The following is a 225,048-nucleotide window of genomic DNA, read 5'->3' as shown; positions in this document are numbered from 1 at the left end:
ATCAGCGGCGAGACCGACATGCTGGTGCTGGTCGAAGCGCCAAACATGGCGCGCCTGAGCGAAGTGCGCGCGGCCATCGAAGCCTTCCCGCAGATGCAGCGGGTCAAGACTCACATCGTCGTGCAGGACTGGCCGCTATGAGCCTGCGCATCCTGCACACCTCCGACTGGCACCTGGGCCAGCACTTCATGGGCAAGACCCGCCAGGCCGAGCACCAGGCCTTCTGCTCCTGGCTGCTGGAGCAGGTGCGGGCACGCGACGTGGATGTTTTGCTGATTGCCGGCGACGTGTTCGACACCGGCGCACCGCCCAGTTACGCCCGCGAGCAGTATTACCGGCTGGTGGTGGAGCTGCGCGATGCCGGCTGCGCCCTGGTGGTGCTTGGCGGCAACCACGACTCACCGGCCATGCTCGGTGAAAGCCGCAGCCTGCTGGCGCAACTGGGCACGCAGGTTGTGCCGAGCGTGGGCGTCGACCTGGCCGAACAGGTACTGCTGCTCAATGATCGTACTGGCCAGCCGAGAGCGGTTCTCTGCGCCATTCCCTTCATTCGCCCGCGCGACGTGCTGGCCAGCCAGGCGGGGCAGAGCGCGCAGGACAAACAGCAGTCGCTGCAGCAAGCCATCGCCGAGCATTACCGGGCGCTGTACGAGCTGGCGTCGAGCAAGCGTGACGAGTTGGGCCAGGCGCTGCCGATCATCGCCACCGGTCACCTCACCACGGTTGGTGCCAGCGCCAGCGAGTCGGTGCGCGAGATCTACGTCGGCAGTCTGGAGGCCTTCCCCACCAGTGCCTTCCCACCGGCGGACTACATCGCCCTTGGCCATATCCACCGCCCGCAGAAGGTCGGCGGGCTGGAGCATATCCGCTACAGCGGCTCACCGATTGCGTTGTCCTTCGACGAGTCGCGTCAGCAGAAGGAAGTTCTGCTGCTGGAGTTCGGCGCTGCCGCGTTGCAATCGATCACACCGCTGCCCGTGCCGGTGTTCCAGCCCATGGCCAGCCTGCGCGGCTCGCTCAAGGAACTGGCAGGCGCCATCACCGAGGCTGCTGCACAGGGCATACCCGAGCGGCCTGTATGGCTGGAAGTGCAAGTCAGTACCGACGATTACCTGAGCGACCTGCAAAGCCGCATCAACGCACTCTGTGAGGGGCTGCCGGTGGAAGTGCTGCGCATCCGCCGTGAACGCGGTAACGCCAGTGCCAGCCTGGCCAGCGAAGCGCGGGAAACGCTGGATGAACTGAGCGTGGAGGACGTATTCGCCCGACGCTTGCAGCAAGAGACATTGGAAGAAGAGGATGCCCAGCGTTTGCAGGGTTTGTACCGGCAGGTGCTGGAAGCGCTGCCCAAGGCCTAGCGGCGCAGACCTCCGTAGCCCGGATGCAATCCGGGAACGGCCGTCGCGACACTCCGGCCAAGCGCCTGCTGCCCTCAACCCAGCGGGCTGACTCCATCGCTGCAGCAGCGTGACCTGATGACCAAGCGATTGCGCGAAGCGCCCCAGTAAGGCGCAGTGCCGCAGGCCTACATCACCGACTCGACCGGCTCGGCCTGCTCCTGTATATATCGCCAGAACGCCTCTCGGTTCAGTCGCTTGCGCTGCACCACCTGGCCGGAAGGGACACTCTCGGCAACTTGGTAAAACGGGCTTGGCCAGATCAACTGCAATTCGTTTCATGGCAGCTCTCCCAATCTTCAACCCTCAACGCCTTGGTATAGAACCGTGGCGCGGGGAGAGTCCATTACAGCACTCAACTGCCGCTCACTTCGCTCGCTGGGCAGTCAGAAGCTACGCTTTTGCCTGCTCGTTGGCTTGATCGTGATAATCGAGAAGAAAACTCATGAAGCTCATACTTCTTGGAAATGCCGGCTCAGGAAAGAGCACGCTCTCTAAAAAAATTATCGCTAGAGAACCCGCTGCACGCTTATCACTGGATGAAGTTGCATTTCATAACGGTGCGGAGCGACGCCCGCTCAAAGAAAGCATCGCTGATGTTAAGAAGTTTATACAGTCACATGATAGCTGGGTCATTGAGGGCTGTTATGCCAACATAATCAAAGCTGTTCTAGATGAGTGCGAGGAGCTTGTATTTCTGAATCCAGGGGTGGATACATGTATTGCTCACTGTCGCTCAAGGCCCTGGGAGCCTGAAAAATTCAATTCCATCGAAGAGCAAGATGAGAACTTAAATAACCTAATCGAATGGGTTCAATCATATGGAAAACGAACGGATGAATATGGCCTTGGCAGCCACAAATATTTGTTTGAGTCATTCAGCGGAAAGAAGCGTGAGCTAAAAAATACCGCCGAATATGAATCGGTATAATAAATGCGTCAAAACCGCTCGCTTGGCCAAGCGCTATCGATACCCTAAATGACTCTTCTCCCATCATCCTGGGCCAGCGCCTGGTCAGACCTGGGCCTGCAGCCTCCGCCAGGTCTGTTCGAACAACTCGTTCGTGCCTACGAGGAACCGCAGCGGCACTATCACTCGCTGCAACACCTGCGCGAATGCCTGATGCATTTCGATCAGGCGCGGCACTTGGCGCAGCAGCCGGGCGAGGTGGCCATTGCGCTCTGGTTCCATGACGCCATCTACGACGTGCGCGGCAAGAACAACGAGCGCCAGAGTGCGGATTGGGCCATCCGGGTGCTCGCGAGCTGTCAGGCCAGCCAGGCGACGTTGGCGCGGGTCGAACGACTGATCATGGTCACCCGGCATGATGCGACGCCGGGCGAGCCGGATGAGCAGTTGCTGGTGGATATCGACCTGGCCATTCTCGGCGCCACGCCGGAGCGTTTCGCCGAGTACGACGCCCAGGTGCGTGCCGAGTACGCCTGGGTGCCGGGCCTTGTGTACCGCATCAAGCGGCGCAGCGTTCTGAAGTCATTTCTGGCGCGCTCGATGATTTACAACACGGATCATTTCAGGACGCGCTACGAGGCACAGGCTCGGATAAATCTGGCTGGCGTGGTTTGACAGGCGATTGAGTGAAGCCTGCATCGCTTCCGATGCGACAAGCGTTCTATGCTGTGAATAGTGGCCATTCGACAGGGGAGCGAAGTGCCGTCGTTCAATAGCTTGCTGCGTGCGCTTGACCCTTTGCATGGAGTGCCGGATGCGACTCGGCAGGGGTTTGCGTGCTGGTATCTACAGGCGAAGATTCCGCAGATTCGCTACGTGGCTTTTCTGACCATGGCGCTGTATCTGATCTACGCCGCCATCGAGCAGAACGTCGAAACCGATCAGCCTCTCGCGCGGTTCATCGTGCATGCGTTGCTGGTACCGGCAGCGTTGCTGGCTATCGGGCTGCTGAGTTTTCAACCAAGGCGGCAGCCGTTGATGCTGGGGTTGCTGTCACTCGCGCCCATCATCTCGGTGCTGTCCAATCTCTACTTCAATTTCGGCTCACCGCGTTTCGCCTTCTACGCGCCGGAGATCTATCTCAACCTGATGTGGACATTCGCCATCTCCGGGCTGACGCTCAGGCGTGCCATGGCTACCGCGTTGTTGTCTCTGGCGGCGATTTTGCTGGTCACGCTCGAGCACTCGCTGACCCCCGGCATGCAGCGCCTGCACCTGATCTGGATTCTCGCTTCGTTCTCCTTTGGCCTGCTCAGCGCCTTTCTTCTGGAAAAGGCGCACAAACACATGTTCCTGCATCAGGACAGCCTGGCCCTCAGCGCCAGTGTCGACAGCCTGACCGGGCTGTGGAATCGTTCGCGTACCCTGCGTTTTCTGATCGAGGAAGTGGCGCGGACCAATCGTTATGGCACGCCGTTTTCGGTGGTGCTGATCGATATCGACCACTTCAAGAGCGTCAACGATACTCATGGCCATGCGGTGGGGGACAGCGTGCTGCGCCAGTTCGCCGGCCTGCTGCGCGACGGTGTGCGAGTGATGGACAAGGTCGGGCGGCTTGGCGGCGAGGAGTTTCTCATCATCCTGCCGGAGACCGATGCGGCTCATGCAGAGCAGGCTGTGCAGGCCCTGCAGAAGCGTATCAACGGTTTTTCGTTCGACCGGGTGCAACGCAAGAGCGCCAGTTTCGGCATTGCCGAGTATCGCCCTGGCGAGAGCCTGGACAGCCTGATGGAGCGGGCGGACCAGGCGATGTACCGCGCCAAGGCCAGAGGCCGCGACCGTATCGAGATGCTGTAAGCGCTTGGGCCTGAACCGCTCATGTGCGGCTCTGGTCGAAACGGCTAACCCTTCCTGTGGAGAGCGTCATGCACAGAACTGCGCACTTTCTTCTCGCGGCTGCGGCCGTTCCCCTGCTGCTATCCGGCTGCGCCAGGTCGTCCGGCGAGCAGGACGTCAGGGTGACCGAGCAATGGCTGGGGCGCTGGAACGGGCCCGAAGGTACCTACCTGGATATCAGTGGCACGCCGGCCGACTACCGTCTGACCATCGCCAACCTCGACGGCCCGCGCCGCTTCGTCGGCCGTGCGCAGGGGGCGAAGATCGTCTTCGTGCGCGATGGCGTGGTGGAGAGCATCAGCGCCACCGACGGTGAAGCCACCGGCATGAAATGGCTACTGGATAAACAGAATTGCCTGACCGTGCGCAGCGGTGAGGGTTATTGCCGCGACTGAGCCTTTACGTAGGGGCGGATATGCCAGAATGACCGCCTCCAACGGCTTACGACCTGTGCATGAAAATCCTCAGCCTGCGCCTCAAGAACCTCAATTCCCTCAAGGGCGAGTGGAAGATCGACTTCGCTGCCGAGCCTTTCGCCGGTAGTGGCCTGTTCGCCATTACCGGGCCGACCGGCGCGGGCAAGACTACGCTGCTCGACGCCATCTGCCTGGCCCTGTATCACCGCACGCCGCGCATGAGCACGCTGTCGGCCAGTGGCAACGAACTGATGACGCGGCACACCGCCGACTGCCTGGCCGAGGTCGAGTTCGAGGTCAAGGGGCAGGGCTATCGCGCCTTCTGGAGCCAGCGCCGTGCGCGCGACAAGGTGGACGGCGCGCTGCAGGCGCCCAAGGTCGAGCTGGCGCGTATCGCCGATGGCGAAATCCTCACCGACAAGATTCGCGAAAAGGAGAGCCTGACTGCCGAGCTGACCGGCCTGGATTTCGAGCGCTTCACCAAGTCCATGCTGCTGGCCCAGGGCGGTTTCGCGGCGTTTCTCGAAGCCAATGCCAACCAGCGCGCGGAGCTGCTGGAGGAGCTGACCGGCACCGAGGTGTACGGGCAGATTTCCCAGCAGGTCTACGAGCGCACCAAAGCCGCCGAACAGGCGCTCAATCTGCTTAAAAGCCGCGCACAGGGCATGGAGTTGCTCGACGAGGCGCAGCGCGCCGAGCTGCAGGCCGAGCATCAGCGCCTGAGCCAGAACGAGCCCCCGCTGTTGGCCCGGCAGCAAGCTCTGCAGGCCCAGCGTCGCTGGCGTGAAGCGCTGCAGCAGGCTGAACAGCAGCGGGAGCAGGCTCGATTGGGACTGGAACGGGCCCAGCAGGCGCGTCAGGATGCGGCCGGTGAACTGCAGCGTCTGGCCGTCAGTGAGCCGGCAGCGCGATTGCAGCCGCTGTACCTGGCCTGGCAGCAAGTGCAACAAGACAGGCAACAGGCGCAGCAGGCGCTGGATGACCTGCACCAGCAACAACGCCACAGCAGTGAACGCGAGCACCAGCAACTCTGGCTGGCCAGCCGCTATGCCCAGCAATGCCTGAGCTTGCGTCAGGCGCAGCTGCAGGGGCTGGTCAGACAACGCGAAACCCTGCGTGCACGTCTCAGCAGTGCACCGCAGCAGGAGCGTCTGGGCGAATTGCTTGGCGGCTGGCGTGCGCAGTTCGATCAGCATGGGCAACTGCTCAAGGAGCAACAGGCGTTGCACGCGCGCTTGTCGCAGGAGCGTGAACAGCTCGCCGCCTTGCAGCGCCAGCGTGATCAGCTCGGTGCGCAGCAGGCCGACGCGCTGAAGCGCCTGGAGGCCGCGCGTACCAGCGAAGCCGGGCAGCACAGCGAACTGCAGGCATTACTCGGGGAGGGCGACGAGGCTGGGCTGCGTCAGCGTTGGCAGCAGTTGCAAGTGCAGGGGCGCGCGTTGGATCGCCTGGAGCAACTGGCGCTGGTCCGTGAGCAAACGGCCGCCCAGGTCGCCGAACTGACCCCGCGTCTGGCTCAGTTGCAGGTACAGCACGCCAGCAAGAACGATGAAATCACCGGCCTGCGCGAGCGTTACAAGGCGCTCAAGCAACAGCAGGCCGACAAGGAAAAGCTGCTGGAGCAGGAACAGCGCATTCAGGATCTGGAAGCCTACCGCGCCCAGCTGCAGCCGGGCGAAGCCTGCCCGTTGTGTGGTTCGCACGAGCATCCGGCGGTCAGTCAGTACCAGGCGCTCAACGTCTCCGCCACGCGCCAGGCGCTGGAACAGTGCCGCAACGAACTGGCGCAACTGGAAAGCCAGGGCGGCACCCTGCGTGACGAGCTGACCCGCCTGGCGACGCAGATCGCTCAGATGCAGCAGCAACTGGAGCAGGCAAGTCAGCAAGCCGCTCAGCAGGACGCGCAGTGGCAGCAGCAACTGAGCGAGCAGGCCCTGCAGGTTACTGACGGTGCCGATTTGCGCGAACTGCAGCGCCAGCATGAGCAGAGTCTGACGCATCTGCAGGCGCGACTCGCCTCGGTCGAGGCTGGGCAGGCGCAACTGGCGCAGGCGCGTAGTGACCGCGAGGTGGCCGAGCATGCCGTAGCCGATGCGCAGCAGCGCCAGGCGCTACTGGCGCGTGATGAGGAGAACCTGCAGGCGCGACAAACCGAGCAGGGCGAGCGCCTGCAGCATCTGGAGCAGGAGTTGCAGCACCGCCAGCGGACGCTGCTGAGCAGTCTTGCAGGCTTTGCCACGGAGTTGCCGGCGGACGCCGTTGCCTGGTTGGCCGAACAGGAAAGTACCTGGCGCGACTGGCAGCAGGCCCAGGCGCGGGACCAGCAGTTGCAGGAGCAGCAGCGCGAGGCGCAGCGCTTGCTCGCTGAAGCAGAGGCACAGGCCGAGCACTGGCAACAGCGCTGGCAGAACGAAGGTGCGATGACCCTGGCTGAGCCCGAGTCGTCGGCACGGCCGGAGCTGGCGTTGAATGAGGCCGCCAACGCCCTGGCCAGTGCCCAGCGTGAAAGTGATGCCTTGCGCGGTCGCGAGCAGAGTCAGCGCACAGTGCTACAGCAATTGCAGCAACGCTCGAGCGAGGCCGAGCAGCATTGGCTGCAGGCACTGACGGCCAGTCCTTTCAGCGATCTTGCGGCGTTTCTCGCCGCGCTGCTGGAGGAGGATGAGCGAACGCGTCTGCTGGCGTTGCAGGCAGGTGTGGAGCGAACCCTGACCGAGGCATCGACGCTGTTGGCTGCCGCCGACGCGCAGTTGCAGCAGCTCGCCGCCATGCCGCAGACCGAGCTGGCGCTTGGCGAACTGGACGAGCAGCTGCATCTACTGCAGAGCGAATTGCGTGCACTGAGCCAGCGCCAGGGCGAGTTGCGCGCGCAGTTGCAGGCCGACGATGCACGGCGCAGCAGCCAGCAGGCGCTGTTCGCCGAGATCGACGCGCAGGAGGGTGAGCACGCCCTCTGGCAACAACTCAACGGCCTGATTGGCTCGGCCGACGGCGCCAAGTTTCGCAAGTTCGCCCAGGGGCTGACCCTCGATCACCTGATCCACCTGGCCAACCGCCAACTGACGCGGCTGCACGGGCGTTATCAGTTGGCGCGCAAGGGCAGCGGCGAGCTGGAGCTGGAGGTGTGCGACACCTGGCAGGCCGATGTGGCGCGTGACTGCCGCACGCTGTCCGGTGGCGAAAGCTTTCTGGTGAGTCTGGCGCTGGCGCTGGCGCTGTCCGACCTGGTCAGCCACAAGACCAGCATCGATTCGCTGTTTCTCGATGAAGGCTTCGGCACCCTCGACGGCGAAACCCTGGAGGTGGCCCTGGATGCGCTGGACAACCTCAACGCCAGCGGCAAGACCATCGGTGTGATCAGCCATGTCGAGGCGATGAAGGAACGTATTCCCGTGCAACTGCGGGTGCACAAGGGCGTTGGCCTGGGCTACAGCCGGCTAGACGCGCGTTTTGCGGTGAAGGAAGGAGCGTAGTGATGCTGATGCGAGCGAAGGATTCCACCCTGTTGGTCATCGACCTGCAGGAGCGACTGCTGCCGGCCATCGATGGCGGCGCGGCAGTGATCGAACAGGCCTCGTGGCTGGTGCGTGTGGCGCAGAGTCTGCACGTGCCGGTGATCGCGACCGAGCAGTATCCCAAGGGCTTGGGCTATACCGAGGCGGGCCTGCATGAGCTGCTGCCGGGCGAGGGGCTGCGGGAGAAGATTCATTTCTCGGCGACCGCAGGAGCAGGGCTGTTCGACTTGCCGGGGGGGGAGCGCCAGCAGTTCATCGTCTGTGGCACGGAAACGCATGTCTGCGTACTGCAGACGGTACTCGGCCTGCTGGCAGCCGGACGTGAAGTGTTCGTGGTCGAGGAGGCCGTGGGTTCGCGTCGGCCACGTGACAAGGCGCTGGGCCTGGCGCGCATGGAGCGTGCCGGGGCGGTGATCGTCTCGCGCGAGATGGTCGCCTTCGAGTGGCTGGAGCGTGCCGGTACCGAGCAGTTTCGCGAGATCAGCCGCGGTTTCATTCGCTGATTCGTAGCCCGGATGCAATCCGGGAATGCCTGGTACGGCTGCCCCGGATTGCATCCGGGCTACGGGTTGGCCTGCTTCGGCAGGGTTTGGCAACGGCCATAAAAAATGCGGCGTGCTATTCCCGTGTCGCGTCGGGCTCGCTAGATTGCGCGGCTTATCCCATGCATCCGTTCGGGTGAATCGCGCATGACTTTCGCAGCCTGGCTGACCATTGGCCTGTTCGTCCTCACCTATCTGGGCATGGCTGCCGGCGGCATCCGCGGCTTGCGTATCGACCGCAGCTGGATCGCCTGTTGTGCTGCCGTTCTGCTGTTGGTCAGCGGTGCGCTGAGCATGGAGAACGCGGCCCATCATCTCGATCCTGGCGCGTTGTTGCTGCTGTTGGCGCTGATGCTGATTTCCGCGCAGTTCGATTTTTCCGGTGTGTATGCCTGGCTCAACCGCTACCTGACCGAGCATGCCGAGCGCCCGGCAGTGCTGTTGTTCGGCGTGGTGCTGCTGGGCGGCTTGCTCTCGGCGGTGCTGGTCAACGATATCGTCGCCTTCGCCCTGACCCCGCTGTTGTGTCGCAGCCTGCACCTGCGCGGGCTGGAGCCCCGGCCGTTTCTCCTGGCGCTGGCGCTGTCGTGCAACGCGGGTTCGGCGGCGAGCCTGATCGGTAATCCACAGAACATCCTCATTGGTCAGGCTGGTGCCCTGGATTTCTGGGGTTATGTGGCTGTGGCCGGGCCACCTGCCGTGGTCGCGATGGCCATCGTTTACGCAGTGATCTGGCTGCAGTGGCGCCATCGTTGGGGTGAAGCCAGGCCGTTGGCCGCTGACGATACGCCCCTCGAGCATATCTATGGCGCACACAGCTATCTGAAGCCGCTGCTGGCCAGCCTGGCGCTGCTGGCGCTGTTCGCCACGGCGTTGCCGCGTGAGTTATCGGCGCTGCTGATTGCGGTGCTGGTGATGGTGTCGCGGCGGGTGGACAGCCGCGACTACGTGAACAAGGTGGACTGGAACCTGCTGTTGCTGTTCGTGGGCTTGTTCCTGGTCAGCGGCGCCGCTCTGCAGTTGCCGCAACTGGCGCAGGGCGCCGCCTGGATGGCCGAACATGGCCTGTTGCCGCAGGGCGTGATCTCGCTGGCGACTTCATCCCTGGTGGCAGGCAACCTGATCGGCAACGTGCCGTTCGTGGTGCTGCTGCTGGGCCTGATGCCGGAACTGTCGCATTCGGTGCTGATTGGCCTGGCGGTGATGTCGACCCTGGCCGGCAACCTCCTGCTGATTGGCAGCGTGGTCAACCTGATCGTTGCCGAAGGGGCGAAGCGTCAGGGCGTCAGGCTTGGTTTCGTCGATTACGCGCGCAGCGGCGTGCCGGTGACGTTGCTGAGCATGACGGTGGCCGGGCTGTGGCTGGTGCTCGGTGGCTGGTTGCCCTGGTAGGAGGATCGGTGCGCACGGCACACCCTACGGCCTAACCCGGCATTAAGGTCGGCCCCAGGTAGGGTGCGCCGCGCGCACCGCCGCTGCGAGCGCGTTGCACGGGGCCTGGCGCTGGGTGGTTGGTTATCCTGGTGGGGAGATTGGTGCGCACGGCACACCCTACGGCCTAACCCGGTATCAAGGTCGGCCCCAGGTAGGATGCGCCGCGCGCACCAGCAGGTCTCAGCGCCAGCGACTCTTGCTCCAGGTGCTGCGCTCTTCGGCATTCTTGAACGTCCAGGCCACCAGGCGACTCTGCTTCTGCCCTTGGGACATGCCGAGAATACGCACCTCGGCAGTACCGGCCTTGGCCAGCCAGCCTTGTAGCAATTCCACATGGCTGCCTTTGGACACCAGGCTGCTGAACCACAGCACCTGCCCGGCCACCTGCGCGCTTTCGCTGGCCATGCGCTTGAGAAAGGCTGCCTCGCCACCCGGGCACCACAGCTCGGCCGCCTGGCCGCCGAAGTTGAGCATCGGCAACTTGCGCTTGGGGTCGAGCTTGCCCAGGTTGCGCCACTTGCGCGTGCTGCCGCTGGTGGCCTCGGCGGCGCTGGCGTGGAAGGGCGGGTTGCACAGGGTCAGGTCGACGTACTCCTGCGCCTGCAGCAGGCCGAGGAAGATGTGCTCGGCATTGGTCTGTTGGCGCAGCTCGACGCCGCCGGCCAGTTGCGGGTTGGCGGCGACGATGGCGCGTGCAGATGCCAGTGCTTCCTTGGCAATGTCGGCACCCATGAACTGCCAGCCATATTCACAGCGACCAATCAGTGGATAGATGCAGTTGGCGCCGACGCCGATATCCAGTGCTCGCACCATGGCGCCGCGAGGAATCTGCCCATCGTTGTCAGTCGCCAGCAGATCGGCGAGGTTGTGCAGATAATCGGCGCGCCCCGGGATCGGTGGGCACAGGTAACCGTCGGGAATATCCCAGTGGCGGATGCCGTAGTACTGCGCCAGCAGCGCGCGGTTGAACACCTTGACCGCTGCCGGGTTGGCGAAGTCGATGCTCGGTTTACCGTAGGGATTGGTGATGACGAAGTCGCCCAGCTCGGGACTTGCCTTGATCAGCGCGGGAAAATCGTAGCGCCCCTGGTGACGGTTGCGCGGATGCAGCTCGCCCTTGCTAGGTGCGGTTTTCACGGCGGCGGGGGCGGGCTTGCGTGGGCGTCTCGGCGGCTGGGGCATGAACGAGCATCTGGCGGTTCGGGCGCAGGATTTTCGCATGCTTTGCTTGCGGCTCGTAACCCATGGAAGCGCGGGAGCGACCTGTGCTGCGATCAAGGAAGGCTGGCAAGTGGCCATAAAGTGGCTGACCTTGTGTTGATCCAGGTCAATCGGGGACTCGCCTGCGGCCTTAGACTGCGCGCCTCTTCGATCAGCAGTTAGGAGGCACCATGACATACCTGGAATGGAGCGACGACCTCGATACCGGCATCGCGGTCATCGACGATCAGCACAAGCGCATCGTTGCCATGATCAATCAGTTGGACGATGCCCAGCGCACCGCCAGCAAGGTGAAGGTGGGTACGGTGATCGACGAGTTGATTGACTACACCGTTTCACACTTCGCCTTCGAGGAAGCGATGCTCGAGGAGGCGGGCTACGTCTTCACCAAGGCACACAAAAGGGTGCACGCGCTGTTCATCAAGCGTGTGGAGGACTACCGCCAGCGCTTCATCGGCGGCGAGGATATTGCCGATGAGCTCAAGGGCTTGTTGGGGCGCTGGTTGTTCAGTCATATCCGCAGCGATGATCGCAATTACGTCGAAGCCATCAATGACAACCTGCGCCGGCTCAGTGCCGACACCTCCGAGGGTGGATGGCTGCGCCGTGCCGGTCGGCGATTCTTCCGCAGTGCGGCGTGAGCTGTCTCAGAGCGGAAAGATCAGCGGTACCAGCATCACACTGACGATCATCACCAGCAGAGTGAAAGGCACGCCGATGCGCACGAAGTCGCCGAAGCGGTACTGACCCGGACCCAGCACCAGGGTGTTCACCGGCGATGAGATCGGCGTCATGAACGCGGCCGAGGCAGCCAGGGCAACGGTCATGGCGAAGGGCAGTGGCGAGACGCCCAGCGCCTGCGCCGTGGCAATTGCCACCGGCGCCATCAGCACCGCCGTGGCGGTGTTGGAGATGAACAGGCCGATCACTGCGGTAAGCACGAACAGGCTGGCGAGAATCAGCCGTGGCCCGGCATCGCCCAGGCCGCCCACCAGACCCTGCACGGCCAGTTCGACGCCACCGGTCTGCTGCAAGGCCTGGGCGAAGGGCAGCATGCCGACGATGAGGATCAGCGTCGGCCAATGAATGGCGCGATAGGCGCTGTCCAGGTCGATGCAGCGGAACGCGCCCATCAGCAGGCAGGCGATCAGCGCGGCCTGCACGTTGGGTACCAGGCCGCTGACCATCAGCAGCACCATCACTGCCAGGCTGAGCAGGGCGTAGGGGGCCTTGCGCGCAGAAGGCGCCACCTCGGCTACTTCCGCTGGGAGGCTGAGCACCAGAAAATCGCGGTTCAGCCCCTGCAAACGGTGGATGTCGCGCCAGGCGCCGGCCACCAGCAGGGTGTCGGAGGCCTTGAGTTTCTCGTCCACCAACACGCCTTCCAGCGCCTGTCCCTGACGGCGCAGGCCGACCACGTTGAGCTTGTGCCGCGAGCGAAAGCCCAACTCCTGGATGGTCTTGCCCGGCAGTTGCGACTCCGGCGGCAACGCCACTTCGGCCAGACCCAGCTCATGGGCGTGCAGGCTGAAATACGAATGCGGCAACGGCATCGGTTCCAGACCCAGCGCCTGGTAGCTGCCTAGCAGGCCGATGGCGGGACTGGCAATGTCCACCAGCAGCACGTCGCCCGGTTCCAGCAGGGTATTGCCGCTGGCCATCAGCAACAGGGTGCGCAGGCGCTGGCGCCGCTCGATGGCGATGACGTTGATGCCGTGCTCGCGACGCAGCTGCAGTTCGTTGAGCACCTGATTGGCCAGGGGCGAGTCGGCACGTACCTGCAGGCGCCGTTCGCGTTCGCTCAGACGGTAGCGTTCGGCCAGGTCAGCCAGGGTCAGGCGCGGCGGCTCGCCTCCCTCACCAGCGTTCTTGCGCACCAGCCAGCGTCGGGCGATCAGCATGTAGCCGACACCGAGCACCAGCACCGCCAGGCCGATGGGCGTGAGATCGAAAAAGCCAAAACCATCCAACCCGGCGCGGCGCAGTTCGGCATGCACCACCAGGTTCGGCGGTGTGGCGACCAGCGTCAGCATGCCGCTGATCAGGCCAGCGAAAGCCAGTGGCATCATCAGTCGCGCCGGGGCGATGCGCAGGCGCGCAGCCACGCCGAGCACCACGGGGATGAAGATCGCTACCACACCGGTGGAACTCATCACCGAGCCCAGGCCGGCCACTGCCAGCATCAGCAGAATCAGCAGGCGCGTTTCGCTGCTACCGGCCCTGGCCACCAGCCAGTCGCCCAGGCGATAGGCGATGCCGGTGCGCACCAGGCCGTCGCCGATGACAAACAGCGCGGCAATGAGGATGACGTTGGCGTCGCTGAAACCGGCCAGGGTCTGTTGCAGGTCGAGTACGCCGGTCAGCGGTAGGGCGACCAGCACCAGCAAGGCGACCACGTCCATGCGTGGCTTGCCGATGATGAACAGAGTGACGGCGCCGGCCAGCAGGCCGAGCACCCAGAGCAGGTCCGGATTCATCGCGATTCCCAGGAGGTATGGGAAGAATTGTCTCAGGGATAACCGAGCGTGGTCTTGATCTGCTGCAGGTTGGCGGCGATCCAGCGTTTATCGATCGGCCCCCAGTCGCGAATCTGGTAGTGGCCGGCGTTATTGCGTTCGCCCTCGTTCTGCTCGAACTGGCAGTCGATATCCAGCTCGGCCAGTGCGGCAAGGGTGTCCTGCGCGGTGCGCCGGGGCATGCCGGTGGCGTCCATCAGCGCCGGCACGCTGACGGCCTGGCCGCTGTCGATCAGCCAGGCCACGTAGAGGCGGCGGTAGAAGCTGGTGCGGGTCTTGCTCGTCTGCATGGTGACTCCCTGTACGTATCCGAGCGCCGCAACGGGATCAGGCGGCGAACATCAGCATATAGGTGACGGCCCCGGCCAGGTAGCCGATGAAGGCCAGGCCGCTGATCTTCTTCAGGTACCAGATGAAGTTGATCTTCTCCATGCCCATGGCGGCCACGCCAGCAGCCGAGCCGATGATCAGGCAGCTGCCGCCGGTGCCGGCGCAGTAGGCGAGCATTTCCCAAAAGTTGCCGTTGACCACGAAATTGCGCAGCCATGGCAACTCGTGCGCTGCGGCCGCTGCCAGGTTTTCGGGGCTGACCAGCGGATACATCTTCATGGCACCGGCGACCATCGGCACGTTGTCCACCACGGCCGAGAGCATGCCGATGGAGATGGCGATGCTGTAGATATTACCCAGGCTGTCCTTGAGTAGCGTCGCTACCTGGATCAGGTGACCGGCGCTGGACAGCGCGGAAACCGCAAGCAGGATGCCGAGGAAGAACAGCACACTGGTGATGTCGATACGGCGCAATACGCCGACTACCGACAGTGGATCTTTCTCTTCGCTGTTCTTGCTGCGGTGGATGATCTCGGTGGTGATCCACAGCAGGCTGAGGCCGAAGAGGATGCCCATGTACGGCGGCAGGTGGGTGATGGTCTTGAAGATCGGCACGAAGATCAGAGCACCCAGGCCGAGACCGAACACCAGGTTGCGCTCGAAGGGGGTGGTTGGGTCGCGGCGGCTTTCGGCGCTTTCCTTGATGCGCGGCTCGGCCACTTCGCCCTTGAGGCGAAAGCTCATGATCAGCAGCGGCACCAGCAGGCAGATCAGGCTGGGCAGGAACAGCTTGGTAATGATGCCGGTGGCGGTGACCTGATTGCCGATCCACAGCATGGTGGTGGTGACGTCGCCAATCGGCGACCAGGCGCCGCCGGCGTTGGCTGCGATAACCACGATACCGGCATAGAACCAGCGTTCGTGACGGTCGGCGATCAGCTTGCGCAGCAGCGAGATCATCACGATGGTCGTGGCCAGGTTGTCCAGCGCGGCAGACAGGAAGAAGGTGATCAGCCCGATCAACCACAGCAGGTGCACGCGCTTGTGGGTACGGATGCGGTCGGTGATGACCTTGAAACCTTCGTGGGCATCGATCAACTCGACGATGGTCATCGCACCCATGAGGAAGAACAGAATCTCGGAAATCTCGCCGAGGTGGTGGCGCAGTTCCTCGACCACGTGATGGGTGTTGGTGCTGGCTCCGGCCGTACCGGTGCCGAGCAGTGGCAGGATGCTGTCGGCGCCGAGAACCAGCAGGGTCCAGGCGATCACGGCCGTGAGCAGGGCGGACGCTGCCTTGTCGATCTTTAACGGGTGCTCGAGTGCAATGCACAGGTAGCCGAGGACGAAGACGAGTGCCATCAACGCATACATGTTCGGAGTTCCGCTCTGATTCTTATGGGTTGGGACGTGCCGGAGGGCTGCTGCCAGGCGGGTGAAGATGCCTGAAACAATTGGAAAAAGGGAAGGTTTTTATAGCGAAAAGAGCAAAGAGATGAGCGCTTTGCTACCTAATGAGGAGTTCGAGCCGGTGTACTGGCCGGCCCGAACGGGCGTGAAATCAAACGGCAGTTTGCGGCTTGGGTGGCAGCAGGTAGGCGAGGATGATTGCCAGCACCGGCATGATCAGGTTGAAGAAGCAGTACGGCAGGTAGCTCAGCGTTGCCACGCCGAGCGTCGCGGCCATGTAAGCGCCGCAGGTGTTCCACGGCACCAGCACCGATGTCAGGGTGCCGCCATCTTCCAGGGCGCGCGACAGGCTGGTCGGCGCCAGGCCGCGTTTCTCGTATTCGGCGCGGTACATGCGCCCTGGCAGCACCAGGGCGATGTACTGGTCGGCGGTGATGATGTTGGTGCCAATGGTGGTGGTGATGGTGCTGGCGACCAGGCCGCTGTCACTGCGTACCAGGCGCAGGGCGCTCTGCAGCAGGCGTTGCAGCAGGCCGAGGCGCTCCAGCACACCGCCGAAGCACATGGCGCAGATGATCAGCCATACCGTGGTGAGCATGCTGGCCATGCCGCCCTTGGACAGCAGGCCATCGAGTTCGGCGTTGCCACTGGCCGACTCATAGCCGGCGAACAACGCGCTCCATACCGTTTTCAGCGGCGCCAGGGCGCCGGCTTGTGGGTCCGCCAGGCGCGCCATCACCTCCGGCTGGAACAGTACGGCGAACACCGCACCGAGCAGGGCGGCGAGAAACACCGCCGGGAAGGCGGCCCACTGGCGCACCGCGAGCAGCAGCAGGAAGGCCACCGGCAGCAGCAGGTGCCAGCCCAGGTTGAACTGTGCCTCCAAGGCGGTCAGCACCTCGACGATGCGCCCAGTGTCATGCTCGGCGCTGGCCTGCTGGCCAAGGGTGAAGAAGATCGCCAGGGCGATCAGTAGCGCCGGCACAGTGGTGCGCAGCATGTTGCGGATATGCGCGAACAGATCGGCACCGGCAGCGGCGGGTGCCAGGTTGGTGGTGTCCGACAGTGGTGACAGCTTGTCGCCGAAGTAGGCGCCGGAAATGATCGCTCCGGCGGTGATCGCCGGGTCCAGCCCCAGGCCGGCTGCCACGCCCATCAGGCCGATGCCGAGGGTGCCGGCCACCGTCCACGAGCTGCCGATGGACAGTGCGGTGAGCGCGCAGATCAGGCAACTGGTGAGGTAGAAGTACTCGGCGCTGATCAGCTTCAGGCCCAGCCAGATCATGGTCGGCACGGTGCCGGCGAGAATCCAGGTGCCGATCAGCGCGCCGACTGCCAGCAGGATCAGGTTGGCCTTCATCGCCATGTGGATGCCGGCGAGTATGCCTTCCTCGATCTCGGCCCAGCGCAGGCCGTTCTTCAGGCCGACCAGGCCGGCAACAAAGGCCGCGCTCATCAGCGCGATCTGGTTCGGGCCACTGGAGGAGCTGTCGCCGAACAGGTAAACGGAGAGGCTGAGCAGCACGACGAGTACGCCAATTGGCAGCAGCGCGTCGAGCAGGGAGGGGGTGCGAGCAGTCATGGGTGTTCCGGGTAATCGATCAAACAAGGGGTAGAGGCCTGGGAGGCGCTCTCCATAAAAGGTCGAGTGTGTGATTGGATGGGCTTTGCAAGGTGGGCTGTGTAGCTCAGCCAAAGTACCGATGATGGGCTGAAGCCCACCCTACGAGCTGGGCTCAAGCCCCTCCCACAAAAAAGAAACCCGCGCCGGTTATGGCGCGGGTCTTTCGGTGGTGCGCAGTGATCAGAGTGCGGCGATCTTGCCGCGCTGCTCGACCATCTTGGCCAGGGCCTGTTCAGCCTCGGCCAGTTTGGTACGTTCCTTGTCCAGTACTTCAGCCGGGGCCTTGGCGACGAAGCCCTGGTTGCTCAGCTTGCCGCCGACGCGTTGTACTTCGCCTTCCAGGCGACCGATTTCCTTGTCCAGGCGCGCCAGTTCGGCGTCCTTGTCGATCAGCCCGGCCATCGGCACCAGCACTTCCATTTCACCGACCAGCGTGGTGGCGGACATTGGCGCTTCTTCACCGGCTGCCAGCACGCGCACCGACTCCAGCTTGGCCAGTTTGCTCAGCAGCGGCTCGAAGTCGGCCAGGCGGCGCAGGTCTTCGGCACTGGCGTTGGCAACGATGATGTCGATGCGTTTGGCCATGGAGATCTTCATCTCGCCACGGATCTGGCGCACGCCGAGCATCAGTTGCTTGACCCACTCGATGTCACCTTCGGCGGCGGCGTCGATGCGGCTCTCATTGGCCACCGGCCAGGGTTGCAGCATCAGGGTTTCGCCCTGCACGCCGGCCTGGGCCTTGATGCGCTGCCAGATTTCTTCGGTGATGAAGGGCATGAACGGGTGGGCCAGGCGCAGGATCACTTCCAGCACGCGCACCAATGTGCGGCGGGTGCCGCGTTGGCGCTCGATGGGGGCGTTCTCGTCCCACAGCACCGGCTTGACCAGTTCCAGATACCAGGCGCAGTACTCGTCCCAGATGAACTCGTACAGGGTTTGCGCGGCCAGGTCGAAGCGGAAGGCGTCGAGGTGGCGGGTCACGTCAGCCTCGGTGCGCTGCAGGGCGGAGATGATCCAGCGATCCACCGGGGACAGCTCGACTGGTTCACCATTGATGCCGGTGTCCTTGTCATCGGTGTTCTCGATGACAAAGTTGGCGGCGTTCCACAGCTTGTTGCAGAAGTTGCGGTAACCCTCGACGCGGCCCATGTCGAACTTGATGTCGCGGCCGGTGGAGGCCAGCGCCAGGTTGGTGAAGCGCAGGGCGTCGGTGCCGTAAGCGGCGATGCCGTCGGGGAATTCGGCGCGGGTCTGCTTGGCGATCTTCTCGGCCAGCTTGGGCTGCATCATGCCGCTGGTACGCTTGGCCACCAGGGATTCGAGGTCGATGCCGTCGACGATATCCAGCGGGTCGAGCACGTTGCCCTTGGACTTGGACATCTTCTGCCCCTGGCCGTCGCGCACCAGACCGTGAACGTACACGGTCTTGAACGGAATCTGTCCGGTCAGGTGGGTCGACAGCATGATCATCCGCGCGACCCAGAAGAAGATGATGTCGAAGCCCGTTACAAGAACATCCGTGGGGTGGAAGGTCTTGAGGTAATCGGTCTGCTGCGGCCAGCCGAGGGTGGAGAAGGTCCACAGGCCGGAGCTGAACCAGGTGTCCAGCACGTCTTCGTCCTGGCGCAGGTTGGCATCGCCGAGGTTGTGCGTGGCACGGACTTCCGCCTCGTCGCGGCCGACGTAGACGTTGCCGGCATCGTCGTACCAGGCCGGAATGCGGTGGCCCCACCAGAGCTGACGGCTGATGCACCAGTCCTGGATGTCACGCATCCAGCTGAAGTACATGTTTTCGTACTGCTTGGGCACGAACTGGATTTCGCCACTCTCGACCACGGCGATGGCTTTTTCGGCCAGCGGCTTGGTGGAAACGTACCACTGGTCGGTCAGCCACGGCTCGATGACGGTGCCGGAACGGTCGCCCTTCGGCACTTTCAGGGCGTGGTCTTCGATCTTCTCCAGCAGGCCGGCGGCGTCGAAGGCGGCGACGATCTGCTTGCGCGCGACGAAGCGGTCGAGGCCGGCGTATTCGGCCGGCAGGCTGCCATCGATCTCGGCGTTGACGCTACCGTCGATATTGAACACCTGGGCCTGAGCCAGCACAGCGGCGTTCTTGTCGAAGATGTTGATCAGCGGCAGGTTGTGGCGCTTGCCCACTTCGTAGTCATTGAAGTCGTGCGCCGGGGTGATCTTCACGCAGCCGGTGCCGAACTCGGGGTCGCAGTAGTCATCGGCGATGATCGGAATGCGGCGGCCCAGCAGCGGCAGTTCGACGTAGCTGCCGATCAGCGCCTTGTAGCGCTCGTCTTCCGGGTGCACGGCCACGGCGCTGTCGCCAAGCATGGTTTCCGGGCGGGTGGTGGCGACGATCAGGTAGTCCTTGCCGTCGGCGGTCTTGTTGCCGTCAGCCAGCGGGTAGCGCAGGTTCCACAGCGAGCCTTTCTCGTCGTGGTTTTCCACTTCCAGGTCAGAGATGGCGGTGTGGAACTTGGTGTCCCAGTTGACCAGGCGCTTGCCGCGATAGATCAGACCGTCTTCGTGCAGGCGCACGAAGGCTTCTTTCACGGCTTCAGACAGGCCGTCGTCCATGGTGAAGCGCTCGCGCGACCAGTCCACCGAGCTGCCCAGGCGGCGAATCTGCCGGGTGATGGTGCCGCCGGACTGCTCCTTCCATTCCCAGACTTTCTCCAGGAATTTCTCGCGGCCCAGATCGTGTCGGCCAATGCCGTCGGCGGCCAGCTGACGCTCGACCACCATCTGCGTGGCGATGCCCGCGTGGTCGGTGCCCGGCTGCCACAGGGTATTACGGCCCTGCATGCGGCGGAAGCGGATCAGCGCATCCATGATCGAGTTGTTGAAACCATGGCCCATGTGCAGGCTGCCGGTGACGTTCGGCGGCGGGATCATGATGGTGTAGGGCTCGCCCGAGCCTTGCGGGGCGAAGTAGCCCTTGGCTTCCCAGTTCTGGTACAGGGCGGTTTCAATGGCGTGCGGCTGGTAGGTCTTGTCCATGCGCGGCGGGACCCTTTGACGGCTGATCGGAAAAGCCGACAAGTATACCGCTTCTGAGCGCCAAGCCATAAGCCTTGAGCTGTAGGGCGGGTGCAGCCCGCCATCCGTGGCGTGGCGGGTTGCACCCGTCCTACGGGAAATGGCAGGCCCGCGTCCAGCTTTTGTAGAAGCCCCGCCTCGGGGCGGGGCTTCTACGGAGGGGAGTGGCTACTTGCGTGGCGGCAGCAGGCGCGGCAGGCGGGCTTCGAGGCGGCGCTTGAGTTCAGCCTCGATCTGCGGCACGAAGTCGTCGATCACGTCCTGCAGGATCAACTGGGCTGCGGCGCGCAACTCGGCATTGAGGTGTTGCAGATCGCGGGCACTATCATGCAGGCGTGGCTCGATGCGCTCACGCAGCGCGCTGGGCGCCGGCATAGGCTGTGGCGCTGGTGTCGGTTTGGGCGTCGGCGTTGCATGAAAGGGCGGTGGCGGGCCAGGCGGCGCGCTGACGATATCGGACAGCACCGGAATGCTGTCCGGGTCGAGCGAGTCGATCAGCAACGGCGGTTCGCTGCCGTTATCGCCCAGCAGCTCGCGAATCGACTCCAGGTCGTGCAGCAACTGAGCAGGTTTCTGTGGAGGCTTGGGGGTGTCCATGGTTATCGGCGCAGCGAGAAAAGGGGCTGGAGTGACTTGTGTTGTGAGCGTGCACGGACACTAAAGTTCGACGCGTTGCGGATCATACCCGCGCTGGCGATAGGTACGGAAATTCTCGCGACAGGCGTTGAGCAGTTCAGGCTGCTGGTTGACGATCTCGATGATGCGGGAAAAGCGCTCGACATGCGGTGACAGGCTGCTGCCAAGGTTGATCAGCACGCCCTGCTCGGTACTCGGCACTTCGTCGATGCCCAGCACCACGGGTGACAGCGGCGCATCGCGATGCAGATCATGAGGCACGAAACGTTCGGCTTTGAATTGCCACATCAACTCATCGAGTTCGCCGCACTGCGCTTCGTCGCTACCTCGGACGAACACCGGCAAACCGGCGCTCCAGGCCTTGAGTGCCAGTTGGCAGGCCGCGCGCAGGCGGCCAACGGCGTCGTTGGAGGAGAGAACGTAGAACTCGATTCTGGGCATTCGGTTTTTCAACAGTCGGACGGTGGTGGTCTGGATGGTGTAGGAGCGGATTCATCCGCGATTTCATCGCGAATTATCGCGGCTGAAGCCGCTCCTACACGGGCATGGCCCGGATTCTGGATCAGACCTTGGCACGATCCAAAAGGTACTGGGTCAGCATCGGCACCGGGCGGCCAGTGCCGCCTTTGTCCTTGCCGCCGCTGATCCAGGCGGTGCCGGCAATATCCAGATGCGCCCAGTGGAAGTTCTTGGCGAAGCGCGACAGGAAGCAGCCTGCGGTGATGGTGCCGGCCTTTGGCCCACCGATATTGGCGATGTCGGCGAAGGGGCTGTCCAACTGCTCCTGGTACTCGTCGTGCAGCGGCAACTGCCAGGCACGGTCGTCGGCGCTTTCACCGGCCTTGAGGATCTGCTTGATCAGCGCGTCGTTGTTGCCCATCAGTCCGGAGACATTGCTGCCCAGGGCAACGATGCAGGCGCCGGTGAGGGTGGCGATGTCAATCACTGCCTGCGGCTTGAAGCGCTCGGCGTAGGTCAGGGTGTCGCACAGCACCAGACGGCCTTCGGCGTCGGTGTTGAGGATCTCCACGGTCTGCCCGCTCATGGTGGTGACAATGTCGCCGGGGCGGGTGGCGCGGCCGCTGGGCATGTTCTCGGCACAGGCCAGCAGGCACACCAGGTTGATCGGCAGTTGCAGTTCCAGTACGGCCTTGAGCGTACCGAACACGCTGGCGGCGCCGCACATGTCGTACTTCATCTCGTCCATGCCGGCCGCCGGCTTGATGCTGATGCCGCCGGTGTCGAAGGTGATGCCCTTGCCGACCAGAGCGAAGGGTTTCTCATCCTTCTTGCCGCCCTGGTAGTGCATGACGATCATCCGTGGCGGCTGCTCGCTGCCCTGAGCCACGGCGAGGAAGGCGCCAGCACCCAGCTCCTTGAGCTTCTTCTCGTCGAGGATCTCCACCTTGAGGCTCTTGTACGCTTTGCCCAGGGCTTTGGCCTCTTCGGCCAGGTAGCTGGGGTGGCAGAGGTTCGGCGGCAGGTTGCCCAGGTCCTTGGTGAAGGCGACGCCGCTGGCGATGGCGCGGGCGTGCTGCAGGCCGCGCTCGGCAGCGGCCAGTTCGGCCTTGTCGACGATCAGGGTGATTTTCTTCAGTGCACGTGGATCAGCCTTCTGGCTCTTGAACTGCTCGAACAGGTAGGTACCGTCGGCCAGGGTCTCCACGATCAGGCGGGTCTTGCCGTAGGTGTCGCGGCCCTTGACCTTGAGTTCGCCCAGGGCGAGCAGGGCATCGCCGCCGCCCAGGCCCTTTAGCACGCCATGCACGCTTGCAACCAATTTGCGCAGTTGACGGTCGGATAGGTCGCCCTTGCCGCAGCCCACCAGCAGCACGCGTTCGGCTTTCAGTCCCGGCAGGCTGTGCAGCAGCAGGGTCTGGCCCGGTTTGCCGGCGATGTCGCCACGCTTGAGCACGGCGCTCAGCGCACCGTTGCTGGCCAGGTCGACGGCCTTGGCGGCGTCGCCGAGCTTGCGCCCTTCACCGATGGCGACGACCAGGGTCGCGGTTTTCAGGGTTTCCGCACGGGTGCTTTTGACGAGGAATTCCATAGTGAGCTGTCCCCAAGACAAAGAGTCGGGTTTGACGGATAATGGCCGCCATTTTTCGAGGGTCCACCCTGCGGTGGGCCGGCAAGTAGGTGCGGCTAGTGTGAGCGCTCGCGCCTGAGCCTGACAACCCTGGAGCGTCCGGTTTGATCGTCTTCCGTTATCTGTCCCGTGAAGTGCTGGTGACCCTTAGTGCGGTGAGTGCCGTGCTGCTGGTGATCATCATGAGCGGCCGTTTCATCAAATACCTGGCCCAGGCCGCGCAGGGCGTGCTCGATCCCGGCGTGCTGTTTCTGATCATGGGCTACCGGATTCCCGGCTTCCTGCAACTGATCCTGCCGCTCGGCCTGTTCCTCGGTTTCCTGCTGGCCTACGGGCGCCTGTATCTGGACAGCGAGATGACCGTGCTGTCGGCCACTGGCGTCAGTCAGCAGCGCCTCACCGTCTACAGCATGGCGCCAGCGCTGATCGTCGCACTGCTGGTGGGCTGGTTGAGCCTTGGCCTGGCGCCGCAGGGTGTGGCCAGTGTGGCGCGCATTCTCAACGAGCAGGACGCCCTGACCGAACTCGATACCCTGGTGCCGGGGCGTTTTCAGTCGCTACGCGATGGTTCGCGGGTGACCTATTCGCAGGAGCTGTCGCCTGATCGCAGCGAGCTGCGTGGCGTATTCATGTCGGAGAAGCGCTTCTCCAGTGATGGCACCTCGGAACGAGGCATTACCGTGCTCGTAGCAGAGAGTGGTCGTCAGGAAATTCAGCAAGATGGCAGTCGCTATCTGATTCTGGAAAACGGCTACCGCTATGACGGCGAGCCGGGCGAGGCTGACTACCGCGCCATCCAGTACGACACTTATGGTGTCCTGCTGCCCAAGCCCGAGGTCGCCATCGAAACCAGCGAGCGCGAGGCGACGCCAACGCGTGAGCTGTTCGGCAGCGATGACCCGCGCCTGCAGGCCGAATTGCAATGGCGCCTGTCACTGCCCTTGCTTGTGTTCATCGTCACCTTGCTGGCCGTGCCGCTGTCGAAGGTCAACCCGCGCCAGGGCCGCTTCCTCAAGCTGTTGCCGGCGATCTTTCTCTACATGACTTACCTCGGGCTGCTGATCGCTGCACGTGGCGCGCTGGACAAGGGGCAGCTACCACCGGCGTTGGGGTTGTGGTGGGTGCACGGCATCTTCCTCGCCATCGGTCTGTTGTTGCTGTACTGGGAGCGTCTGAGTCTGTGGTGGGCCAGTCGTCGTGCGCCGGTGTCGGAGGTGGCTCATGGCTAAATTGGATCGCTACATCGGTACCCAGGTGTTCTTCGCCATTCTGGCAGTGCTGGGCATCATTCTGGGCCTGGCACTGCTGTTCGCGTTCATCGACGAATTGGGCGATCTGAACAAGGGCGATTACGGTCTTGGTCAGGCGCTCTGGTACGTATTGCTGACCGCTCCGCGTCGCGCTTACGAGATGCTGCCGATGGCGGCGCTGATCGGCTGCCTGATCGGTCTCGGTTCGTTGGCCAGCAACAGTGAGCTGACCATCATGCGTGCGGCGGGTGTCTCCATCGGGCGCATCGTCTGGGCAGTGATGAAGCCCATGCTGGTGCTGATGCTGGCCGGCATTCTGATCGGCGAATACGTCGCGCCGTTGACCGAAAACCAGGCCCAGGCAGATCGCGCGCTGGCTCAGGGTGGCGGTGCGGCGCAGAGCTCCAAGCGCGGCATGTGGCACCGCCAGGGGCAGGAATACGTGCACATCAACGCCGTGCAGCCCAATGGCATTCTGCTGGGGGTTACGCGTTACCGCTTCGATGACGAACGCCGTCTGCTTTCGGCCAGTTTCGCTCGTCGTGCCGAGTACCGTGACAGCCACTGGATGCTGCGCAACGTGCAGACCACGCTGCTGCATGAAGATCGCTCCGAGGTGGTCAACCAGCCGGAAGAGCGTTGGGACATCGAGCTCAATCCGGAACTGCTCGGCACGGTGGTGATGGCGCCCGAGGCGCTGTCGGTGACCGGGCTGTGGCAGTACATCCATTACTTGGGTGAGCAGGGCCTGAATAATGCCCGCTACTGGTTGGCATTCTGGACCAAGGTCCTGCAGCCGCTGGTGACCGGCGCGCTGGTGTTGATGGCGATTTCCTTCATCTTCGGCCCGCTGCGCTCGGTGACCCTGGGGCAACGCGTATTCACCGGCGTTTTGGTGGGCTTCATCTTCCGGATCGCCCAGGATCTGCTGGGCCCTTCGAGCCTGGTATTCGGTTTCTCGCCGCTGCTGGCGGTGCTGGTGCCGGCTGGTATCTGTGCGCTGGCTGGTGTGTGGCTGCTGCGTCGGGCTGGCTGAGTCGATCAGGGGGCATGAAAAAGCCGGTTCAATGAACCGGCTTTTTTGCATCTGCGCGGGCTACTTTTTGTGAATATTCTTCGGCAGTTGCACCACGCGGCTGTCGGAGTAGATGTCATGCCAGGTGCGTCCCTGCTTGTCCCACAGCAGCCAGAGAAACCCCAGGCCGGCGAAGAGCCAGGAACCGATGGCGACCACGAAGCGCAGCAGGGCCTGCCACAGATCGATGGCGCTGCCGTCTGCGTTCTGGATGCGCAATCCCCAGGCCTGCATGCCCAGTGTCTGGCCATTGTGCGTCCAGAACTTGGCGAAGAAGGCGAACAGTGACAGCAGCACCAGGCTGGCAAGAATCGGGTCATGATCCAGGGCGCCGGCCTCAGACATGGCCATCAGGGCATCGCCGCCGTGAATCAGGCGCAAAATGCCCTGCTGGTAGATGAGGGTGACCACCATGATCAGCGCCACGCAAAGCAGAAAATCATAGAACAGGGCCGCCAGGCGACGAATCAGCCCTGCGGTGGGGAAGTCTCCCTGCGGACGTAATTGGTGTTTCGGCATGATGGGCTCGCTGAGACGAAAGTGCGCGCCATTCTAACCGCGACTTTGCTGTCGATATAAAGAGGTGCATGGGCTATCTGTAACCCGGCGCTGCGAAGGGCGGGTTACAGGAATGACAGGCAAAAAAAACCCCTGACGGATATCAGGGGTTCTTCAAGACAGCGGCGATCAGCCCAGGACTTGAACCTGGTCAGCCTGCATGCCTTTTTGACCTTGCACAGCTACGAAGCTGACTTTCTGGCCTTCTTTCAGGCTCTTGAAGCCGTTACCTTCGATCGCGCGGAAGTGCACGAACAGATCCGGACCGCTTTCGGGAGTGATAAAACCAAAACCTTTCTCGTCGTTAAACCACTTGACGGTACCGTTCTGACGATTCGACATGTCTTTTTCCTTGAAACTAGAGTTGATGACAGCCTCCAAGTATAGAGGGCTGAGACTGGTTGCAAGGAGTAATAGAAGTCGAGCGGGATGTAGCGGATCTAGATGATCTGCTGCACCAGAGTCACGATTCACAGCGACCCATGCAAACAGTTGGTTCACTCTACGCTAACTTTTGCGCAATTGCCAACCCCCGCCAGCAAGGTCGCCGGCCAGGTTTTGCGGGGCTTGTCGAGGTGCCGAAAAAGTTCATCTGCAACATGCTTGCAAGCATCGCCCAAGTTGCTCGCGCAGATACGAAAAAGCCCGCAAGACCAATGTCTTGCGGGCTTCGAATCGTGGTGCCCCGGGGGAGACTCGAACTCCCACTCCTTTCGAAAACGGATTTTGAATCCGCCGCGTCTACCGATTCCGCCACCGGGGCACAATGGCGGCGCAGTATAGGGATGCGCCTTGCGTCGGTCAATCGGCGTTGGTGCTGCGATTGACTGATCTACTAACGGCCAATGGTGTTGCTGGTGGCGTCAGGCTTTTATTGCGTGGTTACGGCTAGAATCGCAGGCTGTCATCAAGCGTGTCGAGTACGACGCATATAGATAGCCAGGGGTATTGCAAGGTTGGGAGGGGGAGTGATCAATATCTTGCGCAGAGCGCTTGTCGCCGGCCTGCTACTTGCGCCTGTTGTTCAGGCCCAGACCCTGACTTATGCCGTGACCGACGAGAGCTGGGCGCCTTACTGGATAGTCGAGGATCAGCGCGTCAGCGGCATCTTCCATGAACTCATGCTCGCGCTGGATGAGCGATTGCCTGAGCACCTGCAAGCCAGTCACCCGCTGCCGCCTCTGCGTACGCAGAAGCTTTTCCGTGATGGGCAATTGCAGATCGAATGTTGCGTGAGCAAAAGCTGGCGTAACGATAGCGATCAGGAGGCGGTGTCGCTATGGACGGTGCCGGTGCTGGAAACCGAAGAAATGCTGATCTTCGCGCCGGGCAGGCGCTTCACCTATCAGCATCTGCAGGACTTGCGGGGGCGCTCGATCGCAACGGTACGCGGTTATGGTTATGCCGGCAGTGAGTATTTTCAGCGCAACGATGGCGCCGATGCACGAGCGCTGATCTATCTGGTGGCGCAGGGGCGTAGTGAGGCCGGTATTCTGGATCGCCTGGAGTGGCTTTATCTGCGGCATGAAGACGCGCAGTTGCAGGCGCCACGTTGGCAGGTAGAGGAAGGCCCGACGATCAATCGCTCACAGCTGCGCTTGCGCCTGCATCGACAGCTGGCCGGGCGGCTCGAGGTATTCAATGCTGCCATTCGTTCTCTGCAGGCCGATGGCACCTTGGCGCGTATCGTCGCCAGGTATGCGCCCAAGGCTCACGTGGCCGGGCAGGTGGAAATCCGGTAAGCTTTGCCACCCTGCAGAAATACCCCCTCCGAATCATGCGTGTTGCCGATTTCCACTTTGACCTTCCTGAGTCGCTGATCGCCCGTCATCCACTGGCCGAGCGTCGTGCCAGTCGCCTGTTGCAGCTCGACGGCCCAAGCGGTGAGCTGCGCCACGGCCAGTTCACCGATGTGCTGGAACAACTGCGTCCTGGTGATCTCATGGTGTTCAACAACACTCGGGTGATTCCGGCGCGTTTGTTCGGCCAGAAGGCCTCCGGCGGCAAGCTGGAAGTGCTGGTGGAGCGTGTGCTCGATCAGTATCGCGTGCTGGCCCACGTGCGCTCGAGCAAGTCGCCCAAGCCCGGTTCGCAGATTCTCATCGACGGTGGCGGCGAGGCCGAGATGGTCGCACGTCACGATGCGCTGTTCGAGTTGCGTTTCGCCGAGCCGGTGCTGCCGCTGCTGGAGCGCGTCGGGCACATGCCGCTGCCTCCTTATATAGACCGGCCGGATGACGAGGCGGACCGTGAGCGCTATCAGACCGTCTATGCGCAGAAGGCGGGTGCCGTAGCGGCTCCGACTGCGGGTCTGCACTTCGATGACGAGCTACTGGCGGCGATCCGCGCCAAGGGTGTGGACACCGCGTTCGTGACGCTTCATGTCGGTGCTGGCACCTTCCAGCCAGTGCGGGTCGAGCGTATCGAAGATCACCATATGCACAGCGAGTGGCTGGAGGTCGGTCAGGACGTGGTCGATGCCGTGGCGGCTTGTCGCGAACGTGGTGGGCGGGTGGTCGCGGTCGGCACCACCAGCGTGCGTTCGCTGGAAACCGCCGCGCGCGACGGTGAGTTGAAGCCCTTCAGCGGTGACACCGACATCTTTATCTATCCGGGGCGCCCGTTCCATGTGGTCGATGCTCTGGTGACCAATTTCCACCTGCCCGAGTCGACCCTGCTGATGCTGGTGTCGGCCTTCGCCGGTTATCCCGAAACCATGGCCGCCTACCGCGAAGCCGTGGCGCAGGGTTATCGCTTCTTCAGTTACGGTGATGCGATGTTCATCACCCGCAATCCCGCCGCGCGCGGGCCCGAGGTTTGAGTATGTCGCGCACCTGTCGCATGTCCTTCGAGTTGCTGGCCACCGACGGCAAGGCCCGTCGTGGTCGCCTGACCTTTCCGCGTGGCGTGGTGGAAACCCCGGCCTTCATGCCGGTGGGCACCTATGGCACGGTCAAGGGCATGCTGCCGCGCGACGTCGAGGACATCGGCGCGCAGATCATCCTCGGCAACACGTTCCACCTGTGGCTGCGTCCAGGCATGGAGGTGATCAAGAAACATGGCGACCTGCATGACTTCATGCAGTGGCAAGGGCCGATCCTCACCGACTCCGGCGGCTTCCAGGTGTTCAGCCTGGGCGCGATGCGCAAGATCAAGGAAGAGGGCGTGTACTTCGCCTCGCCGGTCGATGGCGCCAAGGTCTTCATGGGGCCGGAAGAGTCGATGCAGGTGCAGCGTGACCTGGGTTCGGACATCGTGATGATCTTCGACGAATGCACGCCGTACCCGGCTGAATTCGACGTGGCCAAGCGTTCGATGGAACTGTCGCTGCGGTGGGCCAAGCGCTCGAAGACCGCGCACGGTGAGAGCAGCGCAGCGCTGTTCGGTATCGTCCAGGGTGGCATGCATGACGAGCTGCGCATGCGCTCGCTCGAAGGACTCTGCGAGATCGGCTTCGACGGCCTGGCCATTGGCGGACTGTCGGTGGGTGAGCCGAAGGAAGAGATGATCCGGGTGCTGGATTTCCTGCCGCCGCACATGCCGGCCGACAAGCCGCGCTACCTGATGGGCGTAGGCAAGCCGGAAGACCTGGTCGAGGGCGTGCGCCGTGGCGTGGACATGTTCGACTGCGTGATGCCCACGCGCAATGCGCGCAACGGCCACCTGTTCGTCGACACCGGTGTGGTGAAGATCCGCAACGCCGTACATAAACACGATGATTCGCCGCTGGATCCGACCTGCGACTGTTACACCTGCAAACATTTCTCGCGCGCTTATCTGCACCATCTGGACAAGTGCGGCGAAATGCTCGGTAGCATGCTCAATACCATCCATAACTTGCGGCATTATCAGCGGGTTATGGCTGGTTTGCGCGAGGCTATCGGACAGGGTACATTGGCCGCCTTCGTCGAAACCTTCTATGCCAAGCGCGGCCTGCCTGTGCCGCCGCTTGACTGATTCCCGAACGATTCAAGATCTTTTCCATTAGGAGTGTTACATGAGCTTTTTCATCCCTGCCGCTTACGCTGACACTGCGGCTGCTGGCCCTGCCGGCAGCGGTTTCGAGTGGGTCTTCCTGATCGGCTTCCTGGTCATCTTCTATCTGATGATCTGGCGTCCGCAGGCCAAGCGCGCCAAGGAACACAAGAACCTGCTCGGCAACCTGCAGAAGGGCGACGAAGTGGTCACCAGCGGTGGTATCGCTGGCAAGGTGTCCAAGGTTGCCGATGATTTCGTGGTGATCGAGGTGTCTGACACCGTCGAGCTGAAATTCCAGAAGCAGGCCATCGCCGCCACTCTGCCCAAGGGCACGCTGAAAGCCATCTGATTCGGTTCTCGGTTTTTCCATTCCACGGGGCGCTTATAGCGCCCCGCGTCTTAAACGGGCGGCCCGTTCATGCTCAATAAATACCCTCTGTGGAAGTACCTGCTGATTTTGTCCGTTCTGGCAATCGGCCTGGTGTACTCCATTCCCAACCTTTATCCAGACGATCCTGCCGTGCAGATCAGTGGCGCCAGTTCGGCGCTGAGCATCGAGCAGGCGGATGTAGACCGTGCCAGCAAAGCGCTGCAGGACGCCGGCATTTCCGTCAAGGCGGCCAGCGTCGATGAGCGTGGCCGTGGCGGTCTGATTCGTCTGATCAAGCAGGACGACCAGTTGCCGGCCAAGGACATCGTCCGTCGTGCTCTGGGCGATGATTACGTCGTGGCGCTGAACCTGGCGCAAACCACCCCCGACTGGCTGCGTAGCCTGGGTGCGAGCCCGATGAAGCTCGGCCTGGACCTGTCCGGCGGTGTGCACTTCCTGCTGGAAGTCGACATGGACAAGGCGCTGGATGTGCGCCGCAAGGTCTATGAAGGTGAAATCAAGAGCCTGCTGCGCAAGGAGCGCATTCGCTACCGCAGCATGCCGGAAAGCAACCAGCGCATTCAGCTCGGCTTTGCCGACAGTGACGCGCTGGAAAAGGCCCAGCGCCTGATCCGCAAGGATTACAGCGATTTCGAACTGACTACCGTCGAGCGCAATGGTCAGCAGGTCCTGCAGTTGGGTCTGACTCAAGCGAAGATCGCCGAGATTCGCGAATACTCGATTCGCCAGAACCTCACCACTGTCCGCAATCGCGTCAACGAGCTGGGTGTGGCCGAGCCGCTGGTGCAGCGCCAGGGTGCCAATCGCATCGTGGTGGAACTGCCGGGCGTACAGGACACTGCCGAGGCCAAGCGTATTCTCGGCAAGACCGCCAACCTGGAGTTCCGTCTGCAGGCTGACCTCGATGCCCCGCGCGGCGCGACCGAGTCCTTCGGTTTTCGCGAGGAAGGTCGTCCGCCGGTCCAGTTGGAGCGTGAGCTGATCATTACCGGTGACCAGGTGACCGACGCCCAGGCCAGTTTCGACGAGAATGGTCGTCCGCAGGTGAACATTCGCCTCGACGGCCACGGCGGCGATCTGATGAATCGCGCCACGCGCAACAATGTCGGCCGCAGCATGGCGGTGATCTTCATCGAGCAGAAACCGGTCACCCGCTACGTGCGCCAGAACATCGATGGCGTCGAGCAGGAAGTTGCCGTTTCTTCGTTCGTCGAAGAGAAGAAGATCATCAGCCTGGCGACCATTCAGTCTGCGCTGGGTAGCCAATTCCGTATCACCGGTCTGAACGGCCAGGGCGAGTCGTCCGAGCTTGCGTTGCTGCTGCGCGCTGGTGGCCTGGCGGCACCGATGTACTTCGCTGAAGAGCGCACCATCGGGCCGAGCCTGGGTGCCGAGAACATTGCCAAGGGTATCGCCTCCACCGAGTGGGCGATGATCTTCGTGGCCCTGTTCATCATAGCCATCTATCGCTTCTTCGGTGTGCTGGCGACCGTTGCCCTGGCATTCAACCTGGTGCTGTTGGTCGGTCTGATGTCGGCGATCGGTGCGACCCTGACCCTGCCGGGTATCGCCGGTATCGTGCTGACCCTGGGTATGGCGGTTGACGCCAACGTGCTGATTTTCTCGCGGATACGCGAGGAGCTGGCCAATGGACTACCGGTGCAGCGTGCCCTGCACGAGGGCTTCGATCGTGCCTATTCGGCGATTCTGGACAGTAACCTGACCACCTTGCTGGTGGGCGGTATCCTGTTCGCCATGGGGACCGGTCCGGTGAAGGGTTTCGCGGTGACGCTGTCGCTGGGCATCATTACGTCGATGTTCACCGCCATCATGTTCACCCGTGGCCTGGTCAACCTGATCTTCGGTGGCCGTAACTTCAAGAAGCTGTGGATCTGAGGTGCAGCCATGATCAAGTCAACCATTCGTTTCATGGCGATCCGCAATATCGCCTTCTCCATTACGGTCGTGCTGACGCTGATCGGTCTCGGCGCGCTGTTTTCCAAGGGGCTGAATTTCGGCCTGGATTTCACCGGTGGCACCCTGATTGAACTGCAGTATGAGCAGCCGGCCAACCTCGACCTGATCAAGACCGAGCTGGGCCAGGCAGGTTATGCCGACGCCGTGGTGCAGAGCTTCGGCGCCAGTACCGATGTGCTGGTGCGTCTGGCTGGCGATTCCCCTGACCTGGGCAATGAAGTCGCGGCTGCGCTGCGCAAGGTCGACGAGGCTGCGCGCTTCGAGGTCAAGCGCGTCGAGTTCGTCGGCCCGCAGGTGGGTGAGGAACTGCGTGACCAGGGCGGTATCGCCATGCTTCTGGCGCTGGGCGGGATCATGCTCTACCTGGCTTTCCGCTTTCAGTGGAAGTTTGGTATCGGTGCGATCGCATCCTTGGTGCACGACGTGGTGATCACCCTGGGTGTGCTGGCGTTCTTCCAGATTCCCTTCGACCTGACGGTGCTGGCGGCGGTGCTGGCGATGATCGGTTACTCGCTCAACGACACCATCATCATCTACGACCGGATTCGCGAGAACTTCCGCGTGCTACGCAAGACCTCGCTGATCGAGAACATCGACGTATCGATCACCCAGACCCTGCTGCGTACCATCGCCACCTCGCTGTCCACTGCACTGGCGCTACTGGCGTTGCTGTTCTTCGGTGGTGACGTGCTGGCGGCCTTCGCCCTGACCTTGCTGGTCGGTGTGGTGGTGGGGACCTACTCCTCGGTCTATATCGGTGCCACGGTGCTGGTGTGGCTGAAGCTCAGCGTGGAAGATCTGATTCCTCCAGCGGCCGAAGCTGAAGCAGACGACGGTCGTCCATGATGTTGTGATGGACTTCATGAAAGACAGCGAAAGCCGCGGCAAGTCGAACTTTTCGCGGCTTTTTGCTGTCCTAGGCAAGGAGAAAGGGCGCGAGTCGCCGAGCCTAGGAGACACAAAAATGAATAAATCACTGTTGGTAGGTGCCGTACTGGGTGCTGTGGGTGTGACCGCTGGTGGTGCTGTCGCCACTTACAGCCTGGTTGATCGCGGCCCGGATTATGCCGAGGTGCTGGCTGTAACCCCGATCAATGAAACCGTGAAAACCCCGCGGGAAGTGTGCAAGGACGTGACGGTCACTCGTCAGCGTCCGGTGCAGGATCAGCACCAGATTGCCGGCACCGCTATCGGCGCCATCGCGGGCGGTCTGCTGGGTAATCAGGTCGGCGGTGGTACTGGCAAGAAGATCGCCACCGTTGCTGGTGCGGTCGGTGGCGGTTACGCCGGCAACAAGATTCAGGAAGGCATGCAGCAGCGTGACACCTATACGACCACCGAAACCCGCTGCAATACCGTGACTGACACCAGTGAGAAGCTGGTGGGCTATGACGTGAAGTATCAGTTGGGCGAGAAGGTCGGCACCGTGCGCATGGAGCGTGATCCGGGCAGCCGCATTCCGGTCAATGATCAGGGTGAGCTGGTGCTGGTGCAGCAGGCTCAGTAAGAGTCTAAAGCAATAAAAAACGCCCTTCGGGGCGTTTTTTGTGGCCTGCCATCCTTGGCGGCCACCCTACGGGCCGTCGCTGCGCGACGTCAAAAATCGCTCCGGGCGATTTTTTATTGCTCGATGGAAGCTCAGCGCTTCATCGAGGGTGCCAGGTGCGGCTGGATCGCGGTCAGTACGGCCTTGAAGCACTTGGTGTTGCCGGCAACGATCTGGCCTTTCTCGAGGAACTCGTGGCTGCCTGTGAAATCGCTGACCAGGCCGCCTGCTTCCTGAATCAACAGGGCGCCAGCTGCCATGTCCCACTCGGACAAGCCGAACTCCCAGAAGGCGTCATAGCGGCCGGCTGCGACATAAGCCAGGTCCAGGCTGGCGGCACCGGCACGGCGTACGCCGGCAGTCTGGCCGACCAGGCTGCGGAACATGCCCAGGTAGTTCTCGAGGTTGTCCAACTGCTCGTTGCGGAACGGGAAGCCAGTGCCCAGCAGCGCACCGTCCAGGCTCTTGCGGTTGCTCACGCGCAGGCGGCGACCGTTGAGGGCGGCGCCACGGCCCCGGCTGGCGGTGAACTCTTCCTGGCGCACCGGATCAAGGACGATGGCGTGCTCGAGGCGACCGCGGTATTTGCAGGCGATGCTGATGGCGAAGTGCGGAACGCCACGGATGAAGTTGGTGGTGCCGTCCAGCGGATCGATGATCCACTGATAGTCAGCGCCGTCGCCACTGCCTTCCAGGACGCCACCTTCTTCCCCCAGGAAGCTGTGGGTCGGGTAGGCCTTGCGAATGGCCTGGACGATCATCAGCTCGGCGGCCTTGTCGACCTCGGTGACGTAATCGTTGGCATCCTTCTCGTCTACCGAGATGACGTCCAGGCGCTCGATGGAGCGAAAGATCATTTCACCGGCGCTGCGAGCGGCGCGCAGGGCGATATTCAGCATGGGCTGCATGGGAGGTTCACCTGGGGCGTTAAAGAAAGCCGGCCATGTTAGCAGAAAACCGTTGTCGTTGAAGCGCCGTCTGTACGTTGCATGGCATTAATCGGAGGGCTTGGGTAAGATCGTTGCCCCCTGAAGATTTCTGAGAGTGTCTGCGTTGCTGGACAATATTCGCGTGGTTTTGGTGGGCACCAGTCATCCGGGCAACATCGGCGGCGCGGCGCGGGCGATGAAAAACATGGGTTTGTCGCGCCTGGTGCTGGTCGAGCCGGAGGATTTTCCTAGTGGCGATGCTGTGGCGCGTGCGTCCGGCGCGACCGATGTGCTGGATGCTGCTCAGGTCGTCGGTAGTCTTGAAGAGGCGCTGGTCGGTTGCAGTCTGGTGATTGGCACCAGTGCTCGCGATCGGCGCATTCCCTGGCCGCTGCTGGATCCGCGCGAGTGCGGCGTGACTAGTTGCGAGCAGGCCGCTGCTGGCGGCGAAGTGGCGTTGGTGTTCGGTCGTGAATACGCTGGCTTGACCAACGAGGAGCTGCAGCGATGTCAATATCACGTGCATATCCCGTCCAATCCCGAGTTCAGTTCGCTGAATCTGGCGGCGGCGGTGCAGGTGCTGGCCTACGAGGTTCGTATGGCGTGGCTCACGGCGCAGAATCTGCCGACCAAGGTAGAGAAGCTGGAAGCCACTGCGATGCTCAACACTCAGGCAGCGACGGCAGATGAGCTGGAGTCCTTCTACGGTCATCTGCGGCGCGTGCTGGTGATGATCGGGTTCCTCGATCCGCAGAAGCCGCGGCACCTGATGACGCGCCTGCGTCGCCTTTATGGGCGCAGTGCGGTGAGCAAGCTGGAGATGAATATCCTGCGCGGCATCCTTACCGAGACAGAGAAGGCCGTGCGTGGAGAGCCTCACAAGCAGGGGAAGTCTGATGTTTGAGCGCATTCGAGAAGATATCCAAAGTGTTTTCCATCGTGATCCGGCAGCGCGCAATGCCTTCGAGGTGGTGACCTGCTATCCGGGTCTGCATGCGGTCTGGTTGCATCGTGTGGCGCATGCTCTGTGGCGTTCGGGTTGGAAGTGGCTGGCGCGCGTGGTGTCCAACTTCGGGCGCTGGATGACCGGTATCGAAATCCATCCGGGTGCCAAGATCGGGCGGCGCTTCTTCATCGATCACGGCATGGGTATCGTGATTGGCGAGACCGCCGAGATCGGTAATGACGTCACGCTCTATCAGGGTGTGACGCTGGGCGGTACCAGCTGGAACAAGGGCAAGCGTCATCCAACCCTGGAGGACGGTGTCGTGGTTGGCGCTGGGGCCAAGGTGCTGGGGCCGTTCACGGTCGGTGCGGGTGCCAAGATCGGTTCCAATGCGGTGGTGACCAAAGCCGTGCCGGCTGGGGCGACTGCAGTTGGCATTCCCGGCAAGATCATCGTCAAGTCCGATGACGAGCAGGAGGCCAAACGTCAGGCCATGGCCGAGAAGATCGGTTTTGATGCCTATGGCGTCGGTCAGGACATGCCCGACCCGGTGGCGCGCGCCATCGGCCAGTTGCTCGATCATCTGCATGCTGTCGATGGTCGCCTGGAGGGGGTGTGCAAGGCGTTGACGGCCCTGGGTAGCGACTATTGCGCCAAGGATTTGCCGACCTTGCGCGACGAGGACTTCGCCGACGTGTGCAAGGATCAGCAGCAGAGTGACAAGCCTGCTGCCTGATGCGCGCAGAGGCGGCATTTGCTATCATGCCGCCTCTTTTTGCGGTCAATCCTGAGTAAATCAATCGGTCTTATAGTTGACTTAAATACTCGGAAATTGCATACTTCGCCGCAATTCAGTGATTCGTGGTAGAGAGCCATGCGACTGACCACCAAAGGCCGTTACGCCGTTACCGCCATGCTAGATCTGGCGCTGCACGCACAGCACGGTCCCGTTTCCCTGGCCGATATATCCGAGCGGCAGGGCATTTCCCTGTCTTATCTCGAGCAACTGTTCGCCAAGCTGCGCCGTGGCAGTCTGGTTTCCAGTGTCCGTGGTCCGGGTGGTGGCTATCAGCTTTCGCGTGACATGCGCGGCATTCAGGTGGCTCAGGTGATCGATGCGGTCAACGAGTCGGTCGATGCCACGCGTTGCCAGGGGCAGGGCGATTGCCACTCTGGCGACACCTGTCTGACCCATCACCTGTGGTGCGATCTCAGTCAGCAGATTCATGAGTTCCTCAGTGGCATCAGCCTGGCCGATCTGGTCGCGCGCCGTGAGGTTCAAGAGGTCGCGTTGCGCCAGGATCAGCGCCGCTGCAATGGCAGGACGCCGCGCCTGGATAAGATTGAAGCGTCTGCCATCGAGTGAGCAGGGCGTTTGCCTGATAGGAGAAACCCAATGAAATTGCCCATTTACCTCGATTATTCCGCCACCACGCCGGTAGATCCGCGTGTTGCGCAGAAGATGAGTGAATGCCTGCTGGTCGACGGTAACTTCGGCAACCCGGCCTCGCGCTCCCACGTCTTTGGTTGGAAGGCTGAAGAGGCTGTAGAAAACTCTCGTCGCCAGGTCGCCGAGCTGGTCAATGCCGACCCGCGCGAGATCGTCTGGACCAGTGGGGCTACCGAGTCCAACAACCTGGCGATCAAAGGTGTAGCGCACTTCTACACCAGCAAGGGCAAGCACATCATTACCTCGAAGATCGAGCACAAGGCGGTGCTGGACACCACCCGCCAACTCGAGCGTGAAGGTTTCGAAGTAACCTATCTGGAACCCGGTGAAGATGGCCTGATCACGCCGGCCATGATCGAAGCTGCGCTGCGTGAGGACACCGTGTTGGTGTCGGTCATGCACGTCAACAACGAAATCGGCACCATCAACGACATCGCTGCCATCGGCGAGCTGACCCGCTCGCGTGGCGTGCTGCTGCATGTCGATGCGGCGCAGTCCACCGGCAAGGTCGACATCGATCTGGAAAAGATGAAGGTCGACCTGATGTCTTTCTCCGCGCACAAGACCTATGGCCCCAAGGGCGTCGGTGCTCTTTACGTGCGCCGCAAGCCGCGCGTGCGTCTGGAAGCGCAGACTCACGGTGGCGGTCACGAGCGCGGCATGCGCTCGGGTACCCTGGCCACTCACCAGTGTGTCGGCATGGGCGAAGCATTCCGTATCGCCAAGGAAGAAATGGCTGCAGAGAATCAGCGTATCGCAGCTCTGCGAGATCGTTTCTACCGCCAGCTGGAAGACATGGAAGAGCTGTACGTGAATGGCAGCCTGACTGCTCGCGTGCCGCACAACCTCAACCTGAGTTTCAACTACGTCGAGGGTGAGTCGCTGATCATGGCGCTCAAGGATCTCGCCGTATCGTCCGGTTCAGCGTGCACCTCGGCTTCCCTGGAGCCGTCCTACGTGCTTCGCGCCCTGGGCCGCAATGATGAACTGGCGCATAGCTCGATTCGCTTCACCTTCGGTCGTTTTACCACCGAAGAAGAGGTCGACTACGCCGCTGCCAAGGTCCGTGAGGCCGTGGACAAGCTGCGCGAACTGTCGCCCCTGTGGGATATGTTCAAAGAAGGTGTCGACATTTCCTCCGTGGAATGGGCAGCACACTGATAGCTGCCGAGGTGGATCGCTCGCTGAGCGATCCCGCCTGAAGAGCGGCACCTGATGAGAGAGGAAGTACAACATGGCTTACAGTGACAAGGTCATCGACCACTACGAAAACCCGCGTAACGTCGGCAAGCTGAACGCCGAAGACCCGGATGTCGGCACCGGCATGGTCGGCGCGCCCGCCTGCGGCGACGTGATGCGCCTGCAGATCAAGGTCAACGAGAGCGGCGTGATCGAAGACGCCAAGTTCAAGACCTATGGTTGCGGTTCAGCTATCGCCTCCAGCTCCCTCGCGACCGAGTGGATGAAGGGCAAGACCCTGGATGAGGCCGAGAGCATCAAGAACACCCAGCTTGCCGAAGAGCTGGCGCTGCCGCCCGTGAAAATTCACTGCTCCGTGCTCGCCGAAGATGCCATCAAGGCTGCTGTGCGCGACTACAAGCAGAAGAAAGGCTTGCTCTGATACGAGGTTTGTAATGGCCATCACCATGTCTGAAGCAGCTGCCCGCCACGTGCAACGCTCTCTTGAAGGGCGCGGCAAGGGCGAGGGTATTCGCCTCGGTGTGCGCACTACCGGTTGCTCCGGCCTGGCCTACGTGCTCGAGTTCGTCGATGAGCTGGCGGCAGAGGATCAGGTATTCGAGAGCCATGGCGTCAAGGTGATCATCGATCCCAAGAGTCTGGTCTATCTCGATGGCACCGAATTGGACTTCGTCAAGGAAGGCCTCAACGAGGGCTTCAAGTTCATCAACCCCAACGTGCGCGGCGAATGCGGTTGCGGCGAAAGCTTCAACGTTTGAGGCGCTCGCGTGGGTAATCCTTGTCATTTCGCCCTGTTCGACCTGCAGCCGAGTTTTCGCCTCGATATGGAGCAGCTGGCTGCTCGCTACCGTGAGCTGGCGCGTCAGGTTCATCCGGATCGTTTCGCCGATGCCGGTGAGCGTGAGCAGCGTCTGGCGCTCGAGCGCTCGGCTTGCCTCAATGAGGCGTATCAGGTTCTGAAAACGCCGTCTCAGCGCGCACGCTACCTGCTTGCAATGCGTGGCCCCGAGCTGCCGCTGGAAGTGACGGTGCAGGATCCGGACTTCCTTCTGCAGCAAATGCAGCTGCGCGAAGAGTTGGAAGAGCTGCAGGATGACGCAGATCTCGCCGGTGTCGCGGCGTTCAAGCGTCGCCTGAAAACAGCGCAGGAGCAGCTCAATGAGTGCTTCGCTGCATGCTGGGACGACGAAGCCCGTCGTGAAGAGGCCGAGCGCCTGATGCGCCGCATGCAGTTTCTCGACAAGCTCTCCCATGAAGTGCGCCAGTTAGAAGAGCGCCTCGACGATTAACCTGTAGGTTGCCACGGCAGCCTGCCTGATGACTTCAAGAAGACCATGGCCTTATTGCAGATCGCCGAGCCCGGGCAGAGCCCGCAACCGCACCAGCGTCGTCTGGCGGTGGGGATTGACCTGGGTACCACCAACTCGCTAGTTGCCGCTGTACGCAGCGGCCTGGCCGAGCCCCTGGCTGACGATGATGGCAAGGTCATCCTGCCGTCTGCCGTGCGTTACCACGCTGGAAGCGTCGAGGTCGGCGAGTCGGCCAGGTTGGCGGCCGCCAGCGATCCGCTCAATACCGTGCTGTCGGTCAAGCGCCTGATGGGGCGCGGTATCGCCGACGTTCATCAGCTCGGCGAGCAGATGCCCTACCGCTTCGCGGCAGGCGAGTCGCACATGCCCTTCATCGAGACGGTGCAGGGGGCGAAGAGCCCGGTCGAGGTGTCGGCGGAAATTCTCAAGACCCTGCGCTTGCGCGCAGAGCAAACCTTGGGCGGTGAACTGGTCGGGGCTGTGATTACCGTTCCGGCTTATTTCGATGACGCTCAGCGTCAGGCCACCAAGGACGCTGCGCGCCTGGCCGGTCTGACCGTGCTGCGTCTGCTCAACGAGCCTACTGCCGCTGCAGTCGCATATGGACTGGATCAGAAGGCCGAAGGTGTGGTTGCCATCTATGACTTGGGCGGCGGCACGTTCGATATTTCCATCCTGCGCCTGACCGGCGGCGTGTTCGAGGTGCTGGCTACCGGCGGCGACAGCGCGTTGGGTGGTGACGATTTCGATCATGCCGTTGCTGACTGGATAATCCAGCAGGCCGGCATTTCCAGTGATCTCGATCCGGCGACCCAGCGCAGTCTGCTGCAGGCCGCCTGTGTGGCCAAGGAAGGGCTGACGGATGCCGATAGCGTCGAGCTGAATCACGGTGATTGGCGTGGTTCGCTGTCACGCACGCAGTTCGAGGTGCTGATCGAGCCGATGGTGGCGCGCAGTCTCAAGGCTTGTCGTCGCGCCGTGCGTGATTCCGGTGTTGAGCTGGAAGAGGTGGGTGCTGTGGTCATGGTCGGTGGCTCCACCCGCGTGCCGCGTGTGCGTGAGGCTGTTGGCGAGCTGTTCGGTCGTGCGCCGCTGACCAACATCGACCCGGATCAGGTGGTGGCCATTGGTGCTGCGATCCAGGCCGATGCCCTGGCCGGCAATCAGCGTGACGACGGCGAGGAGTTGCTGCTGCTGGACGTGATCCCCCTGTCGCTCGGCCTGGAAACCATGGGCGGGCTGATGGAGAAGGTGATCCCGCGCAACACCACCATCCCGGTGGCGCGTGCGCAGGAATTCACGACCTACAAGGATGGCCAGACGGCCATGATGATTCATGTGCTGCAGGGCGAGCGCGAGCTGATCGCTGATTGCCGATCCCTGGCGCGTTTCGAATTGCGCGGCATTCCGCCGATGGTGGCAGGGGCGGCGAAGATTCGCGTGACCTTCCAGGTCGATGCGGACGGTCTGCTCAGCGTTGCCGCGCGGGAGCTGGCTTCCGGCGTCGAGGCGAGCATTCAGGTCAAGCCGTCCTACGGCCTGACCGATGGCGAAATTGCACGCATGCTGCAGGACTCCTTCCAGAATGCTGGAGGCGACAAGGCCGCCCGGGCGCTGCGTGAGCAGCAAGTCGATGGTCAGCGTCTGATCGAGGCGGTCGAAGCGGCGCTGCAGGCCGATGGCGAGCGCTTGCTGGATGCCGAGGAGCGCGAGGTCATCGAGCTGCAGGTGCAGGAATTGCGCGACCTGCTTGCGGGCAGCGATGGTCTGGCGATCGAGCGGCAGACCAAGCGGCTGTCGCAGGTCACTGACGCCTTCGCGGCCCGCCGCCTGGATTCGACGGTAAAAGCTGCGCTGGCCGGGCGCAATCTGAATGAGATCGAGGAATAATTGATGCCGCAGGTAATTTTTCTGCCTCACGAGCGATTTTGCCCGGATGGTCTGGTGGTAGAGGCTGAGCCTGGAGTTTCCATCCTCGAGTTGGCGCACGAGCACCATATCGAGATGGAAAGCGCCTGCGGTGGCGTGTGTGCCTGCACCACCTGTCACTGCATCGTGCGCGAAGGTTTCGACTCGCTGAACGAGGCCGACGAGCTGGAAGAGGACTATCTGGACAAGGCCTGGGGGCTCGAGGCTCAGTCGCGCCTGGCCTGTCAGGCCATCGTCGGCGAGGAAGATCTCACCGTCGAGATTCCCAAGTATTCGCTCAATCACGCAGCTGAAGCGCCGCACTGACGGGCATGGCCGAGTCCCTCATCCGGCGCTTCGCGCCACCTTCTCCCGAGGGGAGAACGGCTCAGGGGAAGGTGTCGCTACGCGACTTTCACGTTAACCAGGAAGCATCATCATGAGTCTGAAATGGGTCGATGTACTGGATATCGCCATCGAGTTGAGCGAGCAGAAGCCGGATGTCGATCCGCGCTACGTCAACTTCGTCGATCTGCACCGCTGGGTCTTGGAGTTGCCGGAGTTCTCCGATGACCCGCAGCGTGGGGGAGAGAAGGTGCTGGAGGCGATACAGGCCGCCTGGATCGAAGAACTCGATTGAAACAGGCGCTTACGGCGCCCGCCCTACGCTTTTAACCGGAACCCGCGTATAATTCGCGGGTTTAATTTTTCGCTTTAACCCTAAAGTTTCTGGAGCTTCACATGGCTGTTCAACGTACTTTCTCCATCATCAAGCCTGACGCCGTTGCCAAGAACGTCATCGGTGAGATCACCACCCGTTTCGAAAAAGCCGGTCTGCGCGTCGTCGCTTCGAAGATGGTGCAACTGTCCGAGCGTGAAGCCGCTGGTTTCTACGCTGAGCACAGCGAGCGCGGCTTCTTCAAGGACCTGGTCGCCTTCATGACCTCCGGTCCGGTCATCGTTCAGGTTCTGGAAGGTGAAGATGCCGTTCTGAAAAACCGCGAGCTGATGGGTGCTACCAACCCGAAAGAAGCTGCTGCCGGCACCATCCGTGCTGACTTCGCCGTTTCCATCGACGAAAACGCTGTCCACGGTTCGGATTCCGAAGCCTCTGCTGCTCGCGAGATCGCTTACTTCTTCTCCGCTACCGAGCTGTGCGCGCGCATTCGCTGATTGGCGAATGAAGCGAGGGTGAAGCCATGACCAATACCACCGGCAAGATCAACCTGCTGGGCCTGACCCAGCCGGAAATGGAACAGTTCTTCGAGTCTATCGGCGAGAAGCGCTTCCGTGCCGGCCAGGTAATGAAGTGGATTCATCACTTTGGCGTCGATGATTTCGCCGCCATGACCAATGTCGGCAAGGTCTTGCGCGAAAAGCTCGAGGCCTCTGCCGAGATTCGCGGCCCGGAAGTGGTCAGCGAAAATATTTCCGCCGATGGCACGCGCAAGTGGGTAGTGCGGGTGGCGTCGGGTAGCTGTGTGGAGACCGTGTATATCCCGCAGAACGGCCGTGGCACCCTGTGTGTCTCGTCGCAGGCCGGCTGCGCCCTGGATTGCAGCTTCTGCTCCACCGGCAAACAAGGCTTCAATAGCGACCTGACCAGCGCCGAGATCATTGGCCAGGTATGGATCGCCAACAAGTCCTTCGGCAGCGTGCCGGCCAAGGTCGACCGTGCCATCACCAACGTGGTGATGATGGGCATGGGCGAGCCGCTGCTGAACTTCGATAACGTCGTCTCCGCCATGCAGATCATGATGGACGACCTTGGCTACGGTATTTCCAAGCGCAAGGTCACCTTGTCCACGTCCGGCGTGGTGCCGATGATCGACAAGCTGGCTGAAGTCATCGACGTGTCCCTGGCCCTGTCGCTGCACGCGCCCAACGACGAGTTGCGTAACCAACTGGTGCCGATCAACAAGAAGTACCCGCTGGAAGTGCTCCTGGCCGCCTGCAAGCGTTATGTCGCCAAGCTTGGCGAGAAGCGTGTGCTGACCATCGAGTACACCCTGCTCAAGGGGGTCAACGATCAGCCCGAGCACGCTGAGCAGATGATCGCACTTCTGGCCGATGTACCTTGCAAGATCAACCTGATTCCGTTTAATCCCTTCCCCTTCTCGGGGTACGAGCGGCCGAGCAATAACGCCATTCGCCGCTTCCAGGACCTGTTGCACAAGGCTGGCCATAACGTCACGGTACGTACTACCCGTGGTGACGATATCGATGCTGCCTGTGGCCAGTTGGTTGGCCAGGTCATGGACCGTACTCGGCGCAGCGAGCGCTACATCGCCGTGCGCCAGTTGGGCAACGAGGCGCAAGAGCCTCATGCTGCCACCAATCGAAATTGAAGAGAGGATGTCTATGACCCTGCGCCCAGCGCTGTTGTTGCTCGTTGTCAGTCTGCTTGCTGGTTGTGTGACCACGGGCGATGTCGACCCCATGCGTACGGCGAAAGGGCGTGACGAGGCACGTAATGCCTATGTGCAACTGGGTCTTGCCTATATCCAGCAGGGCGATACCCAGCGCGCCAAGGTGCCGCTGAAGAATGCCCTCGATCTGGATTCGTCCAGTGCCGATGCGCATGCCGCCCTGGCCCTGGCCTTCCAGCTGGAGATGGAACCGAAGCTGGCCGATGAGCATTTTCGCAAGGCTCTGTCCCAGCGGCCGAATGATGCCCGCCTGCTCAACAATTACGGTGGCTTCCTGTTCGAGCAGAAGCGCTACAAGGAGGCCATGAACACTTACCTCAAGGCCGCAGAGGACAACCTCTATCCAGAGCGCTCGCGGGTGTTCGAGAACCTGGGTATGACTGCTGCGCAACTCGGCCAGCGCGAGCAGGCCAAAGAATACCTCCAGCGCGCCTTGCGCCTGAGCAGCAGACAGCCGCGCGCATTGCTGGAAATGGCGGTGATGTCCTACGAGGACAAGGAATATGTACCGGCACGTCGTTACTACGACAGCTACAGCGAAATAGCGCCACAGAATGCGCGCAGCCTGCTGCTCGGCGCACGCCTGGCCAACGTATTCGAGGACCGTGACACGGCCGCCAGCCTGGGTCTGCAGTTGCGCCGCCTGTATCCGGCCTCTCAGGAATATCAGCAATTTGTTTCGGGGCAACAATGAAAGCGGCACATAGCGAAGTGACTCAGCCGATGCCGACCAACCCAGGCGAAAGCCTGCGTCAGGCCCGGGAGGTCAAGGGTTGGAGCGTTGCCGAAGTGGCGACTCAGCTCAACCTGACCCCGCAGCGCCTTGCCCAGATCGAAGCCGGAGCGTTCGACAAACTGCCGGGTACCACCTTCGCCCGTGGTTACATCCGCGCCTATGCCAAGCTTCTCGAGATGGACCAGAACCGGCTGGTGCTGGAGTTCGATCAGTTCACGGGGACCGATGCCACTGGCAGCAGCGTGCACGCTCTTGGCCGCATCGAAGAGCCTGTTCGTTATTCGCAGAGCATCCTGCGCTTAGTGAGTTTCCTGCTGCTGCTGGCATTGATCGGCGCGGGTTTTCTCTGGTGGCAGGATCAGGGCCGTCCGGTGGCCAGCCTGGCTGATCTGGGGCTCGAGCATGTGGAAGTGGAGGGCGCCGACGGTACCACTCAGGTGCACTCGCTCGCCGAGCCGGAAGACCAGGCGGTAATCGCTGCTCAGGGTGGCGAGCAGGGCACCCCACTGCTGCTGCCGGAGGCGCCAGGCGAAACACCAGAAGAGATCGTTGCCGCAGAACCGCCTACTCCTGCTGTCGAAGCCAGCACCACGGAAAGCGCACCAGAAGCTCCTGCTGCCCCTGTGGCGAGCGCGCCGGCAGTCGTTGCTACGCCGTCTGCGTCTGTTGCCGAACCGGCAGCACCTGTAGCCGTTGCTGCCGGGCAGGGAGCGCTCTACGTGCAGTTCACCGCCGATTGCTGGACTCAGGTTACCGATGCCGATGGCAAGGTCCTGCTCAGTGCACTCAAACGCAGTGGTGAGCGCGTCGAACTCGCCGGCAAGGCACCTCTGGAGCTGCGCCTGGGCTTTGCCCGTGGCGCCCAAGTGACCTACAACGGCGAAAGCGTGGACATTGCGCCGCACATGACTGGCGAAACCGCGCGCCTGAAATTGGGGTTGTAAAGCATGCATTGCGAATCACCGATCAAGCGCCGACTGTCGCGCAAGATCTGGGTTGGCTCGGTACCAGTGGGCGGCGATGCGCCGATCGCGGTGCAGAGTATGACCAACACCGACACCAACGATGTGGCAGCTACCGTGGCGCAGATTCAGCGCCTGGAAGATGCCGGCGCCGATATCGTGCGCGTTTCGGTGCCGGATATGGACGCCGCCGAAGCCTTCGGCCTGATCAAGCAGCAGGTGCGTGTACCGCTGGTGGCTGACATTCACTTCGACTACCAGATCGCCCTGCGCGTGGCTGAGCTGGGTGTCGACTGCCTGCGGATCAATCCCGGCAATATTGGCCGCGAAGATCGCGTCAGGGCGGTGGTCGAGGCAGCCCGGGACAAGGGCATCCCGATCCGTATCGGCGTCAATGCCGGCTCACTGGAAAAGGATCTGCAGAAGAAGTACGGCGAGCCGACTCCCGAAGCATTGGTCGAGTCCGCGCTGCGCCATGTCGAGCACCTCGATCGTCTCAATTTTCCGGACTTCAAGGTCAGTGTGAAGGCATCGGATGTGTTCATGGCCGTTGAGGCCTATCGCCTGCTGGCCAAGCAGATCGAGCAACCGCTGCACCTGGGCATCACCGAAGCCGGCGGGCTGCGCTCCGGTACTGTAAAGTCCGCCGTCGGCCTGGGCATGCTGCTGGCCGACGGAATTGGCGATACCATCCGCATCTCGCTGGCCGCCGACCCGGTGGAAGAGATCAAGGTCGGTTTCGACATTCTCAAGTCTTTGCGCCTGCGTTCGCGAGGCATCAACTTCATCGCCTGCCCGAGTTGCTCGCGGCAGAACTTCGATGTGGTCAAGACCATGAACGAGCTGGAGGCCCGCGTCGAGGATCTGCTGGTGCCGCTGGATGTGGCCGTGATCGGCTGCGTGGTCAATGGTCCCGGTGAAGCCAAGGAGGCGCATATCGGCCTCACTGGTGGTAGCCCGAACAACCTGGTCTACATCGACGGCAAGCCGGCCTCGAAGTTGACCAATGAAAATCTGGTGGACGAGCTGGAGAAGCTCATTCGCGACAAGGCAGCCGAAAAGGTTGCCGCCGATGCCGCCGTGATCGTGCGCGGCTGATCCGTGCGTAAGGAATACAATTGAGCAAGTCCCTGCAAGCCATTCGTGGCATGAACGACATCCTGCCGGAGCAGACGCCTGCCTGGCGCTACCTGGAAAATACTCTGGTCAGCCTGCTCGATGGCTATGGCTACAAGGAAATCCGCCTGCCCATCGTCGAGTACACCGAGCTGTTCGCTCGTGGTATCGGCGAGGGTACCGACGTGGTCGACAAGGAGATGTACACCTTCCTCGACCGCAACGAAGAATCCCTGACCTTGCGTCCCGAGGGCACTGCCGGTTGCGTACGCGCCGTGCTCGAGCATGGTCTGTCCGGTGGTGGCCAAGTGCAGAAACTCTGGTACGCCGGCCCCATGTTCCGTTACGAGAAGCCGCAGAAAGGCCGCTATCGCCAGTTCCATCAGGTGGGCGTGGAAGCCTTCAACCTGCCTGGGCCGGACGTCGATGCCGAGCTGATCGTGCTCACCTGGCGCCTGTGGAAGCAGCTCGGCCTGGCCGATGCCGTGACCCTGCAGCTCAACAGCCTGGGCTCCAGCGAGGCGCGTGCGGCTTATCGCGATGCACTGGTGGCCTACCTGCAGGAACGGTTCGATCAGCTCGACGAAGACAGTCAGCGCCGTCTGACCACCAATCCGTTGCGCATCCTCGACAGCAAGAACGAGGCGACCCAAGCCGCGCTGGTTGGTGCGCCGACACTGGGCGACTACCTCGATGAGGAGTCGCGCCTGCACTTCGAGGGCGTCAAGGCGCGCCTGGATGCGGCTGGCATTCGCTACCAGATCAACCACAAGCTGGTGCGTGGCCTGGATTACTACAATCGCACCGTGTTCGAGTGGGTCACCGACAAGCTCGGCGCCCAGGGCACGGTGTGTGCCGGCGGCCGTTACGATGGCCTGGTGGCGCAACTGGGCGGCAAGGCTACACCGGGTGTTGGTTTCGCCATGGGCGTCGAGCGCCTGGTGCTGCTGCTCGATACCCTGCAACTGCTGCCGGCCGAGCTCAACCGTGCCGCCGATGTCTACGTCTGCGCCTTCGGCGAGGCGGCTGAGCTGGCGGCGCTGACGCTGGTCGAGCGTCTGCGCGACGAGTTGCCGGGGCTGCGCCTGTTGCTCAACTCCGGTGGTGGCAGTTTCAAGAGCCAGTTCAAGAAGGCCGACAAGAGCGGCGCACGCTATGCGCTGATTCTGGGGGACGACGAATTGGCAGGGCGCGTGGTAGGTTGCAAACCGCTGCGCGACGACAGTGAACAACAAAGTGTTGCCTGGGATGCTCTGGCTGAGCATCTGGCTGCCTGCCAGCAGGCCTGAGCAGGCTCTCGATTAGGAGTACGGGGTTAGACATGCAGACCGAAGACGAAGAGATCGCGCAACTGAAGGACTGGTGGGATCGTAACGGCAAGCCTTTGCTGGCCGGTGGCGTACTGGCACTGGTAGCCGTATTCGGCTGGCAGGGCTGGCAGAAGTACCAGGACAATCAGGCGCAAGGGGCCTCGGTGCTTTACCAGCAACTGCTGGAAACCGCGCTGGACCCGGCCGGCAAGCCCGATGCCGCGAAAGTTGCCGAATTGGCCGGCAAGCTCGACAACGAGTTCGGCGGTACCCACTACGCCCAGTACGGCAGCCTGTTCGTCGCCAAGGTCGCCGTCGAGGCTGACCGCCTCGACGATGCCGCTGCAGCGCTGCAGCGCGTACTCGACAAGCCTGCCGACGCCACGCTCGGTGAGCTGGCACGTCAGCGTCTGGCGCGTGTGCTGGCCGCGCAGGACAAGGCCGATGATGCACTGAAACTGCTCGATGCCCAGGTCGAGGATGCCTTCCTCGCCAGCCGTGAAGAACTCAAGGGCGACCTGCTGGTACAGCTGGGTCGCAGCGATGACGCGCACGCTGCCTATCAGAAGGCCAAGGATGCGCTGGCCGAAGATGCCGCTGTTGGCGGTCTGCAGATGAAGCTGGACGACCTGGCAAAAGGGGATGCGTGACGTGATGCGTTGGAAGAATGCCGCACTGCTGGCTCTGGCCGTTCTGGTCGTGGGTTGCAGCAGCAATAGCAAGAAGGAACTGCCGCCCGCCGAACTGACCAAATTCGACGAAGAAGTCGAGTTGCGCACCGAGTGGAGCCGCTCTGTCGGTGACGGTCAGGGCGAAACCTTCAACATGCTGGTACCGGCCATCGATGGCGAGGTGATCTACGCCGCCGACGTCGAAGGCCTGGTCATGGCCATGGACCGCAACAGCGGCAAGGTCATCTGGCGCAAGAAACTCGAAATCCCGGTTTCCGGTGCCATTGGCGTTGGCTACGGCCAGGTGCTGCTGGGTACGCTCAAGGGCGAAGTGATCGCGCTCGACTCCAGCGATGGTGAAGAACAGTGGCGCTCGCGCGTGACCAGCGAAGTGCTGGCTGCGCCGGCCAGCAACGGCGATATCGTCGTGGTGCAGACCCAGGACGATCGTCTGATCGCTTTCGATGCCAGCACCGGTAGCCAGCGCTGGATCGTTGAAAATACTCCGGCCGTACTGACCCTGCGTGGCACTGGCGCTCCGCTGGTGACCAACCGTCTGGTGGTCGCTGGCCTGTCCAGTGGCAAGGTGGTCGCGGTCGACGCCCAACGCGGCCTGCCCGTGTGGGAACAGCGTGTAGCCATTCCGCAAGGCCGTTCCGAGCTGGAGCGCGTGGTAGACATCGACGGCGGCCTGCTGCTGTCCGGTGGCACTGTCTACGCGGTGAGCTACCAGGGTCGAGTCGTGGCCATGGATCTGGAGTCCGGCCGCGTGCTGTGGCAACGCGAGGCATCGAGTTCGGTAGGCGTCGCTCAGGGCTTCGGTAACGTGTACGTCAGCCATGCCAGCGGCACCGTCGAAGGTATCGACGAGCGCAGTGCTTCGGCGCTGTGGAGCAACGATTCCCTGGCGCGCCGTCAGCTGTCGGCACCGCAAGTGTTCTCCAGTTATGTGGCCGTGGGTGATGTGGAAGGCTATCTGCATCTGCTGAGCCAGGTCGATGGCCGTTTCGTCGGTCGTACCCGTATCGACAGTGATGGCCTGCGCGCCCAGCCGTTGGTGGTGGGGGATTGGCTGTACGTCTACGGCAACAGCGGCAAGTTGGTGGCACTGACCATCAAATGAACCGACTATGCTGCATCCAGACCTGAGTCTTGGATGCCGCAGCGCAACAGATTCCGGCCGCTGCCCCTGCAGCGGCCTTTGCATTTTCTGAATTAACTCAAGTGGAGAGCCTGATGGTTCCCGTAATTGCCCTGGTGGGCCGGCCGAACGTCGGCAAGTCCACACTCTTCAACCGCCTGACCCGCAGCCGCGACGCCATCGTCGGCGACCTGTCCGGTCTGACCCGCGACCGCCAGTATGGCGAGGCGAAGTGGCAGGGGCGCACCTATATCGTGATCGACACCGGTGGTATTTCCGGTGACGAAGAAGGCATCGACGCGAAGATGGCCGAGCAGTCGCTGCAGGCCATCGAAGAGGCCGATGCCGTGCTGTTCCTGGTGGACGCGCGCGCCGGCATGACCGCTTCCGACCAGATGATCGGTGAGCACCTGCGTCGTCGTAACAAGCAGAGCTTCCTGGTGGTGAACAAGGTCGACAACCTCGACGTTGACCTGGCCCGCGCGGAGTTCAGTCCCATGGGCCTGGGCGAGCCGTTGGCGATTGCCGGTGCTCATGGTCGTGGCATCACCCAGATGCTGGAAGTGGTGCTCGGCGCCTTCCCCAAGGATGCCGGTGAACCGGAAGAGGGCGCGGAAGAAGAGGAAGAAGTGCTCGAAGGCCAGGAGGCCAAGCGCATTCCCGGTCCGAGCGAGAAGGACGGCATCAAGCTCGCCATCATCGGCCGTCCCAACGTGGGCAAGTCGACCCTGGTCAACCGCATGCTGGGTGAAGAACGGGTCATCGTCTATGACCAGGCCGGCACCACCCGCGACAGCATCTACATCCCGTTCGAGCGTGACGACGAGAAGTACACGCTGATCGATACCGCTGGCGTACGCCGTCGCGGCAAGATCTTCGAGGCCGTGGAGAAGTTCTCCGTGGTCAAGACGCTGCAGGCCATTCAGGACTCCAACGTCGTGGTGTTCGTCATGGACGCCCGCGAGGGTGTGGTCGACCACGACCTCAACCTGCTCGGCTTCGTGCTGGAAAGTGGCCGCGCTCTGGTCATCGCCCTGAACAAGTGGGACGGCATGGATCAGGGTCAGAAGGATTACGTGAAGACCGAGCTGGAGCGCCGGCTGTTCTTCGTCGACTTCGCCGATATCCACTTCATCTCCGCCTTGCACGGCACTGGTGTTGGCCATCTGTACAAGTCGGTGCAGGCCTCGTTCAAGTCGGCCATCACTCGCTGGCCCACCAGCCGCCTGACGCAGATTCTCGAAGATGCCGTCAGCGACCACGCGCCGCCTCTGGTCAATGGTCGCCGCATCAAGCTGCGCTATGCCCACCTGGGGGGCGCCAACCCGCCGCTGATCGTGATCCACGGTAACCAGGTCGACGCGGTCCCGCGTGCCTATTCCCGTTATCTGGAAAATACCTTCCGCCGTGTGCTGAAACTGGTCGGTACGCCGATTCGCATCGAGTACAAGGGCGGCGAGAACCCTTACGAGGGCAACAAGAACAAGCTCACCGACCGTCAGGTGAACAAGAAGCGCCGCCTGATGAGCCACCACAAGAAGGCTGAGAAGAAGCGCAAGGACAAGCGCAAGTAAGCTCTGTCGCAGCGTGCGCGCCGGGGATCACTCGGCGTGCACGGCATAAGCTTCCAACACATTTTCATAAGCGCTGTGGGTGCCGTCTGCAGCGCCCTTCGGCTATTCTCGCGGCTTGCCTTGTTCCTCTTGGAAGTCGCGATGCTCGTCAGCAAACTGCCCAACGTTGGCACCACCATCTTCACGCGGATGTCCCAGCTCGCCCTGGAGACCGGCGCGATCAACCTGTCCCAGGGTTTCCCCGACTTCGACGGGCCGCAGGCGCTGCGTGAGGCCGTGACGCGGCATGTCATGGAAGGGCGCAACCAGTATTCGCCGATGACCGGGCTGCCGAGCCTGCGCCAGCAGGTCGCTGCCAAGATCGCTCGCAGCTATGGCGTGCAGCGTGATGCCGACAGCGAGATCACCATTACCCCAGGCGCCACCGAAGCGATCTTCTGCGCGGTGCAGGCGCTGATTCGTCCGGGTGATGAAGCCATCGTCCTCGACCCTTGTTACGACAGCTACGAGCCGTCGGTGGAGCTGGCCGGCGGGCGCTGTGTGCATGTTCCGTTGGCACTGCCGGATTTCTCCGTGGACTGGCAGCGCCTGGGTGATGCCATCAGCCCGCTTACCCGGCTGATCTTTCTCAACTCACCGCACAACCCCAGCGGTGCTCTGCTGACCCGTGCCGATCTGGACAAGCTGGCCGAGCTGATTCGTGGCCGCGATATCCATGTGATCAGTGACGAGGTCTATGAGCACCTGATCTACGACGGCGCCCGCCATGCCAGCGTGCTGGCCCACGACGAGCTGTATCCGCGCGCCTTCGTGGTCAGCTCCTTCGGCAAGACCTATCACGTCACCGGCTGGAAGACCGGCTACGTGGTGGCGCCGCCAACGCTGACCGCCGAGCTGCGCAAGATTCACCAGTACGTCAATTTCTGCGGCGTGACGCCATTGCAGTTCGGCCTGGCCGATTTCATGGCCGCGCACCCCGAGCATGTCGAAGAGCTGCCAGCTTTCTATCAGGCCAAGCGTGACCTGTTCTGCGACCTGCTGGCGGGTTCGCGCTTCACCTTCACCCGCGCGCCTGGCACCTACTTCCAGCTGGCTGATTACTCGGCCATTCGCCCGGATCTGGACGATGTGGCCATGGCCGAGTGGCTGACCCGCGAGCACGGCGTGGCAGCGATTCCGGTATCGGTGTTCTATCAGTCGGCGCCCAAGGAGATGCGCCTGGTGCGCTTCTGCTTCGCCAAACGCGAGGAGACTCTGCGCGAGGCTGCCGAGAAGCTGTGCGCGGTGTGAGGGCAGGGCGGGTGCAACCCGCCTGTAAGGAGTTGGAGGGTTTCACCCTCCCTACGGCGAGCGAGGCGCCCCAATGAGCGATAAAACCGATCTTGAACTGGCGCTGATCCAGACCACCCTGGCCTGGCACGATCCGGCCGCCAACCGCGAGCACTTCCTGGCATTGCTGGAACAGGCACGCGGCGCCGATCTGGTGATCCTGCCGGAAATGTTCACCACCGGATTTTCCATGGAGTCGGCCGAACTGGCCGAGTCCGAGGATGGCCCCAGCAGCGTCTGGCTGCGTGAGCAGGCGCAGCGTATCGATGCGGTGATCTGCGGCAGCCTGATCATCCAGGCGGCCGACGGCAGTTACCGCAATCGCCTGCTCTGGGCGTGCCCGGATGGCTCTTTGGCGCACTACGACAAGCGTCATCTGTTCCGCATGGCCGGCGAGCACAAGCATTACAGCGCAGGTGACGAGCAGGTGGTGCTGGAGCTCAAGGGCTGGCGCGTGCGCCCGCTGATCTGCTACGACCTGCGCTTCCCGGTCTGGAGTCGCGATGCGGGTGGCACCGATCTTCTGCTGTATACCGCCAACTGGCCGGGGGCGCGTCGCCAGCACTGGAACCGCCTGCTGCCAGCGCGAGCCATCGAGAACCTGTGCTATGTCGCGGCTGTGAACCGCGTCGGCGAGGACGGCAAGGGCCATGGCTATACTGGCGATTCTCAGGTGCTGGATTTCCAGGGCGAGACTCTGCTGGCGGCAGGCGATGGTGATGGTGTGTTCCGCGCCCGGCTGTCGAGCGAGGCACTGGCTGCCTACCGCGAGCGCTTCCCCGCACACCTGGATGCCGATGCCTTCACCTTGAACTGACCAGGAGCTACATGAACATGGACGTACAGCAGAGCAATCCCTTCCAGCCTCCGCAGGCCGACCTGCAGCAGGCCACCACCAATCAGTCGCCGCTCTACAGCGTCGCGGGTGTTGGCCTGGCGACCTTCATCGGCACGCCGCTGGCTGGCGCCTGGCTGCTGGCGCATAACCTGCAATTGCTCGGCCAGGCCCATCGAGTGGCAATGGTCTGGGGTATTTCCGTCTTCCTTCTGGTGGTTACCTTGGTCCTGGCTTTCGTCTTGCCGGAAGAGGTGCCCGCCATGCCGTTCGCCATCGCACAGTTGATGGCGATGATCATGTTTGCCAAGAGCCTCATGGAAGCCGATCTCAAGCTGCATGCCGAGGCCGGTGGTGCGTTTCTGTCCAACTGGCGGGCCGCGGGTATCGGTCTGATGTTCACCCTCGGCCTGGCCGCGCTGATGTTCGCGGTGCTGATGATCTTCGATATCTAAACGTCTTGATTCCCGGATTTGATCCGGGCTACGCATACAAAAACGCCGGGCATTGCCCGGCGTTTTCGTGTTCGGTGCTGAAGAATCAGGCCGCTTGCGACTCGGCCTGGCTCAGGGCGCGGTTCAGCGCGCTGAACAGGGCGCGGAAGCTCGCCGTGGTCAGGTTCTCGTCGATGCCGATGCCATGCAGGGCACGACCGCCATTGACGCGCAGTTCGATGTAGGCCGCCGCCTTGGCATGGGTGCCGGCGCCGATGGCGTGCTCGCTGTAGTCCATGACTTCAACTGCGACCGGCAGCGCAGCCGCCAGCGCTTCCAGCGGGCCTTTGCCGATGCCGCGCCAATGGTGATTTTCACCCCCTTCGACGACCTCCACATCCACTGCGCTGGTGCCGTTTTCTTCCTGCAGGCGATGGCCTTTCAGGGCGTAGGGGCTGCGCGCTTGCAGGTACTCGGTTTCGAGCAGTTGATGGATCTGTGCGGCAGTCATTTCCAGGCCGAGACGGTCGGTTTCACGCTGCACCACCTGGCTGAACTCGATCTGCATGCGACGCGGCAGGCAGATGCCGTACTCCTGCTCGAGCAGGAAGGTGATGCCGCCCTTGCCCGACTGGCTGTTCACGCGAATCACCGCCTCGTAGTCGCGGCCAATGTCGGCCGGATCGATCGGCAGGTACGGCACTTCCCACAGGGCGTCTTCCTTCTGCTGGGCGAAGCCCTTGCGGATGGCGTCCTGGTGCGAGCCGGAGAAGGCGGTGTGTACCAGGTCGCCTACGTACGGGTGGCGCGGGTGTACCGGGATCTGGTTGCAGTCCTCGACCACCTTGCGTACGGCGTCGATGTCGGAGAAGTCCAGCTGCGGATCGATGCCCTGGGTGTAGAGATTCAGCGCCAGAGTCACCAGGCAGACGTTACCGGTGCGCTCGCCGTTGCCGAACAGGCAGCCTTCGACACGGTCTGCTCCAGCCATTACCGCCAGTTCCGAGGCAGCGACGCCAGTGCCACGGTCATTGTGGGTGTGCACGCTGATCAGCACGCTATCACGGCGGTCGACATGGCGGCCGAACCACTCGATCTGGTCGGCGTAGTTGTTCGGCGTGGCGCACTCGATGGTGGCCGGCAGATTGAGGATCAGCTTGTTCGCTGGGGTCGGTTGGAACACGCCGATCACCGCGTTGCACACCTCGACGGCGAAGTCGATCTCGGTGCTGCTGAACACTTCCGGAGAGTACTCGAAGCCCCACTGGGTTTCCGGCGCGGCATCGGCCAGGCGCTTGATGGTGGTGCCGGCGGCCACGGCGATGGCTTTGACGCCGGCCTTGTCCTGATTGAAGACGATCTTGCGGAAGCTCGGCGCGCAGGCATTGTAGTAATGCACGATGGCCTTTTTGGCGCCCTTGAGCGACTCGAAGGTGCGCTCGATAAGATCGTCACGGGCCTGGGTCAGCACCTGAATGGTGACGTCGTCGGGGATGTGGCCACCTTCGATCAGCTCACGGACGAAGTCGAAGTCGGTCTGCGAGGCGGACGGGAAGCCCACTTCGATTTCCTTCAGGCCCACGGCCACCAGACACTTGAAGAAGCGCATCTTCTTCTGCGCATCCATCGGCTCGATCAGCGACTGGTTACCGTCGCGCAGGTCGGTGGACAGCCAGATCGGTGCCTTGTCGATGATCTTGTCCGGCCAGGTGCGATCCGGAATCTGGATCTGGGTGAAGGGGCGATACTTCTTCGACGGGTCTTTGAGCATGGTCATGGTGAAAATCCTTGGGTCCAGACGCCTTGTCTGGGAAACGAATAGGGCGGTCGACGGTGGCCGGATGGCCGCAGGGATTCAGCCCCGCAGTCGCGGGCTGACCAAGCGCAGGCAGCGATGTTGCCGTAGCAGAATGAGGGTATGTGCAGTGTTCATGCAGCCAACCCTAGTGATCTTGATGAAGGCTGGCAAGCATTGCGTGAAAATTGGTAGAAACGATCTTCTACCGCTCTGTCGCGATGTTTTATGGCGCAGCATGGCGCTTGTTTGAAGGAACATTGCGGGGGCGTTTACGGTGAGTCGAAGGCCGGGTATGCCCGGCCTTCGCCCCGTGCTTCAGCCTGGTTGCTGAGCCACCAGGGTCGGGCGCAATTCGCGCATGTCCGCACCGCTCGGATGCTGGAACACGCGTAGGCCGAACTCGGGGAGGATGGCCAGCAGGTGGTCGAAGATGTCCGACTGGATGTCTTCGTAGGCATTCCAGGCGATGGTGTTGGTGAAACAGTAGATTTCCAGCGGCAGGCCATCGGCGGTCGGATTGAGCTGGCGGACCAACAGGGTCATGTTCTGGTGGATGTTCGGGTTGTGGCGCAAGTAGTGTTCGACGTAGGCACGGAAGCTGCCGATGTTGGTAATGCGGCGGGTGTTCACTGCCTCTTTGCCGTGTTCGGCCAGCCTGGTGTTCCAGTCCTGCAGTTCCTGGTCCTTGCGGTCCAGGTACTCATCCAGAAGCATGAAGCGGCGCAGGCGGGCGATTTCCTCGTCGCTGAGAAAATGCACGCTGGTCTGATCCAGGTACAGCGCGCGCTTGATCCGGCGGCCGCCGGACTCCTGCATGCCGCGCCAGTTCTTGAACGGGTCGGTGATGAAGCGCTTGGTCGGGATGGTGGTGATGGTCTTGTCCCAGTTCTGCACCTTCACGGTGTGCAGGGCAATGTCGATCACATCGCCATCGGCGTTGAGCTGGGGCATTTCCACCCAGTCGCCGACGCGCACGATATCGCTGGAAGAAATCTGCACGCTGGCCACCAGTGACAGCAGGGTGTCCTGGAAGATCAACATCAGTACGGCAGCCATGGCGCCGAGACCAGACAGCAGGATCAGCGGCGAGCGGTCGATCAGCGTCGCTACTATCAGGATCGCGGCGATGGCGAAGATGGCGATCTTGATCACCTGCAGGTAGCCCTTGATCGGCTTCAGGTGCGCATTCGGGCGGCGCTGATAGAGGGTGTTGAGAATATCCAGCAGGGCGCCGATGGCCAGTGCGATGGTCAGCACGATGAAGGCGCCGCAGACGTTCTGCGTAACCGTCACCACGGCTTCCGGCATGCCCGGCACTACGGCCACACCGGAGGAGAGCACCAGCGCCGGTACGATATTGGACAGGCGCGTGATGATGCCGCTTTCCTTGATCTGGCCATGGCGGCCAACGGCGGTGGCGCCCACCACGCGGTAGATGGCGCGTACCAGAATGCGTTTGACGATCCAGTTCGACAGCCAGGCGGCAATGATCAGGGCGAGGGTAGCGGTGAGGGTGAGCAGTTCTGGCTGAGTGTTCAGCCAGTCCATCCAGGTGTTGAGCTCATTCGGCATTTCCGGCTCCGAAGCAGGCAGGAGGAAGGGCCGACGCTACAGGGCCGGCCATCTGAGCCGCCGTACCCTAGCAAAAATACTCGGTTAACCCAAACGGCAGCTGTTGCAAGCTGCGTACTCTCAGGGCTTGAACGCGCCGATGAAGATCGCTGGGTCGATCCGCGCGTCGTTGAGGCTGACGTTCCAGTGCAGGTGCGGGCCGGTGGCACGTCCGGTGGCGCCGACCTTGCCGACATGGCCGCCTCGGACGATTTCGTCGCCGAGCTTCACGTCGACCTCGGACAGGTGGCAGAACATGCTGATCAATCCCTGGCCGTGGTCGAGGAACACTGTCTTGCCATTGAAGAAGTAGTCGCCGATGAGGATCACCTTGCCGGCTGCTGGCGCCTTGATCGGGGTGCCGCGGTTGGCGGCGAAATCCAGGCCCGAGTGCGGGTTGCGTTCCTCGCCGTTGAAGAAGCGACGCAAGCCGAATGGGCTGGACAGCGGGCCGTTGACCGGTTTGTCGAACAGCAGGTTGCTCGGCTGGCGTGCGCTGAACTGCCGGTAGGCGCGGGTCTGCTCGGCCAGCTCGCGCTCGATGCGTTTGAGGTTGGCGGCGTTGGGCGTGACCTGCTGCTGGTTCTTGATGGTGATGCGCTGCTCGGTGTAGTGCTTGGCACCCACCAGGAAATTCAGCCTCTGGCCGCCCTCGACCTCTACCTGCTGAGTGCCCGGCTTGACGCTGAGTGGAATGCCGACGATGGCAATCCAGCGCTTGCTTTCTTCATGCACGGTCAGCACCGGCTTGCCCTGATAGCGCACCTTCGGCGCCTGCGCCGGATTACCCAGATCGATCACCGCCACACCACCCGGCACCGGCTTGTCCAGCAGGCGGGTGATGAAGCCTTCGGCATGGGCGGGGAGGGTGAGCGTGAGGGCAATACAGGCCAACAACAATCGCAGCATAGTGGGCATGGAGCTGGGTTTCCGGTTCGAGATCGCGGGCTATGCTGGCGCATATACGCGCCGGTGCAAAGCCCGGCGGACGTCGATGGCCTTTATCAATGTTGCTCGGCAGCCAGTTGTTGCTCCAGCTGTTTGCGCCAGAGGGTGTCGAGTGTCTGCAGTTGCACTGGGCCATACAACGCCGCTGACGCTCCGGTGTGCCAGGCCCAGAGTTGATCGCCGTAGTCGTAATGCCACCATTCGCTGGACAGGTTGCTGAAGCCTTGCGCCGCCATGGCGTTGTAGAGCGTGCGGCGGTTGTCGCGTATCTGCAAGTCACGCTCGCGGTAGTCCGCGAGCTGCTCGAAGTGTGCCGTGGCCGACAGTGGGCTGGCCTCGTCGAAGGCCGTACCCATATCCAGCCAGCGGCCGTCTTCGTCGCACAGGGTGACGTCCACGGCGCCTCCGGTCAGGTGCGGACTTGGCGTGTTGCGGCTGCTGCTGGGCGGCGAGACGAACTGTCGGGTCAGGTGCTCGAGCTGGCGCTCGTCCAGTTTCGGGTAGTACTCGCGGATGGCGTCATACAGGCTGTCGTAAAGGTACTGCTGCACGGCGAACGGGCGCCAGGCATCGAGCACCACCAGATGTATGCCGTGCGGCAGGATTCTGGCTACCTGCAGCAGGCGTTCGAATACAGCCATGCGTGAATAGCATTCGGGCAGCGCATGGCGCACCCCCATGCGGAAATAGGCTGGGTATACGCGCAGCACCCGGCTCAGGCTGAGGGGGTGCAGTGGCTGTTCGTCATCGACGATGGGAATGGCTGCGACGGCTGGCCAGTCCGGCTCGGGCTGCAGCGGGATCGGGGTGGTGAAAGAAGTCATGGCATCAGCTCAGCAGGCGGGGTAACCACAGGGTCAGGGACGGGAAGATGATCAGCAGGTAGAGCACCCCGAGCGCCATCAGCACGAACGGCCAGATACCCTTGAACATCTCGATGATGTCCAGCTTGCTGATTGTCGCGACGATGAACAGGCAGGCTCCCATGGGGGGCGTGATCATGGCGATGGTGATGTTGAGGGTAAAGATCAGCCCCAGGTGTACCGGATCCACGCCGGCGGCCAGGGCCACCGGGACGATGATCGGTGTCAGCAGCATCAGCACCGAGACTTCTTCCATGACCATGCCGCAGATGAAGATGATGGCGCTGATCACCAGCAGGATCAGGGTCGGCGAGTCGCTGAACGGCCCCAGCAGCTCGGCGAAGGCGCTGGCGACCTGGGTGTAGTTGAGTAGCCAGTTGACCACAGACGCGGCGGCGATGATGGCGTAGATACTGCCGGTCAGGCGCACGGTTTCACGCAGCGAGGCCCAGAAGCCCTGGAGCGAGAGTTGGCCGCGCAACAGTCCGATCACCGCGACGTAGAGCACGATGAGGGCGCCCGACTCGGTCGGGGTGACGACGCCCAGGACGATGCCGGCGACGATCAGCACCGGCGCCACCAGCGCGGTTGCTGCACCGGAGAGGGCGGCGAACATTTCGCTCCAGGCCGGTTTGGCATGGCGTGTCTGCAGGCCGGCCTTGTGCGCATAGATTGCGTTCATCGCCATGAAGCCCAGTGCCAGCAACAGGCCTGGCATCACGCCCGCGAGGAAGAGTTCACCGACCGACGTGTTGGTCAGCGAGGAGTAGAGAATCATGAAGATGCTCGGCGGGATGATCGGACCGATCAACGAGCTGCCAGCAGTCAGGCCGGCGGCGAATTTGCGCGAGTAGCCTTCCTTTTCCATCGTGGGCACCAGCAGTGAGCTGAGCGCCGAGGCATCGGCGGCAGCCGAGCCGTTGACACCTGCGAAGAACACGCCGGCCACCACGTTGACGTGACCGAGGCCGCCACGCAGGTGGCCGACCATGGCATTGGCCAGGCGTATCAGGCGTGGGGTCATGCCGGAGGTGTTCATCAGGTTGCCAGCGAGAATGAACAGCGGAATGGCCATCAGCGAGAAGATGTCCATGCCGCCGAAAAAACGCTGCGGCAGGATGTTGATGAACAGGTTGACGTCGACGAACAGGAAGCCGACCAGAGCAGTCAGCAGCAGGCAGAAGAACAGCGGCAGGCCCAGCAGCAGGTTGACGACGAAGGCGAGAAGCATGGCAACACCCATCATGGTTGCACGCTCCCAGTTGTTTCATCGGTGTCGGATGCCGCCGGCCAGGGGCCGCGCAACAGGATCAGCAGCGTCAGCAGGCTGAAGCCGACAGGCAGGCTGAGCAGCGGCCAGGTCCGGCTCACGCCCAGACCCAGGCTGCGAAAGCGCCCGGCATCGAGCGCATAGCGCAGGCTGACCCAACTGGCGAATGCGAAGAAGGCGGTGGCTGCCAGCCATTGATAGAGGCGTACCCAGCGCGCCAGATGCGCAGGCAGGCGCTCTTCCAGCAAATTGATGCGCATGTGGCCGCCATCGACCCACAGGGCGCCCAGCACCAGCATGACGCTGCCGATGATCAGGTAGCGGGCCATCTCATCCAGCCAGATCGGTGCGCTACCGAGCAGGTAGCGGGCGAATACGCCGTAGATGAGCAATAGCAGGTCGAGCAGTAACAAAAGGGCGCCGAGATTGAACAGCAGGGCGCGCACACGTTTGATGAACGCAGGCATGGTGGCTCCGAGGCGAAGACTGGGCCGCGCCCTGTTCAAGCAGGGCGGGCCGTGGCAGACGGTGGGTTACTGGACGGTGCTCAGCCCGACGTCCTGGAGTGCCTTGTCAATCCAGCCGGCATCGATGCTCTGTTCCCTGAGCCAGCTCAGGTAGGCCGGTTGGCCCTGACTGCGAAATGCCTGCAGATCCTCGGTCGAAGGTTCGATGATTTCCATGCCCTTCTCCTTGAGGAAGGCCAGTTCCTTTTCCTGCTGTTGGGCAATCGCCTCACGATTCAGGCGTGTGGCCTCCAGCGCTGCATCGGTGAGCGCCTTGCGATCCTTTGCCGAGAGCGAGTCGAGCATTGCACCGTTGGCCACCAGGAACTGGTCGGAATACTGGATGTTGGCCAGGGTCAGGTATTTCTGCACCTGATAGAGGCTGCCGAGGATGATGTACGAGGTCGGGTTCATTTGTCCGTCGGCTACACCGGAGCGCAGCGCCATGTAGAGCTCGGTCCACGGAATGGGCGTGCCGGAGGCACCGAAGGATTCATACAGGGCGACCTGGCTGGGGTCCATCGCGCGAAAGCGCAGGCCCTTGAAGTCCGCCGGTGCCGCGATTGGCTTCTTGCTGTTGGTGAAATTGAGGAAGCCGCCTTCCTCGACCACTGCCAGCAGTTCCGTGCCCGTGCGCTGTTTGAATTCCTGCTTGGCGGCCTGCCAGTAGGTGCCTTGGTCGAAGAAGCTGTGGGCAGCCTGGGCGTCCTTGAACATGAATGGAATGGCGCTGACGTAGATCTCCGGGAACAGCGGGGCGATGCCGGCAAAAGAGGCCACGTTGAGTCCCGGGCCGCTGATCACCTGTTCCATGCGTTGTTCTTCTTCACCGAGCATGCTGTTGGGGTAGAGCTTGATTTCCAGCTCGCCACCGCTCTTTTCCTCGACCAGACGCTTGACGTTGCTGGCGAACAGGTGAACCGGGTTTTTCTCCAGGTCGGCCGCGCCGTTGTAGCTCATGTTGATGACGGTAGCCGCCTGGGCGAGGGACGCGCTCAAACCCATGGCGGTGAGCAACAGGCCAGTGCCGAAATGGCGGCCGAGATTGCCGAACAGAGTCGTTTGCATATTGTTTTCCTTATGGCAGGACTAGGGTAGAGAAGGGCGCAGACTGCTTGGTTCTTATAGGAAAAGCGAAGCTTTGGCGCAGGAGCAGGGACACGCTAGCCGTTGTCGTGTTGACTATTCAAGTCGATGGGTGATGCATGAAAGTCAACACCTGGACGGCGCTGTCAGGCGCTGCGAGCCAGCCCCGGCGCATCGCCGCTGAAGAAGCGCATGCTTTTGCGCAGGTGCTCCAGGCAGGCCAGGCTGGCCACCGTCAGCTCACGCCCCTGGTGGCTGAGAATGCGCGCGCGGGCATCGCGCAGTGCCGGGTTTGCCATGGGCAGTCGGCGGATGCTGCCGGCTTGCAGCTCATGGCTGACGGTCAGCTCCGGCATGAAGGCCACGCCAATGCCGGATTTGACGAAGTTGGTGAGCACGGCCACCGAGTTGGTACGAAGCTTGGGGCGCAGCTCCATGTGCTCCAGCTGCGCCACCATCACCGCCAGCTGGCCCATGCCGGTGCTGCTGTGGATCAGCGCCAGGGCTTCGCCGCGCAGCTCGGTCATCGATACGGCACCGCGATGGCTGGCCAGGCGATGCTGCGGCGGGATGATCAGGTCGAGTGGCTGGCGGGTGTCGACATGCACCGTCAGGGCTTCGTCCTCGATCGGTGCATAGACCAGTGCGAGGTCGACGGCATCTTCCTTGAGCAGGCCAACGGCCTCGTTGGCACCCGCCATCTGTACTTCCAGGTCGATGCCGGGATAGCGCAGGATGAAGCTCTGCAGCGGCTGCGAAATCAGGTCGGTGATGAAGCCTTCACCGACCGCGATGCGGACGCTGCCCTGACGCAGCCCCTGGAGGTCGCAGAGGCGTGACAGCACGCCCTGCTCGTTGGCGCGCTGCTGGCGGAAGTGGGCGACCAGCATGTTGCCGGCCTCGGTGGGAATCACACCTTGTGGCGTGCGTTCCAGCAGGCGAATTTCCAGTTCCTCTTCCAGCGCGCTCAGTTGTCGGCTGATGGCCGACGGATCGATGTTCAGGTGTTGGGCGGCTTTGCGCAGGGAGCGAAAGTGCACGACCTCATTCAGGTAGGCGAGGGCGCGCTGGCTCAGGCGGGACATCGGCAGGGTCTCCGGCGGCAGTCAATCCAGTAGCGACAGCGTCGCCGGTTGTATGTGGTTGTCTTCGACGCGTACATCCAGTTCGCCCTCGCTCAGGCGCGCCTTGAGGCGCTGGCCCGGCCGGGTCTGTGAGGCGCTGCGCACGGCGTGGCCACGTTCGTCGAGGAGGATGCTGTAGCCACGGCCCAGGGTGGCCAGTGGGCTGACGATCTGCAGTTGCGCGGCCAGGGCGCCCAGTTGCTGACGCTGGTTGCGCAGCTGACCTTGCATGGCACGCGGCAGGCGCGTGGCCAGGCCATCCAGACGCTGGCGCAGCAGGGCCAGGTTGCGCCCCGGATGCTGCGCGGCGAGGCGTGCATCGAGACGGGCCAGGCGCTCGCGTTGATTGGCCAGTTGCTGGTTGAAGGCGCGGCGCAGGCGCATGTCCAGGTCGTCCAGGCGCTGGGCTTGCTGGCGCAGGCGTTCGCCAGGGTGGCGCAGGCGTCGGCTCGTTCCTTCCAGGCGTAGACGCTCGCGAGCCAGGCGTCCTTGCATGTGCAGGACCAGGCGGCGTTGCAGGTTGTGCAGGCGCTGCACCAGTTCGCTGCTGTCCGGGGCCAGCAGTTCGGCGGCGGCTGAAGGCGTCGGCGTGCGCACGTCGGCAACGAAATCGGCGATGGATACGTCCGTCTCGTGGCCCACGGCGCTGACGATGGGCGTGACGCAGGCGGCCACGGCGCGAGCAACGGCTTCCTCGTTGAAACACCAGAGGTCTTCCAGCGAGCCGCCGCCACGGGCCAGGATCAGTGCATCGAAACCCTGCGCGTCGGCGCGCTGCAGGGCGCGGACGATCTGCGCGGTGGCGTCACGGCCCTGCACGGCGGTGGGGATCAGGTTCAGCTCCACCTGCGGCGCGCGCCGGCGGAATACGCTGATGATGTCGCGGATCACCGCACCGGTGGGTGAGGTGACGATGCCGATACGCTTGGGGGGTGACGTCGATGTTGCCGCGGGTGGCGTTGGAGTACGGGCAGACGATGTGCGCGCGATCCACCAGGGTTTGTGCGGCTTCTTGGGTCAGGCCGGGCAGGCTGATGCGCAGTTCCACTTCGATGCCGAAACCGGTGGGGATGGCGCCGATGCCGACGGTGCCTTCGATGAAGGTGTCAGCCGGGATGCTCAGCTTGTCGCGGGCGGCGACGAATTTCAGGGCGCCGAGGAAGCAGGCGGAATAACCGGCAGCGAACAGTTGCTCCGGGTTGGTGCCATTGCCGCCGGCGCCGCCGAGTTCTTTCGGGGTGGTCAGGGCGATGTCGAGGATGCCGTCGGAGGAGACAGCGCGGCCTTCACGGCCACCAAAGGCTTCAGCGGTTGCGCGGTACAGAACGTTTTCGATAGTCATGGCATTGATCCTTGTCGGTGGGGTGGTGATGGATTGGCTTGCTAATCTTTTGTGCGCTAACCGTTTCCATGGAGCGAACTATATTGCGCAAAACATTAGNGCGGCTACTACCGAGGTACCCGGCGAGTCTGGGGTGGACGATCCGAAGTCAGGAAGGTGCTCTACATGGCTACGCTGTCGGCCATTCGCAGCCACAACGAGGTCGTGTACAGCTTCTACCGGCGACTTAAGGAACAGGGGAAACCAGGCAAAGTAGCGGTCGTCGCCTGCATGCGGAAATTGCTTACCATCCTCAATGCGATGCTCCGTGATCAGGCTCATTTCAGGTCTCAAGTGGCTTGACGCTGAACACGGTTGCTCGCCCGTAAGGGGCGAAACCCATCAAGCCAGGCGGCGTGCTAATGGAGAGTGCCAAGTCATCGAAAGCTCACACGTAATTGCCAGTTCGGTGTCAAGCGTATTCTCCCCGCGAAAATGCGATGTACCAAAAAGAAACCCGCCATCAGGCGGGTTTCTTCATTCCGGCTGGCTGTCAGGCGCCGGTAGCCGAACGCGGAGCGACCGGCTGGTTGTCGTTGGAGATGGTCACCTCCACACGACGGTTCTGTGCGCGACCGGAGTCACTGGAGTTGTCCGCGACCGGATACTCCTTGCCATAACCCTGGGCGACGATGCGCGTCGGCTCCACGCCAGCGCGAATCAGTGCGCGACGTACGGACTCGGCGCGACGTTCGGACAGGCCCTGGTTGTAGCTGGCCGAGCCGACGCTGTCGGTATAACCCTCGACGATCACCTGACGCTCCGGGTTTTCCTGGAGGAAGCGCGCCAGTTGGGTGACGTTGGGCAGTGCGCTGCTCTTGAGTTCGGCCTTGTTGAAGTCGAACAGGACGTCACCGAAGGTCACCAGCGTGCCGCGTTCGGTCTGCTTGGCGTTGAGGCTGTTCTGCAGCTTGCGGATTTGCGCATCGCGAGCATCGAGCAGGGCCTGGGCGCGCTGCGCCGAGGAATTCTTCAGCTCGGCTTCGGCATTGCGCAGGACGATGGTCTGCTTGGCCACCTCGACGCGCTTGTTGGTCAGGTAGGCCAGTTGGTCGACCTTCTTCTCGTCTTCCTCTTCCATGTAGGCCTTGTCGGCCTTGTTCAGCCATTCCTGGGCTTCCTTGGTTTCCAGCGCTGCGACCTTGCTCGCCTGCGGATCGCTCTGCAGGGAGGAGAAGTTGCTACGCGCCGACTCCAGGTTGGCATTGGGCTGGTGCGAGCAAGCGGCCAGGCCGACGCTCAGGGCAAGAAGGGCGGGGATCATCACGTGTTTACGCATGGCGTTCATCCTTTGATCTGTCAGCGAATGGGTGGGGTGCATGGCGCTCACTGAGCGTTACGCATGCCTTCCTCACGCAGTTCCTGAACACCCTGACGGGCGTCTTGCAGTGCCTGCTCGGCTTTGGCGGCCTGGGCCTTGCGCTCGGCGAGTCGGGCGTCCCACTCAGCCTGTTCAGCCAGGCGGCGGGCCTTCTCGTACTCTTCCTCATGCATGGCCAGTTCGGCTTCTTTGAGCTTGTCCTGCGCGGACTTCATTTCCACGGCGGCAAACTCGGTACCGCCTGCGCTGATTGCCGAGTTCACGGCAGACTGCGTCACGGCGTATTGTTCGCTGGGCGGGTTACCCGCACAGCCAGCGAGTACCAGGCTGCTACCCAGTGCCAGGGCGGTCAGTTTGATCCCGTGCAGGCGGCTGCGTGGGGCTTTCTCGGTATGGGTCTTCATGGCGGCTAACTCCATTTGAAACACTCCTATGAACGACGATATCCGTGGCAATTGGTCCATCGTGCTGCTCGTCTACCAAGGGTCTTGGCGATATTGGCGTGCCACGATGGCCTGCAGTTGGGACCCGCTCGTTTTTCGAATGGTTCAGAAAAAAAGACAGTTAGCTCATGATTTTTTTGATGACCGATCAGTCAGTTAATCGCTGCTCTGGTAGCCCTTGAAGCGGGCGGTGAGGTTCGTCAGGAAACCTCAATCCATTATGGATACTGGGTTTTGAGCTGTTGGCAGGCTGGTGGCGGGCGCGACAAAGGCGCCCCTGGAACGTCCAGGTTCGCTGTCGCTGTTGCGTTAAGCAGCTTGGATATTCGACGTTCAGGCTCTAAGCAAGCGAATTTGAACGATATATCGAACGAGCGAGCGCCTTTCCAACATCAGTGGCTCGTATCCTTGCCCATTTCACTGAGCTCACGCAGGTATTTGCGCGACAGCGCCAGAAAGCGCGGTGTTGGCCCTATATCCTCGTAGAGCGGGTCGCCTTGTTCGTCCAGTGCCACGACCTTGCTGCCGCGCACATAGGGCAGGCTGGCCTCGAGTTCCTCAAGCGCCGCACCGATCAGCTCGCCTAGCAGTTCCTCGCTGTGGTGCTTGGGGTACATCTCGGTGAGCGCCGCCAGGCGAGCGGCCGACTCGACATCCAGGTGAATGTGATAACGGGTTGGGGTCAGGTGCCCCTTGGCATTCTGTTCCCAGTGTTTTGCCAGTTCGCGAATTCTCATGTCGTCACTCCTCACGGGTGGCGCAGCTGATGCCGGCTAGCGCATCCACTGCCCCTGTCAGTAAGCCTAGTCCCAGCACGCATGCCTGCCTGGGTACGCGTCGCACCCTTGTAAGAAGTTGGCGTGCTGTGCACTCTGTTGACACTGAACAGGATAAGGAGTGCGACATGGCGGAAATCGATGCGCGCCTGCGTGAAGAGGTGCACCTGCTCGGCGAACTGCTCGGGCATACCATCAGCACCCAATTGGGCGACGAGTTTCTCGACAAGATCGAACGCATACGCAAGTCGGCCAAGGCCGGTCGTCGTGGCTCTGCCGCGGGTGCCGAGCAGTTGACCAGCACCCTGGGGGACTTGGGTGACGACGAACTGTTACCAGTGGCACGGGCCTTCAATCAGTTTCTCAACCTGGCCAACATCGCCGAGCAGCAGCATCGCGTGCGTCGCCGCCGTGCCGGTGAGCCCGAGCCGTTCGAATTGCGCGTGCTCGACGAGCTGCTCGAACGCCTGCTCGCCGCCGGGCAGGGCAGCGATGAACTGGCGCGCCAGCTGGGGCGCCTGGACATCGAACTTGTGCTGACTGCGCACCCGACCGAAGTGGCGCGACGTACTTTGATCCAGAAATACGATGCCATCGCCGCGCAACTGACGGCACTGGATCACAGCGATCTGTTGCCAACAGAACGTGAACGTATTGCCCAGCGCCTGCAGCGGCTGATCGCCGAGGCCTGGCACACCGAAGAAATCCGCCGCAGCCGGCCCAGTCCGGTGGACGAGGCCAAATGGGGCTTCGCCGTCATCGAGCATTCGCTGTGGCAGGCTGTGCCGCAGTTCCTGCGCCGCGCCGATCAGAGCCTGCAGGCTGCCACCGGCCTGCGCCTGCCGTTGGAGGCCGCGCCGATTCGTTTCGCCTCGTGGATGGGCGGCGACCGTGACGGCAACCCCAATGTCACCGCGCGCGTGACCCGCGAGGTATTGCTGCTGGCGCGCTGGATGGCCGCCGATCTCTATCTGCGCGACATCGACAATCTGGCTGCGGAGCTGTCCATGCAGCAGGCCAGTGACGAACTGCGTGCGCAGGTAGGCGACAGTGTCGAACCCTACCGCGCATTGCTCAAGCAGCTTCGTGAGCGTCTGCGCGAAACGCGCAGCTGGGCGCAGCAGGCGCTCACTGCCGAGGTGGCGCCCAGTGCTGCAGTGTTACGTGACAACCATGATCTGCTGGCGCCGCTGCAGCTCTGCTACCAGTCGCTGCATGCCTGCGGTATGGGCGTCATCGCCGATGGTCCGCTGCTCGATTGCCTGCGTCGAGCAGCCACTTTCGGCCTGTTTCTGGTCCGCCTCGATGTTCGCCAGGATTCCGCCAGGCACGCTGCGGCGATGTCGGAAATCACCGATTACCTGGGCCTCGGTCGCTACGCCGAATGGGACGAGGAGACGCGCCTGAGCTTCCTCCAGCGCGAGCTGGAAAACCGCCGGCCACTGCTGCCAAGCGACTATCGCCCTTCGGCCGATACTGCCGAAGTGCTGGCGACTTGCCGTGAGGTGGCCGCAGCTCCTGCCGCATCGCTGGGCTCCTACGTGATTTCCATGGCCGGTGCCGCCTCCGACGTGCTGGCCGTGCAACTGCTGCTGAAAGAGGCCGGGTTGCGCCGACCGATACGGGTGGTGCCACTTTTCGAAACCCTGACCGATCTGGATCATGCCGGGCCGGTGATCGACCGCCTGCTGGGGTTGCCCGGCTATCGCGCGCGCCTGCATGGCCCGCAGGAAGTGATGATCGGTTATTCCGATTCGGCCAAGGACGCCGGTACAACCGCCGCAGCCTGGGCGCAGTACCGTGCCCAGGAGGAATTGGTGCGTCTGTGTCGCGAGCATCAGGTCGAACTGCTGCTGTTCCACGGTCGCGGTGGCACCGTTGGCCGTGGTGGTGGCCCTGCTCACGCGGCCATCCTGTCGCAACCGCCCGGCTCGGTGGCGGGGCGTTTCCGCACCACCGAGCAGGGGGAAATGATCCGCTTCAAGTTCGGTCTCCCGGATATCGCCGAGCAGAACCTCAATCTCTATCTCGCAGCAGTGCTGGAAGCCACGCTGCTGCCGCCACCGGCGCCGGAACCGAGCTGGCGGGCGATGATGGATTGCCTTGCCGATGTCGGGGTGAAGGCCTATCGCGGGGTGGTGCGCGAGCATCCACAGTTCGTCGAATATTTCCGCCAGGCCACGCCGGAGCAGGAGCTCGGGCGCTTGCCGCTGGGCAGTCGTCCGGCCAAGCGGCGCGAAGGCGGCGTTGAGAGCTTGCGGGCGATCCCGTGGATCTTCGCCTGGACACAGACGCGTCTGATGCTGCCGGCTTGGCTCGGCTGGGAGCAGGCATTGGGGCAAGCCCTGCAAGGCGGTGATGCTGAGCTACTGAAAAGCATGCGCGAGCAATGGCCGTTCTTCCGTACGCGCATCGACATGCTGGAGATGGTCCTGACCAAGGCAGACGCCAGTATTGCCGCCCTCTATGACGAGCGTCTGGTCGAACCGGCGCTGCAGGCGCTGGGGGCGCAGTTACGCGACCTATTGTCGCAGGCGTGTGCTGCCGTGCTGGAACTGACCGGTCAGTCGCGTTTGCTCGCGCACAACCCGGAAACCCTGGAATCGATCAGCGTGCGCAACACCTACCTAGACCCGCTGCACCTGTTGCAGGCTGAGCTGCTGGCGCGCTGCCGGCAACGTGAACAGGCGCCGGAGAGCCCTCTCGAACAGGCCTTGCTGGTCAGCGTTGCCGGTATTGCAGCGGGCTTGCGCAACACGGGGTGAAGGGCAGCGGGCACTGGTGGACAACTGCCTGACCTGCGCCGCGAAGCAGGTCCAGGCCGCCGGGAGGAGGGTTTTTATCCGACTTTTGGCGGCTTGTGCGCCTGGGGTGCGCTGTGTATCTTGAGCAGCCTTTTGGCCGCTACGGCTGCCGCACTACATTCAAGAGATTGGCCCCACGAGGCGAGTCCGACCGATTACTACATAACTCTTGAGGAGCACATCGATGCGCGTGATTCTGCTGGGGGCGCCCGGTGCCGGCAAAGGTACCCAGGCTCGCTACATCACCGAGAAATTCGGCATTCCGCAAATCTCCACTGGCGACATGCTGCGTGCTGCGGTCAAGGCTGGCACCGAGCTTGGTCTGAAGGCCAAGAGCGTGATGGACGCTGGTGGTCTGGTCTCCGACGACCTGATCATCAATCTGGTCAAGGAGCGCATCGCTCAGGCCGACTGTGCCAATGGCTTTTTGTTCGATGGTTTCCCGCGCACCATTCCGCAGGCCGAAGCGCTGCGTGATGCTGGCGTCGCTCTGGATCACGTGGTTGAAATCGCCGTGGAAGACGAGGAGATCGTCAAGCGTCTGTCTGGCCGCCGTGTTCACCCGGCTTCCGGCCGCGTCTACCACACCGAGTACAACCCGCCAAAGGTTGCCGGCAAGGACGACATCAGCGGTGAAGAGCTGGTTCAGCGCGAAGACGACAAGGAAGAAACCGTGCGTCATCGCCTGTCCGTCTACCACTCGCAGACCAAGCCGCTGGTGGACTTCTATCAGAAACTCTCCGCTGCATCCGGTACCCCGAAATACAGCCATATTCCGGGTGTCGGCAGCGTCGAAGAGATCACCGCGAAGACTCTGGCGGCTCTGGACTGAGTTCAGATCTCCAGCTGTCATCATGACAAGGCCCCGCAAGGGGCCTTGTTCGTTTATGGAACCTGATACGTTCAGGTCGCTCTCAAGCATGGCCGCGCAACGTGTGCCGGCTAGTATCGACGATGCAGCCTCCGGCCTGCGTCGGGGCGTGTCGATAACCTATAAGGAAGAGGGCATTCAATGACCGAGAAACGCATCTGGCTGGGCCTTGCGGTATCGCTGCTGGCCACTCCGCCGGCATTTGCCGACACCGCGACGAATTGTTCCGTCGCCGAATTCACCATGGGCTTGCGCTTTCAGCAGCAGTCCGCGGAAATCCAGGCGTTGCAGTTGCAGGCCTACAACATCGCCACGGAGAAACTCGACAAGGCTGTGGCGGCGGCGAAGGATCCATCGAAGCTGGCTATCGTCACCGATCTCGATGAAACCGTGATCGACAACAGCGCCCTGCTGGCGCGCGATCTGGCCAACTGTCACCAGTACGACGCCTGGGACACCTGGCTGCCGTGGGAGCGTGACGGCACTCCCGTGCTGATCCCAGGTGCGAAGAAATTCCTCGAGCACGCCGACACGCTCGGCGTGACCATCCGCTACATCTCCGACCGCGCCGACGAGCAGAAGAAGTACACCCTGGCCACGCTGAGCAAGCTGGGTCTGCCGCAGGTGTCGGAGGAGAGCGTGCTGCTGCTCGGGCCGCCCAAGGTCGAGCGCCGCGCCATCGTCAGCGCCGATCATCAGATCATCCTGCTGCTGGGTGACACGCTGCATGATTTCGACGCACGCTTCCGCAAGACACCGCTCGACGCACAGCGCAATACCGTTGCCGAAGAGTCGGACAAGTGGGGCGTCGAGTGGATCGTGTTCCCCAATGCCGGCTACGGCACCTGGTCCAAGGCGCCGCTCAAAGGCTGGGATGCCGAGCCGGTGGTCGAGCCCTGGTAAGAGCCTGTTCAAAGTCTGCTGCGCGTCGGCCCTGCCGCGTTAAAAACAGGCTCGGACAGTGACTTGTCACTGAACGTCCGCAGGACGGCCCGCAGGGCGAGCGCAGCGAGTAATGCTCATGTACAAAAGTACAGTCGCCCGCGACTCCGACCGTTCCTCGCCTGTTTGATTCGCTGGCGCTCACCCTTCGGGCCAGCCTTCGGCTGTTACTCCCGTTGGTCGTTGCGCCTTGCATTGCTCTAGCTCGCGAGACTTTGAGCAGGCTCTAAGGGCGCCCGTCGGTCGCTCTGCGCAAGTCAGGCGCCGTCATGGCGCTGGAAAAAATGTTGTCGAGCCGGTCTAATGCCGGCTCTTTTTCTTCAGCTGTCCGAATGCAATGACCACTCTCCTGGCCCTCGATACCGCTACCGAAGCCTGCTCCGTCGCGCTGCTGCACGATGGTCGCGTGCTCAGCCACTACGAAGTCGCCCCGCGCATGCACGCGCAGCGCCTGTTGCCGATGATTCAGCAACTGCTGGGAGAGGCGGGTATCGCCGCATCGGCGCTGGATGCCATCGCCTTCGGCCGTGGCCCTGGTGCATTCACTGGTGTGCGCATCGCTATCGGCGTGGTGCAGGGGTTGGCCTTTGCCCTGGATCGACCGGTGCTGCCGGTCTCCAATCTCGCCGTGTTGGCTCAGCGTGCGCTGCGTGAGCAGGGCGCGACCCAGGTCGCAGCTGCCATCGATGCACGCATGGACGAAGTCTATTGGGGCTGCTACCGCGCCGAGGCTGGCGAGATGCGTCTGCTCGGTCAGGAGGCAGTGTTGCCGCCGGAGCAAGCCGAGGCGCCGCGTGGCAGCGAGGGCGAGTGGTTCGGCGCCGGCACCGGTTGGGGCACCTTCGCCGCGCGTATCGCCCTCACGCCAACGAGCATGGATGGCAGCATGCTGCCACATGCCGAAGACCTGCTGAGCCTGGCCCGCTTTGCCTGGGCGCGTGGCGAGGCGGTGCCCGCTGATCAGGCGCAGCCGGTGTACCTGCGTGACCAGGTCGCCACGCCGAAAGCGCCGCCGGCATGACAACTGGTCGGATGCCTGGCGTCAGAATCCCCTTGGCATTTGCCAAGGACGATGCCCGCCGCTACATTGCCAGCACTGTCCCTTGTTCAGCCGAGCCCACCGAGCAGTCCTAGATGCGGATCGACGGTTACCTACCTTCCTACTCGCCAGATCGCGGCCCCCGTTCGGGCACCGCGGTCACGCCCTATCGTGAGGCGCAGCGGGAGGTCGAGGCTCAGCGCGAACAGCCGGCTGCCCCGGCCAGCAGCCAGGGTCTGGAGCAGACACCGCAGATTCGCCGTGTGCAGGCCAGCAGCAGTAACACCGATAGCCTGCCGACCCGCTCGCAGGACCTCGGTTATCAACAGCCTACGCTGAGTAACCGTGCCGCTCAGGCGCTGGCCAGCTACAGCACCACCGCCGCTTACGCCAGCGAGTACGATGCGCAGGAAGTGCTCGGGCTCGATCTCTACGCGTAACCCCGTTTCACGCCCTCTCAGCCAGGTCCGCTAAACAGATCGATGAGCGCTGCGCTTCCCTATTACCTTGGTTGTCCGTCCTGGAGCGAAGCTGCCTGGCGAGCCACGCTGTATCCGCAGGATACCCGGCCAACCGAGTTTCTCAGCCGCTACACCGAGGTGTTCAACGCGGTGGAAGGCAACACAACGTTCTACGCCAGGCCCAGCGAGCAAACGGTGGCGCGCTGGGCGCAGGCGATGCCGATGCACTTTCGCTTCTGCGCCAAGTTGCCGCGAGACATCAGTCATAGCGAGGATCTCTGCCAGCAACTGGATGAGGTCACGCAGTTTCGCCAGTTGCTGGCGCCGCTCGGCGAACGGGTAGCGCCTTACTGGCTGCAGCTGCCGGCCAGCTTCGGACCGTCGCGGTTGGCGGAGCTGGCGGCGTTCATCGAGCATTGGGGGGACTGGTCTCTGGCGATAGAAGTGCGCCACCCGGAATTCTTCGCCAAGGGCGATGCCGAGCGCGTGCTCAATCGCCTGCTGCACGAGCGTGGTATCGAGCGTATCTGCCTGGATTCGCGTGCGCTGTTCAGCTGCGATTCGCAGGAGCCCGCCGTGTTGTATGCGCAGGGGAAGAAACCGCGCCTGCCGACTCGGCCCACTGCGTTCAGTCAGGGCCCGCAGTTGCGCTTCATCGGTCATCCCGAGTTACTGGCCAACGACCCCTTCATGCAGCCCTGGCTGGATAAGGTCGCCGGTTGGATCGAGCAGGGGCTGTCCCCCTACGTATTCGCTCACACCTCGGATAACCGCCTGGCACCTGAGCTGGCGCGGAGGTTTCATGAACAATTGATGCTGCGGCTGCCAGGCTTGCCCGAACTGCCGGTATTGCACACGGAACCGGAACTGGAGCAGCTCGGCTTGCTCTGATGGAGGATGAATATGCTGATACGGATAATCGGCCGTTTGCTGTTGCTCTCCCTGCTCTTGGGCGCAGCGCTACTGGTGGCTCTGTGGCGCGGATGGCTGGATGTAGCGCCGCGCTTCAACCCCTGGGCGCCGCTGGATGTTCGAGAGGTGCCGAATCTGCTGACCCCTTTCAAGCTCTGGCGTTTGAGCGAGGATCGCGAGTTGTGCGACCTGGCGCTGGCGACGTCCGGGCTGCGTTTCATCCGTCTGGCCGACAGCACGCCACACCCGGGCTGCCCGGTGGAGAACGCCGTGCGCATCCAGGGTGCCAGCGTTGGCCTGAGCAGTAGCTTCATGGCCACCTGCTCGCTGGCGGTGAGTTTTGCCCTGTTCGAGCGACATGGGCTGCAGCCGGCTGCGCAGGCGGTGTTCGGCCAGCCGGTGACCCGCGTCGAGCATGTCGGCAGCTTCGCCTGTCGCAGCATTGCCGGTAGTCAGCGGCCCAGTCAGCATTCCTATGCCAACGCGCTGGATATGGTCGGCTTCCGTCTGCGTGACGGCCAGCACATCGGCGTGCTGCGTGACTGGCCGGGGCAGGGCGACAAGGCACGCTTTCTGCGCCTGGTGCAGCAAGCGGCCTGCGACACTTTCAACCTGACGCTGGGGCCGGACTACAACACCGCCCATCGCGATCACTTTCATGTGGATATGGGTATGTGGCGGATGTGTCGCTAGCGCGGGATGTCACGGATCAACTGGCGGTCGGGCGGCTTTGCGTAGGGTGTGCCGTGCGCACCGAGCAAGCACCACAGTATTCCCGGTGCGCATGGCGCACCCTACCCGCATGCCTGCCTGGCGCGACTAGCGCTTGGCCAACAGCAGATCGGCCGCCTGCCCGCTGCGACCATCGGCGAACTCGAACCGGCCTAGCTGGGCGATCCGGTCGTAAGCGCCCAGGGCGATGCTGACGTCGCGGGCGCGCAGGTCGATGGTGCTGACGCCTGCTTCGCCGAGTGTCTGCAACTGCTGGCGGCCCTGGGCATCGAAACGCAGCAGACGCAGCTGGTCGAATACCGCGTCGGCCGCATCGATACGGCCGTCGCCGTTGTCGTCGAAGCGCGCCAGTTCGGCGAAGCCATTGGCAGCGCCATGCTGATCGCCGAACAGCTCGCGGCCATCGTCGATACGTCCGTTGCCGTTACGATCCAGCGCCAGTAGTGCGTCGTCACCGGTGGGTACGCTGATCGAGTCCATACGTCCATCGGCGTCCAGGTCGAAGCGTACCGGGCGGCTGAGACCGCTGGTTGAAAAACCGTTGCCGGCCAGATCCAGCACCAGCGGGTCGACCTGCTGGGTCGCCTGGCCCACGCTGACATTCAGCTCCAGGCCGCGTTGATCGATTACCGCCTGGCTGACGACGGCGGCGCTGCTGGAGACGGCAGGTGGCTCGGCGGTTTCCCGCAGTTCACGAGCGACCTCACCGGGTTTCTGCTCGTCTTCGATACCCAGAGTGCGGCGCAGAATCTGATAGTTGATGGATTCGTGCGCCACACTGTCGAGCTCTTCATCGAGACGACGATGGCTGGCGGAGCTGCTGCTTGGGCGTGGGGCGGAGAGGGCGTCGAACATGTTCACTCTCGATGCGGCTGTCGGCGGCCGGGTCTGGCAGAATGCCGCTTCTTCGATATCGGCCGCGTGGTCGATGCTTTGAGTGATTTTTGAGCAGAACGAGCCAATGACCGACGAGCGGCACAACGCCAGCATCCGTATCCAAGCCCTGCACCCCCAGTACGCTGAAGCAGCCGCCCGGTGGGCGTCGCGCCTGGGCTTGGCGCAAGAGGGGGAAACCGAGTTCGCTCTGCAGCTGGGAGACGACGGGCTGCAACTGGTGGAGCTGGGCGACAAGGCGCCTGGCCCGGTGCGGGTGGATTTCGTCGAGGGCGCAGCGGCGCATCGACGCCAGTTCGGTGGTGGCAGCGGGCAGATGATCGCCAAGGCGGTGGGCGTACAGTCGGGTATTCGTCCGCGTATTCTCGACGCGACGGCGGGGCTGGGGCGCGACTCGTTCGTGCTGGCCAGCCTGGGCTGCGAGATGACGCTGATCGAGCGTCAGCCGCTGGTGGCGGCGTTACTGGAGGACGGTCTGCAGCGTGCGGCGCTGAACCTCGACGTGGCGCCCATCGTGGCGCGCATGCATCTGCTTACCGGTAACGCCATCGAGCTGATGCGCAGCTGGCAGGGGGAGGCGCCGCAGGTGATCTACCTCGATCCGATGTTCCCGCATCGCGACAAGAGTGCGCTGGTTAAGAAGGAAATGCGTCTGTTCCGTCCGTTCGTCGGCGATGACCTGGATGCGCCGGCGTTGCTCGAAGCGGCGCTGGCGCTGGCCACTCATCGCGTAGTGGTCAAGCGCCCGCGCAAGGCTCCGGCAATCGAAGGTGGCAAGCCGGGCTACGTGCTGGAAGGCAAGTCCAGTCGTTATGACATTTACCCGAAGAAGAAGCTGGAAGCCGGCGCATAGGCACCGCAGGTTCAGGGCCGGTAAGCGCGCAGAAACAGCTGCACCGCATCTTGTACATGGTGCTCGGCGGCTTCACCCTCCAGGGGTTCGCCACAACCGATCAGCAGGCGGAAATGCGCGCCGCCCTTGAGCAGGCTGAAGAAGTGATCGGCGGCCAGATGCGGATTATCCAGGCTCAGCAGGCCGCGCTCGGCAGCCTTGTGCAGTAGCACTTCCATCTCTTCCTGCACCCGCTTCGGGCCGGCTTCGTAGAACAGCTGCGACAGCTTCGAGCCCTGGCTGGCCAGATTGATCATCATGCGGTGCATTTCCACCGATTCACGGCTGTTGACCAGCGCTAGAAAGCCGCGCGCAATGCCCAGCAGTTGACTCTCCAGCGGCACGTTATCCGGCAGTTCGAACAGCAGTTCGGGAAGCTGCTCTTCGCACTTGGCCTTGATCGCCGCAGAGAACAGGGTCTCCTTGTCGGTGAAGTGGCTGTAAACCGTGAGCTTGGAAACGCCTGCTTCGGCGGCGATGGCGTCCATGCTGCTGCCGTCGTAACCGTTGCGCAGGAACAGACTCTTGGCTGCCTCGAGGATGGCACGACGTTTGGCGGGATCCTTCGGACGGCCGGGGCCGGAAGGTTGTAACAACTTGTCAGGCATTGGCGGATTTTAATACTGGACTGGCGAGTTTGCTATTTTTACTATACCCGCCAGTACAAATATTCCAAACCTTCTCCGAAAGGTCTTACACATGTCCCGCCACGTTCTCCCGCTTGTTGCTTCTCTGGGTCTCGTCTTCCTGCTGTCTGCCTGCGGTAACGGTGAGCAGGTGGAGCAACCGATCCGTCCTGCCATGGTGGTGCAGCCGCAGCCGGCTACCGCGCTGGTCGACAGCTATCCGGGCGAGGTGCGTGCACGCTACGAGCCGGAGCTGGCCTTCCGCATCGCCGGCAAGGTCAGCAAGCGCATGGTGGATGTCGGCGACCGGGTGAAGAAGGATCAGCCACTGGCCGAACTGGACCCCCAGGACGTGCGCCTGCAACTGGAAGCCATACGCGCGCAGATGGCGGCAGCCGAGGCCAACCTGCAGACCGTGCGCGCCGAGCGTGAGCGCTACAAGGCGTTGCTCGGGCGCAATCTGGTCAGCCGCTCGCAGTTCGACAACGTCGAGAATCAGTACCGTGCTGGCGAAGCGCGTCTGAAGCAGGTCAAGGCTGAATACGACGTGGCCCGCAATCAGACCGACTATGCCGTGCTGCGGGCCCCGCAGGACGGCGTGATCGCCCGCCGTGCGGTCGAGGTGGGGCAGGTGGTGGCGGCGGGGCAGACGGTGGTCACCCTGGCTGCCGATGGTGAGCGCGAGGTGTCGATCAGCCTGCCGGAGCAGGGCTTCGGTCGTTTCGAGATGGGTCAGGTGGTCGAGGTCGAACTGTGGTCGCAGCCTGATCAGCGTTTCCCTGGGCGCATCCGCGAGATGGCGCCGGCGGCCGATCCACAATCGCGCACCTTCGCCGCCCGTGTCGCGTTCACCGAAGGCAAGGTGCCGGCCGAACTGGGGCAGAGCGCGCGGGTATTCATCGCCAGTAATGGCGAGGTACCGCTGGCGGTGCCACTGTCGGCACTCAGCGCCGAGCAGGGGCAAGCGTTCGTCTGGGTAGTCGATCCCAGGGAGCACATCGTGCAACGCCGTCCGGTCCGTGTCGGCGCCTATGGTGATGATCGTGTGCCAGTGCTGGAGGGGCTGGCCGCTTCCGATTGGGTGGTCGCCGCCGGGGTGCAGATTCTGCGCGAGGGCCAGCAGGTACGCCCTGTCGATCGGGATAATCGCAATGTCGAACTGGCAGCCAAGGAGTAAGCCTGCATGAGCTTCAACCTGTCTGCCTGGGCGCTGCGCCATCGCCAGATCGTCCTCTACATCATGCTGCTGTTCGCCGTGGTCGGTGCACTGTCCTACACCAAGCTGGGTCAGAGCGAAGACCCGCCGTTCACCTTCAAGGCCATGGTGATTCGCACCAACTGGCCGGGCGCCAGCGCTGAAGAGGTATCGCGCCAGGTCACCGAGCGCATCGAGAAGAAGTTGATGGAGACCGGCGAGTATGACCGTATCACCAGCTTCTCCCGCCCGGGTGAATCGCAGGTCACCTTCATGGCACGCGATTCCATGCGCAGCGCCGAGATTCCCGAGCTGTGGTATCAGGTGCGCAAGAAGATCAGCGACATTCGCCACACATTGCCGCCCGGTATCCAGGGACCGTTCTTCAACGACGAGTTCGGCACCACCTTCGGCAATATCTATGCGCTGACTGGCAACGGTTTTGACTACGCGGTGCTCAAGGACTACGCCGACCGCCTGCAGCTGCAACTGCAGCGGGTCAAGGATGTGGGCAAGGTCGAGCTGGTGGGGCTACAGGACGAGAAGATCTGGATCGAACTGTCCAACACCAAGCTGGCGACCCTCGGCCTGCCGTTGTCGGCCGTACAGCAGGCGCTGGAGGCGCAGAATGCGGTCGCGGCTGCCGGTTTCTTCGAAACCGCCAGCGAGCGTATTCAACTGCGTGTGACCGGGCGCTTCGAGTCGGTGGAGGAAATTCGCGATTTCCCCATTCGCGTCGCCGATCGTACGTTCCGCATCGCCGACGTGGCCGAGGTCAAGCGCGGCTTCAACGATCCACCCGCGCCGCGCATGCGCTTCATGGGCGAGGACGCCATCGGTATTGCCGTGGCGATGAAGGACGGCGGCGATATTCTGGTGCTGGGCAAGGCGTTGGAAGGTGAGTTCGCCCGCCTGCAACAGACGCTGCCGTTGGGCATGGAGCTGCGCAAGGTGTCGGATCAACCGGCGGCGGTGAAAACCGGCGTGGGCGAGTTCGTCAAGGTGCTGGTGGAGGCGCTGGTGATCGTGCTCGCGGTCAGCTTCTTCTCCCTGGGCGTGCGCACTGGCCTGGTGGTGGCGCTGGTGATTCCGCTGGTGCTGGCGATGACGTTTGCCGCCATGTACTACTTGGGCATCGGCCTGCACAAGATTTCTCTCGGCGCGCTGGTGCTCGGCCTCGGGCTGCTGGTGGACGACGCGATCATCGCGGTGGAGATGATGGCGATCAAGATGGAGCAGGGCTACGACCGCTTCAAGGCCGCCAGCTTCGCCTGGACCAGCACGGCGTTTCCCATGCTCACCGGTACCTTGATCACCGCTGCGGGCTTTCTGCCCATCGCCACCGCGCAGTCCGGTACGGGCGAATACACCCGGTCGATCTTCCAGGTGGTGGCCATTTCGCTGATCGCTTCATGGATCGCGGCGGTGATGTTCGTGCCCTATCTTGGCGACAAGCTGCTGCCCGATCTGGCCAAGTTGCACGCGGCGAAACACGGTGGCAGCGCAGGCGGTCATGACCCTTATTCGACTCCCTTCTACCGCCGTGTTCGCGCCACGGTGGAGTGGTGCGTGCGCCGTCGTGGCGTCGTGATCCTGCTGACCATTGCGCTGTTCGTCGCCTCGGTGCTGCTGTTCCGCTTCGTGCCGCAACAATTCTTCCCGGCCTCCGGGCGCCTGGAGCTGATGGTCGACATCAAGCTGGAGGAGGGCGCCTCACTGAGCGCCACCGAAGCCGAAGTGCATCGCCTGGAGAAGCTGCTCAAGGAGCAGCCTGGCATCGACAACTACGTGGCCTATGTCGGCACCGGCTCGCCGCGTTTCTACCTGCCGCTGGATCAACAGTTACCGGCGGCGAGTTTCGCTCAGTTCGTGGTGCTGGCTTCGAGCATCGAGGAGCGTGAGCGTCTGCGTAGCTGGCTGATCCAGGTCATGAACGATGAGTTTCCGTCCCTGCGCAGCCGCGTCAGCCGCCTGGAGAACGGGCCGCCCGTGGGCTACCCGATCCAGTTCCGTGTCAGTGGCGAGCATATCGACGAGGTGCGCGCCCTGGCTCGTCAGGTGGCGGACAAGGTGCGCGAAAACCCGCATGTGGTGAACGTGCACCTGGACTGGGAAGAACCGAGCAAGGTGGTGATCCTCAATATCGATCAGGATCGTGCCCGTGCCCTGGGGGTCAACACCGCCGAGCTGTCGCGCTTTTTGCAGGGCTCGCTGTCCGGTACCAGCGTCAGCCAGTACCGAGAGGGCAATGAGCTGATCGAGATTCTTCAGCGCGGTACGCCGCAGGAACGCAAGGCGCTAAGCCTGCTGCCGAGCTTGGCGGTGCCGACCGACAGCGGCCGCAGCGTGGCGCTGTCGCAGGTGGCGACGCTGGAATACGGCTTCGAGGAAGGCATCATCTGGCACCGCAATCGCCTGCCCAACGTCACCGTACGTGCTGATGTGTATGGCAAGCAGCAGCCGGCCAGTCTGACCCAGCAGATACTGCCGACGCTCGAGCCGATCCGCGCCGAGCTGCCCGATGGTTATCTGCTGGAGGTGGGCGGTACGGTAGAAGACTCAACCCGTGGGCAGAAGTCGGTGAATGCAGGTGTGCCGCTATTCATCGTGGTGGTGCTGACGCTTTTGATGCTGCAACTCAAGAGCTTCTCGCGCTCGGCGATGGTATTTCTCACCGCACCGCTGGGCCTGATCGGCGTCACCCTGTTCTTGTTGATCTTCCGCCAGCCGTTCGGCTTCGTCGCCATGCTCGGCACCATCGCCCTGGCCGGGATGATCATGCGTAACTCGGTGATTCTGGTCGATCAGATCGAACAGGACATCAGCAGCGGGCTGGATCGCTGGCACGCCGTCATCGAGGCCACGGTGCGGCGCTTCCGACCCATCGTGCTCACTGCACTGGCAGCGGTGCTGGCGATGATTCCGCTGTCGCGCAGCGTGTTCTTCGGGCCGATGGCGGTGGCCATCATGGGCGGTCTGGTGGTCGCGACGGCGCTGACCCTGCTGTTCCTGCCGGCACTGTATGCAGCGTGGTTCCGGGTCAGGGAGAGCGAGGCGCGTTGAGTCGTGGGAGGCGCTTCAGCGGCGACTTGCTATCGCGGCTTGCGCCCCTTCCACGAGATTCGGGATAGCCATAAAAAACGGGAGCCAGTGGCTCCCGTTTTTCGTCGAGCGGATCGGACTTATTCGTCCATCTGCGATTGCAGGTAGTTCTGCAGGCCGACGGCTTCGATCAGGCTGAGCTGGGTTTCCAGCCAGTCGATGTGATCCTCTTCGGAGCAGAGGATTTCTTCGAGCAGTTCGCGGCTGGCGTAGTCACCGATGCTCTCGCAATAGGCGATGGCGGCCTTCAGGTCACCGTGTGCCTTGTGCTCGATCTTCAGGTCGCACTCGAGCATTTCCTTGGTGTTTTCACCGATCAGGATCTTGCCCAGGTCCTGCAGGTTGGGAATACCTTCGAGGAAGAGAATGCGCTTGATCAGTTTGTCGGCATGCTTCATCTCGTCGATGGACTCGTGGTACTCGTGCTCGCCGAGTTTCTTCAGGCCCCAATCTTCGTACATGCGCGCATGCAGGAAGTACTGGTTGATGGCGACCAGTTCGTTACCAAGAATCTTGTTCAGGTGTTGAATGACCTTCTTGTCGCCTTTCATGACCGCTCCTGCTGCTTCAATGACCGTGATGATCTCGAATTTTCGGCCTGGTTTTCTCTTATGTCAAACTTAAGTAGTTGAAACATAAGTAAAAATAAAACTGAATAAGAATGTTTTTATTCCGCATCACGACGCCAAGTTATTGAATCAATGCAATAAAAAAGTTACTGAAAGTTCTGCGCTGACTGAAACGGATAAGTGACGTCGATATTTTATTTTTTCGTGCCCATAAAAAAGCCCCGCAAGGCGGGGCATGGGGCACGCAGAATTCAGGCGGCGTGAGCCGAATGCGGGTCGCGGCTGTTCAGGTAGTCCTGCAGGCGGGCCTGCTGCACCGGAGTCATGAACAGGCCCAGTTTGCTGCGCCGCCAGAGAATGTCGGCACTGCTGCGCGCCCATTCTTCACGACGCAGGTATTCCACTTCGCGGGTGTAGAGCCCGGCGCCGAGATGTTCGCCGAGGTCGGTAAGGTTGTGTACGCCATCGAGCAGGCGCCAGCTGCGGCTGCCATAGCTGGTGGCCCAGCGTCTGGCCAGGCTGGTGGGTAGCCAGCCATAGCGTTCGCAGAGCGCTTCGACCAGGGCGCTCTGGCTTTGCAGATCCTCGCCACCGGGAAGCGGCGCGCTGGCTGTCCAGCTCGGGCCCAGGTTGGTGAAATGCGCGGCCAGTTCCTGCATGGCGGACTCGGCCAGCTTGCGATAAGTGGTCAGCTTGCCGCCGAACACCGAAAGCAGTGGCGCTTCGCCCGGCGCACCGGAGAGCGACAGGGTGTAGTCACGGGTAATGGCCGATGGCTCATCGGATTCGTCATCGCACAGCGGTCGCACGCCCGCGAAGCTGTGCAGCACATCGTCGCGGCTGAGCTGTTGCTTGAAGTGATCGTTGACCACCTTGAGCAGATAGTCGGTTTCCTCGGCGGTGATCGTCACCTGTGCGGGGTCGCCCTGATATTCGCGGTCAGTGGTGCCGATCAGGGTGAAGCGCTCCAGATACGGAATGGCGAAGACGATGCGGCGGTCTTCGTTCTGCAGGATGTAGGCCTGCTCACCGTCATACAGGCGCGGCACGACGATATGGCTGCCCTGGATCAGGCGAATGCCGTACGGCGATTGCTGCTTGAGGTCTTCACGGATGAAGCGCGCGACCCAGGGGCCGGCGGCGTTGACCAGAGCGCGGGCGCGAATGGACAGCAGGCTGCCGTCGCTGCGCTCAAGGTGGATATGCCATAGGCCCTTGCTGCGTCGGGCGCTGACGCAGCGCGTGCGCGGGTGAATGTGCGCGCCTTTTTCCCGTGCGGCCATGGCGTTGAGCACCACCAGGCGAGCATCGTCCACCCAGCAGTCGGAATATTCGAAACCGCGGCTGATTTCCGCTTTCAACGGGCTACCGGCGCCGAAACACACGCCGCGCGAAGCCGGCAGGCGCTCGCGCTTGCCCAGGTGGTCGTAGAGGAACAGGCCGGCGCGGATCATCCATGCTGGGCGCAAGTGCGGACGGTGCGGCAGGACGAAGCGCATCGGTTTGACGATATGCGGCGCCTTGGCCAGCAGCACTTCACGCTCGGCCAGCGCCTCACGTACCAGACGAAATTCGTGGTGCTCCAAATAGCGCAGACCGCCGTGGATCAGCTTGCTGCTGGCAGAGGAGGTGTGGCTGGCCAGGTCGTCCTTTTCGCAAAGGAACACGGACAAGCCGCGACCGGCTGCATCGGCGGCGATACCCACGCCATTGATACCACCGCCAACGACGGCGAGGTCATAGACTTCCGCAACAGGGCTGGCGAACTGGTCATGGGGCATGTGGCACGCTCGGCTATTGGATTCGAATGTGTTGATGTTCACTTTCGAAAATATGCTAGACGAAGATGCGCAGTTTCGCTACCCCGGCGCGCTGGGCGGTTACGGGAAGTTGCAGGGCGGGGGGACTCGTCGTGGGTAGGCTGGCGGGTTTCACCCGCCCTGTGTGAGTACCTGCCAACCTCTCTGATCAGACCAGATCGAGCTGAACCTTGTGGCTGTGCAGCAGGCGGATGATGGCGGCAGAGGGCGCGCTATCGGTGAAGACGCGGTCGACCAGCGCGATGGAGCCCAGGCGCACCACCGCGTTGCGGCCGAACTTGCTGGAGTCGGCCGCAAGCAGAACCTGCCGCGCGTTGTCGATGATGGCCTGGGAAACCCGCACTTCCTGATAGTCGAAATCGAGCAGGCTGCCATCGTCGTCGATACCGCTGATGCCGACGATGGCGTAATCGACCTTGAACTGCTGGATGAAATCCACCGCGGCCTGACCGACGATGCCGCCGTCGCTGCGCACCGTACCGCCGGCCACCAACACTTCGAAGTCGGCCTTGGCGCTGAGCTGGGCGGCGACGTGCAGGTTGTTGGTGATGACCTTCAGGCCCTTGTGGTTCTGCAGTTCGCGGGCGATGGCCTCGGTGGTCGTGCCGATGTTGATGAACAGCGAGGCGTGATCGGGTATCTGTGCCGCCACGGCTTCAGCGATGCGCTGTTTTTCCTCGCGCATCTGCCCGGCGCGCATGCCGTAGGCGGTGTTCTGAATGCTCGACGATTCGCACGCCGCGCCACCATGGGTGCGGCGCAACAGACCGTGCTCGGCCAACTGGTTGATATCGCGGCGAATGGTCTGTGGGGTAACGGCGAAGGCTTGAGCCAGCTCGTCGATGCTGACGTAGCCGCGCTCGCGGGCGAGGTTGAGGATGTCGTGCTGGCGGGGAGCGAGATTCATGAGCGCTTCCTGTGATGGTCACCCATTATAGGCTGTAGATACGGAGGATTTCGGCCTGTTAATGTAGGGTATCTTTCACAGCGTTTTCACATTCGAACATGACTCCAGCAATCGATCTGTTGAAGAAGGCCAAGGCCGAACACCGTGTGCATAGCTATCAGCATGACCCCAAGGCGCCGTCCTATGGGCTGGAAGCGGCGGAAAAGCTCGGTCTGGCGCCCGAATGCGTGTTCAAGACCCTGCTCGCGGCGACCGAGAAAGGCGAACTCCTGGTGGCGGTGGTGCCGGTGGTCGGCAGTCTCGATCTCAAGGCGCTGGCCGCAGCGGCTGGCGTGAAGAAGGCCGATATGGCCGACCCGAATGCCGCGCAGCGCGCCACGGGTTATCTGGTCGGCGGCATCAGCCCGCTGGGGCAGAAGAAACGCTTGCGCACCTTTATTGACGAATCGGCACGTCGGCATCCAACCATTCACGTCAGCGGCGGCCGGCGCGGGCTGGAGCTGGAGCTCTCGGCAGAGACTCTGGCGCAGCATACCCAAGGACACTTCGCCGCTATCGGCAAAGCCTGAACCGCGCAGTATGCTGCCAGTGAATAAGCCACTCTGCGGTCAACAGCAGCGAACGTTACCGATAAAAACAAGGAATCTTGCATGACCCAATACCTGCTAGCCATCGACCAGGGCACCACCAGCTCCCGCGCCATCATCTTCAGTGCCCAGGGATTGCCGGTTGCGCGGGCCCAGCAGGAGTTCAAGCAGTATTTCCCGCAGGACGGCTGGGTCGAGCACGATGGGCAGGAAATCTGGCTGTCCACACTCAAGGTTTGCCGCGATGCCATGGCCAGCAGTGGTCTGCAGCCCGAGGCGATCGCGGCCATCGGCATCACCAACCAGCGCGAAACCACCCTGGTATGGGATGCCGTCAGCGGCACGCCGATCCATCCCGCCATCGTCTGGCAGGATCGCCGTACCGCAGACTATTGCGCCGGGCTCAAGGAGCAAGGCCACGAGGCGGCGGTCGCGGCCAAGACCGGCCTGCTGATCGATCCCTATTTCTCTGCCACCAAGCTGCGCTGGATCCTGGAAAACGTACCCGGCGCCCGTGAGCGGGCCGAGCGCGGCGAGCTGCGTTTTGGCACCGTCGACAGCTTCCTGCTGTGGCGCCTGACCGATGGCAAGGTGCATCGCACCGACGCCAGCAATGCCTCGCGCACGCTGATGTTCAATATCCATACCCAACAGTGGGACGAGGAACTGCTCAAGCTGTTCGAAATCCCCGCCAGCCTGCTGCCCGAAGTGCTCGATTGCGCTGCCGAGTTCGGTCACACCGACAGCGAGCTGCTCGGCGCCAGCATCCCGGTGCTGGGCATGGCGGGCGACCAGCAGGCAGCCTTGATTGGCCAGGCCTGCTTCGAGCCGGGTATGGTCAAGAGTACCTACGGCACCGGCTGTTTCATGATCCAGAACACTGGCGATCAGCCGGTGAGCTCGAAGAATCGCCTGCTGACCACGGTCGGTTATCGCCTCGATGGCAAGGTGACCTACGCGGTGGAGGGCAGCATCTTCGTCGCTGGCGCGGCAGTGCAGTGGCTGCGTGACGGTATCAAGCTGATCAGCCATGCGCGCGACAGCGAGGCGTTGGCCGAAGCAACCGGCGAAGCCTGCGGCGTCTATCTGGTGCCGGCTTTCACCGGTCTGGGCGCACCGTATTGGGACCCCAAGGCACGTGGTGCCATCTTTGGCCTGACCCGCGACACCGGGATCAAGGAGATCGTCACCGCCGGTCTGCAATCGGTGTGCTACCAGACCCGCGACCTGCTCGAAGCCATGCGCCAGGATGGTGCTGCGGCGCCCAGCGCGCTACGTGTCGACGGTGGCATGGTGGAGAACAACTGGGTCATGCAGTTTCTTGCCGACATTCTTGGCGTCAGCGTCGAGCGCCCCGAGGTCACCGAGACTACGGCGCTCGGTGTCGCCTACCTGGCGGGGCTGAAGCTCGGCCTGTACCAGGACCTCAATACCATCGCCAGCCACTGGCATCGGCAGCAGCGTTTCGAGCCGCGAATGAACGAGGCGCATCGCGAGCGCCTCTACGCCGGTTGGCTGGATGCGGTGAAACGGGTGCGCAGCGAAGCGTGAAGCGGCTCGCTCTGTGGCGACGCAGCGGCGCTTGTGTGCTGCTGTCGCTGCTGCTCGGCAGTGGGTTGGCGCGGGCCGAGAAACTGGTGATCGCCGGTGATCTGTGGTGCCCGATCAACTGTGCCGCCGATGCCGAGCAACGCGGCATTTTCGTCGAGCTGGCCGAGCAGATCTTTGCCGAGTCCGGCATCGAGGTGGAGTACCGCGTCATCAACTGGGCGCGTGCGGTGCACGACACCCGGCGCGGCAAGCTGGGGGCGTTGATCGGCGCCGGGGTGCAGGATGCGCCGGACTTCATCTTCACGCCCACGGCTCCCGGTGTGTCGCGCATGTGCTTCTACGCCCTGCGCGGCGGAACCTGGCGTTACCAGGGGCTGAAGTCGTTGCAGGCCGTGCGTCTTGGCGCGATCAACGGCTACAGCTATGGCGCCGAACTCGATCTGTATCTGCGCGAGCACCATGATCTGGCTCAGGTGCAACTGATGACTGGCGACCGCGCGCTGCAGAGCAATCTGCGCAAGCTGCGTCACGATCGCATCGATGTGTTGGTAGAAAATGCCTGGGTGATGCAGGCGCTGCTCAGTGAACACTATCTGCACGGCGATATCGTCGAAGTGGGTTGCCGTCAGCCGGATATACCCATCTACCTGGCATTCGCCCCAGGGCTGGCTGATAGCGCGCGTTATGCACGGCTGTTCGAGCAGGGGCTGCTGCGCTTTCGCGAGGACGGGCGCATGGACGAACTGTTACGGCGTTACGGCCTCCGTTGAGCCTTACTGTTCGGGGAAAATACAGACCGTCTGTACGTGGTTCGGCTTCGATTAACTGGGCATGCTCTGATTTCACAACTATGGCCAGGAACGCCCCATGTCCCTCGAATTTCACCAGATCGACGCCTTCACCGATCAGCCCTTCGCCGGTAACCCTGCCATTGTCTATCGCCTTGACCGCTGGCTCGATGAGGCGCTGATGCAGCGCATCGCCGCCGAGCACAATCTGGCGGAGACGGCATTCGTGGTGAAGGAGGGCAGTGCCTGGCATATCCGCTGGTTTACCCCGGTCAGCGAGGTACCGCTCTGCGGACATGCCACCCTGGCTGCGGCCAAGGTGCTGTTCGACATCTATCGGGAACCGGCCGAGGTGCTGGATTTCAACTGCTTGTCCGGAGCGCTGCAGGTCACCCGGCAGGGCGAGCGTTTGCAGCTGGATTTCCCGGTGCGGCGCGTGGAATTGGTGGCGCAGCCTCTACACGAGCAGGCCGAACGTGCGCTGGAGCGCCAGGTCGAGCAGGTGCTGGCACTGCGCAACGGCGATGGCAGCGTGCAGGAACTTATGGTGGTGCTGGGCTCCGAGGCCGAGCTTCGCGAGCTGAAGCCCAATCTGCCGGCGCTGGCCACCCTGCCTGGGCTTGGTGTGCTGGTGACTGCCGGCGGGCAAAAGCACGACTTCGTCTCGCGCTACTTCGCGCCGAGCATTGGTATCAATGAAGACCCGGTGACCGGCTCTACCCACTGCATGCTGGTGCCGTACTGGGCCGAGCGTCTGGGACGTACCACGTTGAGTGCCTTCCAGTGTTCGGCGCGCGGTGGTGAGCTGCTCTGTCGTCTGGACGGTGAGCGGGTGAAGATTGCCGGCCACGCGCGGCATATCGCCTCTGGCCAGCTGATGCTCTGATTCAGTTGCTGTTGACCCGGCGCACGCCACCTGATTCGCTCAGTTGCAGTTGCGCGGCTACGCTGCCGAGTGCCGGGAAGGCCACCAGATGATCGGCGGCGACGCGGATGCCCACTTCGTCGCCTGGCTGATGATCGGCATGGCTGGGGAAGATCGATTCCAGCTGGCTGCCGGTCGGCAGTTGCAGGCGATAGAGCGTGGCGGCGCCGAGGAAGGTCTTGCCGACGATGCGCGCCTTCAGCTCGCTGCGCTCGTCCGGGACGATGTCGTCCGGGCGCAGCAGGACGTCTACCGCGCTGCCCTGCGCCCAGGTATAGGCACGGTTGCCGCGGATCATGCCGAGTTCGGTCTGCACCGTTTCCGGGCCGAGCAACTGGCCGCGAATGAAGTAACCCTGACCGATGAAGCTGGCGACGAAAGGCGTCAGCGGCTCGTGATAGAGGTTGAACGGTGTGTCCCACTGCTCCAGACGACCCGCGTTGAACACGCCGACGTGATCGCTGACTGCGAAGGCTTCTTCCTGATCGTGAGTGACCAGGATGGCGCTGGTGCCACGTGCCTTGAGAATTTCTCGTACTTCATGGCTCAGGCGCCTGCGCAGTTCGCCATCGAGATTGGAGAAGGGCTCATCGAGCAGCAGCAATTTCGGTTCCGGCGCCAGAGCGCGCGCCAGGGCGACCCGCTGCTGCTGACCACCGGACAGCTCGTGCGGGTAACGCTTGGCCAGGTTGCCGAGTTTGACCAGTTCCAGCAGGTCTTGAGTGGCGCGCTCGGCGTTGGGCTGTTTGCGGATACCGAAGGCGACGTTCTCCGCCACGCTCAGGTGGGGGAACAGGGCGTAATCCTGAAACACCATGCCGATATGGCGTTTTTCCGGCGCCAGGGTAAAACCGGCGCGGGAAATCACTTCACCTGCCAGTTCGATTTCGCCTTGCAGGATCGGCTCGAAACCGGCGATGGCGCGCAGTGTGGTGGTCTTGCCGCAACCCGATGGACCGAGCAGGCAACCGATATCGCCCGCGTTGAGGTGCAGGTCTAGATCCTGCACCACCTTGTGCGCGTGGTAGCCGCAGTTCAGTCCGCGTAGCTGCAGCAGGGGCTGGCTCATGCGTGGTGGTACGCCGGCTCGACCAGCATCTCCAGCAGCGCCTTCTGGGCGTGCAGGCGGTTCTCGGCTTGATCCCATGCCACTGAGCGCGGGTCGTCGAGCAGGTCGAAGCTGATTTCTTCGCCACGGTGTGCCGGCAGGCAGTGCATGAACAGCACGTCTTCGGTGGCGGCGTCGAGCAGCTCGCGGGTGACCTGGTAGGGGCGGAACAACGCCATGCGCTGCTCTGCTTCGTCTTCCTGACCCATGGAGGCCCACACGTCGGTGCTGACCAGATGGGCGCCGGCCACCGCTTGGCGCGGGTCGCGCACGACCTGCACACGCTCGCCGGCCAGGGCGAGGAAGCGCGCGTCCGGCTCGTAGCCAGCAGGGCAGGCGACCTTCAGCTGGAAGTCGAACTGCATCGCCGCTTCGATATAGGAGTTGCACATGTTGTTGCCATCGCCGATCCAGGCCACCGTCTTGCCGGCGATGCTGCCGCGGTGTTCGAGGAAGGTCTGCATGTCGGCCAACAACTGGCAGGGGTGCAGGTCGTCGGACAGGCCGTTGATGACTGGCACCCTCGACTTGGCGGCGAACTCGGTAAGGTTACTGTGGGCGAAGGTGCGGATCATCACCGCGTCGAGCATGCTCGACATGACGATGGCGGCATCGCCGATCGGCTCGCCACGACCCAGTTGGGTGTCGCGCGGCGAGAGGAAGATGGCCTGGCCGCCGAGCTGGATCATGCCGGCTTCGAAGGACAAGCGGGTGCGAGTCGAGGCCTTCTCGAAGATCATGCCCAGTACGCGATTTTTCAGTGGCTCGAAGAGTACGCCACGGTTGCGCAGATTCTTCAGCTCGATGCCTCGGCGGATCAGTCCCACCAGTTCGTCCGGTGTGTAATCCATCATCGAGAGAAAGTGTCTGACGCTCATCGTTAACTACCTTTATCACTACAGTTCGCAAGCCCGCAGTCGGGGGTAAAACCGACAAAAACAGCAGAGCTTGCGGCAGGAGGCCGCAGGGTGCGACGAAACAGGGGAAGGCGCGATCTTATAAGGAAATGACGAGAAGGCGCAAATTGCCGCCCGCAGGCTTGCTTGATCCTGTTTTGTAAGCCTTTTCCCAATTCGGCGTAAGAGATGTCATAAAACTGAAATAATAGATTGCGCCGCTCTAGAACGGGCCTCTACGATGCCGCCGCCTTCAACAAGGCAATGCATTGCCCCCGCAATGGGGACATCCATGGAATATCTGTGCAAAGGAGTTTTGCATGAAACACGTAGCCTATGCTGCTACCTTGTCCGCCCTGGTCCTGCTGACTGGCTGTGCCAGCCAGAACGTCAGCCAGCCGACCGCACCACTGAATGGTGCCGTTAAAACCAACCTGAAAGCCGACGTGAAAGTAGGCGAATCCATCTCTGGCCAATCTTCGGTGAACATCCTGTTCGGTGTGTTCAAGCTGGGTGGTGATACTCAGTTCGCCGACGGCGTGACTTACGGTGGTGGTGAAGGTGGTTTCGCGCTGGGTCTCGACCCGGTTGCTTCTGCCAAGTCCGCAGCTGCTTACAAGGCTGTCAAGGCTTCGGGCGCCGACCTGATCGTCGCCCCGCGTTACGAAGTTAACGTTCAGGATTACTTCGTATACAAAACCGTCAACGTCAGCGTTACCGGCAAGAAAGGCACCGTTACCTCCATCCGTTGATCGGATCGGTAATTGCCTGAATCGGCAGGCTTGATGCCTGCCGATTCATGAGACGAACGCTGCTGGCGTCGCTCCCGCGCTCGGCCCATAGTTCAAGACCCGCGACCTGACCGGTCGTCTCGGATCAGAACAAGAGGCCAGGCCATGACCAAGTCCCTCCATTACCGTGCGTGTCATCTGTGCGAAGCCATCTGTGGACTCGCCATCGAAACCGAAACCCAGGCAGACGGCGCAACGCAGATTCGCTCGATCAAGGGCGATGCCCAGGACAGTTTCAGCCGCGGCCATATCTGCCCCAAGGCTGTGGCGCTGCAGGATATCCAGAATGACCCGGATCGCATTCGCCAGCCCATGCGCCGCGTTGGTGAGCAGTGGCAGGCCATCGGCTGGGACGAAGCTTTTGCTCTGGTGGCAGAGCGCCTGAGCACAATCCAGGCGGCACATGGGCAGAACGCTGTGGCGGTCTATCAGGGCAATCCCAGTGTGCACAACTACGGGCTGATGACCCACAGCAACTACTTTCTCGGCCTGCTGAAAACCCGCAATCGGTTTTCCGCCACGTCGGTTGACCAGTTGCCGCACCACCTGACCAGCCACCTGATGTATGGCCACGGCCTGCTGATTCCGATTCCCGATATCGATCACACCGATTTCATGCTGATCCTGGGCGGCAACCCGCTGGCATCCAACGGCAGCATCATGACTGTGCCGGATGTGGAGAAGCGCCTGAAGGCTATCCAGGCACGTGGCGGCAAGTTGGTGGTGGTCGACCCACGGCGCAGCGAGACCGCGGCCATCGCCGATCAGCATCTGTTCGTGCGCCCCGGCAGCGATGCGGCGCTGCTGCTGGCTCTGCTCAACACCCTGTTCGAGGAAGGCCTGACGCGTTACAGCCATCTGCCGGTGGAAGGGCTGGAGCAGGTACGCGAGGCGATAGCCGGCTTCGATGCCGAAACCATGAGCGCGCGCTGTGGGGTGCCGGCCGAAACCATTCGGCAACTGGCGCGGGATTTCGCCGCAGCGGACAAGGCGGTGTGCTACGGCCGCATGGGGGTATCCACGCAGGCGTTCGGTACGCTGTGTCAGTGGCTGGTGCAAGTGATCAACCTGGTGACCGGCAACCTCGATCGCAGCGGCGGTGTGCTCTGCACGACGCCGGCGGTGGACCTGGTGGCGAGCACCTCCGGCGGGCATTTCAACCGCTGGCAGAGCCGGGTATCCGGCCTGCCGGAATACGGCGGCGAGTTGCCGGTTTCGGCACTGGCCGAAGAGATGCTCAGCCCTGGCGATGGGCAGGTCCGCGCCCTGGTCACGGTGGCCGGCAACCCGGTGCTGTCCACGCCCAATGGGCGTCAGCTGGAACAGGCGCTGGACGGTCTGGAGTTCATGCTTTCGGTGGATTTCTACATCAACGAGACCACCCGTTACGCCGACCTGATCCTGCCGCCCACCGCGCCGCTGGAGCACGATCACTACGACACCACCTTCAATGTGTTCGCCGTGCGTAACGTCACCCGTTTCAACGAGGCAGTCCTGGCCAGGCCGGAGGGCGCACTGCACGACTGGGAAATCTTCGTCGGTCTGGCGAAGGCCTTCGCCGCGCGTAATGGCCTCGAGCTGAAACCGACCATGGCGCCTGAGCAGATGATCGACATGGGCCTGCGTTTCGGCCCTTACGGTGATGGTAGCGAGCGCAAACTCAGCCTGGCTGCCTTGCGTGAGCATCCGCATGGGGTCGACCTGGGGGCCTTGCAGCCGAACCTGGCCGCGCGTCTGAAAACGCCGAGCAAGGCGGTACAGGCCGCGCCTGAGCTGCTGCTGGCCGATCTGGCACGCTTCGCTGAGCAGCAACAACCGGCTGCCCATGAACTGCTGCTGATCGGCCGTCGTCACGTGCGCAGCAACAACTCCTGGATGCACAACTATCACCGCCTGGTGAAGGGCAAGCCGCGTCATCAGTTGCTGATGAACCCGGCGGATCTGGCCAGCCGTGGTTTGACCGATGGCCAGCGCGTAAGGGTGCGGTCGCGGGTGGGTAGTATCGAGGTGGAGGTGGCGGCCAGCGATGAGGTGATGGCTGGCGTGGTCAGCCTGCCGCATGGTTGGGGCCATGCTCGACCCGGTGTGCAGATGGATATCGCCCGTGCGCAACCGGGTGCCAGCGCCAATGACCTGACCGATGAGCGCCAGCTCGATGCACTGTCCGGCAATGCCGTGCTCAATGGTGTGCCGGTGGAGGTGGTGGCTGCGTAACGACCTGCTGCGCGTCGGCCCTGCTGCGTTAAAAACAGGCTCGGACTGCTCATTTACAACTTGTAAACTCCGCGTCTTCGCCTGTTTTTGCCTTGCATGGCTCTAGCTCGCTAGGTCGTAAACAGTTCTAGGGATGCTCGGCAAGGCCGAGCATTATGCTCGGCTTTTCGCTACAATCGCGCCACCGTGGCGACCGTCGGGTCGCGAAGTCTATGCTGAGGTGCCCCCATGGATATCATCGAAACCATCAAAGAGCAGATCGCCAACAACACCGTTCTGCTGTACATGAAAGGCTCGCCCAACGCGCCGCAGTGTGGCTTCTCTGCCCGTGCTGCCCAGGTGGTGATGGGCTGCGGCGAGAAGTTCGCCTACGTCGACATCCTGCAGAACCCGGAAATCCGCGCCAACCTGCCGAAGTACGCCAACTGGCCGACCTTCCCGCAGCTGTGGGTCGGCGGTGAGCTGGTCGGCGGTAGCGACATCCTCTCCGAGATGTACGAAAAGGGCGAGCTGCAGACCCTGATCAAGGATGCCGTGAGCAAAGCTGGCGCCTGATCACTGTTCGCGCAAAAAAGAACCCGCCTAGGCGGGTTCTTTCGTTTCTACAGGGAGCTGTGTGCTCCCCGTGCTTGAGCATGGCTGCTACTTCTGCAGCCACTGGCCGTTCAGCTGGATGAATTGCCCCTTGGGCGTACGCTCGATGGCCTTCTTGCCGGCGATGGCTTCCACGTCGTTAAGGCTGATGCCATTGTCCTGCGCCACCTTCTGATACTCGGCGCGACGTGCCTGGTTTATCAGGCGAGCGATTTCGTCGGCCTGGCCGCCGGGTTTGACCACGCCCAGGTAGCCGTTGGGCTGCTCGCCCAACTGGCCGCTGGCCTTGGCATCTCCGAGGGCGCTCATGGCCTGGTTGAGGTTCAGTGCGTAGGCAGGCAGGCTGAGGGTCAGCGCCAGCAGCAGGGTCGAAATGTATCGAATCATCGTCTCTCTCCGTAGAACCTGTTCATACCGGCATGGCGGGCTCAAAACAGACCACTGTCTTCGTTGAATACATTGTCCAGAGCCTTGTCCACCTTGATGTAGATTTCGTGCTCGACCTTGACGTTCAGGTTGATGTTGATCGGTTCGTTCGGCATCGCCAGTTGTACCGTCGGGGTACAGGCCTGGCACAGCAGCCCCAGGCTCAGGACTGTGAGGAGGCGGTACGTGCGCATGGCGCTACTCCTTTGGTTCTTGGGGGACACGCTGGCGCATCCATTGCTGAATCCGTTGCTGGATGATGCCGCTTACCTTGTCGGTCAGTTGCAGGCTGGCCAGCAAGGCCGGAATGTCTTCTTCCAGATTGATGTTGAAGTGGATGGGCCGGCCTTTCTCGATGGTCGGGTTCTGTCCGTGCAGGCGCATGCCCAGCAGCAGTTTGCCGGACGGATCATAGTCGACGCTACTGCTTAGCTGATCGTAGTGAAAGTCTTCCAGCGCGTCAGTGACCAGCTTCATGCCGGGGTTGGCCTGACCCATGGCGCGAATGCGTGGTGAATGAAAACTCAGTCGCCCACCCGGTGACCGGGCTTCGATCAGGCCCTTTTCGATGCTGATGGCTCCATCCAGGCGCAGTGGCAGGGTGCCGTCGATCAGCCCGCTACCGGCCAGCCCTTCGGCCGGATAGGCGCGAAACAGTTCCTGCAGATCCAGGCCACTGAGTTGCAGGGGCAGCAACTGGCTGGGTTGCTCCAGCGCCCAGGTCGCGGGCGCCAGGCTCAGGCTACCGCCGAGAATGCCCAGTTCGGCACGCTGGTGGGTCAGGCTGCCCGCCAGCGGTTGTTGCAGGCTGGCCCGGTAGCTGGCCTGCAGCTGCAAAGGGCCGAGCTCGATGCCGGGGTCGAGCTGCCTTGCACTCAACCGAGGCAGGTCGAGGCGAAGCCGGTCACCGGTCAGCTGCAGCCGCAGCTCGGCATCGAGACCGCTCAAGGTGGTGCGGTCATAGATGCCGGCCAAGCCCTTGCCTGTCAGGCTGGCCTTGAGTTGCAAGGGCTTGCCGCTGGGTAGTTGCAGGTCGGCCTCGGCCTGAACGCGGCCGTTGTCCAGCGCCAGCAGCGGCGGCCAGTCGGCCAGGGTTTGTGCCAGTGGATTGCCGGCGCGCAGGAACAACTCGTCCAGAGTGGCGTTGACGTTCAGCGCATTGGCCGTGTTGGTCAGGCGCAGCGCCATGCTCAGGCCCGAATCGGCCAGTAATGCACCGTCGAGGGTCTGGCTGCCGTTGTCGGCCTGCACGCGTCCCTGCCATTGCCAGCCTTGTGCCTGCAATTGGGGGTGGTGCAGGCGTTGGATGCGCAGGCCCAGCGGGCCGGACAGAGTGGGTGCGCTTGGGGAGCCGTTCAAGGTGATGCCGGCCAGCGTCGCCTGGGCTTGCTGCAGGTCCAGCTCGGCGCTGCGTAGGCGCTGGACGCCGAGGCGCGAGCTGTCGGCCAGGGTGAGCTGCAATTGCTGCGCCGTGACGCGGCCCTGAAGGCCAAGGTTCAGGTGCAGGTCATCGAGACGGCTGTCATCCAGGTCCAGGCGTTTGCTGTGAGCCTCAAGCAGCAGGTGTCGGACTTCGAGTGCCCAGTCGGGGGATTGGTGCAGGGCAAGCTCGGCATCCGCCTGCAGTTCCAGCGGGCCTTGGCCGCTGACCTTCAACTGCAGGGCCAGCGCCTCATCGACATCGCTGTCCAGTGGTGTGAGGTGCAACTGCAATTGCTGCGGCCGCAGCCCGTTCGGCAGTGACGCCAGCCAGGGCGCGTCCTGCGTGTCGAGCTGCAGTTGGCCGTTCAAGCGACGGGCCTGCCATCTGCCCAAGATGCTGCGTAGATCGAGCGCCAGTTCACCGCTGACCAGGCCGACACCGGGAAGCGGCCAGGGGTGCGGTATGTGCGTGTCGACCCGCAGCCATCCGGAGGTGGCCAGCAGTTTGCTGAGCGTAGCGGTGCTCTGCGGCACCTGCAGTTGCCACTGAGCGTTCATGCCGGCCTGGCGGGGCGTTGCTGGTAGAGCGGCAGCGTCGAGCAGCGTCCACTCGCCCAGCCACTCGGCGAGCCAGGCCATGTCCTGCAGCGCGGTAATCTCAAGCTCGCCGCTCCATTGCAAGGCGTCGGCCTGAGCCTGCAAGTCGCTATGCAGAGCGATCTGCGGCTGATCGTCGAGGTGCAGGTTCATCTGCAACTGTCGCTGGCTGTTCAGTTCGCTGCCCAGCCCCTGCAGTTGGGCTTGCAACTGCGCCCTGTGTGCTCCGCGCAGCAGCAGTGTCTGCAATTGCAAGGTATCGTCCAGAAAACGCAGATCGATGTCGCCCAGCAGTGCGCAGCGGCCGCTGCTGCAGGGCAGTTGCGCTTGGGCGTTGCGCAACTCGATGTGCCGTGGAAGCCATGGCAGAACATTTGCCAGGGTCTGCAGGAGACTGGTCAGATCGCTGTCGCTCGGGCTTTCGGACTCTCCCTGCGTGGGTTGCCACGACAGGTGCAAATCCTGGGCAACCAGGCGGTAGCGAGGTGCTTCACGGGCCAGCCAGTAGAGTCGCAACTGACCGCTTTGCACCTGCAGCTCGCCGTCACGGCGCTGCACCAGGCTTGCACCCTGGAGCTGCAGGCCGCGCCAGGATAGCCCCAGTCGCTGCCAGTCCAGCTCGATGTGCTGTTCCTCAAGCAGTTGCTGCACGCGGTAGCCGACATAGCAGGCCAGTATCGACAGCAGCGCCAGTATCGCTACGCAGGTGCTCAGCCAGAAACGCCGGCGACTCATGAGTGTTCCTTGCTTGGTGCGGTCCACTGGACGGTACCCCATGCTCGAGTGAGTGCCAAGCGGGTTTCCGTGCTATTGTGTGTTAACAGCTTTAGATATTTATTTTGTCGTAAACGAGCGAAGGAGGATGTGATGAGTGCCGTGACTCGCTCTCAGCCCGATGCCGATGCGGTACTGGCCAAAGCCCTGCTCAATACCCGTGAGCATTTGGGGCTGACGCAGCAGGAGCTGGCCGATATCGTCGGCGTCCATCGCAGTGCCGTCAGCCGCTGGAGCGAGCAGGGCGGTTTGCGTCCGCAGAGCAAGACCGGCGAGTTGGCGCTGTTGCTGATTCGCGCCTATCGCGCGCTGTTTGCCCTGTTTGGCGGCAATCAGCAGGACATGCGCCATTTCCTGCGCACCGAGAATCACCACCTGGCTGGCGTGCCGCTGCAGCAGATGAGTCAGGTGCAGGGGCTGGTGCGCGTCGTCGAGTATCTGGACGCCATTCGCGGCAAGGTCTGAGCACAGGTAGGGTGCGCCATGCGCACCGATTATCGACGCGGTTCGCGGCAGTGATATGAGACAGGGAGGGATCACCATGGATATCTGGCAACTATGCGACGGCGAACGGCAGGTTCGGCCGTTACGCGGCAAGCTGCTGCGCATGGTGGAGAGCCAGGCGCAGGTCGCGACATTGCAACTGGTGGATAACCTGGCCGAACAGGCCCTGCTCGAGGAACTGCTCGAGAGCAGCAAGCCGCCGCTGCCGGAGGCTGCCGAGCCGCTGCACTATCTGCTCAAGACGCCGTTTCGTTATCCACCGCTACGTTGGGGCTCGCGTTTCGGCACCGTGCACGAACCCAGCTTGTTCTACGCGGCCATGCGCCTGGAAACGGCAATGGCCGAGGCTGCTTACTACCGCTTCGTGCTGTGGAGCGGCATGGTCACCGCGCCGCCCAGTGGCCGTATTCTCTCCGAGCACTCCACGTTCGAGGCGCGTTACCGCGTCGAGCGCGGTATCCAGTTGCAACAGCCACCTTTCGATCGACATGGCGCACTGTTGGCCCACCCCAGCGATTACCGCGTATCTCAGCGCCTGGGGGCGGTAATGCGTGCGGTCGGTATCGAGGCGTTCGAGTACCGTTCGGCGCGCTGTCCTGACGCTGGCAGCAATGTCGCGCTGTACGTGCCGGCTGCGTTCGCGGAAAAGCGCCCGCGCAACCTCACGGCTTGGTTGTGCGAAACCACGGGCGAGTATGTGGCGTTCAAGCATGCGCAGACGCCGGATCAGCCGCGCTTGTTTCACCGGGGGCAATTCCTGGTGCAGGGACAATTGCCGCGCCCCGCGTAACGTCTGCATTGGCGCGGCAGATGCCCCGAAACAGAGCGCTGCGCGGATCTGTCGCAGGGAGTTGTGCACAATGCTGAAGCAGGCTGTCATATCACTGTCAGAAACGCCGCTAAACGCTTGATTTTTCGTGGTTGATTTTTAAGTCAATGAAAAATATGAATTTTTTTCGTTGGTGAAAAAATCGACAGTTTGACTGAGAGCCCCACAGCATCAGGCCTGTGACTTCTTTCGCCCAAGTTGTTCACGGAGTTATCCACAGCTTCTGTGGATTGTGAGGGAGCTCTTTTCTGCCGCCGCAATCGATCCGGCAGGCAAGACTTTACCTTCGAGAAAAAAGGAGTAGAGTGGCGCGCCCCGGCAGTCACCCTCCTTTATTTATGCCTCGCGCTTTGCCTTCTTCAGCCCTCGCAACTCGTTCCGGTTCTTCTCGTCTGCCCATGCGCGTTGCGCTTTGGCTGCTCGATAGTCCACGTCTGGGACAAACGCCGAGCGTCAAACGCATCGCCGGCAACCTGCTCAAGCAGCCTGCCCGCAAAGGCTGTGTGCAGGCGCAAAGCCGGTTGGGCCAACTGCTCTGTCGCGACTGCGGTAATACCCGTGATCGCCGCATCGGTTATGAACTGCTGCGCCAGGCTGCTCGCGCGGGCGACCGTAGTGCTCAGCTTGAGCTGGAGCGTCTGTCGCGCTGATTGCGTGCTGGCTTCGTGTAAAACGTCGGCTGGTTATACTGCATGGCGATCAAACATGGAGCGTCTATGCCAATCGATCCCCTGTCTCTTGCCGTCGGCGCCGTCGTTGCGCTGGTTCCATTAATAGCTGGCCTTTGGTCCTTGCAGCGCAGGCTGGCTCGCGAGCAAGGCGAGCAGGCGCTGCTGCAGGAACGACTGGAGCATGTGCAACTGGGCCAGGCCGGTTTGCTGGCTCAGCTCGATGCCTGTCGCACTGAGTTGGCCGAAGTCAGCGAGATCAAGGTGGAACAGCAGACCGAGCTGGCCGGCTTGCGTCGTGAGAATGAGTGGCTGCAACAGGAGCGGCAGATTGCGCGTGAGGCCGCGCAGTCCTGGAACCAGCAGCGCGAACGCAACGAAGCCGAATTGCGCCGGCTCACTGCCGAGTGTGCGGCGTTGGCTGCCGAGTTGCAGGAGAACCGCGACAATCAGCAACAGCGCCTCGATGATTTGCAGGGCGCACGCAACGAGCTGCGTGCCCAGTTCTCCGAGCTGGCGACGAAGATCTTCGATGAACGCGAGCAGCGTTTCGCCGAGACCAGTCAGCAGCGCCTCGGCCAGTTGCTCGACCCACTCAAGGAACGTATCCAGGCGTTCGAGAAGCGCGTCGACGAGAGTTACCAGCAAGAGGCGCGCGAGCGCTTTTCCCTGAGCAAGGAGCTGGAGCGTCTGCAGCAGCTCAATCAGCGCCTGGGCGACGAGGCGACCAATCTGACCCGTGCACTCAAGGGCCAGAAGACCCAGGGCAACTGGGGCGAGTTGGTGCTGGAGCGGGTATTGGAACATGCCGGTCTGGAGAAGGGGCGTGAGTACCACACTCAGGTCAGCCTCAAGGGCGCTGGTGGCGAGCGCTTTCAGCCTGACGTGCTGATCCGACTGCCGGGCGACAGACAGGTGATCGTTGATGCCAAGGTCAGTCTCAGCGCCTATCAGCAGTATGTCGCGGCTGCGGACGAGCCGATTCGTCAGCAGGCGCTGAAGCAACATCTGATCTCGCTACGCAGTCACCTCAAGGGCCTGTCCGGCAAGGATTATCAGCGTCTGGAAGGTTTGCACAGTCTGGATTTCGTCCTGCTCTTCGTGCCCATCGAGGCGGCCTTTGCCGCAGCGTTGCAGGCCGAGCCGGACCTGTTCCAGGAGGCCTTTGAACAGCAGGTGGTGATCGTCAGCCCGACCACCTTGCTGGCTACCCTGCGGGTGATCGACAGCCTCTGGCGCCAGGAGCGCCAGGGCCAGAACGCGCGCGAAATTGCCGAACGTGCTGGTCAGCTATACGACAAGTTCGTTGCCTTTGTCGCCGATCTGGACGAGATGGGCAGTCGTCTGCAGCAATTGGACAAGGCTTACACCAGTGCCCGCAACAAGCTGGTGGACGGTCGCGGCAACCTCATTGGTCGTGTGGAAAACCTCAAGCTGCTGGGCGCCCGCGCGAGCAAGAGCCTGCCGGGCGAGTTGCTCGAACGCTCTGCCGATCTGCCTGCGCTGGACGAACTGGACGAGTGAGCTGCAGCCATAGGCGATTGTGACGAGTAGGGGCGCGCGCACCGTCGCCAACGCCCCTTAACCGCGCAACACCAGATGACGGCTGAGCAGCGCGCGCAGGGCCGCAGGTTTGACCGGCTTGGGCAGGTAGTCGAGGCCGGCGGCATGCACCTCGGCGATCAGCTCCGGGCGACCGTCAGCGCTGATCACCACGCCCGGCACCGGTTCGCCCAGGCGCGTGCGTAGCCAGGCCATCAGTTCGGTACCGGTTTCGCCCTCGTCGAGGTGGTAGTCGACCAGCGCCAACTGCGGATGCACATCTTCGCTGAGCAGGTGCTCGCACTCCAGACGATTGCGCGCCGTCCACACCTGGCAGCCCCAGCGTGACAGCAGGCTGTGCATGCCGGTGAGGATGCTGTCTTCGTTGTCGATGCATATCACCTGGGTGCCCTGCAGAGGGTGGCCATCCATCGCCGGTACGGCTGGGCCTTGCGGCTTCGGCGCCGGTTTTCTCGCCAGCGGCACGCTGACGCTGAATACGCTGCCTTTACCTGGCCAGGAACGCACTTCCAGGCGATGGGCGAGCACGCGGCAGAGGCCGTCGGCAATCGCCAGCCCAAGGCCCAGGCCTTTCTCTGCGCGAGTCTGGTGACTGTCCAGGCGCTTGAACTCTTCGAATATCACCTTGCGCTTGTCTTCGGGGATACCCATGCCGCGGTCCCAGACCTCCAGGCGCAATTGTCCGCCTTCACGGCGTACGCCCAGCACCACGCGACCCTTGGCGTAGCGGAAGGCGTTGGTCAGGAAGTTCTGCAATACCCGGCGCAGCAGTTTGATGTCGCTGTCGATCCACTGCCGGCTGCCGTGCACGCGCAGGTCGATACCCTGTTCGGCAGCCAGCACGCCGAACTCGGCGGCGAGGGTATCGAACAGGCTGGAGAGGGCGAAGGCGTGACGATCCGGGGTGATTCGCCCGTTCTCCAGGCGCGATATATCCAGCAGGTCGGTGATCAGGTCCTCGGCTGAACGCAACGAGCTGTCCAGATGTCGGACCAGCTCCTGGGCTTCGTTGGGCAGTGCGTCATCCTGGTGGGCCAGCGCCGCTGAGAACAACCGGGCTGCATTGAGTGGTTGCATCAGGTCATGGCTGACCGCAGCGAGGAAGCGCGTTTTCGACTGGTTGGCGGCTTCGGCGTGGGCCTTGGCTTCGGTCAGTGCCTGGTTCAGTTTCGACAGCTCAAAGGTGCGTTCGGCGACCCTTCGTTCGAGGCTTTCGTTGGCCTCCTTGAGGGCGCGCTCGGCTTCGCGGAACTCGGTGATATCGGTGAAGCTCATGACGAAACCGCCACCCGGCATGGGGTTGCCGATCAGTTCGATCACCCGGCCGTTGGGGAAGACCCGCTCATAGCTGTGCGCAGTACCCTGGCGCATCCAGTACAGGCGTTTGGCGACGTTCTCTTCGAGGTCGCCGCCGCCGAGCATGCCGCGCTCGGCATTGAAACGGATGATCTCGGCTATCGGCCGACCGACGTAGATCAAGCCTTCGGGGTACTCGAACAACTCCAGGTAGCGGTGGTTCCAGGCCACCAGACGCAGGTTCTGGTCGACCACGCTGATGCCCTGGGTAATGTTCTCGATCGCCCCCTGCAGCAGGGCGCGGTTGAACTGCAGCACCTCGCTGGCTTCGTCGACGATGCGCACCACGTCCTCGACCTGCATCTCGCGGCCTTCGATGGCGGCCTTGACCACCGCTCGGGTCGAGGAGGCGCCAAGTACACCAGCGAGCAGGCGCTCGGTGTGGGCGATCCATTCGCTGTTGGCCGGCTGGTTAGGGTCGAAGTCCTTGCCTTTGCCCTGGCGCAGCGCGAAGCGGGTAAAACTCTGATGTGCGCGTTCTTCGCCGACGAAACGGCTGGACAGTATCAGTAGGTCGGCCACCTGCACCGCCAGCAGGCTGCGGCTACTGGGTTTGGTGCCCAGGTCATGGCCGATGAAGCGCCCGGCTTGCCAGTGCTCGGAAACGCGCGTGCGCGAGAACCAGGAAACCCAGGCGAACAGGAGCATATTGCCAGCCAGCGACAGCACCACGCCGCGCGTCAGCGGGTCGACATGCAGGCCGATGGGGGCGTAGAGCAGGGTGGTCAGGCCGGGGAAGCTTTCCAGTGACCAGCCCATACCACGCGTTGCCAGCGGCAACACCAGGGTATAGAACCAGAGCATGGCGCCAAAGATCAGGCCGGCGAACACGCCGCGGCGGTTGGCCTGTTTCCACACCAGCGCGCCGAACATGGCGGGGGCCAGTTGGCCGATGGCAGCGAACGAGACCTGACCGATTGTGGCCAGGCTGGCGCCCTCACCGAGCAGGCGATAGCAGACGTAGGCCAGCAGGAGGATCAGCACGATGCTGACCCGGCGTGCGGTAAGCATCCAGTGGCGGAAGGCTTCGAATGGCCGTTCGGTGCTTTGCCGGCGCAGCAGCCAGGGCAGCAGCATGTCGTTGGATATCATGGTCGACAGTGCCACCGAGGCGACGATCACCATGCCGGTGGCGGCCGAGGCACCGCCGATGAAGGCCAGTACCGCCAGACCTGGATGGGCCTCGGCCAGCGGCAGGCTGATGACGAAGGAGTCCGGCGTCACGCCGGCCGGCAGCAGCATCTGGCCGGCGAGGGCGATGGGCACGACGAACAAAACGGCCAGCACCAGGTAAGCAGGGAATACCCAGCGCGCCAGGCGCAGGTCCTTGGGCTCGATGTTCTCCACCACGGTGACATGGAACTGCCGCGGCAGGCAGACGATGGCGATCATCGCCATGCCAGTCTGCACCAACATCGCCGGCCAGTTCACCGCCTCGTTCCAGAACTCGTCCAGCTCGGCAGTGTTGTGCGCCTGCTCGAGCAGGTCATTGAAACCGTTGTACAGGCCGAAGGTGACGAAGGCGCCCACGGCGAGGAAGGCCAGCAGCTTGACCAGCGATTCGAAGGCGATCGCCAGCACCATACCGCGGTGGTGCTCGGTGACGTCGAGGTTGCGCGTGCCGAACAGAATAGTGAACAGCGCCAGTGCCAGCGACACGATCAGCGCTGTGTCCTGCGCGCTGGTGCCGGTATCCAGGGCATGCTCGCCGATCAGCAGGTTGACCCCGAGGACGATGCCCTTGAGCTGCAGTGCGATATAGGGCAGCACACCGACCAGGCAGATCAGCGCCACGACGATGGCCAGCGATTGCGACTTGCCGTAGCGCGCGGCGATGAAGTCGGCGATGGAGGTGATGTTCTCCTGCTTGCTGATCATCACCATCTTCTGCAGCACCCAGGGCATGGTCAGCAGCAGGATGATCGGGCCGAGGTAGATCGGCAGGAACGACCATAGCTGCTCGGCGGCCTGGCCGACGGCGCCGAAGAAGGTCCAGCTGGTGCAGTAAACGGCTAGCGACAGCGAGTACACCCAGGCACGGATCTTCGGCGGCATGGGGGTGCTGCGGCGGTCGCCATAGAAGGCGATGGCGAAAAGAATGGCCATGTAGATCAGGGCAACCGCGGCGATCAAACCGGGGGACAGCGACATGCAGACTCCGAAACGCGCAGTGAAACGAAATGAGCCTGGCCGCCGAGGCGAGGCCGATGCTGATCAGTGTTGCACAAAGCCGGGCGCTGTCGGCTGCGACCAAGGTCGCAGCCAGGCAGGCGTGCTTTGCAACGGGACTCGATTGTGTCGAAGCCTGGGGCCTGATAGCTTGCCCCGTTTGCGATTCTGCCCAAGGAAGGACCCTGAGGAAGCCCTATGTTCAAGCCGCAGTTGGTGACTTTGCAACGTGGCGCTCTGCGCCTGGAACCGCTTTCCGACGCCGATATCCCTGCGCTGGTGGCGCTGGCCGAAGCCAACCGGGAGGAACTGCTGTACATGAGCGGCACCCAGCGACTGGACTGGTACCGCAGCGCCCTGGCCGATATGCGCGAGCAGCGTGCACTGCCGTTCGTCATTCGCCTTGGTGACGAGTTGGTGGGCACCACCCGCTTCGCCGACTTCATGAATAGCCTGCCTGCCTGCGAGATCGGCTGGACCTGGCTCGACCGACACCAGCATGGCCGCGGATTGAACACCAGCATCAAGTATTTGATGCTCAGGCACGCTTTCGAAAACTGGGGCATGGTCCGCGTGCAACTGAAAACTGCCGCCAGCAACCTGCGTTCGCAACGCGCTATCGAGAAGCTGGGTGCCGTTCGTGAAGGATTGCTGCGCAACCATCGCCGTCTGGCCGATGGCCGTCTCGATGACACCGTGCTGTACAGCATCACCGATATGGAATGGCCGGCGCTGCGTGAGGCCATGGAGGCGGGCTTCAGCGCCTGACTCTCATGCACAGTCGCGAGCAGACCCGCTTCTGGCAAGCCTCAGCGTTGAGCGGCGTCGAGCTGTTGCAGGCGCGCTACCTTGAACAACGCTTCGCACCTCACGTGCATGAAGGTTTCGTATTCACCGTGATCGAACATGGTGCCCAGCGTTTTCATCATCGCGGCTGTGATCATCTGGCACCTCAGGGCAGCATGGTGCTGATCAACCCTGACGAAGTGCACACCGGTTCCAAGGCGCACGAAGACGGTTGGCGCTATCGCGGGTTCTATCCTGATAACGCCCAGGTACTGGGGGCGCTGCAGGAGCTGGGCCTGGCCAAGGCCGGCATGCCGTCGTTTTCCTTCAGCGTGCTGCATGATCCGCGTTTGCACGCGGCCTTTCTGCAGCTGCATCAACTGCTCGAGGGCGGTGCCGAGGCGCTGCAGCAGCAACTGGCCTGGCGCGAGGCGATCCTGCTGCTGTTTCAGCATCATGCACAGCTTGCCGAACCGCCTGCCCCTGGGCGCGAGCCCTGGGCAGTGGCTTGCGCCAAGCAGATGCTCGCCGAGCGGCTGATCGAGCCGCCCTCGCTGGAAGAGCTGGCGGCTGCGGTCAATCTTTCGCCTTTCCATTTCGCTCGAGTGTTCCGCCGCGCGACCGGCTTGCCACCGCATGCCTGGCTCAAGCAGCGGCGCCTGGAGCAGGCGCGGGCGTTGCTCAAGGGCGGTTGTGCGGCGGTCAGCGTGGCGATGCAGTTGGGCTTCGCCGATCAGAGCCACTTGTCGCGACAGTTCAAGCAGGTTTATGGCGTGACCCCAGGCGAGTACCGCAGCGCGGTGGCACGGGGTTCGTAGGGTGCGCCGTGCGCACCAGCAGCCCGAACCTTTTTCCGGTGCGCACGGCGCACCCTACCGAACGGTAACAGCCGCCATAAAAAAACCGGCGCTCCTTATCGGGGCGCCGGCTTTTTCAGTCCGCTATGTCGATCAGAATTCGTGATCGGCGGTGTCCGGGTTCAGGTCGCTGATGCCCAGCTTGCCCGCAGCCTGCTCGATGGCGCCGGTCTGCTTGACCAGGGCAGCGATGGCGTCACGTACCAGTTGCTGGCCTTCGGTGTTGCCTTGCGCGATCAACTGGTCGAAGTGCACGTTGTTCTTCTCGGCGCTGTCGACCAGCGCCTGCAGCTTGGCTTCGGTTTCCTGCAGGTCAGCCTTGAGCGTGGCATCGGCCTGTGCGTCGGCCTTGGCCACCAGCTCGGACAGGCTTGGGCCGGTCAGGGTGCTGCCGTCGACCTTCTTGTACTCGCCCAGGTAGACGTTACGAATGCCTTTGCCGTTGTAAAAGTGCGAGTTGTGGGTGTTGTCGCTGAAGCAGTCGTGCTCGTCTTCGGTGGAGTTGGCTTCCAGCGCGACCTTCATGCGCTCGCCCGCCAGTTCGCCGAGCGACAGGCTGCCCATGCCGAACAGCATCTTGCGCAGACCGTTGTCGGCCGACTCGGCGACCAGTTCGCTGCGGTAGTTGCCTTCCACGCCGTCTTTCCACTGCTTGACCATGTCGTTCAGGTCGCTCACCAGCAGGTCGGTAGCTGCCTTGAGGAAGGCGCGGCGGCGCTCGTTGTGGCCACCGGTAGCGCCTTCACCCACTACATAGTCGGTGTAGGGGCGCTCGCCGGCGCCTGGCTCGGTGCCGTTGAGGTCCTGGCCCCAGAGCAGGAATTCGATGGCGTGGTAGCCGGTGGCGACGTTGGCTTCGGAGCCGCCCAGCTCGTTCAGGCTGGCCAGCAGCTCGCCAGTGATTTCGCTGACGTCAACCTTGTCTTCGCCAACCTGGATCTCGGTGTTGGCGATGATATTGGCTTGCGCGCCCGGGTTGCCCAGGGCGTGCTGGTAGTCCTCGGCCACGTAGTCGATCAGGCCTTCGTCCAGCGGCCAGGCGTTGAGCTGACCTTCCCACTCGTCGACCACCGGGTTACCGAAACGGAACACTTCGGTCTGCATGTACGGCACGCGTGCGGCCAGCCAGGCTTCGCGCGCAGCGTTCAGGGTCGCTTCGCTGGGATCGGCAAGCAGTGCATCGACGGCTGTCTGCAGGGTCTTGCCGGTGCTGGCGGCGTCGCTGAACACGGCCAGGGCCAGATCGGCGTAATGGTTGACCACGGCCTTCGCCGCTGCTTCGTCGACCTTCGCCGCAGTGGCTGGCGCCGTGCTCTCGGTGGTGGCAGCAGGTGCAGCTGCCTGGGTCGCGGGGGCTTTGTCTTCGCCACAGCCAGCGAGGGAAATGGCGATGGCCAGCAGGCTGGCGGAGGCCAGAGGCATACGAATCATGGCGGGGTCCTTTGCATGTACGAAATGTGGACGGTACTCAGAGGTACCTGAAAAACTGCAACATAATGCAAATGTTTCGCATTATGTGTAAAGGCCATTATTCGTGCTGTGCGGGATATCGCTACCGAGCCACCTCGTTGCCGTTAGAATGCCAGCACCCGATTCGCAGTTCTGCCTGGAGAAAACTGCATGAGCCTGACCGCCGTGATCATCATCGTTGTTCTCGTCCTGCTCGGCGCCTACGCGGTGTCGCTCTACAACGGACTGGTACGCCTCAAGCATGGCGTGAGCAAGGCCTGGTCGAACATCGACGTGCTACTCAAGCAACGGCATGACGAATTGCCCAAACTGGTGGAAACCTGCAAGCAGTACATGCAGTACGAAGGCTCGACGCTGGAGCGGGTGATTGCAGCGCGTAGCGCCGTTGCCAGTGCTCGCGAACAACATGATGTCGGCGCCCTGGGCAAGGCCGAAAGTGGTCTGCGCGCGGGCCTCGGTCAGCTCTTTGCCCTGGCCGAGAACTACCCGGAGCTGAAGGCCAACGACAGTTTCCAGCACCTGCAGCAGCGTATCAGCGGCCTGGAAAACGGCATCGCCGACCGCCGCGAGCTGTACAACGAGGCGGTCAACCTCAACAACGTGCGAATCGAGCAGTTCCCCGATGTCCTCATTGCGCGCATGTTCAACTTCCAGGCTGCCGAGCTGCTGGTGTTCAGCGAGGCGGAGAAAGCCGATGTGGACATGAAATCACTGTTCAACTGAGAACCTGCCGATGATGCAGGTCGACCCCTTCGGCTTCTTCTTCACGCTCACGTTTACCCTCGGCGCCTGTCTGGGCGGCGCCTGGTGGTGCCTGCGGGGTTGGTCGCAGGCGCGCCATCTTCTGGACACGCCCACCTCGAAGATCCGCTCGGCGGCGCAGGGTTACGTCGAACTCTATGGTGTGCTCGAAGCCTTGCCGGACACGCAGTTGCGTGGGCCGCTGACCGGCAAACCCTGCCTGTGGTGGCGCTTTCGTATCGAGGAGTATCGCTCCAGCGGCAAGAAGCGCAGTTGGCGGGTGATCGAGAGTGGCGCCAGTGACGCCTGGTTGCGCCTGGTCGATGGTACCGGCGAATGCCTGATCGACCCGCGTGGTGCCGAGATTCGTGCGGCGGTGCGTGAAGTCTGGGAGGGCAACCTGCGGCATCCGCTGGGGCCTGCCAAGACCGGATTGTTCGGCTTTCTCACCAGCGGCCAGCGCTATCGCTACAGCGAAGAACGCTTTCATGTCGGTCAGCCGCTGTATGCCATCGGTGATTTTCGCACCCGCGGCGCTGCGCAGCAGGGTTTCGACAGGCATGCCGCTCAGGGCGAAGTGATCCGCGAATGGAAGGGCGATTACGTCGGCCTGTTGCGGCGTTTCGACAGTGACGGCAACGGCGAGCTCGACGAGCAGGAGTGGAATCGCGTGCGTCTGGCGGCGCAACTGGAGGCCGAAGATCGGCACCGGCAAAAGGCGTCCGAGCCGGCGCGGCACCAGATGGCCAAGCCCGATGAGCGCCAGCCGTTCATTCTCTCCAACAGCGGAGAGGACGAGCTGGCCCGCAGCTTCTACTGGCGAGCCGCTGGTGGCGCTGTACTGTGCGTGGTCGGCGCGCTGGCCACGGTCTGGCTGCTGGGTGTGCAGCACTGGTGAGCTGTTTTGCCGGGCGCGAACGAAAACGCCGCGATTGATCGCGGCGTTTTCGTTGGTGGTCGTGTCAGAGCGTTGCGGCTGAGCTCAGGCGTCGCGACTGCTTGAGGAACAGCGTCAACTCGCGCGCAGGTAGCGGTTTGCTGTAGAGATAGCCCTGACCCTCATGGCAGCCCTGGGCGATGATGTAGGCCTCCTGCTCGGCGGTTTCCACACCTTCGGCGATGACTTGCATGCCCAGGCTCTTGCCCAGCTGGATGATGGCGCGAACGATGGTGGCGTCGTCTTCGTCTTCGAGCAGATCCTGCACGAAGCTCTTGTCGATCTTGATCTTGTCCAGCGGCAGGCTTTTCAGATAGCTCAGCGAGGAATAGCCGGTACCGAAGTCGTCGATGGCGATCAGCGCGCCGGAGCGGCGCAGGCTGAGCAGATGCTGGGCCGCGGTGCTGATGTCCTCCATCAGGCCGGTCTCGGTGACTTCCAGCTCCAGGCTTTTGGGCGGCAGGCGGTAGACCTGCATCAGGTTGTTGACCACGCGTGGCAGCTCGGCGTGGTGCAACTGCACGGTGGACAGGTTGATGGCCATGCGCAGATCGCTGAAGCCCTGATCATGCCATTCGCGCAGCTGGCGGCAGGTCTGGTCGAGAATCCATTCACCGATGGGGATGATGGTGCCGTTCTGCTCGGCCAGCGGAATGAACAGGTCCGGCGCGACGAAGCCATGCTGTGGGTGCTGCCAGCGCAGCAGCGCTTCGACGCCGACTACGCGATGGTCGCGGTAGTCGATCTGGGGCTGGTAGACCAGGTGCAACTGGTTCTGCGCCAGGGCATCGCGCAGATCCTTTTCCAGCTCACGACGGCGACGCATCTCGCTGTCGACGCTGGCGATGTAGAACTGGTAGCGATTGCGCGAACGACTCTTGGCCAGGGTCATGGTCTGTTCGGCTTTCTGCAGCAGCTTCTCGGTGCTGTCGCCATCTTCCGGGAACAGGGTTATGCCGATGGTGGCGCGCAGGCGCACCTCGTGCTGATCGAGCAGGAAGGGCAGCTCCAGGTCGTCGAGTACGCTCTGCGCCAGTTCGGCGGCTTCGTAGGGTTGTTCGATGTCGGCTTGAACCAGGGCGAACTGGTCACCGCCCAGGCGGGCCAGCGCCCCGAGACGACCGCTGTGGCTGCGCAGGCGGTCGGACAGTGCGAGTAGCAACTGGTCGCCGCTCTGGTAACTGAATTGTTCGTTGATGCCCTTGAAGTCATCCAGGCCGACGCAAAGCACAGCGACGCGACGCTGCAGGCGGCCGGCATCTTCGAGAATCTGATCGAGCTGCTGTTGCAGCTGCTGGCGATTGGGCAGGCCGGTGAGGAAGTCGTATTGAGCCATGCGCAGCAGGCTGTTCTCGGCTTCACGGCGCAGGTGGGTGTTGCGCTCGATGGAGGCCAGCAACTGGTTGGCGGTGTTGATCCACAAACCCAGCTCGTTCTTCTCGTTGCCCTTGAGCATGGGCAGCTTGTGTTCGCTGGGGCGGTCGGGATTGATGTTGGTGAGGTGCTCGATGATCTTCGACAGCGGTTTGGTCAGCAGCCAGTGATAGACCAGATAGAGCACCAGGCCCATGGCCAAGGCGCGCAGCACCCCAGAGATGAAGATGATTACCGAGTTGGTGACGAAGCTTTCGCCGTAAGGCGCCGTATCGAGGGTGATGTTGAGGTCACCGTAATACTCGCTGTAAGGGCCACGGCCGACCAGTTTGGTGGCGAACAGCTGTTCCTGACCGAGGATCGGGTCTGTCAGCCAGCGAGTCGGCATCTGCGCCAGATCGCGAGTCCGTTCGGCCAGCATGGGTTCGTTGGGGTGGCCAATGGAGGCGTGACGCACCGATTCGTGCTGGAACAACCCCTCGATCACCTGCATGCCCATCTCGCGGTCCAGGCTGTATACCGCCTGGGTCGAAGGATCGCGGAACATGCCGAGGATGCGATGGGCATCGTTGGCCACCGCCTGACGTGTCTTGTAGGCGTCGAAGACAATCTGCGCACAACTCAATACCACCCCTACTACGAGTGCTGACAACAGCACCACGCGGAGCAATTTGAGTGACAAGCTGTTCTTCAATTCCAGCTTCAAAGGCAATTCCTTATGTCGATGCTTACAGCGTCAGTCAGACGAGAGTATTGGCAATCTAGGCCTGGCCGTCAAAGGGCCATCATGCCTGGTGGCACTATTTATCCCACAAGGAACGCTCCTGGTGCGAATCGCCGCTTGGAGGCCTACTCACTGCTCTGTGTCGGTGCGATTGCGCCGTACTTGAACGCCTTTTGTCATATTGACCGTCCGCTGTTGTTACGTCCTGTGACGCGCCACCTGCCGCCTGCTTCGCCGCTGGCACAAGAGTTGCGAAGGCCGGGCATCGACCAGGAGGGGACTCGTGATGAAAACGCTCATGCTGTTGCTCGTCGCTGTCAGCTTTGCCCCACAGGCCCATGCCGCCAGCGAAGAGGCCGCCAATACAGCCTGGCTGGTGTTGGCCAGCGTGCTGGTGTTCTTCATGCAGGCGGGTTTCGCCTTGCTGGAGAGCGGCATGTCACGGGCCAAGAACGCCGTCAACGTGATGATGAAGAACTACATGGACTGCTGCGTGGGCGGCATAGTGTTCTGGTTGTTCGGCTTCGGCCTGATGTTCGGTGCCAATGTCACGGGCTGGTTCGGCATGAGTCACTTCGCGCTGAATGACGGCGAGCCCTGGGATTACACCTTCCTGTTGTTTCAGATGATGTTCGCCGCCACCGCTGCGACCATCGCCAGTGGTGCCATGGCCGAGCGCACGCGCTATGGCGCCTATCTGATTGGCGCGGTACTGATCAGCGGTGTGATCTATCCGATATTCGGCAGTTGGGTGTGGGGCGGTCTGTACGGCGGTCAGGGTTGGTTGGCCAAGCTGGGCTTTATCGATTTCGCCGGCTCGACCGTGGTGCACAGCATCGGTGCCTGGTGTGCGCTGGCAGGGATTCTGGTGCTGGGCCCGCGTCTCGGGCGTTTTGCTCCTGATGGCAAGGCACGCTTGATCCCTGGGCACAATCTTGGCCTGGTGGCATTGGGCGGTTTCATCCTCTGGGTGGGTTGGTTCGGTTTCAACGCCGGCAGCAACCTGGAAGTCAGCAGCAGTCTTGGGTTGATCGCCTTGAATACGCATCTGGCTGCGGTCGCTGGTGCGCTCGGCGCTCTGCTGGCACAACGCAGCACGGCCAGCCCGGTATTGCTGACCACGACGGTGAATGGCTCGATTGGCGGGCTGGTCGGCATCACAGCCGGTTGCGCCAGCATGGCGCCGGGTTTCGCTCTGCTCAGTGGTCTTGTCGCCGGTTTCGTCGTGGTCTATGGCATGCGTTTGCTCGATCGCCTGCAGCTCGACGATGTCGTCGGTGCGATTCCGGTCCACGGGTTCGCCGGCATCTGGGGCACCTTGGCTGCAGGCCTGTTCTACCAGGGCGACCTGTTCAACTGGGAGCGTGTCGCGGTGCAGGCATTGGGTGCTGCGGCAGCTTTTCTCTGGGCCTTTCCGGTTGCCCTGGTGTTCTACTTCCTGCTGGCCAAGACCATGGGGCTGCGGGTTTCGACCCAGCATGAGCAGCGCGGGCTGGATTTTGCCGAGCATGCCGAGGTCGGTTATCCGGAGTTCAACCTGACGCAGACCTTCGACAGCGAGCAATGGTCGAGGAGGGGCTGAGGATGAGATTGAGCCTGCGTCGTCGCGCGATCTACACCGGCCTGGCTGGACACTTTTCGGATGAAGAGGTCTGGCCGTTGCTGGCGCTGTGGGAGAACAAATACGCCGAGCAACCGCCGTTCGCCCTCAATGAGTTTCTTGCCGAGGTGGTGCTGCGTACCGAGCGCAAGCTCGAACGCGCACGTCTTTACCGAGAGTTGGTTGGCGCCCTGACGGGACCGCCTTCGCAGCTGCTGCCTGACCCAGAGGAGCAACTGGCTGCCTGGCGCCAGGGACGCAACGAGGCTGTGCGGCAGGTGGCGACCCCGGATAGTGCCGCGCAAACCACTTTCCTGGCCCTGAACCAGGCCTTGCTGGAGCAACTCGATAGCGCGCAGCAGGCAGCACTGAGGCGCTTCGCCGCCGGCAACCTGTCCGGTATGGGGGTGAGCTCCGAGCTGTCGACGCGTTTACGTATCTGGTTGGAGCAGGGCGGGGGCGACGGTATCGCCAACCTCGGACTGGAGCAACTGCGTAAGCTGCTGAACCTGCTATATATCGGGCTCTGCGAGTTTCTCGGGCCGGTCCGTGCTGACCGCGTACTGAGTCAGGCGGTCAATCGTGTGGGGGAGCAGGGGGTGGAGTTTTCACCGCGCAGATTGCTCTAGCCGGGCAGACGAGATGCAGAAACGAAAAACCCGGCCATGAAGGCCGGGTTTTGTATTACGGGGCTGTGATTCAGGCCGCGTAGTTCTGGGCGACGAAGTCCCAGTTCACCAGGTTCCAGAACGCCTCGACATACTTCGGACGCAGGTTGCGGTAGTCGATGTAGTAGGCGTGTTCCCAGACGTCGCAGGTCAGCAGCGGCGTGTCGCCGGAAGTCAGCGGGCAGCCGGCGCCGATGGTGCTGGCCAGGGCCAGGGAGCCGTCAGCTTTCTTCACCAGCCAGCCCCAGCCGGAACCGAAGGTACCGATGGAAACCTTGCTGAACTCTTCCTTGAACTTGTCGAAGGAACCGAAGGCAGCGTTGATGGCATCAGCCAGGGCGCCGGTCGGCTGGCCACCGCCGTTCGGCGACAGGCAGTTCCAGTAGAAGGTGTGGTTCCACACCTGAGCGGCGTTGTTGAAGATGCCGCCCGAGGAAGTCTTGACGATTTCTTCCAGGCTCTTGCCTTCGAACTCGGTGCCCGGCACCAGGTTGTTCAGGTTCACGACGTAGGTGTTGTGGTGCTTGTCGTGGTGGAATTCGAGGGTCTCGGCGGAAATGTGCGGCTCGAGGGCATTCTTTTCGTAAGGCAGCGGCGGCAATTCAAAAGCCATGGTCTATCTCCTACTCAGGTCGTGTGCGGTATGCGCAAGGCCGATCACGGGCGGCCTACAGGCGGCGTCGAGTTTGTACTCTTTGCGCCGCAGACTCGGGATCATAGCACCCGACCACGGCCATAACCACGCAACATCTGTGTGGGAAAGCCGGTGCCAGGGCCTTTGCAGCATTGAGTTCGACAGCCTCAGGCGCCAGCAGTTGCCTCTTTCGGCGCGGTCGCGCCGAAACGCCAACAGGCTTTAAAGTGCGCCGGCTTTCTTCCAGGCCAGATAACTGCTTACCAGCTCCGGGCCCAGTTCGCCCGGGCGGGCGTCGAGCACCGGTACTTCATGGGCAGCCAGACGTTCGTGCAGGTCGGCGCGGGCATTGAGGTAGTCCAGCGTGCCGCAGTAGGCCAGGGCCTGATCGAATTGCTCCACGGGCGTTTGACGCAGACGATCCAGTGCTTCCTCGCGCAGGCTGGCGATCAGCACGCGATGCTGGCGCGACAGGCGACGCACGGCGGCGAGCAGGTCCTGATCGTCTTCGTCACGCAGGTTGGTCACCAGCACCACCAGCGAGCGACGCCGCTGGCGCGCCAGCAGCAGATCGGCGGCGGCGCTGAAGTCGGCCGGTTGCTGGCTGGTGTCTAGGTCGTAAACGGCGTTGAGCAGCACGTTCAACTGCGCAGGCCCCTTGACCGGCGCCAGGTAACGCGACTGGTTGCCGGCGAAGGTCGCAAGGCCGACGGCATCGCCCTGGCGCAGGGCTACGTAGCTGAGCAGCAGGCAGGCGTTGAGGGCGTGATCGAAGTGCGACAGCTCGTCGTCCTGGCTGCGCATACGGCGGCCGCAGTCGAGCAGGAAGACGATCTGCTGGTCGCGTTCGTCCTGGTACTCGCGGGCGATGGGTGTGCGCTTGCGCGCAGTGGCCTTCCAGTCGATCTGGCGCAGGGTGTCGCCATCACGAAATTCGCGCAGCTGATGAAACTCCAGGCCCAGGCCGCGACGCGGGCGCTGACGCACGCCCAGCTGACTCAGCCAGTCGTCTACCGCCTTGAGCTGCGCGCCGTAGAGACGCGCGAAATCGGGGTAGACGCGACTTTCACCTTCCAGCGGCAGCAGGCGTTTGGCCTGCCACAGGCGCAGCGGGCTGGGCAGTTTCAGCTCGCACAGGGCGAAGTGGAAGTGCCCACGGATCAGCGGCTTCAGACGATAGCTGACCCGCGTCTGCTGGCCAGGCTGCAGGGTGATGCGTTGCGGCAGGAAGTCGAAGGCCATGCCTTCTGGTACATGGTCGAAGACCTCGATTTCCTGGGGCTGGGCGAAATCGTGATGGGCGATCAGCTGTACCTCGCTCCAGCGCCCGAGCGGCAGGTTGCCCGGCAGTACGCGCTCCAGGCGCGGCGAGCGCTGGCGACGCAGCCACAGGGCATCGACGACGGCGATCAGTGCCAACGCCAGCAATAGCCCCCAGGCCAATGGCATCAGGCTGTCTGCCAGGCGCATGCCGAGCAGGGGCAAGGCGCCGAGCAATACGGCGGCGGCGAACAGGCCGCCGAGCAGCCCGAGGAGCAGGCGCGAAGGTTTCATAGACGCGGTGCCGGCACCTGATCGAGCAACTGTTGCAGCACCTGATCCACCGACAAGCCTTCGATATCCAGTTCCGGCGCCAGGCGTACGCGATGGCGCAGCACGGCCAGGGCGCAGCTCTTGATGTCATCCGGCAGGACGAAATCACCGCCGCGCAGCAGCGCGCGAGCACGGGCGCCACGCACCAGGGCGATAGAGGCACGTGGTCCGGCGCCCATGGCCAGGCCTGGCCAACTGCGCGTGGCGCGGGCCAGGCGTACGGCGTAATCGAGCACCTGCTCATCCAGTGGCAGATCGCTTGCGATCTTCTGCAAGGCCAGTACGTCCTTGGCCTGCAGCAGGGTACGCAGCGGGCTGACTTCGAGCATGTCGGCCTTGGCCGAGCGGGTCACCTGGCGCACCATGTTCAGCTCTTCATCCTGCTGCGGATAATCCATGCGCAGCTTGAGCATGAAGCGATCCAGCTCGGCTTCCGGCAGCGGGTAGGTGCCTTCCTGCTCGATCGGGTTCATGGTCGCCAGCACCATGAACGGCAGCTGCACCGGCAGTGCGCGGCCTTCCAGAGTCACCTGGCGTTCCTGCATCACTTCCAGGAGGGCGGCCTGGGTCTTGGCCGGTGCGCGGTTGATTTCGTCGGCCAGCAGCAGGTTGGTGAACACCGGGCCCTTGCGCAGTTTGAACTGCTCGCTCTGCATGTCATACACGGCATGGCCGGTAACATCGCTGGGCATCAGATCCGGGGTGAACTGGATGCGCGCGAACTCGCCGCCAAAGCAACGCGCCAGGGCGCGCACCAGCAGGGTCTTGCCCAGCCCCGGTACACCTTCGACCAACACGTGGCCACCGGCGATCAGTGCGGTGAGCACGTCGTCGATCACCGCGCTCTGGCCGATCACCGCCTTGCGCAACTCGGCGCGCAGGGCCTGGGCCAACTGGCTGGCACGCTGGCGCTGCTGCGCTTGCGGGTTGCTCGGCGTGGCGGCCGGGATTTCCTGCACCGGCAGGTTGTCGTTCTCGGGGGTCTCGCTCATAGGGCATTCCTGAGGGTTTGCAGGTGGGCGACCTGGCGGGTGAAGTCACTGGCGGATAGGCGCTGCGGCGGCAATGGGCGCATGGCCTGGCTGATGTCCTTGGCGGGCAGGCGGGTCAGGCGACCAAGAACCTGCCACTGCTCGGCGACGGCGAGCTTCTCGAAACCGGGATGACGGCGGCGGGCGCGGCGATTGATGTCCTGCTGCAGGCCTTTGAGCAGGCTGTGCTGGCCGCTGCGGCGGAGCAGGAAGTCGGCGCTGCCACGCAGGTGTTCCTCGAGCTGGCGCCGTGCTCGGCTGGCCGGTGCCTGCAGCGGGCCATGACGCATGCCGACGTGCCACAGGGTGGCGATGATCAGCAGCGCCAGCGCCAGCAGTGCCAGTGGGAAGTGGCGCAGCAGCAGACGGGCCAGGCCGTCGCTGTCGGCATGGTAGAGCAGGGTCACCGCGCTGTCCTGGCCCAGGTACCAGAGCAGCCAGGCGTGGTCGTAGTCGTCGATGTTGCGGTTCTGCCAGATCCATGGATCGCTCAGTACGGTGATCAGTCCGTCGCCGTGGTACAGCTGCAGCAGGTGCGTGGCAGCGTCGCTGTTGGCCCAGGCGTGCGCGCGGTTCTGCGCATCGTACAGGTGGAAGTCGGTGTCGAAGGCGATGTAGGCCGGGGCCTGCTCGTTCTCCAGGTAAAGCTTGGTGAGTTGCGGGTAGGCCTCGCTCGCTTCGCTGTCTGGCTCGGGCTCACTGGCTTCTTCGTCGTCCAGCTCGTCAGTCATGTATTGCTGGACACCGAGCAGATCGAGCAGCAGGTCGCCACTCTCGCCTTCCTCTTCGTCCCACAGGCGCTCGGCAATGAACAGCAGATGGCCGCCACTCGCTGTCCACTGCAGCACGCGCTCAACCTGGCGCGGCGTCATGTTGCTGCGGTCAGCCAGCAGCATCAGGGTCTGACCTTCGCTGGGCAGGTCATCGAGCACATCCAGGCCTTCGGCGCGGCGTGCGGCGATGCCTTGTTTGCGCAGGAAGTGCTCGGCAGCCAGATAAGGGCTGCTGGCAACCTCGGGGGCAGGGCCGTGCTCGATCACCTCTTCATAGGGTTCGAGTTTGCCCATCAGGTAGCTGGCGAGCAGTCCCAATACCAGCAACAGGGCCATGGCCAGGATGAAACCGGCGCGCCGACTCATGCTGCACGCTCCTGGCCGAACAGGCTGCGCCAGCCCTGACACAGGCCCTGACGCTGCGATTCGGCAGGCAGGCGATGCCCATAGGCCAGGGCCTGCCAATGCAGGGTGAGCTGGCGGCTGTAGTCTTCCAGGTTCTCTTGCCCGAGGCCGGCGACCAGGTGCAGCACCTCGCCTTCGGTGTGCGACTGTTTCAGGGGCAGGCGGTGTTCATGCAGCAGGCGACTGAGCAGTGCGCGGTAGAGCAAACCGAGGGCTGCGCGCGGTTGGTCGGCCCAGAGTCGCTCGGCTTCGCTGGCGACATCGTCGGGCAGCGTCTCTGGCGCGAGTTCGAGACCGAACAGCTGTTGCGGCGCGACCTGTCGGCGTCGTGTCGGCAGGCCGATGCGGTCGCCAAAGGCCTGCAGCCACTCGCGGTAGCGCCACAGAACGAAGACCAGCAGCGCGGCCAGCGCTGCCCAAAGCAGCACTTCGAAAACTTGCGCGACGACATCCAGGCTTTTCCACCATTCGCCGAGTTTGAGCAGGTTCTTGAGCATGTCCAGGAAGGCTTCGACGTCTTCCGGCTTGGGCTCCTCTGCGGGCTTTTCTTCTCCCAGGCGCCAGCGCGTGACGGTTTCGCGGTGCTGGAAGGGCGGCTCGTCGAGCAGCGCTTCGATGCTTGCACGGGCGGCTTGGCTGGTCAGCGGCTGCTGGAGCAGGCGTGGTGCGTCCGGGCCTTGCGGGTCGGCCTGCTTGGCTTCTTCGCTGACGATTGGTGGCGTGTCGGCCCATGCGTTGCTTGGCTGCTGCGTCAACAGCACGGCGCAACCGAGCAATAAGGCATAGGCGCTGCCGGTCAGGCGCTGGCGCAGGCGGCGGAAGGTCAGCTCGATATCCCAAGCTTCCAGGGCCGTGCGGCGGTTGAGATAGAGGGTAAAGCCGCAGGCGACATAGACCGGCTCCCAGATGATCAGCAGCAGCACATAAAGCAGATTGGACAGGTGCTCCAGCCACATCCACTGGCCACTGCTGGCGGCGATCAGGCTTTCCCAGGTCCAGTCCAGCTCCACCTGTTGTGGCAGCATCAGATAGAACAGGGCGACCAGGCCCATCCACAGGGCAACCTCCAGATGCATGCCCACCAGCGTCAGCCAGGTGGCAGCGGCGCTGTCGCGCTGACCGAGGACCACCAGGCGCTGGCTGCGTGCCTGACCGGCCAGGCCTTCAAGTTGCAGCACGGGCAGATCGAAGCTGCGCGTCGGGCTCAGGCGGCGCCAGGTCAGGCTGGCCAACAATTGTGGCCATAGCAGTTTCGGCAGGGCGCGCAGGGCCTGTTTCAGCGAGGGTGTGTTGCCGAACAGCGCTTGCGAAAGGATGTACAGCGGCAGACGTTCATAGGCCGGTTTGAGCCACCAGAAGACGAAGATGGCCCAGCCCGGATACTGCCAGAGCAAGGCGCAGAGCAGGGCGAACAGCGGCAGTGTGACCAGCGCCCAACTGGCCATCAGCAGGCCGGCGTGACGACGGGCGAGCAGCACGCCGAGATCGATGGCTTCCCAGGCGCTGCGCGGGCGGATGGCAACGCTGGCCTCAGTCAGGCGCATGCTGCCTCCGACCGGCCAGTAGCAGATAACCCAGCACCAGCGCCCAGAGCCCGGCACCGACGACGTACTTGATGTTCGGGCTGGCGAAGGTGGTAGAGGACCAGAAGGCCTCGATGAAGGCGGCCAGCAGCAGGAACAGGATCACCCCGGCCACCAGCTGTATCGCCTTGCCTGCGGCCAGGCGCAAGGCCTCGCCACGGGGCAGGCGGCCGGGGGCGAGCAGTGCCCAGCCGAGCTTGAAGCCAGCCGCGCCAGCCAGGGCAATGGCGGTCAGCTCGAAGGCACCATGGCCGATGACGAAGGACCAGAAGGGCTCGCCATAGCCGATGCGCGTCAGGTGGCCCGCCACGGCGCCGATCATCAGGCCGTTGAACAGCAGGAAGAACAGGCTGCCGAGGCCGAGCAGCAGGCCACTGGCGAAGGTCTGAAAGGCGATGCCGATGTTGTTCATGATGTAGAAGCCGAACATCACCCAGTCGTCGCCCGAACCGCGTTCACTGAAACGGCCGAGACGGCGCGCGTCGGGATCGTACATGCCTTCCATTTCGCTGACCTGGTCGGGGCTGACCAGGCTGAAAATCAGCTCGGGATAGAGATAGGTCAGCAGTCCCATCACTGCCAGACTGCCGAAGAACAGCAGGCTGGCCACGCATACGCTGCGCCACTCGCTGCGCACCAGGCGCGGGAAACCGCCGAACAGAAAGCGGACCATCTGCGCGCCAAGGTGGCTGCGATGGCGGTAGAACTGCTGATGGCCACGCATGGCCAACTGTTGAAGCTGGTCGATCAGGTGGCTGCTGTAGCCGCGTGCCTGAGCCAGGGCCAGATGCTGGCAAAGCTGTCGGTAGCTGGCGGCGAAGCCTTGATAGGTCTGCGTTTTGGACTTGCCGCGCTCAAGAGCTTCGAGCTGGCTGTTGAAGGCATCCCAATCCGGCTGATGGCGACTTTCGAACAGGCTCTGTTTCACGGTGCGCTCCCCAGCAGGCCGCGCGCGATGCCGTTGAGGCGCGGCTCGGCCTGTTCGGCAGGCACTTGTAGCGGATCGGCCAGCAGCGCCGCCAGCTCGGCTCGGCGTGCTGCGGAGAGCTGGCCGCCACGTTCGGCAAAGCCGAGGATGGCGCGTTGCTCGTCAAGGCTGAGCGGGAAGGGTGCTGGCAGAGGTTCGGCGTCGGCGAGCAGCGGTTTGCTCAACGGCGCATCGCGATAGACCACCAGGGTGCCGGCGGCGATATCGCCAAGACGTTTGAATGCCGGGTGGTTCAGGCAGCTGATGATGCCCAGGGTGTAGCCAAATGGCAGGATATCGACGAAACGCAGCAGGTTGCGCGTCAGTGAAGCGGCCCAGCCGATTGGCGTGCCGTCATCGTGAACCACGCGCAGGCCGAGCATCTGCTTACCGGGAGAGCGGCCCTGGTTGAACACCTCGAACAGCACCATGTACCACCAGGTCACGAGAAACAGCAGGATCGTACCCAGGCCCATGCCGAACTGACCGAGCAGGCCGAGAACGATGAACATCACCATCAGGATCAGGCCGCGAATGACCAGGTCGATGGCGAATGCCAGGGCGCGCGGCACCAGTCCGGCGGGTCGCAAATGCAGATCGATACCTTCCGGCGTTTCGACCTGGTAGCGAGTATCCAGAGGGAGCTGGTTGAGCGGAAGGCTTGCGCGTGAGCGTGAGTGCATCGGCGGACTGCATCAAGGAAAGCCCGATGCTAGCGAGCAGCGGGCCACGAACGCAACCGGGCCAGTGAGCTGGCCCGGGTCACGTCGATTTATTGGGCGGCAGGCAGCACGCCAAAGATAGTGCGATAAAGCACGCCCATGGCCACGACCATCAGCGGAATGCTCCACACCAGACCGATACCCAGCGGGATGGCACTGACCATGACGATCAAACCGAGCAGCAGGAACAGGCCGAAGACCTTGAACCAGTGCTGGGTGATGGCCTTGCGCGAGGCTTCCAGTGCCTGCCACGGCGACAGGCCACGCTCGACCACCAGCGGAATGGCCAGCAGGTAGGCAACGGCCAGGTAGATGCCCGGGATCAGCAGCAGGATCATGCCGAGGTAGATCAGCAGCATCATCACCACGGCAGTGATGATCAGCGGTACGGTGCGCCCGAAGTGGCTGAAAATCTCGTTGAAGCTCAGCGGCTGGTCGGCGGCGCGACGAATGCCGACCATGTTGATGCCGGCCATGAAGGGGTAGGCCAGGGCCGAGGCCAGCAGCGAGATGAGGATTTCACCGACGATCATCAGCAGCATGTTTTCGCTCAGGGCGCCGAAGATGCCGACGACGCCGCCGAGGATGAAGGTGGCGGCCAGCAGCACCACGTAGAACACCAGGAAACCACCGATGATGATGCCTTTGGTGCCCTTGACCTTGCTCCAGGATTCGCTCAGCAGCTCGCCGATGCTGAAGTCATAGCCGCGAGCCAGCGCTTCTTCGATGCTCGGGGTCTGGTTAGGCGAGGTCTGTTGCAGGTCGCTGGTGGGAGCGGCATAGGGATTGGGGGTGATCGCGTCACTCATGGTTGCATCCTTGTAGGTAGAGTGTGGGGGCTGCCAATGCTAGTGGTTACGGCAGCTGCCCGACAAGTGCGGCGTGTCTGGCGGCGCAGCGGCTGTGCACTGGTTCATGCTTTGGCCGGGAGCAGCGAGCCTGGAAGTGGATGATAGACTGCCGACAACCTTACGTCCGGTACGGAGCCACCAAATGACTTCCAGCATCTTCTGGTACGACTACGAGACCACCGGTATCAATCCGCGGTGTGATCGTCCGCTGCAGGTGGCGGGTATCCGTACCGATGAGGCGCTGAACGAGGTTGGCGAGGCGCTGAACATCTACTGCCGCCCCAGCGATGACATTCTGCCGCACCCGGCTGCTTGTCTGGTGACCGGTATCGACCCTCAGCGCCTGCAGCAGTCAGGGCTCGACGAAGGCGAGTTCATGACCCGTGTGCATGCCGCGCTCTCTGCGCCCGGCACCTGTGGCGCCGGCTACAACAGCTTGCGCTTCGATGACGAGGTGACGCGCTACAGCCTCTACCGTAACTTCTTCGATCCTTACGCGCGTGAGTGGCAGGGCGGCAACAGCCGCTGGGACCTGATCGATCTGGTGCGCACCGCTTATGCGCTGCGTCCCGAGGGCATCGAGTGGCCCGAGGAAGAGGGGCGGGTGTCGCTCAAGCTGGAGCGCCTGACCCAGGCCAATGGCATCGAACATGGCCAGGCTCACGATGCGCTGTCCGACGTGCGCGCCACTATCGGCCTGGCACGGCTGCTGCGCGACCGACAGCCGAAGCTTTACGACTTTCTCTACCAACTGCGTAGCAAACAACGGGTGCTGGATCAGATTCGCCTGCTGCAGCCGCTGTTGCACATTTCCGGACGCTTCTCTGCGGCACGTCATTATCTGGCGCCAGTGCTGCCGCTGGCTTGGCATCCGCGCAATCGCAATGCGCTGATCGTCTATGATCTGCAGGCTGATCCGTCGCCCTTGTTGAATCTGGACGCCGATACGCTGCGCAGTCGTCTCTACACGCGCCGCGAGGACCTTGCCGAGGGCGAGTTGCCGGTGCCGCTGAAGCTGCTGCATATCAATCGCTGTCCGGTAGTGGCACCGCTTGCGGTGCTGCGCGAGGGGGATCGGCAACGCCTGCAACTGGACTGGTCGATCTGTGAGCGCAATGTTGAAGTGCTGAAAAATGAACAGCCGCATTGGCAGGACAAATTAGCGGCCATTTACCGTGAAGAAGCCTTCGCAGGCAGTAACGACCCCGAACAACAGCTTTACGATGGGTTTATCGGTGATCGTGACCGTCGTTTGTGTGAACAGGTGCGTGGCGCTCAACCTGAAGCATTGGCCGACGGCAAAAAATGGCCATTCGATGATGCACGACTGCCAGAGTTATTGTTTCGTTATCGGGCGCGCAATTTCCCTTCAAGTCTGTCAGCCGCTGAATCTCTGCGCTGGGAAGAGTTCTGCCGGCAGCGTTTGAGCGATCCGGAGTTTGGTGCGCCCAATACCCTGACGCAGTTTCACGCGGCATTGGAGCAGTTGCGCACGGACTGCAGCCCGAGCCAATTGCAACTTCTGCAGCAGTGGCAGGCGTATGCACAGGCGCTGCAGGCGCGTTTTGCCGTGAATTCCGCTGGCGTTTGAAGCGGACAAGAGGCTGCCAGGGCAACAGACGATGGTCTCGTCAGTACTGTGTAAGCAAAATGTAGGGGCGGAAGTTTTTCGTTCGTTCGGCGTAATTGCGGGTGCAGGCAATTGCCTAAAACGGTTAAGCCTGAAAAATATCGACAATAAAAAACGCCAGCAAGGCTGGCGTTTTGGGTGTCGCTCAGGAATTAGCCCAGCAGAGTGGCCCAGCCTTCGACGACGTCGGCGCCCCACTTGGCTTTCCACTCTTTCAGAGTCTTGTGGTTGCCGCCTTTGGTTTCGATCACTTCGCCGCTGTGCGGGTTCTTGTACTGCTTGACCTTGCGCGCACGCTTGGCAGCAACAGGCTTGCTGGCGCGCACGCCTTTGCCGGTTTTGGCTTCAGGATCGAGCAGGGCGATGATGTCGCGCAGCGACTTCTGATATTCGCCCATGAGGGTGCGCAGCTTGCCTTCGAATTCCAGCTCTTTCTTCAGCTTGTCGTCTTGCGACATGTTCTTCAGACGCTCTTGGAGCTCTTTGATGCTTTCTTCGATGTTGCGGTATTCGTTGATCAGCGACATGGGCATTACCTTGGCGTGAATAAGACTGTGGTAGTCAACAGTGGCCTAATAATAGTCATGCACTTTTAGCAAGTAAACAGCAGGCCACAAAATAACTGCAGTGTACTGCAACCCTATGTGTCGCTCAGGCTTGAATTAAACCGGCTACTGCAACTAGGCCCTGAAGTTTTCGGTGCGCTCAAATAGGGCACTTTCCGGGTGCCCGGTCGCGTGCTTTTGCAGGTGCGTGGCTGCTGCAGTTTTGCCGGCAAATCGTTAGAATGGCCGACTTTTTGCGCCGCCAGTGGGGTTTAGTTATGCGCACGTTCAGATTGGTCATCTCCTGCCCTGACCGCGTCGGCATCGTTGCCAAAGTCAGTAATTTCCTCGCTACCTATAACGGCTGGATTACCGAAGCCAGTCACCACTCCGATACACAGAGTGGCTGGTTCTTCATGCGTCACGAAATCCGTGCCGACTCGCTGCCGTTCGATCTGGATGGTTTCAAGCAGGCGTTCTCGCCTATTGCCCGCGAGTTCTCGATGGAGTGGCGTATCACCGATTCGGCGCAGAAGAAGCGCGTGGTGCTGATGGCCAGTCGCGAGTCGCACTGCCTGGCTGATCTGTTGCACCGTTGGCACAGCAATGAACTCGATTGCGAAATTCCCTGCGTAATCGCCAACCATGACGATCTGCGCAGCATGGTCGAGTGGCACGGCATTCCTTACTTCCATGTTCCGGTCGATCCCAAGGACAAGGCGCCGGCCTTCGCCGAGGTGGAGCGGCTGGTCAAGGAACATCGGGCCGATGTCATCGTCCTGGCGCGCTACATGCAGATTTTGCCACCGGCGTTGTGCGCCGAATTTGCCCAGCGCGTGATCAACATCCATCACAGCTTCCTGCCGTCGTTCGTCGGCGCCAAACCCTACCACCAGGCTTCGTTGCGCGGCGTGAAGCTGATCGGCGCCACTTCGCATTACGTCACCGAGGAGCTGGATGCCGGGCCGATCATCGAGCAGGACGTGGTACGCGTGACCCATCGCGACGATACCGAGGAAATGGTGCGTCTGGGCAAGGATGTGGAGAAGATGGTGCTGGCGCGTGGGCTACGCTATCACTTGGAAGACCGAGTGCTGGTGCACGACAACAAGACAGTGGTATTCGACTGATTCTGCTGCGTGGGCCGGCCCGATGTACGTCAGAGGAGAACGCCCATGCTCAAGTCCATCAAGGTGCGCGACTACATGACTCGCCATCTGGTGACCTTCAGGTCGGATACCGATCTGTTCACCGCCATCAATCGATTGCTGGAACATCGGATTTCCGGTGCGCCGGTGGTCGATTCCCAGGGCCATCTGATTGGTTTGCTGTCGGAGGGTGACTGCTTGCGTGGCATTCTCTCCGGTGCCTACTACGAAGCTGTTGGCGGCACCGTCAGTACCTACATGACCACCGACGTCGAGACGGTGAGCCCGGAGGCCGACATCATCGAGTTGTCCGAGCGCTTTCTGCGGGGGCGGCGGCGGCGATTGCCGGTGATCGAGCACGGTCGTCTGGTGGGGCAGATCAGTCGTTGCGACGTGCTGCGCGCCGTCAAGGAGTTCGCTCAGCACGAGCAGGGCTCCCTGGAGGCCAGTTGATGGAGGCTCGAACGGCATGACCGATCCACTGGAAAAAGCCACCTCAAAGGCGCCGCCGACTCTGGGTGACGGCTGTGTACGGCGATACGACCCCGATGCCCTGAGCGAAGAGGATGGGACCGAGTTCGCCGATGCGGCCGAACTGTGGCGTCAACTGCAGGAGCAGGCCGAAGACAAACCTGAGTATGAGCAATAAACAAGAAGGGCGCCGCGGCGCCCTTCTTGTTACTGGCTGTTTCAGATTCGGAAGCTGTCGACCATCTGCTTGAGGCGCGCGGCCTGCTGCTCCAGATCGCCGCAGGCGCGCAGGGTGGCTTGCAGGTTTTCCACGCCCTCCTGGTTGAGGGTGTTGATCTCGATGATGTCCATGTTCAGTGACTCGATCACCGAGGTCTGCTCCTCGGTGGCGGTGGCAACCGACTGGTTCATCCCATCGATCTCGCCGATGCGGGCGGTCACTGTGCCCAGTCGTTCGCCGGCCTGGTTGGCGATGTCCACGCTTTCTTCGCTGTAGCGTTGGCTCTCGGTCATGGTAGTGACGGATTCTCGAGAGCCTACCTGCAGTTCCTCGATCATTTTCTCGATTTCCTGCGCTGACTCCTGGGTGCGGTGCGCCAGGTTGCGCACCTCATCGGCAACCACGGCGAAACCGCGCCCGGCCTCACCGGCCCGTGCGGCTTCGATGGCGGCGTTGAGCGCCAGCAGGTTGGTCTGCTGCGAGATGCTCTTGATCACTTCGAGGATCTGGCCAATGTCCACCGTTTTGCTGTTGAGCATCTCGATCTTGGCGCAGGCGTCGCTGATCTTGTTCGACAGCTCGCTCATCGAACTGATCGCTTGCTGAACCACCTTGCCGCCGTCTTCTGCCTGATGGCGGGCATCCGATGCCTGGCTCGAGGCATCGGCGGCGTTGCGGGCAATTTCCTGCGCAGCCGCGCCGAGCTGATTGATGGCAGCTGCCACGCTGTTGGTGCGGCTGGCCTGTTCGTCGGAGTTGACCATCGAGGAGTTGGAAGCATTGACCACCAGCTTGGCGACTTCGTTGACCTGAACGGTGGCCGATGACACTTCACGGATGGAGCTGTGGATGCGTTCGACGAACTGATTGAAGGAGCGCGCCAGGGCGCCGAATTCGTCATTGGATTGGATCGCCAGGCGCTTGGTCAGGTCGCCTTCGCCTTGGGCGATGTCTTGCATGGCCTTGCCCATGGCTGTCAGCGGCTGCATCAGCACGCGGATCAGCAGGCCGAGCAGGGCAATGATCAGCACCACGGCAATCACCGTGGCGATGATCGCCGAGGCGCGAAACTCGGTGAGCATGGAATAGGCCTTGGCCTTGTCGATCGACAGGCCGATGTGCCAGTTGACCGAGGGCAGGCCCTGGACTGGTGCGAAGGTCAGGATGCGGGTGTTGCCATCGAGCTGCGCCTCGCTGAATTCGCTGCTGATACGTGGCGTGTTCTGCGGGTAGATGTCCTTGAGGTTCTTCATCACCAGGCTTTTGTCCGGGTGCACCAGAACCTTGCCATCGGCGCTGACCAGGAAGGCATAGCCGATGCCGTCGAAGTCCAGTGCATTGATGATGTTGACCAGGGTCTGCAGGCTCAGGTCGCCACCGACCACACCAGCAGGCCGGGCCGGGGTGGCGATGGTGATGATCAGTTCACCGGTAGCGGCATCGACGTAAGGCTCGGTAAGGGTGGTGCCGCCGGCAGCCAGGGCATCCTTGTACCAGGGGCGAGTGCGTGGGTCGTAGTCGGCAGGCATCTGCTCGTCCGGGCGCATGGTGAAACCGCCGCTTTCGGTGCCCAGGTAGGTAAAGGCGAAGGAAGAGGTCAGCGCTTTCTGCTCCAGCAGTTTGACCACACGATCCGGCTCGCTGTCGTTGCTGATCGACTGCGCTGCGCTTTCCACCAGCAAGATGCGTCCGGACAACCAGTTCTGGATGTTGCTGGCGGTCACGTTACCCATTTCATGCAGATAGCTTTCCAGGTCCTCGCGGATGGCGTTGCGCTGCAGGTAATCGTTGTAGAGGGTGAACAGCGAGAAGGCGGCAATCACTACCAGGGAGGCCGCGAGCAGAATCTTGTGGCTGAACTGCAGGTTTTTGCTCATGTTGTCTTGCGTCCGGATGGCTCTGGAACCAGTCTTGTATTCCGCGGCTGCGCTTTCAAGAGCGTTTTCGCGGGCTGTTGCGGCAGATGGAATAACTGTTTGTTCTGCTGTTTGTATCGGTATAACTGCAGTAAAGCTTTAACCCAGGGGATGGCAAGATGCCTTTGAATTCACAGTTCGTATTGGGTGCAGGCAGTGATGGTCAGGCGGTTGGTCAGCCTTTGCGCCTGGCCAACCGTCACGGTCTTATCGCTGGCGCTACTGGCACCGGCAAGACGGTGACCCTGCAACGGTTGATCGAGACGTTCAGCGACGCCGGTGTGGCAGTGTTCGCCGCTGATGTAAAGGGTGATCTGTGTGGTCTGGGCGCTGCAGGTGCGCCGCAAGGCAAGGTCGCCGAGCGCATCGCCAGCATGCCCTGGCTGAACCATCAGCCGCTGGCCTATCCGGTGACGCTGTGGGACGTACACGGTCAGAGCGGCCACCCGTTGCGTACCACTCTCAGCGAGATGGGGCCGCTGCTGCTTGGCGCACTGCTCGAGCTGACTGACAGCCAGCAGGCGGCGCTCTACGCGGCGTTCAAGGTGGCTGACCGCGAAGGTTTGTTGCTGCTCGACCTGAAAGACCTGAAGGCGCTGCTCGGCTACCTCAAGGACAATCCGCACGTGCTGGGGGAGGACAGTGCATTGTTCACCAGCTCCTCGGCACAGGCGTTGTTACGTCGCCTGGCAGGGCTGGAGCAGCAGGGTGCCGAGGCCCTGTTCGGCGAGCCGGCGTTGCAGCTCGAAGACCTTCTACACCCTGATCGCGATGGTCGCGGGCGCGTGCACTTGCTCGATGCCTCTCGCCTGGTTCATGAGGCGCCCAAGGTGTATGCAACCTTCCTGCTGTGGCTGTTGGCCGAACTGTTCGAACAACTGCCGGAGCGCGGTGACGCCGACAAACCGGTACTGGCGCTGTTCTTCGACGAGGCGCACCTGCTCTTTCAGGGTACGCCCAAGGCGCTGCAGGAGCGCCTGGAGCAGGTGGTGCGGCTGATTCGCTCCAAGGGCGTCGGGGTGTATTTCGTCACCCAGTCGCCGAGCGATCTGCCGGACGATGTCCTGGCTCAGCTCGGCCTGCGTATTCAGCATGGCCTGCGCGCGTTCACGGCCAAGGAGCAGAAGGCCCTGCGCGCAGTGGCCGATGGTTTTCGCCCGAACCCGGCATTCAGCGCGCTCAGCGTGCTCACCGAACTGGGGATTGGTGAAGCATTGGTTGGCACGCTGGAGGAAAAAGGCACACCGGCCATGGTTCAGCGCGTGGCCATCGCGCCACCGCAGTCGCGTATCGGCCCGCTGAATGAGGCCGAGCGTGCGGCATTGGTGCGTCAGTCGCCGCTGGCTGGGCGCTACGACAAGCCTGTCGATCGCGAGTCGGCCTATGAGCTGCTCACCGCGCGTGCCGAGCAGGCTCGCAATGTCGAGCCAGTCGAGCCAGCAGAGAAGCGGAAGGCGGAGCCGGGGCTGGGCGATATGGCCAGTGATCTGATTGGCAGCGCGATGAAGACCGCGCTGCGCCAGGCCGCCAACCAGATTGGACGGCAACTGGTGCGGGGGCTCATGGGCTCGCTGACGGGTAGCAGGAAGCGTTAGGTAAGTGCTGGAAAAGCCGTCATTCCCGCGGAGGCGGCTCAAGAGCAATTGGACTCCTGCCTTCGCGGGAGTGACGGTAGAAAGCCTGTTCCAGAACTTCTCCGGCTACGGGGAGTCTGGGGCAGCGTGTCACTAGCCGGCGTTTTCGTCGGCTGCGTCCTGCTTGTCCTGGCGTTCTTTCTCGATTTTCTCGATTTCTTTCTCGAAGGCCTGGTCGAGCAGGCTGGGCTTCTTGCGCCAGGGTTTGCGGTCGGGGTCCGGCTGGGCGGCGTAGGTGATGACTTCTCCGCCGTATACATCCTTGTAACGCTGCGCCTGGCGCTCGAGTTCGGCGCGCAGTTCGTCTTTCGTCACTGTTTTTACCTGTAGGTTGTGATCGACCCACACAACAGCCGAAACACCAGGTTTCACTGTTGCGCTGAGGGATCAATCTAAAGTGCTTTGCCTTGGTTGGCCGGGAGAACAGTTTGCAAAGTTTCACGCTTTGCATCTTTCTCCTTTCTCTTCAGTTACTTATCTATCTGTAACTTTTTTTCGAGAAAAGTTGCATTGGGCAACTGGCGGGTATTATCGCCAATACCCTTTGAATGTCCAGTGATCAGTCTGCAAGCGTCTGGTAATGCAGGCTGAAACTCATCTGAACACTTTGCTCCGCTGCCAGTAATCTTAGCCCTGGTTGCCCCGGCAAATGGTGGGCGTTGACCGGGTGAGTGACGGGCTCGAAACAGAAGAAGTTCTGCGCTTGCGGGCAAAACAACAGAAACATATCGCTGCCCTGCGCCTCGCAGACGAGCTGATAACCTGCGTCCGGTTGAATGATGCGAGCGCGGCCTGGCCATTGGGTAAACGCATTATCGACAAGTTGCTGCGGTAACAAGCCGGGCTCGTCGAAGTTCCAGGCTTGCGGTAACTCGATCCACTGGCTGGACAGTTTGTCCTCGCTGCACAACCAGACGCCGCCTGCTTGCGCCTGCACGCGCGTGTGTGCAGTGCGCGGCAGATAAGGATGCAGGCCGAGTCCATACCAGGTGGGCTGCTCGCCGAGATGTGTGGCTTGTAACGTCAGGCGCAGACGGCCGTCAGTGAGTTGTACGTGGAGAGTGGCGCGATAGGGAAAAGGTGTTTGGCTACGCAGTTCCAGGACGGCGCTGTCGGACGTCGCATTGACTATCTGCCAGGGTTGTTGCCAGGCACTGCCATGTATCGGCAGAGGTTCGTGTTCGGTATTGGCATCAAGCGCTTGCCAGCCGTCAGGGGTAGCGAAACCGCCGCCGCCAATACGGTTGGACCAGGGCAGCAACGGGTAGCAGGCCAATCGTCTGGGATTGGCGGCAGCCAGCGCCTGTTCGTCGCTGTGGCGAAGCAGCGGCTGGCCGTCGCTCAGGCGCACCCAGTTGACCAGGCTTGCGCCCAGTTCCGGGGCAAGGGTCAACTGGGTCAGGCTATCGCTCAGGGTCAGCAGAGTCGTTGGCATTTGACGCTCCGGGGGCTGTAATTGTCGGGAATTCATAGTGTCATCGTACAACTGCTAGGCTATCATTGCTGCAAAGCCTCAAGTCCTAAATCGAGAATTCGTCCGCCATGGAAACGCAAAACGCTCAACCTCGTGCTCGTCGCAAGCACCGCAGCCTGGCCCAGGAGTTGGTAGCCGATCTGTCGCAGCGCATTCGCGATGGGCTGATCAAGCGCGGTGAGAAGCTTCCGACGGAGTCGGCGATCATGGAAGAGCAGGGCGTCAGCCGTACCGTGGTGCGCGAGGCCTTGTCGCGCTTGCAGGCAGCGGGGCTGGTCGAGACCCGTCACGGCATCGGCACTTTCGTGCTGGATACGCCCAGTGCCAGTGGTTTTCGCATCGATCCGGCAACCATCGTCACCTTGCGCGACGTGCTGGCCATTCTTGAACTGCGTATCAGTCTTGAGGTGGAGTCTGCCGGGATGGCAGCTCAGCGCCGTAATGACGTACAGCTGAAGGCTATCCGCGAGGCACTGGATGCCATCAACGAGAGCGCGATGCATGCCAGCGATGCGGTGTCCTCTGATTTCCAATTCCATCTGCGCATTGCCGAGGCTACCGGCAACCGCTACTTCACCGATATTCTCAGTCACCTGGGTACCAGCATCATCCCGCGCACTCGGGTCAATTCCGCCAGCCTGGCGCGTGACGACCAGACCCACTACATGGCGCGTCTGGAGCGCGAGCACGAGCAGATCTTCGAAGCCATCGCGCGCCAGGATGCCGAGGCGGCGCGGGCTGCGATGCGCCTGCACCTGACCAACAGCCGCGAGCGCCTGCGTCAGGCGCACGAAGCGGCCGAGGCGGAAGCGCTGCACGGCTGAAACTCCCCGCAGACACTCGGCGGCCCTGGGCCGCCGAGTGTCTTTTGGCAGTGAGAAAAAATCAGCGCACATGGCGCGCTCTAGCGCCGATAGGCCAGGGCGACGATACCGCCGACCACGATCAAACCGCCGATCACCTGCAGGGCTCCCAATACCTGCCCCAGAATCAGCCAGCCCAGGATCATGCCGGCCACCGGCTCCATGTTCATCACCGGTGCATTGCGCGCGATGTTCAGACGCGGCATGCAGATGAACAGGGTTGAAAAAGCTGCACCATAGAGCAGGACCAGGCAGGCCAGTGCGATCCAGCCGGTGCTGGCATTGGGCAGGCTCAAACCGCCAGGAATAAGGCCGCTGCTGCCCAGCAGGGCCGAGGCGCTGAACACCACGGCCAGGGTCAGCATGCTGCGTACCGAGCCAGCGATTTTCGACAGACGATTTTCGGTGATCCACAACGCCACGGCGAAAACGGCGGCGGCCGTCAGGCTGAACAGGATGCCTGCCATCCACTCGCCGTCCGGCGCGTCGCTGCTGGCCAGGCGGCCAGGAACGTCGAGCACCAGCACCAGGCCGAAGAGGATCACGCCCATGATGGCCAGCGCCTGTCGGGTTGGCGCTGCACCGCCGAGCGCCCAGGTGAGCAGTGCCAGCAGGATTGGCGAGAGGTTGACTACCAGCAGCGCCAGGGCTACGGGAATGCGCGCCACGGCCGAGTAGATGCAGAAGCTTTGAATGGCGATCAGCAGGCCCAGCAAGATCTGCCAGCTCCAGGTGGCGCGACCCAGTTTCAGCGATTCACGTCGCCACAGTACCAGAGCGGCCAGCGCGACCAGGGTCACGCCGGCACGCGCGAGCATGGCCAGCAGCAGCCCGGTGTCGTGGTCGAAGGCGATCCGCGCAGCGATGTGGTTACCCGCGAACGAGCAAGCCAGTGTTGCGAGGATCAGGACGGCAATGTGACGCGCAAATGGGGTGGAACCTTGCATGACGAAATCCTGTTGTCATAGCCTGAAAATCAGGCCCTAAAGCAAAACGCCGCCCGATTGGGCGGCGTTGTCGTTCAATGCCCGGTTGCTGTCAGAGCACGACGCTCGGCAGCCACAGCGAAATGGCAGGGATGTAGGTAACGGCCATCAGCACGGTGAACAGCGCGATGTAGAACGGCAGCAGTGCCTTCACGGTGTTTTCGATGGTGACCTTGCCGATTGCGGCGCCGACGAAGAGTACCGCACCTACCGGTGGCGTGATCAGTCCAATACCGAGGTTGACCAGCATGATCATGCCGAAGTGCACCGGGTCGACGCCGAAGGAGGTCACCACTGGCAGCAGAATCGGCGTGAGGATCAGGATCAGTGGCGCCATGTCCATCAGCGTGCCCAGCACCAGCAGCATGAAGTTGACGCACATCAGGATCACGTAGCGGTTGTCCGAGAAGGTCAGGAACGCCGTGGTGATCTTCGCCGGAATCTGCATCAGGGTCATGATGTAGCCGAAGCTGGCGGCGAAGGCGATGAGGATCATCACGATCGACAGCGTGCGCACGGTACGGTGCAGCATCTTCGGCAGTTCACGCCACTTGTAGTCGCGGTAGATGAACATGGTCACGAAGAACGCCCAGACCACCGCGACAGCCGCCGATTCGGTGGCGGTGAACACGCCACTGAGGATGCCGCCGAGGATGATGAACATGGTCATCAGGCCCCACAGTGCTTCCACGCAGATCTTCAGTGCCTGGCGCAGCGGAATCACTTCGCCCTTGGGGTAGTTGCGCTTCTTGGCGAACCACAGGCACAGCGCGGCCATGGTGAAGCTGAGCAGCAGGCCCGGGCCGATGCCGGCGACGAACAGGGCAGCGATGGACACCGTGCCGCCAGCGGCCAGCGAGTAGATCACCGAGTTGTGGCTGGGCGGTGTGAGCAGTGCCTGCACCGAGCCGGAAACGGTCACAGCGGTGGAAAACTCGCGCGGATAACCTTTCTTTTCCATTTCCGGGATCAGCACCGAACCGACCGAGGCGGTATCGGCCAGTGAGGAGCCGGAGATGGCGCCGAAGAAGGTCGAAGCGGTGATGTTGACCAGCGACAGGCCGCCACGGACGAAGCCGACCAGCACCCCGGCGAACGCCACCAGGCGCCGCGCCATGCCGCCTTCGGCCATGATTGCGCCGGCCAGGACGAAGAATGGAATGGCCAGCAGGGAGAATTTGTTCACGCCACCGGCGATCTGGATCATCACGGCGTGCAGGGGGATATCGATCCACCAGGCGCCGATCAGTGCGGAAACGCCAAGCGAATAAGCAACGGGGACGCGTAGCAGGATAAGGACAATGAAACTGCCCAAAAGAATGGCGGCATCCATTTACGCGGCCTCCTTGGAATCTTCAGTGTGTTCGAAGTCGACGGCACGGCGCTTGTGTTGATCGCCGTACAGCAGTTGCTCGATGACGAACAGGAGGGTGATGAAACCGCCCACCGGGATTGGCATGTAGCTGATGCCGACGCGTACCGAGGGTAGGGTGCTGAGGTACTGGTTCCAGGTCGCTACGCAGAGTTTGTAACCCCAAATCAGCATGAACAGCGCGATGCCACCCATGATCAGGCGCACGAACAATGTGATCAGCGGTACCAGTGCTTGTGGCAGGCGATCGGTCAGTGAGGTCACAGCCATGTGGGCCCCCGCACGGTAGCCAGCAGCGGCACCGACGAAGGTGAACAGCACCATCAATAGCACTGAAATAGGCTCGGGCCAGCCCAGTCCTTGACCCAGCGCGTAACGGCTGAATACGCCCCAGGGGATGATCAAAGCCATGATCACGATCGCCAGGCCGGCGGTTGCGATACAGGCACGGTAGATGGCGTCGTTGACGCCCAGAACCAGGTTTTTCATGAGGCTTCACCGGTTGCGCGGCGCAGGCGAGGTGCCGGCGCCGCGCGCTTGCGCGTGGATTACTGAACGGCTTCGATACGCTGAATCAGGTCAACGAACTGCGCGCCGTACTTCTCACGAACCGGGGCGGTAGCATCGTAGAAGGGCTTGGTATCGACTTCGATGAATTCGACGCCTTCAGCCTTGAGTTTCTCTACGCTGCTGGCGCTCTTCTCGTCCCACAGCTGGCGCTCTTCCAGTTGCGCTTCCTTGGCCAGTTTCTTGACCAGTTCCTGCTGTTCCGGCGTCAGCTTGTTCCAGGTGGTCTTGGACATCAGCAGCGGTTCGGGCAGGATCAGATGGTGGGTCTGGGTGTAGTACTTGGCGGAGCGGAAATGGTTGTGCTCGAGCAGGGTAGGCGGATTGTTCTCGGCGCCGTCGATCACGCCGCTCTGTAGGGCGCTGAAGATTTCACCGGTGTCCATGGCGATGCCGTTTGCACCCATGGCGTTGAGGGTATCGATGAACAGCGGGTTGCCCATTACGCGGATCTTCATACCTTTCAGGTCTTCGATGCTGCGTATCGGCTTCTTGGTGTAGAGGCTGCGGCTGCCGCCGTCCATCCATGCCAGACCGACCATGTTGAAGTCGGAGTTGGTGATGGCGTCGAGGATTTCCTGGCCGATCTCACCGTCGATGATCTTGCGCATGTGGTCGACGTCGCGGAACACGAACGGCATGTTGAAGACGTTGGTGGCCGGAACTACCGAACCGACCGAGCCGAGGCTGACGCGGGTCAGCTGGACGGCGCCGATCTGGGTCTGCTCGATGACTTCCTTCTCGGAGCCGAGAACGCCGCCGGCGAACATGCGGGATTTGATCTCGCCGTTGGTGGCAGCTTCCAGCTTCTTGCCGAGGTTTTCCATGGCGACTACGGTCGGGTAGCCAGCAGGGTGGATTTCGGCAATCTTCAGGGTCGTCTCGGCCTGTACGAAGGAGGACAGACCGAGCGCTAGCGGAAGTGTGGCGAGAAGCAACTTACGTTTGAGGTTCATGCGGAAAACTCCGTCTTGTTGTTGTTGGTTTACAGCAGCTTGAGTCCGGTGCCGCGAGCGGCCCGGGGTGAATCGGATCAGGGTTGGAAGGCAGGCTCCTCGATGCCGCGCACACCGGCCTGCAGGGCGAATACACCACCTGCCAGTGGCTGGTCGGAGAGATCGCCGCCGGGGCGAATCGAGGTCACGAACAGGGTGTCCAGATTGGCGCCACCGAAGGCGCACATGGCGGGCTTCTTCACCGGCACGGCGAGCGAGCGATCCAGGCGGCCGTCGGGGGTGAAACGGTGGACCAAGCCTTCATCATTGCCGCAGATCCAGTAGCAGCCGTCGACATCCATCGCCGCGCCATCGGGGCGGCCCGGGTGCCGTGTCATGTCGATGAACAGGCGGCGGTTGTGCGGCGTGCCGGTGTCGATGTCGTAGTCGAAGGCCCAGACGCTCTGCACGCTTGGGTGCGAGTCGGACAGGTACATGATGCGTCCGTCGGGGCTGAAGGCCAGGCCATTGGGCACGATGAAATCGTCGAGCATTTGTTGCAACTGACCGTCGTAGCGATACAGCGCGCCGACGCGGGCACCGGCGGCCATATCCAGCAGCATGGTGCCGGCCCAGAAGCGACCCTGGCGGTCGCAGCGACCGTCGTTGAAGCGCATCTGCGGGCGGGCATGTTCGACCTGTGCCAGGCGCTCTGCCTGTACGCTGCCATCGTCTTGCGGACGCAGATGGAAGATGCCGCTCTGCATGCCGGCGATCCAGCCGCCGGCAGGATGCATGGCGATGCAGGCGAGCATCTCGTCGGCCTGCCAGCTCTGCGTCTTGCCGCCGGCCGCGGACCAGCGATGCAGGCGGGCGGCAGGGATGTCGACCCAGTAAAGAGCCTGTTCGGCAGCGTTCCACACCGGGCTTTCACCCGTGGCGTTGCGCGCATCGACAATCAGTTCGGCTGTCATGGCTGTGGCGCTCTACGTGTTGTTATGGCTTGGGGCGGTCGAGGGGTGCTGTTCAGTCGTCGCCGAACGGGCCGGCGGCAACGAAGGCCCCACCCTGGTAGATGCGCGCCGGATCGTCAGCGGCCGGCATGGGCTGCGCTTGCACCTTGTCGCGGAAGACTTCCGAGCTGTCCTTGGGCGTGAAGCCCAGGTGCGCGGCCTTGCTGTTGTCCCACCACACATCGCGGTTATCCGACATGCCGTAAACCACGGTGTGGCCGACGTTCTCGGTGTAGAGGCAGCGTTCGAGCAGGTGGGTAAGGTCGTCGTAGCTCAGCCAGGTGCTCATCATGCGGCGGTTGGCGGGTTCGGGGAACGAGGAGCCGATGCGGATGCTGACGGTTTCGATGCCGTAGCGATCGAAGTAGAAGCTGGCCATGTCCTCGCCATAGGACTTGGACAGGCCGTAGTAGCCATCCGGGCGACGCAGGCAGTTGGCGTCGAGGTGTTCGTCCTGCTTGTAGAAACCGATGACGTGGTTGGAACTGGCGAATACAACGCGTTTAACGCCATGGCGGCGGGCCGCTTCGTAGACATGGAATACGCCACAGATGTTGGCGCCGAGAATTTCTTCGAAGGGGCGCTCGACCGAGACGCCACCGAAGTGCAGGATGGCGTCGACGCCTTCGATCAGCTGATGCACGGCGGCTTTGTCTGCCAGATCACAGCGCACCACTTCTTCGTGGGGGCCGGCAGCCGGTGCCATCTCACCGATGTCAGACAGACGCAGGATAGTGGCGTAGGGGCGCAGACGTTCGCGCAGTACCTTGCCCAGCCCGCCGGCAGCGCCGGTCAGCAGCAGGCGATTGAAGGGGCGCAGTTCGCTGGAGATCGTGGTCATGGCGGGGCCTGGACTCTTGTTGCTTGTTGTTATTGGTTTGTCATACGTTGTCGTATGACTTGGGCCGATTATCAGCACCATCCCAGGTAATGTCAACGCGACAGTGGGGGGAAATTGAGGTCTTCAGTCTGCGTTTCAGTGAGCAGCTCCAACTTGTAAAACACCCATGAATGGTAAGGGAAACTACAGCTCGGTAGGCTCTAATACGGTGTTTTCTTGTGTCCGTACAGTGTATTTGAACATCGCGCGAGTGGCCTCAGGCAGGTGCAGGCCCGGCATTCTCGGAGCTTATATGACTAAAGTTGTATGACAACGTATCTCGGCTGGGATGAAGTGCCTCTATGATGCGAGGCGCTCGAATGACTGGAGGCGTGACATGGGCAGGAAACCTGCTGGCATCCGCAGCAGTGCGGTCCCGACACTGATCGATGTCGCCAGGGTGGCGGGGGTGTCGCCGATCACTGTATCGCGGGCACTGGGCCGCCCCGAAGTGGTTACCGATACCACCCGCAAGCGCGTATTGGAGGCGGTACGGGCGACCGGTTATGTGCCCAATCTCGCGGCAGGCTCTCTGGCGTCCAGTCGCAGCCGGCTGGTGGCGATCTTCCTGCCGACCATTGCCAACTCGATTTTCGCTGACACCGTGCAGGCGCTGACTGACCGCCTCGCGACTGCCGGTTACCAGACCTTGCTGGGCCTTACCGGCTACAGCCCCGAGCAGGAGGAAGCATTGCTCGAGGCCGTGTTGGGTCGTCGACCGGACGGTATCGTGCTGACTGGCACCGAGCACACCTTGGCGAGCCGTGAGCGCCTGGCGCGAGTCGGTATCCCGCTGGTCGAGGCTTGGGATCTGTGTGAGCACCCGGTGGACATGCTGGTCGGCTTTTCGCACGAGGCCGTGGGCCAGGCGGTGGCGCGCTATCTGATCGGCAAGGGCTACCGCCGGGTCTCGGCGGTGAGCATCGATGACCCGCGTGGTATGCGTCGTTATCGCAGTCTGGTCGGAGCGCTGCAGGGGCACGCTGCAGCGCCGGTGGCGGCTCAGATCCTGCCTGCGCCGGCGACCTTGGCGGTTGGCCGCGAAGGCCTGGCGCGCCTGCTGCAGGAGGGTGCCGCTGGCGAGGTGGTGGTCTGCAGCTCCGACACCGTGGCACAAGGCGTGATGGCCGAGGCGCTCAGCCGTGGCCTGCGCATCCCTGAAGATCTTGCGGTGATGGGTTTCGGCGACCTGTCCAGTGCGGCGCACACTTACCCGCCGCTTTCCACCGTGCGGGTGGACGGACCGCGCATCGGCTGCGCTATCGCCGATGCCCTGCTGGCGCGCTTCGCCGAACCGGCGGCGGCACGCCAGCCACTGCGCCTGGACGTCGGGTTCGAACTGATCGAGCGCGGCAGCGCCTGAGCCCGTCAGGCCAGGCGCAAGTGGTTGTCCCACAAGCCGGCAGGTAGCTGCAGGGCGTTGGTGACGATGCGCTCACCGCGGCAGTCGTACAGCCGGCAGCGACCCTGGCCTGAAGTGACCACGAAACCGTCGGCAACCGCGCCAACACCTGCGCAGTCCGGCAATGGCACATCCAGGCGCACCTGGGCGCTGTCCAGATCCCAGATGAAGAAGCGGTTGCCGCGCGGTGCGGTCATCGCCAACAGGCGCAGTTCATCGTGGATCGCCACGCTGGCGGTGTACTGGTTCATGGCCACGCGTTGCGTCTCGCCCAGGGCGAAAGGCTGGAACGGTTGGCCGGGGCGCTTGATCGCCAGCAGCGGCACCTGATCATGCAGGTCGCCCATGTACTGCTGGCCGCTGACCACCGTGCCGTCGCGTGCCACGGCCAGGTGGCGGATGCTGTTGCGCTGGTCGGCCAGATACTCCTGGCTGACCAGGCTGCCGTCGCGCTTGATCAGCACCAGGCTGGCCTGCATGGCGTCGAGATTCATGTCCACGCGGCTTTCCGCTTCAGTGCGAATGCCGCCATTGGCCACCACCAGGGTTTCGCCATCGGGCATCCACAGCAGCTGGTGCGGGCCGACGCCGTGGCTGCTGTGCTCACTGTCACGCAGCAGATGCTCACCTTGCAGGCGATAAACGCCAATGACGCCCCGGCCTGGCTCGGTGGTGTCGTTCTCGGTGGCGTACAGCCACTCACCGCCCTTGTGGAACACCGCATGGCCGTTGAAGTGGCGGCTGGCCGGCGAGCTGAGCGTCTGCAGCAGGCGACCGTCGCGCGTGTCGATCAGGTAGCTTTCGGTACTCGGGCGGCGGCCGACGAACAGTGCCATAGGCAAGCTCGGGTGCGGCACTACATCGTGGCAGCGCTCGTTCACCTGTGTGGCGAAGGCGCGTTCGCCGTCGAGGCGATAGCCGACCGCGTAGTGTTTGCCGTCACCGTCGTCACGGGCCGACAAGAGCAACGGCTGGCCGGATGGGCCGAACAGCGTCCAGTCACCGAAGGCGCCGGCCGCCGCCAGGCTGGCAGCCGCTGCACTGAGGCCGAGAAAGGCTCTGCGTTGCATGCTCAATCCCCGTCGTGGGCGTTGAAGCCGATCTGCACGTTGAGCGCCTTGGCCAGTTCGCCTTCCTGCAGGCGGTGCAGGCGATTGAGGCTGTCGTACAGCTCGTTCAGGGCAGTGCGACCGGCTTCATCTTCCAGCAACTCACCTAGTGGGCTGTCGAGTGCAGCCAGGCGTTGGCGGGTGTCCTGGTAAGCGGCGTCGATACGTTTTGCCAGGTCAGCCTGGTCGTCGCCCAGCAGTGACTGAATACCGTCACGGTTGCTGCCGTGCCACAGCAATTCGGCGTTGGCCAGTGCGGCGCCCTGGTTGGCCAGGCTGCCGGCACTGCGCCAGGCTTCGGCCTGGTAAGGCTGGGCGATGCCCTTGCTCTGCCGACCCATAGGGGCGCCGAGTTTCTTCTTCAGGCCATCCAGGGCGCTGACCTGAACGCGCAGCAGTTCGGCGATCGCTTCGTTGGAGTCGGCGTAGCGCTCGTTGGGGAATGTCTTCAGCTGTTCGGCCATGCCAGGCTTGGCCTGCCATTCGCCGACGATCTGCGCCGCCAGGGCCTGCTGGTGCTTACCGATGGCTTGCAGCAGTGGGCAATAGCGCGCTTTCTGTTCGGCCTGGGCGAGGTCCAGATTGGGGTCGAACAGCATGTATTCGTAGGCGGTGAGGCCCTGAACCACCACGCTGGCATTGGACAGGTCATCCGCGCTCAGCTGCGGCTTGTTCTTCAGCAGGGCTTCGACCTGGCGCTGTACCAGGTTCTTCTTGTCAGGCCAGAACTGGATCTGCCAGGCGCGGTTGCCTTCGGCCAGCGGCCCGATCAGCAATGGCTGCAGGCCGGCCCAGGCGCTCTGTGCCCCGAGAAAGGCCTGGCGCGCGGCACTCAGATCGGTGCTGCCTGCGCAGAAGGCTTCGGCACTCGCCGCCAGTTGACGGTCAGCTTCCTGCCAACTGCTGTAAGCCGGTAACAGGACGCCATCGGTCAGCGCGGCACTGACCTTGGCTTGCGGGTCCTGCTGGCCACAGCCGACCAGGGCCAGGCCGAGCAGGGAGGCGATCAGGGTTTTATGCAACATCGCAGGCTCCTCAAAGGGAATTCAGGAAGGCGAGCAGCGCTGCTCGCTCGTCGGCATCGAATTTCAGCACATGCAGCTTGGCCGCTTCGGCCTCGCCGCCATGCCAGAGAATGGCTTCCAGCAGATTGCGCGCACGGCCGTCATGCAGGAACTGAGTGTGACCATTGACCGCTTGCGTCAGGCCAATACCCCACAACGGCGCCGTGCGCCATTCGCGACCGCTGGCGAGAAATTCATCGCGGCCATCGGCCAATCCATCGCCCATGTCGTGCAGCAGCATGTCTGTATAAGGACGGATCAACTGGTTGGCCAGTTCCGGCTCCGCCGCATCGGCCGACGTGGTGAAGCTGGGCGTATGGCATTTCTGGCAGCCGGCCTGATGGAACAGGCTCTTACCCTTGAGCACCTCGGGCGCGTCGACGTCACGCCGCGCCGGCACACCCAGGTTGCGGCTGTAGAACAGTACGCTGGCCAGGATATTGTCGCTGACCTCCGGTTCGCCGCCATGGGGCGCGGCCAGGCAATCGCCCTGCGCCGCTGTGCAGTTGTCGTGAGGGATCAGCGAGCTGGTCAGGCCCATGTCATTGGCGAAGGCGTCGGCATTCTGCTGATTGAGATTGGGCTGGCCAGCCTTCCAGCCGAAACGGCCGAGCACGCTGCGCTGCTGCTGACGGTCCCAGACCCTATTGGGGCGACCGGAAATACCGTCGCCATCGGCGTCGTCCGGGTCGGCGCCTGCCAGAATATCCGCCTCGGCAATGGCTTCGAGCAGGCCGAGGCCGATCATCGGCGGGGCGATGCGCGTGGAGAACAAGGTATCGGTGTGCATGGCCCCATAGCCGAGCTGGCTGATTTCCAGCTGCGGCTTGCGCAACTCCACCAGTGTGCCGTCGGCAAAACGCACGGGCACGCTGCTGTAAGTCACGCGTACCTTGCCTTCGGGCGCTACGCCAGGATTGGCCATGTCCTGCAGTTGGGTACCGTAGGTGGGTTCGGCGACGACGCCCTGGCGCACCAGCAACTCGGCATGCTCGGGGCCGGCCGGCAGTGAAAGACGCACCAACATCGAGGCGGCGCTGACTGCATCTGGCCCCGGCGGATGGCCACGGCCATCCTTGATGTGGCAGTTCTGGCAGGCATTGGTATTGAACAGCGGGCCCAGGCCATCGCGAGCGGTGGTGGTGGCTGGCGCCGTGACCCAGGGATTGCGGAAGAAGCTGTTGCCCACGGCAAAATCCAGGCGACGGCTTGGCGCCAGGTTGGCCGAGGGCAGGGAGAAAGCGTTGTGATCGAACTTGCGTACCGTCGCCGCACCCGCAGACAGGGCCTCGCCAGGTTCTGGCGCAGTGAAGTGCGGTTGCTGCTCGCAAGCGATCAGAGTCAGGGCCATGAAGGGCAGCAGGCAGCGCTGGAGCGGCGACATCGATGAACAATCCGAACGGGCAAGAAAGCGGGGCGCCAAGATTAGCAGGCTAACGGAATTTAAATAAGATGGATTAGCGTTAGCTGGACGTGGCTGGAGGTCGCACAGTGGCTGCGTCGGCTTCGCGCGACGCAGTCGCTGTCAGGCGTTCGCTCTGTTCACAGCGATGAACCACTTCGGTTGCATGGCCGCGAAGTCGGTGCGGATGTTCGAGGGCAGGTAGCTGGCCGAATCCAATACGTGCATCTGACCTAGCGAGCGTTCGAAGACCACCCAGTGCCAGAAGTCGCGGCCGTTCTCCTGGTGGTGCTTGATGGCCAGCAGGGCCAGATCCGGCAGGCGCTCCCACGATACGAAGGGCGCTTCGCCTGGGGCGGCCGTCGCACCTCCCGTGGCCAGCAGACGCCTGACGTATTGGCTGTCGGACCACAAGGATTCGTCCTCGGCATGAATGCCCATGGCGTTGGCGATCGCCTTCATCTCGGCGTAGCTCTTGCCGAGAATGTTGGCTGCTGCGGCAATACCGCAGCCGCTGACTTCTTCTTGTACGACACAGTTGGGCGCGTATTCGGTGAGATTGGCCTGGGGCACCCAGCCTGATTCCACACCATCTTCGCGTGTACACCAGAACCAGCCATTGAGGCTGCGCGACGCGCTCAGCCGCTCGCCGACGCGTACATCGAGTTCACGGGCGGTATAGGCCTCGCGTGCGCGGGCGTGCAGATCATCGAGCCGTTCGATGACCTGGCCGGGAACCCAGCCAGCTTCCTGGCCAGGTGTGGTGCAGAGGAACCAGTTATCCCAGCCTTCGTCGCCCTGATACGCCTCGCCAACCGTGAGCGGCGCACCCTCGGTGAAAGTGATCGGGTTGGGAAATTCGCTGATGTGGGCTGTGGTGACGATGAAAGTTTGCAGATCCATATGCATCCAGCTGAGGTGATCCGTGGATAGGGCGTCACACAATAGAAGAGGTGCCCTCGTTGGCCCAGCCTCTTTTCATTTAGAGCAAGAACGTTCAAGACCTGTTCGAGGCGCTTGGCTAAGCTCGCCTGCTCAAGGAGGTTCCATGTCTCGTCATCAAGAATTCACTCAGGGCGCCCGCGATATGCTGCCGATGCTGCTCGGCGCCATTCCTTTCGGCATCATCTTCGGCAGCCTGGCAGGCGCTGCAGGGCTCGATCCCTGGCAGACGCAGGGTATGTCCTTGCTGGTATTCGCAGGCTCGGCGCAGTTCATCGCCGTCAGCCTGTTGACCGGCGGCGCCGGTATTGCCGTGGTGTTGCTGACCACCTTCGTGGTCAATCTGCGCCATGCCCTGTATAGCGCCAGCCTGCAGCCATACGTGCGTCATCTGCCCAAGCGCTGGCGCATGCCGTTGGCGTTCTGGCTCACCGACGAGGCCTACGCGGTGGTGGTACAGCGCTATGCGCGTGGCGATAGCGAACCCTATCGCCACTGGTACTTTCTTGGCGCGGCACTGGCCATGTACTGCAATTGGCAGCTGTGCACGCTGGTCGGTGTGCTGTTCGGCCAGGCGGTGCCGAACATCGGTGAATGGGGGCTGGATTTCGCCATGCTGGCGACCTTCATCGGTATCGTCGTGCCCATGTTGCGCAATCAGCCGCAGGTCGTGGCGGCCTTGGTCGCGGCAGGCGTGGCGCTGGCTTGTCATGAACTGCCGTACAAGCTCGGGCTGATGGCTGCCGCGGCCAGTGGCATCGTTGTCGGCGTGTGGTTGGAACGGCGCAAGCCGTTGCTGCAGGAGGAGTTGGTCTGATGGATGTCTGGTTGCTGATCCTGGGTATGCTGGCGATCACCTTCGTCACCCGCTATAGCCTGTTCGCGTTCCCTGATCTGCGTTTTCCGCCCTTGATCAGGCAGGGGCTGCATTACGTGCCGACTGCAGTGCTGACGGCGATTGTCGTGCCCGGCATGCTCATGCCGGACGGGCAGAGCTGGTCGCTGAGCTGGAACAACGCTTACCTGCTGGCGGGCCTGGTCGCCATTGCCATCGCCGCTTTCACACGGCACCTGCTGGCGACCATCGGTGGTGGATTGCTGGTGTTCTTCCTGCTGCGCTGGGCGTTCGGGCAACTGCCGATCTGAGTGGTACCGGCATGCCTGGTGAGCCGTGCGCACCAGGCAGGCACTGCGATATTCGCGGTGCGCACGGCGCACCCTACCAGGGGGCCGTTACACCAGTGCGCTGACTTTCAGGTCGAGCAGGCTCAAGCGCAGGTACTGTTGGTCAGCCTTGAGCAATAGCGCGTGGTCGTCGACGCTCAGTTCTTCATGAGCACGACCTTCTGCCTGGCTGCGGTAGAGGCTTTCACCAGGGTGGCGGCGCAGGCACTGGTAGCGCTGCTGGCGTGGTTCCACCTTGAGGCTGAGCATGTCGATATAGGCGACTTGCATCTCATCACTCTGGCCAGTCTCCAGCGCACTGCGCTGCAGGGCAGGTGTATGGGTGAAGGGCGAGGCCGAAAGCATGACATGTTGGCATTGCAGCAGATCAGTGCGCGGTTCGCCGTTGAGCAGCCAGTTGCCACGCAGATCACGCTGTAGGCAGAGGTTGCGCTGGCCATGGTTGTCGACCTTGAGCCAGAGGCGGCGGAAGCGCCAGCGTGGATCGCAATCGATCATGTAGTTGGCAACGATGCTGTTGCCCTTGATGACTTGCATGAGGTGGCTGGTGGCTTGGATGCCATTGGCATCCTGGCTCAGGCGCAGGGTTTCCACGCCAGGGTTGCACCAGGGTTTCCATACCAGGGTTTGCTGCATCGGTCGACTCCATGCCGAGCGCGAAACAGGAGGGAAGGGCGGCAGCTGCGCGCAGAACACGTTCCCTCGTGTTCCATGTTGTGATGGCACGCAGCATAAGGTGATGGCAATGTGATGTCTGTCAGCCTTTGCCGACAGTTGCGCAGTTTTTTGCGCTACAGATTCAGATTCTGGGTTTGAGCGGTTGCTGCTCGAACTTCACGCCGTCCAGGCCGTGGCTCATCAGTGCGCGAATGTTGCCGTGGTCACTGCCTTGTGGCGTGGCCAGCACGCTGCGGTAGTGTTCGCCGAAGGCGCGCAGCGCTTCGTCCTTGCTCAAGCCTTCCAGCAGGGCCAGGGCCAGAGTCTTGCAGGAGCCTTCGTTCTGGCCGGCAGCGTTCTCCACATCACCGTTACGGAAGGCGCTGGGCTGATAGTCGTAGTGCTCGGCGACGAAGGCCAGGGTTTCGCTGAAGGCGTAGTCGTCTTGTTGCAGGCGCTTGCGCAGCTCGTTGAGAGCGGTCATTCATGCTTTCCTTTGGTAAATGCGGCTTTCTGCTCGGCCGAGGCTTCTTGCTGATACTTGGCCTTCCACTCGGCATAGGGCATACCGTATACCGTCTCGCGGGCCTGGTCGGCGCTCACTTCGACACCGAGGTCGTCGGCTGCGGCCTTGTACCATTTGGACAGGCAGTTGCGGCAGAAACCGGCCAGGTTCATCAGGTCGATGTTCTGTACGTCAGGACGTGTGCGCAGGTGCTGCACCAGCGCACGAAAGGCTGCAGCTTCCAGTTCGAGGCGTTCTTGCTCGGTCATGGTGGCTCTCCGGGAATGGGTGGCGGCGATGATAAGAGCCTCGCCGGAGAGCGGCAAGCCGCTGAAAGCGGCTGTCAGCGATGACCGGCGAGCGTGATGGATACCGACTCGGCGAAACGCAGGGCATGGGGTTTGTCTACTTCCACTTCGGCGTAGCGCACGGCCTGATGGGTAATCACCAGGTCGAGAATCTCCTGAGTCAGGCGTTCGAGCAGGGCGAAGCGATTGCCTTCGACATGGGCGATGATGGCCTTGGTGATGGTGCGGTAGTTCAACGCATGCTCGATATCGTTGACCTCTACCGCATCGACGGCGGGGTAGAGAATGGTCAGGTTGATCAACACGTCCTGCTTGTTGTTGATCTCTTCTTCCTTGATACCGATGTAGGTGCGCAGGCGCAGGTCCTTGACGCGGATGCGCGCCATTCCGGGTTCCAGTCGCGGCATTAGTTGCTCCGTCCGATCAATTGCAGGAATTCGTGGCGAGTGTTGCAGGACTCGCGGAAGGCGCCAAGCATCACCGAGCTGCTCATCACCGAATTCTGCTTCTCAACGCCGCGCATCATCATGCACATGTGCTTGGCCTCGATCACCACGGCTACGCCCGCAGCATTGGTCACACGGGCGATGGCATCGGCGATCTGCTTGGTGAGGTTTTCCTGGATCTGCAGGCGCCGCGCGTACATGTCTACGATGCGCGCCACCTTGGACAGCCCGAGCACCTTGCCGGTGGGGATGTACGCGACATGCGCCTTGCCGATGAAGGGCAGCAGATGGTGCTCGCACAGCGAGTACAGCTCGATGTCCTTGACGATCACCATCTCGTCGTTGTCGGACTCGAACAGCGCACCGTTGACGATCTCCTCCAGCGACTGCTGGTAACCATGGCAGAGGTACTGCATGGCCTTGGCTGCGCGTTTGGGCGTATCGAGCAGACCCTCGCGCTCCGGGTTTTCACCGAGGCCTACGAGAATTTCGCGGTATTGCTGGGAAAGAGGTTGGCTCATGGCAGTGTCCTGGGCAGTCGCTTCACTTGAGGTGGCGGCCGCCGTTGAGGGTAAGGGTCGTTCCGGTTACGTAGGCGTTGTCCAGCAGATAGCGCAAGGTCTGATAGAAGGCCTGCGGGCCGGGTTCTATGCCCAGCGCCGATTTGGCCAAGGTCTTGGTCCGGTAGGCGTCGTCGTCACCATCGTTGAACATCAGCAGCGCCGGAGCGATGGTGTTGACCTTGATGCGTGGCGCCAAACGTGCGGCGAACGACGACGTCAGGCTTTCCAGGCCCGCCTTGCTCGCGCAGTAGGCGGGGCGATTGGCGCTGCCCTTGCGTACCACATCGTCACTCACGTGCACGATGTCGGCGTGTTTTGACTGCAGCAACAACTCGCTGCAATGCAGGTTGATCAGGTAGGGCGCAAGCATGTGCACGCTGAACAGCTGACGAAAGGCTTGCGCTTCTTCGCCCGGCGTTTCCGCCAGCCACTGCGAGGCGTTGTGCACGATCGCGCGCAGGCCGCTGCACTGCGCCTTGAGCTGTTCGATGAACGCCATGATGCCGCTCTCATCACTGAAATCAGCCTGCAGGGCGATGGCACCGCGCTCACGCAGTTGCGCAATATCGTCACGCATCTGGCGGTAGCTGATGATCACCGGCTGGCCTTCGTCGAGCAGACGTTCGGCGCAGTAGAGGCCGACCCTCTGGCCGGCGCCGGTGATCAGAATTGGGAAGCTGGCAGCGCTCATGTGCAACTCGTGAGAAAGAAATGAAGGTCTGGCTCGTACCGCCTCGGGATACCTGACCAGTGGCAGGCGGTACTCACCAGGCCGTGGATAAAGCTATACCAGAGTCGCAGGTTGTACAACCATGTGCGGCATGTGGTTTTGCTATCAGGCTGAGTGAATTAGCCTATTTTGCTGAGTTTTAAGGATTTTTACTGAGGAGGCCGAGAGGGGGATTTTGTACTTTACCTGTACGCATTGTTGTTTTTGTACAAATATTGGTTGCTTGTACAACAAAATCGGCCAGCACGAGGCTGGCCGAGTGGTAGAGATGGATGCTTTCAGGGCTTGCCGATGCTGGCGGCTCTTCTGCTCAGGCGCTGCGGGTAGTTACCTTGTAGCCAGGGCTCCAGCAGGCGAGTGGAAAGTGGGATGAACCAGTAGGTCATCAGTGGCGTCAAGGCCAGTGTCGACAACAGCACGCGGGTGATCAACGAAAGCTCGGCGAGCCAGGGGCCCAGCAGCAGGTTGAAGGCCAGGGATACTGGAAAGAACGCCAGCCAGATCGCCACGCTCTGCTTCCAGCGCGGAGGTTGTCGATGGGCGCTGCCGAACCAGGCGTCAAGGCCGACAGCACGCTTTTCCTGCGGTTGGGCAAAAAGGCCCGCACCACGCTGCAGCCAGGCCTGGCGTGAGGCCGAGTGCTCCCAGGAAGCCATGGTCTGTTCGTCGCTGAAACGGAAAACGATCTGGAACTCATCATCACCGGCAGGCGGTGCCAGTACGCCGGAGCCGAGGTAGCCAGGGAAGTCGGTGGCCAGGTGTTCGCCTTCACGTAGCCAGGCGATGAAATCGTGATAACGGCCATTGGCAACGCGGCGCGCCACCATCAGGGTAACGGGGGACATTGTGTATCTCCTCGAGTGTTGCCGTCAGCCGGGGTATGGCATTGGGCGCGATCGAGCACGGGGTAATGTGCTCGACGAAGAATGCAGCAAGGATTATTCCCGTTTTGCGGAAATTAGCCAGCCCTGCCTGATGGCGGACGTTGGCCGGAGCAAACCTTGCCTTTACGGCAACGTGTTGCACCGTCAGGGTGCGGAAGTCGCGCCAAATGGGGGCGCAGGCGGCAGAACAACCGATAGCCCCACTCCAGCAGCGGACGCAGCGGTCGCCAGCGCAGCGGCGCAACCCAGCTTCCCAGTCCGGCCGCCTCCCAGCTCCACAGGCTGGCATCAAGGCCCAGCAACCACTCGCCATCTGCCCAGCGTGCGTGCAGGCGATCCTGCATCGCGTTCAGGGACACACCCAGCGGCATCGGATCGAAGTCAGCGGCGGCAATATCTACCAGCAGCAGTCGCTGTGGTGACGCATGCCGCCTGAGCATGCCGATTTCGCGTGCGCAGAGCGGACAGTCACCGTCGTAGTAGAGGGTCAATGGCCAGGCAAGGTTGTGCATGAAATCACCTTGTACAGTTCTTGCACAATGTAAGCCTGCCTTAGCTGGGTTACAATGCGCTCATATTCGTTGCCGTGATGCCCGAAGCCATGCCAGAACTCGCCTCCGTCACATCGCTTGCGTCCAGCGCTTTGAAGCAGGAAGAGCTGTTCCCCATCCGCGAGGTTTCTCGCCTTACCGGCGTCAATCCGGTCACCCTGCGTGCCTGGGAGCGGCGTTACGGCCTGATTCAACCGACCCGTACCGACAGCGGCCATCGTCTCTACTCACAGGCCGATATCGATGCCGTGCGCAGCATCCTCGCCTGGATCGAGCGTGGCGTCGCGGTCAGCAAGGTCGGCTCGATCCTGGCCAAGAGCGCCAGCAGTCGCAGCGTCGCCACGCCGGCCTACAACGAAGTCAGCAGTGACGACTGGAGTCAGTGGCAGGGCCAGGTGCGCAGTGCGCTGCAGAGTTTCGATGAGCCTCGTCTCGAGCGCTTGTATGGGCAGATTTTCTCCTGCTATCCGCTGCCGGTCGTGTTCCAGGACATTTTCATGCCGGTCTGGCAGGAGTTGCTGCTGCGCCAGGACGAAGTCGGCCTGCGTGGCGAGTGGCTGATGCTCGACGGTTTCCTGCGTGGGCGCTGCTGGCAGCGTCTGCAATTGGGGCGCGATGATTCGCGTGAGCGCGTGCTGCTGGTGGCGCTACCGGGTCACTGTCGGGAACTGGAGTTGCTGGTTGCCGCGTTGCTGTTAGGCAATCAGGACGTCGGCGTGTCGGTGATGGGCCCTGGCGTACCCATGACCGACCTGGCCCTGGTCTGTGAACGCATGCAGCCCCAGGCGCTGGTGGTCTTCAGCAATCAGCCGCCAGGTGAGGAGTTCCCGCGGCAACTGGCGCGCCTGGCGCTGGGTCTGGCATGTCCGCTGCTGCTGGCCGGTGACAGTGCCGATCTGGCAGAGGAGAGCCTGGCTGGTTCGCCCATTGCCTGCCTGGGTAATGAAGGACGCCTGATGCAGCGTCGTATGCAGCAGTTTCTGGCTGGCCATCTCGATACCTGAGGCGGCCCAGGTTACTGAGCTTCAGCTGACTGCTGCAGGCTGCGACTGTTGTTCGTTGTGCTGTTCGAAGAGGTACTGACGCAGGGTCTGTTCATCTTCCGTATGCAGCGTCTGCAGGTTGTAAGCGTAACGCTTCTGGCTGACGCGCCTTGCGAGCCGCGCGCGCAGTTGAACGCGGCGCTCCTGGGGCAGAAGCAGTTGCAGCAACTGATCCTTGGCCGGCGTGCCTGTTCTACTGTATTCCACCAGAATTCCGTTGTTCGATAGCTCCAGCGCCTTCAGGCCACTGGGCTGGTCGCTGCCATCCAGCAGTGCCAGCGCTGTGGGCAGAGCGAGACGCCATGGGCGTTCGTTCACCCCTTGTTCGAAGATCAGCGGTGCGCCCAGTTCCAGGCGCGACTGGCTGTGGCCGTCCTGGATCAGGTGCAGGGGGAAGCTCAGGTGCTGATTATCGGTGTGCGTGTCCAGGCTTAGCTGCTCTTCGTTGCCCAAGCGCGCCAGAAGCTCACTGAGTTGTTCGCCCAGAGCCAACCGCGGCGCAGGGTGAGGGCGCCGCTTTTGCGGAGGTTTGAAGAGGATCGTCTGGATGAAATCCAGTTCGTCCTTGGTGAGCAGCGGGTCGCTTTGCATGAGATGAGACTGCACGGGGTCAAACTCATCTGACTGCGCTGGCGAAGGATAGTTTTATCCGTTCGTCAGCTTTTAAGGCGCGCCAGCTCGGCTTTCAGCTCGGTGACCTCTGCCTCGAGCTCACGCACCCGCTGCTTGGCTTCGACCTGTTCGGTGACATCCTTCTGGATACCGATGTAGTAGGTCAGTTGGTCGCTTTCGTTGAGCACCGGAGTGATCGATAGCTCGTTCCAGAACGCGCTGCCATCTTTGCGGTAGTTACGAATGATCTGTCGACAGGGCTTGTTCGCCTTGACCGCTTCGCGAATGGCCTGCAGGCCGAGCTGTGCGCGGTCATTGCCCTGCAGGAAACGGCAATCCTGGTAGAGGATGTCATCGCAGGGGTAGCCGGTCAGGCGCTCGAATGCCGCGTTGGCGTAGATCAGAATATTGTCTTCGCCCTCCTGCTCGGCCACCACGATCCCGTCGTTGGAGGCGTCGACTACCAGTTGCAGCAGTTTGGCATTGATCATGAGTCCGGTTCCGCGATGGATATGCGCTGCATTCTAAAACATCGGGTCGGCCTGTCCACTTGCGGCATAATACGCGGCGTTTTTCCTGTTTCCGGAGTTGTCATGAAAGTCGCCATTCTCTCGGGCTCGGTCTACGGCACGGCCGAGGAAGTCGCTCGCCACGCCGAGCGCCAGCTCAAGGCCGCCGGGCTGGATGCCTGGCACAAAGCGAACATGAATATCGAGGAGCTGCTGGCCTTCGCGCCGGATGCCTTCCTTACCGTCACGTCTACCACTGGCATGGGTGAGCTGCCGGACAACCTGTTGCCGCTGTACAGCGAAATCAGAGACCGTTTGCCGGCTTGGAGCGGCAAACCGGCTGCAGTGCTGGCGCTGGGCGACTCCAGTTATGACACCTTCTGTGGCGGCGGTGAACTGATGCGTGAGTTGTATGCCGAGCTGGGCCTGCGCGAAGTGCTGGACATGCTGCGCCTCGACTCCAGCGAAACCGTCACACCTGAAACCGATGCCGAACCCTGGCTGCAAGCCTTCGTGGCAGCGCTGAAGGCCTGACGTGCACCCGCGCGCTCGCCAGTTGATCGACAGCCTCGGGCTCGCCGCGCATCCCGAGGGCGGTTACTACCGTCGTCTGTTCGTTTCGGCGCAGCGCGATGCTCAGGGCCGGGCGGCTTCCAGTGCCATTCTGTTCCTGCTGCCGGGTGGCGCGGTCAGCCGCTGGCATCGGGTCGACGCCGATGAGCTGTGGCACTTTCACGAGGGCGATCCGCTGCAATTGTTGATCGCCGACACTCCCGGCGCAGTGCGTTGCGAGCTGCTCGGGCCAGCGGCAGAAGGGCAGATGCCGCAGCGCGCGGTCGCGGCCCATGCCTGGCAGGCGGCGCGCTCGACAGGCGCCTATACGCTGGTCGGCTGCAGCGTGGCGCCGGAGTTCCAGTTCGAGGGCTTTCGCCTGCTGGCCGATGATAGCGCCGCTCAGGCGCAGTGGCCGCTGCTGGCTCGCGATTACCCCGAGCTGGTTTGAGCGGCGATAAAAGCGGCGAATACCTGCCTATCGCACCGCGTCGCGCCAGAGCCGTGACCCGCAAAGCCATCAAGATGGCTGCCAGGGCAACTACCGCCAGCGACGCGCCTGGCTAGACTGCGGACACCACCGACCAACAAGAATATCGAGGTGACCGCCGTGAATGCTCCGCTGAAACTCCCTGCCGTGAAGAATCTGGTTTCCGAGGCCGAATGGCGTGCACGCGTCGACCTCGCCGCCTGCTACCGGCTGATTGCCCTCTATGGGTGGGACGACCTGATCTTCACTCATATCTCTGCCAAGGTACCGGGCACCGAGGACTTCCTCATCAACCCCTATGGCCTGATGTTCCACGAAATCACGGCGTCTAGCCTGGTCAAGGTCGACCTGGCGGGTAATAAGCTGATGGACAGCCCGTTCGACATCAACCCGGCCGGTTACACCATTCACAGCGCCGTGCACGAGGTGCGCCACGACGTCGGTTGCGTGCTGCACATCCATACGTCTGCCGGCATCGCCGTGTCGGCGCAGAAGCAGGGCTTGCTGCCGCTGTCGCAGCAATCACTGTTCGTCCTCGCCAGCCTGGCCTACCACGGTTATGAAGGCGTGGCGCTGAATCATGACGAGAAAGCGCGGCTGCAGGCGGATCTGGGCGACAAGAACTTCATGATCCTGCCCAACCATGGGCTGCTCACCGCTTTCGGCGGCATCGCCGACGCCTTCCTCGGCATGTTCGTCCTGCAGCGTGCCTGCGAGATTCAGGTCATGGCGCAGAGCGGCGGTGCCGAGCTGATCCATATTCCGCAGCAGATTCTCGACGGCGCACGGGCAATGATCGCCGGCGTGATGAAAACGCCGCAAGGCATGGGTGGCGCGCTGCCCTGGCCAGCGCTGCTGCGCAAGCTGGACCAGCAGATGCCGGGTTACGACCAGTGAGCGAGCTGCCAGGCATTGCCCTGGATGAATGGCGCGGGCAAAGCCAGGTGCTGGACTTTCGTGGTCACAGGATCCGTTACTGGACCGCTGGAGACACAGAAGCCCAGCCGTTACTGCTGATCCACGGCTTTCCCAGCGCCAGCTGGGACTGGCACCGCCTGTGGGCGCCGCTGGCCGAGCGTTACCGGGTGATCGCCTGCGACATGCTTGGCTTCGGTTACTCGGCCAAACCGCGTGGGCATGCCTACAGCCTGCTGGAACAGGCCGATCTGCAGCAGGCACTGCTAGCCCACATCGGCGAACAACGGGCCTTGCATGTGCTGGCTCATGACTATGGCGACAGCGTTGCCCAAGAGCTGATCGCACGGCACCAGGATGGGCAACTGCAACTGGCGAGCTGTGTGTTCCTCAACGGCGGCCTGTTCCCCGAAACGCATCATCCGGTGCGGGTGCAGAAGTTGCTGCTCGGGCCGCTTGGTCCGCTGATCGGGCGATTGTTCTCACGGCGCAAGCTGGCACAGAGTTTTGCCCGTATCTTCGGCCCGCACACCCAGGCCAGCGAAGCCGAACTGGATGCCCTGTGGCAACTGGTGGCGTACAACAACGGGCCGGCGGTGATGCATCGCCTGATTCGCTACATGCCCGAGCGGCGCCAGCAACGGCAGCGCTGGGTTACGGCGATGCAGGCCACGGCGCTGCCGATGCGGGTGATCGATGGCGCCTTCGATCCCATCTCCGGTGCACATATGGTGGCGCGTTACCGTGAGCTGATCGCAGACGCCGACACCGTTCTGCTCGACGGCATCGGCCACTATCCGCAGTTGGAGGCGCCGGCTGCGGTGCTCGAGCATTACCTGCAATTTCGCGATGCAAGGAGCTCGGATGCGTAGACGTACCCTGCTCAAAGGCGCCGTGTTCGGCGGAGCCGCCGCACTCGGCGCCGGCTATTGGGCCTTGCCTGCCGGGCCACGGCCGGCGGCTGTCAGCCTGGAGGGCGCACGCCAGGTGCTGGCGGACCTGCACGGCAAGACGCTGCAGAGCATTCGCGGCTGGAGCCCGAGCGAGGTGTTCAATCACTGCGCGCAGAGCATCGATTACTCCATCGACGGTTATCCAGAGCTGAAACCGGCCTGGTTTCGCCACTGCCTGGGGCCTGCCGCGTTCGCCGTGTTCAGCGGTCGCGGCGCCATGCGTCATCCGCTGGACGAGGTGATTCCCGGTGCTGCGTCTCTGCTCGAACCGGCTAGCCAGGGCTTGGCGTTGCAGCGCCTGCAGATGGCCTTCGAGCGGTTCGCCAGCTACAGCGGTGAGCTGCAGCCGCATTTCGCCTATGGCGCGTTGGAACATGGCGAATACGCCGAGGCGCACGTGTTGCACCTGTACAACCACCTGAGCCTGATTCGCATCGCCTGAGCGCGCATAAGGTCGCATTATCGGCCGTCATTCAGCGCCCGCGCGCGTCTTGTGAAGCGTGCGGGGCTGCCTGACACTCGGCGCATTCACAACCTGCCCGAGGAAGCTGTCGATGAGCGATGCCATCCGTTTCGAAGATCAAGTGGTCATAGTCACCGGTGCCGGCGGTGGCCTGGGCCGCGCCCATGCGCTGCTGTTCGCTCGTCATGGCGCCAAGGTGGTGGTCAACGATCTCGGCGGTAGCACCCATGGTGAAGGGGCCAACGCTTCGGCGGCCGACAAGGTGGTGGAAGAGATTCGCGCCTTCGGCGGTACTGCAGTGGCCAACCATGACTCGGTCACCGACGGCGACAAGATCGTGCAGACGGCGCTGGATCATTTCGGCCGTATCGATGTGCTGGTCAACAATGCCGGCATTCTGCGCGACAAGAGCTTCCACAAGATGGAAGATGCCGACTGGGATCTGGTCTACAGGGTCCATGTCGAAGGTGCCTACAAGACCACTCACGCGGCCTGGCCCCACTTGCGCGAGCAGAACTTCGGCCGTGTCATCTTCACCTCGTCGACCTCCGGCATCTACGGCAACTTCGGCCAGAGCAACTACGGCATGGCCAAGCTCGGCCTGTACGGCCTGACCCGCACCCTGGCCATCGAAGGGCGCAAGAACAACATTCTGGTCAATGCCATCGCGCCGACCGGTGCCACGCGCATGACCGAAGGACTGATTCCGCCGCAGGTGTTCGAGCAGCTCAAGCCCGAGCTGGTCAGCCCGTTGGTGGTGTACCTCGGTAGTGCCGCTTGCCAGGACACCGGTGGCCTGTTCGAGGTCGGCGGTGGTTGGGTGGGCAAGGTGCGCTGGGAGCGCAGCCTGGGCGCCGGTTTCGACCCCAGCGCGGGCTTCAGCCCCGAGGATGTCGCCGCCCAGTGGCAACGCATCTGCGATTTTGAAGGCGCTGCACACCCGGCCGACAACGTCGAGGCGCTCAAGGAGATGATGGCGAACCTGCAGAAATACGCGCTCTAGAGCACATGCGGACACTGAAAGCCCGGTAGTGATCATATAGAACGCTCAATGCGGCGTTTGGCAGGAGCCCCGAGGCGAAGCTTTGCCAGGCCCTGCTGCTCTGGTTCGCGGCGGGGCGCGGCTCCCACATAGTCGGTGTCTGTGCAGTGAGTAGTACCCGGCTGTTACCTGTCGGAGGAAATAGGGGCGAATAATGGCATTCGTTCCACCTACCTTCAGGAGACGATCATGGCTGCCAAGAAGATTCTCATGCTGGTCGGCGATTACGCCGAGGACTATGAAACCATGGTGCCGTTCCAGGCACTGCAGATGGTCGGCCACACCGTACATGCGGTCTGCCCGGACAAGGTGACCGGCCAGACGGTCCGCACCGCTATCCACGACTTCGAGGGCGACCAGACCTACAGCGAGAAGCCGGGGCACAACTTTGCGCTCAACTTCGATTTTGCCAAGGTCCGTGCCGAGGACTACGACGCTCTGGTCATTCCCGGTGGCCGTGCTCCCGAGTACCTGCGGCTGAATGCCGACGTCATCGCGCTGGTGAAGGCCTTCACCAGCGCCGACAAGCCCATCGCTGCCGTCTGCCACGGTGCTCAGTTGCTGGCGGCCGCCGGGGTGCTGGAGGGACGCGAGTGCAGTGCCTATCCTGCTTGTGCGCCGGAAGTGGCGTTGGCCGGTGGCAAGTACGTGGAAATTCCGGTGGATCAGGCACACGTGCAGGGTAAGCTGGTCACCGCGCCAGCCTGGCCTGCGCATCCGGCCTGGCTGGCGGCGTTTCTCAAGGTACTTGGGACTGAAATCCGCTTGTAGCTAACGTAGCCCTGATGCAATCCGAGGCCGCACCATTGTCGGCATCCCCGGATTGCATCCGGGCTACGACGCTCGTGAGGAGATAAAGCCGATGTGCGAACTCTATGTGAAGGCCGACCCGATTCTCTACGAATCGCGCGCACGCTCATTGCGCATCCGCGGTGTGGTCACCACGTTGCGTCTGGAAAATCAGTTCTGGGACATCCTGCGCGAAATCGCCGAAGTCGATGGCATGACCACCAACCAGCTGATCGCCAAGTTGCATGACGAGGTCATGGATTTTCGCGGCGAAGTGGTCAATTTCGCCTCGTTCCTGCGTGTCAGCTGCACCCGCTACCTGGCACAGAAGGCCGGGCGTCAGGTGCCGCTGAGGGTGGTCGGTGCAAGCGGCTGAGTCACTGGTACATCCAGAAGTTCGGGTGTTCCTGCACGTTCGGTGTGGTCGGCTGCTGGCTCGGTTGGGATTGCTGGAAGAAGCGTTTGATCAGACTCATGCGGAGTTACTCCTGTAGGTAGTGGCTGTTGAACAGGTGTGCATGATCGGAGAAGCGCTTTGATTGATAAAACGGATTGTCTCTATCTTTGTGATTGGGTATGGCTATACCTGACCATCGATATTTGTCGTTGCGATCATTCAGGCAAGGCTGCCGGGACGCCGGGGTAAGCGCACGCTGACACGCAGGCCGCCGAGCGGTGACTCATCGAGGGCAATACTGCCCTGATGCAATTCAACGATGCGGCGCACGATGGACAAGCCCAGCCCGGCGCCCTGGCCTTCGCCAGCGCGAAAGAAGCGCTCGAACAGCCGCTCGCGCAACGCCGCTGGCACACCGGGGCCGCTGTCGAGTACCTGCAGCAGCAGGTCCTCAGTGGTGGCCTGCAGCTGTACCTGAACGCAGCCGCCCGCCGGGGTGTACTGCACAGCATTGCTCACCAGATTCTGCAGCAGGATACCCAGGCTGGGCGCGTCCGCCGGCAGGTGGTAGTCGCCTGGTTCCTGAGCGTCGAGAACCAGCTCCTGGCCGCGATTGAGCGCCAGGGGTGTCAGTTCAGCCAGCTCGCCACGCAGGAAGGCAAGCAGGTCGAGGTGATCCATGTTCAGGCGGATGCCGTTGGGGTCCAGGCGTGCCAGTGTCAGCAGTTGTGCGACGACGCGGGTGGCGCGGTCGACACCGCTGCCCAACTGTCTCAGCGCCTCTTCGCGGTCGCCGGCATCCGGCGCCTCGAGTGCGTTCTGGGCGTGGATGCGCAGCACCGCCAACGGCGTACGCAGCTCGTGGGCGGCATCGGCGATGAAGCGCTTTTCCTGTTCGAGCAACTGGTTGACCTGCATCAGCAGGCGATTGAGCGCGGCGGCCATCGGCTCCAACTCGTTGGGTAGTGGCGGGAAGACCAGCGGCGCCAGGTTGTCCGGGGCGCGGCCGCGAATGGCATCGGCCATGCGTTTGAGCGGATACAAACCCCAACCCACGGTCAGCCATAGCAGCAGGCCGACGATGGGCAGGCCGATCAGCAGCGGTTGCAGGCTGCGTCGGGCAATCTTGCCGATCAGCTCGCCGCGCACGTCTTCGCGCTCACCTGCCAGTACCCAGTGGTGATCGCGACTGTCATGCAGCACGAACACGCGCCAGCGATGCTGGCCGATATTCAGAGTGTGATAGCCGATCAGGTAGCGGGCCAGTTGGACCAGGCGCTCGCGCATGGGCTGGTCATCCTTGGGCAGCGCCAGGCCGAGCTGCGCGATCATGTTGTTCAGCAAACCAGGTGGGGCACTGGCAGACTGGAACAGCAGCTCGCCATCGTCATCGAGCATCTGAAAGGCCAGCTTACCCTCGTATTCGTGACCGAGCAGGTTGTCCGGGTTGCGCGCGCTGTGCAGCAGCAGCGCTTCGTCGAGCACTGCCTGCATCTCACCTCGCTCGTTCTCGCTGAGGTCGTGGCGTACCAGGCCCATGAGCAGGCGCGCAGTCTGCGACAGCTGAGCGTCGAACAGCTCGCGCACCTCATGCACCGAGTCGTTGTAGATCTTGTGGCTGATCAGCCCGAAGCTGGCCGCTACCAGCAGCAGTAGCAGGGCGAGCATGCGGGTACGAATGGAACCGAAGGTTTTCAGCAGCCTCATTTGTCCACCAGATAACCGACGCCGCGCACGGTGCGGATCAGCTCCGGGAAGAATTTCTTGCGCAGGTGGTGCACGTGCACTTCCAGGGCGTTGCTTTCCACTTCCTCATCCCAGCCATAGAGCGCCTGTTGCAGCTTGTCGCGGGTCAGCACGCGACCGGGCTGGATCAGCAGTTCGTGCAGCAAGAGAAATTCTTTGCGTGGCAGGTTGATGACCTGGCCCTGGTATTCGACCACCTGGCTGGCCGGGTCGAGACTGATGCCGCGGTATTGCAGTGCCGGTTGCGGGCGCTGGAAGCTGCGCCGCAGCAGGGCACGCAGGCGTGCCTTGAGCTCGGCGACATCGAAGGGCTTGACCAGGTAATCGTCTGCGCCGGCATCGAGGCCCGCGATGCGGTCGCTGGTGGCGTCACGTGCGGTGAGCACCAGCACTGGTACCGGGTTGGCCGCTGCGCGCAGGTGCTTTAGCACCTGCAGGCCGTCCATGCGCGGCAGGCCGAGGTCGAGAATGGCCAGCTCGAAACTCTCGTGGCTCAGCGCATGCAGCGCGCTGGCGCCGTCCTGCAGCCAGTCCACGGTATAGCCTTCGGGTTTCAGAGCGGTGCGAATGCCTTCGCCCAGGGCCTGGTCGTCTTCGATGAGAAGAATACGCATGGTCACTCCTGCAGAGGGTTACTGGAGTTTACCTGTCACCTGCTGCAAAAGCGCTGTGGCTTCTGCGCGGCGCCCCTGGTCGGCCAGCTCACGGCCTGGACGATCCCTGGCCGCCAGGGCCTTTTCCAGCGCAGCGCGGGCTTGCTCGTAGCGTTTCTGCCGTTGCAGGAAGTCGCCGTAGAAATAGTTCGGGTCGAGGCCGTCCGGGTTGATCGCCAGTGCCTGCTTGAGCATATTCTCGGCCTGTTCGTCGTCGCCGAAGCCGATCGGCCAACCGGGGACCTGGTAATACAGGCTGCCGAGGCTGGTATAGGCCGAACCAGCCAGGGCTTTTGGATCGATGGCCAGCGCCTGCTCCAGGCTGGCTTTGGCCTGCTTGACCAGGCCCAGGGCGCCGAGACCACCCTTGGCACCGGCCTGGGTGCTGAGGATGATGCCGCGCCAGATCAGCAGCTCCGGCGCCCTGGGTTCGCTGGCCAGGGCCGCATCGGCTTGCGTGACGAGCTTGGCGAAGGCCGCTTCGCGCTGCTTCTGCGGCGTCTCGTAGTTGATCTCGGCCCAGCGTGTCTGCAACTGCTGCAACTGGGCCTGGCCGTTGTCACTGAGGGCGAAGGCGGGCAGGGCGGTGAAGCCGAGTGCGGCGATGATCAGGGTGCGAAATGCGTTCACGGGCAATCTCCTCAGTGCTTGTGGCGGGCGAAGCGTTGAATGATCGGCAACTGCTTGCGCAGGGCCTGGTCGACCACGCGCGGCAGCAGGCCGTTGAGGCGCACGAACAGGCGTTCCGGCCATCCCAGGTAGCGCTCTTCCTGCTCGTGGCGGATGGTTTGCAGCAATTCGGCCGCGACTTTTTCCGGATCGTCCATGTTCACGCCCAGCTCGTCGTTCATCGCCACCACGCTGGGGGCGTTCATCGGCGTACGGGTGGCGCGCGGCGCGAAATAGAGGATGCGCACATTGGTGTCGGCCAGCTCGCGGCGCAGCGCCTCGGAGAAACCGCGCAGGGCGAACTTGCTGGCGCAGTAGGCAGCAAAGCCTGGGTAGCCGATGGTGCCGAAAGTGGAGCCGACGTTGATCACCAGCGCATGCCGTTGCGCACGCAGCAGCGGCAGCAGGCGCTGGGTCAGTTGCAGCGTGGCGGTGACGTTGAGGCCGATCAGCTCGGCGATCAGCTGCTCGTCCTGCTGATCGAGCAGGCCGAAGCGGTTGACCCCGGCCGCGTTGATCAGGCAGTTCAGCCCACCGAAGTTCTGCGCTGCGGCGACCAGTGCATCACGCCCGCTGCGGCTGGCGATATCGGCCTGCACCAGTAGCACGTTCTGCGGAAAGCGTTGCAGAAGCGGCTGCAGGGGCTCCAGTCGGCGCCCGACCAGCAGCAGATGGGCGCCTTCGCTGGCCAGGCGATGCGCCAGGGCCAGGCCGATGCCGCCACTGGCGCCGGTGAGCAGAGCACGGCAATCCATCGGTTGCATGACCTTACTCCTCGCCAGCCAGCGGCAGGCTGCGGAACATGTCGCCGTACAGGCGGTAGACGACTTTGGCAGTGTGCACCACGGCGGCCTTGTCATCGTCGTTGTCCAGTTGGTTCATCAGTTTCTTGAAGAACTCGATGTGTTCCAGATCCAGGCTGCCGTGGGAGTTGAGGTAGCTGAAGGTCTTGTTCGGCAGCTGCAGCTTGTCCTGGATGATGCCGGCTGCCTGGGTGGCCAGGGTAATGCTGGTGCCTTCTAGCACGTTGACCATGCCGAAGAAGCTCACCGGGTTGTGTCGGGCGATGCGGTCGTAGACATAGGCCACCATCAGTTCGGTAGCCATGTGCGGGGTGCCGTTGCGCACCGCTTCCTTGTCGGTGCCGCAGGCCGCGATGTCATTGAGCACCCACTCCTGGTGGCCGGTTTCTTCCTCGATGTACTCGGCGATGGCTTCGCGCAGCCATTCCAGGCGTTCCGGCAGGCGTGCGCCACAGGCCATCAGCAACGGCACGGTGTGCTTGACGTGGTGGTAGGCCTCGGTGAGGAAGGCGATGTAGCTGTGCAGGGCGACCTGGCCGGTCATGGCCTGCTGGATGATCGGTGCACTCAGCAGGTAGTCGCGTTCGGCCTGGGTCTGGTTCAGCAGGGAATCGTAGAAAGTCATGCATGTACTCCTTCTGCCATCAGCTCATCGATGGCGGCTTGGTAATGGTTGAACAGGGTGATGCGGCGCAGGCGACCATTGGCCGTGGCCAGGTCGTTGCTCGTGCTGAACGGGGCATCGGCGCGCAGCCAGTGATGTACGCGGGCGTAGTCCGGGAGGCCGTGATTGACGGCGTCCACGGCTTCCTGCAACTGCGCGTCTGGGGTATTGGCGAAGCGCGGCACCAGCACCGCGACGTTGCCCGGCAGCGCCTCGCCGTGCAGCCAGGCCTGGGCGATGGGCAACTGCTGCACCAGTTCTGACTCGACCCATTCCGGGTTGACGTTGCGCCCGTAGGCGGTGATGAACTGATGCTTCTTGCGCCCGTGCAGCACCAGAAAGCCATCCTCGAAATGACCGAGGTCACCGGTGCCCAGCCATTCGCCTTGCGCTGCCGGCTCACCCAGATAACCGAGCATGCGCGCGCCCTTGACCAGCACTTCGCCGTCGTCTGCCAGCGTCACCTGTAGGTGGTCGAGCGGTTTTCCGGTGCTGCCGATGCGGCGTTGCTCGGGCGTGTTCAGGCACACCACCGAGGCGCACTCGGACAGGCCATAGCCCTCGAAGATCGGCAGACTCAACGCGTCGGCGCGCTCCAGCAACTGCGCGGAAACCCGGCCGCCACCTACGGCGACGAAACGCAGCGAGCCCGGTACCGGCAGCTTGCGCTCGGCCGCGTTGACCAGGGCCAGCAGTAATTGCGGCAGCAGGATCAGGCTGTGCGGCTGGGCGGCGTGCAGGGCCTGGAGAAAGCGCGCCAGGTCGAAGCCACTGGCCCCGGTCAGGCCGATCTGCGCCATGGGCATCAGCTCGACCCGCGCGCCGGCCAGCAGCGGCGCGTAGACGCCGGCGATGTTCTCCAGCAAGGTCGCCAGCGGCAGGATGCACAGGTGCCGCTGCACCTCGCGGCTGGCGCTGGCCTTGACCAGGCTGCCGGCCACTGCCAGTTGCGTTTTCAGGTCCAGGCACACGCCCTTGGGCTGGCCGGTGGTGCCGGAGGTGTAGGTGATCTTGCAGGTGCCCGGATGCAGCGCGGCCGATTGCGTCACCGTGCGGCGATGAATGTTGCCCTCGACGGTGGCGAAACCGGGGGCGCTGTTGCCGATCAGGCAATCGATGCCGGCGCTGTCGAGCACATGGCGCTGCTGCTCGGCAGAGAAGAACGCCGGTACCGGTACGCAGACCAGGCCCGCGTGCAACGCCGCCAGGTCCCACAGCACCCAGTCGGTGCCGTTGTCCAGGGCCAGCGCCACACGGTGGGCGCCTAGGGCGCGCAGGTGCCTGCCGCGCGCCTCGACCGCGCCGAGCAGTTCGGCATAGGTCAGCGTGCGTTCGCCCTCGGCCAAGGCGATGTGCGGGCCGAACTCGGCCAGGCGAGCGAAGAAGGATTCAACTGCAGACCACATCGGGCATCTCCTCCAGGGGATAGAGCGGTTGATGGCCGAGGCGCGGATAGGCGCCCAGTTGCAGCAGGCGCTGATGACCGCCATGAATGTCACCCGCCATGACCAGTGGACGGTTGTCGTAATAGCTGCCCCAGTCGGCAAGCTCCTCGCCCATGCGTGCCGGATCGGCTTCGCCCAGGGCGATGGGGGTCAGGCCCAGGCGCTGGAAGCTGTTGAGCAGGGTTGGGGTGCCGGTGAAGGTGACCCAGCGAAAACCCAGGGCTACCAGCAGATCGGTCAGCGCGACGATCAGCAGGCGCGCGGCGCCGGGGCTGTCGGCGGCCAGGTTGCCGACTTCCACCAGCTCGCCCCGGCTGGGCTCGCTGTGGCCCAGGCGTGCGCCGATGGCAGTCTGGATCGGCTCGTTCAGGTAGCGCTCGAGAAACAGCGGGCCGCTGTTGCCGCTGCGCACGCCCACCGCGCCGAGCAACTGCCCGCTTTGATTTTCCAGGCCGAACAGACAGGGCATGAAGTGGCGGATGCGTGCGCCGTGCTGCAACTCGAAGCGCTGGCGGATGAACCGCTCCAGGGCAACGCGGCGTGCGCTGTCGGGAGAGGCCAGGTGGAGTTCGTAACTATCGCCGCGCCCGATACGGGCAACGGGACGATCATGCTGCGCCCAGGGGAGTTCCATGCTCGGAACCTCGGTAATGAACCTGGGGGCGATTGTGTGAGGGGCTGGCTTAACGCTGTATTAAGACTTTGCAGAATGTTTCAGGCTTATGGTCTCGGCGCTGACTATCGCGGATGAGTCCGTGCCTGCAATGGGCTTGAATACTGGCTCTTGGCAGGATGAGCGGGTAAGTTTCGGACTGAATGGGCCATCGCTGGCAGGATCAACACCGAGCATTCAGGGAGCAAAGATGACGTCACTCAATGCTGACCCCAAGTTGCAACCTCTGCTCACCGAACTGGGCGAGCTGATCCGCCAGGCCCGGCAGCAGGCCGTGCGTGCGGTGGATACGATTCAGGTGCAAACCTGCTGGGAAATCGGCCGGCATATCGTTGAATTAGAGCAGGGTGGGCAGGCGCGTGCCGCCTACGGCAAGAATCTGTTAACGGCGCTGGCCAAGGGACTGACGGCCGAGTTCGGCAAAGGTTTCGATGCAACCAATCTGCGACATATGCGGGCGTTCTTTCTGGCTTTTCCAATTCGCGACGCACTGCGTCGCGAATTGAGCTGGACGCATTATCGCACCCTGCTCAAGCTGGACAGCGACAGTGCACGGCAGTGGTACATGAACGAGGCCGCGACGCAGAACTGGAGCACCCGTGCGCTGGAGCGGCAGATCGGCACGTTGTAGTACGAGCGTCTGCTGGCCAGCCAGGATCGCGCGGCGGTCGAGCAGGAGGCGGCGAGCAAGCTGCAGGCCCTGGGCAAGAGCCCGCGTGAGTTCGTGCGCGATCCGGTGCTATTGGCGTTCCTCGGCCTGCCCAATGCCGGCACCATGTTGGAGGGCGAGCTGGAGCAGGCGCTGATCGACCAGTTGCAGAGCTTTCTGCTGGAACTGGGCAAGGGTTTCGCCTTCGTCGGCCGGCAGCAGCGCATCAGCACCGAGAGCAAGGATTTCTATATCGACCTGGTGTTCTACAACTACCTGCTCAAGTGCTTCGTGATCTTCGATCTCAAGCGCGGCGAGTTGACCCATCAGGATATCGGCCAGATGGACATGTACGTGCGCATGTTCGATGACCTCAGGCGCGGCACGGAAGACGGCCCGCCCGTGGGCATCATCCTCTGTGCGCAGAAGGATGCGTCCGTGGTGCGTTATTCGGTGCTGCAGGGCAGCGAGCAACTGTTCGCCAGCAAATACAAGCTGGTGTTACCCAGTGAAGAAGAGCTACGGGCCGAGCTGGATCGGGAGCGAGCGCGGCTGGCCGAGCAACGTGGGCTGTACTGGGTTCACTGAGCTGGGAGGGGGTTGTGCATCAGGGCACCGAGCGGCTGCCAGGCCCGGCCCCGGGCCTGAGGATATTCAGCCGACCTGCGCAACCCAGTCATTGAGGTTGTAGTAGTTGCTGATGCGCACCACCTTGCCGTGCTTGATCTCGAAGAAGGCGCCTGCCGGCAGCACGTAGGTCTGGCCGTTGGCCGGCGGCAGGCCTTCGTCGTCGGCCAGGTACTCGCCGTGCACCACGAACTCGGCAGCGGCGCGGCTGCCTTCGGCGTTCTGCATCACCACGATGTCGGTCAGGCGCTCGCGGTAGCAGCGGTTCATCTTGTCCATGAAGGCGGCGAAGGTGGCCTTGCCGACCTGACGCTCGCCCTGGTTGATGTCGTGCAACACGTCGTCGGCCAGCAGGTCGAGAAAGGCGGGCATGTCGCTGGCGTTGAAGGCGGCGTAGTAGGCCTGAACCAGTTCGGTGGCGGTCATGGCTAAGTTCCTTGCGTTGCGTCGTTAGTGGTTTGCCGGTGGGCATGATAAGTTCGCCGCTTCCCGCCGGCATAGCCGTCGGCGTCACCCTGCTGTTGGCCAACGACTGCGCATGGACATTCAGTTGCTCCACGGGGCCGAGATTGCGCCCCATATCGACGACCTGGCGCGCCTGCGTATCCAGGTGTTCCGCGAGTTTCCCTATCTCTACGCGGGCGACCTCGACTACGAGGCCGAGTACCTGGCTACCTACGTGCGCAGTGCCGATAGCCTGTGCGTGCTGGTCGTCGACGCCGGTCAGGTGGTAGGCGCTTGCACGGCGTTACCGCTGCAGGACGAAACCGAGGCGTTTCAGCAGCCGTTCATTGCTGCGGGCTGGGACTCGGCGCGGATCTTCTACTGCGCCGAGTCGGTGGTCTTGCCGGCCTGGCGTGGGCGCGGTCTGGGCGTGCGCTTCTTCGCCGAGCGCGAGGCCCATGCACGCAAGCTGGGGCGTTTCGACTGGTGCGCCTTCTGCGCCGTGCAGCGCCCCGTCGATCACCCGCGACGGCCTGCCGACTACCAGCCGCTTGACGCCTTCTGGATCAGGCGCGGCTACCGCCATCATCCCGAATTGCACACCCATTACCACTGGCGTGATCTGGACGAAGCCGAAGAGTCGGCCAAGCCCATGTCGTTCTGGTTGAAGGAACTCACCTCATGATCAAGGTTGCCGCCTGCCAGTACCACATCGATCTGCTGCCCACCTGGGATGCCTACGTCGAGCACCTCACCACACTCTGCGAAGAGGCTGCCGGGCAGGGCGCTGACCTGTTGTTGCTGCCGGAGTACGCCGGGTTGGTGCTGACAGGGCAGTTACCGGAAGAAGAGCGCGGCGACCTGCATGGTTCCATCGCCGGTATCCAGCCGCTGTTGCCACGCTGGCTGGAGCTGTGCAAGCACCTGGCGCGGCGGTTGAATCTCTACCTGCAGCCCGGCTCGATGGCGGTGCTCGATGACGACGGCATCTACCGCAACCGCGCCTGGTTGTTCGGCCCGGATGGCTGTCTGGGCACCCAGGACAAACTGATCATGACCCGCTTCGAGCTCGAACAGTGGCACATCGCGGCGGGCAGCGGCCTCAAGGTGTTCGAGACGGCGCTGGGCAAGCTCGGCATTCTGATCTGCTATGACAACGAATTCCCCTTGCTGGCGCATACCCTGGCCGAGGCGGGCGTCGATCTGATTCTCGCCCCCAGCTGCACCGACACCGTGGCCGGCTTTCATCGCGTGCGCATCGGTGCCCAGGCTCGCGCGCTGGAGAACCAGATCGCCGTGCTGCACTCGCCCACCGTCGGCCTGGCGCCCTGGTCGCCCTCGCTGGACGAGGGCTATGGCCGCGCCTCGCTGTACGTGCCATCGGACTACGGCATGCCGGCCAGCGGCATCGTCGCCGAGAGCGAGCAGCTGTGCCCCACGCACAGCCACTGGCTGATCTGCGAGCTGGATCTGGATGAGGTGCGCCGCGTGCGCGAGCAGGGCCAGGTGTTCACCCGTCGCGACTGGCCACGACAGTTCGATGACGGCCGGTTGGTGCTGCGTTGAACGCGCCGCAGGCCCTGCCGGATTCACCTCGTGCTGCCTACGCGCGTGCGCTTTCAGCCGGCTTCGTGGTCGATGCTGCACAACGCCGCGCGGTCGAGGCGCTGCAGCAGTGCTTCGAGGCCGCGCAACGTGGCGAACGGCCGCTCGGCGTTTATCTCTGGGGGCCGGTCGGGCGTGGCAAGACCTGGCTGATGGACAGCTTTTATAACGCCCTGCGAGTGCCGGCGCGGCGGCAGCATTTTCATCATTTCATGCAATGGGTGCATCGCCGGCAGTTCCAGCTGACCGGCAATGCCGATCCGCTACGACTTTTAGCCGAGGAGCTGGGACGCGAGGTGCGTGTGCTCTGTTTCGACGAGCTGTTCGTCAGCGATATCGGCGATGCCATGCTGCTGGGCCGCCTGCTCAGCCTGGTGGTGGAGCAGGGCGTGGTGCTGGTGGCCACCTCCAACCAGCCGCCGGATCAGCTGTATGCCGAGGGCTACAACCGCGAGCGCTTCCTGCCCGCCATCGCTGCGCTCCAGATGCATATGCAGGTCGTTGCCGTGGACGGCGAACAGGATCATCGCCTGCATCCCGGTGCCGAGGTTCAACGCTATTGGGTGCAGCAGCCACAGGCGCTGGGCGAGCTGTTCGCCCGCTTGAGCGATGGGCAGGTCATCAGCCGTGAAACGCTGCAGCTGGCCCATCGCAGCCTGGTGAGCCTCGGTCACTGCCCAGCGGCACTGTGGTGTCGTTTTCACGATCTGTGCGAGCAGCCACTGGCGGCGGTGGATTTCATCCAATTGTGCGAGCGTTTCCCGGCCATCCTGCTCGGCGAGGTGCCATGCCTGGGTGGTGAGCAGCGTGAAGGACGCATCGCCCGTGGCACCGAGGATGGCGCCGAACGGGTCGATGCCGGGGATCGGCAGTTGCCCGCGCTGTCGCGCAACGACGATGCGGTACGGCGCTTCATTGCCCTGGTCGACGAGTGCTACGACCGCCGCGTGCCGCTGTATATCGAGGCCGAAGTGGCGCTGGATGAACTCTACATCCAGGGCTACCTCGGCTTCGCCTTCCGGCGCACGCTAAGCCGCCTGCGCGAGATGCAACTGCAGCGTTTCGGGGCAAGCTGACTCAGCCCGCCAGATACTGCTCGGTCGAAACCACGCTCGCATAGGCGAAAGCCAGGGCGGCCATGTACGCGGCATGCACCTGGGTGGCCGCAATCGATTGGCCCTCGAACGCCTGGTCGCGCGTCGCGCAGGCATCGTGAATGACGGTGGTGGCGTAGCCAAAGTCGCTGCTGGCGCGTGCTGCGGCATCGATGCACATATGGCTCATGGCGCCGACCAGGGTTACTTGTTCGATGTCTGCTTCGTCCAGTTGGGCCTTGAGGTCGGTGTCGAGAAAGGCATTGACCTGATGCTTGAGCACCACCGCTTCGCCTGCCAGGGGTTGCACCAGCGTATGGATGCGCGCGCCTGTGCTGCCGGGGGCGAAGAAGGGCGCGTCATCGTTCCCGAACTCATGGCGTACATGGATCACTTTGTCGCCCGCCTTGCGTGCTGCCGACAGTACGCGAGCGGCATTGGCGGTGGCACTGTCCATGCCCTCGAGCGTCCATTTGCCGCCTTCGAAATAGTCATTCTGGATATCGATCAGGATCAGGGCGCGCTTGCTCATGGTGTTCTCCGTGGGATGATGTGCGGCACACCTTATCGCCTCGGCGCGTTTGCGAGGATGGGCAGGGCCGACAATCTGCGGGGAAAAACTGACAATGAGCGAGCGCTGTCTGGAGATCGGATTATTGCTCTACCCCGGTGCGCAGCTCGCTGCGGTGCATGGGTTGGGGGATCTGTTCAGCGTGGCGAATAGGATGGCGACGGGGCACGAACGCCAGGGAGTGCCTCGGCTGCGGGTCAGTCACTGGCAGGCCGATGAGGCGGGGTGCGTGCGTCGTGTGTTCGATAGCCTGCCACAGGATGAGGAGGCGCCGCAGGTGGTGATTTTGCCGCCTTGTCTGGATGGCGATGCCACGCAGCCGCTCGCCGCGTGTTATCGCGACTGGCTGCGTGAGCAGCATGGCGCGGGTGTATTGCTGGCGTCCGTCTGCGTCGGTGCTTTCGCGTTGGCTGAAGCCGGGTTGCTCGATGGTCGAACGGTAACCACCCACTGGTCGCTGGCTGCTCAGATGGCGGCTCGTTTCCCCCACGTCCGGGTACTTCCCGAGCGTATGGTCATCGACGATGGTGATCTGATCACCGCCGGGGGCCTGATGGCCTGGACCGATCTTGGCCTGGCGCTGGTGACGCGGCTGATGGGGCCGACCATTGCGGCGGAGACCGCGCGCTTTCTGGTGATCGATCTGAACCGGGAGTCGCAGCGGCATTTCAGCAGTTTTGCGCCCAGTCTCGATCATGGCGATGCAGCGGTACTGGCCGTGCAGCGTTGGCTCCAGGGGAAGGCGGAGGCGAGCCTGGCCGACATGGCTGCCCGTGCTGGCTTGGGTGAGCGTACTTTCCTGCGCCGTTTTCGCGCTGCCACGGGCATGAAACCGACCGAGTATTGCCAGCAGTTGCGCGTGAGCAAGGCGCACGAGCTGCTCGAGTTCACTCGCCAGGGCATCGAGCAGGTGGCCTGGCAGGTGGGATACGGCGACAGTGGTGCATTTCGCAAAGTGTTCACCCGCCTGGTGGGGGTATCGCCTGGCGATTATCGGCGGCGCTTCGGTGCGGCGGCGCGCTAGACCGAGTCCTCCGCTGCCAGGCCTGCCGGATTGTCGCGTGTCGGCATGGCGAGGATCTCCGGCAGTACATCGCGGGCGAACACCTTGTGCAGACGGCGCAGCTCGGCCAGCGGGTCGAGGTGATGGTCGACGCGGATGTCCCACAGTGGATACTCCTCCTGATCGACCACGTAGATCACGGCGGACGACTCGCCATGGCGGTCGCCGCCGCATCGATCGCCGGCGGCCAGCGCTTCGATCAGGCGTTCGATCAGCGGGCGTTTCTCGGTGCGGCGAAATGCTTCGGCCACTGCGTCCAGCACCTGCGGGCCGACCAGGCGATTGCCCTGTACGGAGAACTGTTCGCCGGCCAGCGAACCGGCCCAGGGAATGCATTTCTCTCCGGTCCAGCAGACCGTATCGCCCTGGGCGTCGATCAGCGCGCACTGGCGCAGTTCCATGCAGGGATCGGTGCCTTTGAGTCGCTGTAGCGCTGCGCTCGCCGATGAACCCTGACGCAGCAGTTGCAGGCCATCCAGGCCGAGATAGGGATTGACCTGCGCCTGGGTAGCCACTGCTCCTGCACCGGCGGCGGCGTGGCTGAGCAGTTTGCCGACGGCAGGCATCGCAGTGGCGGCGGCGACGCCGAACTGGCCACTGCGGGGGCAGCGGGCAACGATGGAAAAGGTCATGGCAACTCCTTGGCGGTTTCTCGGTTAGGCCGCACCTTGCCAGGTATCGTTCCGCCGGCTGATCCATGCCGGCAGCTCCGATTCAATGTCAGCGCCCGGAAACGCAGAAGCCCGGCACATGGCCGGGCTTCTTCTTGCAGCTTGAAGCTTGTCGCTTGCGGCTGCCTTACTTCACTTCCACCGCCAGGCTTTCGGCGATCTTCTTGTTCCAGATCGCAGGGCCGGTGATGTGTACCGACTCACCGTTGGTGTCGACCGCGACGGTCACCGGCATGTCTTTCACGTCGAACTCGTAAATGGCTTCCATACCGAGCTCTTCGAAGGCCAGGACCTTGGACTTCTTGATCGCCTGAGCCACCAGGTAGGCCGCGCCGCCGACGGCCATCAGGTACACGGCCTTGTTGTCCCTGATCGCGTCGATGGCGATCGGGCCGCGCTCGGACTTGCCGATCATGCCCAAGAGGCCGGTCTGCTCGAGGATCTGACGGGTGAACTTGTCCATGCGGGTAGCGGTGGTCGGGCCAGCCGGGCCAACCACTTCGTCACCGACCGGATCGACCGGGCCGACGTAATAGATGAAGCGACCCTTGAGGTCCACCGGCAGTTGCTCGCCCTTGTTGAGCATGTCGACCATGCGCTTGTGCGCAGCGTCGCGGCCGGTGAGCATCTTGCCGTTGAGCAGAACGGTCTCGCCCGGCTTCCAGCTCTGCACGTCTTCCGGGGTCAGGGTGTCGAGGTTGACGCGACGTGCGCTCGGGCCGGCTTCCCAGACGATTTCCGGGTAGGCGTCCAGATCCGGCGCTTCCAGTTCGGCAGGTCCCGAGCCGTCGAGCACGAAGTGGGCGTGACGGGTGGCGGCGCAGTTGGGGATCATGCACACCGGCAGCGAAGCCGCGTGGGTCGGGTAATCCATGATCTTCACGTCGAGCACGGTGGTCAGGCCGCCCAGGCCCTGGGCGCCGATGCCCAGCTGGTTGACCTTCTCGAACAGCTCCAGGCGCAGCTCTTCGATGCGGTTTTGCGGGCCGCGAGCCTGCAGCTCGTGGATATCGATGTGCTCCATCAGCACTTCCTTGGCCATCACTGCCGCTTTTTCGGCAGTACCACCGATGCCGATGCCGAGCATGCCCGGCGGGCACCAGCCGGCGCCCATGGTCGGCACGGTCTTCAGCACCCAGTCGACGATGGAGTCGGACGGGTTGAGCATGGCCATCTTCGATTTGTTCTCGGAGCCGCCGCCCTTGGCTGCGACGTCCACTTCCACTTTGTCACCGGGAACGATGGAGTAGTGGATCACCGCCGGGGTGTTGTCCTTGGTGTTCTTGCGGGCACCGGCCGGGTCGGCCAGGATCGAGGCGCGCAGCACGTTTTCCGGCAGGTTGTAGGCGCGACGCACGCCCTCGTTGATCATGTCGTCGACGCTCATGGTGGCGCCGTCCCAGCGCACGTCCATGCCGACCTTGATGAACACGGTGACGATGCCGGTGTCCTGGCAGATCGGGCGGTGGCCGGTGGCACACATGCGCGAGTTGATCAGGATCTGCGCCATGGAGTCCTTGGCGGCCGGCGACTCTTCCTTCAGGTAGGCCTCGTGCATCGCCTGGATGAAGTCGACGGGGTGGTAATAGGAGATGAACTGCAGTGCGTCGGCGACGCTCTGAATCAGGTCGTCCTGCTTGATCACGGTCATTGGGGCGCTCCTCTATCAGGGAACATCAACAAGGAAGCGCCGGACAACGACCCGGCGCAACGGCGGAAGGGCAGCTCTGGAAACCACCTTGACGATATCTTCAGAGCCGCCCAAAAAGGCGCGGCAGTATACCGCACCCGCTCGCGTCGGGCACAGCAGCCGAACGTCGATGGCAAGTGCAGTGGGCGGTTATCGGGCGCCGGCAAAGCGACCTCGGCTGTCCCTCTAGCTCCTGCATCCATGCAGTCGTGCATCGCCATCGTTACGTTAAAACAGGCGGAACGCCAGCCTGGTCGAATGCTCATTTGCAGCCAGTAACGTCGGGCGCGACTGCGATCGTTTTCGCCTGTTCTTTCCCGCGCTGACTGGCTTGCCTGATTTTCAGCGGTTTCCTACTGCGGCCTAGGTTTTTTGTGATCACAAGGGTAGAGTACGGCCAGATGCCAGTATGGGATGGAGCCCATGAGCTCAACGACTCGCCGGGGAACGCAACGCAGCCTGCAGAGCCTCCTGCTCAAACGCTTCGCCATGGCCTTCGCTACCTACGCGATGATGGCGCTCGTCTGCTGGTTCGCCGTGTTCAATGGTCTTTTTCTCGGCTCCCTCAGTACTGCCGCCTGGTTGACACTGGGCGTGTTCGGCAGCCAATTGGTATTTCTGTGGCTGTTTCTCTCCGGGCGCAACCTGCGTTGTGACGATCCCAGCCTGACCGAAGCCCAGGTGTTGGTGGCGCTAGCCTGGCAGCCACCGGTGCTGGCGCTGTTCGACAGTGCGCGCGGCGTGATGATGGTCTTCTATGTACTGATCCTGCTGTTCGGCGTATTCCAGTTGCCGCCGCGGGTGTTCGTGCGTTGCGCCGCCTTTGCCTTCTTCGGCTTCACTGCCATGGTGCTGATCGAGGCCTATCGCATGCAGTTGGTGGACCCGGGCATGGCCTGGCTGCAGGTGTGGGTGCTGTTCATTCTGCTGGTCTGGCTGTGTCTTTTCTCCAGCTACGTGCAGGCCATGCGCAAACGCATGCGCCAACGCCGCTTCGCCTTGCAGGCGCATCAGGACACCTTGCGCGGGATGATGCGCCAGCTCGAGGATCTGGTCGCCACCGACGAACTCACCGGGCTGTTCAACCGTCGCCATTTCCTGCGTCTGGCCACCCGCGAACTGGAACATCTGGACCACGGGCGACATCACGGTCTGGCGTTGATCGACCTGGACCATTTCAAACGAATCAACGATGCTCATGGCCATGCTGCCGGTGACCGGGTGCTACAAACCTTCGCCGCAGTTGCCCGTGCCTGTCTGCGTGACGGCGACATCATTGCCCGCTACGGCGGTGAGGAATTCGTCCTGCTATTGCCCAATACCGATGCCGACCAGTTCACCGCCTGCTGCGAGCGCCTGCGCGAAGCCTTCGCCAGGGCCGAGCCGTTGGGCGTGAAGGTCGACAATCTCAGCCTGTCCGCCGGCATGACGCTGCTGGTCGCCGGTGACGATCTCGATGAAGCCCTGCAGCGTGCCGATCAGGCGCTTTACCAGGCCAAGCGCGGCGGACGTAATCGTTGCGATGCCAGCTGGGAGAATGCGGGTGCCTGAACTGCGTGTGGGTGACCTGCAGTTGCAGGTCGTCCAACAAACCAACTTGCTCGATGCGTTGCTCGGAGGCGGTGTAGCGGTGCCTTACAGCTGCCGCGCCGGCAGTTGTCACGCCTGTCTGGTGCGCTGCGTAGCCGGTGAGCCGCTGGATCGTCAGCCCGAGGCACTGGCGGCCGACAAGCGTGCCGAGGGCTGGCGCCTGGCTTGTCAGTGCCAGGTGATCGACGACCTGCAGGTCGAACCCTTCGACCCGCAGCGTGATGGCCTGGCGGCCAGGGTGGTCGCTCTGGACTGGCCCAGCCCGCAGGTTTTACGTCTGCGCTTGCAGCCGGCCAGATCGTTGCGCTATCGCCCCGGCCAGCATCTGCTGCTGTGGAATGAACAAGGCGTTGCCCGGCCCTATTCACTGGCCAGTGTGCCAGGCGAGGACGACTGCCTGGAATTTCACATCGATTGCCGCCTGCCCGGTGCATTCTGCGATGCAGCGCGGCACCTGCAGGTTGGCGACGCGCTGCGCCTCGGTGAGCTGCGCGGTGGCGCCCTGCATTACGACGTCGATTGGCAGACGCGACCACTCTGGCTGATGGCTGCCGGTACCGGTCTGGCGCCGCTCTACGGGGTGTTGCGTGAAGCGTTGCGTCAGGAGCACCAAGGCGCCATCCGCCTGCTGCACGTGGCGCATGAGTCGGCCGAGCACTATCTGGCGAGCGAGCTTCAGGCGCTGGCGGCGCAACACGCCAACCTGCAGGTGGAGCTGATAACGGCGGCGCAGTTGCCGGCTGCTTTGGCCGAACTGCGCCTTGTTTCACGGCAGACCCTCGCCTTACTCTGCGGCCGTCCTTCTACGGTCGACAGCTTTGCGCGGCGCCTCTACATGGCCGGCTTGCCGCGCAGCCAGATGCTCGCCGACGTTTTCCTTCCCCGCGCGTAGGGTGCGCCGTGCGCACCGGCCCGGCTGCCCAGGCGTGTGGTGCGCACGGCGCACCCTACGGTTCTGGAGCATTTCATGAGCGAACACCTGCATATCGAACGCGACGGCGGTCTGTTGACCCTGCGCATGCACCGTCCGGACAAGAAGAATGCGCTGACCCGTGCCATGTACGCCGGTATGGCTGAAATGCTGGACGAGGCCGAGCGCGACCCCAGCGTGCGCGTGGTGCTGCTCAGCGGAAGCGAGGTGTGCTTCACCAGCGGCAACGATGTCGCCGACTTCATCCAGGCGCCACCCAGCGGATTGAACAGCGAAGTGTTCCAGTTCATGCGCGCCCTGTTCGAGCTCAGCAAGCCGGTGGTCGCCGCCGTGGCCGGCCCGGCGGTGGGTATCGGTACCACCTTGTTGCTGCATTGCGATCTGGTCTACGTCAGCCGTGATGCGCAGTTGAAAATGCCCTTCGTCAATCTTGGTCTGTGCCCTGAATATGGTTCCAGCCTGATTCTGCCGCGTTTGCTGGGGCATGCGCGTGCTGCCGAGTTGCTGTTGCTCGGTCAGGCCTTCACGGGCGAGCAGGCCGCGACCTGGGGGATCGCCAACCAGGCGCTGGAGGATGGCGCGACGACGCTGAACAAGGCGCGCGAGATGGCGCAGCGTTTTCTCGACCTGGCGCCATCGGCGGTCGCCGACAGCAAACGGCTGATGCGCGCGCCGGATCGCGAGCAGCTGCGCAAGGTGATCGAGGAGGAGGGTGCTCTGTTCGGCCAGCGCCTGCGCTCGCCGGAGGCCGTCGAGGCGTTGACGGCATTCATGCAGCGCAGGACGCCGGATTTCTCTCGCTTCACGTAGGGTGCGCCGTGCGCACCGAGGATGTCAGTGTCGTACCCTGGTGCGCACGGCGCACCCTACCGGGGGATCACACCGTCGGATCGCCGACGTGCAGGAACTTCAGGGTGTGGGTGCCGCCGCTAACGCGGTAGCTGTCAAGCCAGCCAGTAGGGTGCGCCGTGCGCACCGGGGATTTCAGTGTCGTACTGATCTATTCCCAAGGCGGTTCGACCAGGCGCTGCTGGAGAAACTCGCAAAGCGCCACGACCTTGCGTGAAGCCCGCCGGGAGCGCGGGTACATGGCATAGATCGAGTAAGGCTTGGGCCGCGCCTGAGGCAGGATCTCGACCAGCGAACCGTCTTTCAGATGCCGGTGGACCAGGAAGCTTGGCAGCAACGCCAGACCCTGGCCGGCCAGCACCAGTTCGCGCATGACTTCGCCGTTGTTGCTGGAAAAACGTCCGCGTGGTGCCACGTTCGCCAGTTCGCCTTGCTCATCGTCGTTTTCGAAGGACCAGAATTGCCGTGAAGCGACGTTGCTGTAGCCGATGCAGTCGTGCTCACGCAGCGCCTCGACATCCTCTGGTGTGCCCTGCCGTTGCAGGTACTCCGGGCTGGCGCAGAGTATCCGGGCGCTGCTGGCGAGCCTGCGGGCGATCAGCGCGCTATCGCCGATGCGTGAGATCCGTACACAGAGGTCATAGCCTTCGCGTTCGAAATCGCTGATGCGATCTTCGAGATACAGGCTGACTTCCAGCTGTGGATGCAGACGCATGAATTCGGCGATCAGCGGCGCCAGCCATAGCGTGCCGAAGCTCATCGGCGCCAGGATGTTCAGGCGGCCGCATAGTCCACTGTCATTGAAGGCTGCAGCCTCGGCCGCTTCGCTCAGTTCCAGTAGCGCCTGCTTGGTCTGTTGATAGAAGGCCAGGCCGGTGTCGGTCGGTGTGACCTTGCGCGTCGAGCGGTGCAGCAGCTTGCTACCGAGACGTTTTTCCAGATCGCTCAAACGCTTGCTGATCACCGACTTGGATAGCGCCAGGTCCTCCGCTGCCCGGCTTACGCCACCCAATTCCACCACGCGCAGATAGGTTTCGATTTCCTGCAGATCAAGCTTCATGTGCGGGCTTCTCCCCGATTCGATTGGATGAGGGTAATGCCTTCGTCGAGGTTTTTTGTTCTGTTTTTTCGAAAAGCTATTTTCCCTCTGTGCGGTCGATTGCCAGCGGCCCCTGCCACTAGGCTGAGCGTTCTCCGAGATCGTAATGGTCTCGAGGTTCAGTCTCATCACCCGTACAGGAGTTTTCCCATGGCTTTCACTTACAAGCGTTTGGACAAGGACGATGCCGTCGTATTGTTGATCGATCACCAGGCGGGTTTGCTCTCGCTGGTGCGCGACTATTCGCCCGACGAGTTCAAGAACAACGTCATGGCACTGGCCGATATCGCCAAGTTCTTCAAGCTGCCGACCATTCTTACCACCAGCTTCGAAACGGGCCCCAATGGCCCCATCGTGCCGGAGCTCAAGGCCATGTTTCCGGATGCGCCCTATATCGCTCGCCCGGGGCAGATCAATGCCTGGGATAACGAGGATTTCGTCAACGCGATCAAGGCCACAGGGCGCAAGCAGCTGATCATCGCGGGTGTGGTCACCGACGTTTGCGTGGCATTTCCCACGCTCTCCGCACTGGAGGCCGGTTATGACGTCTTCGTGGTGACGGACGCTTCCGGCACCTTCAACACCGCAGTGCGCGATGCCGCCTTGGCACGCATGGCCCATGCCGGCGCCCAACTGGTCAACTGGTTCAGCGTCGGTGGTGAGCTGCACCGCGACTGGCGAAATGACGTCGAAGGGTTCGGCGGTATCCTCGGCGGCCACTTGCCGGCTTACGCCAACCTGATCCAGAGCTACAACCAGAAATGAAGCGAGACCGCTGAAACGCAAAAGGCCGCTCGATGAGCGGCCTTTTGCATTCACGGGGGGATCACACCATCGGATCGCCGACGTGGAGGATCTTCATGGTGTTGGTGCCGCCGGTGCCGTGGTAGCTGTCGCCCTTGGTCAGGATGACCCAGTCGCCCGGCTCGACCACGCCGCGCTTGAGCAGCTCGTCCACCGCCGCCTGGCTGACCTTGTTGGCTGGCAGCGAGGCCGGGTCGAACGGCACGGTGTAGACGCCACGGAACAGTGCCACGCGAGCCTGGGCTTCGCGGTGCGGGGTGAAGGCGAAGATCGGGATCGACGAGCGAATGCGCGACATGATCAGCGGGCTGTAGCCACTCTCGGTGAGGCTGATGATGGCCTTGACGCCCGGGAAGTGGTTGGCGGTGTACATGGTTGCCAGGGCGATGCTTTCGTCGCAGCGCTCGAAGGTGCGGCCCAGGCGGTGGCTGGACTGCTTGCTGGTCGGGTGCTTCTCGGCGCCCAGGCACACGCGGGCCATGGCCTGCACGGCTTCGACCGGGTATTCGCCCGCAGCGCTCTCGGCCGACAGCATCACTGCGTCGGTGTAGTCCAGCGCGGCGTTGGCCACGTCGGAGACTTCGGCGCGGGTCGGCATCGGGCTGTGGATCATCGACTCCATCATTTGCGTGGCGGTGATCACGGCTTTGTTCAGGCGACGGGCGTGAGCGATGATCTTCTTCTGGATACCGACCAGCTCGGCGTCACCGATTTCCACGGCCAGGTCGCCACGAGCGACCATCACTGCGTCACTGGCGCGGATCAGACCGTCCAGCGTTTCATCATCGGCCACGGCTTCGGCGCGTTCGATCTTGGCCACCAGCCAGGCAGTACCGCCGGCTTCGGTGAGCAGGCGACGGGCGTAATCCATGTCGGCTGCATCGCGCGGGAAGGATACGGCCAGGTAGTCCAGGTCCATCTCGGCGGCGACCTTGATATCGACCTTGTCTTTCTCGGTCAGAGCAGGCGCGGTGAGGCCACCGCCACGGCGGTTGATGCCTTTGTTGTCCGACAGCGGGCCGCCGATCAGTACGCGGCAGTGCAGCTCGTCGGCACCCTTGAGTTCGACGCGCATGACCACGCGGCCGTCGTCGAGCAGCAGTTCATCACCGACATCGCAGTCCTGGATCAGCGCCGGGTAGTCGATGCCGACCACGTCCTGGGTGCCGGCCGTGCGCGAGTGGCTGGAGGAGAGGCGGAACAGGTCGCCATCCTTGAGCTCGATACGCTTGTTCTCGAACTTGGCGATGCGGATCTTCGGGCCTTGCAGGTCGCCGAGCAGCGCGACATGACGACCGTGTTTGGCGGCCAGCTCGCGAACCAGGGCTGCGCGCGCCTTGTGGTCGTCCGGCGTGCCGTGGGAGAAGTTCAGACGGGCCACGTCGAGACCGGAGAGGATCAGTTGCTCCAGTACTTCCGGCGAGCTGCTGGCCGGGCCCAGGGTGGCGACGATTTTGGTGCGGCGAAAGGTCATGCACGAACTCCCTAGTGAACTATGTCCGGGAGGCTACTACGGCGCCGGGCTGTAGTCATTGTTCCTGTGCACTACCCTTTGCCGTGCGGTTTTATCACCAGCAGATCGCACTCGACACGTTCCAGCACCCGTTCTGCGGTGTGGCCGATCAGCAGGCTGTCCAGATGGCCGCGGGCGATGGCGCCCATCACCAGCAGGCCGATATTGTGCTCACGCACGAAACGCGGGATGACTTCCTCGGCAAAACCGTCCAGCAGATGGGCCTGTGCTCTATCGATGGCGTGCTGGGCGATCAGCTTGTCGAAGGCTTCGCGGTGCTCGCGGCTGCACTGGGTCACGTAGTCTTCATATTCCTGCGCTACCTCGGCATCGAACAGCAGCGAACGCGGCAGCGGCGCCTGCGCGTGCAGGTATTGGGCCTGTAAGCCGAGCTCGGCCTGCAGGATCTGGCTGGTATCAATCAGCTGATGATCGAGGGCGGCGGGTTTGTCCGCACTGTGCAGTGGGTCGAGCGCGGCGCACAGGCTCTGGCCGCGGGGCTCGGCGTCGTGCACCAGCCACAGTGGCACCGGGCAGCGGCGAATCAGCTGCCAACTGGTGTCACTGAACAAGAGGCGGCGCAGCGCACTGCTGGGGTGCGTCGATTTGAACAGGATGTCCGGTTGCAGCACCGCCACGCGGGCAAGGATCTCTTCGTGGCGGCGTTTGCCCCAGCGTACGTCCACTTCGATCCTGAATCCTTCATCGCTCAGGTGAGCGACGCTGGCACGCAGGGCCTCGTGGTTTTGTCGCAGGATGGTTTCACGGGCGCGGTTGAGCAGATGACTGCCCAGCAGGCCGCTCTCCAGGCTTGGGTGGTATTCGACCTGCAGCAGGTGCAATTCGGCGCCAATCTTGCGTGCCACATCGACGGCACGTTGTAGGGCAGGTTGTTGCTGGTGTTCGGCGTCGATGACGACCAGCAGCCGTTGAACGTTCATGGCAGGGTCCTCGCCTGGAGTGTATGGCTGCATTACAGGCGCTATTGCAGCGAGTGGCATTGATGTGGGTCAGCGCATGCGACGATCTGGCGCTGGTTCCAGAGGCTGAGCCGTCTGGCCGTCGGTGCCGGTAAAGAGGAAAGACACGCTCGCTGGCTGAAACGCGCCAGGTCGCTGCCGGAGAACCATAGTCGGCTTGCCGCTGTTCAGTTTTTGCCTGGGCTGTCGATACACTGCTCATTGGAGGAATTGCCCATGCGTACCCTGATCATTCTGGCCGTGGCCCTGGTTGCCACGGGTTGCACCCGTGTCTCGCTCGACCATCATCTGAACAACGCTTATCGCGCCTACCACGAAGGCGATTGCGCCCGTGTCGCGCTGGAGCTGTCGCAGGCCGAGCGCAAGAGCCGCTCGCGCAATTACCTGCAGCCGGAGATTTCCTTGTTGCGCGGTCAATGCCTGGAGCGCGAGAACCTGTTCGTCGATGCCGCGCAGACCTACCAGTTCATCATCACGCGCTATCCGGCCAGCGAGTATGCCTACCGTGCCCGCGCGCGGCTGCAGACGCTGGAGCAGTTGGGGCATCACAGCCCGGCGACGGCGGCCAAGGTCAGTCCGGCCACACTCTGAGCCTTCGGTCGTCCGGCGTTCCTCGACGACGTGGCGCGGTATAAGCTGGCATATGTCGCTCATGGAGGATGAACATGCGCCACTTGTTGTTGATCGCTGCATTGCTGCCCACGCTGGCCACGGCGGAAATCTATCGCTGGACGGACGAGCAGGGGCGGGTGCATTTCGGCCAACGGCCCGTGGCCGGGGCTGAAACCGTGCAGGTGAAGCCGCAGGTGGTCGAGCGTGACGAGCACACGCGTGAGCGCGAGGCGCGCAGCCAGCGTTTCTATGATGCCCGGCGCGAGGAGCAGCAACAGGCGGCGGCAGCCGCGACCGCGCAACGCGAAGAGCGCGTCAACGAATGCCGCGATCTGCGCCGGCGCCTGGCGCAGATTGCCGAAGGCTTCAGCTATTACCGCACAGACGCCAACGGTGAACGCATCTACTACAGTGATGAAGAAACAGACGCCGCTCGTCGCCAGTTGCGCGAGCGGATTGCCCAACGCTGTCCTTGAGGGTGGTTAAGTGGCCGTAGTAGGGCCATACTCAAGTTCCTTTGTAGCGATTTGCCACTATGCGTAGCCAGCGCCGAATCGAACGCCATCAGTTGCCCTACTACCTGAAGGTGTTCAATCGCATCACCGACAAACCGATGGGCTCCATCGGCAATGTCTCCCTCGACGGCCTGATGCTGATCAGCCAGTTGCCGATGCTGGTGGGCGCACGCTTCGACATGCGCCTGAAAATTCCAGGCCAGCATGGCATGCATTTCATCGACTTCTCCGCCAATTGCCAGTGGTGCCGTGAAGATGTTACGCCTGGCATCTACGATTCCGGGTTCGCCCTGGTGGCGCCGCCTGCCGACTACGTCGAGATGATCGACGCGCTGCGTTACTACTTCAGCTTCCACGGTCTGGCGGCGTCTGCCTGATATTTCGCTCGTGCGAGCCGTCTGAGGCTGCCGTCTCTGCCGTTTCAATGCACTGCGGGCGTACGCGCCAGGTCGCGCAAGCGCTGGCTCAACTGCAGGCGCAGACCTTCTTCCTCACAGAACAGCAGCGCGCGTTCCAGGTCATAGCGCTCACCCTGGGGGCAATCCAGTCGTCGATAGACGTCCGCGCGAGCCAGGTGATCGACCAGGTTCGGCGGGCCGAGCTGCAGGACGCGCTCGGCATCCTTGAGGGCTGCCTCGGGCGCATCGTGCTGCACGTGCAGCAGGCGCAGATTGCGAGACAGGCGTCGTAGCATGTCGGCGGCATCGGCTGTCTGCAGATGCACGGCGCTGAGTTCGACATCCGGGCCCAACTGGCGATAGAGCTGATCACGGCAGTCGCGGGTGTACAGGCGGCGTCCGCCGCAGGGGTCGAGCAGGTGATCGGCGCCAGGTACACGGAGCATGAAATGACCCGGGAAATTCACGCCCTGCAGTGGGATATCCAGGCGGCGCGCCACTTCCAGCGCGATCAATGCCAGGGGCAGCGGCTGGCCGCGTCGGCGGCGTAGCACTTCATGCAGCAGGGCATGGTATGGACGTGTCACGCCTTCGTCGTCTTCCTGGAAATCGAGCTCGGCAAGTCGGCGCAGCAACGGCTGGGCCAGTTCGCGAGCGGGCAGGGCGGGTAGCCCAGCGCTGACCTGCAGTAACAGGCTGTGCAGGTCGCTCAGTATCTGCACAGGCTGGAGCTGATCATCGTGTTCGGCGGCGATCCACAGCGCCGCCTCGAACAGGGCGGGTGGATCGCGTTGCAGGCACTGCAGGCAGGCTTGGCGTGGGTTCATCGCATTCTCCGCTGGATTGTGCTTTTGTAGCCCCTGGCAAGGTCGTCGTCCAGTGTGGCTCTCCTATACTGAGGCCTGAAGTCCGACCGGGAGCTCGCCCATGTTCAGCATGATGGAAGCCGCCCGCCTCGAGGCCCTGCACCTGGCCGAGGATCCGGCCAGCGGTCTCAAGGCCGTTATCGCCATTCACAACACCCGCTTCGGGCCAGCACTCGGCGGCTGTCGTTACCTGCCCTATGCCGATGAACAAAGCGCCATTGGCGATGCCATTCGTCTGGCTCAGGGCATGAGCTACAAGGCGGCGCTGGCGGGTATCGACCACGGTGGCGGCAAGGCGGTGATCATCCGTCCGCCGCATCTGCCGAGCCGGGCTGCGCTGTTCGAAGCCTTCGGGCGTTTTATCGAAACCCTCAATGGACGTTACATCACCGCCATCGACAGCGGCACCTCCAGCGCCGACATGGACTGCATCGCCCAGTACACCCGTCACGCAACCAGCACGACCAGCGAAGGTGATCCCTCGCCGCACACGGCGTTGGGCGTATTCGCGGGCATTCGCGCCACGGCCCAGGCGCGTCTTGGCAGCGACGATCTGGAAGGGCTGCGGGTCGCCGTTCAGGGCCTGGGCAATGTCGGCTTCGCCCTGGCCGAAGCGCTGCATGCCGCTGGCGTCGAACTGCTGGTCAGCGACCTCGATGCCGGGCGTGTGCAACTGGCCGTCGAACAACTGGGGGCGCACCCGATTGCCAGCGATGCGCTGCTCACCACACCCTGCGACATCCTTGCGCCCTGCGGCCTGGGTGGTGTGCTGAATGCGCAGACGGTCGCCCATCTACGCTGCGCAGCGGTGGCAGGGGCTGCCAACAATCAGCTGGCCAGCCCTGAAGTGGCCGACCAGTTGGAAGCTCGCGGGATTCTCTACGCACCGGATTACGTGCTCAATGCCGGCGGGCTGATCTACGTGGCGCTGCGTCATCGCGGTGAGGAGCTGTCGGCGATCACCGCGCATCTGGCGCAGATCAGCCGGCGTCTGACCGAGGTCTACGCCCATGCCCAGGCTGAAAAACGTTCCCCCGCGCGAGTCGCCGACTATCTGGCGGAAGGCCTGCTCTATCGCACCTAGCCGCTATCCGACCCGTTCCAGCTGAGGGGCGAAGCGAAAGACCAAGGCCAGGCCGAGCAGGATCGCGACCATTCCGGCCAGAGCACTGACCGAAAGATGATTCCCCAGCAGCAGGTAATCGAGCAGCGCTGTCGTCACCGGAACCAGATAGAACAGGCTGGTGATATTGACCAGGTTGCCGGTTTGGATCAGCCGGTACAGCAGTAACTGTGCGCCCACCGAAATCACCAGTCCCATCCACAGCAGTGGCACGATCAGCCCGACTTCAAAACGCACCTGCCACTCCTGGCTGGGCAACAGTATCAGGCTAGCCAGTAGGCAAAGGCCGTACTGCAGCAGCAGGGCACGTATGGGCGTCTGTTGCAGGTTTTTCTGGGCGATGGTGCCGCAGGTGATGCAGAGCAGGGCACCAAGAGCCAGCGCCATACCGGACAGTGGCATGGCGCTGCTCAGCAAACTACCCGCGACTATTATCGCCAGTCCGGCCAGCGCCAGCAGCAATCCGAGCACACGCAGCAGCGAGGTGCGCCGCTCCAGCAGCGTGAGGGTCAGGATGGGTTGTACGCCGAGCACCGTCGCCAGCACACCGGGTGTGATGCCTTCGGCTAGCGCCAGCATGTAGCAGATGCTGTAACCGCCGATCATCAGCAGGCCGGCCTTGGCGGTTGGCCAGCGCAAGTCGCGTTCGGGTAGCCAGGCCCCGGAACAACTGGCGATCAGCACCAGCGCTGCAAAGGCGAGGGCAAAACGCAGGATCAGAAAAGCAAAGGGGGATGCATGGTCCAGGCCCAGGCGAGCGAAGATCGCACCACCGGACCAGAGCAATACAAACAGAGCGGTTGCGCCATAGGTGCGCAGAGAGGTCGAATCGAAACACATGATGGAACACCTGTCGAAAATCCGCATGAGCTCCGCACGCGCGCAAAGACACGTCTCGGCAAGGCCGATGAAACGGAGCGAGGAAGGGCGGGGTTAGCCCGCTTGGACGGAGGCCGGCGGTGGTGGAGTGCCGGCGTGACAGGCTGGTGGCGGCGCGCAGCCATCGGCAGCGGCGCGGCAGGCGGCGCTGGCGAATTCGTAGAGGCAATGCGCGGTGAGGGTCATGGACGCAGGTTCGAATATGGTGCAGAAGCCTGAAGGCTAGCCTGCCGCGCCTGCACGGTCAATCGCCGTCGAATTCGGCCTGGTAACACACCGGTGAACTGGGCGAGTCGTATCGCTGCAGCTCATCTTCGAGGAACTCTGCCAGGACTCGTGCGTTGTTGTGTTCCTCATCGCGTGCGGCGAAGAGCAGCGTCAGCGTGTCGCTCGCCGCCCAATGCAGCAGTCGCTGCCAATGTTCAGGGTGACCCGCCAGCTCACGGCGGTAGGCCGCACTGAAGTCAGCGAAGGCTTCGGCGCGATGAGCGAAGGCCTTGCGCAGCTGGGTAGATGGCGCGACTTCGGGTAGCCATTCAGCGAACGCCAAGGCCTCCCTGGACAGGCCCCTTGGCCATAGCCGGTCGACCAGTACGCGCTGGCCGTGGCCGGCCTGGGCATCGAGGTAAACCCGCTTGCAACGGATCATCGAATGTCCTCCATAGCCTGCGGCAATGCCGCACTTGGTGCTGCTTCCTGGGCATCGTGCTGCATATGCAGCAGGCGCAAAATGCGAGACAGGCGTCGTAGCGTGTCGGTGGCATCGGCTGTCTCCAGGTGTGCAGGCGGCGCCCGCCGCAGGGGACGAGCAGGTGATCGGCGCCAAGTACACGGAGCATGAAATGACCGGGGAAAATCACGCCCTGTAGCGAAATATCCAGGCGGCGCGCCACTTCCGGCGGACTCAATGCTAGGGTCAGCGGCTCTGGCCTCAGGCTCTTTTTTGCAGATTAGCCAAACTGCCATACAGCGCCAGAAGACGCTGGTATTCATCCTCGTCGTGAAAGCGGCAGGTGCCGTGCCCGAATTCCTTGGCCACTTCCACGACGAATTTCACCGCCAGAGCAATATCCACCTCATGGCTGGCGCCTGTGGCACAGCCGGGCACCAGCGACTCGCTGCACAAGGCGACGCCCACTACGGGCACGGCGGTGGCCGTTGAGGGTTGCAGGATGCTGTTGAGGTGGTACACGCCGTTGCCGTAAGGCGTGATGTCCTGAGTGGTGATCGGAAAGGTGACCGGCGCACGCCCACTGGTTGCCTCCATGATGCGCAGCAGGTCCTCGGCGACGCGCAGGATGTAGCCCTGCTTCACGGTCGGTGAGAGCGCGTAGCCCTTGTGGTTGAGGATTCGATTGCCCTTGGTGGCATCGATCGACAGAATCGCGTCAGCCTGGGCAATGGCTTCGTTATCGCCCATCGTCACATCGTCGATGGGCGCGTCCATGAAGTCTACCGGCTCATGTGGCAGGGTCGGCGCGTCGGGACAGATATGCGTGATGATGGTCACATCGCCGGCCAGCACATCGCCTTTACCCTGCATTTCGGCCAGTTTCAGCGCGCTGGCCAGCGCCGCGATGGCGCCGTCGGCGTCAGAAACCAGGCCCAGTCGTGCCGGGCGCGCGCCAATGCCGCCCAGGCGGCCGATAATGCCCAGTGTCGGTACTTGGCCGCCAGCTTCCTTGCCGTTGCTACCGATCACGTCGATGCGCACGAAATCCGTCGTACCCCGCGCGCCATCGACCTGCCAGGTCCTTGCTCTGACCCGCGGATAATGCTCGAACAACTCGATCACCTGCTGACCACTGATGAAGGCATCGTCGAGCAGCTCGAAGATCTGCAGCGTCTGTCGCAAACTCATGGCTTATTCCTCGCGAGTGTAATGGGCCGCGTAATGACAGTTTTTTCGTAAAGCCCAGCCAGCGCCGAGCTGGCGTCACTTGCGTGCGCTGGAGAGCATCGAACTGAAGAAGCTGTAAAGCGCGTCGCCTGCAATGAAGCCGGCCGCGACGATATCCATCTGGTCCTGACCCTTCTCGCCCCAACGGCGCAGTATCAACAGACGCAGGGTGATGCCCAGGAGAACCGCCCAACCGGCTGCGGCGCTGTTGATCAGCAAGCCGGTGGCGAGCAACACGCCGAGCTGGCGTTTCGGGCCGCCGCAGAACTGCACGATGGCGCCAGGAATGGCCCAGGTCAGCAGAGCGATGGCAATGCCTGGTTGCAAGCCTGCCTCGATGGTTTTGGCGAATACCCGCGCAACCGGTGGGATCAGCGCCTGCTGGAAATAGCTGGCATGGAACAGATAGACCACGATGATGGCGATGACGAAGGCCAGCATGGCGGCGATCAACTGGGTGCGTCGTCCCAGCAGTTCCAGCGGCATGTCCTCGCCATATCCGCGCAGAATGAAGCCCGTTTTCAGATCGAAGCCCATATCGGCGAACGCCGGTCCAGTGGCGGCAGTAAAGCCGGTGAGTACGCACAGGGCCAGGGGTGGAAAACCGAGCAGAATGCCGATGATCAACGTGATGAGGGCCACTGCGAAGGCCGGAAACCAGCCCGAGTGCATGGCGGCAATGCCCACGATCAATTCGTGCACGAATGCAGCAAAGGCTGCGTACAGCACGAATGCCGCGAGGATGATCAGCGACATTTCACTGTACAGGCCTGTCGCCAGTGCGAGCAGCGCGGCAATCAGGACGTAACCCAGTGCACCCAGACCCAGCGCCACACGCACGTCACTATCAGGCTGGTTGTGTGTCGCGGCCGCGCCTGAGGTTTTCCGGCAGATGATCAGCACCACCTGAATCAGCGCTACCAGACCAGCGCCTACCATCACACCATGCGGAATGTAATGCGTGTTGAGGTCGACTCCGGTTAGCGGCAGGCTGTAAGCCTGTATCAACAGCCCCGCACCAAACATCGTCAGTGCCCAGATATTGCCGATGAAGGCAGTGCCGAAGGCCGCCATCGGAATCTTCAGGATGGAGCCGACAACACCGAGACCCACGCCAATCAGCAGCAGGCGTGCCTGCATGCCACCACGATCACCGGCCTTGATAGCTTCGGCCGCGGCGATACCGGGTGGCCAGGTGCCGGTGGCAGGAAAGATCTTGGTATCGAAGAGCCTATACAGCAGGTAGGCATCGAGCAGCATCGCCACTGCCACGCCGCAGAACATTGGCATGATCAAATGTGGCAGGCCCATCACGTAGGGCAGGGCAATGGGCGCTAGCAGACTGTTGGCTGCACCGAAGGTGGCCGAGGAAATGACCGTTTGCGCCAGGTTCTGTGTTTCCAGCAGCCGAAAGTGTTGAAACGCCTGCCAGGGCAGACGAGCCAGCAGCATCGCCACCAACGCGCCGATGATCGAGGTCATCGGCGTTACCCCCAATGTAGTGATCAACTGTATGCCGATGATTGCGCCGATCACGGACAGCACCACCATGACGAACAGTACGCCGATATCGCTCAATAAATGGTTATGGTGTGCGGGCTTCATAACTGCTCCCTGACGTATTCGGCGGTTATTTCGAAGGGCTTGCAAATTGTTTTTATGAGTTCCGCTATAAGGAACTTTCCGGGCGCAACTACGGGTGAAGATTTAAATGGTGGTTAGACTTCTGTACGTTGTGCGCAAGTGTTTACATTGCTGATGCTGGCAGTTGCCTGATGGGTTCCCAGTAACTATCGCCCAGTGTTTCACCGAGTGTTCGCGATACAGCCATCAAGGCTGCGAGCACTTCAGGTGCGCAGGGTTGACCCTCGCTCAGCGAGGGGTATGACAGGCACAGTCCCACCGTTTCGCTGCGGTGCTTGTTGCAGACTGCCGTCGCCAGCGAGCTGATGCCAGGCAAGATTTCATTGCATGCCAGTGACCAGCCGCGCGAGCGGATTCGCGCGAGTTCCTTCAGCAAGGCATCGAGTGTTTGTGGGGACCCAGGTGACTGCACGCGGTAGCCTTCTGCATAGTGGCTGCGCACCTGCTCATCGCTCTCACGCGCAAGCAGGGCGCGGCCTACGGAGGTTTCGGCAGCAGGCGACAGGGCCCCAACCGGCGTCACGACATGCATGAAGTGCTTGCCCGGCAGCGCACGCATCACCCGACCTTCGCACCCTTCCAGTACGGCGATATACCCCGTGCAAATGCTCAGGTGAGCAAGTCGTCTCATGGCCATCGCGGCACTTTCGACCAGCGGTGTCGATAGGTAGAAGCCGGCCACTTTCAGCAGCAGACTACCGATATGGTAGTGGCGAGTATGCGGGTCGCGTTTCAGCCAGTGCTGGCTTTCCAGGGTTTTCAGTAAACGCGATGCGGTACTTTTAGGGAGTTCCAGTTGCGCGACTACATCGCTGAAGCTAATGCCCGGCTGGCTGAAGTTTGTTTGTCGTTGCGCAAATAATGACAATATTGCAGCAGCGTTTTCCAATGTGCTCATACCACTCCTTGTTCCGTTATATGGAACTCTATGTGTGGCCGATTTTGGAAAAATTAAAACTCACGCTAATAATCGTCAAGTTATTTATTGGTCATTATTGGAGTGATTGTAATTGTGGGTGATATCTATTTGGTGGCATTTGAATTTTCCCGCGCGTGGCCATTTTAAACCGCACGCGCGTTGCGATTACCGTGAAGAGCGGTGTCGCGCCGGCGTTGGCGCCTGAGGCAATGCTGCGCTTGGCGCGGGGGCACGGGTTGGATTAGCGTGAGGGGAGGGGGAAATTGCCATGGATTATTTCATCATCATCGTTACCACGGCCGTCGGGTTGTATTTCCACTGGTGGCTGTATCGACGCATCCGTCAGTGGAGTGACCGTGACCTGGCACTGTCGCTGGCCGAAGGCGATACAGCCAAGCGCGCGTACATGCTGGAACAATTGGCCAGTGCGCAGCGTGAGGGGGTCAGGCGACGTGATCTACCTGCCTGGTTACAGGCGGCTGCTGCAGATTATCGAGCGAGCGAGGGCTGAAGTGATGCTGGCCGGGCCCACATTGCGCGTGCCCGGGCTGCACGCCTGATCACTCGCTGGCTGCGTCGACCTCGAGTTCGTCGAGGGCATCGGGCTGGCTCTTGAACGCTTTGGCAAACACGTCGCGATTCTTGGCCATGAATATACCCAGTTCCTCGCCCTGTTCCTCGCTCAAGGACGGCACGGCCTTGTGCAGCACCTCGCTCAGGCGCTCGGCCAGCTCCAGCATCTTGTCGTAACGATCGGCTTCGGCCTTATCCATGAACAAGCGCTCCGGATCGCGACTGCTGCGGTACACCACTTCGACGGCCATTCATCACCTCATCTGCCTTCATACGTGTCGGTCAGTAATTAACTGGTTGTTTGTACAGTGGTGGCGAGAATAAAGGACTCGCTTCTTTTTTGCCAGCATTGGGCTTGATGGGCAGCTTAGATGACTCGATTTGCGCCTGCATTCATCGGGCGGCGGCGTTTGGGTGTAGGTATCGCCAACGGCAGGATCAGGTACGTTTGTACAATTATTGTATATGTTGAGTCAGCATCGGATTCTTTATCAAACGTTTTCCGGGGCGGCGCTTGTGTAGCTGTTTAGTGGGCATCTATAGTCACTTCGGGCGTATGTGCTTCGCCTTTGCAGTGCCCAATCATGAGGTGTTCACCTTGAACTCAGTCGGTCGTGTAAAGCGCAAGTTGCTCGCGCTGGTGGCACTGTTTTACCTGAGCCTGATGCTACTCATTGGGGCTATCTGGGGAAGTCAGGCCAGCCTCTCCAGTGGTCGTGATGTACAAGATCTGTATCGATCCCTTTACCGGCTGTCTTCGTTGCTTTCTATCCTGCAGGACGCTGAGATCGGTCAGCGCGGCTATTTGCTCACGGGCAACGAGCAGTACCTCGCGCCCTACGAACGAGCCATCGGGCAACTGGATGAGCAACTGTTGCTACTTGTCGAAACCCCAATGCTCAGTGCTTACAAGCCTGATATTGATGCGATTGCCGGACTCAGCCAGCTCAAGCGCAACGAGCTGGCACAGACCATCGTCGTGCGTAGGGAGCAGGGGCAGAGCGCTGCACAGCGCATGCTGGCCGAGGACGTCGGCAAGTTTTACATGGATGAAATGCGTGTCCGCATCGGCAATATCGAACGAGGCGTAACGGCATCCCTTGAAAAACAGAAGGCGGATCTGGAATGGCGCTCGGATCTGGCGCTATGGGGCGGCGGCGGTGTTGCGCTGCTGATGCTAGGGCTGCTTACGCTGCTGTTTATCGATTTGCGTCGTGACCTCAGTGAGCGCGCCGAGTTGCTCGAGCGCCTGACCTTCGAGTCGCAGCACGACAGTCTCACCCAGGTGCCGAATCGACGAGCCTTCAACGAAATGCTGGATCAGGCATTGGCGCTCGCCAGGCGGGGAGAGCGTCAGGTGGCGCTACTTTATCTCGATCTCGATGGCTTCAAGCCGATTAACGATCAGTATGGCCATGCTGGCGGAGACGCGATACTCAAGGCGGTGGTTGCACGTTGGCAGGGTTTGATGCGTGAAGGAGAAGTGCTGGCACGACTCGGCGGGGATGAGTTCGCTGTCATCGCGGCAGGTGATGCTGGCGCTGTCGAGCGCCTGGCTCAGCGTCTGATCGAGGCGCTTGATGTGCCGCTGCTGGAGCAGTTTCCCGATGTGCGGGTCGGCGTCAGTGTGGGGCTGGCGCGCTATGCCGAACATGGCGAAGATCGCCGCCGGCTTATCGCTGCGGCCGATGCGGCCATGTATCTCGCCAAGGAAGCGGGCAAGCACCGCTTCGCCTGGCCTGAATCACGTCAGCCGGTGCTCGCTGTCGTCTGAACGGCCTGTGTCTTTCCGTCACATCGCCGCATCATCCTCAAGCTGGTGTTTTTCCTGCATGCTCGTCGGCGTGCATCCATGTCGGATGCATGGGCGTCATGTTTGTTTGGGGAGAAGTGACACGATGAATTGGGCGGAACGTCTGCGTACGGGCATGCATGGCCTGGCGGAATCCTTGGGTAATCTGCTGATGGAGGCCTTCCATTACCTGGCGCTGTTCGCCATCGGGGCGATCACGGCCTGGGCTGGGGTGATGACCTTCATCGGTATGCTCGAGAAGGGGCACATCACGGTCGATGACATTCTGTTGCTGTTCATCTACCTGGAATTGGCGGCGATGGTCGGTATCTACTTCAAGACCAACCACATGCCGATTCGCTTCATGATCTACGTGGCGATCACTGCGCTGACCCGTTTGTTGATTTCCGACATTTCCCACACGCACAAGCCGAGTTGGGGCGTGGTGATGGTGTCGGGGGCGATCCTGTTGCTGGCCCTGGCAATTCTGGTGGTGCGCTACGCTTCGTCGCGCTTTCCGGCCGTGGCCGGCCCGCATCCCCGCAACATGGCGCGCAACCGCGAGGATGCCGAGTCCGAGCGCGACGATGCGTCTGACTGAAATTTAGGGGGATGACGCTCTTTTCATCCACCACTGTCGGCGTGATGGTGGATCGATGAAGCGTAGGAGGAGAGGTGTCAGTCGAGCGGTGCGAATAGTGCCGCCAGATCTTCCTCATCCAGTCGCCACTGACCCTGGCTGCCACCGTCCAGCACGCCTTTGGCCAGGTTGGCCTTGGCCTGCTGCAGTTGCTGGATTTTCTCTTCGACGCTGCCACGGGCGATCAGCTTGTAGACGAACACCGGTTTGTCCTGGCCGATGCGGTAGGCGCGGTCGCTGGCCTGGGCTTCGGCGGCCGGATTCCACCAGGGATCGAAGTGGATCACGGTGTCGGCGGCGGTCAGGTTGAGGCCGCTGCCACCAGCCTTGAGGCTGATCAGAAAAACCGGAAACTCCCCCGCCTGGAAGCGTTGTACCGGCGTGCGTCGGTCTTGGGTGCTGCCGGTCAGTTTGGCGTAGGCAATCTTGCGTGTCTGCAGTTCTGCTTCGATCAGCGCCAGCATCGAGGTGAACTGGGAAAACAGCAATACGCGGCGGCCTTCGTCGACCAGCTCTACGAGCATGTCCAGCAGGGCGCTGAGTTTGCCCGAGTCGGCGGCCGTCAGTTCGCTGCCGGCTTCGCCGAGCAGGCGCAGGTCGCAGCAGCTCTGGCGCAGGCGCAGCAGGGCTTCAAGGATGACGATATGGCTGCGGGCCAGGCCCTGGCGCGCGATTTCGTCGCGCACCTTCTGGTCCATGGCCAGGCGTAAGGTCTCGTAGCGGTCGCGCTGCAGCTGGGTCATCTCGACCCATTGGGTGATCTCGGTCTTCGGCGGCAGCTCGCTGGCCACCTGTTCCTTGGTGCGGCGCAGCAGGAAGGGACGGATGCGCCCATTCAGATGGTTCAGGCGCTGGGCGTCGCCACGCTTCTCGATGGGCGTGCGGTAGTCACGGGTGAAGGCCTTGGCGTCGCCGAGCCAGCCGGGCATGAGGAAGTGGAACAGTGACCAGAGTTCGCCCAGGTGGTTTTCCAGCGGCGTACCGGTCAGGCAAAGGCGCAGGTCGGTCTGCACCTGAGCCGCTGCGGTGGCCGCCTTGCTGCGCGGATTCTTGATGTTCTGCGCTTCGTCGAGGATTAGCAGACGGTAACGCTGCTGGTTCAGCGCCTTGAGGTCGCGTGGCAGCAGGGCGTAGGTGGTGAGGATCAGGTCGTGCTCGGCGATCTCCTCGAACAGCGCCTTGCGCTTGTTGCCGTGCAGGGCCAGTACGCGCAACTGCGGGGTGAAGCGCGCCGCCTCGTCCTGCCAATTGGGAATCAAACTGGTGGGCATGACGATCAGTGCTGGATTCTTCAGGCGCCCGGCCTGTTTCTCGCAGAGGATATGCGCCAGGGTCTGCAGGGTCTTGCCCAGGCCCATGTCGTCAGCCAGCACGCCACCGACGCGCAGTTCGGCCAGCGTCTGCATCCAGTTCAGGCCCTGCACCTGATAGGTGCGCAGTTCGGCCTGCAAATCCTCGGGTGGCGCAATTTCACGCACCGCCAGGTTCTGCAGGCGCTGGGCGAAACCGCGCAATTCATCGCCGCCTTGCCAGCTGAGTTCGGGCCCCTGGGCCAATTCGGCCAGGCGTGCGGCGTCGGCGCGCCCCAGGCGCAGCGGCAGATGATCGTCGCCAGGGTCGCGGAAATACAGCTCGCCGAGTGTGGCCAGCAGCGGTTTCAGGCGGGCGAAGGGCAGGGCGATGCGTTTGCCACCCTGCGGCAGGCTGACCAGCAGGCGATCCTCGTCGGCGCGCTGGGCCAGTGCCTCGGGTGCCAGCAGCCAGGGCGTGCGGCGAATGGCCTGGAGCAGGATCGGCAGCAGGCTCAGGCGCTGGCCTTCGACTTCGATGCCCAGCTCCAGATCGAACCAGTTCTGTTGCGGATCTTCCTCGACTTCGACGTACCAGTCGTCGACCTCGGCGAGGTTGTACTGGAAGTCCGGGCGCATGTGGATCTGCCAGCCCTCGGCACGCAGTTGCGGCAGTTGCTGCTGGACGAAGTCCAGCCAGTCGCGCTCGCGCTCAAGCTCGAACGGCTCGCCGGCATCGCTCGGCAGCGCTTCGCTCTGGCGCAGGGCGACCTGCAGGCCGAGGCCTTCCAGGCGTTTGCGCAGGCTGGCTTCGGCGCCGCTGTCGCGGATCAGGCGCAGGTTGGTTTGCTCGTCCAGGCGCTTGACCAGGTCCTTGGCCGGCTTGCCGAAAACCTTGTGTCCGGCGTAGTCGAAAGCCAGCGCCGCGCGGTGCTGGGTTTGTTCATGCATGCGTCCCTTGCGTGCGTCGAAGTGCACGCGCACCTGGCTGCCAAGGCTGAGGATGGCGGAGGGGGCGACGCCCTCGAGGCGCGTTTCCGCCAGTTCCTTGTTCACCACGATGATGTCCGACAGATCGCTACCGGCACGTTGCTGGTCTTCCAGTGTGAGCAGGGCGGCGACCACGTGCTTGCAGTTGAAACCGACCGGGCAGTTGCAGTGGCCGGTCACGCTCCACTTGCGCCCGTAGGGGTGCAGGGTGATGCGCTGCTGATAGGTCTGCCCGCCGGAGCCCCGGCAATTGGCGAGCAGGCTGTGGTCCTTGAGGCTGAGCAGTTTGCTGCGCTTTTCTTCGGCGTAGGCAATGCCGCGGCGCAGGTCGCCGGCGCCGAACTCCGAACGCCAGTCTTCCTGGCGTAACTGGTGGATATCCAGAGGCATCAACGAAGCCCCATGGGGAAAAGTGATGGGCGCATGACTGGGCCGTGGCAATGCAAAGCCGCAGATTTTCGCATAGCCGCGTGACGATTAGCAGGCGTGGCGCCGAGATTGCCGACGACAGGGCGGGAAGCGGGTTGTTCTCGTCCTACAGAAATGCAGCGCGGTATTGCCCCGGAGTGGCGCCCAGTGCCTGGCGAAAGCGGTTGCTGAAATGGCTGGCGCTGGCGAAGCCGCAGGCCAACGCCACTTCGCTCAGAGCAGGGGCTGGCTGACGTAGCATCTGGCAGGCACGCGCCAGGCGCCGGGCCAGCACGTAGCGGTGAGGCGGCAGGCCGAAGCTGCTCTGGAACATGCGCGCGAAGTGGTATTCCGAAAGGGCGCAAAGCGCCGCCAGTTGGCTCAGCGGCAGCGGCGTCTCCAGATGCTGCTCGATGAACTCGCGTACACGCCTGCGTTGCAACGGTGCCAGGCCACCCTTGAGGCGCAGACTCTGGCGCAGGCCAACCTGGTTGAGCAGCGCATGGTCGAGCAGTTGGTGCGCCAGGCTGCTGGCCAGCAGGCGTTCGCCCGGCTCCTGCCAGTCGAGGGTGCACAGCTGGCGAAAGCGTGCGGACTGTTCGGCGTCCTCGAGAAAGGTCGCTTCTTCCAGTTGCAGGCTGCGCGGTTCGCGATCGAGCAAGGCGACCGCACCAAGAGCGAACTGCTCCTGCTCTATATAAAGATGGGCAAGCTGAATTTCACCGTTGATGATCCATGCCGACTGATGCTCGGCCGGCAGGATGCACAGTTTGTCTGGAGCGCCCTTGTTGCCGGGCTGCTCGCGGCGAAAGGTGCCAGTGCCGCCACTGAGGTAGCACGACAGCGTGTGATGGCTGGGGGCCAGGTAGTCACGTGCATCATGGGCGTTGCTCCAGCGTGCCACGCCCATGCCGTTGCCCAGTTCGGCCATGGCGTGCAGCCGCGCATTGGCCGAACGGCTCATGCTCTGGAATACCTGCAGATGTTCGAATTGCGCCATCATTTCCTCCCGAATGCAGCCCATGCTACGCCTGCCGACATGCAAAACCAGTGTCGACGAAAAAAATGCGCAAGTTTGTGAAAGTTCGAGGTCGTAATTGCTGGACCGCCTTTGAATGGTGCTTGAGTTTTTTTGCGCCGACCCGCGGCGCGGCACGATGACTGGGAGTATCGTGGCGGCCATTCAAACAATGATTCGCATCCCGGATGCCGCTCTCGATGAAATACCTGCACCACTTCGCGCTTGCCTCTGCCCTGATCTTCCCCAACCTGCTGGCTGCTGCACCTTCGATAGATGACAAATCGGCCTTCATCGCCGATCTTGTAGGTCGTATGACCCTCGAGGAAAAGGTCGGCCAACTGCGCCTGATCAGCATCGGCGGCGATATGCCGCGTGAGCGCATCCGCGAGGAGATGGCCGCAGGACGCATCGGTGCCACCTTCAATTCGGTGATACGTCCGGAGAACCGCCCGATGCAGGAGGCGGCGCTGCGCAGTCGCCTGGGTATCCCGGTGTTCTTCGCCTATGACGTGATTCATGGCCATCGCACCACGTTCCCGATTGGTCTGGGACTGGCTTCGAGCTGGGACATTGCCGCCATCGAGAACAGTGCTCGGGTCGCAGCCTTCGAGGCCAGCGCCGACGGCCTGGACATGACCTTCGCGCCGACCGTGGACATTTCCCGCGATCCGCGTTGGGGGCGGACCTCCGAAGGTTTCGGCGAGGACCCGTATCTGGTTTCGCGCATCGCCGCAGCCATGGTGCGTGGCTATCAGGGGGGAAATCCCAGCGACCCGCAGCGCATCATGGCCAGCGTCAAGCACTTCGCCCTGTACGGCGCGGTGGAGGGTGGGCGCGACTACAACGTGGTCGACATGAGCCCGATGCGCATGTACCAGGATTATCTGCCGCCTTATCGCGCTGCCATCGATGCTGGCGCCGGCGGGGTGATGGTGGCGCTGAACGCGATCAATGGCGTACCTGCTTCGGCCAACACCTGGCTGCTGCGTGATCTGTTGCGTCGCGACTGGGGCTTCAAGGGGGTGGCGCTCAGCGACCACGGCGCGATCACCGAACTGCTGCGCCATGGTGTGGCCGCCGATGGCCGTGAGGCTGCAAAACTGGCCGTCACGGCAGGTGTCGGGATGAGCATGGCCGACACGCTCTACTATCAGGAGCTGCCGACACTGGTGCGCAGCGGTGCGGTAGCGCAGAGTGTGCTGGATGAAGCCGTCACCCATGTGCTGAACACCAAATATGACCTCGGCCTGTTCCATGATCCGTTCCGCCGTATCGGCCGCGCCGAGGACGACCCGGCCGACGTCAATGCCGAAAGCCGTCTGCACCGCGCCGATGCACGGGCCATGGCGCGTGACTCCCTGGTGTTGCTGGAAAACTATGACAACACCCTGCCGCTGAGCAAGAAGACCACCGTCGCCCTGATCGGTCCGCTGGCCGACTCGCCGGTGGACATGCTCGGCAGTTGGTCGGCGGTCGGTGTAGCCGAGCAGGCCATCACGCTGCGCAAGGGCATGGAGGCGGAGCTCAACGGCCAGGGCAAGCTGCTTTACGCCGTGGGCGCCAACGTCACCGACGATGCCCATGTGATCAGTTATCTCAACCAGCTCAACTGGGACCGCCCCGAGGTGGTGCTGGACAAACGTTCGCCACAGGCAATGCTGGAGGAGGCCGTGCGTGTCGCCGCTCAGGCTGACGTCATCGTCGCGGCCGTAGGGGAGGCGCGTGGTATGTCCCATGAGTCGTCCAGCCGCACTCGTCTGGACCTGCCGGACAGCCAGCAGGCGCTGCTGCGCGCGCTCAAGGCCACCGGCAAGCCATTGGTACTGGTGCTGATGAACGGCCGGCCGCTGGCGCTCGGCTGGGAGAAGGAAAACGCCGATGCGATACTGGAAACCTGGTACAGCGGCATCGAGGGTGGCCATGCCATCGCCGATGTGCTGTTCGGTGAGCACAACCCTTCCGGCAAGCTGCCGATCACCTTCCCGCGTTCGGTCGGGCAGATTCCCACCTACTACAACCACCTGCGCCTGGGGCGGCCGTACACACCCGGTACGCCGGGCAACTACACCTCGCAATATTTCGAGGAGCCCAACGGGCCGCTCTATCCCTTTGGTTACGGTTTGAGCTACAGCGACTTCCAGCTTTCGGCGCCGAAGCTGTCCGCCGAGCGCATGAAGGCGGGCGAGAAAATTCGCGTCAGCGTCACGCTGAAGAACGCCGGGCCCAGGGCTGGCGCGACCGTGGTGCAGCTGTATCTGCATGACGAGGCTGCTTCGGTGATCCGTCCGGTGAAGGAACTCAAGGATTTTCGCAGGGTCAAGCTTGAGGCAGGTGAGGCGCGCGAGCTGAGTTTCGAGATCGACGAAAGCATGCTGCGTTTCTACAACGCCAGCCTGCAGCATGTCAGCGAGCCGGGTGCCTTCCGTGTTCAGTTGGGGCTGGATTCGGAGAGCGTGCAGGAGGCGCGTTTCGAACTGTTGCCACGCCCATGAAGGCGTGGCCCAAGGAGGCGAAAAATATACTCGCGCGAGCACCTGTGCCGGACTTCACGATCTGGTAATAATGCGCAGAAAGAATCCGCGCATGCGGAGACGTCGCCGTTCGGTTGGCTGTCTGCATCGTGCTCGCGTTGTTTTTACACTATTCGCCCGTTTTCAACTCCCTGCAGTGGCCGCCCTTGGGCTGGCCGCTGCCTGTCAGTACGTGTTGCCCTGGAGGCTGTGTGTCGATGAGTCGTTGTTCTGGAGCCCGTATGGGCAAGGCCGGCAAGCTGGCCCTTTGTGTGCTCCCTCTGCTGTTCGCTGCCCAGAGTTGGGCCTTCGATCTGGACGATGTCGCGGTCAAGGCCAAGGCCCTCGCGGCCGAAAGCTACAGCGCACCGCAAAGCCGCCTGCCGGCTTCGCTGCGTGAGCTGCCGTTCGCCGGCTATCAGAAAGTTCGCTTCCTCGAGGAAAAGGCGCACTGGGCGGACGGCAAGACGCCGTTCCGGCTGTACTTCTTCCACCAGGGCATGCACTTCGACGTGCCGGTGAAGATCAACGAAGTGACCGCCAGCGGCACCCAGGAGATCAAGTATGACCCGTCGATGTTCGATTTCGCCGACCTCAACCTTAACCCGGATGACCTGAAGGATCTGGGTTTCGCCGGTTTCAAGGTGATCCACGAGCTGAACGACAAGGGGCGTCACGACGAAGTGATGAGCGTACTCGGCGCCAGCTACTTCCGTATCGTCGGCAAGGGCCAGGTGTTTGGCCTGTCCGCCCGTGGTCTTGCCATCGACACCGCGCTGCCGTCCGGCGAGGAATTTCCGCGCTTCAGCGAGTTCTGGATCGAGAAGCCGCAGCCGGATCGCCGTAGCCTGGTGATCTATGCGCTGCTCGATTCGCCGCGGGCCACTGGTGCTTACCGCATGGAAATCAAACCGGGCCGCGACAGCGTGCTCGATGTGCAATCGAAGGTCTACCTGCGTGAGAACGTCGAGAAGCTCGGCATCGCGCCGCTGACCAGCATGTACCTGTTCGGTGCCAACCAGCCCTGGCCGCGCCCGAACTACCGCCCGCAGCTGCATGACTCCGACGGTCTGGCCATTCACGCTGGCAATGGCGAGTGGATCTGGCGCCCGCTGAACAACCCGCAACGCCTCAACGTCAGCAGCTATCGTATCGACAACCCGCGTGGTTTCGGCCTGATGCAGCGTGGTCGCGACTTCAACCAGTACCAGGATCTCGACGACCGTTACGAGCTGCGCCCGAGCGGCTGGGTAGAAGCCGTCGGTGATTGGGGCGCTGGTCATGTCGAGCTGGTGGAGATACCCACACCGGACGAAACCAACGACAACATCGTCGCTCTGTGGCGCCCGGAGAAGCTGCCGGCCCCGGGTGAGTCGTTGGATGTGGCCTACCGCCTGCACTTCAGTCGTGACGACGCCAAGCTGCACGACCCGCAACTGGCCATGGTCAGTCAGACCCGTCTGTCAGAGGGCGACATCAAACAGGCCAACCTGATCCGTCAGGCCGATGGCAGTACCGCGCTGGTGGTCGATTTCGTCGGTGAGGAGCTGGCCAAGCGCTCGCCTGATGCAGCGCCGACCGTTCAGGTCAGCGTCGATGGCAACGCCGAATTGCTGGAGGACAGCCTGCGTTACAACCCGGTTAGCAAAGGCTGGCGCCTGACGCTGCGCATCAAGGTCAAGGACCCGGTGCAGCCGGTGGAAATGCGTGCTGCCCTGGTCGACGGCGGCAAGCCCTTGTCGGAAACCTGGAGCTATCAGCTGCCTGCCCATGAATAACACTCTAGATCCTACGCAAATCCAGGAGTATCTGGAGGAACTGCCGCTCGATCCTGAGCAGCAGGCGGCTTTGGCTCATCGCCTGGAAGAGGAGGGCGGGGATCTCGCCACCTTGCACCGTGCCCTGCACGAGGACGATCTCGCGGCTGCCGAGCCTCTGGAAGAAACCCGCGAGATGCTCGAGTCGGTGCCGGCTCGTCTGTCTCTGGGCTGGCCGGACGCGCTCGAGCGCGGCTGCCGCATCGTGCACGACCACCAGGGCCGGCCCACCATCGATTCGACGCCGCCGATCAAGCGCACACGCATGGTGCCGGAGCCCTGGCAGATCAATATCCTGGATCGCGGCTGGCGTCGTTTGAAGGGCGAGAAACCCGCACCGCGGCCGCGCACGCGTGAGAGCGAAGACTTCGCCGAAGAACACTGGCGCCACGTCGCGGCGGTGCGTCGTTCGGCGCTGCTGGTGCTGATGGTCGTGCAGACCGTGGTCGCCACCTGGTACATGAAGTCGGTGCTGCCCTATCAGGGCTGGTCGCTGGTCGATCTGGGCCTGGTGTTCGAGCAGCCCTGGCAGGAGTCAGCGCGGCAGATCCTGCCTTATGTACTGCAGACCAGTATTCTCGCGCTGTTCGCCGTGCTGTTCTGCTGGGTGTCGATGGGCTTCTGGACTGCCCTGATGGGCTTCTTCCAGTTGCTCAAGGGGCGTGACCGCTACAGTATTTCCGCCAGCAGCTGCGGTGATGAGCCGATTTCGCCGCGGGCACGTACCGCGCTGGTCATGCCGATTGCCAACGAGCACGTGCCGCGCGTGTTCGCCGGCCTGCGTGCGACCTTCGAGTCGCTCAAGGCCACCGGGCAACTCGAACACTTCGATTTCTTCGTCCTCAGCGACAGTAACGACCCTGACATCTGCGTTGCTGAACAGCAGGCCTGGATGGAGTTGTGTCGCGAGGTAGAGGGCTTCGGTCATATCTTCTACCGTCGCCGCAGGCGCCGGGTGAAGCGCAAGAGCGGCAACATCGACGACTTCTGCCGGCGCTGGGGCAGCAACTACCGCTACATGGTGGTGCTCGACGCCGACAGCGTGATGAGTGGCGAATGCCTGACCCGCCTGGTGCGGCTGATGGAAGCCAACCCGGGTGCAGGCATCATCCAGACCGCGCCCAAGGCGTCCGGCATGGACACCCTCTATGCGCGCCTGCAACAGTTCGCCACCAGTGTCTACGGGCCATTGTTCACGGCTGGCCTCAACTTCTGGCAGCTGGGTGAGTCGCACTACTGGGGGCACAACGCGATCATTCGGGTCAAACCCTTCATCGAGCACTGTGCCCTGGCGCCTCTGCCGGGCACTGGTTCTTTCGCTGGCGCGATCCTCTCCCACGATTTCGTCGAAGCCGCGCTGATGCGCCGCGCCGGTTGGGGCGTATGGATCGCCTACGACCTGCCGGGCAGCTATGAAGAGTTGCCGCCGAACCTGCTCGACGAGCTCAAGCGTGACCGTCGTTGGTGCCATGGCAACCTGATGAACTTCCGCCTGTTCCTGGTGCGTGGCATGCACGCCGTGCATCGCGTGGTGTTCCTCACCGGTGTCATGTCCTATCTTTCGGCGCCGCTGTGGCTGCTGTTCCTGGTGCTCTCGACCTGCCTGCTGGCGACGCATACGCTGATGGTGCCGGAGTACTTCCTGCAGCCCAACCAGCTCTACCCTCTGTGGCCGCGCTGGCAGCCGCACGAGGCCATCGCCCTGTTCTCCGCCACGATGACCCTGCTGTTCCTGCCCAAACTGCTTAGCGTGCTGCTGATCTGGATCAAGGGCGCTGAAGCCTACGGTGGTCGTTCGCGGGTGTTGTTGTCGATGCTGTTGGAAGCCTCCTGCTCGGTGTTGCTCGCGCCGGTGCGCATGTTGTTCCACAGCCTGTTCGTCACCGCTGCCTTCCTCGGTTGGTCGGTGCAGTGGAACTCGCCGCAGCGCGTGGATGATTCGACGCCCTGGAGCGAGGCTTTCCGTCGTCACGGTACCCAGGTGCTGATCGGTATCGGCTGGACCGCATTGGTGGCCTGGCTCAACCCGGACTTCCTCTGGTGGCTGGCGCCTATCGTGGTATCTCTGGTGCTGTCGCCCGTGGTTTCGGTGCTGACCAGCCGGACCGCACCGGGGTTGGCTGCGCGGCGCAGCAAGCTGTTCCTGATCCCGGAAGAGCACAAGGTGCCGGTGGAGCTGAGCAACACCTCCGAGTACGAGCAACTGAACAGCGCGCGAGCACTGCGCAAGGGCTTCCTGCGTGCAGTGGTCGATCCGCTGTACAACGCCCTGGTCTGCGCCATGGCCCGTGCTCGCCACGCCAAGGTGGTGCCTGCCGCCGAAGCGCTGCGCGACGAGCGTATCGATGAGATCCTCAGCGCCGGGCCTGAAGGTAAGGTCGAGGCAACCCGCTGGCGTCTGCTCAACGATCCTGACGGCATGGCGCGCCTGCATGCGCGCATCTGGCAGGAACCGCAATACCACGCCTGGCGCGAAGCCAGCGACCGTCTGCGCGGCGGTTGATGGCGGAAAAGTGTGTCGCTGGCCTGGCAGCGACACACTTGCTTACAGCCACGCTTCCCACATGCGCTTCGCTGCAGGCACCATACACCCCGGGTATGGTCTGAAAGGCCCGAAACAGAGCCTTTACCCTCCAACAAGCGAAGCGCGCGGAACCGTGTCCGCGGCTTCCCGTTGCAGTTGCCGATAACGTTTTGCCGCGTGCACACAAGGCAGGCCTTATAAGGCTGCGTCACTCATTTGACCTGATGGGAACCTGATATGTCTAACCTCCAAGATTCTGCACAGCGTTACGGCGCTGTCTCGCGGCTGTTGCATTGGGCCATGGCCGCGCTGCTGGTATGGCAATACCTCACGGTGATCGTGCCCGAGGGGCACTTCCTCGAAAGTATCGTCGGCGGTACGCACAAGTCGGTGGGGCTGCTGCTGATGGTGCTGGTGGTGATTCGCCTGTTCTGGGCGCTGAGCAACCGCGGTCGCCGACCGGCTTCGCTCAGTGTCCCTGCGATGCTCGGCCATCTAGCGCTTTACGGCTTGATGGTGCTGATCCCGCTGCTCGCCCTGGTGCGTCAATATGGATCCGGCCGTGCCTTCGAGGCGTTCGGCATGACCATCATGAGCGGTTTCGACGGTAACAAGATCGAATGGATGATTGCGCCGGCCAGCCTGCTGCACGGTAACCTCGGCTGGTTGCTGCTGGTGTTGATCATCGGCCACATCGTCATGGCCTTCTTGCACCGCCGCCAGGGCGACGAGGATGTACTGGCGCGGATGATCGGGCGCTGACTCAGGGTGGTATGGCAAAAGGCTTACACGGCCTGGCGGCAACCACCACTGTTGCCATCGCGAGCCGATCTCTAGTCTACGCACATCCCCTACAGCGAAGGATCGCTGAGGATCAAGGACGATGACCAGGCCAGGATTGGCAGCCGACAGGATGTCGGATGGTTGGGAAGAAACCCGCTTCGGCGGGTTTTTTGTTGTCTGCCAGAAAGTGCCAGCGCTTAACGGCTCACTCGTTCAATCCCCGAGTCCCAGAGCGTGTAGGAGCGGCGCCCCGCCGCGAAACTCGGCGGCCTGAAAAGCTTCGCTCCGGGGCTCCCACGCAAAGCTGCTTTGCGGGCGTCAAGGTGTTGGAGTCTTTCGCCGGGCGATCTAGCTGGCCAAGCACTGCGTTGCTCCCTGGGCCTTGCGTGTGTACCACAGCACGCGGCTCACGCCACGGGTGATGGCCACGTAGGCCAGGCGACGAGCTTCATCCTGCATGGCCTGGTCGTAGCTGCCGGCGAAGAAGCCGCACTGGGCGTAGAGCGCGTTGCGCAGCGGGTGCTTCTCCATCGGCAGGCAGTCATCGAGGATGATCGCCACTTCGGCCTGCAGGCCCTTGGCGCGGTGGATGGTCATGGTTTTCACCGGAAGTTGTTTGTCGAGATGAACGCGCACCTGCTGCAGTGGCTCGTTGCGCCGGCTGAGCAGCAGCACGGCGGTGCGATCCGCGTTGGCGCGCTGGCTGACGTGCTGGCACTGCGCGGTGATTTCCTTGAGCAGCGCCGGCAGACCGCTGGCCAGGTCGAAGCGCTGGATCAGCCTGACGCCATGGTCGCCGGGTTGCATCGCCTTGGCCGCAACGCAGGTCTTGGCCTGCTTGTTCTGCACTTCAGCGAGCACTTTTTCGCCGTCGCGGATCACCGGCTCGATGCTGCGGTAGTTGGTGCCCAGCAGTAGGGTGGTGCTCTTGCTGCGACCACGACTTGGGAAGTGCCGGTCGAAGTCGATGAACAGCTCCGGCGAACTGCCGCGCCAGCCGTAGATAGATTGCCAGTCGTCGCCGATGGCCATCAGGCTGATGCGCTCGCCCGTAGCGTGCAGGCGGCGATGCACGGCCTGCAGCCACAGCACGATCTGTGGCGAGATGTCCTGGAATTCGTCGATCAGCAGGTGGCTCAGGGCAAGCAGGGCCGGGCCGGGTTTGCCGTCGCCAGCACCTTGCAGGCGCTCACTCAGTTGCGCGAAGGCACCGTTGAAACTGATCAGCCCCTGATTCTTCAACAGAGTGTTGAAGTGCTGGTGGAAGCGCTGCATGACCTCGATGAAATCGCGCTCGCGTGCCGCGCAGTCCAGGGTTTTCACATCCAGACGGTCGAGATGAATCCCCAGGCTCTCGGCGAAATCGATCTGCCCGTGCAGCAGCTCGAACAAGGGCAGGGCGGCGAATTCGCCGGGTAATTTGCAGGCATCCAGCGGCGCCTTGGCTTTGCCCTTTGGCGGCTCCTCGGGGGCCGGTAATTTGAGCAGGCGGTGAGTCAGCGCGCGAAAGCGCGCGTCCTCGGCGTAGGCGTTCTGGTAGGCCTGCTTGAGCAGGCGCTGCTGCGCGGGGCGCAGACGAGCGCCGGTAAGCGGGTTGTCCGGCTCGTCGCTGGGGTCGTCCAGTTGCTCGAACCAGCGCGGGTTGCCCAGGTGTTCCTTGGTCAGCGTGGCCATGGCCGCATGGAAGGTACGCACGCACTGGCGTGCATCGTGCGGGTAGTGCCAAAAGTCGAGCAGGCGTTGCAGGCGCTCGCGCAACTCGGTGCAGGAGGCGTTGGTGAAGGAAATCACCGTCAGGCGCTTGGGGTCGACCTCCAGGTGGCAGAGCAGGAACACCACGCGCAGTACCAGGGTGCTCGACTTGCCCGAGCCTGCGCCAGCGAAGATACGTGCCAGCGGCGCACGGCAGAGGATCATCGCCCACTGTTCGTCCGACGGAGCGCCGATCAGCCTGGCGTTCACCGCCTGCGCCACGCGTTCGCGCATCGCCTGTACCTGAGCGTCTTCGACCTTCAGTCGGGTGCCGGGGTAGATGCCGGCAGGGCCGGGTTTACCGCTGTCAGTCTTGCGACCGCTGGCTTTCTTGTTGCCAGTGGATTTTTTCTTGCTTTGCTTGCGCACAGGTTTGCGCGGTTGCGCGGCTTCGCGCTCGGCACGCAGGTAGGCGGTGGTGTGAGGGAAGTAGCGGGCGAGGGCGCTGGACAGCAATTGTTTGTAGCGCGCGACGGCAGAAAGCATGTGCTGAGGATGACCTGGCTGGCAAAGCCGGAATGATAAGCCCTGTGACGCGATGGCAGGCAACGATGGCGCTTTGATAAATGCGCAACTTTGTGCAAGCGCCTGAAGTTCTCCGGTTCCAGACTGTAGTCAGTCTCGGAGAACCTACGATGAATCTGTCGCTATACCTGCTTACCGTACTGATTTGGGGCACGACCTGGATCGCCATCAAATTGCAGATGGGCGAGGTGGCTGTCGCCGCTTCCATCGCTTATCGCTTTGCCCTGGCTTCGGCGGTGTTGTTCGCCATGCTCTGGTTCAGCGGCCGCCTGCAGCCGCTGGATCGCCGTGGCCAGGGCATCTGCCTGGTGCAGGGTTTGTGCCTGTTCTGCCTCAACTTCCTGTGCTTCTACACCGCCAGCCAGTGGATACCCAGCGGCCTGATCGCGGTGATCTTCTCCACGGCCACCCTGTGGAACGCGATCAATGCGCGGTTGTTCTTCAAACAGCGCATCGCGTCCAACGTGTTGTTCGGCGGTGCGCTGGGGCTGGCCGGTCTGGGCTTACTGTTCTGGCCGGAGCTGGCTGGGCACGAAGCCAGCCGCGAAAGCCTGCTGGGCATCGGCCTGGCACTGCTCGGCACGCTGTTCTTCTCTGCCGGCAACATGCTCTCCAGCCTGCAGCAGAAGGCCGGCCTCAAGCCGCTGACCACCAACGCCTGGGGCATGCTTTATGGCGCGCTGATGCTGGTGGGGATTTGTCTGGTCAGCGGCACGCCGTTCTCCTTCGAGTGGAACGCGCGCTACGTCGGCTCGTTGTTGTACCTGGCGATTCCCGGCTCAGTGATCGGCTTCACGGCCTACCTGACCCTGGTCGGGCGCATGGGGCCGGAGCGCGCGGCGTACTGCACCGTATTGTTCCCGGTGGTGGCACTGAACATCTCGGTGTTCGCCGAGGGCTACCAGTGGACGGCTCCGGCGCTGTTCGGCCTGGGGCTGGTGATGCTGGGCAACGTGCTGGTGTTTCGCAAGCCAAAACCGGTACTCACGGAGGCCAGGGTTTAATTGCAGAGTCGGTTCGGTGCGCATGGCGCACCCTACGCGCGCTACACGGTTGGGCATGCCGCGCGCACCGACCCTCTGCAGCGTTGATCAGCTCCCACGAATCAAGGTGCGCAGCATGAAACGATTGGGGTGGCAGGCCTCGGCCACCTCGCGTGGCACCGGCAGGGGCTCGCTCTCCAGCCAGGCGGCGATCAGTTCGCCCGACAGCGGGGCAGTGATCAGCCCGCGCGAGCCGTGGCCGCTGTTGATGTAAAGGCCGTGCAGCCAGGGGCAGGGCGCATCCGGCACCTGGCGGGCATCCTTGGCCAGTACCGCATAGGTCTCGGCGAAGGTTTCGGCATCGGCCAGCGGCCCGACGATCGGAAGGTAGTCCGGGCTGGTGCAGCGGAACGCGGCGCGGCCTTCTAGCGTCGCCGGGTCGAGTGTTTGTGCATCCAGGCGTTCGGCGAGATCCGTGGAAATTTCCCGCAGCAGCTCCAGGTTGCCGGCATGCTCGGCCACACTGGGTGTGAGGTCGTCGCTGTGGAAGTCGAAGCTGGCGCCCAGGGTGTGTTCACCCTCGCGTGGCGGTGCGACATAGCCTTCGGCGCAGACCACGGTGCGCAGTCGACTGCTGAGCGAGTTGGCCGGTAGACGGCTGATCTGCCCACGGATGCGCTTGAGCGGCAGGTTCGCAGCCGGCAGTAGGCGGCCGATTTCGGCGGCGCAGGCCAGTACCAGTACAGGGGCTTCGACCAGCGTGCCGCTCTGCCCGTCGACGCACCAACGATCATTTTGCCGGCTCAGGCTCAGCGCCTCCTGGTAGGGGCGCAATTCGATCAGCGGGTGTTGCACCAGTTGCCGACACAGCGCCGGTGGGTGTACCCAGCCGGCGTCGGGGTAGAACAGACCGCCGGCTGGCAGAACGATGCCGGCCAGCGCTTCGGCCTGCTCACGCCCCACGGCGTGCAGCAGGTCAGCCGTAAAGGCAGTGGCCAGTTTGGTCTGGCGCGCGGCTTCCTTGTCATCGAAGGCCAGCTGCAGCACGCCGCAGGCGTCCCAGTCCGCACCGCGTTGCAGGTGTTCGAGCAGTCGGCGGGTATGACCGAAGCCGGCGACGATCAATTGTGACAACGCGGTGCCATGGGCCGAAAGCTTGAGGTAGAGCACGCCCTGCGGGTTGCCCGATGCCTCGCAGGCAACCGCCGCGTGGCGCTCCAGCAGGCTCACTCGCCAGCCGCGCGCGGCCAGGCTGGCGGCCGTGGCGCAGCCGGCCAGGCCTGCGCCGATCACCACCGCGTGTTTTTCCTGTGTGGGGCGGGCGGGGCGGCTTTCCTCCTGGCGGCCATGACGCTGATCACTTTCGTCTACGTGATCCTCAACAACTTCTACACCCTGTTTTATTGGCTGGGTGACTATTTCGGCGGTAACGAGTTTTTGCTCGGTATCGGCGACGCCATTCTCGACATGGCCCAGGCGATGACCTGGAGCAATGCCCTGACCAAGGCCCTGTTCGGCTGGCTGATCTTCTTCGGCCTGGCCTACGGCGTGCGTACCGCCGGCCACATCGGCGTCGATGCCCTGGTCAAGCTCGCCCCGCGCGGCGTGCAGCGCGTCATTGGCGTGATCGCCTGCTCGGCCTGCCTGGGTTACGCCGGCCTGATCGCCGTCGGCAGCTTCGACTGGGTGCGCACCCTGTTCACCGCCGGCATCGGCGCCGAAGACCTCGGCCACTACGGCAGTCAGCAATGGCATATCGGCATGATCGTACCGTTCGGTTACGCCATGGTGTTCGTCCGCTTCCTGGAAATCCTCGTCCGTATCCTGCGCAACGAGCAGACCGGTCTCGGTCTGGCTGACGAAGCCGCCGATGCCCTGAAGATCAATGAGCACGAGGAGCCCAAGCAATGACCGTTCTGTTCCTCTTCCTGCTGTTGTTCCTGCTGATGTTCATCGGCGTGCCGATCGCCGCGTCGCTCGGCCTGGCCGGTTCGATCACCATCATGCTGTTCAGCCCGGACTCGGTGCGTTCGCTGGCGATCAAGCTGTTCGAGACGTCCGAGCACTACACCCTGCTGGCGATCCCGTTCTTCCTCTTGTCCGGTGCGTTCATGACCACCGGCGGCGTGGCGCGTCGCCTGATCGACTTCGCCAACGCCTGCGTCGGCCATATCCGTGGCGGCCTGGCCATCGGTGCGGTGCTGGCGTGCATGCTGTTCGCCGCGCTGTCCGGCTCGTCGCCGGCTACCGTGGCTGCAGTCGGCTCCATCGCCATCGCCGGCATGGTGCGTTCCGGTTATCCGCAGGCGTTCGGCGCCGGCATCGTGTGTAACGCCGGTACCCTGGGCATCCTGATTCCGCCGTCGATCGTGATGGTGGTGTACGCCGCCGCCACCGAGCAGTCGGTGGGCAAGCTGTTCATGGCCGGGGTGATCCCGGGCGTGATGCTGGGCCTGGTGCTGATGATCGCGATCTACATCGTCGCGCGCATCAAGAAGCTGCCGGCCCTGCCGCGTGCCAGTTTCCGCGAATGGCTGCGTGCCGCACGTGAGGCGTTCTGGGGCCTGCTGCTGATGGTGATCATCCTCGGCGGTATCTACACCGGCATGTTCACCCCGACCGAGGCTGCGGCCGTGGCGGCGGTGTACGCCGGCTTCGTCGCCCTGTTCGTGTACAAGGACCTGACCATTCGCGAGTGCCCGAAGGTGCTGCTGGAGTCCGGCAAGCTGACCATCATGCTGATGTTCATCATTGCCAACGCCATGCTCTTCGCCCACGTGCTGACCACCGAGCAGATTCCGCAACAGATCACTGCCTGGGTGGTGGATCTGGGTCTGCAGCCGTGGCAGTTCCTGCTGGTGGTGAACATCGTGCTGCTGATCGCCGGTGCCTTCATGGAGCCGTCGGCGATCATCCTGATCCTGGCGCCAACAGATCACTGCCTGGGTGGTGGATCTGGGTCTGCAGCCGTGGCAGTTCCTGCTGGTGGTGAACATCGTGCTGCTGATCGCCGGTGCCTTCATGGAGCCGTCGGCGATCATCCTGATCCTGGCGCCGATCCTGTTCCCGATCGCCATGCAGCTGGGTATCGACCCGATCCACCTGGGCATCATCATGGTGGTGAACATGGAGATCGGCCTGATCACGCCACCGGTGGGGCTGAACCTGTTCGTCACCTCGGCGGTCACGGGCATGCCGCTGACGGCAGTGATCCGCGCTGCACTGCCATGGCTGATGCTGCTGATCAGCTTCCTGATGGTGATCACCTACATCCCGGCCGTTTCCATGGCGCTGCCGAACTGGCTGGGGATGAGCTGAATAACCGTCTTTACCGCGTCTACCTCTGCGCCCGGCCTTGTGCCGGGTTTTTTTATTGGCTCGCAAACCATGCGTAGCCCGGATGAATCCGGGGGCTTTTCGAACACATGGCAAAGGCTGGCGCGGCTGAAGCCCCTCCCACAGACGCGGGACATTTGTGGGAGGGGCTTTAGCCGCGACTGGGTAGCGGGCGCTTCCCCCGGATTACATCCGGGCTACGGGCAGGGTGATCATTCCGTCAGCGTCATCAGGATATCGGCATACCAGGTGCAGTTCAGACCCAGGGCTTCGTCCTGATCCTCGTCGCGATTGCCCAACAGGCGCGTGGAATGGATGCCGAGCAATTTCCAGGGCAACTCGCCCTCGACGCCGGCGCGCTTGACCACAGGCGCGCCGCTCAGGCCGCGATGGGTGCGGCCGTCGGTGAGGAAGTAGCCCAGCCCGTGGAAACGCAGACCGAAGGACGACGCCAGCCCGGCATGACGCGCCACCGGCATGCGGTGCAGGGTGTCCTGAAAGCCCAGCGGGAAGCCCACCACCAGCAACGTCGAGCCGATCTCCACATGCTCGTCGGCTTGTAGCAGGTGCTGCGGGGTGAAGGCCTGGTAAGCACCGTTGTTGGGAAGGGCGGCCTGATCCAGCTCGATCACCGCCACGTCGATCTCGCCCGCGCCATCCATACCCTGACGCCACAGGTGCTGTTCGCCGTCATACAGCGGGATGGAAAAGCTGACGGTGCTGGCCAGGTTGTCTGCGTCGGTATGCAACTCGATCTGCAGGCTGTCCGGCTGATGGCCGCTCGGCTCGTCGAGCACCACGTGACGGCTGGTGACGAGGAACAGCCGTTGATCCCGGAGGAAGAAGAAACCACTGGCGTTGGTCAGTATCTGCCCAGCGGCCAGTGTGGTGATGCGTGCAGCGCTCAACATCAGGGAATCGATCATGGCCTGGGCCTCCTGCCGGTGTGTGGTCTATCGACTGACTGCCAAAGCCGTGACAGGTTCGTTTGGTGATCTCGAGCCGGCGCCATGGTGGATGTAAAAAGCGACATCCACCCCAGGAGCTGACGTGACACGTAGGGTGCGCCGTGCGCACCGCGGCTACGGCGATTCGAAGGTGCGCACGGCCTGGGCGGTTTGCGACCTGGCTGGTTGCATCGATCCTGCGCCATGGTGGATGTAAAGAGCGACATCCACCCTACGGAGCTGACGTGACACGTGTAGGGTGCGCCGTACGCACCGGGGTGGCTACGGCGATTCGAAGGCGCGCACGGCCTGGGCGATCCCGACACCCTACGATCAAGGCGCTGCCGGCTCATCCTCGTTGCGATCCAGCGCCACCTGGCGAATCGACAGGCGAATCTCCGCCGGCAGCACGCGCTTGGCGGCGCCTTCGGCCAGTTCGCTGAGCAGCGGGTGATGGCTGAGCTTGCCGGCTTCGTCCTGGCGCAGCACGCCCTGATCCAGCAGGCTCTGGATGAAGTGACGGAACAGGCTCTTGTCGAAGAACTCCGGCGCGTTCAGGCCATGCAGGATCGACAGGCGCTGGGCCATGACCGTGCACAGGTCTTCCAGCTCCTCGGCGCTGATCGCGTTCTGCCCGGCGTTGAGCAGCAGGGCGATGGCCATGTAGAAGCGCTGCAGGGTCTGCGCCACGGAGCGCGACAGCAAGGTCAGCAGCACGAACTGGCGCGAGCTGGGCGCCGGGCGTACGTACACATCGCCCTCGACCTTGAGCAGGCCCTGCTCGACGAATGCCGTCAGCCACTGGTCGATCACGCCTTCCAGCTCGCTCTGTTCCCAGCGGATGAACAGCTCGGATTGCAGGTAGGGATACAGCGCGCCGGCGTAGCGCAGGATCTGCTCGCGGCTGATCCGCGCGCTGCTCTGGAAGAAACTCGCCAGCAGCGCCGGCAGGGCGAAGATGTGCAGCACGTTGTTGCGGTAGTAGGTCATCAGGACGGCGTTCTGCTCGTCCAGATAGAGAATCTTGCCCAGCGCATCCTTCTGTTCGGCCAGCAGGTCCATGCCCTTGACGTGCTCGATCAGCGCTGCACCGTCGCCTTCCGGCAGGGTGGTGTGTGGCGAGTAGGGCACCGCACGCAGCAGGGCCAGGTACAGGTCGAGCACACGGGCCAGGGCGCGGTCGTCCAGGGCCAGCTTGCTGGTGGACAGCAGCGCCAGGGCCACCAGGTTGACCGGGTTGATCGACGCCGCTTCGTTGAGGTGGCGCGCCACGCGCTCGCCCAGGCGGTTGGTGGTGTCGTTGAGCCAGGCCGGGCGGTACTGCGGGCCCAGCTCCTGCTCACGCCAGCCGGGCTGCTGCTGGTCGAGGAACTCCGCCAGCTTGATCGGCTCGCCGAAGTTCACCGAGACCTGGCCGAAGCGCTGCTTGAGTGCGCCGAGCACCTTGAACAGGTCGAAGATCGACTCCTTCTTCTTGCTTGCGCCACGCAGCTCGCCCAGGTAGGTGCGGCCTTCCAGCACGCGCTCGTAGCCGATGTACACCGGCACGAAAACGATGGGCAGGCGATGCGAGCGCAGGAAGCTGCGCAGGGTGATGGCCAGCATGCCGGTCTTCGGCCGCAGCATGCGCCCGGTACGCGAGCGGCCGCCCTCGACGAAGTACTCGACCGGGAAACCCTTGCTGAACAGGGTGTGCAGGTATTCGTTGAACACCGCCGTATACAGCGGGTTGCCCTTGAAGGTACGGCGCATGAAGAAGGCGCCGCCACGGCGCAGCAGGCCGCCGATCACCGGCATGTTGAGGTTGATGCCGGCGGCGATGTGCGGCGGCGTCAGGCCATTGCGAAACAGCAGGTAGGACAGCAGCAGGTAGTCGATGTGGCTGCGGTGGCAGGGCACGTAGATCACCTCATGGCCCTGGGCGATGTCGCGCACGCCTTCGACGTTGTGCACCTTGATGCCGTCGTAGATCTTGTTCCAGAACCAGGAAAGCACCAGCTCGAGGAAGCGGATCACCGTGTAGGTGTAGTCCGAGGCGATCTCGTTGCCGTAGCGCAGCGCCTGGGCTTCGGCTTTCTCCAGGCTGATCTTCTCGCGCTCGGCTTCCTCGGCAATCGCCTGGCGCACCATCGGGTCATGCACCAGGCCCTTGACCAGGTTGCGCCGGTGCGACACGTCCGGGCCGATCACAGCGGCCTTCTGGTTGCGGAAGTGCACGCGCAGGATGCGGTGCACCATGCGCAGCGTGCGCTCCTGGCCCTTGTCCTGCTCGACCAGCTCGCGCAGGTGAATCGGCGTGGAGAACTGCACGCGCGTCTTGCGCCCGAGAATCAGGATGCTCACCAGTCGGCGCAGGCGCCCGGTCACCGCCCAACTATCGGCGAACAGCAGTTTCCACGGGCTGGTTTCGCGGTCCGGCGACTGGCCCCAGAACACGCTGACCGGGACGATCTGTGCGTCATCCACGGCATGCTGGCTGAGGGCGGTGACCACGCGATCGAGGGTCGGCGAAATGCCGCGCTTGTCCTGGCGGCCGAACCAGTCCGGCTCCGGCGTCAGGTAGAAAAAGGCGGCGGGCTCGATGTGTTCCCCGACCGCTACCGGCAGCACCGGGCGCGGCAGGCCGGCCTTGGTGCACTCGCGGTCGACCACTGCCAGGTCACTCACCGACGGCTGCTGCAGCACGTAGAACACCGGCTTGCTGCGGTCGAGCTTGAGGGTGAACGCGGACTGGTTGATGGTTTCCGAGCGTACCCAGAGGTACAGCAGGCGGCGCAACGATCCGAAGACGAGGCGGCGGAAGGGGGAACGGGTCATACGGACTCTGCTTGTATGGCAAAACGAGCGGTGGCTCGGGAAGGGCGCTAGTGTGCCGCAAGCCGCGTCTGGCGGGCAAAAAACTCGTGCGTCCAGACGGTCAGCCCGGCCAGCATGCAGGCAGCGTGTGACGAAAAAACGGTCAACGATTCAGCACCCGTTGATCAACAGAACTGCAAAGCGGGTCTGGGGTTCCCGAATGGAATACCGAGTCAGCTCTCGGGGCGATTGCCGGCTCCTACGACCTGTGCCGGATGGGCAAACAGCACTGCGCTTCAGTTTTAGGGTGGGCCGGGCGGCGATCCGCTTCAGCCCACCAAGTTGTGATTTCGCAATCCACTTGCTGCACCGCGAATCCCTCACGCCAACTTCATCACCACCACACCCGCCGCGATCACCGCACACGCCACGAGGCGAATCGGTCGTAATCTTTCCTTGAGCAGCACCACCCCCAGCAGCACGGCGAACACCACGCTGGTCTCGCGCAGGGCCGAAACCAATGCCACCGGCGCCTGAGTCATGGCCCAGATGACGATGGTGTAGGCCGCCATCGACATCGCCCCGCCGGCCAGTCCGCCACGCCAGTGCGGGCCCAGCTGCAGGAAGGCGCGCGGCCCACGGCTGATGGCCAATACCGCCGCCATCACTACGCCGTTGACGGTAAACAGCCATAGCGAATAACTCAGTGCATCGCCATTGCTGCGAGCGCCCATGGCATCGCTGAGGGTGTAGCCGGCGATGAACAGCGCCGTCATCAACGCACAGCCCAGCATCGCCCCTTGCGGTGCCTTGTGCTGCCCGCCGCGCAGCGCCATCAGCCAGATGCCCAGCACCAGAACCAGCAAACCCAGCAACTGCAGGGCGCTGAGCCCGTCATGCAACAGCAGCAGCGAGAGCAGGGCGACCATCAGCGGCGAGCTGCCCCGCGCAATCGGGTAGACCTGGCCCAGGTCGCCGTACTGGTAGGCGCGGGCGAGAAAGAAGTTGTAGCCGATGTGCAGCAGCGCCGACAGCGCGATCCACGGCCAGGCCGAGGCTTGTGGCAGCGCCACCAGCGGCAGGGCGCAGAGCGCCACCAGGCCGGCACCGATCTGAATCAGCGTGGCGGTGAGGAAGCGATCCAGACCAATCTTGAGCAGAGCGTTCCAGCCGGCATGCAGGGCAGCGGCGGCGATGACGGCGAGAAAGACCGTGGTTTCCAAGGCGGGCCTCGAAGGCAGGCGGTTGTCGAAGAAATTGAGCAGGAGCCGTGCGGATACCGCTCGGCTCGAAGTGATGTGGCTGAGGTGCCGTGTCGGTCGTCAGTCTGCCGCAAGCTCGATTTTCGGGCAAAACCCATTACCGCATGATGGCAGCACAGTGGCGCAACAATGCCTATGATTCAACGCAAGGCGATGGATCACGCCCCGCGACGCTGAACCAAAGAGCAACAGACCCTGGCCCCAACAGCTAGAAAACAGCCCGCCCGTGAAAGGCTTGGAGAACAAGGCGATGACCCCGCCCAGCACGCCGATTGACGCGCATGACGCCGTCGCTCGACGCCCTCGAATCGCAACGCCCTTGAACCTGCTGATCGTTCTGGCGAGCGTATTCGTTGCCGTTGTCTGGCTGATTACCCTGCAACGCATCGCCTTCGAGCGTGAGCAGGCGCTGGCCGCGGAAATGGAAGCCAACTCCAGTCTGGCCATCGCTTTCGAGCAGCAGGTGTTCCGCGCGCTGAAGGCGGCCGAGCAGGTGGCGGCTTTCGTGCGCGAGCAGTACCGCCGGCAGGGCAAGGCCATCGACCTGCGCCGCTGGGTCGAGGAGGGCGTAATCCGCGAGGAGATGTTCACCATCGTCAGCGTGGTGGACGAGCAGGGCGATATCGTCAGCAGCAGCCAGAACACCGGCCCGGTCAACTACGCCGACCGCGAGTTCTTCACGGCGCAGCGCGATGCTCGTATCGATCATCTGTTCATCAATCAGCCGGTACTCGGGCGGGTTTCCGGGCGTTGGTTGATCCCCCTGTCGCTGCGTATCGAGCGCGATGATGGCAGCTTCGCCGGCGTCGTGGTGATGGCCGTCCGTCCAGAGGACGTCACGCGCTTCTTCCAGCAGGTCGATCTGGGTCCGCAAGGGCTTTTGGAACTCGCCGGCCTCGACGGCGTGATACGGGCGCGCAAGATCGGCGCACGCAGCGAATTTGGCCTGGGTGCCGAGTCGCTGGCCTGGTTCCAGCGGCAAAAGCTGCACGGCGCCGATGATTTCCACGACAGTGGCGAGGCGCTCGATGGCGTCGCCCGTATCGTCAGCTACCGCACCATGACCGGTTATCCACTGATGATTACCGTGGCCACCGCCTATGACGAGGAGATGGGCACGACCTTGCAGCGGCGCTCCACCTACCTGATGGCCGCAGTCGGCGTCACCCTGGTGGTCATGCTGTTCGTTGGCCTGCTGGCGCTGATGCTGGTTCGCCAACGTGCGGCCACCGATGCCCTGCAAGGCAGCGAAGCGCTGTTTCGCGCCACCTTTCACCAGGCGGCCATGGGTATCGCCCACATCAGCCCCGAGGGTCGGATACTGCGGGTCAACGAGAAATTCGCGCGCATGCTGGGGCGCCCGCCCGAGGCGCTGCAAGGCGCCAACATTTTCGACCTGAGCGACGCCGAAGTAGCTGCCGCCGCCCGCAGCTTTCTGAGTGAGCAACTGGTCAGCGAGGCTCGTGCGCTTTCCCCGGAAATCGAGAAAACCTATCGGCGTGAGGATGGCTCGCTGATCTGGGTATGCGAGGCCTCGAGCGTCGTCCGCAATCGCCAGGGTCACCCGGAGTTCCTGGTGTTGGTCACGCAGGACATCACCGAGCGCAAGCACCTGGAAGCGCGCCTTTGTCATGACGCCGAGCATGACGCCCTCACCGGGTTGGCCAACCGCGTCAGGTTCCACCAGCGGCTCGACCAGGCGCTGGAGTCCGTGCGCGACCAGCAGCAGCTGTGCGCCGTGCTCTATATCGACCTGGATGGATTCAAGGAAATCAACGATCGCCACGGTCATGCGGCCGGCGATAGCCTGCTGCAGATGGCCGCCAGACGACTCGAAGGTTGTGTGCGCAGCACCGACACGGTCGCACGCTTCGGCGGTGATGAGTTCGGCATCGTCCTGGCCAATCTGCACGGCAGTCAGGATTGCGAAACGGTGGCGCTCAAGGTGCTGGATGTACTGGCCAAGCCATTCGATCTGGACGGCAGCATGGTGCGGATATCGGCGAGCGTGGGCGCCGCTCTGTTTCCGCTGCACGCCGAAGACGGCCAGGACCTGCTCAAACGTGCGGACCAGGCCATGTACGCGGCCAAGCACGCGGGCAAGAACCGTTTTCACAGCGCTGACGAATAGGGCTGATGATGGCCTGAGCGGCCATCGCCGGACCTTCGCCTGAATACCTGTGACGGCTATTGGTCCGCTACAGGCTGAGTCGAAACGCCCTGTTCGCCAGCCACCAGCAGTTGCCTGCGCCATTTCCACTCCAGCATGCCCAGGCCTGCGACGAATGCAGCCTCGCCGAGCACATGGCAAAGCCCCGCTAGCGTCATGACCGGGGCAAAGGTCGCCGCGATGCCAAGGCATGCCAGCGCCCAGAATCCGTTGGCCACTGCCAGCAGCTTGATCAGCGCTTCGGCGCGCCGCACACGAATCGCCAGCGAAAAGGAAAAGCAGGCGTAGGCGATATTGACTGCGCCGATGAAGCTCAGCAGCTCGCGGGGCAGGGCATACCAGCCGCTCAACCAGGGGGCCAGCAACAGAACCACCACGCCCGCGCTCGCAGCGGCCATGCAGTCCAGCCAGAGGATATGCCTGATCATTTTCATGGGGCTCGCCTCAAGCGCTGCGCCGCTTTTGCACGGCCAGCAGGAACAGCAGGGTAAAGGCGATCACCAGCAGATCCAGGGCGATGGCGGGCGCGGCCTTGCTCAGGTAATCCTGGCCATGGATCAGCAGCAGCGACACGAAGATGGCCTTGCTCAGCGCGGCAATGACGGCGCAGAGAACCCGATGCTTCGGGCTCAGCGCGCCATAGATCAGCAGCACGCCCATCAACCCGACCAGCGCCGACCAACTGCGAACGACCAAGGATTGCAACTGCCCATCGAAGGATGCCCCGAACATCGAATGCAGCGCCTCCTGCGGGGCGAACAGGCCGTAGAACAGAGTCGCCGTGAGAACGCCTGATAGCAACATCAGCCATCTGAAATTGCGTGCAATGAAATCCATCGACGTTTACGTCCTTGTTGGTATGAGCGGGGGAGAGCATAGCGTCAAAGCGAAGACGTCGGGCGCAGTCAGGCTACTTATCCCTGTCTCGGTATTGCTTGTAGAGTGGCTTCGCTAGAATTGTAATGACAAATATAGCGAGCATGATGGTGAAGGCGCTATTTTGAAAGTGAGCGAAAAACAGCCACGACAAAGCCGCGCAGACTAAAGCGGCTACCAATAAAATTAAAGTGTCTTTCATCAGGCGTAGACCCCACTCCGAACTAGGGCCTTGGAGCGATAGGCGACTCTGAACCTGCTACTCTTGTCCAGTATTTCCGGGTTGCGAGCATAAAACGAGTTCCAGCCATCAAACGCAAGGTTGTTTTTCTGAAGAAACACAAACATATCTGACATTCTGTTGCCGCAACCTACTGAGCGCCCGCTTGCTACAGCGATACTCCCAATGACGGCCCCAACATAAAAAGAAGCCCCCAGCGAAGCTGCGACTTTTAATTTCTCCAGCCCGGTCGTTGCTTTAATAACCTCTGCCATTGTCGCTCCCGTACCTAATGTTTCTAGAGCGTCCAAAACAAGTCCGGCATTCGCTACGGCTGCATTGAGATTGTCAAATAGTGTTTGAGGAACGGGTAGTCCCAAATCTTTCATGTTCTCGTTGAAGTACGTCTTGAAATTACCTGGTTTATGGCATTGACTCATTGGTATCTCCCTGATTAATCAACCTGACGTTTGGTTGAGGGGGCGAGCTTTAGCCCGTCTCAGGGAGCGATTTGAACCATTTTTATGTTTGTTTTCTTTAGGGGAATTCTGAAAAGCCATTTGCCGTCACTCCCGCAGAGGCAGGAGCTCAGGCACTACACAGGTTCTGGATTTCCGTCTTCGCGGGAATGACGGGCTTCAGGCCGTTCCAGTGGGCGAAGCGAACGGTTTGAATGTTGTTAAGTGTTTTGCGCGCGTTGGCCTGCATACGGGGATACTTCTTTGCTTAAACCGCCACCTACGACAATAGCAGCACTCAAAATCACACAATTTTTAATTATGTATTGGCCTTCAAGTGTGAGTGCATATGGGAATTTGATGAAGCACACTTCTGGCAGTAGAAATGGCGGCAGTACGGTTCCGAATAGCTGTAAAAATAGCAAGGTTAATGCAATCCTCACCAGAGGCTTGATGAGAAGGCAAGCACCAATGGCAATTTCCCATACCCCCAATATAGGTATGAATATATCTGAAGGTAGCCAGGTTATCGTATTTGTCACTAGATCATTTACTGGGCTTAAGCCAAGTGGCTTTAGAGCACCAAGCCAGATGAATATGATCGACAAGGAGTACTTTAATAGGGTTTGTCCATGTTGGTGCATCCATTCTGCAGCAATTTTGTCGCACCTTCCGAAGGTGAAGCTTCCTGCTTTGAATTCCATGATTTCTTCCTGAGGACATTTGACGTTTGATTAAGGGGCGGGCTTTAGCCCGTCCCAGTGAGCGAAGTGAGCGATTTGAACCACTGGTTAGACACTCTGCCACAAAGTGGATGGGAATATACCTGTTACCTTCCCTAGCCCTATCAGCCTTATGAACTGCCTTGGATTCACCGGCAAAGCCATATACTCCTGCGCTCTAGGATTCATCGCAATCGTTTGTTTCTCATTCCACCAAAGCAGATCGCCGTTATCTGTAATAGCCCATAACGAATAGGCCTCCAATCTCAGATCGTGCCAATCTTCGGTTTTTATATCCTGCCAAATTTCGTTCTGCTTAGTTAAGTCAAGGTTCGGGTTATCCGAGAGGTGCAGGATATTGAAAAAGCTATACGGATAGACACCGAAATTTTCGATCAGATAATCAATTTCTGCGGATAGCTTTGAAGGATTCATGGTCTGTCTAACGTTTGGTTAAGGGGCGGGTTTTGGCTCGTACCAGTGAGCGAAGCGAACGGTTTGAATGCTGTAATGGACTCTTCCCGCGCCACGGCTCTATACCAAGGCGTTGAGGGTTGAAGAATGGGAGAGCTACCATGAAGCGAATTGCAGTTGATCTGGCCAAGTCCGTTTACCAAGTTGCCGAGAGTGTCCGTTCCGGCCAGGTGGTGCAGCGCAAGCGGCTGAACCGAGAGGCGTTCCGGCAACATATACAGGAGCAGGGTGAGCTGGTCGAGTGAGTAATGGAAGCCTGTGGCACAGCGCACTATTGGGGGCGGCCCAGCGTTGCCAGGCACGTACGCAGGAAAAGCTGACGCAGCTGTAGCGCTGGGCTGTGCAGACGGCAGAACGTATCGGCCACAACAAAGCGGTTGTAGCACTGGCCAACAAACTGGTGCGGATCTGCTGGGCGGTGTGGTGCCACGAGCGGCGTTTCAATGGCAATTGGCAGAGCGTAAAGCCCGCCTGACGGCACGTGCAACGGAAAAGCTTTGCTCACTACTTGTGGGGAGAGTCCATACACGTTGTCAGGCTGGCCATAAGCAGTAGTTTACTGCCGTACAGGGTCGGAACAGAAATTGTGTTAAACCTCCATGCCCCTTCCTTTATTTACAATCGCTTACGCGCAGGGCATCGAATTGATACTCCATCTCAATTCTTCCCATTGTAAGAAAGGCGTTGCCGCTGAAATGAGTATCGTCCCACATGATCGAACCAACCGTAGTTCGGGTAACAAAGTCTGTCTTGCACTCTGTACGCCACTCAGCCTCTCCATCAGTTTCTGATAAAATCTCAGCGCTACAGTTTTTTTGCATCAATTTATCTTCCATTTTTAGTAAAAGCGTAGGAAGGTCTTCCACATCTGTATCGCTATAACAGGTCTGGGTCTTGACTGAATTGTCGGCAATGCCAGAAGTGATTTCATACATTCCAGGGCGCACGATTTGCCTTTCTGTCGAAAACACTAAGCTAGAAACAGAACATAGTAAGCATGTTGTTACAGCTGCGAATAGTTTATCCATTTCACTTCCTATGAAAAAATGATGCACAGATGGAGGGCGAGCAGTATAGCAAATTTTACGCTGGCAGCAGTGTAGGTAATCGAGTTTGCGTGAAAGAGTTGTCATCTTCTGCGTGTCAAGAATGCGTGGAGTTTCGGAGGTTCTGGGAGTGCACGTCTGTCTGGTGATGCCTGATGTTTGGTTGAGGGACAGGCTTTGTCTCGTCCCAGATAACACAGCGATTGGTTCAATCACTTGTTAGGTAGACAACGAAAGTCTATCTGTGCGTGACAACAAGCCAGCGTTTCCTTGAGGGTATACGGATGATAATGGTTTGCCACTTAGTACATTTGGTGAATAACTCGCAATTTGCAGCCTATGACTGATTCCAGTTCAATGAGAAGGTGGTCGGATATCTCATGTCCTAGGTCGCTAAAACGTATAATGAATCGACTAAAGCCCATGGGCCACTTATAAAGAAAATCGTTCAGTGTTGATATGTGTCCGCAGCAGGGCATTGATATTGTACGGAGTCGGAACCCATCCTCATTTGAGTAATCTTGATCCATGAGGTCTTGCCAATATTCGACCTGAACTTCAGTGCTACAGTGTGGGCAATGAATAGACTCAAAATTTTCCCCGCAGTCCCTGAAGGCGATGTGTTCATCGGTCTCGAGTGTGATCTCTGGGACGTTTTGACGCCATGCTTTTTGAATCAGTGCAATGGCGGCTGTTTGAGACGCCTTGCTTGGGATGAATTCCGGGGTGGCAGGAATTAAACAAACATGGTGATCCGACATTTGTACACCTAACGGTTGGCTAAAAGGTGGGCTTTTAGCCCGTCCCAGTGAGCGAAGCGAACGATTTGAGCCACTAGTTAGATTGCCGGCTCAATGTAGCAGCTAAGTATTTGGGCCTTTGAGTATTTATCTGGACCATTGACGTCCTCTTGGGGCTGGTCGAACGTCACCCAATAGAAAAAATCATGCCCCTGGAGTGTTTCAACTGGTTCAGCAGCACTGCTGACTTTCCCAAATGCGGCTTGCTTCCAGCCGCCTTCAGCAAGGACTAGAACTCGGTCATTTACTGCGAAAATCTTTCTTTGGCCTGACATCGGCATCCATTCCCAGGGGCGATCTAACGTTTGGTTAAGGGGCCGGCTTTAGCCGGTCCCGAGTGAGCGAAGCGAGCGACTTGAACCAGTAGTTAGGTTTTTATGGTTGCACGGTGCGCGAACGCCTTACCTCGCTATAGCGCATTTGCAGTAGGTTGCCCTGTGACTCAAGGTGCCCTTGCTCGACAAGGTTAGCCACGCGCTGCGAGTAGTAAAGATCTGGAATGTCGTTGAACTGACTCTGAGTTTTGCTCATGGTTAGCCCTACAACCATTGCAACCTTTCGCCAATTACTGCCTGTATTTGCAAGCAGCTCGGTATCAATTTTCTCTACATCCGAGGCAGAGAGTTTACTTACCGCCAACTCCTGGGCTTGATTCAACGGTGGATCGTTAGGCTCCACTGTGCTTGTTTCATTCATTGCTTTTTTCTCAGCGTTATCTTGTGCGGTGTCCAAGCAGCCAGAAATAAAGATGGCAATTACTAGAGGCGCGAAGAGAAATCTGACCATAAGAACCTAACTATAAATAGACACCAAATGGTGCATAACCTGCGGGTGATTTTAGTGGATAACCTTCCTTGCCATCGTTCGACTCCCTGTCTAGGCTGGTGCTTTCCGGGTCAGGACGACCATTTTGGAAGGTTATGCACCATGGATGATAAGCCTCGTTTACTCGATCAGATGCGTGATCGAATTCGCCTCAAACACTACTCCATCCGGACTGAACGCGTCTATTGCGAGTGGGTGAAGCGTTTTATCCGCTTTCACCGCTACAGGCATCCTCAGGATATGGGCGCTGCCGAGATTGAGGCCTTTCTCACAGATCTTGCCGTGCGGCGAAATGTGTCGGCATCTACTCAAAATCAAGCATTGGCGGCGTTGTTGTTTCTTTACAAGGAAGTATTGGCGCTGGATTTGCCGTGGTTAGCCGATATCGTTCGGGCGAAGAAGCCGCAGCGATTGCCAGTGGTATTGACTGTCTATGAGGTGCGCCAGGTGCTGGAGCGGCTGGATGGTGAGGTTTGGCTCCTGTGTAGCCTGCTCTATGGCACAGGGATGCGTTTGATGGAGGCAGTGCGTTTGCGCATCAAGGATGTGGATTTTTCCCGGCACGAAATCCTCATTCGTGACGGCAAAGGCATGAAGGATCGCGTCACCATGCTGCCGCAGCGCTTGGAGCAGGCACTGCGAAATCACCTTGCAGTGGTGAAGGCTCTGCACCAGGCGGAGTTGGCGAAAGGGCGTGGCGATGTATGGTTGCCCTTTGCCCTGGCGCGCAAATATCCCAATGCACCTCGTGAGCTGGGCTGGCAGTACGTCTTTCCGGCTGCCGGGCTTTCGGTCGACCCGCGTTCCGGGGCCGTACGGCGTCATCACCTGGACGAGAAGCGTGTGCAGCGCAACCTCAAGCGCGCTGCTAGGGAGGCAGGCATCGTAAAGCCCATTTCACCGCATACCCTGCGCCATTGTTTCGCGACTCATTTGCTGGAAGCTGGTCAGGACATTCGTACGGTGCAGGAACTGCTCGACCACTCAGACGTGAAAACCACCATGATCTACACCCATGTGCTCAATCGAGGTGGTCTGGCGGTATTGAGTCCTTTGGATCGCTAGGCTTTGTACGAAAAGTGCCTGCGCTCGGTGATGCTTCGTTAAAAACGGGCTGGAACGCCAGCCCGGTCGAATGCTCATTTACAGCTCGTAAACTCGATTGCGAGCCCAGTCCGTTCCTCACCTGTTTTTGCGGGGCCGCCATCGGTATCGCCTGACCTTCGCTCGACGACTTTTCGTACACACCCTAAGCACATATTCCATTTACTACTTGTTTCGGGCTGCTGACTGAACTTTTCAGTTTTGCTACGGTCTTGCCCTCGTCCGGGCGTGTGCTTTCTGCGTCCGGCGTTCTTGCGGCCTGCGCTCTCGCGATGGTTTCGCTGAGCGCAGTGCCCTTCGCGACGGTGAGAGGCCATGATCGATATAAGAAACCTGACCAAGCGTTTTGCGCAGCACACGGCAGTCGATGACTTGTCGTTTCAGGTCCAGCCAGGGGAAGTGCTGGGCTTTCTCGGCCCCAACGGGGCCGGCAAATCCACCACCATGAAAATGCTCACCGGTTTTCTCGCGCCGACTTCCGGCACCGCGAGCATCCTCGGCTGCGATATCCAGACCCAGACGCTCAAGGCCCAGCGGCAGATCGGTTATCTGCCGGAAGGCGCGCCTTGCTACGGCGATATGACGGTGCGCGGCTTTCTCGACTTTATCGCCGAGGTACGCGGTTTTCGTGGCGCCGAGAAGAAATTGCGCGTGCAGCGTGCGGTGGAGCAGGTGGAGCTGGAAAAGGTGCTGGAGCAGAGCATCGAGACGTTGTCCAAGGGCTTCAAGCGCCGCGTCGGCCTGGCCCAGGCGATTTTGCATGATCCGCGCGTGCTGATCCTCGACGAGCCCACCGATGGCCTCGACCCCAACCAGAAGCACCAGGTGCGCCAGCTGATCCAGGGATTGGCCCGCGACAAGATCGTGATCATTTCCACCCATATCCTCGAAGAAGTCACGGCGTTGTGCACCCGCGCAGTAGTGATCGCTCAGGGCCGGCTGCTGGCCGATGGCACGCCGCTGGAGCTGGAGAGCCGTTCGCGCTACCACCAGGCGGTGACGCTGGTGGCCGATGAGGCGCTCGACCAGGCTGCTCTTGCGGCGCTGCCAGGCGTCGCCGGTGTCGAGGAGAACGCCCGTGAGCACAGCCTGAGCGTGCTGGCGCAGCCGGGCGAAGTGATCTTCCCGCAGGTCAA

212 protein-coding genes, 1 tRNA gene and 11 pseudogenes (2 of these 224 running past the window's edge) are annotated in these 225,048 nt (G+C 62.4%); 116 read left to right on the top strand and 108 right to left on the bottom strand.

Features of this window, described 5'->3' with window-relative positions:
* Both GV002_RS19105 and sbcD read left to right on the top strand, forming a co-directional pair.
* Nucleotides 1–141: the 3' end of an Lrp/AsnC family transcriptional regulator gene (locus GV002_RS19105; protein ID WP_160019849.1), read on the top strand. 279 nt of this gene lie to the left of the window's left edge; the window shows 141 of its 420 coding nt (coding positions 280–420); its start codon lies beyond the left edge, outside the window; the stop codon is at nt 139–141.
* Nucleotides 138–1,358: an exonuclease subunit SbcD gene (sbcD, locus tag GV002_RS19100; RefSeq protein WP_160019848.1), complete on the top strand. Its 1,221-nt coding sequence runs from the start codon at nt 138–140 to the stop codon at nt 1,356–1,358. The genes GV002_RS19105 and sbcD overlap by 4 nt, the downstream gene beginning before the upstream one ends.
* 84 nt (nt 1,359–1,442) lie before the next feature.
* On the opposite strand, the pseudogene GV002_RS19095 reads toward sbcD, so the two are convergent.
* Nucleotides 1,443–1,679: pseudogene (locus GV002_RS19095) on the bottom strand (IS110 family transposase); the annotation flags it as partial.
* 163 nt (nt 1,680–1,842) lie between these two features.
* On the opposite strand from GV002_RS19095, the gene GV002_RS19090 reads away from it, so the two are divergent.
* The 7 genes from GV002_RS19090 to GV002_RS19060 all read left to right on the top strand — a co-directional run bounded on the left by GV002_RS19090 (nt 1,843) and on the right by GV002_RS19060 (nt 10,068).
* On the top strand, nt 1,843–2,328 hold the full coding sequence (locus tag GV002_RS19090) for a shikimate kinase (protein ID WP_160019847.1): 486 nt from the start codon (nt 1,843–1,845) through the stop codon (nt 2,326–2,328).
* A 48-nt stretch (nt 2,329–2,376) separates the two neighbouring features.
* Complete coding sequence (locus GV002_RS19085) at nt 2,377–2,982, top strand: N-methyl-D-aspartate receptor NMDAR2C subunit (RefSeq protein ID WP_160019846.1); 606 nt, start codon at nt 2,377–2,379, stop codon at nt 2,980–2,982.
* A 201-nt stretch (nt 2,983–3,183) separates the two neighbouring features.
* On the top strand, nt 3,184–4,164 hold the full coding sequence (locus GV002_RS19080; RefSeq protein ID WP_256667137.1) for a sensor domain-containing diguanylate cyclase: 981 nt from the start codon (nt 3,184–3,186) through the stop codon (nt 4,162–4,164).
* A 68-nt stretch (nt 4,165–4,232) separates the two neighbouring features.
* Nucleotides 4,233–4,598, top strand: a complete 366-nt coding sequence (locus GV002_RS19075; protein WP_160019844.1) for a hypothetical protein — start codon at nt 4,233–4,235, stop codon at nt 4,596–4,598.
* Nucleotides 4,599–4,657: 59 nt separating this feature from the next.
* Nucleotides 4,658–8,092, top strand: a complete 3,435-nt coding sequence (locus GV002_RS19070) for an SbcC/MukB-like Walker B domain-containing protein (protein ID WP_160019843.1) — start codon at nt 4,658–4,660, stop codon at nt 8,090–8,092.
* Nucleotides 8,093–8,094: 2 nt separating this feature from the next.
* Entirely contained in the window at nt 8,095–8,637 is a 543-nt protein-coding gene (locus GV002_RS19065; RefSeq protein ID WP_160019842.1) for a hydrolase, read from the top strand.
* Between the two features lie 186 nt (nt 8,638–8,823).
* Entirely contained in the window at nt 8,824–10,068 is a 1,245-nt protein-coding gene (locus GV002_RS19060; RefSeq protein ID WP_160019841.1) for an SLC13 family permease, read from the top strand.
* Between the two features lie 222 nt (nt 10,069–10,290).
* Here GV002_RS19060 and rlmF read toward each other — a convergent pair whose 3' ends face one another.
* The gene (rlmF, locus tag GV002_RS19055) at nt 10,291–11,292 is read right to left on the bottom strand and encodes a 23S rRNA (adenine(1618)-N(6))-methyltransferase RlmF (protein ID WP_160019840.1); all 1,002 of its coding nucleotides are present in this window, start codon (nt 11,290–11,292) and stop codon (nt 10,291–10,293) included.
* Between the two features lie 209 nt (nt 11,293–11,501).
* On the opposite strand from rlmF, the gene GV002_RS19050 reads away from it, so the two are divergent.
* Complete coding sequence (locus tag GV002_RS19050) at nt 11,502–11,972, top strand: bacteriohemerythrin (RefSeq protein ID WP_160019839.1); 471 nt, start codon at nt 11,502–11,504, stop codon at nt 11,970–11,972.
* A gap of 6 nt (nt 11,973–11,978) precedes the next feature.
* On the opposite strand, the gene GV002_RS19045 is transcribed toward GV002_RS19050, so the two are convergent.
* The 8 genes from GV002_RS19045 to GV002_RS19010 form a co-directional block, all read right to left on the bottom strand.
* Nucleotides 11,979–13,808 (bottom strand): SLC13 family permease, encoded by a 1,830-nt coding sequence (locus GV002_RS19045; protein WP_160019838.1) that lies wholly within the window; start codon nt 13,806–13,808, stop codon nt 11,979–11,981.
* 32 nt (nt 13,809–13,840) lie between these two features.
* The gene (locus GV002_RS19040; RefSeq protein WP_017675215.1) at nt 13,841–14,137 is read right to left on the bottom strand and encodes a winged helix-turn-helix domain-containing protein; all 297 of its coding nucleotides are present in this window, start codon (nt 14,135–14,137) and stop codon (nt 13,841–13,843) included.
* A 37-nt stretch (nt 14,138–14,174) separates the two neighbouring features.
* Complete coding sequence (gene nhaD / locus GV002_RS19035; protein ID WP_160019837.1) at nt 14,175–15,551, bottom strand: sodium:proton antiporter NhaD; 1,377 nt, start codon at nt 15,549–15,551, stop codon at nt 14,175–14,177.
* 187 nt (nt 15,552–15,738) lie between these two features.
* Nucleotides 15,739–17,169 carry a Na+/H+ antiporter NhaC gene (gene nhaC / locus GV002_RS19030; RefSeq protein WP_160019836.1) on the bottom strand — a complete coding sequence of 477 codons (1,431 nt, stop codon included), beginning with the start codon at nt 17,167–17,169 and terminating at the stop codon, nt 15,739–15,741.
* A gap of 222 nt (nt 17,170–17,391) precedes the next feature.
* On the bottom strand, nt 17,392–20,223 hold the full coding sequence (locus GV002_RS19025; protein ID WP_160019835.1) for a valine--tRNA ligase: 2,832 nt from the start codon (nt 20,221–20,223) through the stop codon (nt 17,392–17,394).
* A gap of 207 nt (nt 20,224–20,430) precedes the next feature.
* Nucleotides 20,431–20,859, bottom strand: a complete 429-nt coding sequence (locus tag GV002_RS19020; RefSeq protein WP_160019834.1) for a DNA polymerase III subunit chi — start codon at nt 20,857–20,859, stop codon at nt 20,431–20,433.
* A 60-nt stretch (nt 20,860–20,919) separates the two neighbouring features.
* Nucleotides 20,920–21,339 (bottom strand): DNA polymerase III subunit chi, encoded by a 420-nt coding sequence (locus GV002_RS19015; RefSeq protein ID WP_160019833.1) that lies wholly within the window; start codon nt 21,337–21,339, stop codon nt 20,920–20,922.
* A gap of 121 nt (nt 21,340–21,460) precedes the next feature.
* Nucleotides 21,461–22,948, bottom strand: coding sequence for a leucyl aminopeptidase (locus GV002_RS19010; RefSeq protein WP_160019832.1), 1,488 nt, complete (start codon nt 22,946–22,948; stop codon nt 21,461–21,463).
* 143 nt (nt 22,949–23,091) lie between these two features.
* On the opposite strand from GV002_RS19010, the gene lptF reads away from it, so the two are divergent.
* Entirely contained in the window at nt 23,092–24,216 is a 1,125-nt protein-coding gene (lptF, locus tag GV002_RS19005) for an LPS export ABC transporter permease LptF (RefSeq protein WP_160019831.1), read from the top strand.
* Nucleotides 24,209–25,273, top strand: a complete 1,065-nt coding sequence (gene lptG, locus GV002_RS19000) for an LPS export ABC transporter permease LptG (RefSeq protein WP_160019830.1) — start codon at nt 24,209–24,211, stop codon at nt 25,271–25,273. The genes lptF and lptG overlap by 8 nt, the downstream gene beginning before the upstream one ends.
* Nucleotides 25,274–25,333: 60 nt before the next feature.
* On the opposite strand, the gene GV002_RS18995 is transcribed toward lptG, so the two are convergent.
* From GV002_RS18995 to GV002_RS18985, 3 genes are all read right to left on the bottom strand, one after another.
* Entirely contained in the window at nt 25,334–25,831 is a 498-nt protein-coding gene (locus GV002_RS18995; protein WP_017675206.1) for an RDD family protein, read from the bottom strand.
* A 168-nt stretch (nt 25,832–25,999) separates the two neighbouring features.
* Nucleotides 26,000–26,212 (bottom strand): cold-shock protein, encoded by a 213-nt coding sequence (locus tag GV002_RS18990; RefSeq protein WP_003459665.1) that lies wholly within the window; start codon nt 26,210–26,212, stop codon nt 26,000–26,002.
* A 336-nt stretch (nt 26,213–26,548) separates the two neighbouring features.
* A tRNA-Leu gene (locus tag GV002_RS18985) sits at nt 26,549–26,633 on the bottom strand.
* Nucleotides 26,634–26,838: 205 nt separating this feature from the next.
* Between GV002_RS18985 and GV002_RS18980 the strand changes: the two genes are divergently transcribed.
* The 7 genes from GV002_RS18980 (at nt 26,839) to GV002_RS18950 (ending at nt 33,723) form a co-directional block, all read left to right on the top strand.
* Nucleotides 26,839–27,612, top strand: coding sequence for a substrate-binding periplasmic protein (locus tag GV002_RS18980; protein ID WP_160019829.1), 774 nt, complete (start codon nt 26,839–26,841; stop codon nt 27,610–27,612).
* Between the two features lie 35 nt (nt 27,613–27,647).
* Nucleotides 27,648–28,691: a tRNA preQ1(34) S-adenosylmethionine ribosyltransferase-isomerase QueA gene (gene queA / locus GV002_RS18975; protein ID WP_160019828.1), complete on the top strand. Its 1,044-nt coding sequence runs from the start codon at nt 27,648–27,650 to the stop codon at nt 28,689–28,691.
* Nucleotides 28,692–28,711: 20 nt separating this feature from the next.
* A complete protein-coding gene (tgt, locus tag GV002_RS18970) occupies nt 28,712–29,827 on the top strand; it encodes a tRNA guanosine(34) transglycosylase Tgt (RefSeq protein ID WP_160020206.1) in 1,116 nt (371 codons plus the stop codon).
* A gap of 40 nt (nt 29,828–29,867) precedes the next feature.
* The gene (gene yajC / locus GV002_RS18965; protein WP_160019827.1) at nt 29,868–30,197 is read left to right on the top strand and encodes a preprotein translocase subunit YajC; all 330 of its coding nucleotides are present in this window, start codon (nt 29,868–29,870) and stop codon (nt 30,195–30,197) included.
* A 69-nt stretch (nt 30,198–30,266) separates the two neighbouring features.
* Entirely contained in the window at nt 30,267–32,135 is a 1,869-nt protein-coding gene (gene secD / locus GV002_RS18960; protein ID WP_160019826.1) for a protein translocase subunit SecD, read from the top strand.
* A gap of 9 nt (nt 32,136–32,144) precedes the next feature.
* Nucleotides 32,145–33,062 (top strand): protein translocase subunit SecF, encoded by a 918-nt coding sequence (gene secF, locus GV002_RS18955; RefSeq protein WP_160019825.1) that lies wholly within the window; start codon nt 32,145–32,147, stop codon nt 33,060–33,062.
* Between the two features lie 118 nt (nt 33,063–33,180).
* The gene (locus GV002_RS18950; RefSeq protein ID WP_160019824.1) at nt 33,181–33,723 is read left to right on the top strand and encodes a glycine zipper 2TM domain-containing protein; all 543 of its coding nucleotides are present in this window, start codon (nt 33,181–33,183) and stop codon (nt 33,721–33,723) included.
* Nucleotides 33,724–33,854: 131 nt separating this feature from the next.
* On the opposite strand, the gene suhB is transcribed toward GV002_RS18950, so the two are convergent.
* Nucleotides 33,855–34,670 (bottom strand): inositol-phosphate phosphatase, encoded by an 816-nt coding sequence (suhB, locus tag GV002_RS18945; protein ID WP_160019823.1) that lies wholly within the window; start codon nt 34,668–34,670, stop codon nt 33,855–33,857.
* Nucleotides 34,671–34,815: 145 nt separating this feature from the next.
* Between suhB and trmJ the strand changes: the two genes are divergently transcribed.
* The 22 genes from trmJ (at nt 34,816) to GV002_RS18835 (ending at nt 54,063) form a co-directional block, all read left to right on the top strand.
* Nucleotides 34,816–35,595, top strand: coding sequence for a tRNA (cytosine(32)/uridine(32)-2'-O)-methyltransferase TrmJ (gene trmJ / locus GV002_RS18940; RefSeq protein WP_178094771.1), 780 nt, complete (start codon nt 34,816–34,818; stop codon nt 35,593–35,595).
* On the top strand, nt 35,588–36,373 hold the full coding sequence (gene cysE / locus GV002_RS18935; RefSeq protein ID WP_160019821.1) for a serine O-acetyltransferase: 786 nt from the start codon (nt 35,588–35,590) through the stop codon (nt 36,371–36,373). Before trmJ ends, cysE begins: the two co-directional genes overlap by 8 nt.
* A 138-nt stretch (nt 36,374–36,511) precedes the next feature.
* On the top strand, nt 36,512–37,003 hold the full coding sequence (gene iscR, locus GV002_RS18930; RefSeq protein ID WP_037001944.1) for a Fe-S cluster assembly transcriptional regulator IscR: 492 nt from the start codon (nt 36,512–36,514) through the stop codon (nt 37,001–37,003).
* A gap of 30 nt (nt 37,004–37,033) precedes the next feature.
* The gene (locus tag GV002_RS18925; RefSeq protein WP_160019820.1) at nt 37,034–38,248 is read left to right on the top strand and encodes an IscS subfamily cysteine desulfurase; all 1,215 of its coding nucleotides are present in this window, start codon (nt 37,034–37,036) and stop codon (nt 38,246–38,248) included.
* A gap of 73 nt (nt 38,249–38,321) precedes the next feature.
* Nucleotides 38,322–38,708, top strand: coding sequence for a Fe-S cluster assembly scaffold IscU (gene iscU, locus GV002_RS18920; RefSeq protein WP_003246233.1), 387 nt, complete (start codon nt 38,322–38,324; stop codon nt 38,706–38,708).
* Nucleotides 38,709–38,721: 13 nt separating this feature from the next.
* Nucleotides 38,722–39,045, top strand: a complete 324-nt coding sequence (gene iscA, locus GV002_RS18915) for an iron-sulfur cluster assembly protein IscA (protein WP_017675181.1) — start codon at nt 38,722–38,724, stop codon at nt 39,043–39,045.
* Nucleotides 39,046–39,054: 9 nt separating this feature from the next.
* Nucleotides 39,055–39,576, top strand: coding sequence for a co-chaperone HscB (gene hscB / locus GV002_RS18910; RefSeq protein WP_160019819.1), 522 nt, complete (start codon nt 39,055–39,057; stop codon nt 39,574–39,576).
* A gap of 45 nt (nt 39,577–39,621) precedes the next feature.
* Nucleotides 39,622–41,487: a Fe-S protein assembly chaperone HscA gene (gene hscA / locus GV002_RS18905; protein ID WP_160019818.1), complete on the top strand. Its 1,866-nt coding sequence runs from the start codon at nt 39,622–39,624 to the stop codon at nt 41,485–41,487.
* 3 nt (nt 41,488–41,490) lie between these two features.
* Complete coding sequence (gene fdx, locus GV002_RS18900) at nt 41,491–41,832, top strand: ISC system 2Fe-2S type ferredoxin (protein WP_037049601.1); 342 nt, start codon at nt 41,491–41,493, stop codon at nt 41,830–41,832.
* A gap of 112 nt (nt 41,833–41,944) precedes the next feature.
* A complete protein-coding gene (iscX, locus tag GV002_RS18895; protein ID WP_160019817.1) occupies nt 41,945–42,145 on the top strand; it encodes a Fe-S cluster assembly protein IscX in 201 nt (66 codons plus the stop codon).
* A gap of 101 nt (nt 42,146–42,246) precedes the next feature.
* Complete coding sequence (gene ndk / locus GV002_RS18890) at nt 42,247–42,678, top strand: nucleoside-diphosphate kinase (RefSeq protein WP_072426064.1); 432 nt, start codon at nt 42,247–42,249, stop codon at nt 42,676–42,678.
* 26 nt (nt 42,679–42,704) lie between these two features.
* The gene (gene rlmN / locus GV002_RS18885) at nt 42,705–43,853 is read left to right on the top strand and encodes a 23S rRNA (adenine(2503)-C(2))-methyltransferase RlmN (RefSeq protein ID WP_160019816.1); all 1,149 of its coding nucleotides are present in this window, start codon (nt 42,705–42,707) and stop codon (nt 43,851–43,853) included.
* Between the two features lie 13 nt (nt 43,854–43,866).
* Nucleotides 43,867–44,628 carry a type IV pilus biogenesis/stability protein PilW gene (gene pilW / locus GV002_RS18880; RefSeq protein ID WP_160019815.1) on the top strand — a complete coding sequence of 254 codons (762 nt, stop codon included), beginning with the start codon at nt 43,867–43,869 and terminating at the stop codon, nt 44,626–44,628.
* Nucleotides 44,625–45,614 (top strand): RodZ domain-containing protein, encoded by a 990-nt coding sequence (locus GV002_RS18875; protein ID WP_160019814.1) that lies wholly within the window; start codon nt 44,625–44,627, stop codon nt 45,612–45,614. The genes pilW and GV002_RS18875 overlap by 4 nt, the downstream gene beginning before the upstream one ends.
* 3 nt (nt 45,615–45,617) lie before the next feature.
* Nucleotides 45,618–46,730 (top strand): flavodoxin-dependent (E)-4-hydroxy-3-methylbut-2-enyl-diphosphate synthase, encoded by a 1,113-nt coding sequence (gene ispG / locus GV002_RS18870; RefSeq protein ID WP_160019813.1) that lies wholly within the window; start codon nt 45,618–45,620, stop codon nt 46,728–46,730.
* Between the two features lie 20 nt (nt 46,731–46,750).
* Nucleotides 46,751–48,037 carry a histidine--tRNA ligase gene (gene hisS, locus GV002_RS18865; RefSeq protein ID WP_160019812.1) on the top strand — a complete coding sequence of 429 codons (1,287 nt, stop codon included), beginning with the start codon at nt 46,751–46,753 and terminating at the stop codon, nt 48,035–48,037.
* A 32-nt stretch (nt 48,038–48,069) separates the two neighbouring features.
* Nucleotides 48,070–48,708, top strand: a complete 639-nt coding sequence (locus tag GV002_RS18860) for a tetratricopeptide repeat protein (protein WP_160019811.1) — start codon at nt 48,070–48,072, stop codon at nt 48,706–48,708.
* Entirely contained in the window at nt 48,701–49,852 is a 1,152-nt protein-coding gene (bamB, locus tag GV002_RS18855; RefSeq protein WP_160019810.1) for an outer membrane protein assembly factor BamB, read from the top strand. Before GV002_RS18860 ends, bamB begins: the two co-directional genes overlap by 8 nt.
* Nucleotides 49,853–49,965: 113 nt before the next feature.
* Complete coding sequence (der, locus tag GV002_RS18850; RefSeq protein WP_017675169.1) at nt 49,966–51,444, top strand: ribosome biogenesis GTPase Der; 1,479 nt, start codon at nt 49,966–49,968, stop codon at nt 51,442–51,444.
* 141 nt (nt 51,445–51,585) lie between these two features.
* Nucleotides 51,586–52,734: a pyridoxal phosphate-dependent aminotransferase gene (locus tag GV002_RS18845; protein ID WP_160019809.1), complete on the top strand. Its 1,149-nt coding sequence runs from the start codon at nt 51,586–51,588 to the stop codon at nt 52,732–52,734.
* Nucleotides 52,735–52,807: 73 nt separating this feature from the next.
* Nucleotides 52,808–53,590 carry an amidohydrolase gene (locus GV002_RS18840; protein ID WP_160019808.1) on the top strand — a complete coding sequence of 261 codons (783 nt, stop codon included), beginning with the start codon at nt 52,808–52,810 and terminating at the stop codon, nt 53,588–53,590.
* An 11-nt stretch (nt 53,591–53,601) separates the two neighbouring features.
* Nucleotides 53,602–54,063, top strand: a complete 462-nt coding sequence (locus GV002_RS18835) for a hypothetical protein (RefSeq protein WP_256667133.1) — start codon at nt 53,602–53,604, stop codon at nt 54,061–54,063.
* A gap of 85 nt (nt 54,064–54,148) precedes the next feature.
* Here GV002_RS18835 and leuA read toward each other — a convergent pair whose 3' ends face one another.
* From leuA to GV002_RS18785, 10 genes and pseudogenes are all read right to left on the bottom strand, one after another.
* Nucleotides 54,149–55,819, bottom strand: coding sequence for a 2-isopropylmalate synthase (gene leuA, locus GV002_RS18830; protein ID WP_160019807.1), 1,671 nt, complete (start codon nt 55,817–55,819; stop codon nt 54,149–54,151).
* 336 nt (nt 55,820–56,155) lie between these two features.
* Nucleotides 56,156–57,412 (bottom strand): mechanosensitive ion channel family protein, encoded by a 1,257-nt coding sequence (locus tag GV002_RS18825; protein ID WP_160019806.1) that lies wholly within the window; start codon nt 57,410–57,412, stop codon nt 56,156–56,158.
* A 120-nt stretch (nt 57,413–57,532) separates the two neighbouring features.
* Nucleotides 57,533–58,360, bottom strand: coding sequence for a peptidoglycan DD-metalloendopeptidase family protein (locus tag GV002_RS18820; protein ID WP_160020204.1), 828 nt, complete (start codon nt 58,358–58,360; stop codon nt 57,533–57,535).
* 95 nt (nt 58,361–58,455) lie between these two features.
* Nucleotides 58,456–59,223 carry a M15 family metallopeptidase gene (locus tag GV002_RS18815; protein WP_160019805.1) on the bottom strand — a complete coding sequence of 256 codons (768 nt, stop codon included), beginning with the start codon at nt 59,221–59,223 and terminating at the stop codon, nt 58,456–58,458.
* Between the two features lie 4 nt (nt 59,224–59,227).
* Nucleotides 59,228–60,508 (bottom strand): TRAP transporter large permease, encoded by a 1,281-nt coding sequence (locus GV002_RS18810; protein ID WP_160019804.1) that lies wholly within the window; start codon nt 60,506–60,508, stop codon nt 59,228–59,230.
* Entirely contained in the window at nt 60,505–60,999 is a 495-nt protein-coding gene (locus GV002_RS18805; RefSeq protein ID WP_160019803.1) for a TRAP transporter small permease, read from the bottom strand. Before GV002_RS18805 ends, GV002_RS18810 begins: the two co-directional genes overlap by 4 nt.
* Before the next feature lie 66 nt (nt 61,000–61,065).
* Entirely contained in the window at nt 61,066–62,106 is a 1,041-nt protein-coding gene (gene dctP, locus GV002_RS18800) for a TRAP transporter substrate-binding protein DctP (protein ID WP_160019802.1), read from the bottom strand.
* Nucleotides 62,107–62,270: 164 nt separating this feature from the next.
* Nucleotides 62,271–63,209, bottom strand: coding sequence for a LysR substrate-binding domain-containing protein (locus tag GV002_RS18795; RefSeq protein WP_160019801.1), 939 nt, complete (start codon nt 63,207–63,209; stop codon nt 62,271–62,273).
* A gap of 21 nt (nt 63,210–63,230) precedes the next feature.
* A pseudogene (gene xseA / locus GV002_RS18790) lies at nt 63,231–64,178 on the bottom strand (exodeoxyribonuclease VII large subunit); the annotation flags it as partial.
* Nucleotide 64,179: 1 nt separating this feature from the next.
* Nucleotides 64,180–64,590 (bottom strand): annotated as a pseudogene (locus GV002_RS18785) (organic hydroperoxide resistance protein); the annotation flags it as partial.
* Between the two features lie 100 nt (nt 64,591–64,690).
* Between GV002_RS18785 and GV002_RS24385 the strand changes: the two are divergent.
* Nucleotides 64,691–64,932 (top strand): annotated as a pseudogene (locus GV002_RS24385) (IS110 family transposase); the annotation flags it as partial.
* Nucleotides 64,933–65,122: 190 nt separating this feature from the next.
* Here the strand turns inward: GV002_RS24385 and GV002_RS18780 are convergent.
* From GV002_RS18780 to GV002_RS18770, 3 genes are all read right to left on the bottom strand, one after another.
* A complete protein-coding gene (locus GV002_RS18780; protein ID WP_160019800.1) occupies nt 65,123–65,908 on the bottom strand; it encodes an OmpA family protein in 786 nt (261 codons plus the stop codon).
* A 47-nt stretch (nt 65,909–65,955) separates the two neighbouring features.
* Nucleotides 65,956–66,369, bottom strand: a complete 414-nt coding sequence (locus tag GV002_RS18775) for a DUF4398 domain-containing protein (RefSeq protein ID WP_178094727.1) — start codon at nt 66,367–66,369, stop codon at nt 65,956–65,958.
* Nucleotides 66,370–66,785: 416 nt separating this feature from the next.
* Entirely contained in the window at nt 66,786–67,130 is a 345-nt protein-coding gene (locus GV002_RS18770) for a pilin assembly protein (RefSeq protein ID WP_160019798.1), read from the bottom strand.
* A 167-nt stretch (nt 67,131–67,297) separates the two neighbouring features.
* Between GV002_RS18770 and ppc the strand changes: the two genes are divergently transcribed.
* The 7 genes from ppc to GV002_RS18735 all read left to right on the top strand — a co-directional run bounded on the left by ppc (nt 67,298) and on the right by GV002_RS18735 (nt 74,891).
* Nucleotides 67,298–69,934: a phosphoenolpyruvate carboxylase gene (gene ppc / locus GV002_RS18765; protein ID WP_160019797.1), complete on the top strand. Its 2,637-nt coding sequence runs from the start codon at nt 67,298–67,300 to the stop codon at nt 69,932–69,934.
* A 223-nt stretch (nt 69,935–70,157) separates the two neighbouring features.
* Nucleotides 70,158–70,805: an adenylate kinase gene (gene adk, locus GV002_RS18760; protein ID WP_017675094.1), complete on the top strand. Its 648-nt coding sequence runs from the start codon at nt 70,158–70,160 to the stop codon at nt 70,803–70,805.
* 180 nt (nt 70,806–70,985) lie between these two features.
* A complete protein-coding gene (locus GV002_RS18755; protein ID WP_160019796.1) occupies nt 70,986–71,747 on the top strand; it encodes a 5'-nucleotidase, lipoprotein e(P4) family in 762 nt (253 codons plus the stop codon).
* Nucleotides 71,748–72,123: 376 nt separating this feature from the next.
* On the top strand, nt 72,124–72,807 hold the full coding sequence (tsaB, locus tag GV002_RS18750) for a tRNA (adenosine(37)-N6)-threonylcarbamoyltransferase complex dimerization subunit type 1 TsaB (protein ID WP_160019795.1): 684 nt from the start codon (nt 72,124–72,126) through the stop codon (nt 72,805–72,807).
* Between the two features lie 113 nt (nt 72,808–72,920).
* Entirely contained in the window at nt 72,921–73,265 is a 345-nt protein-coding gene (locus GV002_RS18745; protein WP_160019794.1) for a hypothetical protein, read from the top strand.
* Between the two features lie 42 nt (nt 73,266–73,307).
* The gene (locus GV002_RS18740) at nt 73,308–74,177 is read left to right on the top strand and encodes a DUF72 domain-containing protein (protein WP_160019793.1); all 870 of its coding nucleotides are present in this window, start codon (nt 73,308–73,310) and stop codon (nt 74,175–74,177) included.
* A gap of 12 nt (nt 74,178–74,189) precedes the next feature.
* A complete protein-coding gene (locus tag GV002_RS18735; protein ID WP_160019792.1) occupies nt 74,190–74,891 on the top strand; it encodes an extensin family protein in 702 nt (233 codons plus the stop codon).
* 126 nt (nt 74,892–75,017) lie between these two features.
* Here the strand turns inward: GV002_RS18735 and GV002_RS18730 are convergent, their stop codons facing one another.
* Nucleotides 75,018–75,785, bottom strand: a complete 768-nt coding sequence (locus GV002_RS18730; RefSeq protein WP_256667132.1) for a hypothetical protein — start codon at nt 75,783–75,785, stop codon at nt 75,018–75,020.
* 106 nt (nt 75,786–75,891) lie between these two features.
* On the opposite strand from GV002_RS18730, the gene GV002_RS18725 reads away from it, so the two are divergent.
* A complete protein-coding gene (locus GV002_RS18725; protein ID WP_160019790.1) occupies nt 75,892–76,677 on the top strand; it encodes a class I SAM-dependent methyltransferase in 786 nt (261 codons plus the stop codon).
* An 11-nt stretch (nt 76,678–76,688) separates the two neighbouring features.
* On the opposite strand, the gene GV002_RS18720 is transcribed toward GV002_RS18725, so the two are convergent.
* A complete protein-coding gene (locus GV002_RS18720) occupies nt 76,689–77,324 on the bottom strand; it encodes a TetR/AcrR family transcriptional regulator (protein WP_160019789.1) in 636 nt (211 codons plus the stop codon).
* Nucleotides 77,325–77,415: 91 nt separating this feature from the next.
* On the opposite strand from GV002_RS18720, the gene GV002_RS18715 reads away from it, so the two are divergent.
* Nucleotides 77,416–78,519, top strand: coding sequence for an efflux RND transporter periplasmic adaptor subunit (locus GV002_RS18715; RefSeq protein ID WP_160019788.1), 1,104 nt, complete (start codon nt 77,416–77,418; stop codon nt 78,517–78,519).
* Between the two features lie 6 nt (nt 78,520–78,525).
* Nucleotides 78,526–81,600 (top strand): efflux RND transporter permease subunit, encoded by a 3,075-nt coding sequence (locus GV002_RS18710; protein ID WP_160019787.1) that lies wholly within the window; start codon nt 78,526–78,528, stop codon nt 81,598–81,600.
* 119 nt (nt 81,601–81,719) lie between these two features.
* Here the strand turns inward: GV002_RS18710 and bfr are convergent, their stop codons facing one another.
* The 3 genes from bfr to GV002_RS18695 all read right to left on the bottom strand — a co-directional run bounded on the left by bfr (nt 81,720) and on the right by GV002_RS18695 (nt 84,935).
* Nucleotides 81,720–82,190: a bacterioferritin gene (bfr, locus tag GV002_RS18705; RefSeq protein ID WP_003462607.1), complete on the bottom strand. Its 471-nt coding sequence runs from the start codon at nt 82,188–82,190 to the stop codon at nt 81,720–81,722.
* Between the two features lie 269 nt (nt 82,191–82,459).
* Nucleotides 82,460–83,989: a glycerol-3-phosphate dehydrogenase gene (gene glpD, locus GV002_RS18700; RefSeq protein WP_160019786.1), complete on the bottom strand. Its 1,530-nt coding sequence runs from the start codon at nt 83,987–83,989 to the stop codon at nt 82,460–82,462.
* A 187-nt stretch (nt 83,990–84,176) separates the two neighbouring features.
* On the bottom strand, nt 84,177–84,935 hold the full coding sequence (locus GV002_RS18695; RefSeq protein ID WP_160019785.1) for a DeoR/GlpR family DNA-binding transcription regulator: 759 nt from the start codon (nt 84,933–84,935) through the stop codon (nt 84,177–84,179).
* A gap of 98 nt (nt 84,936–85,033) precedes the next feature.
* Between GV002_RS18695 and ybaK the strand changes: the two genes are divergently transcribed.
* From ybaK to GV002_RS18675, 4 genes are all read left to right on the top strand, one after another.
* On the top strand, nt 85,034–85,504 hold the full coding sequence (gene ybaK / locus GV002_RS18690; protein WP_160019784.1) for a Cys-tRNA(Pro) deacylase: 471 nt from the start codon (nt 85,034–85,036) through the stop codon (nt 85,502–85,504).
* A gap of 81 nt (nt 85,505–85,585) precedes the next feature.
* Nucleotides 85,586–87,073: a glycerol kinase GlpK gene (gene glpK, locus GV002_RS18685; protein ID WP_160019783.1), complete on the top strand. Its 1,488-nt coding sequence runs from the start codon at nt 85,586–85,588 to the stop codon at nt 87,071–87,073.
* Nucleotides 87,070–87,843 (top strand): substrate-binding periplasmic protein, encoded by a 774-nt coding sequence (locus GV002_RS18680; protein ID WP_160019782.1) that lies wholly within the window; start codon nt 87,070–87,072, stop codon nt 87,841–87,843. The genes glpK and GV002_RS18680 overlap by 4 nt, the downstream gene beginning before the upstream one ends.
* A gap of 97 nt (nt 87,844–87,940) precedes the next feature.
* Nucleotides 87,941–88,747, top strand: a complete 807-nt coding sequence (locus GV002_RS18675) for a PhzF family phenazine biosynthesis protein (RefSeq protein ID WP_160019781.1) — start codon at nt 87,941–87,943, stop codon at nt 88,745–88,747.
* Nucleotide 88,748: 1 nt separating this feature from the next.
* Here the strand turns inward: GV002_RS18675 and GV002_RS18670 are convergent, their stop codons facing one another.
* Together GV002_RS18670 and argF are read right to left on the bottom strand one after the other, a co-directional pair.
* Complete coding sequence (locus GV002_RS18670) at nt 88,749–89,855, bottom strand: ABC transporter ATP-binding protein (protein WP_160019780.1); 1,107 nt, start codon at nt 89,853–89,855, stop codon at nt 88,749–88,751.
* Nucleotides 89,852–90,772, bottom strand: a complete 921-nt coding sequence (gene argF / locus GV002_RS18665) for an ornithine carbamoyltransferase (protein WP_160019779.1) — start codon at nt 90,770–90,772, stop codon at nt 89,852–89,854. Before argF ends, GV002_RS18670 begins: the two co-directional genes overlap by 4 nt.
* A gap of 338 nt (nt 90,773–91,110) precedes the next feature.
* On the opposite strand from argF, the gene GV002_RS18660 reads away from it, so the two are divergent.
* From GV002_RS18660 to grxD, 3 genes are all read left to right on the top strand, one after another.
* Complete coding sequence (locus GV002_RS18660) at nt 91,111–91,542, top strand: hypothetical protein (protein WP_160019778.1); 432 nt, start codon at nt 91,111–91,113, stop codon at nt 91,540–91,542.
* Between the two features lie 144 nt (nt 91,543–91,686).
* On the top strand, nt 91,687–93,795 hold the full coding sequence (locus GV002_RS18655) for a molybdopterin oxidoreductase family protein (RefSeq protein ID WP_160019777.1): 2,109 nt from the start codon (nt 91,687–91,689) through the stop codon (nt 93,793–93,795).
* Between the two features lie 228 nt (nt 93,796–94,023).
* Nucleotides 94,024–94,350 (top strand): Grx4 family monothiol glutaredoxin, encoded by a 327-nt coding sequence (gene grxD, locus GV002_RS18650; RefSeq protein ID WP_160019776.1) that lies wholly within the window; start codon nt 94,024–94,026, stop codon nt 94,348–94,350.
* A gap of 87 nt (nt 94,351–94,437) precedes the next feature.
* Here grxD and GV002_RS18645 read toward each other — a convergent pair whose 3' ends face one another.
* Genes GV002_RS18645 through GV002_RS18635 form a run of 3 tightly spaced genes read right to left on the bottom strand, consistent with a single transcriptional unit; the run spans nt 94,438 to nt 97,569 of the window.
* A complete protein-coding gene (locus tag GV002_RS18645) occupies nt 94,438–94,776 on the bottom strand; it encodes a YdbL family protein (RefSeq protein WP_160019775.1) in 339 nt (112 codons plus the stop codon).
* 41 nt (nt 94,777–94,817) lie between these two features.
* A complete protein-coding gene (locus tag GV002_RS18640) occupies nt 94,818–95,009 on the bottom strand; it encodes a YnbE family lipoprotein (protein ID WP_160019774.1) in 192 nt (63 codons plus the stop codon).
* 4 nt (nt 95,010–95,013) lie between these two features.
* Nucleotides 95,014–97,569: an intermembrane phospholipid transport protein YdbH family protein gene (locus GV002_RS18635; protein ID WP_160019773.1), complete on the bottom strand. Its 2,556-nt coding sequence runs from the start codon at nt 97,567–97,569 to the stop codon at nt 95,014–95,016.
* 132 nt (nt 97,570–97,701) lie between these two features.
* Between GV002_RS18635 and GV002_RS18630 the strand changes: the two genes are divergently transcribed.
* The 4 genes from GV002_RS18630 (at nt 97,702) to rmuC (ending at nt 101,133) form a co-directional block, all read left to right on the top strand.
* Nucleotides 97,702–98,073 carry an antitoxin Xre/MbcA/ParS toxin-binding domain-containing protein gene (locus GV002_RS18630; RefSeq protein WP_160019772.1) on the top strand — a complete coding sequence of 124 codons (372 nt, stop codon included), beginning with the start codon at nt 97,702–97,704 and terminating at the stop codon, nt 98,071–98,073.
* 76 nt (nt 98,074–98,149) lie between these two features.
* The gene (locus GV002_RS18625; protein WP_160019771.1) at nt 98,150–98,902 is read left to right on the top strand and encodes an RES family NAD+ phosphorylase; all 753 of its coding nucleotides are present in this window, start codon (nt 98,150–98,152) and stop codon (nt 98,900–98,902) included.
* Between the two features lie 437 nt (nt 98,903–99,339).
* A complete protein-coding gene (locus GV002_RS18620) occupies nt 99,340–99,591 on the top strand; it encodes a sel1 repeat family protein (protein ID WP_017675070.1) in 252 nt (83 codons plus the stop codon).
* 180 nt (nt 99,592–99,771) lie between these two features.
* Nucleotides 99,772–101,133 (top strand): DNA recombination protein RmuC, encoded by a 1,362-nt coding sequence (gene rmuC, locus GV002_RS18615; RefSeq protein ID WP_178094769.1) that lies wholly within the window; start codon nt 99,772–99,774, stop codon nt 101,131–101,133.
* Nucleotides 101,134–101,190: 57 nt separating this feature from the next.
* Here the strand turns inward: rmuC and GV002_RS18610 are convergent, their stop codons facing one another.
* Nucleotides 101,191–104,679 (bottom strand): PAS domain-containing hybrid sensor histidine kinase/response regulator, encoded by a 3,489-nt coding sequence (locus GV002_RS18610; RefSeq protein WP_160019769.1) that lies wholly within the window; start codon nt 104,677–104,679, stop codon nt 101,191–101,193.
* A gap of 216 nt (nt 104,680–104,895) precedes the next feature.
* Between GV002_RS18610 and GV002_RS18605 the strand changes: the two genes are divergently transcribed.
* Both GV002_RS18605 and GV002_RS18600 read left to right on the top strand, forming a co-directional pair.
* Nucleotides 104,896–105,465 (top strand): GNAT family N-acetyltransferase, encoded by a 570-nt coding sequence (locus GV002_RS18605; RefSeq protein WP_160019768.1) that lies wholly within the window; start codon nt 104,896–104,898, stop codon nt 105,463–105,465.
* Nucleotides 105,466–105,470: 5 nt separating this feature from the next.
* Entirely contained in the window at nt 105,471–106,301 is an 831-nt protein-coding gene (locus tag GV002_RS18600; RefSeq protein WP_160019767.1) for a helix-turn-helix transcriptional regulator, read from the top strand.
* Nucleotides 106,302–106,433: 132 nt separating this feature from the next.
* On the opposite strand, the gene GV002_RS18595 is transcribed toward GV002_RS18600, so the two are convergent.
* A complete protein-coding gene (locus GV002_RS18595) occupies nt 106,434–107,771 on the bottom strand; it encodes an imelysin family protein (protein ID WP_160019766.1) in 1,338 nt (445 codons plus the stop codon).
* A gap of 189 nt (nt 107,772–107,960) precedes the next feature.
* Between GV002_RS18595 and GV002_RS18590 the strand changes: the two genes are divergently transcribed.
* Nucleotides 107,961–108,533 carry a LemA family protein gene (locus GV002_RS18590; protein WP_074917075.1) on the top strand — a complete coding sequence of 191 codons (573 nt, stop codon included), beginning with the start codon at nt 107,961–107,963 and terminating at the stop codon, nt 108,531–108,533.
* Between the two features lie 10 nt (nt 108,534–108,543).
* The gene (locus GV002_RS18585) at nt 108,544–109,449 is read left to right on the top strand and encodes a GIDE domain-containing protein (RefSeq protein WP_160019765.1); all 906 of its coding nucleotides are present in this window, start codon (nt 108,544–108,546) and stop codon (nt 109,447–109,449) included.
* 64 nt (nt 109,450–109,513) lie between these two features.
* On the opposite strand, the gene GV002_RS18580 is transcribed toward GV002_RS18585, so the two are convergent.
* On the bottom strand, nt 109,514–111,568 hold the full coding sequence (locus GV002_RS18580; protein WP_072425838.1) for a putative bifunctional diguanylate cyclase/phosphodiesterase: 2,055 nt from the start codon (nt 111,566–111,568) through the stop codon (nt 109,514–109,516).
* A gap of 304 nt (nt 111,569–111,872) precedes the next feature.
* On the opposite strand from GV002_RS18580, the gene GV002_RS18575 reads away from it, so the two are divergent.
* Both GV002_RS18575 and GV002_RS18570 read left to right on the top strand, forming a co-directional pair.
* Complete coding sequence (locus GV002_RS18575) at nt 111,873–113,168, top strand: ammonium transporter (protein WP_160019764.1); 1,296 nt, start codon at nt 111,873–111,875, stop codon at nt 113,166–113,168.
* A gap of 2 nt (nt 113,169–113,170) precedes the next feature.
* The gene (locus GV002_RS18570; RefSeq protein ID WP_160019763.1) at nt 113,171–113,815 is read left to right on the top strand and encodes a hypothetical protein; all 645 of its coding nucleotides are present in this window, start codon (nt 113,171–113,173) and stop codon (nt 113,813–113,815) included.
* A 70-nt stretch (nt 113,816–113,885) separates the two neighbouring features.
* Here the strand turns inward: GV002_RS18570 and GV002_RS18565 are convergent, their stop codons facing one another.
* The 8 genes from GV002_RS18565 to GV002_RS18530 form a co-directional block, all read right to left on the bottom strand.
* A complete protein-coding gene (locus GV002_RS18565) occupies nt 113,886–114,467 on the bottom strand; it encodes a superoxide dismutase (protein ID WP_003462535.1) in 582 nt (193 codons plus the stop codon).
* Nucleotides 114,468–114,710: 243 nt separating this feature from the next.
* Nucleotides 114,711–116,042 carry a DUF58 domain-containing protein gene (locus GV002_RS18560; protein WP_160019762.1) on the bottom strand — a complete coding sequence of 444 codons (1,332 nt, stop codon included), beginning with the start codon at nt 116,040–116,042 and terminating at the stop codon, nt 114,711–114,713.
* Nucleotides 116,039–117,073, bottom strand: coding sequence for an AAA family ATPase (locus tag GV002_RS18555; protein WP_160019761.1), 1,035 nt, complete (start codon nt 117,071–117,073; stop codon nt 116,039–116,041). Before GV002_RS18555 ends, GV002_RS18560 begins: the two co-directional genes overlap by 4 nt.
* The gene (locus tag GV002_RS18550) at nt 117,070–118,251 is read right to left on the bottom strand and encodes a DUF4350 domain-containing protein (protein WP_160019760.1); all 1,182 of its coding nucleotides are present in this window, start codon (nt 118,249–118,251) and stop codon (nt 117,070–117,072) included. The genes GV002_RS18555 and GV002_RS18550 overlap by 4 nt, the downstream gene beginning before the upstream one ends.
* Entirely contained in the window at nt 118,248–119,834 is a 1,587-nt protein-coding gene (locus GV002_RS18545) for a DUF4129 domain-containing protein (RefSeq protein WP_160019759.1), read from the bottom strand. The genes GV002_RS18550 and GV002_RS18545 overlap by 4 nt, the downstream gene beginning before the upstream one ends.
* On the bottom strand, nt 119,821–120,801 hold the full coding sequence (locus GV002_RS18540; protein ID WP_160019758.1) for a stage II sporulation protein M: 981 nt from the start codon (nt 120,799–120,801) through the stop codon (nt 119,821–119,823). The genes GV002_RS18545 and GV002_RS18540 overlap by 14 nt, the downstream gene beginning before the upstream one ends.
* Nucleotides 120,798–121,523 (bottom strand): RDD family protein, encoded by a 726-nt coding sequence (locus GV002_RS18535; protein ID WP_160019757.1) that lies wholly within the window; start codon nt 121,521–121,523, stop codon nt 120,798–120,800. Before GV002_RS18535 ends, GV002_RS18540 begins: the two co-directional genes overlap by 4 nt.
* Nucleotides 121,524–121,612: 89 nt before the next feature.
* Nucleotides 121,613–122,371, bottom strand: coding sequence for a hypothetical protein (locus GV002_RS18530; protein ID WP_160019756.1), 759 nt, complete (start codon nt 122,369–122,371; stop codon nt 121,613–121,615).
* Nucleotides 122,372–122,555: 184 nt separating this feature from the next.
* On the opposite strand from GV002_RS18530, the gene sbcB reads away from it, so the two are divergent.
* Complete coding sequence (gene sbcB / locus GV002_RS18525; protein WP_160019755.1) at nt 122,556–124,004, top strand: exodeoxyribonuclease I; 1,449 nt, start codon at nt 122,556–122,558, stop codon at nt 124,002–124,004.
* Between the two features lie 191 nt (nt 124,005–124,195).
* Here sbcB and mvaT read toward each other — a convergent pair whose 3' ends face one another.
* Nucleotides 124,196–124,570, bottom strand: coding sequence for a histone-like nucleoid-structuring protein MvaT (mvaT, locus tag GV002_RS18520; protein ID WP_017675049.1), 375 nt, complete (start codon nt 124,568–124,570; stop codon nt 124,196–124,198).
* Between the two features lie 296 nt (nt 124,571–124,866).
* On the opposite strand from mvaT, the gene purU reads away from it, so the two are divergent.
* The 3 genes from purU to GV002_RS18505 are packed head-to-tail and all read left to right on the top strand — an operon-like array spanning nt 124,867 to nt 126,385.
* Nucleotides 124,867–125,718, top strand: coding sequence for a formyltetrahydrofolate deformylase (purU, locus tag GV002_RS18515; protein ID WP_160019754.1), 852 nt, complete (start codon nt 124,867–124,869; stop codon nt 125,716–125,718).
* 45 nt (nt 125,719–125,763) lie between these two features.
* The gene (locus tag GV002_RS18510; RefSeq protein ID WP_160019753.1) at nt 125,764–126,189 is read left to right on the top strand and encodes a CBS domain-containing protein; all 426 of its coding nucleotides are present in this window, start codon (nt 125,764–125,766) and stop codon (nt 126,187–126,189) included.
* A gap of 16 nt (nt 126,190–126,205) precedes the next feature.
* Nucleotides 126,206–126,385: a hypothetical protein gene (locus tag GV002_RS18505; RefSeq protein ID WP_160019752.1), complete on the top strand. Its 180-nt coding sequence runs from the start codon at nt 126,206–126,208 to the stop codon at nt 126,383–126,385.
* A 41-nt stretch (nt 126,386–126,426) separates the two neighbouring features.
* On the opposite strand, the gene GV002_RS18500 is transcribed toward GV002_RS18505, so the two are convergent.
* The gene (locus GV002_RS18500; protein ID WP_160019751.1) at nt 126,427–128,304 is read right to left on the bottom strand and encodes a methyl-accepting chemotaxis protein; all 1,878 of its coding nucleotides are present in this window, start codon (nt 128,302–128,304) and stop codon (nt 126,427–126,429) included.
* Between the two features lie 158 nt (nt 128,305–128,462).
* Here GV002_RS18500 and GV002_RS18495 point away from each other — a divergent pair, with 158 nt between their 5' ends.
* Nucleotides 128,463–129,938: a helicase HerA-like domain-containing protein gene (locus tag GV002_RS18495; protein ID WP_160019750.1), complete on the top strand. Its 1,476-nt coding sequence runs from the start codon at nt 128,463–128,465 to the stop codon at nt 129,936–129,938.
* A gap of 132 nt (nt 129,939–130,070) precedes the next feature.
* Here GV002_RS18495 and GV002_RS18490 read toward each other — a convergent pair whose 3' ends face one another.
* Nucleotides 130,071–130,292, bottom strand: coding sequence for a hypothetical protein (locus GV002_RS18490; protein WP_160019749.1), 222 nt, complete (start codon nt 130,290–130,292; stop codon nt 130,071–130,073).
* Nucleotides 130,293–130,536: 244 nt separating this feature from the next.
* On the bottom strand, nt 130,537–131,412 hold the full coding sequence (locus tag GV002_RS18485) for an aldose 1-epimerase (RefSeq protein WP_160019748.1): 876 nt from the start codon (nt 131,410–131,412) through the stop codon (nt 130,537–130,539).
* Nucleotides 131,413–131,519: 107 nt separating this feature from the next.
* Between GV002_RS18485 and GV002_RS18480 the strand changes: the two genes are divergently transcribed.
* On the top strand, nt 131,520–132,275 hold the full coding sequence (locus GV002_RS18480; RefSeq protein WP_160019747.1) for a FadR/GntR family transcriptional regulator: 756 nt from the start codon (nt 131,520–131,522) through the stop codon (nt 132,273–132,275).
* Between the two features lie 80 nt (nt 132,276–132,355).
* Here the strand turns inward: GV002_RS18480 and GV002_RS18475 are convergent, their stop codons facing one another.
* The 6 genes from GV002_RS18475 to GV002_RS18450 all read right to left on the bottom strand — a co-directional run bounded on the left by GV002_RS18475 (nt 132,356) and on the right by GV002_RS18450 (nt 138,028).
* The gene (locus GV002_RS18475; protein ID WP_160019746.1) at nt 132,356–133,261 is read right to left on the bottom strand and encodes an EamA family transporter; all 906 of its coding nucleotides are present in this window, start codon (nt 133,259–133,261) and stop codon (nt 132,356–132,358) included.
* 91 nt (nt 133,262–133,352) lie between these two features.
* Nucleotides 133,353–134,633, bottom strand: coding sequence for a TRAP transporter large permease (locus tag GV002_RS18470; protein WP_160019745.1), 1,281 nt, complete (start codon nt 134,631–134,633; stop codon nt 133,353–133,355).
* On the bottom strand, nt 134,634–135,161 hold the full coding sequence (locus GV002_RS18465; RefSeq protein ID WP_160019744.1) for a TRAP transporter small permease: 528 nt from the start codon (nt 135,159–135,161) through the stop codon (nt 134,634–134,636).
* A gap of 59 nt (nt 135,162–135,220) precedes the next feature.
* Nucleotides 135,221–136,195, bottom strand: a complete 975-nt coding sequence (locus GV002_RS18460; RefSeq protein WP_160019743.1) for a TRAP transporter substrate-binding protein — start codon at nt 136,193–136,195, stop codon at nt 135,221–135,223.
* A 77-nt stretch (nt 136,196–136,272) separates the two neighbouring features.
* A complete protein-coding gene (locus GV002_RS18455; protein ID WP_160019742.1) occupies nt 136,273–137,148 on the bottom strand; it encodes a glucurono-1,5-lactonase in 876 nt (291 codons plus the stop codon).
* 52 nt (nt 137,149–137,200) lie between these two features.
* Nucleotides 137,201–138,028 (bottom strand): NAD-dependent epimerase/dehydratase family protein, encoded by an 828-nt coding sequence (locus GV002_RS18450; protein ID WP_160019741.1) that lies wholly within the window; start codon nt 138,026–138,028, stop codon nt 137,201–137,203.
* A gap of 376 nt (nt 138,029–138,404) precedes the next feature.
* Between GV002_RS18450 and GV002_RS18445 the strand changes: the two genes are divergently transcribed.
* Nucleotides 138,405–139,430, top strand: coding sequence for a LacI family DNA-binding transcriptional regulator (locus GV002_RS18445; RefSeq protein ID WP_160019740.1), 1,026 nt, complete (start codon nt 138,405–138,407; stop codon nt 139,428–139,430).
* A 5-nt stretch (nt 139,431–139,435) separates the two neighbouring features.
* On the opposite strand, the gene GV002_RS18440 is transcribed toward GV002_RS18445, so the two are convergent.
* The 4 genes from GV002_RS18440 to GV002_RS18425 form a co-directional block, all read right to left on the bottom strand.
* The gene (locus tag GV002_RS18440) at nt 139,436–140,539 is read right to left on the bottom strand and encodes a DUF1513 domain-containing protein (protein WP_160019739.1); all 1,104 of its coding nucleotides are present in this window, start codon (nt 140,537–140,539) and stop codon (nt 139,436–139,438) included.
* A gap of 2 nt (nt 140,540–140,541) precedes the next feature.
* Nucleotides 140,542–141,603 carry an imelysin family protein gene (locus GV002_RS18435; protein WP_160019738.1) on the bottom strand — a complete coding sequence of 354 codons (1,062 nt, stop codon included), beginning with the start codon at nt 141,601–141,603 and terminating at the stop codon, nt 140,542–140,544.
* Between the two features lie 10 nt (nt 141,604–141,613).
* A complete protein-coding gene (locus GV002_RS18430; RefSeq protein ID WP_160019737.1) occupies nt 141,614–143,026 on the bottom strand; it encodes a di-heme oxidoredictase family protein in 1,413 nt (470 codons plus the stop codon).
* A 141-nt stretch (nt 143,027–143,167) separates the two neighbouring features.
* Nucleotides 143,168–143,947 carry a hypothetical protein gene (locus GV002_RS18425; protein ID WP_160019736.1) on the bottom strand — a complete coding sequence of 260 codons (780 nt, stop codon included), beginning with the start codon at nt 143,945–143,947 and terminating at the stop codon, nt 143,168–143,170.
* 145 nt (nt 143,948–144,092) lie between these two features.
* Between GV002_RS18425 and GV002_RS18420 the strand changes: the two genes are divergently transcribed.
* Both GV002_RS18420 and GV002_RS18415 read left to right on the top strand, forming a co-directional pair.
* On the top strand, nt 144,093–144,803 hold the full coding sequence (locus GV002_RS18420; protein WP_160019735.1) for an AzlC family ABC transporter permease: 711 nt from the start codon (nt 144,093–144,095) through the stop codon (nt 144,801–144,803).
* Nucleotides 144,803–145,132, top strand: a complete 330-nt coding sequence (locus tag GV002_RS18415) for an AzlD domain-containing protein (RefSeq protein ID WP_160019734.1) — start codon at nt 144,803–144,805, stop codon at nt 145,130–145,132. Before GV002_RS18420 ends, GV002_RS18415 begins: the two co-directional genes overlap by 1 nt.
* 87 nt (nt 145,133–145,219) lie before the next feature.
* Here GV002_RS18415 and GV002_RS18410 read toward each other — a convergent pair whose 3' ends face one another.
* From GV002_RS18410 to GV002_RS18375, 8 genes are all read right to left on the bottom strand, one after another.
* Nucleotides 145,220–145,807 carry a putative glycolipid-binding domain-containing protein gene (locus tag GV002_RS18410; RefSeq protein WP_160019733.1) on the bottom strand — a complete coding sequence of 196 codons (588 nt, stop codon included), beginning with the start codon at nt 145,805–145,807 and terminating at the stop codon, nt 145,220–145,222.
* Nucleotides 145,808–145,970: 163 nt separating this feature from the next.
* Nucleotides 145,971–146,312: a HopJ type III effector protein gene (locus tag GV002_RS18405; protein WP_160019732.1), complete on the bottom strand. Its 342-nt coding sequence runs from the start codon at nt 146,310–146,312 to the stop codon at nt 145,971–145,973.
* Nucleotides 146,309–146,602 (bottom strand): DUF1244 domain-containing protein, encoded by a 294-nt coding sequence (locus GV002_RS18400; protein WP_160019731.1) that lies wholly within the window; start codon nt 146,600–146,602, stop codon nt 146,309–146,311. The genes GV002_RS18405 and GV002_RS18400 overlap by 4 nt, the downstream gene beginning before the upstream one ends.
* A 74-nt stretch (nt 146,603–146,676) precedes the next feature.
* Complete coding sequence (gene folX / locus GV002_RS18395; RefSeq protein ID WP_160019730.1) at nt 146,677–147,048, bottom strand: dihydroneopterin triphosphate 2'-epimerase; 372 nt, start codon at nt 147,046–147,048, stop codon at nt 146,677–146,679.
* Nucleotides 147,048–147,608: a GTP cyclohydrolase I FolE gene (folE, locus tag GV002_RS18390; RefSeq protein WP_160019729.1), complete on the bottom strand. Its 561-nt coding sequence runs from the start codon at nt 147,606–147,608 to the stop codon at nt 147,048–147,050. Before folE ends, folX begins: the two co-directional genes overlap by 1 nt.
* Nucleotides 147,609–147,630: 22 nt before the next feature.
* Nucleotides 147,631–148,341, bottom strand: coding sequence for a dihydromonapterin reductase (folM, locus tag GV002_RS18385; RefSeq protein ID WP_160019728.1), 711 nt, complete (start codon nt 148,339–148,341; stop codon nt 147,631–147,633).
* Nucleotides 148,342–148,658: 317 nt separating this feature from the next.
* Nucleotides 148,659–149,225: an antibiotic biosynthesis monooxygenase gene (locus tag GV002_RS18380; protein WP_160019727.1), complete on the bottom strand. Its 567-nt coding sequence runs from the start codon at nt 149,223–149,225 to the stop codon at nt 148,659–148,661.
* A 113-nt stretch (nt 149,226–149,338) separates the two neighbouring features.
* On the bottom strand, nt 149,339–149,776 hold the full coding sequence (locus GV002_RS18375) for a thiol-disulfide oxidoreductase DCC family protein (protein ID WP_160019726.1): 438 nt from the start codon (nt 149,774–149,776) through the stop codon (nt 149,339–149,341).
* 89 nt (nt 149,777–149,865) lie between these two features.
* Between GV002_RS18375 and GV002_RS18370 the strand changes: the two genes are divergently transcribed.
* Nucleotides 149,866–150,819 (top strand): MerR family transcriptional regulator, encoded by a 954-nt coding sequence (locus GV002_RS18370; RefSeq protein WP_160019725.1) that lies wholly within the window; start codon nt 149,866–149,868, stop codon nt 150,817–150,819.
* A gap of 21 nt (nt 150,820–150,840) precedes the next feature.
* On the opposite strand, the gene GV002_RS18365 is transcribed toward GV002_RS18370, so the two are convergent.
* Nucleotides 150,841–151,464 (bottom strand): hypothetical protein, encoded by a 624-nt coding sequence (locus GV002_RS18365; protein ID WP_256667131.1) that lies wholly within the window; start codon nt 151,462–151,464, stop codon nt 150,841–150,843.
* 50 nt (nt 151,465–151,514) lie between these two features.
* On the bottom strand, nt 151,515–151,961 hold the full coding sequence (locus tag GV002_RS18360; RefSeq protein ID WP_160019724.1) for a PAS domain-containing protein: 447 nt from the start codon (nt 151,959–151,961) through the stop codon (nt 151,515–151,517).
* Nucleotides 151,962–152,063: 102 nt separating this feature from the next.
* On the opposite strand from GV002_RS18360, the gene GV002_RS18355 reads away from it, so the two are divergent.
* The 8 genes from GV002_RS18355 (at nt 152,064) to GV002_RS18320 (ending at nt 157,559) form a co-directional block, all read left to right on the top strand.
* Nucleotides 152,064–152,513: a flavodoxin gene (locus GV002_RS18355; RefSeq protein WP_160019723.1), complete on the top strand. Its 450-nt coding sequence runs from the start codon at nt 152,064–152,066 to the stop codon at nt 152,511–152,513.
* Nucleotide 152,514: 1 nt separating this feature from the next.
* The gene (locus GV002_RS18350) at nt 152,515–152,982 is read left to right on the top strand and encodes a cupin domain-containing protein (RefSeq protein ID WP_160019722.1); all 468 of its coding nucleotides are present in this window, start codon (nt 152,515–152,517) and stop codon (nt 152,980–152,982) included.
* Between the two features lie 159 nt (nt 152,983–153,141).
* Nucleotides 153,142–153,918 (top strand): class II aldolase/adducin family protein, encoded by a 777-nt coding sequence (locus GV002_RS18345; protein ID WP_372241839.1) that lies wholly within the window; start codon nt 153,142–153,144, stop codon nt 153,916–153,918.
* Nucleotides 153,915–154,808 carry an alpha/beta fold hydrolase gene (locus GV002_RS18340; RefSeq protein ID WP_160019720.1) on the top strand — a complete coding sequence of 298 codons (894 nt, stop codon included), beginning with the start codon at nt 153,915–153,917 and terminating at the stop codon, nt 154,806–154,808. Before GV002_RS18345 ends, GV002_RS18340 begins: the two co-directional genes overlap by 4 nt.
* A complete protein-coding gene (locus tag GV002_RS18335; RefSeq protein ID WP_160019719.1) occupies nt 154,801–155,331 on the top strand; it encodes a DUF1569 domain-containing protein in 531 nt (176 codons plus the stop codon). Before GV002_RS18340 ends, GV002_RS18335 begins: the two co-directional genes overlap by 8 nt.
* A 112-nt stretch (nt 155,332–155,443) precedes the next feature.
* Complete coding sequence (locus tag GV002_RS18330; RefSeq protein ID WP_160019718.1) at nt 155,444–156,355, top strand: SDR family oxidoreductase; 912 nt, start codon at nt 155,444–155,446, stop codon at nt 156,353–156,355.
* Nucleotides 156,356–156,580: 225 nt separating this feature from the next.
* Nucleotides 156,581–157,165 carry a DJ-1/PfpI family protein gene (locus GV002_RS18325; RefSeq protein WP_178094765.1) on the top strand — a complete coding sequence of 195 codons (585 nt, stop codon included), beginning with the start codon at nt 156,581–156,583 and terminating at the stop codon, nt 157,163–157,165.
* Nucleotides 157,166–157,256: 91 nt separating this feature from the next.
* A complete protein-coding gene (locus GV002_RS18320; protein ID WP_160019716.1) occupies nt 157,257–157,559 on the top strand; it encodes a ribbon-helix-helix domain-containing protein in 303 nt (100 codons plus the stop codon).
* A 240-nt stretch (nt 157,560–157,799) separates the two neighbouring features.
* Here the strand turns inward: GV002_RS18320 and GV002_RS18315 are convergent, their stop codons facing one another.
* The 7 genes from GV002_RS18315 to GV002_RS18285 are packed head-to-tail and all read right to left on the bottom strand — an operon-like array spanning nt 157,800 to nt 164,194.
* Nucleotides 157,800–159,287, bottom strand: coding sequence for an ATP-binding protein (locus GV002_RS18315; protein ID WP_160019715.1), 1,488 nt, complete (start codon nt 159,285–159,287; stop codon nt 157,800–157,802).
* Nucleotides 159,284–159,940: a response regulator transcription factor gene (locus tag GV002_RS18310; protein ID WP_160019714.1), complete on the bottom strand. Its 657-nt coding sequence runs from the start codon at nt 159,938–159,940 to the stop codon at nt 159,284–159,286. Before GV002_RS18310 ends, GV002_RS18315 begins: the two co-directional genes overlap by 4 nt.
* A gap of 18 nt (nt 159,941–159,958) precedes the next feature.
* The gene (locus GV002_RS18305; protein ID WP_160019713.1) at nt 159,959–160,609 is read right to left on the bottom strand and encodes a tetratricopeptide repeat protein; all 651 of its coding nucleotides are present in this window, start codon (nt 160,607–160,609) and stop codon (nt 159,959–159,961) included.
* An 11-nt stretch (nt 160,610–160,620) separates the two neighbouring features.
* Nucleotides 160,621–161,412, bottom strand: coding sequence for an SDR family oxidoreductase (locus GV002_RS18300; RefSeq protein ID WP_160019712.1), 792 nt, complete (start codon nt 161,410–161,412; stop codon nt 160,621–160,623).
* 4 nt (nt 161,413–161,416) lie between these two features.
* Complete coding sequence (locus GV002_RS18295; protein ID WP_160019711.1) at nt 161,417–162,076, bottom strand: TenA family transcriptional regulator; 660 nt, start codon at nt 162,074–162,076, stop codon at nt 161,417–161,419.
* Nucleotides 162,073–163,521, bottom strand: a complete 1,449-nt coding sequence (locus GV002_RS18290; RefSeq protein ID WP_160019710.1) for an AMP-binding protein — start codon at nt 163,519–163,521, stop codon at nt 162,073–162,075. The genes GV002_RS18295 and GV002_RS18290 overlap by 4 nt, the downstream gene beginning before the upstream one ends.
* On the bottom strand, nt 163,505–164,194 hold the full coding sequence (locus GV002_RS18285) for a thermostable hemolysin (RefSeq protein WP_160019709.1): 690 nt from the start codon (nt 164,192–164,194) through the stop codon (nt 163,505–163,507). Before GV002_RS18285 ends, GV002_RS18290 begins: the two co-directional genes overlap by 17 nt.
* A gap of 229 nt (nt 164,195–164,423) precedes the next feature.
* Between GV002_RS18285 and GV002_RS18280 the strand changes: the two are divergent.
* Nucleotides 164,424–165,470, top strand: a pseudogene (locus GV002_RS18280) (YhcG family protein).
* Between the two features lie 66 nt (nt 165,471–165,536).
* Here GV002_RS18280 and GV002_RS18275 read toward each other — a convergent pair.
* Complete coding sequence (locus tag GV002_RS18275; RefSeq protein WP_160019708.1) at nt 165,537–165,935, bottom strand: nuclear transport factor 2 family protein; 399 nt, start codon at nt 165,933–165,935, stop codon at nt 165,537–165,539.
* A 112-nt stretch (nt 165,936–166,047) separates the two neighbouring features.
* On the opposite strand from GV002_RS18275, the gene GV002_RS18270 reads away from it, so the two are divergent.
* The 3 genes from GV002_RS18270 to zapE are packed head-to-tail and all read left to right on the top strand — an operon-like array spanning nt 166,048 to nt 168,634.
* Nucleotides 166,048–166,638: a GNAT family N-acetyltransferase gene (locus GV002_RS18270; protein ID WP_160019707.1), complete on the top strand. Its 591-nt coding sequence runs from the start codon at nt 166,048–166,050 to the stop codon at nt 166,636–166,638.
* Nucleotides 166,635–167,519, top strand: coding sequence for a carbon-nitrogen hydrolase family protein (locus GV002_RS18265; protein ID WP_160019706.1), 885 nt, complete (start codon nt 166,635–166,637; stop codon nt 167,517–167,519). The genes GV002_RS18270 and GV002_RS18265 overlap by 4 nt, the downstream gene beginning before the upstream one ends.
* Nucleotides 167,516–168,634 (top strand): cell division protein ZapE, encoded by a 1,119-nt coding sequence (gene zapE, locus GV002_RS18260; protein WP_160019705.1) that lies wholly within the window; start codon nt 167,516–167,518, stop codon nt 168,632–168,634. The genes GV002_RS18265 and zapE overlap by 4 nt, the downstream gene beginning before the upstream one ends.
* A gap of 1 nt (nt 168,635) precedes the next feature.
* On the opposite strand, the gene GV002_RS18255 is transcribed toward zapE, so the two are convergent.
* The gene (locus GV002_RS18255; protein WP_160019704.1) at nt 168,636–169,184 is read right to left on the bottom strand and encodes a cysteine hydrolase family protein; all 549 of its coding nucleotides are present in this window, start codon (nt 169,182–169,184) and stop codon (nt 168,636–168,638) included.
* A gap of 94 nt (nt 169,185–169,278) precedes the next feature.
* On the opposite strand from GV002_RS18255, the gene GV002_RS18250 reads away from it, so the two are divergent.
* Complete coding sequence (locus GV002_RS18250; RefSeq protein ID WP_160019703.1) at nt 169,279–170,247, top strand: GlxA family transcriptional regulator; 969 nt, start codon at nt 169,279–169,281, stop codon at nt 170,245–170,247.
* Here the strand turns inward: GV002_RS18250 and GV002_RS18245 are convergent.
* On the bottom strand, nt 170,244–170,918 hold the full coding sequence (locus tag GV002_RS18245) for a DUF1028 domain-containing protein (protein ID WP_160019702.1): 675 nt from the start codon (nt 170,916–170,918) through the stop codon (nt 170,244–170,246). The two genes, GV002_RS18250 and GV002_RS18245, sit on opposite strands and share 4 nt — an antisense overlap.
* Before the next feature lie 166 nt (nt 170,919–171,084).
* Nucleotides 171,085–172,608, bottom strand: a complete 1,524-nt coding sequence (locus tag GV002_RS18240) for a fumarate hydratase (RefSeq protein ID WP_160019701.1) — start codon at nt 172,606–172,608, stop codon at nt 171,085–171,087.
* A 462-nt stretch (nt 172,609–173,070) separates the two neighbouring features.
* Between GV002_RS18240 and GV002_RS18235 the strand changes: the two genes are divergently transcribed.
* The 3 genes from GV002_RS18235 to GV002_RS18225 all read left to right on the top strand — a co-directional run bounded on the left by GV002_RS18235 (nt 173,071) and on the right by GV002_RS18225 (nt 175,978).
* Nucleotides 173,071–174,198 (top strand): sensor domain-containing diguanylate cyclase, encoded by a 1,128-nt coding sequence (locus GV002_RS18235; RefSeq protein ID WP_160019700.1) that lies wholly within the window; start codon nt 173,071–173,073, stop codon nt 174,196–174,198.
* On the top strand, nt 174,191–175,129 hold the full coding sequence (locus tag GV002_RS18230; RefSeq protein WP_160019699.1) for an iron-sulfur-binding ferredoxin reductase: 939 nt from the start codon (nt 174,191–174,193) through the stop codon (nt 175,127–175,129). The genes GV002_RS18235 and GV002_RS18230 overlap by 8 nt, the downstream gene beginning before the upstream one ends.
* Before the next feature lie 75 nt (nt 175,130–175,204).
* Nucleotides 175,205–175,978: an enoyl-CoA hydratase gene (locus tag GV002_RS18225; RefSeq protein WP_160019698.1), complete on the top strand. Its 774-nt coding sequence runs from the start codon at nt 175,205–175,207 to the stop codon at nt 175,976–175,978.
* Nucleotides 175,979–176,168: 190 nt separating this feature from the next.
* Here GV002_RS18225 and GV002_RS18220 read toward each other — a convergent pair whose 3' ends face one another.
* On the bottom strand, nt 176,169–177,077 hold the full coding sequence (locus GV002_RS18220) for a LysR family transcriptional regulator (protein WP_160019697.1): 909 nt from the start codon (nt 177,075–177,077) through the stop codon (nt 176,169–176,171).
* Between the two features lie 189 nt (nt 177,078–177,266).
* On the opposite strand from GV002_RS18220, the gene ycaC reads away from it, so the two are divergent.
* Nucleotides 177,267–177,881: an isochorismate family cysteine hydrolase YcaC gene (gene ycaC, locus GV002_RS18215; RefSeq protein WP_021490228.1), complete on the top strand. Its 615-nt coding sequence runs from the start codon at nt 177,267–177,269 to the stop codon at nt 177,879–177,881.
* Nucleotides 177,882–177,942: 61 nt separating this feature from the next.
* On the opposite strand, the gene pyk is transcribed toward ycaC, so the two are convergent.
* Together pyk and GV002_RS18205 are read right to left on the bottom strand one after the other, a co-directional pair.
* Nucleotides 177,943–179,394 carry a pyruvate kinase gene (gene pyk / locus GV002_RS18210; protein WP_160019696.1) on the bottom strand — a complete coding sequence of 484 codons (1,452 nt, stop codon included), beginning with the start codon at nt 179,392–179,394 and terminating at the stop codon, nt 177,943–177,945.
* A 71-nt stretch (nt 179,395–179,465) separates the two neighbouring features.
* On the bottom strand, nt 179,466–180,374 hold the full coding sequence (locus GV002_RS18205; protein WP_160019695.1) for a universal stress protein: 909 nt from the start codon (nt 180,372–180,374) through the stop codon (nt 179,466–179,468).
* Between the two features lie 255 nt (nt 180,375–180,629).
* Between GV002_RS18205 and GV002_RS18200 the strand changes: the two genes are divergently transcribed.
* From GV002_RS18200 to GV002_RS18190, 3 genes are all read left to right on the top strand, one after another.
* Entirely contained in the window at nt 180,630–181,004 is a 375-nt protein-coding gene (locus tag GV002_RS18200; RefSeq protein WP_160019694.1) for a tetratricopeptide repeat protein, read from the top strand.
* A 74-nt stretch (nt 181,005–181,078) separates the two neighbouring features.
* Complete coding sequence (locus GV002_RS18195; protein WP_160019693.1) at nt 181,079–181,501, top strand: DUF4124 domain-containing protein; 423 nt, start codon at nt 181,079–181,081, stop codon at nt 181,499–181,501.
* Nucleotides 181,502–181,560: 59 nt separating this feature from the next.
* Complete coding sequence (locus tag GV002_RS18190; protein WP_160019692.1) at nt 181,561–181,917, top strand: PilZ domain-containing protein; 357 nt, start codon at nt 181,561–181,563, stop codon at nt 181,915–181,917.
* A 44-nt stretch (nt 181,918–181,961) separates the two neighbouring features.
* Here the strand turns inward: GV002_RS18190 and GV002_RS18185 are convergent, their stop codons facing one another.
* Nucleotides 181,962–182,765 carry a SirB1 family protein gene (locus GV002_RS18185; protein ID WP_160019691.1) on the bottom strand — a complete coding sequence of 268 codons (804 nt, stop codon included), beginning with the start codon at nt 182,763–182,765 and terminating at the stop codon, nt 181,962–181,964.
* Nucleotides 182,766–182,865: 100 nt separating this feature from the next.
* Here GV002_RS18185 and GV002_RS18180 point away from each other — a divergent pair, with 100 nt between their 5' ends.
* Entirely contained in the window at nt 182,866–183,888 is a 1,023-nt protein-coding gene (locus GV002_RS18180; protein WP_160019690.1) for a Leu/Phe/Val dehydrogenase, read from the top strand.
* A gap of 3 nt (nt 183,889–183,891) precedes the next feature.
* Here the strand turns inward: GV002_RS18180 and GV002_RS18175 are convergent, their stop codons facing one another.
* The 6 genes and pseudogenes from GV002_RS18175 to GV002_RS18150 all read right to left on the bottom strand — a co-directional run bounded on the left by GV002_RS18175 (nt 183,892) and on the right by GV002_RS18150 (nt 189,248).
* Nucleotides 183,892–184,767, bottom strand: coding sequence for a DMT family transporter (locus GV002_RS18175; RefSeq protein WP_160019689.1), 876 nt, complete (start codon nt 184,765–184,767; stop codon nt 183,892–183,894).
* Nucleotides 184,768–185,050: 283 nt separating this feature from the next.
* Nucleotides 185,051–185,455, bottom strand: coding sequence for a DUF488 domain-containing protein (locus GV002_RS18170; protein ID WP_160019688.1), 405 nt, complete (start codon nt 185,453–185,455; stop codon nt 185,051–185,053).
* Nucleotides 185,456–185,493: 38 nt separating this feature from the next.
* A pseudogene (locus GV002_RS18165) lies at nt 185,494–185,738 on the bottom strand (transglutaminase family protein); the annotation flags it as partial.
* Nucleotides 185,738–186,667, bottom strand: a complete 930-nt coding sequence (locus tag GV002_RS18160) for a DUF1177 domain-containing protein (RefSeq protein ID WP_160019687.1) — start codon at nt 186,665–186,667, stop codon at nt 185,738–185,740. The pseudogene GV002_RS18165 and the gene GV002_RS18160, both read right to left, overlap by 1 nt.
* Before the next feature lie 75 nt (nt 186,668–186,742).
* Nucleotides 186,743–188,311, bottom strand: a complete 1,569-nt coding sequence (locus tag GV002_RS18155) for an OPT/YSL family transporter (protein ID WP_218580346.1) — start codon at nt 188,309–188,311, stop codon at nt 186,743–186,745.
* Nucleotides 188,312–188,453: 142 nt separating this feature from the next.
* Nucleotides 188,454–189,248, bottom strand: coding sequence for an IclR family transcriptional regulator (locus tag GV002_RS18150; protein WP_160019686.1), 795 nt, complete (start codon nt 189,246–189,248; stop codon nt 188,454–188,456).
* Nucleotides 189,249–189,537: 289 nt separating this feature from the next.
* Here GV002_RS18150 and GV002_RS18145 point away from each other — a divergent pair, with 289 nt between their 5' ends.
* A complete protein-coding gene (locus GV002_RS18145; protein WP_160019685.1) occupies nt 189,538–189,780 on the top strand; it encodes a hypothetical protein in 243 nt (80 codons plus the stop codon).
* Nucleotides 189,781–189,829: 49 nt separating this feature from the next.
* Here GV002_RS18145 and GV002_RS18140 read toward each other — a convergent pair whose 3' ends face one another.
* Nucleotides 189,830–190,093 carry a YebG family protein gene (locus GV002_RS18140; protein WP_017674979.1) on the bottom strand — a complete coding sequence of 88 codons (264 nt, stop codon included), beginning with the start codon at nt 190,091–190,093 and terminating at the stop codon, nt 189,830–189,832.
* 278 nt (nt 190,094–190,371) lie between these two features.
* On the opposite strand from GV002_RS18140, the gene GV002_RS18135 reads away from it, so the two are divergent.
* Complete coding sequence (locus GV002_RS18135; protein WP_160019684.1) at nt 190,372–191,616, top strand: sensor domain-containing diguanylate cyclase; 1,245 nt, start codon at nt 190,372–190,374, stop codon at nt 191,614–191,616.
* A 124-nt stretch (nt 191,617–191,740) separates the two neighbouring features.
* Nucleotides 191,741–192,235, top strand: coding sequence for a phosphate-starvation-inducible protein PsiE (locus GV002_RS18130; protein ID WP_160019683.1), 495 nt, complete (start codon nt 191,741–191,743; stop codon nt 192,233–192,235).
* 77 nt (nt 192,236–192,312) lie between these two features.
* On the opposite strand, the gene GV002_RS18125 is transcribed toward GV002_RS18130, so the two are convergent.
* Entirely contained in the window at nt 192,313–194,943 is a 2,631-nt protein-coding gene (locus GV002_RS18125) for a DEAD/DEAH box helicase (protein WP_160019682.1), read from the bottom strand.
* Between the two features lie 145 nt (nt 194,944–195,088).
* Complete coding sequence (locus GV002_RS18120; RefSeq protein ID WP_160019681.1) at nt 195,089–195,961, bottom strand: helix-turn-helix domain-containing protein; 873 nt, start codon at nt 195,959–195,961, stop codon at nt 195,089–195,091.
* Nucleotides 195,962–196,179: 218 nt separating this feature from the next.
* Here GV002_RS18120 and bglX point away from each other — a divergent pair, with 218 nt between their 5' ends.
* From bglX to GV002_RS18100, 4 genes are all read left to right on the top strand, one after another.
* Nucleotides 196,180–198,474 (top strand): beta-glucosidase BglX, encoded by a 2,295-nt coding sequence (gene bglX / locus GV002_RS18115; protein WP_178094725.1) that lies wholly within the window; start codon nt 196,180–196,182, stop codon nt 198,472–198,474.
* A gap of 260 nt (nt 198,475–198,734) precedes the next feature.
* Complete coding sequence (locus GV002_RS18110) at nt 198,735–200,270, top strand: glucan biosynthesis protein G (protein WP_160020201.1); 1,536 nt, start codon at nt 198,735–198,737, stop codon at nt 200,268–200,270.
* Complete coding sequence (mdoH, locus tag GV002_RS18105) at nt 200,263–202,812, top strand: glucans biosynthesis glucosyltransferase MdoH (RefSeq protein WP_160019679.1); 2,550 nt, start codon at nt 200,263–200,265, stop codon at nt 202,810–202,812. Before GV002_RS18110 ends, mdoH begins: the two co-directional genes overlap by 8 nt.
* A 258-nt stretch (nt 202,813–203,070) precedes the next feature.
* Entirely contained in the window at nt 203,071–203,595 is a 525-nt protein-coding gene (locus tag GV002_RS18100) for a cytochrome b (protein ID WP_160019678.1), read from the top strand.
* Nucleotides 203,596–203,964: 369 nt separating this feature from the next.
* Here GV002_RS18100 and GV002_RS18095 read toward each other — a convergent pair whose 3' ends face one another.
* Nucleotides 203,965–205,854: a DEAD/DEAH box helicase gene (locus GV002_RS18095; RefSeq protein WP_160019677.1), complete on the bottom strand. Its 1,890-nt coding sequence runs from the start codon at nt 205,852–205,854 to the stop codon at nt 203,965–203,967.
* A 149-nt stretch (nt 205,855–206,003) separates the two neighbouring features.
* Between GV002_RS18095 and GV002_RS18090 the strand changes: the two genes are divergently transcribed.
* Nucleotides 206,004–206,897, top strand: coding sequence for a DMT family transporter (locus GV002_RS18090; protein WP_160019676.1), 894 nt, complete (start codon nt 206,004–206,006; stop codon nt 206,895–206,897).
* Nucleotides 206,898–206,984: 87 nt separating this feature from the next.
* Here GV002_RS18090 and mnmC read toward each other — a convergent pair.
* Nucleotides 206,985–208,178: pseudogene (gene mnmC / locus GV002_RS18085) on the bottom strand (bifunctional tRNA (5-methylaminomethyl-2-thiouridine)(34)-methyltransferase MnmD/FAD-dependent 5-carboxymethylaminomethyl-2-thiouridine(34) oxidoreductase MnmC); the annotation flags it as partial.
* On the opposite strand from mnmC, the gene GV002_RS18080 reads away from it, so the two are divergent.
* The 3 genes and pseudogenes from GV002_RS18080 to dctM (GV002_RS24670) all read left to right on the top strand — a co-directional run.
* On the top strand, nt 208,176–208,787 hold the full coding sequence (locus GV002_RS18080) for a TRAP transporter small permease (RefSeq protein ID WP_160019675.1): 612 nt from the start codon (nt 208,176–208,178) through the stop codon (nt 208,785–208,787). The pseudogene mnmC and the gene GV002_RS18080 overlap by 3 nt on opposite strands.
* Nucleotides 208,784–209,791 (top strand): annotated as a pseudogene (gene dctM, locus GV002_RS18075) (C4-dicarboxylate TRAP transporter large permease protein DctM); the annotation flags it as partial. The gene GV002_RS18080 and the pseudogene dctM (GV002_RS18075), both read left to right, overlap by 4 nt.
* Before the next feature lie 19 nt (nt 209,792–209,810).
* Nucleotides 209,811–210,194, top strand: a pseudogene (gene dctM, locus GV002_RS24670) (C4-dicarboxylate TRAP transporter large permease protein DctM); the annotation flags it as partial.
* Nucleotides 210,195–210,424: 230 nt separating this feature from the next.
* Here the strand turns inward: dctM (GV002_RS24670) and GV002_RS18065 are convergent.
* The 3 genes from GV002_RS18065 to GV002_RS18055 form a co-directional block, all read right to left on the bottom strand.
* Nucleotides 210,425–211,138, bottom strand: coding sequence for a S1 family peptidase (locus GV002_RS18065; protein WP_160019674.1), 714 nt, complete (start codon nt 211,136–211,138; stop codon nt 210,425–210,427).
* Nucleotides 211,139–211,492: 354 nt separating this feature from the next.
* Complete coding sequence (gene plsB, locus GV002_RS18060; RefSeq protein ID WP_160019673.1) at nt 211,493–213,976, bottom strand: glycerol-3-phosphate 1-O-acyltransferase PlsB; 2,484 nt, start codon at nt 213,974–213,976, stop codon at nt 211,493–211,495.
* Between the two features lie 359 nt (nt 213,977–214,335).
* Nucleotides 214,336–215,178, bottom strand: coding sequence for an EamA family transporter (locus GV002_RS18055; protein WP_160019672.1), 843 nt, complete (start codon nt 215,176–215,178; stop codon nt 214,336–214,338).
* Between the two features lie 289 nt (nt 215,179–215,467).
* Here GV002_RS18055 and GV002_RS18050 point away from each other — a divergent pair, with 289 nt between their 5' ends.
* Nucleotides 215,468–217,348, top strand: a complete 1,881-nt coding sequence (locus GV002_RS18050) for a sensor domain-containing diguanylate cyclase (RefSeq protein ID WP_160019671.1) — start codon at nt 215,468–215,470, stop codon at nt 217,346–217,348.
* A 56-nt stretch (nt 217,349–217,404) separates the two neighbouring features.
* Here the strand turns inward: GV002_RS18050 and GV002_RS18045 are convergent, their stop codons facing one another.
* The 5 genes from GV002_RS18045 to GV002_RS18025 all read right to left on the bottom strand — a co-directional run bounded on the left by GV002_RS18045 (nt 217,405) and on the right by GV002_RS18025 (nt 220,098).
* Entirely contained in the window at nt 217,405–217,821 is a 417-nt protein-coding gene (locus GV002_RS18045; RefSeq protein WP_256667128.1) for a hypothetical protein, read from the bottom strand.
* A 10-nt stretch (nt 217,822–217,831) separates the two neighbouring features.
* Nucleotides 217,832–218,224, bottom strand: coding sequence for a hypothetical protein (locus GV002_RS18040; protein WP_160019670.1), 393 nt, complete (start codon nt 218,222–218,224; stop codon nt 217,832–217,834).
* Between the two features lie 240 nt (nt 218,225–218,464).
* Nucleotides 218,465–218,923: a hypothetical protein gene (locus GV002_RS18035; protein WP_160019669.1), complete on the bottom strand. Its 459-nt coding sequence runs from the start codon at nt 218,921–218,923 to the stop codon at nt 218,465–218,467.
* Nucleotides 218,924–219,162: 239 nt separating this feature from the next.
* Nucleotides 219,163–219,645, bottom strand: a complete 483-nt coding sequence (locus GV002_RS18030) for a hypothetical protein (protein ID WP_160019668.1) — start codon at nt 219,643–219,645, stop codon at nt 219,163–219,165.
* Between the two features lie 87 nt (nt 219,646–219,732).
* A complete protein-coding gene (locus tag GV002_RS18025) occupies nt 219,733–220,098 on the bottom strand; it encodes a hypothetical protein (protein WP_160019667.1) in 366 nt (121 codons plus the stop codon).
* A gap of 140 nt (nt 220,099–220,238) precedes the next feature.
* On the opposite strand from GV002_RS18025, the pseudogene GV002_RS24665 reads away from it, so the two are divergent.
* Nucleotides 220,239–220,379: pseudogene (locus GV002_RS24665) on the top strand (IS110 family transposase); the annotation flags it as partial.
* Nucleotides 220,380–220,405: 26 nt separating this feature from the next.
* A pseudogene (locus tag GV002_RS24660) lies at nt 220,406–220,612 on the top strand (IS110 family transposase); the annotation flags it as partial.
* A gap of 136 nt (nt 220,613–220,748) precedes the next feature.
* Here GV002_RS24660 and GV002_RS18015 read toward each other — a convergent pair.
* Both GV002_RS18015 and GV002_RS18010 read right to left on the bottom strand, forming a co-directional pair.
* Entirely contained in the window at nt 220,749–221,165 is a 417-nt protein-coding gene (locus tag GV002_RS18015) for a DUF3617 family protein (protein WP_160019666.1), read from the bottom strand.
* Nucleotides 221,166–222,358: 1,193 nt separating this feature from the next.
* On the bottom strand, nt 222,359–222,769 hold the full coding sequence (locus GV002_RS18010; protein ID WP_160019665.1) for a DUF3658 domain-containing protein: 411 nt from the start codon (nt 222,767–222,769) through the stop codon (nt 222,359–222,361).
* Between the two features lie 141 nt (nt 222,770–222,910).
* Between GV002_RS18010 and GV002_RS18005 the strand changes: the two genes are divergently transcribed.
* Nucleotides 222,911–223,873, top strand: a complete 963-nt coding sequence (locus GV002_RS18005; protein ID WP_160019664.1) for an integron integrase — start codon at nt 222,911–222,913, stop codon at nt 223,871–223,873.
* Between the two features lie 354 nt (nt 223,874–224,227).
* On the top strand, nt 224,228–225,048 hold the 5' portion of the coding sequence (locus GV002_RS18000; RefSeq protein WP_160019663.1) for an ABC transporter ATP-binding protein. 103 nt of this gene lie beyond the right edge of the window; 821 of the gene's 924 nt are visible here — the first part of the coding sequence; the start codon lies at nt 224,228–224,230; its stop codon lies beyond the right edge, outside the window.

It is taken from the genome of Pseudomonas sp. 8O, assembly GCF_902506495.1.
GTDB lineage: Bacteria > Pseudomonadota > Gammaproteobacteria > Pseudomonadales > Pseudomonadaceae > Aquipseudomonas > Aquipseudomonas chaetocerotis.
The sequence above is the reverse complement of the archived record's forward strand: the minus strand, read 5'-3'. Positions and strand labels throughout refer to the sequence as shown.

Excerpts from the sequence above, each read along its gene's own strand:
- sbcD (WP_160019848.1), top strand. The coding sequence starts at position 138 with ATGAGCCTGCGCATCCTGCACACCTCCGACTGGCACCTGGGCCAGCAC.
- GV002_RS19090 (WP_160019847.1), top strand. The coding sequence starts at position 1,843 with ATGAAGCTCATACTTCTTGGAAATGCCGGCTCAGGAAAGAGCACGCTC.
- GV002_RS19085 (WP_160019846.1), top strand. The coding sequence starts at position 2,377 with ATGACTCTTCTCCCATCATCCTGGGCCAGCGCCTGGTCAGACCTGGGC.
- GV002_RS19075 (WP_160019844.1), top strand. The coding sequence starts at position 4,233 with ATGCACAGAACTGCGCACTTTCTTCTCGCGGCTGCGGCCGTTCCCCTG.
- GV002_RS19070 (WP_160019843.1), top strand. The coding sequence starts at position 4,658 with ATGAAAATCCTCAGCCTGCGCCTCAAGAACCTCAATTCCCTCAAGGGC.
- GV002_RS19065 (WP_160019842.1), top strand. The coding sequence starts at position 8,095 with ATGCTGATGCGAGCGAAGGATTCCACCCTGTTGGTCATCGACCTGCAG.
- GV002_RS19060 (WP_160019841.1), top strand. The coding sequence starts at position 8,824 with ATGACTTTCGCAGCCTGGCTGACCATTGGCCTGTTCGTCCTCACCTAT.
- rlmF (WP_160019840.1), bottom strand. The coding sequence starts at position 11,292 with ATGCCCCAGCCGCCGAGACGCCCACGCAAGCCCGCCCCCGCCGCCGTG.
- GV002_RS19050 (WP_160019839.1), top strand. The coding sequence starts at position 11,502 with ATGACATACCTGGAATGGAGCGACGACCTCGATACCGGCATCGCGGTC.
- GV002_RS19045 (WP_160019838.1), bottom strand. The coding sequence starts at position 13,808 with ATGAATCCGGACCTGCTCTGGGTGCTCGGCCTGCTGGCCGGCGCCGTC.
- GV002_RS19040 (WP_017675215.1), bottom strand. The coding sequence starts at position 14,137 with ATGCAGACGAGCAAGACCCGCACCAGCTTCTACCGCCGCCTCTACGTG.
- nhaD (WP_160019837.1), bottom strand. The coding sequence starts at position 15,551 with ATGTATGCGTTGATGGCACTCGTCTTCGTCCTCGGCTACCTGTGCATT.
- nhaC (WP_160019836.1), bottom strand. The coding sequence starts at position 17,169 with ATGACTGCTCGCACCCCCTCCCTGCTCGACGCGCTGCTGCCAATTGGC.
- GV002_RS19025 (WP_160019835.1), bottom strand. The coding sequence starts at position 20,223 with ATGGACAAGACCTACCAGCCGCACGCCATTGAAACCGCCCTGTACCAG.
- GV002_RS19020 (WP_160019834.1), bottom strand. The coding sequence starts at position 20,859 with ATGGACACCCCCAAGCCTCCACAGAAACCTGCTCAGTTGCTGCACGAC.
- GV002_RS19015 (WP_160019833.1), bottom strand. The coding sequence starts at position 21,339 with ATGCCCAGAATCGAGTTCTACGTTCTCTCCTCCAACGACGCCGTTGGC.
- GV002_RS19010 (WP_160019832.1), bottom strand. The coding sequence starts at position 22,948 with ATGGAATTCCTCGTCAAAAGCACCCGTGCGGAAACCCTGAAAACCGCG.
- lptG (WP_160019830.1), top strand. The coding sequence starts at position 24,209 with ATGGCTAAATTGGATCGCTACATCGGTACCCAGGTGTTCTTCGCCATT.
- GV002_RS18995 (WP_017675206.1), bottom strand. The coding sequence starts at position 25,831 with ATGCCGAAACACCAATTACGTCCGCAGGGAGACTTCCCCACCGCAGGG.
- GV002_RS18990 (WP_003459665.1), bottom strand. The coding sequence starts at position 26,212 with ATGTCGAATCGTCAGAACGGTACCGTCAAGTGGTTTAACGACGAGAAA.
- queA (WP_160019828.1), top strand. The coding sequence starts at position 27,648 with ATGCGTGTTGCCGATTTCCACTTTGACCTTCCTGAGTCGCTGATCGCC.
- tgt (WP_160020206.1), top strand. The coding sequence starts at position 28,712 with ATGTCCTTCGAGTTGCTGGCCACCGACGGCAAGGCCCGTCGTGGTCGC.
- yajC (WP_160019827.1), top strand. The coding sequence starts at position 29,868 with ATGAGCTTTTTCATCCCTGCCGCTTACGCTGACACTGCGGCTGCTGGC.
- secD (WP_160019826.1), top strand. The coding sequence starts at position 30,267 with ATGCTCAATAAATACCCTCTGTGGAAGTACCTGCTGATTTTGTCCGTT.
- secF (WP_160019825.1), top strand. The coding sequence starts at position 32,145 with ATGATCAAGTCAACCATTCGTTTCATGGCGATCCGCAATATCGCCTTC.
- GV002_RS18950 (WP_160019824.1), top strand. The coding sequence starts at position 33,181 with ATGAATAAATCACTGTTGGTAGGTGCCGTACTGGGTGCTGTGGGTGTG.
- suhB (WP_160019823.1), bottom strand. The coding sequence starts at position 34,670 with ATGCAGCCCATGCTGAATATCGCCCTGCGCGCCGCTCGCAGCGCCGGT.
- cysE (WP_160019821.1), top strand. The coding sequence starts at position 35,588 with ATGTTTGAGCGCATTCGAGAAGATATCCAAAGTGTTTTCCATCGTGAT.
- iscR (WP_037001944.1), top strand. The coding sequence starts at position 36,512 with ATGCGACTGACCACCAAAGGCCGTTACGCCGTTACCGCCATGCTAGAT.
- GV002_RS18925 (WP_160019820.1), top strand. The coding sequence starts at position 37,034 with ATGAAATTGCCCATTTACCTCGATTATTCCGCCACCACGCCGGTAGAT.
- iscU (WP_003246233.1), top strand. The coding sequence starts at position 38,322 with ATGGCTTACAGTGACAAGGTCATCGACCACTACGAAAACCCGCGTAAC.
- iscA (WP_017675181.1), top strand. The coding sequence starts at position 38,722 with ATGGCCATCACCATGTCTGAAGCAGCTGCCCGCCACGTGCAACGCTCT.
- hscA (WP_160019818.1), top strand. The coding sequence starts at position 39,622 with ATGGCCTTATTGCAGATCGCCGAGCCCGGGCAGAGCCCGCAACCGCAC.
- fdx (WP_037049601.1), top strand. The coding sequence starts at position 41,491 with ATGCCGCAGGTAATTTTTCTGCCTCACGAGCGATTTTGCCCGGATGGT.
- iscX (WP_160019817.1), top strand. The coding sequence starts at position 41,945 with ATGAGTCTGAAATGGGTCGATGTACTGGATATCGCCATCGAGTTGAGC.
- ndk (WP_072426064.1), top strand. The coding sequence starts at position 42,247 with ATGGCTGTTCAACGTACTTTCTCCATCATCAAGCCTGACGCCGTTGCC.
- rlmN (WP_160019816.1), top strand. The coding sequence starts at position 42,705 with ATGACCAATACCACCGGCAAGATCAACCTGCTGGGCCTGACCCAGCCG.
- pilW (WP_160019815.1), top strand. The coding sequence starts at position 43,867 with ATGACCCTGCGCCCAGCGCTGTTGTTGCTCGTTGTCAGTCTGCTTGCT.
- GV002_RS18875 (WP_160019814.1), top strand. The coding sequence starts at position 44,625 with ATGAAAGCGGCACATAGCGAAGTGACTCAGCCGATGCCGACCAACCCA.
- ispG (WP_160019813.1), top strand. The coding sequence starts at position 45,618 with ATGCATTGCGAATCACCGATCAAGCGCCGACTGTCGCGCAAGATCTGG.
- GV002_RS18860 (WP_160019811.1), top strand. The coding sequence starts at position 48,070 with ATGCAGACCGAAGACGAAGAGATCGCGCAACTGAAGGACTGGTGGGAT.
- bamB (WP_160019810.1), top strand. The coding sequence starts at position 48,701 with ATGCGTGACGTGATGCGTTGGAAGAATGCCGCACTGCTGGCTCTGGCC.
- der (WP_017675169.1), top strand. The coding sequence starts at position 49,966 with ATGGTTCCCGTAATTGCCCTGGTGGGCCGGCCGAACGTCGGCAAGTCC.
- GV002_RS18845 (WP_160019809.1), top strand. The coding sequence starts at position 51,586 with ATGCTCGTCAGCAAACTGCCCAACGTTGGCACCACCATCTTCACGCGG.
- GV002_RS18840 (WP_160019808.1), top strand. The coding sequence starts at position 52,808 with ATGAGCGATAAAACCGATCTTGAACTGGCGCTGATCCAGACCACCCTG.
- GV002_RS18835 (WP_256667133.1), top strand. The coding sequence starts at position 53,602 with ATGAACATGGACGTACAGCAGAGCAATCCCTTCCAGCCTCCGCAGGCC.
- leuA (WP_160019807.1), bottom strand. The coding sequence starts at position 55,819 with ATGACCATGCTCAAAGACCCGTCGAAGAAGTATCGCCCCTTCACCCAG.
- GV002_RS18825 (WP_160019806.1), bottom strand. The coding sequence starts at position 57,412 with ATGCCGAATGAGCTCAACACCTGGATGGACTGGCTGAACACTCAGCCA.
- GV002_RS18820 (WP_160020204.1), bottom strand. The coding sequence starts at position 58,360 with ATGCTGCGATTGTTGTTGGCCTGTATTGCCCTCACGCTCACCCTCCCC.
- GV002_RS18815 (WP_160019805.1), bottom strand. The coding sequence starts at position 59,223 with ATGACTTCTTTCACCACCCCGATCCCGCTGCAGCCCGAGCCGGACTGG.
- GV002_RS18810 (WP_160019804.1), bottom strand. The coding sequence starts at position 60,508 with ATGATGGGTGTTGCCATGCTTCTCGCCTTCGTCGTCAACCTGCTGCTG.
- GV002_RS18805 (WP_160019803.1), bottom strand. The coding sequence starts at position 60,999 with ATGCCTGCGTTCATCAAACGTGTGCGCGCCCTGCTGTTCAATCTCGGC.
- dctP (WP_160019802.1), bottom strand. The coding sequence starts at position 62,106 with ATGCAAACGACTCTGTTCGGCAATCTCGGCCGCCATTTCGGCACTGGC.
- GV002_RS18795 (WP_160019801.1), bottom strand. The coding sequence starts at position 63,209 with ATGTCCCGCCTGAGCCAGCGCGCCCTCGCCTACCTGAATGAGGTCGTG.
- GV002_RS18780 (WP_160019800.1), bottom strand. The coding sequence starts at position 65,908 with ATGCGTAAACACGTGATGATCCCCGCCCTTCTTGCCCTGAGCGTCGGC.
- GV002_RS18775 (WP_178094727.1), bottom strand. The coding sequence starts at position 66,369 with ATGGAGTTAGCCGCCATGAAGACCCATACCGAGAAAGCCCCACGCAGC.
- GV002_RS18770 (WP_160019798.1), bottom strand. The coding sequence starts at position 67,130 with ATGAGAATTCGCGAACTGGCAAAACACTGGGAACAGAATGCCAAGGGG.
- ppc (WP_160019797.1), top strand. The coding sequence starts at position 67,298 with ATGGCGGAAATCGATGCGCGCCTGCGTGAAGAGGTGCACCTGCTCGGC.
- adk (WP_017675094.1), top strand. The coding sequence starts at position 70,158 with ATGCGCGTGATTCTGCTGGGGGCGCCCGGTGCCGGCAAAGGTACCCAG.
- GV002_RS18755 (WP_160019796.1), top strand. The coding sequence starts at position 70,986 with ATGACCGAGAAACGCATCTGGCTGGGCCTTGCGGTATCGCTGCTGGCC.
- tsaB (WP_160019795.1), top strand. The coding sequence starts at position 72,124 with ATGACCACTCTCCTGGCCCTCGATACCGCTACCGAAGCCTGCTCCGTC.
- GV002_RS18745 (WP_160019794.1), top strand. The coding sequence starts at position 72,921 with ATGCGGATCGACGGTTACCTACCTTCCTACTCGCCAGATCGCGGCCCC.
- GV002_RS18740 (WP_160019793.1), top strand. The coding sequence starts at position 73,308 with ATGAGCGCTGCGCTTCCCTATTACCTTGGTTGTCCGTCCTGGAGCGAA.
- GV002_RS18735 (WP_160019792.1), top strand. The coding sequence starts at position 74,190 with ATGCTGATACGGATAATCGGCCGTTTGCTGTTGCTCTCCCTGCTCTTG.
- GV002_RS18730 (WP_256667132.1), bottom strand. The coding sequence starts at position 75,785 with ATGTTCGACGCCCTCTCCGCCCCACGCCCAAGCAGCAGCTCCGCCAGC.
- GV002_RS18725 (WP_160019790.1), top strand. The coding sequence starts at position 75,892 with ATGACCGACGAGCGGCACAACGCCAGCATCCGTATCCAAGCCCTGCAC.
- GV002_RS18720 (WP_160019789.1), bottom strand. The coding sequence starts at position 77,324 with ATGCCTGACAAGTTGTTACAACCTTCCGGCCCCGGCCGTCCGAAGGAT.
- GV002_RS18715 (WP_160019788.1), top strand. The coding sequence starts at position 77,416 with ATGTCCCGCCACGTTCTCCCGCTTGTTGCTTCTCTGGGTCTCGTCTTC.
- GV002_RS18710 (WP_160019787.1), top strand. The coding sequence starts at position 78,526 with ATGAGCTTCAACCTGTCTGCCTGGGCGCTGCGCCATCGCCAGATCGTC.
- bfr (WP_003462607.1), bottom strand. The coding sequence starts at position 82,190 with ATGAAAGGCGACAAGAAGGTCATTCAACACCTGAACAAGATTCTTGGT.
- glpD (WP_160019786.1), bottom strand. The coding sequence starts at position 83,989 with ATGCCCCATGACCAGTTCGCCAGCCCTGTTGCGGAAGTCTATGACCTC.
- GV002_RS18695 (WP_160019785.1), bottom strand. The coding sequence starts at position 84,935 with ATGAATCTCGCTCCCCGCCAGCACGACATCCTCAACCTCGCCCGCGAG.
- ybaK (WP_160019784.1), top strand. The coding sequence starts at position 85,034 with ATGACTCCAGCAATCGATCTGTTGAAGAAGGCCAAGGCCGAACACCGT.
- glpK (WP_160019783.1), top strand. The coding sequence starts at position 85,586 with ATGACCCAATACCTGCTAGCCATCGACCAGGGCACCACCAGCTCCCGC.
- GV002_RS18675 (WP_160019781.1), top strand. The coding sequence starts at position 87,941 with ATGTCCCTCGAATTTCACCAGATCGACGCCTTCACCGATCAGCCCTTC.
- GV002_RS18670 (WP_160019780.1), bottom strand. The coding sequence starts at position 89,855 with ATGAGCCAGCCCCTGCTGCAGCTACGCGGACTGAACTGCGGCTACCAC.
- argF (WP_160019779.1), bottom strand. The coding sequence starts at position 90,772 with ATGAGCGTCAGACACTTTCTCTCGATGATGGATTACACACCGGACGAA.
- GV002_RS18660 (WP_160019778.1), top strand. The coding sequence starts at position 91,111 with ATGAAACACGTAGCCTATGCTGCTACCTTGTCCGCCCTGGTCCTGCTG.
- GV002_RS18655 (WP_160019777.1), top strand. The coding sequence starts at position 91,687 with ATGACCAAGTCCCTCCATTACCGTGCGTGTCATCTGTGCGAAGCCATC.
- grxD (WP_160019776.1), top strand. The coding sequence starts at position 94,024 with ATGGATATCATCGAAACCATCAAAGAGCAGATCGCCAACAACACCGTT.
- GV002_RS18645 (WP_160019775.1), bottom strand. The coding sequence starts at position 94,776 with ATGATTCGATACATTTCGACCCTGCTGCTGGCGCTGACCCTCAGCCTG.
- GV002_RS18640 (WP_160019774.1), bottom strand. The coding sequence starts at position 95,009 with ATGCGCACGTACCGCCTCCTCACAGTCCTGAGCCTGGGGCTGCTGTGC.
- GV002_RS18635 (WP_160019773.1), bottom strand. The coding sequence starts at position 97,569 with ATGAGTCGCCGGCGTTTCTGGCTGAGCACCTGCGTAGCGATACTGGCG.
- GV002_RS18630 (WP_160019772.1), top strand. The coding sequence starts at position 97,702 with ATGAGTGCCGTGACTCGCTCTCAGCCCGATGCCGATGCGGTACTGGCC.
- GV002_RS18625 (WP_160019771.1), top strand. The coding sequence starts at position 98,150 with ATGGATATCTGGCAACTATGCGACGGCGAACGGCAGGTTCGGCCGTTA.
- GV002_RS18620 (WP_017675070.1), top strand. The coding sequence starts at position 99,340 with ATGCGCGTTGCGCTTTGGCTGCTCGATAGTCCACGTCTGGGACAAACG.
- GV002_RS18610 (WP_160019769.1), bottom strand. The coding sequence starts at position 104,679 with ATGTCGCTGTCCCCCGGTTTGATCGCCGCGGTTGCCCTGATCTACATG.
- GV002_RS18605 (WP_160019768.1), top strand. The coding sequence starts at position 104,896 with ATGTTCAAGCCGCAGTTGGTGACTTTGCAACGTGGCGCTCTGCGCCTG.
- GV002_RS18600 (WP_160019767.1), top strand. The coding sequence starts at position 105,471 with ATGCACAGTCGCGAGCAGACCCGCTTCTGGCAAGCCTCAGCGTTGAGC.
- GV002_RS18595 (WP_160019766.1), bottom strand. The coding sequence starts at position 107,771 with ATGATTCGTATGCCTCTGGCCTCCGCCAGCCTGCTGGCCATCGCCATT.
- GV002_RS18590 (WP_074917075.1), top strand. The coding sequence starts at position 107,961 with ATGAGCCTGACCGCCGTGATCATCATCGTTGTTCTCGTCCTGCTCGGC.
- GV002_RS18585 (WP_160019765.1), top strand. The coding sequence starts at position 108,544 with ATGATGCAGGTCGACCCCTTCGGCTTCTTCTTCACGCTCACGTTTACC.
- GV002_RS18575 (WP_160019764.1), top strand. The coding sequence starts at position 111,873 with ATGAAAACGCTCATGCTGTTGCTCGTCGCTGTCAGCTTTGCCCCACAG.
- GV002_RS18570 (WP_160019763.1), top strand. The coding sequence starts at position 113,171 with ATGAGATTGAGCCTGCGTCGTCGCGCGATCTACACCGGCCTGGCTGGA.
- GV002_RS18565 (WP_003462535.1), bottom strand. The coding sequence starts at position 114,467 with ATGGCTTTTGAATTGCCGCCGCTGCCTTACGAAAAGAATGCCCTCGAG.
- GV002_RS18560 (WP_160019762.1), bottom strand. The coding sequence starts at position 116,042 with ATGAAACCTTCGCGCCTGCTCCTCGGGCTGCTCGGCGGCCTGTTCGCC.
- GV002_RS18555 (WP_160019761.1), bottom strand. The coding sequence starts at position 117,073 with ATGAGCGAGACCCCCGAGAACGACAACCTGCCGGTGCAGGAAATCCCG.
- GV002_RS18550 (WP_160019760.1), bottom strand. The coding sequence starts at position 118,251 with ATGAGTCGGCGCGCCGGTTTCATCCTGGCCATGGCCCTGTTGCTGGTA.
- GV002_RS18545 (WP_160019759.1), bottom strand. The coding sequence starts at position 119,834 with ATGCGCCTGACTGAGGCCAGCGTTGCCATCCGCCCGCGCAGCGCCTGG.
- GV002_RS18535 (WP_160019757.1), bottom strand. The coding sequence starts at position 121,523 with ATGCACTCACGCTCACGCGCAAGCCTTCCGCTCAACCAGCTCCCTCTG.
- GV002_RS18530 (WP_160019756.1), bottom strand. The coding sequence starts at position 122,371 with ATGAGTGACGCGATCACCCCCAATCCCTATGCCGCTCCCACCAGCGAC.
- sbcB (WP_160019755.1), top strand. The coding sequence starts at position 122,556 with ATGACTTCCAGCATCTTCTGGTACGACTACGAGACCACCGGTATCAAT.
- mvaT (WP_017675049.1), bottom strand. The coding sequence starts at position 124,570 with ATGTCGCTGATCAACGAATACCGCAACATCGAAGAAAGCATCAAAGAG.
- purU (WP_160019754.1), top strand. The coding sequence starts at position 124,867 with ATGCGCACGTTCAGATTGGTCATCTCCTGCCCTGACCGCGTCGGCATC.
- GV002_RS18510 (WP_160019753.1), top strand. The coding sequence starts at position 125,764 with ATGCTCAAGTCCATCAAGGTGCGCGACTACATGACTCGCCATCTGGTG.
- GV002_RS18505 (WP_160019752.1), top strand. The coding sequence starts at position 126,206 with ATGACCGATCCACTGGAAAAAGCCACCTCAAAGGCGCCGCCGACTCTG.
- GV002_RS18500 (WP_160019751.1), bottom strand. The coding sequence starts at position 128,304 with ATGAGCAAAAACCTGCAGTTCAGCCACAAGATTCTGCTCGCGGCCTCC.
- GV002_RS18495 (WP_160019750.1), top strand. The coding sequence starts at position 128,463 with ATGCCTTTGAATTCACAGTTCGTATTGGGTGCAGGCAGTGATGGTCAG.
- GV002_RS18485 (WP_160019748.1), bottom strand. The coding sequence starts at position 131,412 with ATGCCAACGACTCTGCTGACCCTGAGCGATAGCCTGACCCAGTTGACC.
- GV002_RS18480 (WP_160019747.1), top strand. The coding sequence starts at position 131,520 with ATGGAAACGCAAAACGCTCAACCTCGTGCTCGTCGCAAGCACCGCAGC.
- GV002_RS18475 (WP_160019746.1), bottom strand. The coding sequence starts at position 133,261 with ATGCAAGGTTCCACCCCATTTGCGCGTCACATTGCCGTCCTGATCCTC.
- GV002_RS18470 (WP_160019745.1), bottom strand. The coding sequence starts at position 134,633 with ATGGATGCCGCCATTCTTTTGGGCAGTTTCATTGTCCTTATCCTGCTA.
- GV002_RS18465 (WP_160019744.1), bottom strand. The coding sequence starts at position 135,161 with ATGAAAAACCTGGTTCTGGGCGTCAACGACGCCATCTACCGTGCCTGT.
- GV002_RS18460 (WP_160019743.1), bottom strand. The coding sequence starts at position 136,195 with ATGAACCTCAAACGTAAGTTGCTTCTCGCCACACTTCCGCTAGCGCTC.
- GV002_RS18455 (WP_160019742.1), bottom strand. The coding sequence starts at position 137,148 with ATGACAGCCGAACTGATTGTCGATGCGCGCAACGCCACGGGTGAAAGC.
- GV002_RS18450 (WP_160019741.1), bottom strand. The coding sequence starts at position 138,028 with ATGACCACGATCTCCAGCGAACTGCGCCCCTTCAATCGCCTGCTGCTG.
- GV002_RS18445 (WP_160019740.1), top strand. The coding sequence starts at position 138,405 with ATGGGCAGGAAACCTGCTGGCATCCGCAGCAGTGCGGTCCCGACACTG.
- GV002_RS18440 (WP_160019739.1), bottom strand. The coding sequence starts at position 140,539 with ATGCAACGCAGAGCCTTTCTCGGCCTCAGTGCAGCGGCTGCCAGCCTG.
- GV002_RS18435 (WP_160019738.1), bottom strand. The coding sequence starts at position 141,603 with ATGTTGCATAAAACCCTGATCGCCTCCCTGCTCGGCCTGGCCCTGGTC.
- GV002_RS18430 (WP_160019737.1), bottom strand. The coding sequence starts at position 143,026 with ATGTCGCCGCTCCAGCGCTGCCTGCTGCCCTTCATGGCCCTGACTCTG.
- GV002_RS18425 (WP_160019736.1), bottom strand. The coding sequence starts at position 143,947 with ATGGATCTGCAAACTTTCATCGTCACCACAGCCCACATCAGCGAATTT.
- GV002_RS18420 (WP_160019735.1), top strand. The coding sequence starts at position 144,093 with ATGTCTCGTCATCAAGAATTCACTCAGGGCGCCCGCGATATGCTGCCG.
- GV002_RS18415 (WP_160019734.1), top strand. The coding sequence starts at position 144,803 with ATGGATGTCTGGTTGCTGATCCTGGGTATGCTGGCGATCACCTTCGTC.
- GV002_RS18410 (WP_160019733.1), bottom strand. The coding sequence starts at position 145,807 with ATGCAGCAAACCCTGGTATGGAAACCCTGGTGCAACCCTGGCGTGGAA.
- GV002_RS18405 (WP_160019732.1), bottom strand. The coding sequence starts at position 146,312 with ATGACCGCTCTCAACGAGCTGCGCAAGCGCCTGCAACAAGACGACTAC.
- GV002_RS18400 (WP_160019731.1), bottom strand. The coding sequence starts at position 146,602 with ATGACCGAGCAAGAACGCCTCGAACTGGAAGCTGCAGCCTTTCGTGCG.
- folX (WP_160019730.1), bottom strand. The coding sequence starts at position 147,048 with ATGCCGCGACTGGAACCCGGAATGGCGCGCATCCGCGTCAAGGACCTG.
- folE (WP_160019729.1), bottom strand. The coding sequence starts at position 147,608 with ATGAGCCAACCTCTTTCCCAGCAATACCGCGAAATTCTCGTAGGCCTC.
- folM (WP_160019728.1), bottom strand. The coding sequence starts at position 148,341 with ATGAGCGCTGCCAGCTTCCCAATTCTGATCACCGGCGCCGGCCAGAGG.
- GV002_RS18380 (WP_160019727.1), bottom strand. The coding sequence starts at position 149,225 with ATGTCCCCCGTTACCCTGATGGTGGCGCGCCGCGTTGCCAATGGCCGT.
- GV002_RS18375 (WP_160019726.1), bottom strand. The coding sequence starts at position 149,776 with ATGCACAACCTTGCCTGGCCATTGACCCTCTACTACGACGGTGACTGT.
- GV002_RS18370 (WP_160019725.1), top strand. The coding sequence starts at position 149,866 with ATGCCAGAACTCGCCTCCGTCACATCGCTTGCGTCCAGCGCTTTGAAG.
- GV002_RS18360 (WP_160019724.1), bottom strand. The coding sequence starts at position 151,961 with ATGATCAATGCCAAACTGCTGCAACTGGTAGTCGACGCCTCCAACGAC.
- GV002_RS18355 (WP_160019723.1), top strand. The coding sequence starts at position 152,064 with ATGAAAGTCGCCATTCTCTCGGGCTCGGTCTACGGCACGGCCGAGGAA.
- GV002_RS18335 (WP_160019719.1), top strand. The coding sequence starts at position 154,801 with ATGCGTAGACGTACCCTGCTCAAAGGCGCCGTGTTCGGCGGAGCCGCC.
- GV002_RS18330 (WP_160019718.1), top strand. The coding sequence starts at position 155,444 with ATGAGCGATGCCATCCGTTTCGAAGATCAAGTGGTCATAGTCACCGGT.
- GV002_RS18320 (WP_160019716.1), top strand. The coding sequence starts at position 157,257 with ATGTGCGAACTCTATGTGAAGGCCGACCCGATTCTCTACGAATCGCGC.
- GV002_RS18315 (WP_160019715.1), bottom strand. The coding sequence starts at position 159,287 with ATGAGGCTGCTGAAAACCTTCGGTTCCATTCGTACCCGCATGCTCGCC.
- GV002_RS18310 (WP_160019714.1), bottom strand. The coding sequence starts at position 159,940 with ATGCGTATTCTTCTCATCGAAGACGACCAGGCCCTGGGCGAAGGCATT.
- GV002_RS18300 (WP_160019712.1), bottom strand. The coding sequence starts at position 161,412 with ATGCAACCGATGGATTGCCGTGCTCTGCTCACCGGCGCCAGTGGCGGC.
- GV002_RS18295 (WP_160019711.1), bottom strand. The coding sequence starts at position 162,076 with ATGACTTTCTACGATTCCCTGCTGAACCAGACCCAGGCCGAACGCGAC.
- GV002_RS18290 (WP_160019710.1), bottom strand. The coding sequence starts at position 163,521 with ATGTGGTCTGCAGTTGAATCCTTCTTCGCTCGCCTGGCCGAGTTCGGC.
- GV002_RS18285 (WP_160019709.1), bottom strand. The coding sequence starts at position 164,194 with ATGGAACTCCCCTGGGCGCAGCATGATCGTCCCGTTGCCCGTATCGGG.
- GV002_RS18275 (WP_160019708.1), bottom strand. The coding sequence starts at position 165,935 with ATGACCGCCACCGAACTGGTTCAGGCCTACTACGCCGCCTTCAACGCC.
- GV002_RS18270 (WP_160019707.1), top strand. The coding sequence starts at position 166,048 with ATGGACATTCAGTTGCTCCACGGGGCCGAGATTGCGCCCCATATCGAC.
- GV002_RS18265 (WP_160019706.1), top strand. The coding sequence starts at position 166,635 with ATGATCAAGGTTGCCGCCTGCCAGTACCACATCGATCTGCTGCCCACC.
- GV002_RS18255 (WP_160019704.1), bottom strand. The coding sequence starts at position 169,184 with ATGAGCAAGCGCGCCCTGATCCTGATCGATATCCAGAATGACTATTTC.
- GV002_RS18250 (WP_160019703.1), top strand. The coding sequence starts at position 169,279 with ATGAGCGAGCGCTGTCTGGAGATCGGATTATTGCTCTACCCCGGTGCG.
- GV002_RS18245 (WP_160019702.1), bottom strand. The coding sequence starts at position 170,918 with ATGACCTTTTCCATCGTTGCCCGCTGCCCCCGCAGTGGCCAGTTCGGC.
- GV002_RS18240 (WP_160019701.1), bottom strand. The coding sequence starts at position 172,608 with ATGACCGTGATCAAGCAGGACGACCTGATTCAGAGCGTCGCCGACGCA.
- GV002_RS18235 (WP_160019700.1), top strand. The coding sequence starts at position 173,071 with ATGAGCTCAACGACTCGCCGGGGAACGCAACGCAGCCTGCAGAGCCTC.
- GV002_RS18225 (WP_160019698.1), top strand. The coding sequence starts at position 175,205 with ATGAGCGAACACCTGCATATCGAACGCGACGGCGGTCTGTTGACCCTG.
- GV002_RS18220 (WP_160019697.1), bottom strand. The coding sequence starts at position 177,077 with ATGAAGCTTGATCTGCAGGAAATCGAAACCTATCTGCGCGTGGTGGAA.
- ycaC (WP_021490228.1), top strand. The coding sequence starts at position 177,267 with ATGGCTTTCACTTACAAGCGTTTGGACAAGGACGATGCCGTCGTATTG.
- pyk (WP_160019696.1), bottom strand. The coding sequence starts at position 179,394 with ATGACCTTTCGCCGCACCAAAATCGTCGCCACCCTGGGCCCGGCCAGC.
- GV002_RS18205 (WP_160019695.1), bottom strand. The coding sequence starts at position 180,374 with ATGAACGTTCAACGGCTGCTGGTCGTCATCGACGCCGAACACCAGCAA.
- GV002_RS18200 (WP_160019694.1), top strand. The coding sequence starts at position 180,630 with ATGCGTACCCTGATCATTCTGGCCGTGGCCCTGGTTGCCACGGGTTGC.
- GV002_RS18195 (WP_160019693.1), top strand. The coding sequence starts at position 181,079 with ATGCGCCACTTGTTGTTGATCGCTGCATTGCTGCCCACGCTGGCCACG.
- GV002_RS18190 (WP_160019692.1), top strand. The coding sequence starts at position 181,561 with ATGCGTAGCCAGCGCCGAATCGAACGCCATCAGTTGCCCTACTACCTG.
- GV002_RS18185 (WP_160019691.1), bottom strand. The coding sequence starts at position 182,765 with ATGAACCCACGCCAAGCCTGCCTGCAGTGCCTGCAACGCGATCCACCC.
- GV002_RS18180 (WP_160019690.1), top strand. The coding sequence starts at position 182,866 with ATGTTCAGCATGATGGAAGCCGCCCGCCTCGAGGCCCTGCACCTGGCC.
- GV002_RS18175 (WP_160019689.1), bottom strand. The coding sequence starts at position 184,767 with ATGTGTTTCGATTCGACCTCTCTGCGCACCTATGGCGCAACCGCTCTG.
- GV002_RS18170 (WP_160019688.1), bottom strand. The coding sequence starts at position 185,455 with ATGATCCGTTGCAAGCGGGTTTACCTCGATGCCCAGGCCGGCCACGGC.
- GV002_RS18160 (WP_160019687.1), bottom strand. The coding sequence starts at position 186,667 with ATGAGTTTGCGACAGACGCTGCAGATCTTCGAGCTGCTCGACGATGCC.
- GV002_RS18155 (WP_218580346.1), bottom strand. The coding sequence starts at position 188,311 with ATGAAGCCCGCACACCATAACCATTTATTGAGCGATATCGGCGTACTG.
- GV002_RS18150 (WP_160019686.1), bottom strand. The coding sequence starts at position 189,248 with ATGAGCACATTGGAAAACGCTGCTGCAATATTGTCATTATTTGCGCAA.
- GV002_RS18145 (WP_160019685.1), top strand. The coding sequence starts at position 189,538 with ATGGATTATTTCATCATCATCGTTACCACGGCCGTCGGGTTGTATTTC.
- GV002_RS18140 (WP_017674979.1), bottom strand. The coding sequence starts at position 190,093 with ATGGCCGTCGAAGTGGTGTACCGCAGCAGTCGCGATCCGGAGCGCTTG.
- GV002_RS18130 (WP_160019683.1), top strand. The coding sequence starts at position 191,741 with ATGAATTGGGCGGAACGTCTGCGTACGGGCATGCATGGCCTGGCGGAA.
- GV002_RS18125 (WP_160019682.1), bottom strand. The coding sequence starts at position 194,943 with ATGCCTCTGGATATCCACCAGTTACGCCAGGAAGACTGGCGTTCGGAG.
- GV002_RS18120 (WP_160019681.1), bottom strand. The coding sequence starts at position 195,961 with ATGGCGCAATTCGAACATCTGCAGGTATTCCAGAGCATGAGCCGTTCG.
- bglX (WP_178094725.1), top strand. The coding sequence starts at position 196,180 with ATGAAATACCTGCACCACTTCGCGCTTGCCTCTGCCCTGATCTTCCCC.
- GV002_RS18110 (WP_160020201.1), top strand. The coding sequence starts at position 198,735 with ATGGGCAAGGCCGGCAAGCTGGCCCTTTGTGTGCTCCCTCTGCTGTTC.
- mdoH (WP_160019679.1), top strand. The coding sequence starts at position 200,263 with ATGAATAACACTCTAGATCCTACGCAAATCCAGGAGTATCTGGAGGAA.
- GV002_RS18100 (WP_160019678.1), top strand. The coding sequence starts at position 203,071 with ATGTCTAACCTCCAAGATTCTGCACAGCGTTACGGCGCTGTCTCGCGG.
- GV002_RS18095 (WP_160019677.1), bottom strand. The coding sequence starts at position 205,854 with ATGCTTTCTGCCGTCGCGCGCTACAAACAATTGCTGTCCAGCGCCCTC.
- GV002_RS18090 (WP_160019676.1), top strand. The coding sequence starts at position 206,004 with ATGAATCTGTCGCTATACCTGCTTACCGTACTGATTTGGGGCACGACC.
- GV002_RS18065 (WP_160019674.1), bottom strand. The coding sequence starts at position 211,138 with ATGATCGATTCCCTGATGTTGAGCGCTGCACGCATCACCACACTGGCC.
- plsB (WP_160019673.1), bottom strand. The coding sequence starts at position 213,976 with ATGACCCGTTCCCCCTTCCGCCGCCTCGTCTTCGGATCGTTGCGCCGC.
- GV002_RS18050 (WP_160019671.1), top strand. The coding sequence starts at position 215,468 with ATGACCCCGCCCAGCACGCCGATTGACGCGCATGACGCCGTCGCTCGA.
- GV002_RS18045 (WP_256667128.1), bottom strand. The coding sequence starts at position 217,821 with ATGAAAATGATCAGGCATATCCTCTGGCTGGACTGCATGGCCGCTGCG.
- GV002_RS18040 (WP_160019670.1), bottom strand. The coding sequence starts at position 218,224 with ATGGATTTCATTGCACGCAATTTCAGATGGCTGATGTTGCTATCAGGC.
- GV002_RS18035 (WP_160019669.1), bottom strand. The coding sequence starts at position 218,923 with ATGAGTCAATGCCATAAACCAGGTAATTTCAAGACGTACTTCAACGAG.
- GV002_RS18030 (WP_160019668.1), bottom strand. The coding sequence starts at position 219,645 with ATGGAATTCAAAGCAGGAAGCTTCACCTTCGGAAGGTGCGACAAAATT.
- GV002_RS18025 (WP_160019667.1), bottom strand. The coding sequence starts at position 220,098 with ATGAATCCTTCAAAGCTATCCGCAGAAATTGATTATCTGATCGAAAAT.
- GV002_RS18015 (WP_160019666.1), bottom strand. The coding sequence starts at position 221,165 with ATGGATAAACTATTCGCAGCTGTAACAACATGCTTACTATGTTCTGTT.
- GV002_RS18010 (WP_160019665.1), bottom strand. The coding sequence starts at position 222,769 with ATGGTCAGATTTCTCTTCGCGCCTCTAGTAATTGCCATCTTTATTTCT.
- GV002_RS18005 (WP_160019664.1), top strand. The coding sequence starts at position 222,911 with ATGGATGATAAGCCTCGTTTACTCGATCAGATGCGTGATCGAATTCGC.